Below are 230686 nucleotides of genomic sequence, written 5' to 3' on the forward strand. Positions count from 1 at the left end.
ATTACTATTTACTCTTTACTATTCACCAGAATAGTGGAGAATATCGGAGTCGAACCGATGACCTCCTGCGTGCAAGGCAGGCGCTCTAGCCAGCTGAGCTAATCCCCCAATTTGAATTCAGAATTATGAATTCAGAATTACGAATTATGAATCCCAACTTCCAGAATTTCCTTTTATTTAAGAATAACAGCTTTTTTTTAATTGTGAATTGTAATTACCAATTATCAATTAAAAAAGTAGTCCCGGGCAGACTCGAACTGCCGACCCCTACATTATCAGTGTAGTACTCTAACCAGCTGAGCTACGAGACTCTGTATCTTAAACTTATTTCTTTGAATTAACAGCAAGAGTAAAACCCCTTCTTTTTACAACTTTAACCTAACATAAGATATCTTATGTCTCTAGAAAGGAGGTGTTCCAGCCGCACCTTCCGGTACGGCTACCTTGTTACGACTTAGCCCCAGTTACTAGTTTTACCCTAGGCAGCTCCTTACGGTCACCGACTTCAGGTACCCCCAGCTTCCATGGCTTGACGGGCGGTGTGTACAAGGCCCGGGAACGTATTCACCGGATCATGGCTGATATCCGATTACTAGCGATTCCAGCTTCATAGAGTCGAGTTGCAGACTCCAATCCGAACTGAGACCAGTTTTGAAGATTCGCTCCTTATCGCTAAGTGGCTGCTCTCTGTACTGGCCATTGTAGCACGTGTGTGGCCCAGGACGTAAGGGCCGTGATGATTTGACGTCATCCCCACCTTCCTCACGGTTTACACCGGCAGTCTCGTTAGAGTTCCCGACATGACTCGCTGGCAACTAACGACAGGGGTTGCGCTCGTTATAGGACTTAACCTGACACCTCACGGCACGAGCTGACGACAACCATGCAGCACCTTGAAAGACGTCCGAAGAAAATCTGGTTTCCCAAACTGTCGTCTCCCATTTAAGCCCTGGTAAGGTTCCTCGCGTATCATCGAATTAAACCACATGCTCCACCGCTTGTGCGGGCCCCCGTCAATTCCTTTGAGTTTCACACTTGCGTGCGTACTCCCCAGGTGGGATACTTATCACTTTCGCTTAGCCACTCAGATTACTCCGAACAGCTAGTATCCATCGTTTACGGCGTGGACTACCAGGGTATCTAATCCTGTTCGCTCCCCACGCTTTCGTCCATCAGCGTCAATAAATTGTTAGTAACCTGCCTTCGCAATTGGTATTCCATGTAATATCTAAGCATTTCACCGCTACACTACATATTCTAGTTACTTCACAATTATTCAAGTCTAACAGTATCAATGGCAGTTTGATCGTTGAGCGACCAGATTTCACCACTGACTTATTAAACCGCCTACGGACCCTTTAAACCCAATGATTCCGGATAACGCTCGCATCCTCCGTATTACCGCGGCTGCTGGCACGGAGTTAGCCGATGCTTATTCATACAGTACCGTCAAGCTCCCACACGTGGGAGGGTTTCTTCCTGTATAAAAGCAGTTTACAATCCATAGGACCGTCTTCCTGCACGCGGCATGGCTGGTTCAGGCTCTCGCCCATTGACCAATATTCCTCACTGCTGCCTCCCGTAGGAGTCTGGTCCGTGTCTCAGTACCAGTGTGGGGGATCTCCCTCTCAGGACCCCTACCCATCATAGCCTTGGTATGCCGTTACCATACCAACTAGCTAATGGGACGCATGCTCATCTTGTACCGTTGGAACTTTAATAATCAAGAGATGCCTCTCGAAGATACTATGAGGTATTAATCCAAATTTCTCTGGGCTATCCCTCTGTACAAGGTAGATTGCATACGCGTTACGCACCCGTGCGCCGGTCTTAAGTTAGCAAGCTAACTCTACCCCTCGACTTGCATGTGTTAGGCCTGCCGCTAGCGTTCATCCTGAGCCAGGATCAAACTCTTCATCGTAGTTTGTTATAAATGATATAAAACCATTTAAATATTATCGACGATATCTCTTTTTTTTGCTAGGTCTAATTCGTATACTCAAAAAAGTCTTACTCTCTCTTTTTGTATGCTGTCAATCCAATATGTCTATGAACTTTTTATTCTCTTTTATCTAACACTTCAAATACCATTCTCTGTGTTAGCGGGTGCAAAAGTAGCACTTATTTTATAACCTCCAAAACTTTTTGCGCTTTTTTTTGAAAAAAATTACAACTCGTTTCTAATCAATTTATTATAAGAACTAAACTTTATAACCATCCCGTTTCTAAAGGACGGCAAAGATAAACAATACTAAACATCTTTTCCTAATTACTAAACATCTTTTTTTTATGTTTTTTATAAATCAATAACTTACAACGAGTTACAAATACTAGGGGATGGGGAATGGGAGTTAGGTAATGGGTGATGGGAATTACGAATTATGAATTACGAATTACGAATTTGAAGATTTGAAAATAAGATAATTTGAAAATGAAGTACTATACATGTAGCTAATTAAGAATTACGAAGCCGAACTTGACTACTTACTCCATACTCCAAACTCCAAACTCCTAACTCCTTCTATAGCCCCGGATGAAACGGCAGCTTGGCATGTGTTAAAAAAATAGGAACACTACAGTGAAACACGGGAATAGCTGGTTATTTTTCTTTTGCTTTTGCTTTTTCAGCATCGACTTTTATTTTATTTTTTTGAATCCAATTTGATAGGAGTTCGTCTGGATTTATAGGTTTGAAGGCTGCTTGTTTAGGTAATTTTCCTTCTTCAAAACACTGATTTAAAAAAGTTTCGATATAATAATCCTCAGGAACTTCCATGGGGTCATATTTGCGTTTTAAGTCTATATTAAATAAACGTGCGGTCTTGTTTGACCAAAATGCTTTCCAACCGCTCTTATATTCTTTTATTAAATCGAATGTGGTTATTCCTGTTTGTCTATGAATAAGTTTTACTAAAATTTGCCCTTGTTTTTGAGAAAGTTTTTTGAGCTTTGGCTCAAATTCATCATTTAAATACTTTTCTGCGATTTTGAAATATTTTTTCTTTTCTTTTTCTGATTTCAAACTCGCCATTGTATTATTGATTTGTATCAATTTTTCGGCTGTTAGTTTTGCATAAGGATACACTACACGAACTCTTTTGTAAAGCAATTTAATTTGTTCCCGCTCTTCTTTAGTTAATTTAATAGCATATTCATCTGAGATTATAACTTCTTCAATAAAAATTTCTTTTATTGTATCTGAATCTTTAATATATTCTATTGTATCTGTTACTCCTGAACCATTTTGAGCATATGCTATGCCACTGATAAAAAACAATGCACCTATTATAATTCTATACTTTTTCATTTTTTATTTTTTTTATGACTCTATTTACTACCTCATGTTATTTATTTCTATGAAAAGAAATTAATTTGATGATTTTACTCCTATAAAAAATAGTTGGCGTAAAATTATTAAATTTAATAGCAAGTCTAATGCCAATTTTTTATTTTAGCCAAAAATAATTAAACATGAATGCAAAAAACATATTAAATGACGCGTCTCTAATTTTTTTAGAGCAATATCTAAACAATGCCTCACCCACAGGATATGAAAGTGAAGGACAGAAAATTTGGATGAACTATTTAAAACCTTATGTTGACGAATTTATTACTGATATTTATGGAACGGCTGTAGGTGTTATTAATCCGGAAGCTCCTTTTAAAGTAGTTATCGAAGGCCATAGTGATGAGATTTCTTGGTATGTTAATTATATTACAGATGACGGATTGATATATGTAATCAGAAATGGGGGAAGTGACCATCAAATTGCACCTTCCAAACGGGTATTGATTCATACAAAAAAAGGTATTGTTAAAGGTGTTTTTGGTTGGCCAGCTATTCACACAAGAAATAGAGGAAAAGAAGAACTAGCTAAAGTTGAAAATATATTTATTGATTGCGGCTGCACTTCTAAGCAAGAAGTTGAAGAATTAGGTGTTCATGTGGGATGTGTAATTACTTATCCTGATGGTTTTGAAATTTTAAATAGCAATAAATTTGTTTGTAGAGCTATTGACAACAGAATGGGAGGCTTTATGATTGCAGAAGTGGCTCGTTTATTAAAAGAAAATAAAAAAGAACTTCCATTTGGTTTGTATATTGTAAATTCGGTTCAGGAAGAAATAGGACTGAGAGGTGCAGAAATGATTACACAACGCATTCAACCAAATGTTGCTATTGTAACCGATGTTTGTCACGATACTTCTACACCTATGATTGACAAAAAAATAGAAGGTGATTTAAAAATGGGGAGAGGCCCTGTAATTGCCTATGCCCCTGCAGTACAAAACAAACTACGAGACCTTATTGTTGGTACAGCAGAAGAAAACCAGATTCCATTTCAAAGAAATGCAACCTCTAGAGTTACAGGTACAGATACCGACGCTTTTGCTTATAGTAATGGTGGTGTAGCGTCTGCTTTAATTTCCTTACCTCTTCGTTATATGCACACAACAGTTGAGATGGTTCATAGAGAGGACGTAGAACACGTTATTCAATTAATTTATGAAAGTTTACTAAAAATTGAAAACAATCATAATTTTTCCTATTTTAAATAAGATATAAAAAATCCCGATTTAATCGGGATTTTTTAATTATTTTACTTTCCTAACATAGCATCTTTTAAGTCATCATCTGCCGGTTTATCGCATAACCAGATTCCAAATAATGCTTTTTTAAAATCTAAGCCGTCAATTGTCCCTTTTTTTGTTCCATTTTTATAAACTACTACGCCTTCTGTTGGGTCATATCCAATAATAAAAACATCTCCTTTATTGATTTTGTCTTTAAAAAATCCTTTAAACTTATCAATTTTTGCCTTTAATGGAGCTGTTTTTTTGTTTGTTGCATTTTCAAAGCCTTCATTAATTGCATTAATCATTTTATCTGAAGTAATCATTCCAGAAACAATATTCAATTTAATAGCCATACCTTCATTTGCGGCCATTATCGTTTTTGCATCACTAGATTTCTTTGTAAGATATAAAGAACCCACATACATATCCATAAAGAACTTTTCTCTAACTCCAGCACCATTTAGCACTAAGTTTTGCCCATCAACAGCTAATTTAGCATCAACTTTTACCCCACTTACAGTAGTTTGCGCATCAGAAAAAATAGCCAACAAAGCTACTAATACAGTTAAAATTAATTTTTTCATAGTTTTATTTTTTTATTATGAAATGCTAAGTTACTTATTTTTTTGTTTCCATTTAAAAATAAATGCGTTTAATTCAAAACCGAGTAAAAGTAGCATACAATTTATCCACACATAAAACATCATAACCAACAGAGTCCCAATAGAACCATACAACTCATTATATCTTGCAAATTTTTCAACATATATTCCAAAAACATATGAAGTTAATAGAAATAATACGGTTGTAATTGTAGAACCATAACTAAAAAAGGGTATTTTTCGTGTTTCTTTTGTTCCAAATTTATAAAGCAAAGAAGTTATTAGCAATACCATCAATACTATAAAGACAAATCTACTCCATTTTAACACAGATATATCCGAGGAAAAATAATTTTGAACTTGTATGTTATATAGAATAATTTCTACTACAATTAATGTAGCAACAGAGAGGAGTAATAAAAAAGCAACACAGATAGACAATCCGATTGCTACAGCATATTGTTGAAAAAAACCTCTTTTCACACTAATATTTGAGGACATTTCAAACCCGTCTAATAATGCATTAATGCCGTTTGACATTAAAAAAATTGACAGAAAGAACCCCGAAGATAAAAGCCCTTTATAACTTGTATTCATGATGTCCTTTAAAATAGAAGCAATGGCTTCAAAGGTATTGGGAGGCACACTCTGCGAAACAAATTCTAAAAAATCTTCTTGAAAATGCTCTAAAGGAATAAAGGGAATTAAATTTAGGACAAAAAGAGCAAATGGAAATAGTGCCATAAAAAAACTAAAAGCAATAGCACTAGCTCGATATGTGAATGCTCCTCTTACGATTCCAATAAAATAGTGTTTTATTAACTCATAGAGTGATACACCTTGTAAGGTTTCAAAAGTAATATTTTGAAGCAATGCTATAGCTGGCTTAACTAATGGTATTTTTTTAATTTGATCCCTTGTTATTTTAAACATACTTAAATAGCTTTTAGGCTTAAATCCATATTGTAAATCGAATGTGTCAAGGCTCCAGCTGAAATATAATTTACACCACAAGCTGCATAATCTCTAATAGTTTTCTCATTGATATTTCCTGAAGACTCTGTTAAACAAGAGGTTCCTATTAATGCAATTGCTTTTTTTGTCGTCTCAAAATCAAAATTATCTAATAAAATTCTATACACACCACCTGCATTTAAAATTTCTTGCACTTCTGCTAAATTTCTAGCTTCTACAATAATTTTTAGATCAAGATTGTTTTTAGATAAATAATCTTGAGTTTTTTGAATTGCGTTTGATATTCCTCCCGCAAAGTCATTATGATTGTCTTTTAACATAATCATATCATACAAGGCAAATCGATGATTTTCCCCTCCTCCGATTTTTACTGCCCATTTTTCGCAAGCTCTAAAACCTGGTGTTGTTTTTCTGGTGTCTAAAATTTTAGTGTTTGTTCCTGCCAATAAATCAACGAATTTTTTTGTTTTAGTGGCTATAGCACTCATACGCTGCATACTATTTAGTACTAAGCGTTCTGCTTTTAAAATAGACTGTGAATTCCCTTTTACATGAAAAACCACATCTCCAACCGAAACCGTTTCGCCATCCTTAGTAAATACATCTACTTCTAAAGAATCATCAACATAATGAAATACTTGTTTAGCAAAACTAACCCCAGCAATAATTCCAGATTCCTTTACTACTAATTTTGCAGCGCCAGTAGCTTCTTGTGGAATACAGGCTAACGAACTATAATCGCCAGGTCCTACATCTTCCCTAATTGCATTTTCAATAATGAGTTGTAGTTCTTTTTGAAATTGAGTTTCACTTATCATTTAACTAAAGGTTTTTTTAATTTTATAATTCATCTGTTGTAAACGAATGCAAAGTTTTTTTCTTAAAGGGTCTAATAATAAGACGTGCAGCTCTATCAAATAAAATATAATTGTATGCCCAATTAAGAAAAACAACAGCTTTATTCTTAAATCCAATTAAGGAAATCAAATGTACAAACATCCAAACAAACCAAGCAAATACACCACTAAAATGATATTTTGGCAAATCAACTACTGCCTTATTTCTTCCAATAATTGCCATAGATCCTTTATCGTTATATTCAAAAGGTTGTAGAGGTTTATTACTTTCTAATTTTACTAAATTTTCGGCCAACAAATTACCTTGCTGAATAGCTGGTTGTGCCATTTGTGGGTGTCCTTTTGGATATTTTTCAGTTTCCATAATTGCTATATCACCCACTGCAAAAATAGTGTCATACCCTTTTACTCGGCTGTATTGATCCACTTTAATTCGATCTACTCTTTCAAAAATAGCTTCTTTATTTAAACCTGAAATTAATTTTCCTTGCACGCCTGCTGTCCATATAACCGTTGATGAATTAAATGTTAAATCAGAGTTTGTTACTACTACTTGTCCATCATATCCTGTTACTCTAACATTTTTCCAAATGGTAACACCTAATTTTTTTAAAAAATTCTCAGAAGCTAAAGACGATTGCATCGTCATAGTATTTAAAATTCGATCTTCGCTTTGAACTAAATTAATTTGCATTTTATCAATATTCAAATCTGGATAATCTTTAGGCAGAATAGCGTTTTTCATTTCTGCTAAAGCACCTGCTAATTCTACACCTGTAGGTCCTGCACCAACTAAAACGAAGTTCATTAAACTTTCTCTTTCTTGTTCATTATTCACTAAAAGTGCTTGCTCAAAATTTTCAAGGATTAAGCTTCTTATATTTAATGATTGAGGAATTGTCTTCATAGACATACTATTTCGTTCAATTTCTTTGTTACCAAAATAGTTTGTTTTTGTCCCTGTTGCAATAACTAAATAATCATAGCTAAGTTCTCCAATATCTGCTATGATTTTATTATTATCAGCATCTATTTCTTTTACATCAGCTAATCTAAAGAAAAAATCTTTATACTCTTGAATGACTTTTCTAATTGGATATGCAATTGAATCAGGCTCAAGCCCACCTGTAGCTACTTGATATAACAATGGTTGAAACGTATGATAATTATGTTTGTCTAATAAAACAACTTGATACTTTTTATTCTGAAGTTTCTTTGCCAATGAGATACCGGCAAATCCTCCTCCTATAATTACAATCCTTTTATTTGGAGAACTTGGTATATTCATAGAGTATTTAGTTTATTTACAAATTTAGCTCTTTTTTTTATTTATTAATTGCAATAAGGCCAATTTGTATGCTAGCAATTGTCATAAATATATGCTAATTATGATTTTTTAGTCTTCCACTCTATTAGAGAAATGTACATTTAGCCCTGATGGAAGTGAAAATCTTTTTTAATGTATGCATTAACCGCTTTTTTAGTTTATTTTTGTTACTGAACAAAACGACCACATGGAAGTTCTTGTGAGGGTTACATAAATAAATGAAACATTAAAAAAATTGTAACAAACAGCAGGAATTAGCTACTTATACCTATATGAAATCATCTTCAGAAGAAAGTTTTGTAAAACAACTTAAAGAAAATCAGAATATAATCCACAAAATTTGTAGGTTATATACTTCTGATGGAGATGCGCATAATGACTTATTTCAGGAAATCACTATACAACTTTGGAAAGCCTACGGACAATTTAGAGGAGATTCTAAGTTTACTACGTGGGCTTATCGTGTCGGACTTAACACCGCCATTACACTTTATCGAAAAAAGAAACGAAGCATTGAAACAACACCTTTTGATTCAGAATTTCATCGCATTAAAAATGACGAATACAATTTTGAAGAAGAAGAACAGCTAAAATTGCTATACAAAGGCATAGAGTCACTCAACGATATTGAAAAAGCATTGATTTTCTTGTATTTAGAAGATAAAGATTATACTGAAATAGCAGAAACATTAGGAATAAGTGAAGTGAATGCGCGAGTGAAGATGAATAGAATTAAAGGGAAATTGAAAAAAATATTAAATCCGTAGTTATGGATGAATTAGAATTATTAAAAAAAGATTGGAAAAAGAACGATGGACAATTTAAGCAGGTTTCTGAACAAGAAATCTACAGCATGTTGCATAAAAGTTCGTCTTCTTCTGTTAAATGGATATTGATAGTAAGTATTTTAGAATTTATCATTTTAAATGGATTAAGTGTGATTACAAACGATGAACTTTCTAATAAATTTGCCCAACTACACCCTTACTTAAGCATTTTTGAAAAGGTAAATTATGCTATTATAATTGGCTTTATTTTTATTTTTTATAAAAACTATAAGTCTATTAGTGTTTTAAATTCGTCTAAGACTTTACTAAAACAAATACTAAAAACGAGAAAAATAGTTAACATCTATATCATTTGGAACATCCTAATAGGTAGTTATTTTGGTGTGATAAGCGCAATAGATGGATTCAAAGAAATGGGTAAAAACTCTTCTATTCCTCAAATAGATACTTCTAAATTAGTAGTTATTATTGCAATTACGATGCTACTAGTTATACCTTTTTTATGGTTTTTTTACAGACTATTATATGGCAAACTACTAAATAGACTGAAAAAGAATTTGAATGATTTGAAGAAAATGGAATATTAATCTATACTAATTATTTTAATACTTCCAATGACGTTGTTTATCGAGTTGATGCTGTTCTTCTATAACCTCTTGAGGAATTACTTTTAGAAACGATGGGTGTTGTTCAATAGCATATTCTATTTTTTCAACCACTTGGTCAACAGTATCATTTTCATAATCAATTTCTAATGGTTGTTTAATTTCCATAGTTTGTAATATTCCTTTTTTCTTTATGAATAAGCCTTTTCTATCAAATGATCTTCGGAAGCCATCTATTACAATAGGAACAACAATGGGTTTATGTTGTAATATAATATGTGCTGTTCCTTTGCGAACAGGCTTAAAAGATCTGGTTGTTCCTTGAGGAAAAGTAATTACCCACCCATCTTCTAATGCTATTTTAATATTTTCGGTATCATTTAAATTTACTTCCCGTTGCACATCTTTTCCTTTTGATCGCCAGGTGCGTTCTACAGTAATAGCACCTGCATACGCTAAGATTCTTGGTAATAAACCTTCCTGCATTGTTTCTTTGGCGGCTACATAATATAAATTAAGTTTTGGATTCCATAAATAGCCTACATTTTTAATATTATTTTCTCTACCTTTTAGAGCAGCATTAAAAACATGAAACATAGCTACTACATCTGCAAAATAGGTTTGATGGTTAGAAATAAATAGCACATTAGTATCGGGCAATGCTCTTAAAATTTCAGAACCCTCTATTTGCAATTGATTAAAGCCACGGTATCTATTGTGCGTTAATGTTCCGGCAATTCGGATTAACCATTTTTTCAAAAATAATATATGACCGAATGGATTTCTTTTAAATAATCCCATTTTTTTATAGTTGTAAGGGGCCAAATATAGTAAAAATATTATGAGTTAATGCTGTTTTTAAGCAACTCTTTCAATTCACTTAGCATCATAGCTGTTGCGCCCCATACTATATGCTCTTCAATTTTAAAGGCTGGAACAAGCATTTCATTTGCATACGAAGTTTTCATTTTTACTTCCGTAAGAATTTCGTCATCTAAAAGTGTACGAAGTGGAAATTCAACAATGGCTTTAACTTCATGAGGATCTAAACGAAATTGCAATTCATTTGTAGTTATACCAAGAAATGGAGCCACTAAAAAATTGCTTGGTGGAATATACACTTGGGAAAAAGGTCTTACTATTTTAATTTGTTCCATCAATACGCCTACCTCTTCTTCTGTCTCGCGCAAAGCGGTAAAACTTAAATCTGGGTCTGAAATTTCTTCTTTACCGCCAGGAAAAGCAATTTGAGAGGCATGTACGCCCTCATAAGCATTACGGACAATTAAGACTAAATGTGCTTCACTATTTTTAGGATAAACCAATAACAAAACGGCTGCTTTTCTGGGATTTTTATCAGCATAATAAGCAGGATGTAAAGATGAAAATCGTTCTAATGGAGCCATTTTTTGATGTGCAGTGATGGCTAACAACTTTTCTTTTTCTATTTTTGGTAAAAATTTTACAAATGTCTCAAAATCCATAACACAGAGTATGATATAAAGTTAATAAAAAAGACCACATGTTTAGTAAAGAAGAAGCATTAAAATTAAAAAAAGATTTTTGGGCCACATTTGGAAATGAGTATCCTAGAAAATGGTTGTTATATAATACTAAAATTAAGGATGTAAGTTTTAAATTTTATGTAGATAATAAAAAAGCCCAAGTACTATTAGAAATTGAACCAAAAGATGAAGAAAAACGTAAAATCTATTTTGAAAAAGTTGTTTCATTAAAAGATTTATTACTTGAAGATTTTTTACCAGACGCCCTATTTGAACGCAACTATTATCTTGACAACGGAAAAATTGTAAGTAGGATTTGGGTAGAATTAAATGGTATCAGTATGAATAGAAAAAGTGATTGGGAAACTATTTTTAATTTTTTTTATGATAAAATGGATGCTTTCGAACGTTTCTTTTATGAACACGAAGAATATATTAAAAATCTTGAGATTAATTTATAAAAAAAGCTCCGAAAATTTCGGAGCTTTTTTTTATAAACTGATTAAAAATTAAGCATTATGCTCATTTTCAATAACTTTTTTATCATCCTTTGAAATTGTATCTACTAATACTGGCGTAGCTATAAATAACGACGAATATGTTCCTACAATAATACCTACTAACATAGCAAAGATAAATCCTCTGATAGAATCACCTCCAAATACAAACATAATAGCCAATACCATAATCATTGTTAACGAAGTATTCAATGTACGTGACAAGGTTGTGTTAATAGAATCATTTACAATTTTATTGAAGCTACCGTGATGTGATTTACCACCTAAGAATTCACGAACTCTATCATATACAATAACCGTATCATTCATAGAATATCCAATAACTGTTAAAATTGCCGCAATAAAGTGTTGGTCAATTTCCATATGGAAAGGCATATATTTATACAATAACGAATAGATTCCTAATACAAATATAACATCATGCGCCACCGCAGCAATGGCTCCTAAAGAGTACTGATATCTACGGAATGATACTACTAAGTATAAACAAACTACTAACATAGCACCAATAACAGCCCAATATGCATTTGTTTTAATATCTTCAGCTACGGCAGGTCCAACTTTAACCGCTTGAACGACACCAATACTTTTTCCTTCATTTGTATTGATAAATTCGTCATAAGAAATTTCTTTTGCATAGAATTTTTTCACTGCATTGTATAATTTCTCATTTACTTCTTTATCTACAGCTGCATTCTCTTCCTTAATTTTATATTTTGTAGTAATTTTTAATTGAGATGAATTTCCAAAAGTTTTTGCTTCCGCACTTCCAAAAACTGTTTCAGAAGCAAGTGCATTTTTAACTTCTTCAGCATTTACTGATTGGTCAAATTTAACTTGGAATGTTCTTCCTCCTACAAAATCAATACCTTGGTCAAATCCGTTTGTAAAGAATGACCAACAGCTAATAGCTACAACAGTTAGAGAAAATAGATACGTGAATTTTTTAATTTTTAAGAAATCGAAATTAAATCCAGTAAACCAATTTTTTGTCATGTTTGTAGCAAATAGTAATGATCTGCCTTTAACAATATCTTTATCAATAAAGAATCTTGCAATAAAAATTGAAGTAAATAAAGAGGTAAAAATACCAATTAATAATGTAGTTGCGAAACCTTTGATAGGTCCGTTACCAAAAATAAATAATATTAAACCTGTTAATACGTGTGTAACGTTAGCATCAATAATAGAACGCATAGCACCTTTCCATCCGAAAGCAGCAACAACGGCATTCTCTAAACTTTTCCCTTCACGCAATTCTTCTTTTGCACGCTCATAGATAATAATGTTAGCATCTACTGCCGTACCCATTGTTAATACAATACCTGCAATACCTGGTAAAGTTAACACGAATCCACCAGGGAAACTTGCCATAGCACCAAATATTAAAATTAAGTTTACAATCAATGCAATGTTTGCATACCAACCTGCTCTACCATAGTAAATTACCATCCAAAGTGATACTAATAGTAAACCAATTAATGAAGATGTAATACCATTATCAATAGCTTCTTGACCTAAAGATGGTCCTACAACTTCAGATTGAACAATTTCTGCAGCAGCTGGTAACTTACCTGCACGTAATACGTTTGCTAAATCTTTTGTTTCTTCAATAGTAAAGTTTCCTGAAATTTCAGATTGTCCTCCAGAAATAGCACCTTTACTAACACCAGGAGCAGAATACACTTGGTTATCTAACACAATAGCAATAGCATTACCTTGTTTAGATACATTTCCTGTAATTTCTTCCCATTTTCTTGCACCAGTAGGATTCATTTGCATACTAACTGCAGGTTTTCCTAATTGGTCATAGGTATCTTTTGCTTCAATAATTACACTTCCACTTAATGGTGGCAATCCATCTGCACTTCCTTTTAACACATATAATTCTGTAAACTCTGGCGCTTTTTTAGAAGGTTTACCCCAAACAAATTTTGCATTCGCTACTGTTAATAAACCTCTAATGTCTGGTCTATTAAAATATGAATTTACAACTGATGTATCTTTAACATTAAATACTGCAACATATGGCGAACCTTGTTGTGCAGGCATTACAATTTTACTAAATAAAGGACCTAAATCTTGCGCCCCTTTAAGTGCTTTTTTAGTATCTTTTAATAACGACTCTACTTTAGATTTTTCATCTTTTACCACAGTAGAATCTTCCACTTTAGCAGTAGTAGCTGTTTTAGCTTTCGTTTCTGTTTTCTTTAATGCATCATTAGCTGCAACAAAAAAGTTCCCTAATTCTTCAGGTTTATAGGTTTCCCAAAACTCTAATTGTGCTGTAGATTGTAATAAATTTTTAATACGGTCAATATCTTTAGCTCCCGGTAATTCAACCAAGATTCGTCCAGACTCTCCTAATTTTTGAATATTAGGTTGTACTACACCAAATTTATCGATACGCTCTCTTAAAACACCGTATGCACTTTCTACAGATTCAGCTACTTTTTTTCTTAAAACAACTTTAACTTGATCGTCAGTCATTCCTAAGTTAATTTCACCTTCTAAACCTCTATTGTAAAATACTTCGTTTGAAGCTAATTTTAAACTACCATTTGATTCTTGTTCAAATGCATCAAAAAATGCATCTAAATAATCTTGATTTCCTTTTTTCTCTTTAACAGCTCTATCTAAAGCTCTGTTGAAAGTAGGATTTTTAGAATTATTAGCTAATCCTTTTAAAATATCTTTTACAGATACTTGTAAGATTACGTTAATTCCTCCTTCAAGGTCAAGACCTTTGTTAATTTGTTTTTCTCTTACTTCATTGTAGGTAAATTTGGTGAACCCTAAGTTCATTACATCTAATTTACCAATTGAATCTAAATACTTTAATTCTTTTTTGGTATCACCTTTTGCATATGCTTTTGCATCTTCTGAAATTCCGTTTGCTACAAACGTAAATGAAAGCTGGTAAATACTTACAATTGTAAAAACAATTGCGAAGAATTTGATTAGTCCTTTGTTCTGCATTATAAATCTATTTAGTTATTTTTTTAAAAACGGACAAATATATAATTTCAAATAGGATAAAACAATTTTATTTTAGATTAAAAACACTTTTTTTCTAAAATTTTAGCTTTTTCCCTAAAATCGAAAAATCATCTTATTTAAATTCAAAAAAAAATGCGTCAAAAGACGCATTTAGTTGTGTACTATAGGAAATTTTTTAAGAAACATTTTCCACATGAGCTTCCGCTAATGCTTTATAAGTTCCATTAACTAATTTTTCACGAATTGCCTCAAACGCGGCTAATGTCTCTTCAATATCTGCTAAAGTATGTGATGCAGTCGGTATCATTCGTAATAAAATAATACCTTTTGGAATTACAGGATAAACAACAATTGACAAGAAAATACCGTAATTTTCTCTTAAATCATTTACCATTACCATCGCTTCTGGAATAGAACCTTCTAAATAAACAGGCGTAATACATGTGTTTGTATCTCCAATATTAAACCCTCTTTCTTTTAACCCATTTTGCAACGCATTTACGTTTTTCCATAATTTATCTTTGATTTCAGAAGATTGACGCAATAATTCTAAACGTTTTAACGAACCAATCGTTTGAATCATTGGCAATGCTTTTGCAAACATTTGCGAACGTAAATTATATTTTAAATAATCAATTATATCTTTATCGGCTGCCACAAAAGCACCTATGTTTGCCATAGATTTTGCAAAGGTTGAAAAATATACATCAATTTCATCTTGTACACCTTGCTCCTCGCCTGCTCCAGCACCTGTTTTACCAAGCGTACCAAAACCATGCGCATCATCAACTAACAAACGGAAATTGTATCGTTTTTTCATTTCAACCACTTCCTTCAACTTTCCTTGTTGACCTCGCATTCCAAAGACACCTTCAGTAATAAACAAAATACCACCTCCCGTTTCTTCAGCTAATTTAGTGGCACGTTGCAAGTTTTTCTCCATACTCTCCACATCATTATGACGATATGTAAAACGTTTCCCCATATGCAAACGAACCCCATCAATAATGCAAGCATGTGCATCAACATCATATACAATTACGTCATTTTTAGTTACTAAAGCGTCAATAATAGACACCATTCCTTGGTAACCAAAATTCAATAAATAAGCCGATTCTTTCATTACAAAAGCAGCTAATTCTTGTTCTAATTGTTCATGATATTTTGTATGCCCACTCATCATACGTGCTCCCATAGGGTAAGCCGCACCATATTGAATGGCTGCCTCTGTATCTGCTTTTCTAACTTCTGGATGGTTAGCTAGGCCTAAATAATCATTCAAACTCCAGTTTAAAATATCTTTTCCTTGAAATTTCATTCTTGGGCCTAATTCGCCTTCTAGTTTTGGAAAAACGAAATATCCTTCTGCCTGTGAAGCCCATTTACCTAAAGGTCCTTTATTTTGTTGAATTCTTTCAAATAAATCTTTTACCATGTTGCTATGCTTATTTTGTGCCACAAAAGTATAAATAAAATTGTGTTTATTCTAATTTTTTTTAGTGGTCACTATTTCCATTTACAAATCACTTTTTATCCAATGAATGAAAATAAAAATATCCTTTTAAAAAATAAGTTTTTGTGTATCTTTGACAAATATGAAATCTATTAAAATCATAGAATGTCCTCGTGATGCCATGCAAGGCATTAAAACCTTCATTCCTACAGCACAAAAGGTAAAATACCTTCAAGCGTTGTTGCGTGTAGGTTTTGACACCATTGATTTTGGTAGTTTTGTTTCGCCGAAAGCAATACCGCAAATGCAGGATACAGCTGAAGTTTTAGCTCAATTGAATTTAGCACAAACACAAAGTAAATTATTGGCTATTATTGCTAATACGCAAGGAGCTTTTCTGGCTTCACAGCATGCAGCGATACAATATCTTGGTTTTCCTTTTTCTATTTCAGAGAATTTTCAAATGCGAAACACACATAAAACCATTGCCGAAAGTATTGTAACATTGAAAGAAATATTAGAAATAGCAGACAAATCCAACAAAGAAGTTGTGACTTATATTTCTATGGGATTTGGCAACCCTTATGGCGACCCTTGGAATGTAGAAATTGTAGGTGAATGGACTGAAAAATTAGCAACTATGGGGGTGAAAATTTTATCCTTATCAGACACCGTTGGAAGTTCTACACCTGAAGTCATTGAGTATCTATTTTCCAATTTAATACCTAAATATCCTCATATTGAATTTGGCGCGCATTTACACACCACTCCAGACAAATGGTTTGAAAAAATAGATGCCGCTTACAAAGCGGGTTGTAAAAGATTTGACGGAGCCATTCAAGGTTTTGGAGGTTGTCCTATGGCGAAAGACGATTTAACAGGCAATATGCCAACAGAAAAATTACTTTCCTATTTTACCATACAAAAAGAAACTACTGGTACTAGTCCTATGAGTTTTGAAAGTGCGTATAACGAAGCGAGTAAGTTGTTTGGGGAGTTTCATTAGTTACGTAATTTTACTTTAGATTTATTTGTTCTTACTTAAGTTATATACTAAAACTTCTATTTTAAGAGAAAAGTATTCTCTAAATACTATATTCATTTTACTTTTTTTCTTATATTTGCACGCAATTTAACGACAAATTGCATGAAAGCACACACAACTAAAATCATTGGAGAAGGACTTACTTACGACGACGTTTTATTAGTTCCCAATTATTCTGAAGTACTTCCTAGAGAAGTTTCTATTCAATCAAAATTTAGCAAAAACATTACGTTAAATGTACCTATTGTGTCTGCTGCTATGGATACGGTAACAGAAAGTGCAATGGCTATCGCTATGGCACAAGAAGGCGGTATTGGGGTATTGCACAAAAACATGACCATTGAACAACAAGCCGCAGAAGTACGCAAAGTAAAGCGTGCAGAAAGCGGTATGATTATAGATCCTGTAACCTTACCTTTAACAGCTAACGTGGGAGATGCAAAAGCTGCCATGAAAGAATATGGAATAGGCGGTATTCCAGTAGTTGATGAAACGGGCATTCTAAAAGGCATTGTTACCAATCGGGATTTGCGTTTTGAAAAAAATAATTCACGTAGCATTTTAGAAGTAATGACCTCAGCAAATTTAGTCACTGCTCCTGAAGGAACTACACTTGCAACAGCTGAAGAAATTTTACAAGAAAATAAAATTGAAAAACTTCCTGTTGTTGATGCACATTTTAAACTTATTGGCTTAATTACATTTAGAGATATAACAAAATTAACACAGAAACCTAACGCTAATAAAGACAAATATGGTCGTCTTCGTGTAGCAGCTGCTATTGGTGTTACAGCAGATGCCGTACAACGTGCAGAAGCCCTTGTTAACGCTGGCGTGGATGCCGTAATTATAGATACGGCTCATGGACACACGAAAGGTGTAGTTGATGTATTGAAACAAATAAAAAATCATTTTCCTCAAATAGATGTAGTGGTAGGTAATATTGCTACACCTGAGGCTGCCTTATATTTAGTAGAAAATGGAGCCGATGCAGTAAAAGTTGGTATTGGTCCAGGTTCTATATGTACGACACGTGTGGTTGCGGGTGTAGGTTTTCCACAGTTTTCCGCTGTATTAGAAGTTGCAGCTGCTTTAAAAGAAACAGGCATTCCAGTTATCGCAGATGGAGGCGTTCGTTATACAGGTGATATTCCTAAAGCAATAGCTGCTGGTGCTTACAGTGTTATGTTGGGTTCTATGCTAGCGGGAACGAAAGAATCACCAGGAGAAACGATTATTTTTGAAGGAAGAAAATTTAAATCTTATAGAGGCATGGGTTCTGTTGAAGCTATGAAAGAGGGCTCCAAAGATCGTTATTTTCAAGATGTAGAAGACGATGTGAAAAAATTAGTACCAGAAGGTATCGTAGGTCGAGTGCCTTATAAAGGAGAGTTAAATGAAAGTATGCAACAATTTATTGGTGGTTTACGTGCAGGTATGGGATATTGCGGTGCAAAAGATATTTCAACGTTACAAAGTACGGGTCGTTTTGTCCGTATTACTTCTAGTGGAATAAGTGAAAGCCACCCACACAATGTTACGATAACTAAAGAAGCTCCGAATTACTCGAGATAGTCTCTAATATTTAGACCTGAAAGGTTTTTAAAACCTCTTTCAGGTCTAAAACGTAAAAATTTATTCTTACTTATATTCAAAATCGTAATTTTCTATCTTCCATTTATCTTCGAAAGTATAACTTATTTTTAAAAATAAAGTATTTTTTCTTAATTCATAATAATTTTCGACATCATCTTTGCTAATTATTTTTTGACCTATTAGCTTAATTGTAGAGATAGTTGAAAAAATTTCTTCATCATCTTGCGATTTTGTAATTAAATCATAATCCAAACCACCAACTACTCCATCATAAATTTTTTCTTCCTTTAAATCTTTACCAACACTTAGCAAATGATTTTTTAAATTTTCAATATATGAATGACTGACATATCCAGTTTTATCAAACTCTTTAACATATTTATTTACTTCATTTTCATCAATATAGTAAGCTATAGAGTCATTTTCATTAATATAACCGCCTTTTAAAAATTTAATTTTTCCTAGTTTATTATTATTTAATTTATACCAATTAAAAAAAGCAATTGTAATATCCCTAAATTCATCGTCATTTGAAAACTTTAAAGAATCAACTTTGATGGATTTTAAATTCTCATTAGTTTTTTTTATTTCAGAATCATTTTTACAAGCATTCAAAAAATACAAGAAACAAAACAATAATAATTTAAATATTTTACTCATAAATCTTAGCCCAAAATTAAATCCCTAAATAATTACTTGGTGTAATTTGAAGTAATTCGGCTTTAATTTCATCAGAAACGTTTAAAGTTTTAATAAAACTATGAATTGCTTCTTTATTAATTATGGTATTAGTTCTAGTTAAATCTTTCAAAGCCTCATACGGATTTGGATAGCCTTCTCTACGCAAAATCGTTTGTATCGCTTCGGCAACAACAGCCCAATTTTTCTCTAAATCTTCAGCAAATTTTTCTTCGTTTAAAACTAATTTATTCAAGCCTTTTAAGGTAGCCTCAAAAGATATTAACGTGTGTCCCATTGGTACACCTATGTTTCGTAAAACCGTGCTGTCTGTTAGATCGCGTTGTAATCTAGAAATAGGTAGTTTTGCTGAAAGATGTTCAAACAAAGCATTCGCAATTCCTAAATTCCCTTCACTATTTTCAAAATCAATTGGATTTACTTTGTGTGGCATAGCTGACGAACCAATTTCTCCTGCTTTAATTTTTTGCTTGAAATAATCCATCGATACATACGTCCAAATATCTCTATCTAAATCAATAAGAATAGTGTTGATACGTTTTAAAGCATCAAAAAAGGCAGCAAAATGGTCATAATGTTCAATTTGAGTGGTAGGAAACGAATGGTGTAAACCTAATTTATTTTCCACAAAATCAGTTCCAAATTTTTTCCAATCTGTAGTAGGATAAGCAACCTTATGCGCATTATAATTACCCGTAGCGCCACCAAATTTTGCTGCAAAAGGTACCATAAATAATAAACGTATTTGTTCTTCAATACGCTCTACAAAAACTGCAATTTCTTTCCCTAATCGGGTTGGAGAAGCAGGCTGACCATGCGTTCTGGCTAACATGGGTACAGTTGCCCATTCCAGAGCAAGTTCTTTTAACTTTTGAAGTACAGCCATTAAACTTGGCATATATACTTTTTCAAAAGCATCTTTTGTAGACAAAGGAATAGCGGTATTATTGATATCTTGTGAAGTTAAACCAAAATGAATAAACTCCTTATACTGTTGTAATCCTAAATTATCAAACTTGGATTTGATAAAATATTCAACAGCTTTCACATCATGATTTGTCGTTTTTTCAGTATCTTTTATCCAAAGAGCATCTTCAGTAGAAAAATTTTCATAAATAGCGCGTAATGACTCATAAATTGAAGCATCTATTTTTTCTAATTGTGGTAAATTTGCTTCGCACAAAGCGATAAAATATTCAACCTCAATTAAAACGCGGTATTTAATGAGTGCTTCTTCAGAGAAATAAGACGCTAAGGAAACCGTTTTACTTCTATATCGACCATCAATAGGTGAAATAGCATTTAATTCTGTAAGTTGCATGTGTGTTGTTTAATTTTTAAGGTGCAAATTTAGTAATTAGTACCAAGTAATACACCCTAAGTGATTAGTTTTTTATTATATTTTATCAATAAAATTTTGTTTTACTAATTCTAATCCTTCACTCGCATTCATCGACATAACATGTACTCTTTTTTTGTCAACCACATCCATTGCAGGATATGGGTCAATGTAAATAATTGGCACATTTGCTTTTGGATATTCTATTAAACTAGCCGCTGGATATACTTGCAAAGAAGTACCAATTACTAACATAAAATCAGCTTGAGAGGAAAGCTGGACTGCTTTATCAAATTTTGGCACAGCTTCGCCAAACCAAACAATATCTGGACGTAGTTGTTCGTCTTTTTCATTCACATCACCTATATTAATATCATTTTCCCAAAAAATACTTTCGTTATTCGAAAATTCACCCCTTACTTTTGTTAGTTCACCATGTAAATGAATAATTTTTGTACTTCCTGCCCGTTCATGTAAATTGTCAACATTTTGAGTGATAATTTGTACATCAAAAAATTGTTCGAGTTCGGCAAGTAAAAAATGACCTTTATTGGGTTTTACTTCTCGTAATTGTGCTCTTCTTTTATTATAAAAATCAAGTACTAATTTAGGATTTTTATTCCAACCTAACGGTGAGGCGACTTCCATAATATCATGATTTTCCCATAATCCATTAGAATCTCTAAAGGTACTAATCCCACTTTCAGCACTCATTCCTGCTCCTGTAACCACAACTAATTTCTTCATATATTTGCAAAATGTAAAAATAAAAAAATGTCAAAAGAAAAACTCGATTTATTAGCCTATTTAGAAGAATTTATTACCGAAAATAGAAAAAATGGATTTGTAAAAGTTCTAGAAAACAGAACGAACCATTTAACCATTGCGATGGAAGATGTGTACCAATTGCATAATACGAGTGCAGTTATGAGAAGTTGTGAAGTTTTTGGCATTCAGCAATTACATGTTATTGAAGAACGTTTTGGAAAAAGAATTGATAAAGAAATTGCCCTTGGAGCCGAAAAATGGGTCGATATTAATCGACATGCTAGTGTACAAAACTGCATTGATCATTTAAAAGCTTCTGGGTATCAAATAATCGCTACTACCCCACATAATGATTCATGTATGTTAGATGAATTTGACATCACAAAAAAATCAGCTTTGTTTTTTGGTACAGAAAAATTAGGGCTTTCCAAAGAAGTAATAGAACAAGCCGATGGTTTTCTTAAAATTCCTATGGTAGGGTTTACGGAAAGTTTAAACATATCTGTTTCGGCAGCAATTGTGATTCAAGATTTGACAAATAGATTACGAAAATCAGGAATTAACTGGAAGCTAACTGAAGAAGAAAAACTAGAAAAAAGAATTGATTGGACCAGAAAATCGATAAAAGATATAGATTATATTGAAAATAGATATAAACAATCTAGTCTTTAAAGTATTCTATACCATTTTCCCCAATAAATCCATAACCTTTAGCTGTTTGAACTTGGATAACAGAAAAATTCCAATGCTCATTAACTATCATGCTCTGCTTGGTAATGATTTTTAAATATTTTGGTTCAATAGTAGGATAAATTGTATTTGAAAATTTAATACCTATCTTTCCATTTAAATAAATAAGAAAAATATCCATGTTATGATTATATTCAATATTATCATATATAATAGGGAGAAATATTTCATTACCTTCTTTAATTAAGCCCCATTTATTATACAACTTAATCTTAAAAATTTTATTCTTGCCATCATTTTCAACATAACTAATTTTTTCAAATTCTGGCGCTATAATTATTTTTTCTTTATACAAATCATACACCCCAAATTTGTTTTTTGAATCTGCTACATAAGCAATACCTTCATTTTCATCTAAAGAAACGAAAGTATATTTTTCTAATAGTTTTGCTTTAACTAATTCTAATTCGCTAACCGTAAAATAAGTCCCTTTACTCATCTCTTTTACTCCTACTAGCTCTTCATCATTTACAAATGCAACTTTAGTATCATAAAAGTACTTCGTTTTATCATTTAAAACAGCTTCCCAAACAAATTTTTCTTTAGATAAATTATTTGACGGATATATATCATCGTAAAGTACTGGCACAACGAGTGTTTTTTTTCTATTTATTATACCACATTTATTTTGGTTGTAAACTTTATAACTTGAATTGGCAGTTGTAGCAACATAATCATAAGAACACGGTACTAACTCTTTCAAATTTTTATAGATACCCATTTTCTTTTTCTTGTAAACATCAATATATTGAACATCTATTTGTCTTAAAGCAATTGAATCGTAAGTATGAGAAGCAGGTAATACGAGCTGGTTATGTTCATTAACTACAAAGTTCTTTTTGTTTTTTTCTACTAAAAAAGCAGCTTTTTTAAAAAAATAATCATATTTTACATCATGTATTGTATCTAAATAAGGCTTAACAAAAACTTTTCCCAAAGTATCACAAAACCCCCATAATTTACCTTCTCTATAAGGGACTAAAGTTTTATTTATTGACTGTGAAATAGTAATTTGACTTAAAAACAACAGCAAGAAAAAAAATCTATTCATATATTATTTATTCTTTAATACTTGATAATCGGAATAGGCTGTTGCCAAAGCATCTAAAACTTGCAAATCACTAGCTGAATCGATAAAAACTTTTGAATAATTGCATTTTTCTAAAATTTTTGCAATATCACTTTTACTTAATTGTAGCAACATAGCAATAGCTTCTCTATCTGTTTTTTGGCTTAAAATTTTCTTGAAATTTTCGTCTTTTTTAATTTCCATCAACCGTTTTACATCTTTTTCACTTTTATTAAATAAAGAATATACCAAATCAACCGGATTACTCAATGCATTTATCATGTTTTGGGCGGCTTTTGGTGCTTTAGAACCAGGTTCATATCCTAAATTTAAGCCTACAATATTAAATCGTCTATTTTCGTTTACAGGAATTAATTTAGTGTCTATTTCTAAATACCCCGTTAACTGATACCCTGTAATAAGCACGGCTTCAATCTCGTTAGTTCGTTCCGCTAAACTTATTTGTTTGTTCAACGTAGCTATCCATACTGGCGTTGCTTCTATTTTTAAGAAACTGTAAGCAATATGTGAAAAAAACAATACATCATTTGGATGTGTTAATAGCTCAAAGTTTCCATTTTCATCGGATACAGTTGTTAAAGAACTTGTTTTATTAATTACCGTAACGCCAGAAATGGCTTTATGATCTGTAACAGAAACCAACTTTGCTTTAATTTTAACAGCAAGCGAATCAGTTTGCGCAAAAACTTGGTAACTAAAAAGTAGTAAAATAACAACACTAATACGATTCATATATTTCTTAACTAATACTAAACAAATGTATTTATTTTTTTGGAATACAAAATGCTATTAACATAAGATTATAAAAAAATCCCGATTAATTCGGGATTTTTTATTATTAACTTCTTCTTGAACGTTTTGCTTTATCAAACATAGAACGAGAATCACTTGTTGTTGTTCTTCTTTCAGAACGTCCTTCAGTTCTTCTTGCGCCATCTCGTGATTCAAATTTTCTTTCGCTTCCACCCTCACGTCTTGGTCTACTATCTGATCTTGGAGCGCCACCTTCACGTCTAAATCCGCCTTCACGATTTCCACCTTCACGTCTGCCAGAAAATCCTCCACCATCACGTTTACGATCTCTACCGCCATGGTCTCTTCTTCCTTGGTTTTTGCCTCCGTCATTTTTAGAAATTTCAACGTTAATCTTTCTTCCATTAACTTTGATTTCATTCAAAATAGACATTACTTTGTCAGCTAATTCTGCATCTGTATTAAAGAAAGAAAAACCTTCTTTTACATCCACTTTAAAGATATCATCACGTCCTACATCAAGTGTATCTCTTAAAAAATCTTTTAATGTCATCCAATCATAATCATCTCTTGAACCAATATTGATAAAGTATCTAACTGCACCCGACGTAGGAACTTCTCCTGCTTTACCTGGGATTTGAGTTAAATCTTTTGATTTTTTATAATAGTTTAAGAAACGATTAAATTCTATTGAAACTACTTTTTTAATTAAGTCTTCTTTAGGAATGTCTTGTAACAAATCCATAATAGAAGGCAAATAGGTATCAATAGTATGATCTGTTTCTGTATCTTTAATTTTATTAGCTAAGTGTAACAACTGAATTTCGCAGATTTCCATTCCAGAAGGAATCGCTTTTTCTTCGAATTTCGTTTTGATAATTCTCTCGATTGAGTGAATTTTTCTGATTTCACTTTTTGTAATAATTACAAACGAAGTACCTGATTTTCCGGCACGACCTGTACGACCTGAACGGTGTGTATAAGTTTCAATTTCGTCTGGTAATTGATAATTGATTACGTGCGTAATGTTGTCTACGTCAATTCCACGAGCGGCAACGTCTGTAGCCACAAGCATTTGAATTTGTCTTCCACGAAACGATTTCATTACGCCATCACGTTGTGCTTGCGATAAATCTCCGTGTAATGCAGCAGCATTGTATCCGTCTTCAATTAATTTTTCTGCAACCGCTTGTGTATCTCTTTTTGTTCTACAAAAAATTACGGAGAAAATATCTGGATTCGCATCCGCTAATCTTTTTAATCCCTCGTATCTATCACGTGCATTAACTAAATAATATTCGTGAGAAATGTTTGCTGAACTAGAGTTTTTATGACCTACCGTAATTTCTTGCGGGTTTTTCATAAATTCTTTAGCGATTCTTGCTACTTCTTGCGGCATTGTTGCCGAGAATAACCATGTGTTTTTGTCTTTTGGCGTGTCTGATAAGATACTTGTAATATCTTCATAGAAACCCATATTTAACATTTCGTCTGCCTCATCAAGAACACAGATGCTGATGTTTTTAATATTCACCATGCCTCTGTTAATCATATCTTGCATTCTACCCGGTGTAGCCACAATAACTTGTGCCCCTCTTTTAACCTCACGCGCTTGATCATTGATACTCGCGCCACCGTAAACTGCAACAGTATGAAGACCGTCGATGTACTTAGAGTATAATTTGATTTCGTTTGTAATTTGCAAACACAATTCTCTTGTTGGAGAAAGAATTAACGCTTGTGTTTGTCTGTTGAATGGATCAATTTTTTGGATTAGTGGAAAACCAAAAGCTGCGGTTTTTCCTGTTCCTGTTTGGGCAAGAGCGACGATATCTGTGTCTTCTTCCAATAATAGTGGGATTGCCTTCTCCTGTACTTCTGACGGGGTTTCGAATCCTAAATCACCTATTGCTTTTAACAACGATTCGTTTAACCCTAATTGCTCAAATTTATTCATTATATATTTTTAAATTGGGTGCAAAGGTAAGGCTAATAAACCAATAAAACTAATTTGTTTGTTGTTGATTTTCAGAAAGTTACAAATAAAACTAATTTGTAATCAAAAAGCAAAGGTAAAAACTAAAACATTCTCTCTAAAAAATCGATTAATTTTACCACTGCTCTAGCTCTATGACTTATAGCTGCCTTTTCCTCTAAAGTCATTTGTGCAAAGGTCTTTGTATAGTCTTCCGGTTGAAAAATAGGATCATAGCCAAATCCATTCTCACCTCTTTTTTCTAAGGTAATTTGCCCTTTTACAATTCCTTCAAATACATATTGTTCTTGACCTAAATGTAAGGCAATTATTGTTTTAAATTGGGCTGCTCTATTTGTTTCATTCCTCAAATTAGCCAATACGAGTCCCATATTGTCCTCTGAATTTCGTTGTGAACCAGCATAACGCGCCGAATACACACCAGGCTCACCATGCAAAGCTTCTATTTCTAGTCCCGTATCATCCGCAAAACAAGGCATATTATAATGCTTAGTTATATAATCTGCTTTTAAAATAGCGTTTCCTTCAATTGTATCAGCTGTTTCAGGAATATCCTCTGTACATCCAATAGCTTCAAGGGAAAGTATTTGAAATTTATCACCGACCAATTGTTGAATTTCGGCAATTTTATGTTTGTTATTTGATGCGAAGACTAGTTTCAAAGTTTTGTAGGATTTAGGGTGAAAGGTATGGGTTATCTTCAAATTGACTCATTGTTAATTAATTATTTTTCCAATAGTCTCTTATTAATTTTTTTAATCAACTGAGGGCCTTCATAAATAAATCCTGTGTATAACTGAACTAAGCTCGCGCCCGCATTTAATTTTTCAATTGCATCTTCAGCGGTATGAATACCTCCTACTCCAATAACTGGAAAAGCGTGATTACTTTTCTCTGCTAAAAATCTAATCACTTCTGTAGAGCGTTTGGTCAATGGTTTTCCAGATAATCCACCAGTTTCTACCTTGTTTTCAGAAGTTAATCCGTCACGAGAAATAGTGGTGTTGGTTGCGATTACACCTGCAATGTTCGTTTCGTTTACTATATCAATAATATCTACTAATTGTTCATCTGTTAAATCGGGAGCAATTTTTAAAAGAATTGGTTTCCCATTCGACAAGCTCAGGGTAACAGCTTTTTGATCATTCAAATCTTGCAACGTCTGTAATAATTTTGTCAACGGTTCTTTTTCTTGTAATTCTCTTAAATTAGGCGTGTTTGGCGAACTTACGTTGACTACAAAATAATCTACATAATCATATAACGCTTCGAAACAAATCACATAATCATCGGTAGCATTTTCATTTGATGTGACTTTATTTTTCCCAATGTTTCCTCCAATCAAAACTTGCCCATTATTTTTCTTTAAACGTTCTACAGCTTCTAAAACACCTCCGTTATTGAATCCCATTCTATTAATAATACCATTATCTTCTTGCAAACGAAATAGTCTTTTTTTAGGATTTCCTTCTTGTGCTTTTGGAGTTAAGGTACCTATCTCAATAAAACCAAAACCAAGTTGGGCTAACTCTTTATATAACTTTGCATCTTTATCAAATCCTGCTGCTAAACCGACTGGATTTTTAAATTTTAATCCAAAGACTTCTTTTTCTAATCTTTTATCTTCAAAATGATAAAATGAATTAAAAACTTTAGAAACAAATGGTATTCTATTTATGAAACGTAAAACTGAAAATGTAAAATAATGCACCTTTTCAGGATCAAAACAAAATAATATGGGTCTTATGAATACTTTATAGAGCATAAATATAATTGTGATAGTAACTTCTTTACAAAAATAACAATAAAAGAAACGTAATTGAAATTTATTTTATACATTTGTATATACAAATGTCAATTATCTTTAATTGATTCCTCATGAATAGAAAACAATTTTTAGGATTAATGGGGTTTGCACCTCTTTTTTATGCGATGAAAAACATAAACCAATTATACACTTACAAAGATCATTTACCTAATACAGAAAAAATACCTGTATTGTTTTTAGGCCATGGAAGCCCTATGAATGCGATTGAAGAAAATGAATTTGTTGCTGGTTTTAGAAACATAGCCAAAACCATTCCTACTCCAACTGCTATTTTATGTATTTCTGCACACTGGTTTACCAAAGGCACAAAAGTTACAGCCATGGAATCACCACAAACGATTCATGATTTTGGTGGTTTTCCAAAAGAATTATTTGCTGTACAATATCCTGCGAAAGGATCTCCTGAATTGGCACAATTAACCAAAGAGTTAACACTTCCAACAACAGTGGAATTAAACCACGATTGGGGATTAGATCATGGTGCATGGAGTGTAATTAAACATTTATATCCTGATGCAACTGTTCCCGTAATTCAAATGAGTATTGACTATAGCTTAAGCGCTGAGCAACATTTTGAATTGGCTCAAAAATTACAAATACTACGAAATAAAGGAATATTAATTATAGGAAGTGGTAATATCATCCATAATTTACAATTAATAGATTGGCAAAATTTTAATAAAGATAATCACGGATACGATTGGGCAAAAGAAGCCCATGCAGATTTTACTAATTACCTATTAAATGAAGACTTTAAATCACTACTAAATTATCAAAATCACAGTCAAGCATGGAATTTAGCGATACCAACGCCAGACCATTATTTACCATTATTGTATACGTTAGGATTAAAAAACAAAAGTGAAGAATTACAACTATTTAATGACAAGTTTGTTGCAGGATCTTTAAGTATGACTTCGGTGAAGATTGGGTAAAAAGAATCTGAGACAAGTTCAAATTAACAAAAACTACATTATTTAGAATTCGTAGCAATCACAAATTTCATATTGTTTTTCACGCCGATTTGCAATACATCTACTAAATCTTGTACTTGAAGATTAAAAGGAATACGCACTACAACCGTTTGTTCTTTATCATTTCCTACTTTAGCCAACAATTCTTTTTCTAATTGTTCAAAAGGCACTTGTTGTTTATCTATGTAGTATAATTTTTCTTCTGTAACCGAAATACTTACTAATTGTTTATTTGTTTTTTCATTCGTTTTCGATTTTGGCAATGTCATTTTTATCACATTAGGGTTTGCCAATGTGGAAATAATTAAGAAAAATAATAGCAAAAAGAACATGATATCGCTCATAGAGGAAGCATGTACTTCGGCATGAAAACGTTTATTTCTTTTAATTGCCATGATTTGGTCTTTGAATAATGTTTACAAATTCTAATACTTGTTTTTGAACATTTAACATAAAATGATCAATTTTTCCATTTAATAAATGGTATCCCGCATAAGCAAAAAGTCCCACGATAAGACCTGCTCCTGAAGAAATCATTTTTTCATATAAACCGCCAGAAATATTACCTATACTAATGTTTTCGGTAATCGATATGCTATAGAAAATTTTAATTACACCGCTAATTGTTCCCACGAAACCAAGGGTAGGCGCCATACCAGCAATAAGCCCTAAATGCCCTAGCTTTTTTTCCATTTCACCTAATTCAATTTGCGCCTGACGCTCCATGTTAGATTCTATCTCCGCAATAGGACGTCCAATAGTCATAATACCTTCTCTCACTACTCTTGCGTTTGCGTTATTCTCTCTTTCAGCCGCGCCAATAGCTAATTCAAGATTTCCATTATTTAAATGTGTACGCACTTCTTTGATTAAAAAATGATCTGTTTTAGTGGTCCTGTTGATGTATAATGTACGCTCAACAATTACATAAATCGTATAGGCAAACAACAAAGCAATCGGAATAAGAAAAAAACCGCCTTTAAAAATAAATTCTAAAACAGAAATTTCTGCATTTATTTTTGTTGCCCCTTCGGCGGCCTGATTAGCAACTTGTGCTAGCGTATCAACTGTGGCTTGTAAAAAAAATCCAACCATAACCTAAAATAAGTTAATATTTATATTCAAATTTGCAATAAAGATACATTTTTCTATAAATACTAAAACTAAAATTTTATTAAAATAGTATTTAGCACCTAAATAAATTTTAAAAACAATGTATTTATGACCTATAAAGAAACACTTGAATGGCTTTATAATCAACTACCTATGTTTCAACAAGTGGGTAGCATTGCTTATAAAAAAGATTTAACAAATACAGTTGCATTAACACAGCATTTAGGCAATCCCCATACCAAATTTAAAACCATTCATGTAGGAGGAACAAACGGCAAAGGGTCAACTTCGAGCATGTTGGCTTCGGTTTTAATGGAAGCTGGATATAAAGTAGGACTCTACACTTCGCCACATCTTAAAGATTTTAGAGAGCGCATAACCATAAACGGTAAAACAATTAGTCAAAAGTATGTGGTGAATTTTGTAACCAAAAATAAACTTTTTTTTGCCGAACATAGTCTAAGTTTTTTTGAAATGACCGTTGGACTTGCCTTTCAATACTTTGCAGATCAAAAAGTAGATGTGGCAGTAATTGAAGTAGGTATGGGTGGACGGTTAGATTCTACTAATATAATAACACCTTTAGTTTCAGTTATAACCACTATTGGATTTGATCACATGCAGTTTTTGGGCTCTACCTTAGAAGCAATAGCTGGAGAAAAAGCAGGCATTATTAAACCAAACGTTCCCGTAATAATAGGTGAATATACTGCAGCAACCAAAGTTGTATTTGAAACTAAAGCCAAACAAGAAAATGCAAAAATCATATTTGCTCAAGACCTTGACCTACCCAATTATCCTTCAGAATTAAAAGGCTTATATCAGCAGCAAAATAAACAAACTGTTATTGCTAGCTGCCATGAGCTGCAAAAACATTTTAACCTCACAGAAACACATATTAAAAAAGGAATTGCTAATGTAGTTACTAACACAGGACTAAAAGGTAGATGGCAACTTTTACAACAAAACCCTACTATTATTTGCGACACCGCACATAACAGTCAAGGATTAGCACTAGTCATGCAACAAATCAAACAAGAACAATTTGACAACTTACATATTGTGTTGGGCGTGGTAAATGACAAAGACTTAACAAGTATATTGCCTTTATTTCCAAATACGGCTGTCTATTATTTTTGTAAACCTAACGTAGCACGAGGCTTAGACGCTAAAGAGTTACAACAAAGAGCAGCAACTTTTGGATTGAAAGGTAAAATTTATAAATCTGTAAAATTAGCTAAAAGAGCTGTTGTTAGACATAGTAAACCCGCTGATTTTATCTACATAGGAGGAAGCACATTTGTTGTAGCTGAAGTCATTTAATACAGAGACAACTGATTATTAACAGATTATAAAATAGTTTTGATTTTTTAGTACAATTTATTTGCAAAAATAAAAAACCGACTTATATTTGCACTCGCAATACAGAAATGTAAGCATTTATAAGGGCGATTAGCTCAGCTGGTTCAGAGCACCTCGTTTACACCGAGGGGGTCGGGGGTTCGAACCCCTCATCGCCCACCATCCCGGACAAATTCAATTTTTTTGGATTTGTCCTTTTTTTTGTCCTTTGCGAAAGGTTGTTAATACTGGAAATCTTCAAAAATAACGGATGAATATCTTTGGTTCGAACTTTTTTATTTTCAAATTGAAACTTTTCTGGAAATATCGAACCAATTAATTTTCTTTTTGCATCAATATCTCCATTAGTGTACTGATAATGAATAGTTAGCAACTTTGCCAAAGTGAACTCATATGTTTTAAGTACTTCCTTTTTATCTTTTTCTACTTCTTCCTTTTGTTTTAATTCTTGAAGTAGTGCTTGGTATCTTTTTTTAGCTTCTAAGTACTCCGTTTTTTCAATTTCTCCTTCAATAAATAAATCTTGTAATCGTATTAACTTCGCTTCAATATTCTTTTTACTTTCAAAATGCTTTGGACCTAATTCTGTTTTTCCTTTTTTTGAAGTTAATTCTTCTTTTATCATTTCATACAATACTTCTTGAATTTCCTTATCTAAAGTAATCGATTTTAAAAACTGTTCAAACCATAAATTTACATCTTCTATTCTATAGCGTTCATTACAAGGGCTTATACAATGGTAATAGGTATAATGTTTACTTCTACCCTTAGAAGAACTTGCTGTAAGTGGTTTTTTGCATGTAGGACAATTTAAAAATCCCTTTAAAGGAAAGTTCTCATTTATTTTTTTATGTGCAACATGGTATTTATGTCTTCTATTATCCATAACATCTTGAACTTTGTAAAAAAGTTCTTTTGTTATAATAGGTTCATGTATTCCTTGAGCTATCATTTCAGGTTCTCCTTTGTATGCTTTTACAAATACGCCACCATAGTAGAGATGATTTCTAAAAACAGAGGCAATAGCAGTCATACTAGATTTAAAACCTTTAGTTTTTAATTTATTAAAAACTTCTTTTTGATTGTAAATACCTGTTGCCATTAATTCAAATCCTTCTTGGATGTATTTTGCATCTTCATTTGGTACTAATAGCGGTTTTTTATTTGCATCCATTCCATTGGAATAACCTTTGGGAGCATTTCCAACATAGCGCCCCTCTTTAAATGCTCTACGCATACCAGCAATAACATTTAATGAACGACGTTGGTTTTCTACTTCTGGAATAGATAAATAAACTGCTAACATGAGTCCTTGTTCAGGTATAGTTAAATCCAATGGTTGCTCAATAGCATTTATTTGAATTCCTAATTGATTAAAAACATCTATCATTTGATAGGATTCTGATGTATTTCTTGAAAATCTATCCCATTTAATAAAGAGCATTTGATGCACATCTCTTTTATTCTTTTTACAATAATCAAGTAACCTTTTAAACTCAGGTCTTTTGAATGTCTTTGCTGAAAAATCTTCTCTAAAAATGTGTAAAACATTTAGATTGTTATTTTGACAGTAGGTTAATAATTTTTGTTCTTGGTCTCTAAGCGAGTAACCTCTGCCCGCTTGTTCATCTGTAGAAACCCTAACATAGAGAATTACGTTTTTCATGTGTTTGTTAACTTTGATAGATTTGAAATACTAACATCTTTTAATATGTTTAAAAACTTCATCAGCTCCTTTACCTCTTTATCTGTGTAATGTTTTTTTCTGTTTCTTCTTAAAATTTCTTTTACTTTTTCTATTTCCATTTCCTAGTTAAGCACTAAGAAGTAGGACTTACTTGTTAGTGTTAGTTAGGTGTTTTGTGCTAAGGGCTACTTAGGACTTTTTTATAATTTCTTTTTTTGTATTTTTAACCAACAAATGCTGGTCATTTCGGTAAATGACTTCTACTTGTTCGTATTGTTTTAAACCTAATATTTTTTTTAATTCTTTTGCCTGATTACCTCGTTTTTCGACTTCTATTTCATTGGTTATGGTTAAATCGCCTGAACGATGCTTAACCACTGTAATTTTCTTCCAATTATTTTGCTTAATTGCATCTAAAATCTTTAACTCCTCTTTTGTATATAATCCAAACTCATGGTTATACTTTTCTAGTTTATCATTCTCAAGTAAACTTTCTACTATTGCAGTGATTGAAATAACATAACAGCTTTTTTTGCTCAAAAATCCATTCAACTCTTCATTAAATTGATTTTGATGAGTGCTGTTGTAATATTCTGATTTAGAATATGCTTCGACAAGTACATTTTGGTCATCATCTATATTTATCAAAAACCCTTCATGCGAACCAAGTAATACTCTTCCAATGGCTGCTCCTAAACTTGAAAATATATTAAATTTGTCATAGTCATCGAGATAATTATCAAAAATGTCAAACACATTAATTTGCTTTAACATTTCTAATGTAGTAGCATCAACATCAGTACCCATTCGTTCTAATATTTCAGCTAATATATCTGGATTTTTAGCTATCATATCAGGAGTGATGTTAGTAAATAATTTGTCTTTAATTTGTTTTATCGTTGATAAATCAAAATTATACATTCTAAACTCTTTTATTATTGACACCCATGTGGCTTCATACAAGTTTAAAAATACTTTCTGTCTTTTATCTGTAATTACAAAATCTTTAAAAAGCAAACCTTCACTTTTCCAATGAAGATAGGTTCTTGATGCTACTCCTAATTTACTAATTGGTATTTTCTTTTCTTTTATTTTGTTTAATGGATTACTTAAACTCATTTATTTTTTATTTTAATTACACAAATGTAATACTTTATATTTATATTTGCAAAATTACAAAAACAAAATAATGAAAAAAAGAATACTAATCTGCAAAAATGAAGAATGTCAAGATGAAATTATTGACTACAAATCTTCTAAAAGACTGTACTGTTCTGATTATTGCAGAAACAGAGACGGTTACTTAAGAAGGCTAGAAGATAATAAAGAACTAATAGAAATCAGTAAAGGGCAAAAAATAAACTACGAATTGTTAGATAGATACGCTAAAGCAGGCATCTTTGAGGAGGAAGTATCAAAACTGATGAAATTTGGATTTAATTCAAAGTGCTTACGTCTAGCTAAATATTACGAAATAAATGGAAGAAATTGTACCTGTTTTTCTATAAAAGATATTTTATTTGAATTTGACGAAGAAAAAGAATTAATCATCATTCATAAATCTAAACACAAAATAAAATGAAAGAAATTAAACTACCCAACTACATGTACATGGCAAGTCCATTACATGTGGCACAAACATTAGGTCAAATACCTACAGAAAAAGAATTAGAAACTAAAACTAAAAACAACTACATTTTTGTTGGTGCATTTATTGGCGTATCCGTTGCTTTATCTGCTTATTTAATTTGGGATGGTTATACCGCTAACAAAAAGAAAACAATTTGACACTAAAGAAAAATCAGTGAAAATCAGTGAAAACTAGTAATCAGCACTAATCTTCAACAATAAGTAATGAGTAGCTCAAAAGCACAACTTTCACTGATTTTTTTGTTATTATAAATTCTTTCTTTTCTTAATTAAAAAAGTTTGCTTAACTATCTCTTTCTACTGTAAAAACTTAAACCTACAAGACAAACTTAAAAAATAAAAATATTCTAAAAAATATTTATAATTTTTTAGAATATTTTTTTGATATCAAATTTATGCCTTAAGGTTTGCAATAATCGCTCTAAAACTCTCCAAACCAGCTTCAATGTTTTCTACTATTTCTTCTGCTAATTCATCAGGGTCAGGTAGATTGTCTAAATCGGCTAGGGATTTGTCTTTTAACCAAGTGATGTCTAAACTCGTTTTGTCTCGGGCAATGACGTCATCATACGAAAATTTACGCCATCTACCTTCAGGATTGGTCTCTGAATAGGTTTCTTTACGTTTAGCGATATTACCATCCAAATACAAATCTAAGAACTCTTGTAAGTCGCTATATTTTAATGGGTTTTTCTTTAAAGTATGATGAATATTGGTTCTGTAATCGTACACCCAAATCTCTTTTGTCCAAACTTCTTTACTAGCGGGTTTACCATCAAAGAACAATACATTCGCTTTTACACCATTGGCATAGAAAATACCCGTTGGCAAACGTATAATGGTATGTAAATTGGTTGTTTCTAATAACTTTTTACGAACTGATTCCCCAGCACCACCTTCAAACAATACATTATCAGGCAAGACTACTGCCGCCTTACCGTTTTCTTTTAATTGGGTTTTAATGTGTTGTACGAAGTTCAGCTGTTTGTTACTGGTAGTAACCCAGAAATCCTGACGGTTATAGGTTAAATCGTCTTTTTCTTGTTCGCCTGCTTCGTTGGTAATGGTCATGCTACTTTTTTTACCGAAAGGCGGATTGGCTAAGATATAATCAAAGCGGTCTCCATTATCGGCTACTAGGGAATCGTTTGGCGAAATAAAATTATCCGAATCAATATCACCTATATTGTGTAAAAACAAGTTCATTAACGCTAAACGACGCGTACTGGCTACAATTTCATTACCTCTAAACGTGTGGTATTTTAAAAACTGCTTTTGCTCTTTGTCTAAGTTTTGCTCGGTTAAATGGTCGTAAGCCGCTAAAAAGAAACCTCCTGTACCACAAGCAGGGTCGCCTATGGTTTTCATAGGTTGCGGATTCAAACACGTAACCATCGCTTTGATTAAAGGTCGTGGGGTAAAGTATTGCCCTGCGCCACTTTTGGTATCTTCTGCATTTTTCTCTAACAAGCCTTCGTAAATGTCGCCTTTGTCTTTTACGCCCATCATGACCCAGTTTTCAGCATCTATCATTTTGATGAGTTTGAAAAGCTTGGCTGGGTCTTGTATTTTGTTTTGACTTTTGGTAAAAATTTGCCCTAAAATACCTTTGCTTTGCCCCAACTCACGCAGCATTTTTGTATAATGTACTTCTAATTCTTCTCCGCTTTTATTTAGGAGACTTTCCCAGTTTAAGTTGGTTGGGATATTTAAGTTACGATTGTGCGGCGGCAAACTGTACTCGTGTGCCATTTTTAAAAACAGTAAATACGTTAACTGTTCAAGGTAATCTCCATAACCTACACCATCATCTCTTAGGGTTTGACAAAATGCCCATACTTTGCTTACTATTGTGGAATTTGTGTTGCTCATAAATTTAAATTTGTTTTAGTTCGAAAGCATATTCGTAACTAATGACATTTTTTGCCTGTTCATTTTCTTTCCACGCTTTCTCTAAATGACTCAATTCAATGATATCATTTGTACTGGTTGTTTTGAAAGTAGCTACTACTTTTCTTAAAACATCTAATTCGGAATCAGAAAACAAGGTACTGTTAAATGGTCTATCGTTTCGAGCTATAAACTGTTCTCCAACTCCACCATTAGGAAATTCTTTAGAATAGATATCAATTTCGTCTTCATTAGCTAAATATTCAAAAATACTTTGAAAATTGTGTGGAACAGGTCCCATATCAATTGCATTGTAACGAACACCACTTATTGAAAAACAACTTTGTTTAAACATCAAAAAATCGGCATAAAACAATAACTTATTCATCTTGGTTTTATACGGTTTGACTTGTTCCGAAAAATAAACAACCATTTCGGTAAATTTCTCAAAGTTAGGATTACGATAACCTGAATAAATATCAGCTAAATGATTACCTAGAAGATAATCTTTTAAATTAAAAGCAAAACTATTACGTGCTTTTTCCTCTATAAGTTGTTTTGCTCTTTCAATGTATTTTTCTTTTGTTTTCTCGTCTAATGAATCACAAAGTAATACTAAATCTATAAATTTAGTAGGATCGCTAATCATTTGTATTAAACGAGCATTGGAAACACTAGGCATTTCTCCTGCTTCATACTGACGATAACCGTTCGTTCCAAAACCTAAAATATCGGCCATTTTACTTGCTGAAACTCCATGTTTTTTTCGAATAGCTGTAATTTCATCAGGAAACGGAATATTAAATTTGTCTCGGTATTGGTTGTACAATTGGTTCAAATTGATTTCATCTTGGGCGGTAGTAGTAAACTGTTCACCACTATCTTCACATTTATAATAATGAAATACGATTTGAAAACTTTCCTTTCTAAAATCCATGGCTCTTTTTTCAGTAACCAAGGTCATTTCTTTGCCTGTGATGGGACTTTTCATATGTTTAAATTTTATTTTTTAGCGGTAACATATGGTATCGCCTTTTTATCTTTGGTGTTTATCTCACAATTGTTTTATTTTTCATCGGTGTTCGATGATTATTCAATTGCTTGCGCAAACTTGTTGTTAAAGGCGATTTCATGTTTATTTATTTTAAAGGATAGTGCATTTTATGTGCTGCCAAATGAAATGATATACAAATTACAGAAGCGCCCATGACCCCCAACGTAATTTTGATATACACTTCTTGCTTTTTAATAGTCTTACCAAAGACCCACATATCTGAACCGCCATAAAGTTTTTCTTCTAATGGTCCTTGACTATAATCTTTGGTTGTCAAATTTTCTAATATCGTTTTACGCTCTCTAGGTCTTAATTCTAAAGCGGCTAATGTTTGTGCATTTTTACCTCGATCATCTCGAAAAAGAACATCCCAAATTTCCATTTTAGTTTTGAAGTCTTTCAAAAAAGCGGTTACTTCTTTTTCTGTACTCATGCGTTTTATGTTTTGCAAAGGTAATAAAATAATTTAAAAATAAACTTTAAAGTTGAAAAAATTGACAAAAAATCAATTAATTAAACTTTAAAGGTAATTGTGTTTTTAGATATAATCTAAATTATTAAGTAATATGATAACTATTTAGTAATAACATCATGTGGTCTGGCTAAGAAATACTCCATATCAAAAGGATTCTTAAATCCTCTTTTTATATAATAATTAAATAATTGGTATTGTGATTTTTCAAAATCCAATTCCATGTTTTTATACCCCATTTTTATATTCCAATCTACCTGAGATTCTTCCTTTTCACTTTGAATTGAAATATCATGCTGCAAAGGGAAAGCTTTTAACACCCATAAACCACAAGAGGAATAAAAACGTTCCATTAAATTATTAATTATTTTTTCACCTAAACCTTTACCTCTATATTTTTCAATAACTTCTAATGTTTCTAAAAAACATACATCATAACTTAATGGAGGTTCAAATTCAAAATAAGCATCTATCTTGTCCCAAAAATCTTTATCATCGTCCCACTCAAATAATACACCTGACATTTGAGCAATTGAATGTGAAGCATCCATTACATCCATTAAAGGAAATCCGCAATCCATTGCTAATGAGAAAAGGATTTGACTTATTTTGCCTTTTCCTACTTTCTCAAGTAAATGTCCTGATTCGTTAGTGAGATATACTTCAAAGTCAATCTCATTAACAAAATCCATTGGGTCTTCACCAACTGTACCATCGTTTAAAAAGCTAGAAAATGAATACTTTATGATAAAATCTAGTGCTTCCATATCTTTATTAAATTGACTTCCTACTTTAGTTAGACAAGCTCCCCACTAAACGCCTTTTTCAAAATACTTTGCCTTAACGCTTCTGCTTTTTGTAAACTCTCTTGTATGCTTTCCTCCATTTTATCAGCAACACTTAAACGACTTTCAATTTCTTGAACGATTTGGTGTTGTTCTTCAAGAGATGTAATAGGTAATTTGATGTTTTCAAGAATATTTACATTAATATTTTTTTGAGCTGTTGCAGGAGCTAATTCTTCTAGTTTTTGTTTAAATGAAATGAAAAAGTAATTTAAAAACTTATTATATAATACTTTTTCATCGGTTAATAAACCAACTACACTATCAGGAAAACATGCATCAAAATCTAATATTGCAGTTTCTCCAATATTAGCTGCAATTGTTATGCATAGTGTTCCTTTAGGCCATAATTTACTTTGCTGTAAACCAATTTCGCTATATGTTTGAGAATATTTCTTAATATAACCTCCATTGGCATTTCGTATATCTCCTGTCTGAATAAAAGGATAATTTCCTCCATACAATTCAGGAGCATTTCTAGGACGATGTTTTGATTTTCCTCTTTTTACTACACAAACATCTTTCAATTCATCAACTTCCCACCCCTCAGGCAACTCACCCTCTTTTACATTTTTGTTCGTTAGTTTTCCTTCAAATGCGTGTTTTAACACACTTTGGCGGTACACTTTTAGTTGCGCTTGTGCGGTTTTTAAATCGGCTATGCCTTGGTCTAACTCGCTAAAAAGTTCTTCTATTTTGGAAACGATGATGTGTTGGGTTTCTGTATTAGGTAAAGGAATTGGAAGTTTCGAAAAAACAGAAATCCAGTATCTTTTGTGTGTATCAAATGACACCCTTAAAGTTTGCATGTAATAATACACAAACAAAAGATTAACATCTTCATTTTTAGGTTTTAATATCTTCATTGCAGAAGACTTAACTTTAAATTTAAAATTAACTAATTTATTTGCTGTTGTAAAATCATCAAAAATTATTACTGGTACATTCTCAAATATACCTTCTGTTTCATTTGTTTTTCCTAGAATAAACGTTTTTCCTGCTGTTAATACAGGAGTTTTATAATTATCATTATACTCTGTGGATTTTACAATATATTTTGTGGGTTGTATATATTCTAGTAAATCTTCGAGTTTTTTGGTTTCCCAGTTTTTATTACTCATATTAATATCCAGCATCTGCCAATACACCATCTAACTCTGGCATATCGTCATAGGTTTTTCCGTTAATTTCTCTACCTGCTTTTTTCTTGTTTGTTCCGCCCCATTGTTTAAAAAAGAATCGTACATCGGCTTTTTCACATTGTTCCATAATGTTAATTGCCCATTCAGGTTCCATCTTTCTTGATTTAGGTCCGCTTTCTCCTCCAACAATTACCCAATCAATTTTCTTCAAATTCAAATTTGGTAAAGGTCCAATTAATGGCTCACAAGAAAGAAACTTAACTCTAGCTTTTGTTTTTCTAAGAAAATCAATTCTATCAACAACTCTTGTGTCTTCAACAGAAACCCCCATCCAAACATTATGAGGCCATTTACCTTTTAAAACACGCTTGTCAAAATCTAACAAACGTTCTGCACGCTTGGTCAAAACTTGATAAACATGCTCTGTATCTTTCATTACTTCAAAAACTTTCAAAATAAAGTCATCTGAAATATCTTCATGAAATAAATCACTCATTGAGTTAACAAAAACAACCCTTCTTTTTTTCCATTTATAAGGTTCTTTTAGTGCTTCGGGATGTTCTGTTATTTTAAAAACATTTCGGTATTTATCTACACCCATTGCATGTAATCGTTTTGCCATACGTTCCGCATAACAAAACTTACAACCCTGTGAAATTTTATCACAACCCGTTGTAGGATTCCATGTTAACTCTGTCCATTCTATACTTGATTCTGCCATTATATATTATTAAAGCTAAAAATTAATTTAATTGGTTCTGCTGGTTTATATTCTTTGTAAGAAAGATAAAATGCTGATTTTCTTCCATTTTCACCTGATGGTGTCTTTGAAATCAATTCTTTATTTTCTTGCCACTTCTTTAAAATTTGACTTGCGTGTGATGGTAAATGACCGCATCTTAAAGTATATTCGTAAATCTCTTTATTATTTCTACTTTTTAGGCCAATAAAACTCCTTAAAGTGTCTTCAAACTTTTCAGTACTTGGTTCAATTTCTACGCATGAAAACAAATCCTCAACACCAGAACTATATCTCCATCCTCTACCTTGCTCTTCATCTAACTCCCATTTAGCATCTAACATTCTATCAAATCCATAAATATGACTCGTAAAGAAGAATAAACAAAAGAATTGATTTTTCTCTCTTGATATTACAAAGGTATCCACAAAAAAATTCTTCCCAAGGTATTTTTTGAACCCATTTTTAAGATTCTCAATAAAAACTAATCCGGTTTGACTTTTAGGCCATTGTTCTTTGGGAACAATTTCTTCAATAAATTCATATAAACTTTCAGGAGTACCATCTTCTATGAACCTAAACATAAAATGAGTTGGTAAAAAAAGTAAAACCTCAGAATTACCATTTTTTAGTAAGGATTTAATATCACTAATCCTTACTTCTTTATATCCATATGGATCTATAAATACAAAAGCTTTCTCTTTTTTTGGTAACTTATCTAATTTCTTTGATACCTCTGGTACTAATATTTGATAATCCTTAGTTAAAAATTCAATATTTCCAAATTCGGAATAATGAAGTTTTAAATTAGAAATATTTTTCTTTAAAGTTTCAATTTTAGATTCTTCAATATCATTAAACATACAGTGAAACTTACCTGAGTTTCCATTTTTATGTTTAGCTGCATAATATGCATTTTTTATTGAATCCAAAACTATTATAGGACTTCCTTTACCTCCATTTTCATAAACTCCTTCAGCAGAAAATAAATCAAAATAATGTATATCTCCAATAAATTTAGAGTTATTTAAAATATTGAAATATCTTTTCAGATAAGTTTCAAGTAATTTTACTTTAACTTCTGAATGCACTAACATTATTTTTTGAGAATCTTTTTTTGCCATAATCTAAGCTGCTAGTACTTCGTTTAATTCTTCTATAATTTCTATATACTGGTTGCCAAACAACTGGTAAAACTTGCCTAAACCACCGTGCGCGTTAAACGGGTTCAGTTCAAAATCTTCGGTATCTAAATGAAAGGAGTTGGCAATATAATCTTTAATCATGCGCAACCATTGCATTTGTTCTTCGGTAAAAGTATTGTGTTGCCCTGCATTTTTCTTAAATATCCACTCTTGAAAGTTTCTATCCACCGTTTTATCATAAGCCGTTAAATACTCATCAATCTTTAAGGCTTTACGAATCACAGAAACCAAGAGTACCAAATCTTTTTTAGGTTTCTCGGTTCTTGGCATTCGTTTTACTAACTTATCTTTGTCTTGGTTATCTTCTAACTCGGCATAAGCATCCCAAAGTTTAGGTGCGTTTAAGGTAGGTTGTTCCAATACCAATTTCTCATATAAATCGCGTATCATTTTATAAGTCAATTCCCTTCTACGATACGGTTCGCCATAAAAAATTTGCAAGGCTAAGGCTTCGTCTTGGTTATTGGCTACCCAAGTTTCAAAAGCGGTTACGATGCTTTGCGCTTGCTCGGCAACATCTTTTACCCAACCCATATTGGTTACTTCGTCTATATTGAGGGTATCAATAATTTGGTCGTATTTTTTGCGTACGTCTATAATGTAATTGCGTAAATCAGGATTGTGCAACACCGCAACAGCTTGTTCTATAATAGTACGGTGTTCCGTTTCAATGGCTAGTTCTATAACGGCTGGCGCTTGTCCTTTCAAATCATTCTGAATTCTAAATTCTAAATTCTGAATTACATCAGGGTCATACGCTTGCAATAACTTTTGTACCACTTGTTTAATCTCCAACCCATTAGCTAACTCGGCAAATTTTTCTTTTTCTTTGGGATTAATTTGTCGGTCTAAACGAATCAAACGATTGGCTAAAGTGGTTAACATTTCTTCCGAGCGGTTACCCATCGCAATATTGCCCAACACATCTTTTAACGCCACACCAGGAGCTTTTTCTAAGGGTCGGCTATCGGTTTTTTGTGATTTTTCAACTCCAATGGCATCAATAATAACAAAATGGTCTTTGTTGTATTTAGCAGTTGGTGTTCCTGTTTTGCGTAGTTCTTCTAAGGTACACGTACGCGTACCACGACCTTTCATTTGTTCGTAGTAACTTTTACTTTTCACATCACGCATAAACAACAACACTTCCAGCGGTCTTATATCGGTTCCTGTAGCAATCATATCTACTGTAACCGCTACACGAGGATAGTATTCGTTACGAAACTGACTCAAAATGCTTTTGGGGTCTTCGGTAGATTGATACGTAATCTTTTTACAAAACTTATTTTCTTCGCCAAATTCCTCTCGAACAATGTCAATAATATCTTCGGCATGACTGTCGCTTTTGGCAAAAATTAGCATTTTGGGTACTTCGAAATTGCCGTGTTCGTCAAAACGGTCAGGAAACATATTCGGCAAATTATCACGAACGGCTTTTACAATACTTCGAATGGTACTAGGATTCACAATGTCTTTATCCAATTGTTTACCCGAGTAACTGATATCTTCATCTACGGTTTCCCAAAACTTTTTACGAGTTAAGCGTTCGCGTTTGTCTACTTGTTCGCCAATAGGAATATTTCCACCTTCACTTTGAATTTTGGTATCAATTACGAATACATTATACGGCACCAAAACGCCATCTACCACCGCTTTTTCATAACCATAATCCGAAACTACATTCTGATTGAAATACATAAACGTACGGTTATCAGGTGTAGCGGTTAAGCCTACTTGAAATGCATCAAAGTAATCCAATACTTGTCGCCATAGGTTGTAAATACTGCGGTGACATTCGTCAATTACGATGAAATCGAAAAACTCAATTGGAATTTTTTCATTGTATACTACTGGCATAGGCTCTTTACTAGGGACAAACTCATACGGATTCAATTCTTCGGCTCTTTCTTCTAATTCCGTACCTTTCAAAATCGAATACATACGCTGAATCGTACTAATATACACCTGATTATCCTGAGGAATAAAACTGCTTTTTAATCGGGTTACAGGATATAATTCGGTAAACTTAGTATTGGAATCATTTGGCAAATATGCCATGAATTCTTGTTCGGCTTGTTCTCCTAAGTTTTTGGTATCTACTAAAAACAGAACTCGTTTTGCTTTAGCAAATTTCAGTAAGCGATAAATAAACGTAATTGCAGTAAAGGTTTTCCCTGAACCTGTTGCCATTTGTACTAATGATTTCGGCTTGAAGTCCTTAAAGGATTTTTCAAGATTGGTAATGGTATCAATTTGGCAATCACGCAAGCGGTCAATCGGCAACTCAGGAATATCCAATAAACCAGTTCTTAGACTTTTTTCATTTTTCAACCACTGTCCTAAAGTTTCAGGTCGGTGAAACGTAAATACTTCTCTAGCTCTAGGTTTTGGATCTTTGTAATTGGTAAACTTAGTAATGTCGCCCGTACTTAAATACACAAAGGGTAACGGGTCGTTATCTAAATATTTGAGTTTGGCTTTGGCATAATCTTCTCCCTGCTCCTCCACCATCGACAACGATTGACCTAATTCAGAACGTTTAGCTTCAATAACTCCAACAGGAATTTGATTTACAAATAAGACATAATCGGCAGGACCAACATTAGTTTGATACTCACGTACTGCTACGCCAATAGCAGCCGCTAAATTAATTTGTGTCTTATTTTGTATCACCCAACCGCAAGCAAGCAATTGCTTATCTATTTCATCTCGAGCGATTTGTTCTGGATTTTGGTTCATTATCTCTTTACAGATTTTAGCTTGTTTTCAATAAAAATCAAATATAAGAAAAAGGTTCTTTTTATTTTTCTATTTTATAAATATGGAACTAAATTAAACTTAAATTATAAAAATTAAGAGTTTTGTTCTATTCTTCGTTTACAAATCCATATGCTTGCTTCATTAAATTTTTTAATAGCTCTTTATGCTTTAAAATATCATTTTTATCAACTCTTATCCTATATCTACCCCATTTATTTTCGTAATCCATTGTATCCAATTTTGCCAAATCTAATTTATCTTGAATTTCTGGAGATTGTTTGAGTCTAATTTCTAACAATAAACTACTTTTTTTTGCTCTAAAAATAGCAAAATTGTTTGGTTGTCCGTTTTTTGCAAGTCCAATGTAATATTTGTTATATTTCAAATCTAAATGAGGACTAAATTCTTTTACGATTTCAAGTAATTGGTCTGCCAAGGCCACAGTCTGTTTAGTTCCTTTAATTGTTTCCCAGTAATTCCTGTCTGTTACTTCTTTTGTTTCTTCGTCTTCTTCAACTAAACCTAAATTAACTTCGTCAAGAACAGTCGTGAAAATTAATGAAACCTCGTCTTTTGAAAATTGATACGCAGACATTTGAATAGCGATTAATGGAATATAACCGTTAAACAGACTAATTACATTCAAAAATCTACTCGTTATATCTTCGGCAATAATTACGGCACAATGATCGTATTGTGGGTATCGTTTGCGTTCTATATCCCAATATTCAATAGTTCTAATAATATGACTTTCATCAACTTTACCTAGCTGAACTTCAACTTCATACCTTCTTTTACTTTCAGCGTCTTGTAACAATAAATCAAGTCTTCCAGCTTTTGGGTGAATTCTTTCTTTATCTTTTAAAATCAAATCACCAAGTCCCAAAATTGATGGGTCTTCAGCAATTACTTGTTGTACCCAAGTTTCATTTAAATCTTTGTGAGTTAATAAATTTAATTTTTCTGGTTTTACTAATTTCATATACTAAGTTATTATTCATTAAGAAAAGGATTCTACCCATTACAATATATTCACTTAAAAAGACAAAGAACTTTGAATTCTTAAAATATCAACCAAGCACGAACTTTGATAGAAGCACAAAGCTTGATTTAACCACAGAATCGCCACTTTTGGGTAGGTGCTGTTAGCGGGTCGTTGTTTATTTTGTCAAATAGTAATTTTTTGATCAGGCAGATTATTGATATTTCTTATAACAGTAATTGAAGGTGTGTCAATATACATATCTCGGTAAATATTTAAACCTTCTCCTGGATAAAGCGTGTCAAAAGCATATTGAATTAACCTGTTTTCTATAATGTTCTTTTGTTGAATATTGGTCGGTGCACCAAAAACAACACTTAAAATTGCTCCTGTTTCTTTTCCGTTTTGGTCATACAGTTTTTTGATAAATGTGCTCATATATTTATTTTTTTGAAGTTATTAAAATGGCAAATCATTCCAGTCTGCCTGTTCTGGTTCTTTAATTTTCTTTAAACTATTTTCAATTGTTTCAATGAATTTGATTGTGTTCGAAACATTATTGAAAATCAAAACACTTTCGTGATAGTTTAAAACTGGATTGTCGTGGGCAAAACTTTTATTATTTCTAATGTTATTAAATGCTTCGACAACATTGATAGAGTATCTCAAAATTTTCTCCGCCATAACTGATTCAATGTGCTTATTGTCAACCAAGAATTTGATGTATTTTCCAAAAACAGCGTTTAGAGAGTCGGATTTTTCATAAGAGATATTATGTTTGTCACAAAGTTCTCTTAGATACCGAAAAGTAAAAGTATGAAGTCTGTCTAATGCGGCTTCGGGTTCGTTTTTCTCAATACTTTCTCTTATTGACTTTGCAAGCAATTTGAAGTCTCTGTCATCAACGTTTGGTTGAATAGCGTCAATATGTTCAACAATACTTTCTTGTTTAAGTCTCTCTGAAATTTTTACGCACTCTTTGTATAGGTTTTCATCGTCTCTTGGATCAATTTCTCCTGTATGAACTTTTGAAAGCCAATAGTCGCAAAACGCAGAAAGTAATTTTCCAAAGGTATAGTTTGATTCAACTTTAATAAATTGTCTAAGACGGTTTGCTTTTGAGTTTGAAGCGTAATGATATTTTTCATCGTCAATATCAAGTCCAACTACTTCACCAACAAATTCTTGAAAAGTCCTGTCAGAAAAGTCCATTACATAACCACTTTTCATTCCTAAAAACTTTTCAATGTTTGCTCGTTCTATATATGTTAAATCTGCCATTATTTATGTAGTCAAAATATGTTAAAAGGTCATTATTCTGTTCGTATCATTTGGTTTTAAGTAGTTTTTGTAAACTTTCAATTTTTGTTTGTAGCTCGTCAAAAGTTATAATTTCAACATCTCTGCTGTTGCTACGAAAAAGCTCAAAAGAGTATTTCTGTTCTTCTGTCAAGTCCTTAGTCGAACCAATAAGAACTACACATTTTGAATTAAATGTTTCAAAACCGCCTTTACTCTTTACTTTATGAGAGTAAAATTCTTTTTGAAAGTTGTCCCGTTGATTTAATACTTGGTTAATGCTTCCTGTCAAATCTTTAGTTGCACTGTAAACATCTTCTCCACGATAAGTTGAAGGGTCAAGAAGTTTGGTTTTGTGTGTTTTAATTTCTAAAAATGAAACGTTGTCGCTTAAGCTATTCTTAATCAGAAAGTCATTGAACTTACCATTCTTGTTGTCAATAGTTTTGCCACCAACATATGCTTCACGTTTATAAAGAATTACTGGCTGTGCGAAAATGTAGGAGAAAATCCAACTATTGTCTTTTAAGAACTCTTGCCACTTTTTTTCAAGACTATCACTATCAGTCTTGATAGCCATTAACTCCTTGTATTTTTTCAGAGTTTCTTGAATGTATTTATTGTCAACGATTTCCTTTGTCTTGGCAAGTGCTTCTTTTGTAAGAAAGTCAGTGCTTAATGAAAGCTTATCAAATAAGTCTTTAATTGCTTTTTTGTCTTCGTCTGAAAATTCATCAATTGTATTTCCCCAAGAAGAAAGCGAATTTGCTAATGCGTTTGAAATATAAGTTTTAGTTGGTTTTACTATTGAAGTTGGAAATAATGTATGCAAGTTTGTTTTCAGCACAAAATCTACTTCTTCTTTGTTTTTTTTGAATATACTGCTAAATGCATCTTGTAATGTCGAAAGAGCAATTTCATTCAAGTAAAGCTTTTTGTTTGCTAAATCAAGTTCTACTTTTCCGCCTTTCTCAATTATTACTTCGACTATGTCGTAATTGTCATTAATATGATAAGCAAAAGGATTTAATGTCTTTGTAAAACCGTAACCAAAATTTACGGATTTGTTTACTCCCACTGGGAGTTTTCCTTTAAACCCTTTATAAGTGAATTTCTTAATTGTTTTGTATTTGTCGCCACCTTCATAACCCCTGGGGTAGTGAACAATTTGGTCAGACTTCTTGAATACTTCACTTGACAGTTGTTTAATTCCGCTTTCACTGTCGTAGTAGAAGTATATCTTTTTCAGAGGTCCTTCTTTTTCTAAATGTTCACCTTTTTTGACTGTCATACTGTATCGTTAATTTTTTATGTGTCGGGGTTTTACAATGCCCGCTAACTTGTTTATATGCGAAACTTTCTGATTACTAACATACCTTATTAGCAAGATAGGCGAAAGTTTGTTATGATTATATTTCACTTTTTTTAATCATTTTAGCGTCTTGAAATCTTTATATTTCTCAAAAATATTTTCCTTGTTTTATAACTACTTTACGAAAATTGATGTTACTCATCTAATATTCGCATTTTTTGTTTTTTCAAATCTAATTTTTTATTTGAAAGTGAACAATACGCATAAAGATGTTATAAATCAATAAAAACAAAAGTAGTAGGCTAAAAATTAAAACAATTGCGTAATATTGCTCAATTGTGATTTTATTTTAATTGACTATTTATTTTTAACTATATAATCTAAAATAACTATATCTTCATATAAATTTTTATCATTAGAATAAAATAAAATCGTTTTATTTTCATAATGTATAACAACTTTATAATTTGTTTTTATAAAAAAAATCAATATAGAAAACAATAAATAACATTACACTTGATATTATAAACATAAAAAAGAATTTTAAAAAATAAATTACAGAAATATAAAAAATTAAAACAACAATAAAACAGATTATGCTTTTAAAATTTATTATTTTTCTGATATAAATTGTGTCTATTTGATTAATATTAATACTAGTGCATTTTTCTTTTTCGTATAATTTTATATTATTATGTTTAACTTGTAATCTCATTTATGTATTTTAAAATATTTATAAATAGTTGAAATGATTGATTAACTTAAATAATTAAGTTTTTTTGTTTCAACTTATTTATATAATACTTAGTAGAAAATTGAGTAATTGAAAGTTCAGATGCTATTTCTTTAATATTTTTATTATCCTTTAATAAAGTTAATACCTTCTTTTCCTTCTCTGTTATGTATATAAAATTTGATTTATTTACTATGGGATTAAAAGTAATTGGGTTTAATTTTAAGTTTCCATTTTGTAACATATTGATTAATTCAAATCTACTTTTGATATTAATTTTTCTATAAAGCAATCGTGTATGCATACGAGTAGTGTTAACAGATTGATTCATTTCATTAGCAATTTCAATATATGAATAACCTTTGGAAAGATAATATGCTACATCATTTTGTTTTTTAGTTAACAAAGTAATGTTGCTTGTTTTAGGTAAAGAAACTTTTTCAAATATGTATTTTGCTAAAATGGGAGAAACATAAAATCCTTTGATTGTAAGAATATTTTCTAAAATAAATTCATAGTAGGAAAGAAAATATTTTTTATCAACTACAGCTGCAAATTTATTTAAAAATGCTTTTGTTATCATTTCGTTTGTTGCGCTAGTAGTTAGCAATACAATCATAATATCAGGATTGTTACTACTAATTTTATTAATTGATATATAATCCGATTCATACGTTTCTGAATTAGTGGTTGCAATTAGTAAGTTACAATTAGTTAATTTATCAATATCTGCAAATGAATTATTAACATAGCTTACATCAAAACCAACTAAACTATCAATAAAAAAACATACTTTTTTTGTGAAAATTTCATCTGAATCTATTATGATAGTATTTGTACTCATTAAGTAAAATTTTTGATTAATAATTCAAAAATACACCACTAATCGAGTATGAATATATCATATAATCATATTCAATATCAAAAAATAATAATAAATAATTACTTTTAAAATCAAACGTTATTTATTACTAAAAAAGTATGTAGTTTTGCAGTAGAATACCAGATGAGGTTCGTTCAAATCTACTTCAAATACTTTATTGTCAGGGGAAAAAACAATAATTTTTTTTGAACCTCATACTGGTATTATTTAAGCATCTACTTCTTCAAAAACAATCTCATAATATGTCCCTTCCTTATCCATTTTTAATAATGTACCCTTTAATTGCATTACTAATAAATTAACTAATTCTAATCCAATTGACATTGACCCGTTTTCTTTTACTTCGCAATTACTTCCATTGTCACCTATTACTAAACTGTATTTATCATTCGACATTTTAGTTAACTCAATAGTAATTTCTCCATTATCAATATTTTTAAAGGCATGTTTTATTGAATTACAAATTAATTCACTAATAATTAATCCTAGTGAAATAGATGTTTCAATATTTAATCGCGTTTTATTTGCATTTATCTTTAAACTTACTCGATTTTTTTCTGAAAAAGTATTAATTATACTGTCGGCTAAAACTTCAAGATATTTTTGAAATCCAACTTTATCTAAATCATCAGACAAATATAAATTTTGATGAATTAACGCTATAGATGAAATTCTACTTTGACATTCGTCTAAAAATTCAGCTACACTAATATCAGGGGTATCATTAGCCTGAATGTACAATATACTTGAAACCAACTGTAAATTATTTTTTACTCTGTGATGGATTTCCTTTAGTAATACTTCTTTTTCTTTATTTGATTTACTCAATAAATTATTTATATCTTCTAGTTTACCATTCTTATATTTTAAAATTTGACCAACTTTCTTTTTAACTCTATAACCATATATTAAAAGTATGATTCCAATAAATGATATAGTCAATATAATAATAACCTTATTTGAAAAATTTTTCTCTTTTATTAACAGTAATTCATTTTTAGCTTTTTTTAACTTTAGTTCCTGTATTTGAAACTCGTTATCTTTATTGTTGTATAACTCTTGTAATTCATCAATGTTATTTTTCTGATTTTCTTTAAACTGTTCTATTTTTTTAATATTATACATTTCTAAACTTTCAAAAGCTTCCTTATACTTCGCTAATTTAAATTCAATTTTAGAAATTTCTTTATAAGTTTCAACATTAATATTCTCAAATAATAAATTCTTCTTTATGGTTTCTAGTGCTAATTCATATTTTTTTTGTGCATAAAATATGTTAGATTTAATCTTATTAATATATTTTAATCCTGGGTCTATATCTTCAGATGAGGCAAAATCATAAATATTTTTTTCAATAAACTTTATTATTTTAAGCGCTTCTGAGTTTCTGCCTAACTTTTGATATGCATCTGCTTTACATAATTGCATTTCAATTATATAATAATCGAGTTTTAAATTTTTAAACTTATTAATGGCTGTATTTGCATAATGAATAGCTTCTTTATACTTATCACTTTTAATATGAAATTCTGCCATGTATAATAAGTATCGTAAATAATACGTTTCATTAAGCCTTATTTCTTCCGGTAAATCATTTAATCGTTTAATGCGTGCAATTGCTTCTGTATAGTTTTCTAAATCAGCTAGTATTACAGCAATTAAAGTATCGCACTCTGCAATACCATGATAATATTTTCTTTTTTGAAAAATAGTTAACGCAATTTTTGCATTAATTAAGGCGTTTTTTAACTTGTGTCCATAATAATATTGCTCTGAAATAGTTATATATAGTGAGCCTAACCCTTCTAAATTTGTATACTTATTATACTTTTTTATTGTATTTAATGCAAGATTTAATGATTCATCATATTTGCTTAATCCATCTAAATACATACATTCTCGTGTAATAGAAAACAAATAAGAATTATAATTTTCATCTTTTAAAAATAATTGGTTTGCTTTTTTACATAAACGCAAGGCTTTAGCGTAGTCTGAATCTAAATAGCTTAAAAAAGAACAATTTTGTAAATACTCGCCCATTGGTGTATTAAGCCCATGTTTATGGGCTACCATGTACAAACTATCATTATATTTTAATGATTTTGCCCTATCCTTATAAAAATTTTGATTGTATAATTGGACATAAAATTTACACAAACCAACTGGACTTATCTTTCCTGATTTTTTTAATACCAGCAAGCTATCTACATTTACAGGTTTTGTGGTTTGCGAAAAACATGTTGAAACAGTTAATTGAAGACAAAAGCAACTAATTATTTGAAAAAAATATAATTTTATACATTTAAATTTCATATTCAATTTTATATATTAATGTTAAAGCCTTCAAAGTAACACTATTATTCCCTAAAAACAATATGTAGCTATAAAAAAACTCCTTATACTTGATAAGGAGTTTTAAAAAATTAAGCTAACCTACTAATTTATTGTTAAAAATTAATTAATTGTAACACCATAATAAGCTCCCTGATTATTCTCTAAAGCTTGCTTTTGAAGAGTAGTCAAACTACCACTTATAAAAATAGCCTCTTGAACATATCCATTACTCATCATTACATTTGGAGCTTCTTGTGGAGTATTACTACCAATAGAAATTCCGCCAGTTGGAGTAAAAGGATTATTGGTTGAGCCAGCATTTATTGAAACCGAACTTCCATTTAAAGAAATAGTTGAAGCAGCGCCACCTGTCAATGTATTTAATGTAATTATAGCAGAACTATTTGGTGTAATCGCAGTTGATGTAGGCATATAAGCAACTCCACCTTTAATTCCTGTAAGATTATAATCTGTAGAACCAACAGAAACATAATTCCCAAGACCAATACCAGGACCATTATTAGACCCAATTGCAAAAAACAAACCAGTTGATGTTGCTGTTTTTGAGGTAGCAACCCCATTTATAGTACTTGGATAACCTTGTGCTACCAAACCAGCAGACATATATTTAGTATTCAAATAAACCGCTGGTTTACTATTAACGGTTTCTATTACACCTGCATTTACGATTCTTGGCTGATAAACAACATTTGTTTGAGTCATATTATTTGCAAATCTAGTTTGATCGTACCAAACAGTAACAAAACCATCTCCACTTCCTACAAAAGAGAGTAAACTGGCTTGGTCTAAATTACCAACACCATCAAAGCCAATATTTTGTTCGGTATTATCAGAACTTCTTCTAACACGAATTGCTGCACCTGTGTATGTAGAATTTAATTTTCTTAATGAGTATGCAGAGGCAGTAGTAGTAATATTCAAATTAGCTAAATCTAATACAGGGTAAATTTCAATTGAAATTGAGGTATTAGTACTACCTTGCCCATTAGAGGCTGTTATTGTATAAGTTGTTGCACTTGAAATAACAGTTGGTGTACCTGAAATAGCCCCTGTACTAGAATTGAAAACCAAACCTAAAGGTAAACTTGGATTAATGGCATATAATGTAGGTGTACCACCACTATTTATTGGTGGAGCTATAGAATAGGTATTATTCATATAATATACATATGGTGAACCACTATACTGCAAGTTTGTTGGTTGAGCAGCAATTATTTCTATATTAATAGTAGCTGTTGTACTACCCGAAGCATTTGTAGCTGTTACAGTATAATCTGCTGCAGTTGTAACAACAGTAGGATAACCAGTAATTGCTCCTGTTGCAGTATCAAAAGCTAATCCATTAGGCAGAGACGGAGCAATTGAATAACTTGTTGGCGCTCCTCCTTGATTAGTAGGTGCATTTATTGGCGTTATTGTAGATCCAACAGCAAATGCAAAAGGAGAACCTGTATAAGTTAAATTTGTTGGACTAGCAGAAGTACCTACATATAAATTTAACGTTGCTGTACCAACTCCTCCACTATTTGTAGCGGTTATTGTAAACGTTGTTAAAGGTATAGCAGTTGTAGGTGTTCCTGAAATAACTCCAGTGTTTGTGTCTAAATTTAAACCTGTAGGTAAACTAGGGGTTATACTATAGGTTGCAGAAACCATTCCACTTGTAATAGTTGGTGAAATAGTTGCTGGGTCATTTAATATTAAATTGGTGTTTGCATAAGTTAATGCAGGAGTAATATCATTTATAGTTAAAGTAAAAGTCGATGTTCCAACCCCTAAACCAGTAGTTGAAGAAACGGTATAAGTTGTTGCACTTGAAACAACAGTTGGAATACCAGAAATTATTCCTGTAGTTGCATTAATTGTTAAGCCACTTGGTAACGCTGGACTCACTGTAAACATTCCTGTATTAGACAATCCAGATGGATTTATTGTAACAGAGTCACCATAAGTTGCCACCGTTGAACTTGGATAGGTAAACGAAGGAATTAAATCATAATATCCCAAGTGATTTGCTTCTAAAGTTTGTATATCTGTATTAGAAAGTACACTTGTGTAAAAAATTGTTTCATTGATAAAAGCACCAGAACTAATCTGTGCTAAATCACCATAGGCTCCAACGGTAATAACTGCCGAAGGTGAAGCAACTCCATTTGAAGCTCCTGAAGTAATTGTAGTTTGTGTACCATTAAAAAAAATCTCAGTTGGTGCACTTGCTGGTTGGGTCATTATAATAGAATTAAGCCGTAAAGAAGTTAAAAAAGCGTTTGTAGGCATAAATACTGCACCTCTTTTAGTTCCTACAAGATTACCAGGTTGACCATATAAATCAACTTCAATAATTGTTCCATTTCCAGTACCTATAGCCGAAAAAGCAGCATATGATTCATTTGAATTATCTATACCTCCTACATTAACCATCGTATGAGGAACACCTACAGTTGTTGCTGATCTTTGCAAATATGCATTTTGAAAATACATTACAAGTTTTCCGTTTCTTGTAATTACACTTCCGTTGGCAACAATTTGAGGCTGAATAGCATTGTTTGTTTGCGTTACATTATTCCCTTTACCACTTTGGTCATACCACGTAGTAACAAAACCATTTCCACTACCCACAAAAGTCAATAATGCCATCTGGTCTAGATTTCCACTGCCATCAAAACCTATGTTTTGTTCAGTATTATCAGAGCTTCTACGAACACGTATAGCTGCTCCACTATAGGAAGAGTTCAATTTTCTTAATGAAAATCCTGCAACTGCTGTTGTAGTATTAATACCTGTTAAATCTAACACAGGTGAAACCGTTATGTTAATAATAGTTGTTGTACTACCAGCTACATTTGAAGCAGTAATCGTATAATCTGTAGCTGCAACTGCTACAGCAGGCGTTCCTGTAATAGTACCTGTAGTTGTATTTAAAACTAATCCTGAAGGCAATGCAGGTGACACTGAATATGCAGTTACCATTCCGCCAGTATTAGTTGGTGCTGCAATAGGTGTTATAGCATTTTGCACATAATAACTATACGGAGAACCTGTGTATTGTAGATTGGCAGGTGGCGCTTCATTTATTGCAATATTAATTGTTGCTGTAGTACTGCCATAAGGGTTTGTAGCTGTTACTGTATAATCTGCGGCAGCAGTAACAACAGTAGGATAACCTGTAATTGCTCCTGTTGCAGTATCAAAAGCTAATCCATTAGGTAATGCTGGTGCTATTGAATAGCTTGTAGGTACACCACCTTGATTAGTAGGTGCGCTTACTGGCGTTATGGTAGCCCCTACAGCAAATGCATATGGTGAACCTGTATATACTAAGTTAGTTGGGTTTGCTGTAGCTCCTACGTAAAGATTTAGTGTTGCTGTAGCTACACCCCCACTATTTGTAGCGGTAATAGTAAATGTAGTGATTGGAATTGCTGCTGTAGGTGTTCCTGAAATAACACCTGTATTTGAATTTAAACTCAACCCTGATGGTAAACTAGGTGTTATGCTATAAGTTGCAGCTACCATTCCACTTGTAATAGTTGGTGAAATAGTTGCTGGGTCATTTAACACTAAATTTGTGTTTGCATAAGTTAATGCAGGTGCAATATCATTTACAGTTAAATTAAAAGTCGATGTACCTACCCCTAAACCTGTAGTTGAAGAAACAGTATATGTTGTTGCACCTGAAACAACAGTTGGTGTACCAGAAATTACTCCTGTAGTTGCATTAATTGTTAAGCCACTAGGTAATGAAGGACTAACTGTAAATGTTCCTGTATTTGCCAAACCAGAAGGATTGATTGTTACAGCACTTGCATAAGTTGCCACAGTAGCACTTGGATAAGTAAACGCAGGAATCAAACCATAATATGCCGCTTGATTTGCTTCCAAAGCTTGTCTATCCGTCGTAGAAAGCAAACTTGAATAAAAAATACTTTCACTTAAGAAACCATCATTTGATGAAGCACCAAAATCACCAGGTGCGCCAATTGTAATATTTGGAGAAGGATTAGCTACTCCGTTAGAACCTCCAGCGGTAATTGTAGCTTGGGTTCCGTTTAAGAACATGTTTCCAGTTGACGAAGTTTGTATAACAGATAAAACGTTTAATTGTCCTGCAGAAGCATACGAATTAGTAAAAACTAAAGCAGATCCAATCTTGATTCCTATAAATTGTCCATTTTGTATTCTCAAACAGAGTCCATTACTTCCTCCAATAGATGCAAAATTAAATTCAGAACTAGAAACCCTATCTACACCGGCTACATTTACCATTGAGACCGGTAATGTACTAGTAGTAGATGTATTTACTAAACGAGCAGATGTTCCACTTTCAAAATTCATCATTGGTTTACCATTTCTAGTAATAATGGTACCATTTGAAACAATTTTTGGTTGGTTTGCATTAGTTGTTTGTGTTACATTTTTTCCTTTACCACTTTGGTCATACCATGTAGTAACAAAACCATTGCCACTACCAACAAAAGCAGTCAATGCTGACTGATCGAGATTACCACTCATATCAAAGCCTATATTTTGCTCTGCATTATCTGAACTTCTACGAACACGTATAGCAGCACCAGTATATGAAGAACTTAATTTTCGTAAAGAATAGGCTACATTTGCAGTAGTATTATTTATTCCTGTTAAATCTAAAACAGAATTTACCGTTATGTTTATTGTAGCAGTTGTGCTACCCGTTGCATTTGATGCGGTAATGGTATAATTAGTAGCGGGAACTGCTACGGTAGGTGTACCTGTTATGGCACCTGTAGAGGTGTTTATTGTCAAACCAGAAGGCAATGCTGGTGATACAGCATATGCTGTAACTATTCCACCTGTATTAGTCGGAGCTGCGATTGGAGTTATAGAATTTTGCACAAAATAACTAAAAGGTGAACCTGTGTATTGTAAATTGGTAGGTGAAATGTTATTTACTGTAATTGATATAATTGCCGTAGTACTGCCCGAAGGATTAGTTGCGGTAACAGTGTAGTTAGTAGCTGAAGAAACAACAGTAGGAGTTCCTGTAATAGCTCCAGAAGTTGTATTAAAGGTTAATCCTGCGGGTAAGCTTGGCGTAATTGAGTAACTCGCTACTGCCCCACCATTATTAGTAGGATGTGCTACCGGTGTAATGGCAGAACCGTAAGTAAACACATATGGTGAACCAGAATAAGCTAAACCAGTTGGTGGCGGAGCATTATTAACAGCAATATTAATAATTGCTGTTGTACTCCCAGAACCATTTGTAGCTGTAATTGTATAATCTGTTGCTGCACTTAAAACAGTTGGCGTACCTGTAATTTCACCTGTTGTGGTATTCAATACTAACCCTGAAGGTAAGGAAGGGCTTACGGAAAAGCTTGTAACCGTACCTCCTAGATAGGAAGGAGCTTCGATTGGTGTTATAAGTGTTTGTAAAAAACAACTATATGGAGAACCAGAATAGGTTAAATTTGATGGCGCAACATCTGGTGGAATACTCGCCGTAGTTCCTGTAGCAGTGGTCCATGCTACACCATCAAAAACCTGTAATTCACCATTTGTACCGCAATTAGAACACCAAACTACTAATCCAGCTGCGGGTGATGTAATGGCATTACGTTGCGCTTGAGTCATTCGAGGAAACAAAAAACCTTTCGTTGTACTCGTAATATCTAAGATAGAAGACGCATGTGGCGTAGAAGTATTTATACCTACTTGAGCAAATATATGCAGCGTAGCGAATAAAAAAACAATATGTACTATTTTTTTCATGTTTTTATAATTAATTGACTTGATACCTAATTTTTAGCGAAAACCAAAGTTAAAAATGTTTAATTAACAGTTATAGAATAATAAGCACCTTGGTCAGCTTCTAAAATAGTTCTATTTATTGCAGAAGGAAAAAGTATTATTTCTGACATAGAACCATTAAGAGGTGAACTATTTCCAGGATTATTAAATAAAGTATATAAACTTGAACTTGAAGTTGTAGAAGTGACAGAACTACTCCCAATTTCTAATCCATTAGAATATAGCTTACCAGTTGTAAATTGTGCGGAATAGATTTTTAAAGAAGAAGTAAATTGGGAAATATTAGAGTTAATTGCAGTAGCCCCTTGAAACCAAGCTTCTATATTACCAGAGGGTGCGTATCTAAAATATGCATTTGGACCTGCTTGTTGTAAAAAAATAACATAATTAGAACCATTAACCTCACCTTGACCTACAACACTAAATTGTCTAATTGTAATTGCTGATGCAGGTGTTCGTTCTAAACGTGTATTTCTAGCTACTGTACTTTTAATTGCAGGTTTATTATTCATTTTATTAACAACACCAGCAAACACAAGTTGTGGCTGTGCAGCAGTATTTGTATTTATAGCATGATTATTATTACCACTTTGATCGTACCAAGTTGTCACGAAACCATCACTACTACCCGTAAATGCTAGTAATGCGGTTTCATCTAAATCTCCAGAATTTGTAAATCCAATATTTGTTTCTGTATTATCAGAACTTCTTCGAACTCTTATAGCTGGATTTCCAATATAGCCAGACCTAAGCAAACGCAAAGAATAAGCTGCAATTGGCGTACTAGCTAATCTATCTAAAAGCAAAGAACTTAATGCAACTCCTCCTGTCATATTCGTCCAGGCTGTTCCATTATATACTTGCATTTGCCCTCTAACACCGCAATCACTACACCAAATCCATAAACCTGCTGCTGGCGAAGAAATTGCCATCTTTTGACTATCTGTTAATCGAGGAAGCAATAATCCTTTTGTAGTGCTTGTAATATCTAAAGCCGAAGAGGCATTTGGCGAAGTAGTACCTACTCCTACTTGTGCAAACGAACTAAGCGTTGAAAATAAAATTGCTACTAATATTGTTTTTTTCATTTTATTGAAATTAAATTCATTTTTTCATTTAATGAACAAAAATAAATACAAAAATTAAATAAATTATATTGATAACGAAGATGTTGTATTAAAAATTCATATATTTTAAAATTTACATGTATATTAGTAATCGAAAAATTATAACAAACTACAAGCTAAATCAGTCTAAAATATTCTTTCTTTTAGTTAAAAAAAGTTCTTTAACAATATCTACTAAAGAACTTTTTTGTATTTCTATCCTTTACAGAAATAGTAAAAAACTAATTTCTTTTAATTAACAATAACATCATAATAAGCACCCTGGTTTTTATGCACTAATTGTATTTGGGCTGTTGAAAGTATATCTGTATATGAGATGCTTTCACTAATAAACGCTTCTCCAGCAAAAGTTTGAACCGTTGTATCTCCAGTTGCAAAGGCACCTATAGTAAACTTACTCAATGGGAATAAGACTTGCTGACCATCAGAGAACGTGCTTGAAGTACCATTTAAATAAAACCGTGTTGCACTACTCCCACCATGTGTCGCTTGTGTCAATGCAAACAAATTTTGACTCATGGCTGTGACATATAAATTGGTATTCACATTAGTAATACCTCTTTTTGATGCAATAAGTTGCCCTCCAACACCTATTCTAGTTCCAATACCATTTGAAGTTCCAAAATGAGTCAAAGCCAAATTACTAGTAGTCAAATTATCAACACCTGTTACTATCGCATATGTTGCTGGCAATCCTAAATTAGCATTTACCTGAAGATAAGCTGGATCTGTAGGGAAATAAACAACTGGTTTTCCTGCTCTTGTTATCAAACTACCGTTACTAACAATTTGGGGTTGATTTGCTATTGTTGATTGTAAAACATTTCTAGCATTTCCGCTTTGATCGTACCAGATAGTAACATATCCATTACTACTTCCCACAAATGAAATCAATGAAGTTTGGTTTAAATTGCCACTACCGTCAAAGCCAATATCCTGTTCTGTATTATCTGAACTTCTACGCACACGAATAGCATTACCAATATAGGAAGGGCTTAATCTACGAAGCGAGTATGCTGCTGTTGCAGTTGCAAAATTCAAAATAGGCAATACCGTAATATTAATAGTTGCCGATGTACTACCACCTATATTTGAAGCGGTAATAGTATAATCTGCTGTTGCTGCAGCAACCGTAGGAGTACCTGAAATAGCTCCGGTGGACGTGTTAAAACTTAAACCTATAGGTAAACTAGGACTAATCGAATAACTAGTTACCACACCACCACTATTTATAGGAGCACTAATATCAGTTATAGTATTACTATCATAAAACGTAAATGGCGAACCTGTGTATACTAAATTTGTGGGTGGTGCTGGCGGACTTGCTTCAGCACCCAAAGTTGTTATCCAAGCCGTACCATTATAAACTTGCATTTCTCCACTGGTTGCACAATCTAAACACCATATAAGGAGCCCAGCAACTGGAGAGGTTATCGCGTTTTTTTGTGCATGTGTCATTCTTGGGACTAACACACCTTTACTTGTACTCGTTAAATCTAAAGCTGCAGAAGAATGTGGGGTTGAAGTACCTAAACCTATTTGAGCATAACCCATAACAGTCAGAAAGTAGATTGAGATAAATAGTATTTTTTTCATTTAATATAGTTTAATAAATTAATGGTGAACAAACTTACCTATATTCATAAAAAACTATATTTCAATTATCAATATCAACTTTCAAATAAAAAGATTTTTTATGATTACTAAATTTCTTTTATAAAACAAAAAATACTAAATATTCTCAAAGATTATAAAATTTCGTAATTGTATGAAGATATTTCTAAATTACAATTATTAAAGGTAAGTTTTAATCCAAAAAAAAAAATTGAAAAAATACCAATTTTAATTGAATTGGAAATAAAGCCAATTGATTGAAAAAAAATAAACAAGCATTTATATCATACACAACAAAATACTAAACTGTATTTCTCATGAACTAATTTATAGATTATTATTTCTAAATATTACACAAAACTACTTTTATTAATTTACAGGAATTGAATAATAAGTCCCTTGGTCTGCTTCTAATAAAGTTCTATTTACAACAGAAGAAAAAAGTATCATTTCTAACATGGAGCCATTAAGTGGAAAATTATTTCCAGGATTATTAAAAAGCGTGTATAGTGCTGAACTTGTAGTTGGAGATGTAACAGAATTATTTCCTATTTCAACACCATTAGCAAATAATTTACCTATTGTAAAATCTGCTGAATAAATTTTTGTTGAGGATGTAAATTGAGGTGAGGTTGACGTAATTGTATTAGCCCCTTGAAACCAAGCTTCTATATTACCTGAAGGAGTGTATCTAAAGAATGCACTAGGACCAGCTTGTTGTAAAAAATTAACATAATTAGAACCATTAACCTCACCTTGACCTACAACACTAAATTGTCTAATTGTAATTGCTGATGCAGGTGTTCGTTCTAAACGTGTATTTCTAGCTACTGTACTTTTAATTGCAGGTTTATTATTCATTTTATTAACAACACCAGCAAACACAAGTTGTGGCTGTGCAGCAGTATTTGTATTTATAGCATGATTATTATTACCACTTTGATCGTACCAAGTTGTCACGAAACCATCACTACTACCCGTAAATGCTAGTAATGCGGTTTCATCTAAATCTCCAGAATTTGTAAATCCAATATTTGTTTCTGTATTATCAGAACTTCTTCGCACTCTTATTGCAGGATTTCCAGTATAGCCAGACCTAAGTAAACGCAAAGAATAAGCTGCTACTGGCGTAGTTAATAGCTTATCTAATAAAAATGGAGTTGCTGCAGCCCCACCTGCTAAGTTTGTCCAAACGGTTCCATTAAATACTTGCATTTCTCCTACTGAACCACAATTTGCACACCAAACCACGAGTCCTACTATAGGATTTTGAATTGCGTTTCTTTGTTCTAAAGTCATTCTAGGAGGTAAAAGCCCTTTATTGCTACTTGTTAAATCTAAAATGGCAGAAACATGGGGATTGTTTGTGCCAATACCTACTTGTGAATTGCCATGAAATGAAAATAAAACTAAAATGACTAAATAATATTTTTTCATTCCGTAAAAATTAGTAATTTATAATATTTATTATTTTCTGACTTAAAATTTGTCCATTTATCAACATACTCTTAACAATATAAACACCTTCTTCATGATAAAAAGGAATTTGAAATGTATTTTCAGGAATAGATAATTTAGTAGATAAAATTTTTCGACCTGTTATATCATACACGTCAACATTTGAAAGTTGCATTGATGAATTGATTTTCAAAACACCTTGACTTACAGTTGCAAGTACATTATTATTAACAAAACTTGAAGTGCTTAATGGGGTTTGATACACAATTTTAAATCGAGAATTATCTTCCTGTACCTGAGGAATAAAATTATAAGCACCATTATTAAAATCATGATATATATTCAATATAGAATCGAACAAATAGACAGGGGTAGTTGAATTTTCAAAAACTCCTTCTCTTTGAGTTATATTTATGCTTAGTGGAGATGATTCTGTTGAACTCTTTGCATAGCCAAGAAAAACTTCATCATTGATATCAAAAATTGGTCGCGCATTTATTGCTAATTTTCTAGAAGTATTATCTAACAATGTGTAAACTTGAACAGGACTCACAGAATTTAAAGAAGCATCATACATTCTATCATATGCTAAGGAGGCTTCGGGTAAATACGCAATTAATAATTGATTACCATTACCATTTGAGTCGGTAATTTTAACTTTAAATCTGTTACTACTTTGCAATGTTTCTTGAGTTGTTCTCATGAACTGATTGTTATTGATTGCAATTCGCATACAATTATTAAAAAACACCTGACCTACAGTTGAGGAATTATCTAACGCTTTAACTTTAAACCCTTGACCACTGGCAATTTTTCCCGTAAAGTCGACATCACCGGGGACACCAGTTACTGCAGTAGAACCTGCTCTTGTATAAGCAATATAATCATTAGCATAAGTTGCCCCCGCTAAACCAGAATTTGGAGTTGTAGCCTTCCACAAATAAATTACACCATCTAAATTCGTATTATATTCTAAAAATTTATCTGCATCAATTGCTGATGGATAAGGGTTTGCCAATAAATTAAAATTTCTAGCACTAGCTGGATTGGTTGCATTTAAATTATAAGTATTTACAGTTACATTACCATTATTTGCTATCCCTGAAAATGTCAGGTTGATATGCCCTGAAAATGGTGTTGTCACCGAAAAAGGAGCTTGCTCTTTAATTCGCATAATGAAGCCTTTTCCTTTTTCAACTATAGATAAAGGTTGCCAACCTCCAGTTGAAGACGCATTACCAGAAACATACTGGTATTTATAATCAAATGCTGGAGAATTACTTTGTAGTATATTACTACTATCATATGCTCTAGCGCCATCTAATTGGCTAAAACAATCACTATTTAATGGCGAGCCCCAATATACATAATCATTAGCACGCATATTTGACCTTGTACTTTTTGTTAGAACAATTTGAGGAGTAATAACACTAGAGTCATTTCGTTGTAAAATACTAGCTGTTGACGACATGGAAATTATACCATTCCCTTGAATATCATTCACTACTTCAATTGTTTGACCATTATTAGTTAATGAAATGCTATTTGAACCTATATTTAAGGTATTGCAAACAAATGAACCTGGAGCACCAGAAGCTAATATAACAGCGTTATCTGCTAAGGTAGGAATTACATCCCAAGAAGTTCCATTCCAAGTACAAGTATTTCCTGATACATTAACTAGATTTGCACAAGAAATACTTCTTTTTGCTAATGTAAATGCATTGTAACTATTTATTGGAACATTAGTTATAGAAGAAATTGTACCGGCAACTAAACTTCCCGTTGGAGTAGTTGATGAAATTGCTTCCCATTTTAAGGTTGTTGTATTAAAACCTGCTATGGTTAAGTTTGCAATTGAATTGGTTAAGCTACTGATATCCGAATTCCAGATAAGAGTTATTACAGGATTATCTCCTTTTATTTGCCAATATCCCGTGCTAGGTAAAGTACTTAATGTAGAATCTAAAGTTCCTAATATTGTATTGTTAAAATAAGCTACTTCAACACCATTGACTGGTGCACTATTTGTAATTCCAATAGGTGCATAAACAGCTTCATGGCCCGTAGGAAGTAATGTATAATTTGAAGATTTTGTACTTAAAAAACCATCTACAAATAAGCTAGAACTAAACCCAGTAAAAGATGCATTAGCCCCTAATTGTAATTTCCCATTACTATTAGAGGTTCTTGATGTTTTAGTAGATGAAGCAACTCCAAAAATAAAATTTGATGAACCAATATATAAAGTGGCATTATCATTAATAAACAATATACCATTATTTTGTACTTGACTATAAACACCAGTGTGAAAAAAATAAATACAAAATACAATTTTTACTAAAAAAGTAAAATTTTGAAACATATAATATTGAAAATTGTTTTTCATAAATTTTCTTTATTTGTTTCAAAATTATAAATAAAATAAATAGCAATTAAAATTGCAAAAATTATTGCAAAATTTACATAATCGTTTATAGGAACTGGAGGTGGAGGCTCAATAGGATCATTAGTTTGAGCACTCAAAATATTAGAAAAAGCAATTAAATTTGTTATTATTAGCAATAATTTTAAAGTCTTCTTTTTCATTAACAAAAAAAAATATTGCCAAATATAATTATTTTTTTAAATCATTTAGAGAGTTTCTTAATATTTTGCTCTTTTTTAAAATGCTCAGGAGTTTGTCCTGTTATCTTTTGAAATGCATTACAAAAATTACTATAACTTTTAAAACCCAACCCTAAAGAAACATCTAGAAGAGATAAATCATCTTCAATAATTTCAGCTTTAGCCTTTTCAATTTTCTTAATTAGAATATATTGATAAGGTGTTTGATTCGTATATTTTTTAAATAATAAATTAAAATGTTGTGGTGTCCATCTTGTCAAACTTGCTAATTCATCGATGGTAATTTTTGAAGTAATATTTTCGTTTATATAACTTACCACTTTTTTCAAAATAAAAGGCACATCATCTTCTATTTTTTCAATCTTATATCTAAAACTATCAATGTTAACATGCGCAAAATTATTTAATACTATCTCAACTGTGGTGACAACATCAACAGGCTTGAATGGCTTTACAATAAAACCATGAGGCCTAGTCTCTTTAACTCTATTTACTGTTATTGCATCCGTATTTGAAGTAATGTAAATAAAAGGAATTGAATTTTTCTTTAATAAATATTCACCTAAGTCAACACCATCTAAAATACCATTTAGTTGAATATCAATCAAAACCAAATCAAACTCTGTACTCTCTAAAATATTTAAAGCAGCATCATAATCTGTAACTCCATATATTGTCTCATAACCTTCATTTTTTAATATCAAACTAATATTTTTAGCTATTAACAATTCATCCTCAACAATTAAAATATTTGCTTTTTTCATTAACTAATTATTTATGTACAAAATTATAATTTTCATGTTGCAATTTACAGCAATTACTAATATTAAATTTAGTTAAACTACAAAAAGATGTATTTACATACATCTTTTTGGAATTTACTTAACTATATGTAATTTAAAAATTATATTCAAATTATTTAAAATATTCTAAGACATAATTATATGTACCTGCTGGATAAGTTTCAGTGAAAGGACCATATCCTGTTACCACATTGTTTGTAGCAGCAACTGTATCAAAAGATAAGATAGAATTTCTAAAAGTTTTACCATCTTTATATACTACAATTGAATAATAACCAGTCATACCTGTTGGTTTTGTTATTGTTACAATTGCATTCGTTCCATTCGCAGAAAAACTTCCAGAAATAGCGTATAATTGTTGTCCATTTATTTTTGTTGGTAAAACTATCTCTGTAGAAACAATATTACTAGAATCATTTGTCCAAGTACCATCTCCTCTTAAAAAAGTAGTTGCAGTAGCACCAGTTGGTAATTTTGCAATAGTTACTGCATTGTCTGCAATCTTGGCAGTGGTTACATTCGCATTTTTTATTTTTGTTGTTTCTACTGCATCATTTCCTAAATCACTAACTACAATAGTTCCATCAAGTATTTTTGCTGACGTAACTGCATCAGAAGCTATCTTAACATTTGTTATAGCATTATCTGCAAGTTTAATAGTTGTTATACCTGAATCATCTAATGAAACCACTCCTGAAGTAACATTAACTGGAGCTGTTCCTGTAACTGTAGCGTTTGATCCTGCTGGACCTGCTGGACCTTGAGGACCTGTTAATCCTATTGGACCTTGTGGACCTGTTGCTCCGTCTGCTCCTGCTGGACCTGCTGGACCTTGAGGACCTGTTAATCCTATTGGACCTTGAGGACCTGTTGCTCCTGCTGGACCTTGAGGACCTGCTGGACCTGTTAATCCTATTGGACCTTGTGGACCTGTTGCTCCGTCTGCTCCTGCTGGACCTGTTAATCCTATTAGACCTTGAGGACCTGTTGCTCCTGCTGGACCTGCTGGACCTTGAGGACCTGTTAATCCTATTGGACCTTGTGGACCTGTTGCTCCTGCTGGACCTGCTGGACCTGTTAATCCTATTGGACCTTGTGGACCTGTTGCTCCGTCTGCTCCTGCTGGACCTGCTGGACCTGCTGGACCTTGAGGACCTGCTGGACCTGTTAATCCTATTGGACCTGTTGCTCCGTCTGCTCCTGCTGGACCTGTTAATCCTATTGGACCTTGTGGACCTGTTGCTCCGTCTGCTCCTGCTGGACCTTGAGGACCTGCTGGACCTGTTAATCCTATTGGACCTTGAGGACCTGTTGCTCCGTCTGCTCCTGCTGGACCTGCTGGACCTTGAGGACCTGCTGGACCTGTTAATCCTATTGGACCTTGTGGACCTGTTGCTCCGTCTGCTCCTGCTGGACCTGTTAATCCTATTAGACCTTGAGGACCTGTTGCTCCTGCTGGACCTGCTGGACCTTGAGGACCTGTTAATCCTATTGGACCTTGTGGACCTGTTGCTCCTGCTGGACCTGCTGGACCTGTTAATCCTATTGGACCTTGTGGACCTGTTGCTCCGTCTGCTCCTGCTGGACCTGCTGGACCTGCTGGACCTTGAGGACCTGCTGGACCTGTTAATCCTATTGGACCTGTTGCTCCGTCTGCTCCTGCTGGACCTGCTGGACCTTGAGGACCTGCTGGACCTGTTAATCCTATTGGACCTTGTGGACCTGTTGCTCCGTCTGCTCCTGCTGGACCTTGAGGACCTGCTGGACCTGTTAATCCTATTGGACCTTGAGGACCTGTTGCTCCGTCTGCTCCTGCTGGACCTGCTGGACCTTGAGGACCTGCTGGACCTGTTAATCCTATTGGACCTTGTGGACCTGTTGCTCCGTCTGCTCCTGCTGGACCTTGAGGACCTGCTGGACCTGTTAATCCTATTGGACCTTGAGGACCTGTTGCTCCGTCTGCTCCTGCTGGACCTTGAGGACCTGTTAATCCTATTGGACCTTGTGGACCTGTTGCTCCGTCTGCTCCTGCTGGACCTGCTGGACCTTGAGGACCTGCTGGACCTGTTAATCCTATTGGACCTTGTGGACCTGTTGCTCCGTCTGCTCCTGCTGGACCTTGAGGACCTGTTAATCCTATTGGACCTTGTGGACCTGTTGCTCCGTCTGCTCCTGCTGGACCTGCTGGACCTTGAGGACCTGCTGGACCTGTTAATCCTATTGGACCTTGTGGACCTGTTGCTCCGTCTGCTCCTGCTGGACCTTGAGGACCTGCTGGACCTGTTAATCCTATTGGACCTTGAGGACCTGTTGCTCCGTCTGCTCCTGCTGGACCTTGAGGACCTGTTAATCCTATTGGACCTTGTGGACCTGTTGCTCCGTCTGCTCCTGCTGGACCTGCTGGACCTTGAGGACCTGTTAATCCTATTGGACCTTGTGGACCTGTTGCTCCGTCTGCTCCTGCTGGACCTGCTGGACCTGTTAATCCTATTGGACCTTGTGGACCTGTTGCTCCGTCTGCTCCTGCTGGACCTTGAGGACCTGCTGGACCTGTTAATCCTATTGGACCTTGAGGACCTGTTGCTCCGTCTGCTCCTGCTGGACCTTGAGGACCTGCTGGACCTGTTAATCCTATTGGACCTTGAGGACCTGTTGCTCCGTCTGCTCCTGCTGGACCTTGAGGACCTTGAGGACCTGTTAATCCTATTGGACCTTGTGGTCCCTGTGGCCCTGGCAATGAACTACCTGAAGTTTTTGCATACAAAGCATATGGAGTACTAAGCATTTGTGCAGTACCAATAATTGAGTAATTAACGCCACCCGTGGGATCAGTTTCTGTTTTAATGTAATAAGGACCATTTGCCCAGTTAATTGTAGAAAAAGTACCTGAAACAATTGTTCCAGTACCAATTTCTAAAGTAACTAATCCATTTATATTTGAACTAACAGATTGGGTTTCAACATAAACAGCATTTCCTGAAGCTGAACCTTGTAATATACTGATTTTCATACCAACACTTTGGTTTGTTACCAAACTGTTTGATGAATTCCTAATTACTGCTTGATAACTCATTTTTTCAGGCGCTTGTGCGTACACAAAAGTTCCAATCAAAAATTGTGTAAAAAAGACAATTTGTAAAATTTTTTTCATGATAGTCTTATTTGAATTAAAAATTATTATTTTTTTAAGATTTTAAAAGTTTTAATTTCTTTGTTTTTATCTAAAACTTTTAAAATATAGACCGCGGTTGATAAATCTTGCATTCTTAAAATCGTATCTTCAGAAGATATTTTATCTGACATGAGCAACTTACCATTAATATCAAATAATTGATAATTAAGTGTCTCAAAGTTCGTATTTTTAATATTTAAAGTTAAAATATCCGTAGTAGGATTAGGAAAAACATTAAGAGTTAGAAGATTGATATTAAAATTATCAATTCCTAACAGAGTTTGTATCTCATAAGGTTGTTGAACACCTTGTGAAACTGAACCTGAAGCTCCAAAATTAGTTGTATATATTGATTGAGCGACAGTAAAACTCAAACTTCCACCCGATCCACTTACAGTGGAACCAGCAGTAATTATTACATTTTGTCCATGTAATTGCAACACAACTAAAAATAAAATAATTTTAAAGATTTTAAACATAATTTATTATTGATTTAAGTATTAAGAATTAAAAAAGCTGACACATTGTGCATTAATTTTAAAATCATGTGCAATAATACTTAGAGAAATTAAAATCAAAATATTTAATAATAATTTTTAATATTGATAATTAATATAAATTATTAAAAAAATACATTATTTTAAATATGAGCTATTATACTTTTAGTAGATTAAAAGAAATAAGAAGATTCAAGTAATCTAAATCAAATTTTAAAATTTAAAAGTACTTATAGGAATAAACTTTATACTTGCGAAGTCAAAAACCTCTAAAGTAATTTTAGAGTTTTTTTTATTTCTAATCATCAATAAAATTTTGAATAAATTCTAAGATTTGATTTGAAGTTAAATCAATATCGCCCACAAACACAAAACCACTTCTTTTTGAAGTGGTTTTTTTATTTAATTACTGTATGCGAAATGAAATTTTGCGAAATTCTTTCGCGTGGAGTGTGCAAATAATTTACCAAATATAATAGACTTAATTGTTTTTTAATAAAACAAATGCATTTTAGATTTCGTTCGCCACCCTGCTTGGTTTTCGTAGGCTACAAAATAAATTTTAATATCCGCTTGGTTTTCATACTCAACAAAATAGATTTTTTTATCGGCTTGATTGGCATATTTTGTAAAAAACCATTTTCCGTTGTTAGTCCCCGCTTGATTTTCATAGCTAACCTTAAACACTTTTAAATCAGCTTGGTTTTCATATTTTACAATAAATACTTTGATTTCTGCCTGATTGGAATAATCAACCGAAAATACTTTTTGCCCATAGCTTGTATAACAAATCACCATCAGTAACCAAAATAAACTATTTTTCATGATTAGTTGTTTATTACTTATAACAAATATAGAGATTAATTTTGTTATAAATAAAAAACTAAAAAGGCATGTCTATAATAAACATGCCTTTAAAGCGAATTAAATGAGGTTAAGTATATAGTAGATTATCGCTTTATTATTTTTCTCACTTCCTTATTTGAAGTCGTCTCTATAGCAACGAAATATATTCCTGCCAAAAAACTTGAAAAGTCAATCTTTTCCACATATCCATTTAAAACTTTTATAATTCTTCCGTTACAATCTGTGATAAGAATTCTAGTAATATCGTTGTTAAAATTTGTAGTTAGACTTACTTCACCTGAAGTAGGATTTGGAAAAAGAACAACATTATTTTCTAATAAGGTAAAAGATTCCTCACTAAGCAATGTGCTTGTATTGGTTGCCTTTACACTTAAGTCATTCCATTTACAAGGAAACGACAACGTATTTCCAGTAAACGAATCAATAATAAATTTTAATTGGTTTGGGTCTGTACCTGGAGCGGCACCTATTACCCCCGAAGCACTTGCCATACCCGGAGCTTTCCACAGGACCAAACCATTTGTTTTATTATAACTCATTCCAATTCTTACCCAAGTATTTGCAGGCATATACAACCCTCCGGAAGCTAAATAAAACGTGTAATTATTAATCGCTCCTGCATTGTTATAATTTGCATTACCAAGCAATTCCTTTGTTTCAGGGACAAATGCAAAACCTACTAATACTTTAGAACCTGTAGCGTCATATAAAAACAAAATTTGAACGTTTTTACTTGTAGTAGCACCTCCGGTATATAGATCAACCTCAATTTCAATAATATTATTACCCACTGTACGAGTTGACCAAAGAGCAGGTAAATCATTTTTAAATAGATTAAATGTGGGTGGAGAAGCTACATTGGGGCCATACATCTGAAGTATTTTTCCGGTTGTTGTTCCTCCATCTACAATTTGATAATCTGTAGTCGTTCCGTTTAAGGCATAATATCCGCCTTGACCAACAGTTATTCCGTCGGTTGCTGTACAAATATTTCCAATAGTTAGAGATTCAAAGTTCTCTGCACTTAGTATTTGTGCATTAACTAATTCCATTGTGCAAAAACACAAAATAAGATAAGGTAAAATTTTTTTCATATTATTTTAGATTTGGGATTTATCAAAATTACTATAAAAAAAAATGAAAATTAATTTTATATAGTTAAATATCAGTCATTTAAAGTTAAATTTTGTTGAAAATTAAACAATGTTAAAATTGAGAGTACTAAATCACTGTTTTGATTAACTAATTATTTATTTTTTAACTATAAACTGTAAAATAAAAATTAAGACACCAAGCAGCACAAAAGTGCAATAAAATCTACACTTTTGTGCGTAATTCATTGTTATAAATTTAACCTAGAATACAAAAATTTCTTAAAAAAATAGTATATTGCATCAAATTTAAATTCCCTATGATATTATTTACTGCTTTAACAACATTACTTGTAACTTTACTTTTAGCTATAAATAACTATAAGATTAATAAAAATTCATTGTATTTAGCAGGTTTTTTAATTTCATTATCAATAGGAGTGCTGCTACATTATTTTGCTGTTCAAGCAAATTCTCCATTTGCGTTAGCCATTGCATATGGCCATTTTATGCCTATTTATTATTTAACAGGACCATTATTATTTTTTTACATTAGAGGCACGCTAACCGATTCTGCAAGATTAAAGCCTTGGGATTGGTTGCATTTTATGCCTTTTATAATAGGCTTAATATCCATTTTTCCATACTATTTTGAGAGTTTTGACACAAAATTAGATATTGCAACTAAAATTATTCATGACACAAACCATCATAAAAAAGTAAATATTAGCTGGCTTTATCCAAATATTTATAATCTAGCTGTTAGACCATTTATATTATTTGGGTATTTTATAGCTTGTATTTTTAAATTGTACACTTACAATCGATCGAAGAAAAAATCAGTACGCACTAATTCGCATAAAAAAATTGTTCATAAATGGTTGTATTTAATAACTAGTATTACAGGTGTTTGTGCCTTGAGTTATGGAATTTTAACTTTTAATTTTTTAATTACAGATAGCGTATCTAAAGAAACTATTAATGGATTTGCAATGAACTATTATTCGGGAATTTCATTTAGCTTAATTCCTTTCTTACTACTCATTTTTCCCGAAGTTCTATATGGATTACCTAGTACAAAAAACAATTTGATTTCTACAGAAACCGAAACATATGATGAAATTAACAAAACTGACGAAACTTCTAACTATTCTAATGATATTGAATTAGAAGATTCGGAATTTACAATCATTGCGACAAATATATTAGATTATTTAGCTAAAGAAAAACCTTTTACAGATACTGATTTTAGCTTAGATGACCTCAGTAAAAGTTTAAATATTCCAAAACATCATTTATACTACTGCTTTAATACTGTTTTAAAAACCAAATTTACCACTATTCGTGCCATCTTGCGTGTTGAATATGCAAAAGAATGCTTATTAAATGGTGATTTAAAAAACTTATCTATGGAAGGTGTCTGGACAAAATCTGGCTTTTCATCTAAAACTAGTTTTTTTGTATCATTCAAAGAAGTAACTGGTTTAACTCCTTTAGAATTTATTAAAATTAACAACCTAAATTAATTCTTTTAAAATAACAATCTTAAAAAAATAACTACAATTATTAACAATTAGTGTAAGAATATAAATTATAATTGTTAATAAGTTAAACAATTAAAATATACAAAAAAATTCTCTTATCTATATATTTCAATCGTTTTCGGTAAATATTTAAAAATCAAAAAGTTAGATTTTTAGATTTAAAAAATTGTTAATAAATCTTATTTTTTTGTTTATAACTCAAAATATTTTATATACATTTGTCGCATAACTTTAAACTTAATTAAGTATGAAAAAAGTTTTATTATCTGCTGTAGCAGTTTTAGCGTTAACTTTAGGTAACGCACAAGAAAAAGGAAATGGTTTTTCTAAAGGCGATGTTTTTGTTTCAGGAACTTTAAAATTTAACTCTGATTCAAAAATTTCAAATTACAAAGAAGACAACTTTACATTTGCACCTTCATTAGGTTACTTTGTAACTGAAAACATTGCATTAGGTGTAAACTTAAACGTTGGGTCTGGAAGTGTACAAGCTACTTCTACCTCAGGAAAAGACAAAACAAGTACTTTTGGTGCTGGTTTAGCGGGAAGATATTACTTTACACCTTCATCTCAATTTTCAGTGTTTGCTGAATTAGGTGCTAGTATGGCTTCTGTAAAAACGACTCCTGCTGGTTCTGCTTCATCAAAAGTTAATGCTTTCGGAATTGGTTTTGCACCAGGATTTAACTACTTTATTTCTAAAAACTTTTCGTTAGAAACTAAAATTGCAGTATTAAGCTACACTTCTGCTAAAGGAGATTGGACAGGAGCTCAAAGTGGTTCAAGTTTACAATTTGGTGGAGATTGGTCTGCTGTTTCATTTGGAGTTAATTACAAATTCTAATTCCAAAATCACATAATATAGAAAAACCGCCATCGTGCGGTTTTTTTTATGTCTAAAAAATAAATTGTACCTTTAACCTACAAAATTTAAAAATATGTATTCTCGAGAAGCTCAGCTTGCTGCCTTTAATCGCTTACTAGACATCATGGACGATTTACGTGAAAAATGTCCATGGGATAAAAAACAAACACTTGAGAGTTTAAGACATTTAACCATAGAAGAAACATATGAATTAGGTGATGCAATTCTTAACAACGACAAAGTAGAAATCAAAAAAGAATTAGGTGATTTATTACTTCATATTGTTTTTTATGCTAAAATAGGTAGCGAAACTAAAGATTTTGATATTTCAGACGTTACTAATAGTATTTGCGATAAGTTAATTAACAGACACCCACATATTTATGGTGATGTTGTAGTGGCAAATGAAGAAGAAGTAAAACAAAACTGGGAAAAATTAAAATTAAAAGAAGGTAAAAAATCAGTCTTAGAAGGTGTGCCAAATAGTTTACCTGCACTAGTAAAAGCAAGTCGCATACAAGACAAAGCAAAAGGTGTTGGATTTGACTGGGAAGAAAAAAGTCAGGTTTGGGAAAAAGTGCAAGAAGAACTTACCGAATTTCATGCAGAAATAGAAAAAGGCACTGCTAAGACTATGGAAGAAGAATTTGGCGATGTATTATTTTCATTAATCAATTATGCGCGGTTTTTAAATATCAATCCTGAAGATGCTTTAGAACGTACAAACAAGAAATTTATTACCCGTTTTCAATACTTAGAAGCACAAGCAGAAAAGATGGGTAAACCCCTGTCTGAAATGACATTAGCTGAAATGGATGTGTTTTGGAATGAAGCTAAAACAATGTGATTTTATAAAATAATACAGCTTTTTAAACCTTAGCTAATTAATATTGTCTAAATAAAAAATTACAGAATGAGAATACAACTATTTTTAATATCGTTAGTATTATTAACTGCTTCTTGTAGTGAAAATGATTGTGGATGTGTTACACCTCAAGAAGAAACGATGTACTTCCCTCCTATTACTTCTGAAACAATTTGGGAAACCAAAACTCCAGAAAATATGAGTTGGAATACAACAAATCTACAAACGTTGTATACCTATTTAGAGCAAAAAAACACAAAAGGTTTTATAATACTTCACAATGGTAGAATTGTTGTCGAAAAATATTTTAACGGTCATAGCGCAGGAATGCCTTGGTATTGGGCAAGTGCTGGAAAAACACTCACTGCTTCTGTAACTGGTATTGCCGAACAAGAAGGTTTTATCAATACAAACAATAAAGTATCTGACTATATAGGTACTGGCTGGACTTCAGCACCAATAGGTAAAGAACAATTAATAACTTGCAAACATCTTTTAACTATGACGTCGGGCTTAGACGATAGTTTTAATGACAGCACAGACCCTACACTTGATGATTGTGTAAACCCAGGATGCCTTATGTACACAGCAGATGCAGGTACAAGATGGGCATATGATAACGTGTATGTAAAACTACAGCAGGTTGTAGCTAATGCAACAGGACAAAACTGGGATACCTATTTTACTGCTAAGTTGAAAAACAAAATAGGCATGAATGGTTCATGGATTCAATCTGACAACAATAGTATCTATTGGAGTACAACACGAAGTATGGCTCGATTTGGTCTTTTAGCACTTAATAAAGGAAAATGGGACGGTACTGTTGTAGTGCCTGAAAATTATATGAATCTTGCTACTTCAACGTCACAAAACATTAACCAAGCGTATGGTTATTTGTGGTGGCTGAATGGCAAAAATAGTTATCATTTACCGTCTTCTCAACTACAATTTCCGGGAAGTTTAATCCCCAATGCTCCTTCAGATTTATTTTGTGCATTAGGAAAAAATGACCAAAAAATTTATGTTGTACCAAGTAGAAAATTGGTAATTATACGAATGGGAAATGCAGCAGATACAAGTAATTTTGCATTAAGTAATTTTGACAACGAATTATGGAGTAAAATAAACGCCGTAATTAATTAACCAAAAACTAATTACTCTTCATATCTTTTCATTTCTCTATCATAGAAAGCACCCGCTTCTTCTATTAAATGTTCCATTTCTGCTTCTAACTCGGCATCATCTTCTTCCGAAATATCTTCTAAAAATTCTACAGAATCATCCTTCAAATTGATTAAAAATCTTGGAAATTCTAAATGAACAATAAATATTTCATCTGGAAAATCAGTATTATCGCCTAAAATAAATTTTGGTAGCTCCATGCTCTATAGTTTGTTTTTTAATAAATGTCTAAATCTAATATATAATAATATTGACGCCGCACCCAAGCCTGCCAATAAACCTATCCATACACCCACTGCTCCTAAATTTGTGTATTTACCTAAATAAATAGACACAGGAAAACCAATAATCCAATACGCAATAAACGTAATTACCGTTGGAATTTTGACATCCTGCATACCGCGTAATGCACCCAGCACAACTACTTGCATTCCATCAAACAATTGAAAAAAAGCAGCAACAAATATCAACTTTGAAGCAATACCTATTACTTCAGCAGTATCATTTATTGAAGCTTGTGTTTCTAAATTCACAAATAGTTTTGGAAAAAAATCATGCCCTATCATAAATAGTAATGCAAAAATCAATTCTAAAATGATAGCCATTAAAAAAATAGAATGTGCTACGGTATGTAATTTTTTATAATCCTGTAATCCTTTTTGATTAGCGACTCTAACCATTGCGGCTACACTTAATCCAATGGCAAACATAAAGGTTATTGAAGCTAAACTTAACGCTATTTGATTAGCAGCTTGACTCGTTGTACCAATCATTCCTGATAACCATATGGCGCCGGTAAACAAAGCTACTTCAAAAAACATTTGCATAGAAGAAGGTATGCCAAGTGCAATGATTTTTTTTGCCATTCTTTTTTCAAATGATTGCCAACCAAAACGTGTAAAATAGGGTTTAAACTTCTCTTTTTTTGCTAAAATATAATGCATATAAAGCACCATAAAAACACGAGCAACGAGTGTACCAATAGCAGAGCCAACTATGCCTAATTTTGGAAAACCTAATAATCCAAATACTAATAACACATTAATGACAATATTGATAACATTACCTATAATGGTGGCAAACATGGAATATTTAGTTTCACTCATACCATCTGCAAATTGTTTATACGCTTGAAAAACAACTAATGGTACTAAGGAAAAACCAACAATATCTAAAAAAGGAATCGCTAATTTTACTACATCTTCAGGCTGATTCATAAACCTTAATAAAGGTTTTGCTGCTACTAATAAAAAAAACAAGGCAAAGCCTAAAATAGTACATAATGCTAATCCATTTTGAAAAGCACTTCTACCCTTTTCAATATTTTTTTGAGAATCAAATTCGGCAACAATTGGAGTAATGGCTGTAGAAAAACCGATACCAATAGACATCCCAATAAAAACAAAACTATTACCCAAAGAAACAGCGGCTAATTCTGCTGAACCTAATTGTCCCACAAAAATATTATCCACTACACTTACGAGTGTATGTCCCACCATTCCTGCAATGACAGGTAAGGCTAAATTAAAATTATATCGAAATTCTTTGAAATATTTATTCATACACCGTAGGTTCTTAACCTATTAATTAGCCGATAGCATAGCAGTTAAAGCGGCTAATGCTACTATTTTTTGTTCGCCAGAAGCCAAGTTCTTTACTTTAAATTCACGATTTTTGAGCTCTTCGTCACCAACAAATACTACATAAGGGATGCCCTTTTTCTCCGCATATTTAAATTGCTTATCTAATTTTGAAGCATCTGGATATAATTCCACACGAACACCTGCATGCCTTAATTGCACCATACTTTGCATTGCATACAAGGCTTCTTCTTGTCCAAAATTTAAAAATAGAGCTTGTGGTTTAGTTGTAACTGCTTCTGGAAACAATCCTAAATCTTCCAACACTAAATAAATTCTATCTAGTCCAAAAGAAATACCCACACCGCTCATGTTTTTAAGACCAAAAATACCCGTCAAATCGTCATATCTTCCACCTCCCCCGATAGAACCCATAGCAACACATGCTGGTGCTGCCACTTCAAATATAGCCCCTGTATAGTAATTCAGTCCACGAGCTAGCGTTACATCTAAATCGAAATTAGCCGTTTGCAAACCTAAAGTTGACAAGGCATTACAAATAAATTGCAATTCTTCTACTCCCTTAAGACCTTCTGATGAGGCTTGAAGCAACTGCTCTAATTTGGTAATTTTTTCATTGATAGTTCCTGTAAAGCTAAATAAAGGTTGAACTTTTTCTAATGCTTGTGCAGAGATTCCTTTTTCAAGCATTTCTTTTTTTACACCTTCCTCCCCTATTTTATCTAATTTATCTAAGGCAACGGTAAAATCTATTAATTTATCCGAAGCGCCTATTACTTCAGCAATTCCCGATAATATTTTGCGGTTATTTATTTTAATGGTAACACCTTTTAAACCTAATTGCGTAAAAACAGTATCATATAATTGTATAAACTCTACTTCTTGCCATAAAGAATTTGAACCTACAACATCTGCATCGCATTGATAAAACTCTCTAAATCTTCCTTTTTGCGGACGATCGGCACGCCAAACGGGCTGAATTTGATAGCGCTTAAAGGGAAATTCTAATTCATTTTGATGCTGTACTACGTAACGCGCAAAAGGCACGGTTAAATCATAACGCAAGGCTTTTTCAGAAATTTTTGAAGTTAACTTTTTTGTGTTTTTTTCTTGTAATAATTGGGTGTCAACTTTTTCTAAATAATCTCCAGAATTTAAAATTTTGAAAATCAAACGGTCACCTTCTTCGCCATATTTTCCCATTAAGGTTTCTGAATTTTCAAACGTTGGGGTTTCAATAGGCTGAAAACCAAATTGTTCAAAATTTGATTTAATAATAGAAAAGATATAATTTCTTTTTGAAACTTCTACAGAAGAAAAATCTCTTGTGCCTTTTGGGATACTTGGTTTTTGTGCCATTTTAAATTTAGAATTTAGAATTTAGAATTCTGAAAAAACAGAAATATAAAAAATTTCTATTGTGCAAATATCGAATATATTTGGGAGTATTAAAAATCAATTCAGAGATTTAAAATTTCAGCATTTTTACTTTCTAAATTCTAAACTCTAAATTCTTACTTTATTTGTGTAACATTTCGCTGTAATTTTAGTCTTATTGTTATGGTTGGATTATTTAGAGAAAACACAAAAATTGCATTAGGTTCTATAAAAAGTCAAATTTTAAGAACTGTATTAACGATTATTATTATTGCTATAGGTATTTGGGCTTTAGTAGGTATCTTAACTGTTGTTTCGGCACTAGACAATACCCTATTAAAGAATTTTGCTTCAATGGGTTCTAATACATTTTCTATTAGTCAATATGATTTTTCTTCACAAATAAATAGAAACAAGACAGAAGAAAAAGTTAATCCAATTATTAGTTATCCACAAGCTAAAGAATTTCAGAAAAAATTTGACTTTCCATTTACCACTACTTCACTTTCATTTACAGCTGTTTCGAATGCAGAAGTAAAATATGAAAACGAAAAAACCGATCCAGAAATTTCCGTATTAGGTATTGATGAAAATTATATTCCAAATAAAGGATTAGAGCTTACAAAAGGGCGCAATTTAAACATGTTTGACGTGAGTAATTCAAATTATGTTTGTGTATTAGGTGCCAATTTTGAAGAGGGTTTATTTGAAGGTGTAAATCCTATAGACAAAACGATATCGATTAGAGGAGCAAAATTTAAAGTAATAGGACTATTAAAAGAAAAAGGAGCAACTTTTGGAAACAATCAGGATTTACGTATTATGATTCCTACACAAATTGCACGTTCTTTATTTTCTTCGCCTAACATTAATTATGATATTGATATAAAAGTAAACAATGAAGCGTTACTAGATGAAGCAGTTGATAATGCTACTTTAGCTATGCGTAGAGTACGAAAACTAAGTCCAATCAAAGAAGCTAATTTTGGTATAAAACGAAGTGACGATTTAATACAACGTATTTTAGAAAACACAAAGACATTAAGTATTGCAGCATGGGTTATAGGTGTAATTACTGTTTTTGGCTCCTCAATTGCTTTGATGAATATCATGTTAGTATCTGTTTCTGAACGAACTAGAGAAATAGGTATTCGAAAATCTTTAGGTGCTAAACGAAGTACTATAGCGTGGCAATTCTTTACCGAAACATTCGTTATTGGTCAATTAGGAGGTGTGTTAGGGATTATTTTAGGAATTATTACTGGTACATTAATTGCAATGGCTTTTGGTTTTGAATTTACAATTCCTTGGATGGCTATGTTTGCTGCATTTATTACAACCTGTGTGGTAACCATATTTTCTGGTTTGTATCCAGCTATAAAAGCATCTAAATTAGACCCAGTTGAAGCATTAAGATATGAATAATTTATAACACAAAATTTCACAAAACGAACTACCAACTTGTCACTTCGAGTAGCAAAGCGTATCGAGAAGTGAGCTTTTAGTCATCAGAATTCAATTTTCAAATCTTCAAATTTGTAAATTCGTAATTCGTAATTCGTAATTTGTAAATCCCCTTACTTTCAGAAACGTTTTATTTTAATTCTTCTCACATCGAATCATCCTATCATTTCCGTAAATATCTTTTCTTAGTTCTATGTTTTTAAATCCTAAATTACCCAGTAATTCGACGGTTTCTTTTCCTAGATACTGATTAATTTCAAAAAAAAGGAATCCACTAGGCGCTAAATTTAGCAAGGCTAATTGAGCAATTTTTCTATAAAAAAGTAAGGCATCTGAATCGTCCACAAATAAGGCTAAATGAGGTTCATAATCTACTACATTTTTCTTTATTTCAGCCTTTTCTAAATCACGAACATAAGGCGGATTAGATACGATGATGTCAAAATGAGTTGGGAGTTGGAAATTGGAAATTGGGAGTTTTGATAAATCCTCTACTTCTAATATGTTGGCTTGAATAAAATTGATTTCAACCTCATTTAATTTTGCATTTCGCTTTGCTACTTGTACTGCTTTTTCAGAAACATCAATTGCTGAAACCTTCGCTTGTGGTAAATTTGTCTTTAAAGAAATTGGAATACATCCTGTTCCCGTTCCAATGTCTAAAATGGTGATGGGTGATGGGTGATGGGTGATGGATGAATTTAAAATCCATGCTACTAATTCTTCGGTTTCAGGTCTTGGAATCAATGTGTTTTCATTTACCTCAAATCGCAAACCATAAAACCATGACTCTCCTACTATATACTGTATAGGTTTTTCCTCTTTTAACTGGTGGATAATTTTCATCCATTTTGCTAAATAGTCATTTGAAAGTTTAAAATCAGGATGCAAAGCCACATCTATCCGTTTCATTTGATGTAAATGTTCCGTAAGTATAAAAAAGAAACTTTCTATTTCTTGTTGGTCTGCATATATGGGCAGTAAAGTTTCAATAAAAGTATGTTTAAGTCTATGAAGATCCATTTTATAGTTTTTTTAGCATAAACACATCGCAACTTGTATGTCCGGTTGCTCCAAGAGGTTTATCAATATAGTCAAATCCGGATTTACTATATAATTGTTGAGCGGCTTTCATAAATGGTAACGTTTCTATATAACAATAGGTATAACCGGCTTGTTTTGCAAAACGTAAACACAGTTGTATTAACTCATAAGCGATGCCTTTTCCTCTAATTTCGGGAGCAAAATACATTTTTTGCAACTCACAAACAGTAGGATCGTTAGTATCCAACATTCCAATTCCTGCACCACCACAAATTTCTCCATCAACTTCTACCACAAAATAAACAGTCTGGGATGTTTGATATACCTCAAAAAGGCTGTCTAGTATTGGATCTGCATAAGCTGTCCCTTCTTTTGGAGCATCTAATTCATGAAAAACATTCCTAATTACCTTCGCTATAAAAGGATTATCTGAAAGTCGTATTTTTCTAATTTGGTAATTCATAGTATAAATAAAGTGTAAAAATACTAAATTTGCTCTATGAATACCCATGAATTTTACATGAATCGTTGCCTACAATTGGCTAAAAATGGATTAGGAACAACCTATCCCAATCCTCTTGTAGGTAGTGTTATTGTGCATGAGGGTAAAATAATTGGTGAAGGATGGCACAGAAAATCAGGCGAACCTCATGCAGAAGTTGTTGCTATTCAATCTGTTAAAGACAAAACACTTTTGAAAGAAGCAACCCTATATGTCAATTTAGAACCTTGTAGCCACTTTGGCAAAACACCTCCTTGTTGTGATTTAATTTTACAACATGACATTCCAAATGTAGTCATTGGCACGATAGATTCGCACTCAAAAGTAGCTGGAAAAGGGATTCACAAACTAAAACAGCAAGGAAAAAATGTGATAGTAGGTGTTTTAGAAGACACATGTTTAGCACTCAACAAGCGCTTTTTTACCTATCATACTAAAAATAGGCCTTATATTATATTAAAATGGGCAGAAACAAAAGATGGATTTATAGCTCCCATAATGCCAGAACTTACTGAACACAATCAATTACAACCCATTTGGATTACGAATGTCTTTTCACGGCAACTTGTACACAAATGGCGTAGTGAAGAAGAGGCAATTTTAGTAGGCACAAAGACTGTACTTACAGACAATCCTCATTTAAATACTAGAGATTGGGCAGGTAAAAATCCGATTCGACTTGTATTTGATAAATCGGGTAAAATAAATCCAAATTTTAATGTTAAAGACAATAAACATACTACAATAATTTTTACAGAACAAGAAAATTATAAAAATTCAGATCATACTAATTATGAAAATGTTATATTTGATAAAAATCTCATTTTCAATATTTTAAAAATTGCATTTGAGAAAAACATATCCTCTATATTGGTAGAAGGTGGTCGTGAAACACTACAATCTTTTATAGATATAGATTTATGGGATGAAATTCGAATGTTTACAGGTAATGAAAAATTTGGTAGCGGGATAAAAGCACCTGTGTTTAATGGAAAACCAATATTTGAACAAACCCTAAACGGAGATCAACTTAAAATTTTCTGTAATTATGATTGATGCAATTATTTTTGATTTTGGTAATGTGTTTATCAATTTAGACGCAAATGCTCCATTAGAAGCCTTAAAAAAATTAGGTGTAACGGATTGGAATGAAGAACTTGATTACTTGAATAAGTCTTACGAAACGGGCAAAATTGATGAATTAACATTTATGCAAGGTATTCAAAAACAATTACCTCAAGCAGAATTAGTAGAAATTAGAGAAGCATGGAACAGTATTCTACTAGATTTTCCCTTATACCGGTTAGAATTTTTACAAATGCTAACGTCAAAATATAAATTATATTTATTAAGCAATACAGACGCTACTCATATTGAAAAGTTTGAACACAAAGTCGGACAATCTTTTGCAAGAGAATTTTATAGTTGTTTTGAAAAAGTTTATTTTTCATTTGAATTTGGTTTTAGAAAGCCAGAGGCTAAAGCCTTTCAATTTGTACTAAACAATCATAACCTAACACCTAAAAAAACATTATTTATTGACGACAAACTTGAAAATATCAAAGCTGCTGAAGAACTTGGCATACAAACTTGGCATCTTCAAGTAGGTCAAGAAGATGTTGTTGATTTATTCCAAAAAAACATTCTATAAGACGATTAATAAAAACTAAAGCCTTGAATTCTATTAATATAAAAGACACCTACAAAACAATAGCAGCATCTGTTTCTGAAATTTTATTTAAAGAAAAAAATAGTAAATTCATTGGATATGCTTTTCCTATACACCATGAAGAAGAGGTAAAAACATACATTGAAACTTTAAAAAAAGAACATTTTTCTGCAAGACATTGGTGCTATGCGTATCAAATTGGAACAGAACAACTAAAATTTAGAGCCAATGATGACGGGGAACCTAATAACAGTGCCGGCATGCCTATTTATGGCCAAATTCAATCCTTTGAAGTTACAAACACATTAGTTGTAGTTGTGCGCTACTTTGGAGGTGTAAAATTGGGTGTAGGAGGTTTAATTTCTGCTTACAAAACATGTGCGCAACTTACCTTAGCCGCTGCCGAAATTGTAGAAAAAACAATTGATCAGCATTTTATTCTTACTTTTGACTATAAAAACATGAATAAAGTTATGCGCATTATTAAAGAAAAGAATCTTACTATTGTTAATCAAAAAATGGAATTAAACTGTCAAATTGAAATTGCAACACGAAAAAAATATGCAGAAGAAATTTTTGATTTACTTACAAACACATTTGAAATCAAAATAGACCGTTTATAAATTCTTTAATTTATCTGTAACATAATGAGGGGGCAATGTGGGTTTGCCAGTTTTTTTATCCACAAAAACCAACATTGAATATCCTGTAGTTAACAAAACACCTGCTTCATTATAAATTTCATAATCAAACTCAATTTTTACTGAGGTTTGACATTTAAAAATAGTTTTCACTGTTAATAAGTCGTCATAATAGGCGGGTTTTTTATAATTCATTTGCAAGGAGACAACAGGTAACATGACACCATTTTCTTCCATCCATTTATAAGAAACACCAAGACTTCTTAACCACTCTACCCTTCCCATTTCAAAATATTGTGCATAATTACCATGATACACGACTCCCATTTGATCTGTTTCAGCATATCTAACTCTAACTTGAAATTGATAATCTTTCATCTACGAATTACTTTTTTTTAATTTTATTAATGATTTGACAAACAACTATTTAAAAAATTGAATATTCAATAATGTATTTGTGTTAACAAATTTTAACAGCTAAATGAATACAACTTTTTTTTTTAAAAATCAAGTGCTATTTAATTTTTTTTTACAAAAAATTGTTCACATATTTGCACTCCAACTCGGAAACAAAGGTTAAAGATTTTTTAGCTACGTTTTCACCCCCTAGAATTCAGAATTACAAACTATAAAAAAATTATTAACATTATGAATAAAGCGACCGCTGTATGGAATAATTGCCTCTCATTTATTAAAGACAATATTCAAGATCAAGCTTACAAAACTTGGTTTGAACCTATTGTAGCAATTAACCTTACCGAGGACAATGCTTTACACATTCAAGTGCCTAGTAAATTTTTTTACGAATGGTTGGAAGAACATTATGTGACCATTTTAAAAACAGCATTAACTAAAGAACTTGGAAACCAGGCAAAGTTAGTGTACAAAATTAGAATGGAAAACACTTATGGCAATAAACTTCCATTTACCGAGCAAATTCCTAGTACACATCGCTCTTCAGTTAAGACACAAGAAATAGATGTGCCTATTAGCAATAAAAATCCTGAATTAAAAAATCCTTTTATCATTCCTGGAATTAGAAATGTAAAAATTGAGTCGCAATTAAATGCTAATTACAGTTTTGATAATTTTTTAGAAGGAGACTCTAACCGATTAGCAAGAAGTGCAGGCATGGCCGTTGCTAACAAACCAGGTGGAACATCATTTAATCCTTTATTGATTTTTGGCGGTGTAGGTCTTGGAAAAACCCATTTAGCGCATGCTATTGGTGTTGAAATTAAAGATAAATATCCTGAAAAAACAGTGTTATATATTTCTGCCGAAATATTTACACAACAATATATTGAAGCTGTTAAAAAGAATACTCGAAATGATTTTATTCATTTCTATCATTTGATAGATGTATTAATTATTGACGATGTACAATTTTTATCAGGTAAAGCAGGTACGCAAGACGTGTTTTTCCACATATTCAACCATTTACACCAAAATGGCAAACAAGTAATTCTTACCTCTGATAAAGCGCCAGTTGATATGCAAGACATTGAACAACGTTTATTGTCTCGATTTAAATGGGGATTATCTGCAGAATTACACCAGCCAGATTATGAAACACGTATTTCTATCTTAAAAAATATTTTATATAGAGATGGTGTCGAAATGCCTGATGAAATTGTAGAATATGTTGCTAAACACATTAAAACAAACGTTAGAGAATTAGAAGGTGCTATAATATCACTTATTGCACAATCTTCATTCAATAAACGTGAAGTTACTTTAGAATTAGCAAAACAAGTTGTAGAGAAATTTGTTAAGAATATCAAACGTGAAATTTCTATTGATTACATTCAAAAAGTTGTTTCCGATTATTTCCAAATAGACACAGAAACGTTAAAATCAAAAACGAGAAAACGTCATATTGTTCAAGCTAGACAATTAGCCATGTTTTTTGCAAAAAAATTCACAAAATCTTCATTAGCTAATATCGGCAACGTAATTGGAGATAGAGATCATGCTACTGTACTTCACGCTTGTAAAACAGTAGACAACCTTGTCGCTACTGACAAACAATTTAGAAAATTCGTAGAAGACATTAACAAGAAGTTAAGCGCTTAAACGTATGCCAAAAAAGGTTTTAATGGTTTGTTTAGGTAATATTTGCCGATCTCCTTTAGCCGAAGGCATTTTACAGTCTAAAATTTCTAAGGATTTATGTATCGTAGATAGTGCTGGTACAGCAAATTACCACGTTGGTGAAGCTCCAGACTACCGTTCTATAGCTGCAGCAAAAAACATGGTGTCTTTATCCACAACCAAAAATGTCGTCAATTACACCCTAATGACTTCGAAATTTTTGATTACATCTATGTAATGGACAAAAGCAATTATGCTAACGTATTAAAGTTAGCTCCAAATGAAGTTGCTAAACAAAAAGTACATTTAATTTTAAACGAACTTTATCCGAATCAAAATTTAGAAGTTCCCGATCCTTACTATGGAGATATAAAAGGTTTTGAAAACGTGTATCAATTACTTGATGAGGCTTGCACAAAAGTTGCAGAAAAACTGAAATGAATTAAAAATTCATCACTTTTTTACTAATTTTACACCCTAAAACAACAAAATTATGTCTGCCACATCTTATGGAAAATTATACCTAATTCCTTGTACCTTATCTAACCCAGGCGAACTTACAGTAGACCCAAACGATGTACTGCCACAAACAATAGCAAGATGTATTGCCTTACTGGACGACTTTATTGTTGAAAATGAAAAAACCGCACGTCGTTTCATCAAATCTATTTTACCTGAAAAATCACAACCTTCTCTAAGATTATCGGTATTAAACAAACATACTGATATACAAGACCATAAAACAATGATTGCCCCTTTATTAGAAGGTAAACACGTAGGTATTATTAGTGAGGCAGGTTGCCCTGGAATTGCAGACCCTGGAGCTGTCATTGTAAAATTGGCTCACGAAAAAGGCATACAAGTTGTGCCGCTAGTAGGGCCAAGCTCTATTCTTCTCGCACTTATGGGTAGTGGATTAAACGGACAAAGTTTTGCTTTTAATGGATATTTACCTATTGACAAAAATGAAAAGAAAGTAGTTTTACGAAATTTAGAAAAACGGTCTTTTGAAAAAAATCAAGCACAACTTTTCATGGAAACGCCTTATAGAAACACTAAATTTTTAGAAGATTTACTACAAGTGCTACATCCGCAAACATATTTATGCATTGCTTGCGATATTACACTTCCTACAGAATTTATTAAAACAAAAACCATTCAAGAATGGAAAAAAAATAAGGTCGATTTACAAAACCGACCTTGTATTTTTATTGTACAAAAAAATTAAATTTTTGCAAATCTATTAGGCTCTATAACTGTGGTATCAAACCCTTTAAAACGCCTTAAATACGTTTTAATTGATGTTCCAAAACCATCCCTAAAACCATTTTTTCCGTTACTTCGTAAAAAAGTTTTAACAGAACCCGCACCACCTAAATGGGCTGCAGCTAATAATCCTGACTCAGTGATTTCAACACCTTTAATGGTTTTACCCGCATACTTTTTGATTTCTTTTCTTAATTCCCATTTATTAATACTCAACAAAGCATCAAATGCTCTTTCTTGTATTTCTGGGTTATTTAAAAAATGTTTGAAATCATGAACTCCTACGTTACGAAGGGTTTTTCTACCAAACTGGTATTTACCCATGTAACCATACGCATTAACTAAACCATACAATCCTGCAGATTCTTTTGCAGCTAATGCCTGTTTGAACCCTGTAAATGTTTTTCCCACATAAGGTGCTACCACATTCATTTTTAAGGATTCTTCTTTTGAAGGTACGTGATACTTAAAAATTTCATTTTCAGAAATATGAAAATTTTTAATTGTTGCTGAATCAAAAGCTCTAAAACTAGAACTTATAATTACTAATAACGCAATTGTAACTCCAAAAACAATAATGTCTTTTCTCATTTAATTGATTTTCTCAAATGGGCTTTCTAAAATAAGAATGCGTAAAAAATTGTTCTTTTAAAACGTGTAAAAAAGCAATTTTCCATTTGAATTAACGAGGCAAATATACATATTTTTTTTTAATAATATTGAAAATCAACACTTTAACATATTCTTAATGTCATTTATAACTTCCAAAACCATTGTAAAAAAAGAAGTTAAATTAAATTTAACATAAAAAAAACACCTCAATTTATGAAGTGTTTTTAATCTATATTAACATAATATTATCTTTTATATCCTTGTTTAGATACCCAATCTGCATATTTTTTAGCAATCACCAAATGCTCGTCATAGGTAGTAGCAAATTCATGATAACCAAATTTTTGTACACTAGCACAGAAATACATATAGTTGTGTTTTTCTGCATTAAGTACCGCATCTAGTGCGCTTACATCTGGCATAAATATAGGACCTGGAGGCAAACCCGTAACACGATAGGTATTGTACGGTGAAACAACTCTTGTATCAGCATTAACTACGCGTTTTATAACTAAACTCCAGTCGTTTTGTACTAATTTTTGTGCATATATTACAGTTGGATCAGCTTGTAAGGGCATATTTTGATTTAATCTATTCAAATAAACACCAGCAACTCTAGGTCGCTCATCTGCTTTAGCTGTTTCTTTATGAACAATAGATGCCAAAATATACACCTGAGCAGGTGTCAAATTTAATGCTTTTGCTTTCTCTAACCTTGAATCATTCCAAAATCGATGAAATTCTTTTGAAAATTTTTCAGCCAATTCTTCTGCTGTTACATCCCAATAAAACTCGTAGGTATTTGGAATAAAAAATGTCAATACCGTCTCTTTTGTCAAGCCATGATCTGCTAAAAACTTTTCATTCTCAAATACAGCTTTTAATTGTTCTTCACTTGGCTCAACTTGTGAAGCTATTCTTTTATACAAATCTTTTATGCGTTCTTGATTATTGAACGCTAATTTAACCGGAACAGGTAATCGCAAAGTCCTTACAATACTAAAACTACTCATCCCTTTTTTTAATAAAAACTTACCTGCTTTCACATTTGTACTGTAGCCTCTCTTTGCAGCCACCCAATCAATTTTTTGTTGATTATCTACATAAGGTGCAAGGATTTTTTTTACAGCTTCATAATCTGAATTTGTAGGAACATAAACAAATACCTCATCTTGTTCAAATTTTGTATTCGACGTAAAGGCCTTATTTACTACATAACTACCAGCAATAATAACAACAACCGTAAAGGCAATAAAAATTTTTGTAAGTAACTTTTTCTTTTCCAAAATGTTATAAATTAGGATTAATATATTGGAACATAATTTCATCTTCAAATTGATGCTGTACTTTGTTCCATTGTTTTTTGATACCTATTTTTTCGAAGCCAAATTTAGTAAAAAGGTTTAAACTAGCTTCGTTCTTTGAGCCAATATTAACATAAATTTGATGTAAATGAAATTGAGAAAAGGCATACTTACAAATCAAATGCAATGCTTCTGTCCCTATTCCTTTTTCTCTAAATGTCTCTTGAATAATTATACCTAAGCCTGCACGACAATTTTTTGGATCAAAATCAAACAAATCGATTAACCCAATTAATTGCTGCGTGCTTTGATATACAATAGCTAATCGAAGTTGTTTAGCTTCATAAATGTCTTGATGGGCATTTTCTAAATAGCTTTTCAATACCCATTTACTGTATGGGGTTTGCGTATGACTCAATTCCCACAAAGACATATCGTTTTCTATTTGATATAAAAAATCAATATCTTCTGGCTCAAGTGCTCTTAGTAAAATTGTTTTACCAGTTAAATTCATACCTTACATTTTTTTTAAGCTTTCTGCTATTTTTAGTGCACATTTTTCTCCATCTATGGCTGCGGAAATAATTCCTCCTGCGTAACCTGCCCCTTCCCCACACGGGTACAATCCTTTAATTTGAACATGTTCCAATGTATCTGATGCTCTCGGAATTCTAACAGGTGAAGAAGTTCTGCTTTCTGGTGCATGCAGTATAGCTTCATTTGTAAAATAGCCTCGCATTGATTTTCCAAATTGAATAAAGCCCTCACGTAGCGTTTGCGTTAAAAACGACGGAAATACCTGGCCTAATTCAACACTTGTTGTACCTGGCACATAAGAGGTTTTTGGTATTTCGGTGGATTGTTTTTTTTGTGAAAAATCAACCATTTTCTGAGCAGGAACACGTTGCGTTTTTCCTGCTAGCTGCCAAGCTCTTTGTTCTATATCTTTTTGAAAAGCCAGCCCTGCTAAAGGACCATATTTCGCAAAAGGTTTAAAATCCTCTACTCTTAATTCAACTACGATTCCAGAATTAGCTGTAGCCTGATCTCTTTTTGAAGGTGACCAACCATTTGTTACTACTTCTCCAGGAGAAGTTGCACATGGAGCAACCACACCACCAGGACACATACAAAATGAATACATGCCTCGTCCGTTTACTTGTTTTACAATACTGTAGGGTGCTGGAGGCAAATATTGCCCTCTATAATCACAGGAATATTGTACACTATCAATTAAACTTTGAGGGTGTTCTGCTCTAACTCCTAATGCAAATGGTTTTGCTTCTATATAAATTTCTTTATGGTGTAATAATTGAAAAATATCTCTTGCCGAATGACCTGTAGCTAATATAATTTTATTGGCTACAATTTTATCTCCTTTTTGCGTAAGCACACCTTCTACTTCATTATTTTTTAGTAAAATATCAACCACTTTTGTTTCAAAAAACACTTGTCCACCGCACTCAATAATTTTTTCTCTTATATCTTGAATAATTTGAGGCAGCTTATTTGTTCCAATGTGCGGATGCGCTTCAACTAAAATTTCATCTGAAGCACCAAACCCAACCAATAATCTTAAAATTCGATCTACATCCCCTCTTTTTTTAGAACGCGTATACAATTTACCATCTGAATAAGTTCCTGCTCCTCCTTCACCAAAGCAGTAATTAGAATCTTCATTTACAATATGATCAACATTTATGGCTTTTAAATCTCTTCGTCGACCTCTTACATCTTTACCTCTTTCTAAGACAATTGGCTTTAAGCCTAATTCTATTAATTGTAATGCTGCAAAAAGTCCAGCAGGTCCTGCGCCAACAACAATTACCTCTTGTGAATGAGTGACATTAGGATACTCAGGTAAAACATTTTTTTGAGAGGTATACACTTCATCTGAAAAATAAACGAGTGCTTTCAAATTAAACTTAACTGCTTTTTGACGCGCATCAATAGAACGTTTTTCAATAACAATTTTTTGAATATCCGAACCCGTTACCTGCATTAACTTAGCCACATGTAAATGCAACAATGTTTCGTTATGAGCTATTTCAGGAGTTACTTGTAGTTGAATATCGCGAGGCATAAAAGATTTTTTACTATGCAAAAGTACTAATTTGTTCGCTCAAGTTATACAGAAAAAGCTAACTTTGTAGTAATATATTTTAAAAATATGTCGAAAAAAATTAAACTGATTTGGGATTTTAGAGGACCAAGTGCACTTCAGACGGCGCAACATCATGCTATCCATTTAAATGAATATCTAATTATAGAGAACTATTCACTCAAATTGACGGGGTTTGAAACTATAGATGAATTTTATAGTACTGCATATATAATTGTAGAAGAAAACGACATGCTTAAATTTAGAGATGCTTTAAAACCTCATAGAGGTGAGTGGTATGAATAAAAAAATCCTGCCGAAACAGGATTTTTTAAACTTTAAAAACTAAAATTAATTTAGGGGAATAAATTTCAGCTTTAAATAAACATTTAAGTAACAATTATTTCTACTTAACAATTTTTACACATGCAAATGTATATAATTATTTTTTTAAATTAAAGATTTTTTTTATAAAAATTAAAAAAAATGATAATTTCCTATATAATAAAGAAATAAAATAAATAGTTACTAAAAATTTCTCTTTTATTAATTTGCTACTTCACTTATAAATTTTATGCGCATTATTCGCAATTCTTCGGTGTCATAATCCCCATCAAATTCTTTCAAGGCGTCTTCTATTTTGTCTGTTTCAGACTCCATAAAATAATCATGAATTTCTTCTTGTTGATCTTCATCAAGAATTTCATCAACCCAATATTTGATGTTAATTTTAGTTCCTGAATACACTATTTGCTCCATTTCTTTTAGCAAATCATCCATACTTAATCCTTTTGCAGAAGCAATATCGTCTAATGCAAGTTTTCTATCTACATTTTGAATGATGTATAATTTCAATCCAGAATTAGCCCCTGTAGATTTTACCACTAAATCATCGGGTCTTATAATATCATTATCCTCTACATATCTTTCTATTAATTCTACAAACGGTTTTCCATATTTTTTTGCTTTTCCTTCTCCTACACCATGCACATTGCTTAATTCATCTATTGTAATAGGATATTTTAAAGACATATCTTCTAAAGAAGGATCTTGAAACACAACAAACGGAGGTACGCCATGTTTTTTTGCTTCTGTTTTACGAAGATCTTTTAGCATAGCCATTAAGGCCTCATCTGCAGTTCCAGTTGCTTTAGAAGCTAGCACTATGGCTTCATCTTCCTCTTCACTATATTCATGATCTTCTGTCATTAAGAAAGAATGTGGTGTTTTTAAAAATGCTTCACCAACTTTAGTGATTTTTATAACACCATAGCTTTCTATATCTTTTGTAATTAAACCGGCCACTAATATTTGACGTATTAATGCCATCCAATATTTTTCATCTTTATCAGCTCCTGAACCAAAACAAGACAATGTATCTATTTTTTGAGCCTTAATAATTGCATTAATTTTTCCAACAAGAGCCATAATAACTTCTTTTGGCTTAAATAATTGCTTTGTATCACGAATGACCTCTAAGAGTGTTACCACCTCATCTTTGGCTTCAACTTTCTTTTTAGGATTTCTAACATTATCATCCATATCGGCTCCATCACCAGTTACGTCATTAAACTCTTCACCAAAATAATGCAACAAATACTTTCTTCTTGACATTGAAGTTTCTGCATAGGCGACAACTTCTTGCAACAGAGCATAGCCAATTTCTTGTTCAGCTATAGGTTTGCCAGCCATAAATTTTTCTAACTTTTCAATATCCTTATAAGAATAATAGGCTAAACAATGTCCTTCGCCACCATCACGACCTGCTCTTCCTGTTTCTTGGTAATAGCTTTCTAAAGACTTAGGAATATCATGATGAATTACAAAACGAACATCTGGTTTATCAATACCCATCCCAAAAGCGATGGTGGCCACCACAACATCCACATCTTCCATCAAAAACATATCTTGGTGTTTAGCTCTTGTTTTAGCATCTAATCCGGCATGATAGGGTACCGCTGAAATCCCATTTACTTGTAAAACTTGTGCTATTTCCTCAACTTTTTTTCTACTTAAGCAATAAATAACCCCTGATTTTCCTTTATGTTGTTTGATAAAGCGAATGATGTCTCCTTCAATATTTTTAGTTTTTGGTCGTACTTCATAGTATAAATTAGGACGATTAAAAGATGCCTTGAAGGTATTTGCATTAGGCATATCTAGATTTTTCAGGATATCCTCTTGAACTTTTGGTGTCGCCGTAGCGGTTAATCCAATAATAGGAATATCTCCTAATTGACGAATAATATTTCTTAAATTCCTATATTCTGGTCTAAAATCGTGCCCCCATTCTGATATACAATGTGCTTCGTCAATAGCAACAAAAGACAATTTTACATCACTTAAAAATTGAATATAATCTTCTTTTGTTAATGATTCTGGTGCTACATATAACATTTTTGTTTTACCTGAAAGTATATCTGCTTTTACCTGATTTACTTCCGTTTTGGTAAGTGAAGAATTTAAAACATGTGCTACACCAATCTCTGAACCTAGACTTCTAATGGCATCAACTTGGTTTTTCATTAAGGCAATTAACGGAGAAACAACAATAGCAGTTCCTTCTAAAACTAAAGCAGGTAATTGGTAACACAATGATTTTCCTCCCCCTGTTGGCATAATCACAAATGTGTTATTTCCTGATATGATACTGTTTACGACTTGTTCTTGTAACCCTTTAAATTGGGTAAATCCGAAGTATTTTTTTAATTCTTTGTATAAATCAATCTCGTGTGCTCTCATGTAAAAAAATGCTTGATTTTATTAACAAATTAAATTAGATATTAATTAGTTGATTTTGCCTAAATTTGCAAACATAAAGATACAATTATTTTTGAAAATAAAAATTTAATTTATTGAATTTTGAATACACTCGAAAACATCCTATTAAATGCAAAGAAATCGATACTGTCACAAAGTGAAAGTATTGCTAAATTAAACGACTATTTGACACCTGATTTTGCAAAAAGTGTTGAACTTATCTACCAGTCCAAAGGAAGATTAATCATAACTGGCATTGGTAAAAGCGCTATTATTGCTCAAAAAATAGTAGCCACTTTAAATTCAACTGGAACCCCTTCGCTTTTTTTACATGCTGCAGAAGCCATCCATGGCGATTTAGGAATGATTCAAAAGGAAGATGTTGTATTGTGTATTTCAAAAAGTGGGAACAGTCCTGAAATAAAAGTTTTGGCTCCAATAATTAGAAATTTTGGCAACCCATTAATTGGAATGACAGCTAATGAAACCTCATTTTTGGCCACAAATTCAGATTATGTATTACATGCTTATATAGATGACGAAGCTTGCCCAAATGGTTTGGCGCCGACCAATAGCACTACGGCACAATTAGTTTTAGGTGATGCAATTGCAATATGTTTGATGAAATTAAGAAACTTTACACCCGATGATTTTGCCAAATACCATCCTGGTGGTGCATTAGGTAAAAAACTATTATTGCGTGTAAAAGATATGTTAGACACCACACACGCCCCGCAAGTAAATCCTGATGCTTCAATCAAAAAAGTAATCATGGAAATTTCCGAAAAGCGATTAGGCGTAACAGCTGTAGTAGCTCATAATAAAGTAATAGGAATTATTACTGATGGTGACATTCGTAGAATGCTTAATGACCGAGATCAATTTACGGATTTAGTGGCACAAGACATTATGACTAAAAATCCAAAACATATTTCTTCTCAGCTTCATGTTTCTGAAGCATTAGATATTTTGGAAAACAATAAAATTACGCAATTAGTGGTTATTGATAATGAAGAATATAAAGGTATTTTACATTTACATGATATATTAAAAGAAGGAATTGTATAATGGCAAGACAGAAAAAAAATCTTAATGAAATGTCTTTCTTAGATCATTTAGAAGAACTAAGATGGTTATTAGTTAGGTGTTCAGCAGGCATATTAATAGGCGGTGTAGTGGCCTATTATTTTAGTGACTTCATCATTGATACTATCATTTTAGGTCCAAAGAAAGGCGATTTTATTACCTATCAATTCTTTTGCGATTTAGCAAACACCTATAATTTAGATAAAAGTTTTTGCAATACTGAAATGCCATTTACACTAAGAAATGGAGATATGGAAGGGCAATTTTCATTATTAGTTTGGACCTGTATTACGGCAGGTTTAATCATCAGCTTTCCCTACATACTGTTACAATTTTGGAATTTTATTAGCCCCGCATTATATAAAAAAGAGAAAAAGAACGCGATAAAATTTATTGTAATTTCTTCTTTGTTATTTTTTCTAGGTGTAGGTTTTGGTTATTTTATCATTACGCCACTTTCTGTAAATTTCTTAGCTAATTTTACCATTTCTAAAGAAATTGAAAACATTATAGACATGAATTCCTATATAGGATTAGTTAAAACCACTTCATTAGCCACTGGTCTTATTTTTGAATTACCTGTAATCATGTATTTCTTGTCTCAAATAGGAATTGTAACACCTAGCTTTCTTCGAGAATATAGAAAATGGGCCTATGTAATCATCTTGATTTTAGCAGCCATTGTAACACCTCCAGATGTTATTAGTCAAATTATTGTTACTATTCCATTAGTCATTCTGTATGAAATTAGTATTTTCATCAGTGCTGCTATTTATAAAAAAAATAATCCTATAACCCCATGAGTAATTTAGTAAAAGAATTTAACGACTACCGTTCTAAAATGAACGAAAAGTTACTAGCAGATGACAATAAAGTTATCAAACGAATTTTCAATTTAGACACTAACACCTATATGGAAGGTGCGTTAGATGTAAAGACAAAAGAATTACTTGGCTTAGTAGCTTCAGCTGTTTTGAGATGTGATGATTGCATAAAATACCATTTGGAAACAGCCCATAAACAAGGCGTTACAAAAGCTGAAATGATGGAAACGATGAGTATTGCTACACTAGTAGGAGGTACAATTGTAATACCACACTTAAGAAGAGCCTACGAATTTTGGGAAGCGTTAGAGGAACAAACTAAATAATTGTTAAAAGACAAATTGTTAAATTGTTTATTCGTTTATTTGTAAATCGATTAAACAATTCAACTTCTAAACATTTAAACCTTAGAATGAAATTAAGAGCAGAAAATTTAATCAAAACCTATAAAAGCAGAAATGTAGTAAAGGGCATTTCGGTTGAAGTAAATCAAGGTGAAATTGTGGGACTTCTAGGGCCAAATGGTGCAGGAAAAACAACTTCTTTTTACATGATTGTAGGGCTTGTAAAGCCAAATAGTGGAAATATTTATTTAGACGACATGGATATTACTGATTTTCCTATGTACAAAAGAGCGCAGCACGGCATCGGTTACCTTGCACAAGAAGCTTCTGTATTCAGAAAATTAAGTATTGAAGATAATATCTTATCTGTGCTTCAGTTAACAAATCTTTCTAAACAAGAACAAGAAGCTAAAATGGAAAGTTTAATTGAAGAATTTTCATTGGGGCATATTCGCACAAATAGAGGTGATTTATTATCTGGTGGAGAACGAAGAAGAACAGAAATTGCAAGATGTTTAGCTACTGATCCAAAATTTATTCTGTTGGACGAACCTTTTGCGGGTGTGGACCCTGTTGCAGTAGAAGATATTCAACGTATCGTGGCACAATTAAAAAACAAGAATATTGGTATTTTAATTACTGACCATAACGTACAAGAAACACTGGCCATCACGGATAAAACCTATTTAATGTTTGAAGGAGGAATTCTAAAAGCAGGAATCCCTGAAGAGTTAGCGGAAGACGAAATGGTGCGAAAAGTATATTTAGGTCAAAATTTTGAGCTTCGCAGAACAAAAATTGATTTTAATACACCAAAAGCAGAATAATATGAAATCGCCATTAACAACAAGTTTGTGTAAGCAAACACCAATAAATAAAGGCGATACCATATATGAAAACTAACAAATTAACATTTACATATATGAAAAACCCAACGGAAGAACAATTAGAAAAATGGCATAATGATCCAAACAATTGGAAATTAGGCTTATTTTATTTCAACCCAGAAGACGAACGAGTATTTCCTCCAAAAAGAGTAAAATGGGCAGGTTGGACGGTTAATTTTGCTAACACAAAATCTGTACTTGCTTTTATAGGAATTGTAGTGATTACACTAGCAATTATTTATTACAAATAAATCAATCAATCATTTTAAGCATATCTTTTTCAAGTCGGCTTGTGTGCCATTAAACACATTCAAATCAACCAATTCTGGAATACCGTGCAGTGAGGCTTTTTCAGTAAACTGCCACATTAAATAATCGGGATGAATTTTTTCTTTCCAATGATTATAATTAGCAATCCAAAATTTATATGTGGGAAAATCTTCCTTTAAAAAATCTTCATAATATTTTTCACCAGTATAAATAATGGGTTTTACACCATACTTTTTTTCAACCCGTGTGAGCCAATTCTGCAAACCTACTTTTAGTTGTTCCATCGATTGGCCTTTAGGCATCTTTTCTATATCTACTATTGGGGGTAAGTTTCCTTTTCGCAACTTCACATGCTTACAAAAATTGACAGCCTGATCAGTAGAGTTTTCATCAGGGCGGTAATAATGGTATGCCCCTTGCACATAAGGTGTTTGGGGTAATTGCTCCCAATTTGATTTAAATTGAGAATCACATTTCGTACGTCCTGCTGTAGCTCGAACAATAACAAAGTGTAATTCGAATTGTTCTTCTTTAGCCTCCACATTTGCCCAATCAATCTCACCTTGATATTGAGAAACATCAATTCCTAGTAAACATGTTGGATGTTTTTCTATTATATTTTGAATGCGCTTATCTTCTAATCTTCTTTGCTCTTCAGACAAATTTTTTGTCATCGAATGAAAACCAAAATAATAGGCTATCCATTCTCTTTTTTGATAACCAAAAACGAGGGCGATCAAAAAGAGCCCTAAAACAGTAATCCTTTTTAGTGTTTTGCCAGAAAAAACAAAGGTCTTATTTTTCCTTTTTTTAATATATCTCCTTTGAATTCGTTTTGCCATTTACAAGTGGGAAGTACTTGGCTTAAACAGTAATGAAGTAAGTACATACGCTACAATAATAAGTGGGATAGCCGCAAATTCAAGTGCTACCAGTAGCGCTAATGATACAAGTAAAAAACTATATTGCAATTTATTTGGTCCCCAAGCAAACGATTTTAATTTTAAAGAAAACAACGGTATTTCGGCATTCAACAAAAAAGTGCTTATGAATGCAATACCTACTAAAACGTACGGATTTGACAGGTAATCAAAAACAAAACTTTCACCCCCGGTTTGTTCTAATATTATGGGTAACGAACAAATCATCAAAGCATTAGCAGGAGTAGGTAATCCAATAAATGAATCGGTTTGACGCGTATCAATATTAAAATTCGCTAATCGATAACATGAACCTAAGGTAATTAAAAAACCAATATAAGGCACTACTCCCATGTAATACGTTTCTTCTGTAAGTGAATATTGCGATTGATTTTCTTGAATATCAGCTAACATTTTGTACACAATTAAGCCAGGAACTACGCCACTTGTTACCATATCTGCCAACGAATCTAACTGTAAGCCTAATTCACTTTTAACATCTAAAATTCGGGCTAAAAATCCGTCCCAATAATCAAAAAAGATACCTAAACAAACTAAAGAAAAAGCTTCGGCATAATTTCCATTAAAGGCATGAATTAAGGCGCATAGCCCTGCAAAAAGATTTAATAAAGTTAGTGAATTTGGAATGTGTTTCTTAAAATTCATACTGAAAATTACTTGATTATTGTTGAACAAAAATAAGCAATAATTCTAAAGAAATTACGTTTTGTTAAAGAATTTAGAACACTAAACTAATCTAAAATTAAATTTATAATTTTATACACTTTAGATATATACGTTGCGAATTCTTAGTTTAGCAAAAAATTATGTACGTTTGTGCAACAAAGAACAATAGCTTTGAAAAAGAAACTAATCTTTATTTTACTACTCAGCAACCTATTTTGTTTAGGACAAACCATTAGAAAATATTCTAATGAATTTCTAAACATTGGTGTTGATGCTGCAGCTTTAGGTATGAGCAATGCGGTAACGGCTCAAACTGCAGATGTTAATTCAAGTTATTGGAATCCTGCGGGCTTATTACACATGGAAGACCAACAGTTAAGCGTGATGCATGCCAGTTATTTTGCAAACATAGCCCAATATGACTACGCTGCTTTTGGGATGCCTATAGATAACCGAAGTGCGTGGGGTGTATCTGTTATTCGTTTTGGAGTAGATGATATTTTAAATACCACACAACTTATAGATACACAAGGAAACATTGATTATAACCGAATTTCTCTTTTTTCAACAGCAGATTATGCTTTTACCTTTTCCTACGCTCGAGCTTTGCCTGTTGACGGATTTAATTATGGCGTCAATGCAAAAATCATTAGACGTGTAATAGGTAATTTTGCATCCTCTTGGGGTGTAGGATTTGATATAGGTGCACAATTTGAAAGTAGTAATGATTGGAAATTTGGTTTACTATTACGTGACGTAACCACAACTTACAATACCTGGACTATTAATGAAGAAGAGTATGAAAAAATCAAAAATGCTGTTCCTGGCGAAAATCAAGAATTACCGGAAACTACCGAAATTACTGCTCCAAAAGCGCAATTTGGAATTTCTAAAAAATACATATTTCACTATGATTACTCCTTAGTTGCCGCTACAAATTTGAATATGCAATTTACACAAACAAACGACTTAATTTCCACTAAAATGGTTAGTATTGACCCAGCTATTGGATTCGAATTTGGTTATACCGATTTAGCTTTTTTACGTGCAGGAGTGGGCAATTTTCAACAAATTACACAAATAGACAATACTTCTAAACTTAGTTTTCAACCCAATATTGGCATTGGTTTTAAATACAAAGGCATACAAATAGATTATGCATTAACTGATTTAGGCAATCAAAGTGCAGCCTTATATTCTAATGTCTTTTCCTTAAAAATTGATTTTGGCGCTTTTAGAAGATAATAGTAGAATTTTTCATACCCAAATGACTAACTCATGATTAAAAAAATACTTTTCTTTTTTATTATTATACTCAACTTAGGACAAGCCCAACGATTATCAAATGAAGCAAAGGTAAGTATTATAACTTGTGGCACAGCACCTGTTTCGTATGCAATGTATGGACACACAGGCATTCGTATTCAAGACCTAACCCAACAAATAGATGTAGTATATAATTATGGTGCTTTTGATTTTACTACTCCTCATTTTACGTTAAAATTTATAAAAGGTAATTTACAGTATTTTGTAACGCGTGAAAATTACTTTGACTTTGAATATAATTATCAAATCGACAACCGTTCGATTTATGAACAAGAACTAGTATTGACTACTAATCAAAAACAACAACTTTTTGATGAATTAAATCAAAGCCTCACTTCTGAAGAACGTTTTTATACCTACAAATTTATTGATCAAAACTGCACCACAATGGTTGTAGATAAAATTAATAAAATTATAGGTTCAGAACAATTAAAAACTTCTCAAACAACTTTAAATTATAGGGAAATTCTATACCCTTACATGTCCGATTTTTATCAAAAATTAGGCATTCAGCTCATTTTTGGCACAAAAGTAGATGCTTCGGCTACACGTTTATTTTTACCTTTTGAATTAAAAAAAGTATTGGAAAATAATCGAAAATTAAGTTTGCCAACTCGTATAATTTTTGAAGCGAAACCTAGCCCTTCAAGCTTTTCGTTTTTTAATTCAATTTATTCTTTACTTGTCCTCATTCTTGTTGTAATAGTACTAAATAAACAATGGATACAGATTTCTTACTTTACACTGGCTGGACTATTAGGTGTTTTCTTTTGTGTGGTAGGGTTATTTTCATTGCACGAAGAAGTATTATGGAATTACAACATTCTATTATTTAACCCTTTACTGCTATTATACGCTTGGTATTTGAAACAAAAAAAAGAAGAAAAAATACATTTTATTGGAAAAATATATCTTTTCTTCTTACTTCTATATTGCATTTTGTTAGTCCCAAAAATTCAATTTGAAATTATTTGGCCTATTCTTGTATTACATGCTTGGTGGACAATAACTCCTTTTGTTAAAACTAAAAATTAATACCAATCTGAGTGGTATCTTCCTTCTCCTAAGTAAAAAATTAAACCAACCGTAAAATTATAATAATGCCCTATAGCTGGTGTTTTGTATGGTGCTTGAATCAATGAACCGTCAAAACGATAATGTTGTTTAACATTTGAAAAAAATGTAAAATCAGAATATAGCGCCACTTTATCTGACAACCTATATTGAGGAGTTATTCCTATAGAAATTGGCCCTACACGTTCCGCTTTTGGTGCTGAAAAAGGTTTTAAGGTTGCAAAACCAACTCCGGCATGCGCTAATACACCAAAATTATCTCTCGTTCTGTAAGTTAAATCAAATAATTTACCCACATTCATAACTCCCTCAACGCTATAACGTTGTAAATCTGTTCCTATTTTACCTCCTGGATCATTTTCAAATTTGTCGCTTGCGAACGAGACTTTTATACCATAATATTCATTTATCATATAACGCATTCCAATATCAAAATGTTTAAGGCCGGAAAAATTAGAATTATATCTAGTTAAATAAGGTTGCATAGCACCGCTATATCCTACTCCTCCTTCTATAGACAATTTATTTAATGTGGTTTGTGCGTTTGCTGAAGTAAGCATTAAAAAAAATAACACACAAATTTGGGGGATTTTTTTCATTGTAGTTTGTATCAATTAATTAAATTTTTCAGTCAACAAATATATTGATTATGACTATATTTTACAATTATTTTTTAATCTTGATTTTTTTAATCTTGTGGTGTTTGAATAAACTCAGGAACCAACTCTAAAATAGTATGTATTAACTCTTGTTTTGAATTAAAAGATGTGGTACTTAAATTATATAAAAAACGTTCAACTTTTTCATAGCAATACATAGGATCTTGCGCTATAAGTATTTTTGGATTATATGTTGGTAATGTTCTTGATGCTTCACTTAAAACTTCTTCATATAATTTTTCACCTGGTCTCAGTCCTGTATATACTATATCTATGTCTGTATAAGGTTCTTTACCACTTAATCTAATCATCTTTTCAGCAAGTTCTTTAATCTTTATTGGTTTGCCCATATCAAAAATATAGATTTCACCTCCCATTCCCATTGTTCCAGCCTCTAGAACTAATTTACAAGCTTCAGGAATAGTCATAAAAAAGCGATTAATTTCGGGGTGAGTTACTGTTACAGGCCCGCCTTCTCTAATTTGATTTTCAAATAAATTAACTACTGAACCATTAGAACCTAAAACATTTCCGAATCTTGTAGTAATAATTTGTGTTCTATTATGCGAATCTTGCGTACTAAATCGAGATTGCACCATAATTTCAGCAATACGTTTTGACGCACCCATAATATTAGTTGGATTAACCGCTTTATCTGTTGAAACATACACAAAGCGTTGCACTCCATACTGAATAGCTAAGTCTAATACGTTTTTAGTTCCAAAAACATTAACCTTTATTGCTTGCATGAAATTGGTTTCTAATACTGGTACGTGTTTATAAGCAGCTGCATGGAAAACTACTTCTGGTTGATGTTTGTCAAAAACTGCTTGTAACTCTTCTTTATTTGTAATATCAATTAATTTATAAACGCAGGGACAAATTGAATTCAGCTTATTTATTGCAATCTGAACATTGTTTAAAGGCGTCTCGGCTTGATCTAAAATTAGGATTTTTTTAGGATTAAAAAGTGTCAATTGTTTTACTATCTCGCTACCAATAGAACCAGCACCTCCCGTAACCATAATTGTTTTTTCTTTAAAATAATCTATAATATTTGCATTGTCAATATTTATAGTTTCTCTAAACATTAATTCATCAATGGTATATTTTTTTAATGATTTTTTACTATTTAAATTCTCATTAAAGTCACTTACTAATTTAGGATTATATACATTAATTTTATATCTTAAACAATCCTCTAACAATTCTAACTCTTCTTTTTCTTCTAAGTAATTTTTAATTAAAACTACATGTTTTATTCTGTAATATCGTAAAATTGAAATTATAGAATTTGATTTTGCTAATACTGGAATACCTAAAATTTTTTTCCCGTTTAAATATTTATTTTTATCAATAAAAAAACGCAATTTATATACAGAATTATCTTCTAAAAAGGCTTCCGCTAATGCAATTGTTGTACTATTTACACCAATAATGGCTAAATCTTCAGGGGTTGATTTTTGTTCATGAGAGAAGTAGTGAAATGCATTTTTAACTAATACTCTAAAAACAATTAAACCAAAATAAATTGTAATAAATGTATACAAAACAGTAATCATAACAAAAATATGAGTACCATAAAGTAACAAATAACTTGTATCTATAAGATAAATGGTAAAAAATGTAAAAAATGTTGCTTTGAAAAGTCTTAGAGCGTCTTTTATACTAGAATATCTAATAATACCGGTATATGTTTTAAATAATAAAAAATAAAACAAGTAAACACAAACTGCTATTGTACAACGATATAAGAAAGGAAATGTTTTATAAAATGTAATTTCAAGAACTGTAAAAAAATAAAAACTAAGGGTGTAAAATGAAATAACAATTAACAAATCAATAATTAAGATAACCCATGAAGGTAGAAAAGTAAGCCTTTTGGAATCTATATAATTCTTTACAAATTGAAACATCTATTTAGGTTTGGGGATTATTATTTTGCAAATATATTTAAAAAAAGCACTTTTAAAATAACTAATTACATTTTATTTATAACGTCATAGTATGAATTAAAAAAGCCGTCTCAAAATTGAGACGGCTTTTTTAATCTGTTTTATTTGGCTAATTTCTGCTTTTGAAACAACCAATACGCTAACCCTATTCCTGCCATAAAAAGCAATGGAAGATAATCATTTACAGGCACATCTTGTGTGTCATCGGGGAAGGTTTCTTGTGCCTGGAGCAAACCCGAAGCAAATAAGATCACTAAACTGTATATTTTTTTTCTTGTATTTTTCATCTTTCAAATTTTTTATTCAACAATCCATTTTAATTTACTCGTTTGCATTCCCTGAGTAACCATAATATAATATACTCCTGTTGGCAAACTTTGAACTGCTTGATAATAACTTCCGTTAGTTGTCAATGCAATTTCTTGACCTAACGTATTGAATAATTTTACACTAGCCTCAGCTGTTGAAGGTAATTGTAAGTTAAACCCATTCCCTTTTGATGGATTTGGATACAAGCCTATTTGATTAGTGAATATATCACTATTTAATGCACTAGGTGTAAATACAATCTTGAAACGGTTCTCATCATATGAAGCCGCGTTGGTTGTTGTTGCAAATGAAGCTAAAAACGCTTGTGAAGTTGTAATCTCTGTTTGTGTATTCAAGAAATTATCTACTAAATATGGCGTTAATGTTGTATCAAAATTACTTGTTTGAATTTTAAACGTATAGTCTTTATTCGCTCCTAATCTCAATGTTTTTACAAGTAACTCATCTGTTGTTGTTACTGGAGCTACAGCATCGATAGCTAATTTAGCATTGTTTCTTGACCACGCAATGTTTTCTCCTGCCGATTCTAATTTAGTTGCGTCTCCTATTCCTAAATCATTTTGATACGCTGCATTAAATATGGCCTTCATAGCATCAATAGGATACCCGCCTATTGCAAGTTCATTTGGATCAAACAACTGCATACTCATTGACGCATCTGTTGAAGCTGATATTTGATTAGACATTCTAAACACGCTAGCACTTGATGTAGCTTTATGTGCTTCTTGGAACGTTAACGTACCTGCGGTTCCTGAAGTGGTATTTTTTACAAAAAAGGCTTGACCAGGCTGAATGAATTGCCCTACTTGTGAACTCACATTATCATTTGTTGTACCATTATAAGCTACATAACGACCTCGCTGTGTTGATGTTCCCATATTTGGATCCCAGGCGTAATATGTTGCATCTATTCCTGATTTAGTTAGTGCATTCCAGTCTATTGCACTCTGATACGGATTCCCTACTAAACTAAAATCTGCAGTAGTAGCATTTGTTTGATTATTTATTGCTGGTGTGCTGCTTGAATTTAAGGTTACAGTACCCGTTTTTAAGGTTCCTGTAGCGGTTAGCGTTGTAGCTGCATTCATATTGTCTAATGATGCAACGGTTATATTCACATTTCTATCGCCTCTTACCAATACTCTATAACCAACACCTGCTGTTAAATTAGTTGCATTCGTATTTGCAATTGGTGTCCAGCCTGAACCAGAAGCCACTTGATTGTTGTAGGTAAACATAGATGAATTACCTGTTTCTGTCGCATCAAAACCATTTGCACCAGTAGTTGAACCTGTAATATGTGTACCTTGTTGCCAGTTACCTGATATAAAAGTGGTTGTTGTAACTGCTGGACTTAATAATCTAAAAGCACGTTTACCTTGTGGAATAAAACGTTCAACTGTTGCAGTACCACTAACGGTTGAAAATGTACCACCTAATACGCCAAACGTTGCTGTTCCCGTTGCATTTGATTTAAAAATTAAATTTCCATCATGGGTAAAATTGCCGTTGCATTCAATTTGTTTTCCTGCAGCAATTGTTGTATTTCCATTCAAATATAAATTACCCGCATTTTGAGTTTTTAGATTTGCGTTTAAAGCAATATTACTGGCATTTAGTCTCACTGAACCGTTTGTTAAAATATCCGAATTTATGTTTATAGTTCCTGTATTAGCAAAATTCCATCCATTTGAATTTATATAATATCCAAAATTAAATTCACTTACGGATGAAAAATTATCAATTTTGATTTTATCCATACCATTTGAGCCTATAAAATTAGCTCCAGAAAACGTTCCGTTAAAGACATAAGGATTATTTGTAAAAGCTGTAGCATTAGGCGCAATACTTATTTTACCAGTTGTTTTTAATGTTAGCGAATAAGGGTTTGCACATCTAACCCCTGCATTGGTAATTACTGTAATATTTCCAGTACCCGCATTAATAGTTTTGTCTCCTGTATACAATTCAATACCACTAATTCCAGTACTATGCCCTGTACCTGCCCAAATAAACACATCGCCGCCAGCAGTAGTAATATTTGCACCAAAATCTATAGCATTCCAATTTGTTGATCCTGCTGTTCCAATTGAAGGTCCGTCTCCAACGGTAATTCCGTTCCACGTTATTGACCCTCCAGTTGAGTTACTTCCACCTAACCAAACGTGACCTCCATTTGTTATAATATCTCCATAAACGGTTGTTCCTCCATCATTATTTGAATTATCATAATCGGACCAAAAAACGGCATCAACAATTGTATTAGTTGCCTCTACTTTAGCACCAGAACCAAAATTCAATCGGCCATTACATTGCATTAGTACTTTTGAACGTTGTCCTCCTGTTTTTAATATTTGAGCACTACAATATAAAGAAGAACTAGAACCTGTATTTGTAACATTTGATTTAATAATAATATCGCCTGTATTCGAACTCGTAATTACACTCCCGACATTTAATATTCCTCCAATTACTGAAATAGAACCTGATGCCGTAAGTGGACTTGCTATGGTAACATCAGCCGTATTGTTTGGTTTTCCTATTGTAATACTTGAAGGTGAACCCGTAATAGATAAACTAGCATTTGAATAAGCAGAATCAAAAGAGTTTGAGGTTGAAAGTATACTTAGATTCCCTTTTGTCGCAATTACTGAGGAGGTATATAAATATGAATTTCCTAATAATTGAATCGTTGTATTTCCTGTTACATTTCCAATAGTTACATTACTTTGAAAACTTATTGATTTAGTACTTGTTCCAAAAGCTCCCGCCAAACCTTCTAAAGTAATATTATTAGTTTGACTATTTCCTAAAGTTATTCCAAATAATGAAACACCATCATTAAAATTTGATCCACTAGCTCCTGCCCCTATCCCCTTAAGATAAATGGTAGCAGCAGTGATAGTTGCTGTACCTAAAGTAGTCTTTGACAAATGAATACCTCGATTATAAGAACCTGTAGAACCGGTACCTGATCCCGTACCTTCAATATACAATTCAGATGTAGCTTGAATGGTTCCTGTTTTGTTATCTGCTATCTCTAAAACAACTCCTCTATTACTATGGGCGGTACCTGTATTTGGAGATCCTTGTCCTACTACTCTAATGTTTTTTGCTTGTATACTTATATTTACAAGATTAGCATCAAAAAATACGCCTGTGGAATAATCTGTTCCTATTTTATTACTACTTCCCGCCGCATAAAAATTACCTGTACCTGCATTAACAGTTCCTCTAATAACTACTCCAAATGGGTTAGCTGTTCCTGATATTGCTGATGCATCGCCAACTGTTATTGAAGTTGCACCATCAAAAGGAACCCATTGCGTAGATGATTGACCACCTCCCATCCATATTCCTCCTCCATTAGACACTATTGATGTTGTTGTTTGAGCGGTTATGTTTCCTAAATTATTTCCATCTGTATTTGCCCAAAATACAATATTTCCTCCATTTGATGCAACAGAAACACCAGAAGCTACTTCAATGTTATCACCTGCTTTAGCAATTATGTGTAAAGTAGTATTTGAAGTCGTAACAGCTTGATTTATTTTTACATCATTTCTTGCAACGAAAGCCAGCGTTCGTGCTGTTGAACCCGTGTAATTTATCGTTCCATCAATGTTAATGTGTTGTGTAGACACTGCGCTATTAGCTAAAATTTCTAAATCACCAACATTTGCTAAATGATTCGTAATAACAGATACATTAACTGAAGCTGTGCCTGAAACCGATAATGTAGTACCTGTTATACTCCAATTGGTTCCTGAAGTTCCGGTTTCTCCAGTTGTTGAGAGGGTAAGATTTTGAGAATATAGTACATTCCCAAAAAGCAAAACAAATAAAATAATGTATTTTAATTTATTTAACGTTACAATTTTAGCAATACCCCTACTGGCTAAAGATTGTTCAAGTTTAGTTCTCATGTAAATTATTTTTACTAATTGTTAATTAAACATTTGTTAATAATTGCAAAATTAATAATTTAAAAGATATTTAAATAACAATTTTTTATTTATTTTTTGTTTAAAACTTATTTTTTTACACTATTCGTAATATAAAGTACTATGCAAGCATTGTAAGTATCTTTAAAATAGTGCACTAAATCTAAAAAATTGATTCAGAAAAGTAGATGGAATTAAGAAATGATTTTTGGGGAATACAAATGTACTATTTATTTTTATTAAATAAATATTGAATAATAAATTTGATGATGGAAAGCGAGGAGGAAATGAGCGAATGAAGGACTTCCCGATACACTACTCGAAGAGAAGGAGTTATGATTTGAAAATTACTGAATGCTGACTGCTCGGAGCTGGGTGTTGGGTGTTGGGTTTTGGAAGCTAGAACCTGAAACTCATTATCCAAACACCTGCTTAATTACTTTTTCTATTCTATTAATATCCTCCTCAGTCAAATTAGAACCAGAAGGTAAACACAAACCGTTTTCAAATAAGGTTTCGGCTATGTTGCTTCCGTAATAGGGATACTCGGCAAATATAGGTTGCAGGTGCATGGGTTTCCATAAAGGGCGTGATTCAATATTTTCTAGTTCAAAAGCTAAACGTAAGGTTTCGCGAGTTATACCGTTTGTTTGAACAGGATCTATCGTTAGTGCAGACAGCCAGTAATTAGCAAAATAATCTTCTGAAGGGGCTGTAAAAACGGTTACTCCTGGTATGGCTTCAAAAACTTCAACATAAAAACCATGCATTTTTCTTCTTAATAATACATGTTTATCCAACACTTCCATTTGTCCTCGGCCTATTCCTGCGCAAATGTTACTCATACGGTAATTGTATCCAACATGACTGTGCTGGTAATGGGGCGCATAATCACGGGCTTGGGTAGCATAAAAAATAGCTTTTTCTTTTTGTGCTGCCGTACGGGTTACAATTGCTCCTCCTCCTGATGTTGTTATTATTTTATTTCCATTAAAGGATAGTATCCCAATATCGCCGAATGTACCACATTTTTGTCCTTTGTACGAACTACCTAATGCTTCTGCACTATCTTCTAAAATGGGAATTTGATATTTATCGGCTACGGCTCTAACCGCTTCTATTTGATAGGGTACCCCATATAAATGAACCGCTATGATTGCTTTAGGTGTTTTGCCTTTTTTGATTCTCTCTTGAATAGCTAATTCCAAAGCAATAGGACAAATATTCCAGGTTTCTTTTTCGCTATCTACAAATATTGGTGTTGCACCTAGATATAAAATTGGATTTGCCGACGCTGAAAAAGTCATACTTTGGCAAATAACCTCATCGCCTGTCTGTACCCCTAATAAAATTAGTCCCAAATGAATAGCTGCCGTACCTGAACTTAACGCACCTACATGCGTATTTGTATCTAAATAGATTTCTAGATCTTCTTCAAAACCTGTTACATGAGGTCCAAGAGGCGCTACCCAATTTGTATCAAAAGCTTCTTGTATATATTTTTGTTCGTTTCCTCCCATATGTGGGGAAGAAAGCCATATTTTATTTTGCGACATTACTTTTTTTAAAAAATTATTATACACAACAATTTACATACACTATCCATACACTATCTATGGAGTATCTATACACTAACTAAATTCAATACCTTATTCATGAAACTTGACGGGCTTAGCAGGAATACCTACAGCCGTACAATTATCTGGAATATTATGAGTTACCACAGCCCCAGCTCCAATGATTACATTTTTACCTATACTTATATTTTGTATAATGGTTGCGCCAATCCCTATATGAGATGATTCTCCAACCTTTACACCTCCTCCTAAGGTAGCATTAGGGGCAACATGTACATAATCTTCTAAAACACAATCATGCTCTACAATTGCACCTGAATTAATAATACAATGGTTTCCAATAGTTGCATCGGCATTAATTACTGAAGTAGCCAAAACTTGGCTTCCTTTACCAATTTTAGCATATTTTGAAACTACAGCTGAGGGATGAATAGTCATAATAAAATTAGATTTAAGTTGTTCTGCAATGTTTTTTCTATGCTTAGGATTACCAATTGCTATAATGGTATTTAATGTTTTGTAATCTTGATTTTTATTTCTTTTTTTTACTTTAATTTGATTTAAAAAATCTCCTTCAATCACGTCATCTATTACTTCAAAAATTTTATATTTAGCTTCATTTTCTATACAATCTAGAATTACTTTTGCATGTCCTCCTGCTCCAATCAACATAACTTTATCTGTACCACAGAAAGGCTCAATAGTTGCTTCATTTTGAGCATTTATACCCTCTGACTGTATTACTTTTTGAAGAGTCCTAACAAATATCTTTAGATCCAACAAAAAAGAAAAATGTTCTACATACCAAACATCTAGTTCAAATTTTTTATCCCATTCAAGCGCATTTCTACCATTCACTTGTGCCCAACCCGTAATACCAGGCTTTACTTCATGGCGGCGGTTTTGAAAAGGACTGTATAAATGTAAATAATCGGGTAATAAGGGTCTTGGACCTATAATACTCATATCTCCTTTTAAGACATTAAATAACTGAGGAATTTCGTCTAAAGAAGTTTTTCGAATTATTTTTCCTATTTTGGTTAACCGTTCTGCATCGGGTAATAAATTTCCATTTTCATCTTTTTTGTTATTCATTGTTTTGAACTTGATGATGGTAAAAATTTTTCCACTTTTACCAGGTCTTTTTTGCAGAAAAAAAGGATTTCCTTGATTCGTTAATGCTAAAAAAACTACTATTAAAAGAAACAAAGGGAAAAGCATTACTATTCCAACAAAGGAAAGAAAAACATCAATGATTGGTTTAAAAAACAGTCTATACATTTGCTTATAATCCTTTTTCTTTCATTATTTTTTGATATTCTAACAACAAAGCTTCCCAAACTAATTGTTGCTTATAATGAGAATTAATTCTTTCTCTCGCATTCTTTTGCAATTTATTTCTCCAGACCTCATCTCTTATAATTCTTTGCATAGACAAATATAGTAATTCCTTATTTTTTGAAGGCACAATTGTTCCATTAAATCCTTCTTCAATAATTTCATTACAACCATTGATATTAGAAACAATACTAGGCAGTCCCATTGCGCCAGCTTGTAATACCACATTTGGAAATCCTTCACGGTAACTTGGGAAAACTAAACAATGACTTATTGCAAAATAAGGACGGACATCTTCCTGAAAACCAACGGTTATAATATTGGAATTATTTTTTATTTGATGAAGTGTTTCAAGTTGCAAAGGATCTAGTTCTGATTCATAAGGCCCTACAAGAAGAAGTTTAGCATTTAAATTGGTGAGTTGGGAAAACGCTTGTACTAATTCATTAATTCCTTTATCGCCTACTAAACGGCCCACGAAGATAAATACAAAATCAGTTTCTTGAATGTTTAGTTTAGTTCGTACTTCTTGTTTTTGAATAGTTGTTATTTTTTCTGGATCAAAATAGGTAAGATCTACACCATTTACATTTCCATTAGCTAGCACTTTTAAGGGTTTTGTAGTGATAGCATGTGCTAATAAATCATTTTTTACACCATTCCCTTCTGGATAAACATTTGTAGCGCAATAGCACAATATTTTGTCCATTATAATTAAGACCTGTTTTAATAATCCTTTTTTAGATGGAAAAATTAAACCGGTAAATGTATGCATACGGATAGGCACACCTGCTAATTTACCTGCAATCATAGAAAGCAAACCCGCTTTTGGTGTAATTGAATGTATAATAGTTGGTTTTTCTTTTAAAAAAAATAAGAACAATTTTACAAAAGTTATACTATCTGAGATAAGGGAAATATTTCTTTTAATGGAAATAGAATGTGTAATTACATCTTCTCTTTCTTTGACCACTTGTAAATCTTCTCCTGGAGACGCAACAGCAATAATTTTAAAATGATTAGCTAAAAAAGCCAATTGTCCTTTCAATAAAATATTTAATGAAAGAGGTATTGTTGCTATTCTTACTAGTTTTGGATTGTTATTAACCATACTAAATTATTTAATCTTTAAAAGAATTGATAGTTTGAAAATATTCTTCTAAAATCAAATCTTTGCTAAATAATTGCACTCGTTCACTTGATTTTTCAATACATTGTTTTCTATATTTTGGGTCTTGTAACATACATAAGAGTGCCTCATGAAACATAGTTTTATTGTTTAAAGGTGTTAATATTCCATAATCGGTATGTAAATTAGTATCTAAATCAAATTTAACTTCGGCATTCATTATTTCATTTGGTCCATACGGACAGTTTGTTGAAACAATAGGTAATTTACACGCTAAAGCCTCTAGAACAACATTTGGAAACCCTTCATGATTTGAGGAAAATACAAATAAATTTGCCGCTTTCATGTATTTATAGGGATTCTCATCAAAGCCCAACAAAAAAACATTTTCACTTAAACCTAACTTTGCTATTAAACCATTTAATTCTTCATTAAGAGGACCCTTTCCTAAAATATACAATCGTACTTTTTCTTGTTTTAAAAGCGCCATTACCTTTATCAATAAAACATGATTTTTACCTCTATCTAATCTTCCTACTGTAATAATATTAAAATAATTGGTATCAAAAATGGAAGTTTCTGGTAAAATGTTTTCTATTTTTTCTATATCTATAGGGTTGTAAATCGTTGAGATTAAGTCTTCCGATATTTGAAATTTGTTTATCAAATCTAATTTAGTCCCTTTTGAATTTGTTATAATTAAATTTGACTTTGGGTAAAGATATTTTATTAAAAAAATATTAATTTTAGAATGAAAATTATTTTCGCCGTATTGTTTACTTGGATTTGATCTTTCTGAAATAAGTATGTTTCTATTTTTGTTAAATATTTTTGTAAGTATTGAAATATAAGCTGGTCTTGTTAAAAACGAAATGCTTGTATTGATATTGTTTCTTTTTAAAAATTGATGATATTTCCAAGCTAAAAAAGGTAATTTTAAAAATTTTAAAAGACTGTTTTCATTAGGCCTAGATTTTTCTAAAAAGTATAACGGATTTTTGGTTTGAAAATCGTAATCTCTAGTGGCATTCATAACAACCAAATAGACGTCCTTATTTTTATCTTCTAAATAAGGAATTAACTGAGACACTACACGTTCTGCTCCTCCGCCCGCTAGTGAATAAATTAATACTGCTATTTTGTTTTTTTTAGAAGACATACTTAGTTATTTAGTAATTTTTGAAAAATTGACTCATATTCTTTTAATATTTTTTTAGAATCAAATTTAGATGAGACTGATGATTTTACATTGTTTGATTCAATTGATGTTAATTTATTTATATTATTCAACACCTCAATTAATTCAAATTCTGTTTCAACTAAAAAGCCGTTAACTCCATCTTGCACAATTTCTTTTGTACCTCCAGGAGCATTAAATGCAAGTACAGGCGTCCCTGTAGTACAACTTTCTAGTAAAGCATTTGGAAACCCTTCAAAATAAGAACCTTGAATAAAATAATCATGAGCATTAACAATATTCAGTACTTGATTTGTGTATGGAATATAATCAACGTTTTTTTCTAATCCTAATTCACTTACTTTTTCCTTTATTAAAGACTCTAAAGGACCAGATCCAATAATTGTATATTTAAAATCATATGATTTAATTTTTGCTAAACAATTTAGGATACGAACATGTCCTTTCTCTGGACTAAGTCTTCCTACAGTAATAAATTTGAATCCTTTAAATGAACTTTCTGTTTTTATTATATTTTCTGTACTTGTTATTGGATTATTTATTACGGTTAATTTTGAAGAATGAGTATTTAAGAACGACTCAAAATCTGCTTTCATATCACTCGATTGACATATGATGGCATGCAATCTGTTGTATAAGAATTTTTTAATTCTTTTATTTATTTGTTTTTCTTTAGAAAAGTAACCTATTTTAGAAATCAATGTCGATACTCTTCCAATGAATTTAGTTTTTTTGAAAAATAAAGATAAAAACCCTAACGTTAAATTTACATGTCCAATTGTTCCAAAAACAATAGCTGGATTATTCTTGTAAATTAATTTAAACAACTTAGGTATAGCGTGCGTGAGTCGCTTTTTATTACAATAAATTACGTCTACATCTTTAACATCATAAAGATTATCTTTTTCATAACCTAAAACAATAAGTTTTACACTAAATTTTGTTTTATCTATGTTTTGGGCAATAAAAGAAATAATATGCTCTGCACCTCCTGCTTGAAGCGTAGGTATTATAAAAAATATTTTGCTTTTTGGTTGTGCATTACTTTCTTGAAAATAGCCAAATTCTTGACACCATTTTGACAAAACATACACTCTCCAAATGTAGGATGAATAATCGCTTTTGCCCTTTAAATGCTCTTGAAACATTTTTTTAAACTTGGGCACATTTAAATTAGGTACTTGATATAGAAAACGGTCTGATAAATTAGTAACAAATTCTTCCTTTAATTCGTTACGCATCCACGCACCTATAGGTATTGCAAAACCTTTTTTTGGTTGATTAAATACTTGTTCTGGAATATATTCTTTTAAAATATCTCTTAATATTCTTTTTTTTCTACCGGGCATATATCGAAAAGAAACAGAGAGGTTTCTTGCAAATTCAATTATCCTATAATCTAAAAAAGGGCTCCTAACTTCCATAGAATAAGCCATACTAGCCCTATCTACTTTTACATTGCTATCGTTTTCTAACCATAATTTTATATTTAAATCGGCAGTTTTTTGATGGACATTTCGCGACAATTTTTGGTAGGAATTGTATGTTTTCAACCAATTTAAGTTTCTCTTTTCTAAAATTGTATTGTATCCTACAAAAATGCCCTCAATAAAACTATTTGCTGTTTTCAAATTTAGTATTCTCTTTATAGGCTCTGTTCTTTTGCCAAGAATATTTAAAACTAATGCTTTAGATGTTAACCAACGAATTACAAAAGGAATTCTAATTAATTTTGTGAATTTTGTTACCCAATCAAAATGATTATAGCCCAAAAAACTCTCGTCGCCTCCGTCTCCAGACAAAGCCACTGTAACATGTTGTTTAGTTACTTTATTTAGTAGCAACGATGGCAGTGCAGAACTATCGCCAAAAGGCTCATCATATACAGAGACTAATTTTGGAATCATTTCTAGAACTTGTTGTGTAGTGCACAGTGTTTCGGTATGAACAGAACCTATAATTGAAGCATATTGTGCCGCAATTTTACTTTCATCAAACTCGGGGTCTTCAAAACCAATAGAAAATGTTTTTATACTGTCTGGCGAAACCTGTGCGGCAATACTTGAAATTAATGCTGAATCTATTCCTCCAGAAAGGAATGAGCCAAAGGGAACATCAGCTTGGAGTCGAATTTTAATGGCATCTTTTAATAAATCGTGTAGTTGTGATGTAGCTTCTTCATAACTTATTTCCCATTTATTTATGGGTTTCAAATTCCAATATTCGTAAATTGAAATTTGCTGTGTATGGAGATCAATTTCTAAATTATTCCCTGGAGGTAATTTATAAACATTTTGAAAAATAGTGTGTGGAGAAGGAATATAGGTGCAATCTAAAAATATAGAGATTGCCTCTTCATTTATTTTTTTATGCTGACTTATAGGTCTTAATTGGCTACAAATTTCAAATTTCCCTTCCTGCCATGAATAATAAAAAGGTTTTACGCCCAATCTGTCTCTGGAACAAAAGATTTTTTTAGCAATTGTGTCATAAATTACAAAGGCGAACATTCCGTTTAATTTATGTACAATGTCTTTTCCCCATTCTTTATAACCCGCTAACAATACTTCTGTATCGCCTGAGGTGGTAAACGAATAACCTAGTGTTATTAATTCGGTTTTAATGTCTTGGAAATTATAAATTTCTCCATTAAAAACTATTGAAAGCCCTTCATGGTTAAATGGTTGATGAGAACGAGCGTCTAAATCTATTATGGAAAGTCTTAAATGCCCTAGAACAATATCGTCGATTTTCTTTATACCTGTATGGTCGGGGCCTCTAAACTTTATAGACTCCAACTTTAATTTCACTTCATCTTCCGAAAAAGGAATATTTGTTGCATAAATTCCACACATGGTTTTATTCAGATATTATATAATTAAACGCAAAATTGTTTTGTTTCTTTAACTTTTTTATTTGAGATTAACATTAAACTTAAAACAAAAAAAGGAAATACATATTTAAAAATAAATGGTTCCTTCATCTCAATAATAAACATCAATACTATTAAATAATTAAATATAAATAGATTATTGTATTTGCTTTTTGTGAACAGAAAAACAAAGTAACCAACATAAAATAAAAAAGCAAGAACTAACCCTAAAGAATAATAAGTTTGTATATACCCACAATCATTACCCGAAGCGTTTTTCATCGTATTTGGATTAAACACTTCTCCTGTTCCTAAAATTGTTCTTATACTCAAAGGAGGAATAGGCATGTCTTGAATAGCTTTAACCGTGTTGTTATCCCCTATTGTAAGTCCGTCTTCAATCCAGTTTAAGTAAAAATCAATTTTAAATCCTGCAATATTTTGTGTTTGATTTTCTAATATATCAATAAAATTAATTTGAGTAATAAAAATTATGGTAATAAGAAAAAACATGATTTTTTTAAAACTAATTGTAGACAAGAAAAAAATAAAGATTGATACTAATGAACAAATTAAACCTGTTCTTCCAATTATAAACGTACTTAATAAACAAATTAGAACACTCACCCACACAAGCGTTGACTTAAAAAAAGTAAGATTTGAATATTTTAATAATACTAACCCACAAAACACGCCGCAAAACTGAACAACCGACAAGGCCGCGCCACTAGTGCTGGTAAAACCAATAGCTCTATATACGCTGTTTTCAATATCATTTCCACCTATAACTATATAATTTAAAATGTTTTGTTTAAAACCAGGACTAATAAAAGAATTAATTGTTATGAGAGATTGAACCGAGGTAGCAAGTAAAAATGAAAATAAAAAATCTTTTAATCCTGAAAAATAATTTTTCATTAAAAAGGGTGTCAATACTGAATAAATGGAAAACCACAAAATTCTTGAACTCTGTGTAAAATCTAAGGAATTGAGATATTGAATTATAGAAAACAGGAATAATAATAAAAGAAATAAAAGGAAATAAATTGTTTTTTTATCAAATTTTATTCTATTATAATGTACTAAAAATTTAAGTAAAATAATAAAAAAAGCTATCCTACCAGAAGTTAAACCAGGAAATCTGATGAAACTAATATCATATATTATAAAAAATATTAACAGTGTATTGATTAAAAATTTTTTATCAAAAATCATTTTTTAGTATTATTATTTTATTAAAAATAATTTATAAAATTACTTTTCAAAAAGTAATAGAAATTTATATTGCAATTTGTAAAACCAATATTTAAATCGATTTATAGAATATCTATTTTTTCTTAAATTCATTAATAGAATTTGATTTTCAATTACAAAATTGAGTTTAATAAATTTGTTATATTTAAATTTTGTTATAGCATTTAAATGTTCAAAGATATATTTTTTTGACTCAAACACTTTTATTCCTTCCTTGTGCAAAGGAGAATTAGTTACACCACCTAAATGAATTCTATAAACAGACATACTTTCATTAAAATAATAAAGCTTTCCTTTAGTTAAAATATATGAAAAGACAGCATAATCGCCATTTAAAATCTTAGTGGAATTTATATATTCAGGCAATTCAATATTTCTAAAAACTACAGAGGATGTGTGAAAAAACAGTTGGTATAAATAATCCTGTAATCTAAATTTTAATCGGGTTTTATCAAAACGCCAATCTACATCTTTTAATGTGTCGTTTTTTAATTCTTTTATACCATGGCAGATCATAATATAATCAATATTCGTTTCTAAAAAATTAACCTGCTTTTGTAATTTTAAAGGGTCAATCCAATAATCATCTCCCTCACAAAGAGCAATATATTTTCCTGTAGCTGCTTTAATAGCAAAATTAAAATTGGGCATCATACCCTTGTTTTTTTGATGCTTTATGTACTTAATAATATTTCCTTTTGGATGTGATTTAATTATATTTTGAACTACTGATTCTGTATCATCAGGCGAACAATCATCGGCAATAATAAGTTCAATTTCAAAATTACAATTTTGCATCAATACTCCTTCAATAGCTTCACGGATATATTTTTCGTGACCATAGGTAATCATTACAACTGAAAGAGAAAAATTATTCATGTTTAGAGCTAAATAAAAATTATTTATTATTTTATTAAAATTAGCAAACTTATTGTAGCTAATAGTTCATAATATGGTTTTACTTTTTTAGTATTTCTTTATTTGTACCAAAATTAATTGTTTAATTTGAACATATGGATGTAGTTTGGTTATTTCGCAAATACTAATTATAACAAATAAACCAATTAGAAATGATTGAATAATTTGTACTGCTAAATTAGTAGAACCAATAAATAATTGGGAACCATAAACTATTAAAATTGTTGACAAAACAACACCAATGGATGGTACTAAATCTTTAACTTGACTGATTGTTGTGTAATTTAAAAACTTGCCACTATAATATGTATTTATGAGTAAAGCTAAAACAGAATTAATTACACTACACCAAACTAGTCCCATAATACCAAAATTGAAACATATGGAGAGAATAATCAATAGAATTAGCTTTTTTACTATTTCTAGTCTTAAAAACAAATCACTTCTGCCAAATACACTGAGAATATTAATATTCAAAGAATGTATTGGATAAAACATAAACGAAATACTAAGTACTTGAAATAAAGGAACAATTGCGAGCCATTTCTCTCCCAAAACAAGTTCTATAATTTGACCGGCTAATAAAGATGCAAAACCTAAGCCAATTATTGTAATAAAAAAAGTAATTTGCATAATATCTTTATAGGCATGTTGCAATCTTTTTTTATCATTTTTTAAATGTGTTAGTGAAGGCAATGTAACTTTCAAAATAATGCTAGACAAAATAGAAACAGGATAATTATTAAATGTGTATGCCCTTTCGTAAAAACCCAAGCTATTAATACTATAAAACTTACCTATTAATACATTATAAATGTTTTCAAAAATGGTATTTATTTGAGAGGACAAAACAAGCTTATAACCAAATCTAAAATGGTATTTATAATTTGCAAAATCAAAAGTAAATTCTGGTTTCCACTTCATAAACAGCCAAATAACCAATGTGGAAAAAAACTGATTAAGTAAAAACAAAAAAACTAAACTCCAAATTCCATATCCCGCATAGCCCATCCAAATAGATATAATTACACTAATAATGTTACCCGGCAAATTAAGAAAAGTTATTTTTTTAAATTCCATTTCTTTTGCAAGTTTAACAAGATGAATGCTTCGGAAACTATTAATTACAAACCCTAAACAGTACCATCTGATCACATCTACCAATATGGGTTGGTTATAAAATTTTGAAACGAAAGGTGCTAAAAAAAACAATATAATATAAACAATTATACTCATTATTATATTGGTAATAAAAACGGTAGCATATTCTTTTTCAGTTACTTGGTTTGTTCTAATCAATGAAGTTGACATACCTCCGTCTACAAGTGTATTGCCAATTGAAACAAAGAGCATTATCATCCCCAATAAACCAAATTCTTTTGGACCTAATACATTAGCTAAAACAATTGTTGCAAAAAAGAAAGACCCTTTATTTATTAAAACATCAATAAATGTCCAAAAAAAACCATTTATCGACTTTTTTCTTAACTCCATTTATACTATAATTTATAGTTTCCCATCTGTGGTTTCAAGTACTCCTTTTACATCAAAAATAACTGTAGCTTCATTACTAAAATTAGTAAAATCAATTTCTTTAAACACTTTGTGAGCTACACCTAAAACAATAGCGTTGTATTTAGATTCCGAAATAAGTTCGGTATGACATACTAATCCGTATTCATGCATAACTTCAGCCGAGTTTGCCCACGGGTCATAAATGGTTACCGTGATGCCATAGTCTTGTAGCGCTCTTACGACATCTACAATTTTTGTATTGCGAACATCAGGGCAATTTTCTTTAAAGGTAATTCCTAACATCAATAAATTAGCACCATTCACGTGAATTCCTTTTTTAATCATTAATTTTACTACTTGTGCTGCAATATATTCTGACATGCTATCATTTAATCGGCGGCCAGCTAAAATAATTTCTGGATGATACCCCAGCTCTTGTGCTTTGTGTGCTAAATAGTATGGGTCAACTCCAATACAATGTCCACCTACCAATCCTGGCTTAAATGGTAAAAAATTCCATTTGGTTCCAGCCGCTGCTAATACGGCATGTGTATCGATGTTCATTAAATTAAAAATTTTGGCCAATTCATTTACAAACGCAATATTTATATCGCGTTGGCTATTTTCAATTACTTTAGCCGCTTCTGCTACTTTAATCGTTGGTGCTAAGTGCGTACCTGCTGTAATAACACTTTTATATAAATCATCTACTTGTTGCCCTATCTCTGGTGTAGAACCTGATGTTATTTTTAATATTTTTTCTACTGTATGTTCTTTATCTCCTGGATTAATGCGCTCGGGAGAATACCCGGCAAAAAAATCTATATTAAATTTTAAACCACTCATATGCTCTAAAACAGGTACACAATCGTCTTCTGTAGCTCCTGGATAGACTGTAGATTCATAAATTACAATATCTCCTTTTTTTAACGCTCTCCCTACTGTTTCACTAGCTTTATATAAAGGCGTTAAATCGGGACGGTTATTTTTATCAACGGGAGTAGGAACCGTAATAATATAATAATTTGCCTGTTTTAAATCTTCATAAGTACAAGAGCAAAACAAACCAATAGTATTGTCATTTTGTTGCTTTAAAACAGATTGTAATAAATCTGATTCAATTTCTAACGTAGTATCAATTCCTTGATTTAATTCTTCAATTCTTTTTTGATTGATGTCGAATCCAATTACTGGATATTTTGTGGCAAATAATCTAGCTAATGGTAGGCCTACGTAACCCAATCCTATAATGGCGATTTTATTCATGAAATATTATTTTAAATTATGAAAGTACCAAGAAACGGCTTCTTTTATACCTTGTTCAATGGAATACTCGGGTCTGTACCCTAATTTGCTTTGTGCTTTTTCAATACTAGCTAAAGAATGAGGTATGTCCCCTGCTCTATTTGGACCATATATTACTTTGATATCAGCAATTTTTGAATCAAAAAGGGCTAAATTATCTTTCAATAGTTGTACTAATTGCGTAAGTGTTGTTCTGTCTCCATAAGCCGTATTATAAACTGTATTCACCGCTTCTGGATTTTCCGTTAGCATAGCTAATTCATTCATTTGAATAACGTTGTCAATATACGTAAAGTCTCTAGAATAATTTCCATCACCATTAATTACAGGACTTTCATGGTTCATAAACTGTTTCACAAATAAGGGAATTACGGCTGCATATGCTCCATTTGGATCTTGTTTTCTTCCAAACACATTAAAATAACGCAAACCTATCGTTTCGATGCCATACGTTTTGCTAAAAATTTCAGCATATAATTCATTTACATATTTTGTTATTGCATAAGGCGATAATGGTTTTCCTATTGTATCTTCTACTTTTGGTAAATTTTCCGAATCTCCATAGGTAGAAGAACTTGCTGCATATATAAATCGTTTTACTTTAGCATCTCTTGAAGCTACCAACATATTTAAAAATCCGGAAACGTTTACGTCGTTTGTGGTAATTGGATCTTTAAGTGAACGAGGAACGGAGCCCAAAGCCGCTTGATGTAATACATAATCCACCTCTTTAACCGCTTGCTTACATGTCTCTAGACTTCTAATGTCGCCTTCGAGTAAAGTGAAATGTTTATTTTCTAAAAAAGGAGTAATATTGTGAAGGTGTCCCGTTGCAAAGTTATCTAAGCAAACTACTTGATGCCCTTTTGCTAAAAAATATTCACATAAATTTGAGCCTATAAAGCCTGCCCCTCCTGTAATTAATATTTTATATGTTTTATTAATCATACTTGATTGATTGTTTACGTTTTAATTACAATTTTACTTGTTTGTTTTCAAAAATTAGCAAACCTCCACCTGTAAAGATAGGCATTGCATAAAATTTGATTTCTTTATTTATTTCCTCATTTATTTTTGGAGCTAATTGAGTTAAATAGCCTTCATTGATGTTTATTCCCTCTACAACTATTTCAATCTTTCCCGAATCAATCCCTTTTGCATAATCACCAATTAAAAAAATTCTTGTAACTTCTCCCATTCGTTCAACTACCCGTTCCACAATACTATCAATACCAATATGTTTTCGTACCAATTGTTGTAAAGTAGAAAATAACGGATGTGCTGTATTTGCACGATACATCACTTTTGATTCTGCTTCTTCCCTAACTATATAACCAGCCTCGCTAAGATTATTCAATTCTTTACGAATTGCATTAGTATTTTCATGCATTTCTTGAGCTAATCCACGTAAATATCCTGCATTAGTTGCATTAATAAAAAATTTAACTAATAGTCTAATTCTTGTTTTAGATGTAATAAGCGTATCAAGCATTTGGGAATCAATGAATAACAAAAGTACTCATTTAATATTAACTAGCAAAAGATTTTTATCTTAACAAATACCAAGGTAAATTCATTTTTATAAAATATTACACAAACGCATCAAAAAATACAAATTGATAAATAGCAAACTTTATGTTCGTGTTTTATTAATTCATTATAATAGAATATATTTGCACTATAGAACATGTTAAAACCCAACTCATGAATCGTTTCTTATTTGCATTATTTTTTATCTTCTATTCTCTATTTTCTTTTAGTCAAGATTTTTTACAAGATAAAGATTTGAGCCAATTTAAGTCAGATCAATTTTCTGACGAACAACTAATTCAAATAAGTAAAGAACTTAAAGCAAAACAAATGACTTTAGAGCAAGTAGAGCCGCTTGCATTAGCTAAAGGCATGTCTATGAATGAATTCATAAAATTTAAAGCCAGAATACAAGCGCTTCCCCAAGTTTCAAATGAAGTAAAAAAAGACGCTCCAGATAACGGTGTTACAAAAAATGATGTTGTTGAATTAGCTAAAAAAAACATGGTAGTTTTTGGTTCTGAATTATTTACCACCAAGAGTTTGTCTTTTGAACCTAATCAAAATATGCCGACGGCACCAAATTATATTCTAGGCCCTGGCGATCAAATAGAACTTGTTTTATATGGTGTGCAACAGTTTAATCACACAAGTTATATATCTAAAAATGGAACCGTCAATATTCCGAATGTAGGAGATATTTTTATTAGCGGACTGACTTTTGAAGCCGCGAAATCTAAATTAAAAAAACAAATTAGCGGTATATATAGTACGCTTTCTTCAAATAGCAGTAAATTATCTGTCAGTGTTGCTAATTACAGAACCATATTAGTAACTATTATTGGTGCACAACAATCGGGAAATTATAGATTAAGCGCTATGAGCACAGTTTATAACGCTTTACATGTAGCGGGAGGGCCAAACGAAATTGGAAGTTATAGAAAAATTGAATTGATAAGAAATAATAAAGTTATTCGTCAAATCGATTTGTATCAATTTTTAACTAAGGGCAATCAAAGTGATAATATTTCATTAGAGGACAATGATATTGTACGTATTCCAAGTTATGATGCACGTGTTGTATTAGAAGGTGAAATAAAACATCCCGGTATTTATGAATTGTTAGGAGGAGAAAGTTTACAACAAATTATTTCCTATGCTTCTGGTTTTACTGAAAATGCTTATAAAAACAGAATCTTGGTAAAACAGAAGACAGCATCTGAATTAAAGGTTACAGATTTAAATGAACTTACTTTTGCAGGATATATACCAAAATCGGGAGATGTTATTAATATAGATAAAATTTTAGACCGCTATGAAAATAGGGTGCAAATAAAAGGAGCTGTATATAGACCGGGTGTATATAGTTTACTGCCAAATCAAATTTTAACAGTAAAAAAATTAATCGAAAAAGCTGATGGATTGAAAGAAAATGTTTATTTACAAAAAGCCTCTATAGTTAGACAAAAAGAAGATTTAACAAAAGAATACATTAGCATCAATTTACAAGCAGCTATAAATGAAAAACCAGAAGCTAATTTAGCATTACAAAAAGAAGATGTATTACTTATTTTTTACAACCAAGAATTATTAGATTCTTACAAAATAAGCATTGATGGTGAAGTTCGTTCCCCAGGAAGTTATGCACATGCAGCAGGAATGTCGTTATATGATTTATTATTAGAAGCTGAATATTTTACAGATAAAGCAGCAAGTAAAATTACCATTTACAGAAATAAAAAAGACCCAAATTTTAATCCAAATGATTTAGAAAAAATCGTTTCTTTTGATTTAAATGTTGACCCTAAAAATCCTGAAGTTGCAGAAAAATTTTTATTAGAGCCACTAGACCACGTTGTAGTAAGGCGTATTGTTACTTATGAAACGCCACAAATGGTTAATTTTTCAGGGGAAATCTTATATCCAGGAAATTATGCTATTACTAAAAAAGAAGAGCATTTTCTTGAATTTTTAAATCGAACTGGTGGACTAACAGATGAAGCAGATAGTCGCGCTATAAAAATTACTCGAAATGGATTAAATATTCCTATTGATTGGGAAGGTATATCTAGAAAGCCTAAAAGTTCTATTAATCTAATTTTAGAACCGGGTGATTTAGTGACAGTACCGAAGAAAAAACAAACAGTTATTGTATCTGGTAATGTAATGTTTGACACAGAAGTTCCTTATAAAAAAGGGAAAAGTTTAAAATATTATTTAAAAAATGCAGGGGGCACTTCAGACAAAGGTTGGTTAAAAAAAGTATACGTAGTTCATGCTAATGGGTCCGCAAGTTCAAGTAGTTCTTTTTTAGGATTTAGAAGTTATCCAAAAATTCTTCCTGGAAGCAAAATAATTGTTCCAGAAAAACCAGAGAAAAGCAAAATGACAACAGGGGAAATAATTGGAATTTCAAGTATCTTAACTAGTTTAGCTGGAATATTATTAGCGGTTTTCAAATAAAAAAATATGGCAGAAAAAGAACTTACTTTAAAAGAAATACTCCTAGAAATAGGCGTTTGGAAAACCTATTTTTGGTCAACAAAAAAATTTATTTTATTATTTATAGGCATCGGATTTTTAGCAGGAATTGGATATAGTTTTTATAAAAAACCTATTTACAAAGCAACGCTTACTTTTGCATTAGAAGACGAAAAAGCTAATAGCAGTTTAGGCGGAGCATTGGGAATTGCAAGTCAATTTGGTGTTGACTTAGGGGGTGCAAAAGGCGGGGGAGCATTTTCAGGACCAAATTTATTAGAATTAATGAAGTCCCGCGTAATGGTAGAAAAAGCGTTGCTAGCTTCATTACCCTCTGATTCTAAAAAAACTTTAGCCGATTACTACATCGAACAAAATGGATGGCGAGACAACTGGAATGAAGACAATAATGAAAAATTAAAAAAATGTACATTCCCTGTTGGCGCTGATAGAAAAAAATTCACACAAACACAAGATAGTATTTTAGGAATCATTCATAAAGCTTTAACAGAAAAAGCTTTAAACGTAGAGCGTAAGGTTAAATTAACTACGATCATTAGTGTTGAATTTTCAAATACAGACGAATTATTCACAAAATACTTTACAGAAGCGCTGACTCAAAATGTATCCCAATTTTATATAGAAACTAGAAGCAAAAAAGCCCGAAAAAATTATGAAATTTTAAAAAGACAAACAGATTCTGTTAGAGGGGAGTTAGGGTATGCTATTAAAGGTGTTGCTGTTAGTAATGATGCTGTTTTTGGTTTAAATCCTGCTATGAATGTAAAACGTGTACCAAGTGTTAATCGCCAAGTGGATGTTCAAGCAAACACTGCCATATTAACTGAATTAGTTAAAAATTTAGAACTCGCCAAAGTGGATTTACGTAAAGAAACTCCTTTAATTCAAATTATTGATACGCCCATACTACCTTTACCGTTTGAAAAAATTAGCTTTTTAAAAGGGGGGGTTATTGGTGCTTTTATATTTGGTTTTTTTGCAATTTTATACGTAGCTGCTAAAAAATACTGGCAAGACCTTATGCATTAATATATAGTAAATACCATAAAAAAAGGCTTAACACGTGTTAAGCCTTTTTTATAAATAATTTATTTTCTTTTTTTTAAAACTTAACCACTATTTCTGCACTATGCTTAATGTGATTATTTCCCAATTTGTTGTTGTCAAAAGCAAATTTACCTAATGTTTGTAAACGTAAACCAACTGTTTTACTAAACCAAAAGTCCAATGCTAAACCTGTATTGAAAAATTGGTTGTTTTTACCATCTAACCAAGCTAGACCAGCTCCACCAACAACAGAAGCATCAAACCATTTTACATCCACTAAATGCTGATCAAAAGTATATTTTGCATTTGCATCTAAAGCCACGTATGTTAAATCTCTTGAGATAACAGTTCCGTTTTGCAGATTACTTGAATCATAAACATTCATAGAAAAAGTAGCACCAACAGTAAAGTTATTTTGAAATTTTCTATCCAAACTGAAGGAAGAAATAAAAGGCATCATATTCCAGTTTTTAGCATGGAAATACTGATTATCTTTTGTTGCTGTGTTATCAATTGCATTCACACCAAATCCAAAAGTCCATTTTTTTGCTTCTTGCGCTGAAGCAGTAAAAGCAATTAAGCTTACTAAAATAAAAATTATTTTTCTCATAAATAGGTTGTTTTATAACGCAAAATTACACTTTATTATTGAATAAAACAACTTATTTAAGACCCTATAGCTTGATATACAAAGCCAATTTCTTCTAACTTATTTTTATCCAGCAAGTTTCTTCCATCAAATATAAATGCTGGTTTTAACATATTGTCATATATTTTTTGCCAATCGTAGGTTTTAAATTCATCCCATTCTGTCAACACAGCAATGGCATGGGCTTTTTCACAAGCATCATACGAATTTTGGAAGGTTTGAATTCCTTTTTGATTGGTTTCTGCTGATCTTGTTTCTAATGCATTTAAATCTTTTAAAATTTGTTTTTCTTCTACTTTTGGATCAAATACCGCAATACTTGCTTGTTCACTAATTAAATCATTAGCAATATAAATTGCTGCAGATTCCCTAGTATCATTGGTATCTTTTTTAAATGCCCAACCTAAAAAAGCGATTTTTTTACCTGAAACGGTATTGTATAAGGTTTTAATAATGTTTTTTGCAAATCTTCTCTTTTGGTGATCATTCATGATAATCACTTGTTCCCAATAATCTGCCACTTCATGTAAGCCATAAGACTTAGCGATATATACTAAGTTCAAAATGTCTTTTTGAAAACATGAACCTCCAAAACCTACAGAGGCTTTTAAAAATTTCGGGCCTATTCTGCTGTCTAACCCAATCGCTTTTGCTACTTCGTTTACATCAGCGCCTGTTTGTTCACATAATTCGCTCATCGCGTTTATAGACGAAACACGTTGGGCTAAAAAAGCATTTGCCGTTAATTTTGATAACTCAGAAGACCACACATTTGTGGTTAGAATTTTGTCCTGTGGCACCCAATTTGCATAAATATCTACTAAAGCTTGAATTGCTTTTTGACCTTCAGGCGTTGTATCTCCCCCTATCAAAACTCTATCTGGTTGAAATAAATCTGCTACTGCAGTACCTTCCGCTAAAAATTCAGGATTTGACAAGATTTGAAATTGTACGCCATTTCCTGTATTAGTTAAGATGTCTTTGATTGCGCTCGCTGTTCTAACAGGTAATGTAGATTTTTCTACAACAATCTTATCGGATTTAGCTACGCGTGCGATTTGACGTGCACATAATTCAATATATTTTAAATCAGCCGCCATTCCTTTTCCTACTCCATAAGTCTTTGTAGGTGTATTTACGGAAATAAAAATCATTTCTGCGTCATCAATAGCTTGATCAACGGCTGTTGAAAAAAATAAATTTCTTCCTCTTGCTTCTTTAACTACGGCTGCTAATCCAGGTTCATACACGGGTAATTCATTTTCATCTTCACTATTCCATGAATTGATTCGTTCTTCATTTAAATCAACTACTGTTACTTTTATGTGTGGACATTTTTGTGCAATTACTGCCATAGTAGGTCCGCCTACATATCCTGCTCCAATACAACAAATGTTTTTTATCATGCTATTTTAGTCTTTTAAATATGAAATCCTACATGGATTTTAATGCGTTTTCAAATGGAATTCTTTGCATTAAGCTTCTTCCTAAGGTTACCTCATCGGCATATTCTAATTCGTCGCCAACAGAAATTCCTCTGGCTATTGTGGAAACTTTTATGTCACAATCTTTTATTTGTTTATAAATATAAAAGTTTGTAGTATCCCCTTCCATAGTAGAACTTAATGCAAATATTAATTCTGTTACTTCATTATTTTTTACTTTGTTTACCAAAGGTGTAATATTTAATTGCCCAGGACCAATGCCTTCAATAGGTGAAATTTTACCACCTAAAACATGATATATTCCTTTAAAAATTCCCGTATTTTCAATCGCCAAAACATCTCTAACATCTTCCACTACACAAATGAGTTGTGTATCTCGATTTGGATTGGCACAAATGTCGCATACAGCCACATCAGAAATATTGTAACACTTTTGGCAATATACAATGTCATTTCTCATTTTCGTTAATGCTTCACTTAAAATAGCTGTTTGTTCTTTAGGCTGTTTTAATAAATGTAACACCAATCGAAGTGCCGTTCTTTTACCAATACCTGGCAAAAGTGCAACTTCATTTACGGCATTTTGCAATAACTTTGATGAAAATTCCATAGCGCAAATGTAATAAAAATAATAGCAAAAGTAAAGTAGGATTTATTAATTCAAATTCATTATTTTTAGACATATACTTTCCTAAAAAAACTATAATTTATAAATTATACTAAGGTATTTCGTTTATTCTTTTATTTTTGTAAAACTAAATATCAATATTATGCAACCAATTACTATTTTGCTTTTTTTCTTATCCTATTTTATTGTTTTGTTTGGAATTTCGTATTTCATGAACAAAAAATCCGGCAGTAGTAACGATACTTTTTTTAAAGCAAACAATAAATCACCATGGTATTTAGTGGCGTTTGGCATGATTGGAACGGCACTTTCTGGTGTTACTTTTATTTCAGTTCCAGGTGCCGTAGAAGCCAATCAGTTTGCTTACTTTCAATTTATTTTAGGAAATGCAATTGGTTTTATTATTGTTGCGACCGTATTATTGCCTTTATATTACAAACTTAATTTAACATCAATCTACACATATATAGAACAAAGATTGGGCTATTTTAGTTATAAAACCGCTTCTTTTATATTCTTATTAAGCAGAACAATTGGTTCGGCATTTAGATTATATTTAGTTGTTTTAGTATTGCAAAATTTTGTTTTTAATACATTCGGCATCCCTTTTTGGGCAACCGTTTTGATAAGTCTAGGGCTTATTTTTGCTTACACTTACAAAGGCGGATTGAAAACAATTATTATTACAGATACGTTACAAACTTTGTTTTTAGTAAGTTCTGTGTTTTTTACTATTTATTTTGTTTGTGATAGTTTAGATTTTGGATTTAGTGAAGCCATTGCAAAAATTAATGATTCTAACTATTCTAAAATTTTCTTTTTTGAAGATTTTATAGGTTCAGGGCAACATTTTGTAAAACAAATTTTAGGTGGAATTTTTGTCACCATCGCAATGGTGGGATTGGATCAAGATTTAATGCAGAAAAATTTAAGCTGTAAGAATATCAAAGAAGCTCAAAAAAATATGTTTACGTTTACAGGAATTTTTGTAATCATTAATTTATTTTTCTTGAGCGTGGGTGCACTATTGTACTTATTCGCAACAAAAAATAGCATCCCAGTACCAGTATTAGATGGTGCAGTGAGAACCGATTTGTTATTCCCTGAAATTGCATTTAATCATTTTGCATTAGTACCAGCAGTTGTATTTTTATTAGGCTTAACTGCTGCGACATTTGCTACAACAGATTCTGCTCTAACTGCTTTAACCACTTCATTTTGTATTGATTTCTTAGGAATGGAGAAAAAAGAAGAAACAAAAAACACAGTAAAAACAAGACATTTAGTTCACATCGGATTTTCGTTGGCAATATTTTTGGTGATTTTAATTTTTAATTCGTTAACCAATCAATCGGTTGTAAAACTAATATTCAAAGTTGCATCATATACATACGGACCTCTTTTAGGTTTATTTGCTTTTGGAATTTTAGTCAAAAATCGTTCTGTAAAAGACAAATTGGTTCCGTTTATTTGTGTATTATCACCAGCAATAACTTTTTTAATTAGTATAAATGCTGGAATTGATGCAGAAGCTCCAAAATTAATTCCGTATGCTTTTGCAGAAGAATTAATAATAGTAAATGGCTTGATAACTTTTATTGGATTATACTTAATAAGTAAAAAAAGTGTTTGAGTTGTACTTTAAGATTTTCATTTACAACTTTTGACTTTCGACTTTCGACTAATACTGATTTGTAGCCAATAAAACCAAGGTACAAGCTACTTCAATTTCAATATTATTTTGTTTTAAGATTTCATAAAATTTTGGATTTTCAGTACCCGGATTAAATAATACGCGTCTTGGTTTTAATGAAATAATATAATCGTAATATTCTTCTTGATTTTTAGGATTCAAATATAACGTAACGGTGTCAATGCCTGTAAATGGAAATTTAGTTGTCTCAATTTTAACATCTAAAGCCATACCTTCTTTAGTTCCGATTGCTACAACTTGATGCGTTTTATTAATTAAACTTTGCATTGCTTTATAAGCATATCTTTCTTTATTTGTGGTAGCACCTAAAACTAATGTTTTCATTTTATTGAGATTTTATTCACACTAAATTACAAAATGTTTTTTAATTTACATTTAAATAATTGTATTATAAATTCTATCTTTGAATAACAAGATATATTTGCAAAAAAACTATGGACATTTTTATTTATTTATTTGTCGCCTTATTTTCGGTTTTAAACCCAATTGGAACTGTGCCTATTTTTGTTGGATTAACACAAGGCTATTCCGCTTCTGAACGATCAAAAACATCATTAATTACTTCAATTAATGTATTTGTGATTTTACTTATTTCGTTTTTTGTAGGTCAATATGTATTGTCATTTTTCGGAATTACCATAACAGCATTACGAATTGCAGGTGGAATAATAATAGCCAGTTCGGGATTTTCATTATTAAATGGAAACTTTAGCAAGAACAAAGGAATAAATAAAAAGGTACAAAAAGAAGTAGAAACACGTCAACACATTGCCCTTACTCCTTTGGCAATGCCAATGTTAGCGGGACCTGGATCTATTTCGCTATTAATTGCCTATTATCAAGAATTGACAGAAACAGGCGCTTCCATGACTACATCGGAAATACTATTTTCATGTTTTGCGATTTTAGCTGTGGCTATTTTAATTTATTTAATTTTACGAAGTGCGCATTATTTAGCAAAAATATTAGGTTCATCAGGAATTGTTGCCATATCTAGAATTATAGGTTTCTTAACAATAGCTATCGGAATTCAATATATAATAAGTGCCGTTTTAAGTATTATTAGGGGAATATAAATTTAGAAAATTCAAAAAAAAATCCAAATTCCAACTGAGTAGTGTTGGAATTTGAAATTTAAGCATTTATATATTTTAAATTTATTCCGCTTTGGGTAAGAAAACCTCAGCCATCATACAACGAGCACTTCCTCCACCACAGGCTTCTATAATATCAAGACTCGCGTGTAAAATTTCACAATGTTTTTCGATTTTATCAATCTGTGATTTTGTTAAACTTTGATACGCTGAATTACTCATAACTAAATAGCGTTTATCATTTTTTCCTCTGACTTGCAGCATATTTCCCGCAAAATTAGTTACTTGGTCCTCTGTAATTAAAATAAGTTCTTTCCCATCAGATTTTAAATTTTCCAAGACCATTTTTCGCTCTTGCTTATCATCAATACAATCTGCACAGATTACAGCAAAAGTTTCTGCAATGCACATCATTACATTCGTATGGTAAATATGTTTTCTTTCTCCATTAACCGTCTGAAATGCCTCAAAAATGACAGGACTCATGTCAAAATCTTCACAAAATTCAATAAATAATTCCTCATCTGCACGAGGTGATAAGGCACAATATGCTTTATTAAACTCTCTATCTAAAAGAATACTTCCTGTTCCTTCTAAAAACACATTATCTTCTTCGGCAGAAGTGTAATCCATGACTTCCGTTATTTCAAATCCAGCTTCTTCAAGAATATCTAATACATCTTCTCGTCTTTCTAATCTTCTATTCTCGGCAAACATAGGATACAAAACCACATCTCCTGTTTCGTGGAATGAAATCCAATTATTCGGAAATACACTGTCTGGCGTATCGGGTTGCTTTGTGTCTTGAATAACAATGACATTCACACCGACATTTTTTAATTTTTCAACAAAATGATCAAACTCCTGCTGTGCTTTGAAATTAACTGTTTCAGGAGTTAAATTATCTAATACTTTTTGATAATAATTATTTACTGCGGTTTGTTCGTTCATCCTAAATGCTACGGGACGAATCATTAATATTGAATTTGTTGTTTGTTTCATGGTTTTTATTCTCTTATTAAAGGTAGGGTTGAACACCTTAATAATCCTTCTTGTTTTGAAATTTCAGCATACGGTATTTCTTCAACAATAAATCCGTTTTTTTTAAGCCAATTGTTTAATCGTATAAAATTTTTCTCAGAAACTACAACATCTGGCGCAATTGAGAATACATTTGAATTCATGTGGTACATTTCTTCTCGTTCAATGTGAAATAAATTTTCTTTTCCAAAAAGCTTAACTAAATACATATAATCTGCCTCTTCTCTAAAACCACTTTTATAGATAATCCCTTTATTTTTACCTACAGGTTGAAAACAGCAATCTAAGTGCAAGGCATTGTCTCGAGGTTCTATTTTAGACTTAACTAAATCAAACTCTTTAACAATTTTAGTTGGAAAAAGTTTTTTTATATAATTTACCCCTGCTAAATTTGTTCTAGCTGTTATGTACTCTTTGTAATCGGATCCTTTATACGTTCCAATAAAAATATGATTATTCCATAACATCACATCACCACCTTCAATATGTACTTCTTCAGGAGGTCTTACCACTTTTTGGGGATTCATTTGGTCAATAACATACTGAATCGCGTCTAATTCTCGCTCTCTATCGGGTAAAATATTTGCTTTTATAAAAATATCATCTATAACAAACCCAATATCTCTTGTAAAAATTTGATTGTAATTTTCAATTATTTCTGGTCTATATACTTTGACATCATACTTCTGAAACACTTGATTAAAGGCTTCCATTTCAGCAATCATATCTGCTTCTACAGGATATGTACCTGCTTTTATATGTTCTAATGATTTTGGATCATATGCCTCTTCAGCTGTAGGCGTTGGCCCATTATTTTCAGCAATTCCTAATACTACCGCTTTAAGTCTAGAAGTTTCGTCATGAATATTTAATTGTAACATAGGTATGTGTTTTCACAAATATAAGAATAGGTTTAAATTTATCTAACAAAACCAATAAAAAAACGGCTTATTTACCGCTTAATTATTCATTTTTTCAACAAGTTTTTTGATATCTTGTTCTTTCTCTTTTGGATAAATGAGTAATACATCGTCTTTATCAACAATTATAAAATCATTTATACCGTCAATTACTATTAGTTTTTTTGAGGCTGTTCTTATTATATTATTTGATGCGTTCTCTAATACTACGGTCGCATTTACTACAGCATTATTATTTGCGTCTTTATCTAACTTTTCATGAAGAGAACCCCATGTTCCTAAATCGTTCCAGTCAAACGTTGCGGGTAACACATACACATTATTTGCTTTTTCTAAAATAGCATAATCAATAGAAATATTAGCTGCGCTAGCATAATTTTCGCTGATAAATTGATTTTCATTAGCTGTATTATAGAAATTCATTCCACTTAAAAACAATTCGTTCATCATGGGTTGAAACTGTTCAAATGCAGCTACAATTTCTTTTACGCTCCAAATAAAAATTCCTGCATTCCATAAAAAATTTCCACTCTTTAAAAAGCTTTTTGCTGTTTCATAATTTGGTTTTTCTCTAAATTGGACTACTTTTTTTATAGGTTTGTTGTCTTGCTGACTGTATTCAATATATCCGAAACCGGTATTTGGAAAATTTGGTTTAATACCTAAAGTCATTAATGCATTTTCTGTTTCACAAAAATGAAATGCTTGTTGTACATTTTCCACAAAAGCAGTTTCATCTTCAATCCAATGATCACTAGGAGCAACAATTAGTAAGGCTTCTGGGTTTTGTTTTTTGATTTTTAAAGACGCGTATAAAATACACGGAGCTGTATTTCGCATAGCTGGTTCAGTCACAATATTTTCTCTTTTTACCAGAGGAAGTTGCTCTGTTACCAAATTTGTATATTTTTCGTTTGTAAGAATTAAAATATTTTCTACTGGAACAATGTTAGAAAGTCTAGAAAATGTTTTTTGAATCAACGTTTCACCTGTTCCAAGCATATCGTGAAATTGCTTTGGAAAATCAGTAGTGCTCACAGGCCAAAACCTTGAACCTACGCCACCTGCCATTATTATTGCATAATACTTGCTTGTCATTTTTTTAGTATCAAAGGTGTAAAGTTACAAAGTATTTTTAACTTGGCAGAAGTTCTACCTCAGCATTTGGGTTAAAAAGATACATTTTACCTGTTTGTACTTCCATACATTCGTATCGTTTTACTCTGATGGCTATTTTTTTAAATACCTTGCCATTCTTAAATCGAAATACACTACCATACGGAATTTCAAAAATATAATTTTTCTCTGTATCTCTTTCATCAAATTGTTTTAAAGCCAAAGCAAGAGTAGCATCTGTATCGCTACTGGCTTTTGGATTTTTAAAATGTCGAGCTAAAAGTGGTAGTAATTGATGAGGAAAAATTTGAGGATTGATAAATGGAATCATTAACCGTTGGAACGTATGTTTCCATTCGGGACCATGAGGCAAAATAGTTCTGCCATATTTTTCAAAAGCTACAAGATGTGCTATTTCATGAATTAGGGTAATTAAGAAACGGTATTTATTTAAGCTTGCATTAACAGTAATTTGGTGAAATCCATCAGGATGTCTTCTATAGTCTCCGTGTCTCGTTTGTCGTTCTTTAACAATTTTAAGATGCACGTGATTCATTTTGATTAATTCAAAACAAGGAATAACCGCATGCTCGGGTAGATATTTGTGTAAAACTTCACTCATACCGACTAACTAACAAAATTTACTCTAATGATGCCCATATATTCTACCCGTAACTTGCAGTAAAAATAATTGTTTTTTTGTTTTATTCATAAATTAATTCTTTTTTAAACAAAATAGCGATAGAAATTTTGGGGCAACCATAAGGTTTGAGATGCTATTTTGATTGATATTAATTTATTTTCAACCAGAAAACAATAAGATAAGAACGTATTTATTCTACAATAGTATCACATTATTTTATGCTTTGCGGATCAACATAAACTTCTGTGATTCTTTTTTTAAACCAATTAACGCTTTCATAATAAAAGTCAATGGCTGTTAATTTATCTTTATATACAATTTTTATTGTTCCATCAACAACTGCGGTTGCTGCTTCAACTTTAATTTTACTTCCTGAACTTGGTTTTTTTTCATCAAAATATTCCAAAACATGTAACGCAATTTCATCTTTAATAGCAGGACGCGAATTGTATGTGCTAATTAAAATAGTTGTCCCATCATCTTGTTTAACAATTAATTCTAACCCATTTTTACCATAATTATAGGTTACTATTTTATTTTCTTCTTGTGCAAACAAAATATTTGTAACCAAACACGTAAACACTACTAACTTTATCATAATCGAAGAATTAGAGTTCCTACTAACCTATTATTTTGATTTATAATAAGCTTTTATTCTCATTACAAAATAACATATAAATGCGTAGAAAAGAAGTAACCTTTAAGATAATTATGCAATATTAGAAAAGATATTTAGTGCTATAAAATCTTACAAAAACACTTTGGTATAAAGATTTTTGGCACTTTAGTGTAAAAAAGCTTTGGGTTACATGTTTTTTTATATTTTTGTAAGACAATACGTTAAAAATGAAGCTGTACTTAAAATATAAATTTCTACGAATTATCAACTATGGTATTTTTAGCGTAGAAAATTTTAACGAGAAAAAAAACATTCAAATTTACAATACTTTTTTATTGTTAGTTTTTCTCAACATTTTCTTGTATGGTATTTTGCTGACAATTTATCAATTTTACTATCAATTAGGGTTTATTTTTTTATCATTTGTATTAATTTCTTTTGCCTTATTACTTAACTATAAAAATAAAATATTACTTAGTAAAATTGTCATCATTCAATCATTCATTTTATTCATTGTGTTTGTATTATGTATATTTAGTTTTGATACCGTATTTACTCTTTATTTTTTTTTAGTTATCTTATATAGTACCTTAATTTTTAATGAAAAAGAAACAAAGCAAAAACTATTTTTTATTATTCAATGTTTTATTCTTTTTTTCATTGCCTTAACACCTTATAAAAATTATCTACCTAATCTTCAATTACTACCTAAAGAAAAAATTGCTGATATGAATTTAATCAGTATAATTGATTTCATTGTTTTCTTATTTACTTACATTTATTTTCATACGAGTTACCAACATTATCGCGAAAACAAATACAATTTATTAAATACAAGACTGTATGAAAATAATTTAAAAATAAAGCATGACAATATTAATAAGAGAAAATTGGTTTCAATTAGTTCAAGTTTATTAAATAGCTATTTCACTTCTTATAGTAATTTATTTAATCAATATCGTCAAGAAATTAATAATCGAATTAAAGAGTTTGAAAAAATAGACGTTTACTATAGTAGATTAAATACGTTAAACAATAAAATAGAAGAAGTCATTAATTATCAATTTTCAAAAGACAAAACATCTTTATTATTAACTTATAAAACACATGAAATTAACGAGATAACATCGCAAATTATTCAAAAAAAATTTAAGCATGTGCATCTAAGAAATACAGATATTTTTAGGCTTAATATTCATTACGATTTATATTATTTTTTTGTTTTAGACATTATAGAAGGATTTACAAAAAAATACCACCCAAATAACATCTACATTGAAACTAAACCACAAGAATATCCAACAGAAATCGTCCCTTCAAATTCAAAAATAATAAATGTATTAGGCATACAAGTTCATTATAAATTTGATATAAATAATGATTTAATTATTATACTCTATTTTTTTAAATACCCTGATCAAACAGCAATTTATCATGCTTAAAAATATACGTATAAAAATAATAGATTTATTTATTAGCTACTCATTAACGGGTACTAAGACAACTAATTCGAAAAATTTTAATGACTTTATTATTAAAAAAAATAGCATTGGAATGTTTAGCGCCTTAGTGTTTTTACTCGCTTCTATCTATCATGTATTACTTGGTGTTTACACAGATGGTTATCTATATTTTATAACTTCAATTGTAATGATGTCAAGCTTGTTTATCAATAACGTTAAATATCTTTATGGATTCAAACTTGTTACTTTATCTATATTAAATCTAATAGTGTTAATTGTGTGTTTATTTTTTAAAAAGAATGAAATATACATTTTTATTTTTTTTATTATGATTTATACCATAAACATACTGTTTTCATCAAAAAATTACCTTTACATCACCATATTAACCATACAATCGTTAGGGTTTATCTTTTTAGTACATTTTAAAGAACATCTCTTTAATGAATTACCACTAGTTGATAATAATGTTTTTTCAAATTTTATCTTTTTTATTTTTTTATTCTTAGGTATTAACGGTATTGCCACTTACATAAATCATCAAAAAGATAAAAAATATTTAAAAAATAAAGCTAAACTTTTTAAGAGTAATAAATCCATAAAAAAACTCAATTCAGAAATAGAGCAATTAAATGTCGCAGCATTACATTCATTAAAAACACCTATTTATGTGGCAAATGATTTTATAAAAAAATTACACACAAATTGTATTTCTGGTATACATCAAGAAAACGAATATGAGTATGAAGAACTTATTATTAATAGTATTACATTATCACAAATGTATGTAGAAAACTTAACCACATACACTAAAATTATTACAGAAACAAATGCTAAAACACGATTCAATATTTTAGAAAAAATTACTTTTATTACTAATATTGTAACTAAAAAATTTGAAGCAGCAACTATTAGAATTACGTGTGACGATTTTTATGTTACGGCTAATGATTTTTGTTTTATTATCATATTAGAAAATTTACTTACAAATGGATTAAAATACAACAACAACGTTGAAAAAAAGATTGATATTTTAGTTACTAAAAGTGAATTTGAAGTCAAAATCTTAGTTTCAGACAATGGAATTGGGATTGACCCTATCTATTTTGATCGTATTTTTTCTCCCTTTGTAAGAATACAGCAGCGTATCCAAATTGAAGGGACAGGCTTAGGCCTATCGAGTGTAAAAATGGCCGCAAGAAAAATGAATGGAAATGTACGAATAATTTCTTCTAGTAGTTTAGGAACCACATTTGAATTTACATTTAAAAATATTTAATTATAAAATCATTAATAAGAATTTTAAATAAACAAATACTAACTAATAAAAACGATCTAAACTAGTAAATGATAACAAACGTTACTTCTAAAAAATAAAATTAAACATATGATAAAAGTTGTATTTGTTGAAGACAATATGGTCTTCCATAAAGGATTGAAATTAGTACTACAAAACTCCAAAGAAATTGACTTAGTAGGTATGTATAGCACTGCTGAATCTTTAATTAACGATTTCGAATTTGTAGCACCAGATGTTGTTGTCATGGACATAGATTTACCTGGTATGAATGGTATTGAAGCAATATCGCTCCTTAAAAAAAATCACAAAGCCACTAAATTTTTAGTGCTTACGGTTCATGAAAATGAAAATTTAATACAAGCATTAAAATCTGGTGCAGATGGTTATTTAGTAAAGAAAAACTCTTTTGATTCTATTGAAGAAGAAATTATTACGTTGTCAAAAGGAGGATTCCCTATAACACCAGACATCTTAGATGAATTAAAAAATTACTTTCAAAACAACGGCAGTAAAGACACTAAAAATAATCCTGTATTTGATTTACTAACAGAGAAAGAGCGTCATGTACTTGAGTTAGTTTCTGAAGGCTTTTTGAATAAAGAAATAGCAAATAAAATTAACTTATCTATTGATTCTGTTAAGAAAATTACGCAACATATCTATGAAAAATTAGAAGTGCGAAACAGAAGCGAAGCAGTAAATAAATATCTGTCTCACAAAGGTTAAGGCGTTGAAGCACTTACTTGCAATACTTTTCCATTAAAATAGGTGTTTCCTGTTAATGCAAAATTATAAATATAATCAGCCATTTCTTTTGCAGAAACGGGTGCTTGATAACCAGGAAAAGCTTCTTGTAACATTTCGGTATTTACTGCCCCAAGCGCGAGTACATTAAACGCTATACCTTGTTCTTTGTATTCTTCTGCTAATAGTTCAGAAAGCGTAATTACAGCTCCTTTACTTGAACTATATGCTGCTAAACCTGGAAATTTAACACTCCCTTGTATGCCTCCCATTGAACTTATGGTAACTACATGGCTATTTTTAGACATAAAAGGGATACATTTTTGGGTTAAACTAGCCACTGCAAAAACATTAACCTGATAGATTCTTATAAATTCGGTAGAAGTAATTTGTTCAAAAGGTTTATGCAATAAACTTCCCGCATTATGTATAAGTACATCTACTTTTTTCCATGTTTTTTCTAAAAAGCCACTTACTTGCTCTAACTCCGATTCATTAGTTAAATCAACTGCTAAGCAAGTAACATTTGGATGATTTATCAACTCTTGCGGTGTTTTTCTTGAAAGTGCTAAAACTTGATGTCCCGCATTAGCAAAGAGCAATACCAATTCATACCCTATTCCTCTTGATGTACCTGTTATGACAATATTTTTACTTTTCATTGAGTTTGATTTCTTTTTCAGGTGCATTAATCATTTTCTCTAAAACAGGAATTGTTTTGTTTATTACATTTGAAATATGTGAAATATTCATTTGATCAAATTCATCGTCAGGTTGATGATAAAATTGAAAATTCTCAAAATCAAAAGTTGAAACCGTTTGAGCAGGCACATCAAATTCATAATAAAATGGATAATTATCCGAAGCTCTAAACAATCCATATCGCGTTTCTGCAGGTATATAACCTATTAGTTTTTCTCCTGCATATTCATTCATTTTTTGAGCCATGTTACTTTTCCCAAAACCTGTTATATAAAGCAACATATCTTTATTAACCATTGGCACACCAATCATCTCATAATTAAACATAAAATACAAATTGAGATTTTGTTGTTTTAATTTGGCTGCCAAATGTTTAGAACCTAACAAACCTCTTTCTTCTGCAGAAAAGAAAACAAACAATACACTTCTTTTATTTGATTTTGCCTTTGCGAAATATTTCAATACTTCTGATACGGCTGTTGAGCCTGCTGCATTGTCATTCGCGCCATTTGCAATAGAATCACCTTTTACTACATTCGCACCTTTTAATACGCCTATGTGGTCATAATGTGCCCCAATGATAACAAACTCATTTTTTAGCTTAGCATCATTTCCCTCAAGATAGCCTACAATATTATAGGCTGGCCAATTAAAGTTAGACAACGTGTCTTTATAGGTTTTAAAATAAGGAGGAATATTATTTTCTTTACATATATTTTCTAAATAAGAGGCAACCTGTTCCATTTTTTTAGTTCCTGCTTCCCTACCTAAATTTTCATCCGAAGTTAAAAACGATAACGTTTTGGCCACTTGTTCTTCTTTAACTTGATAGTTTGGCATTCTTGTTTGAGCCTTTCCTAAAAAACTCAATCCAAGTAGCATTATAATTATATGTTTCATTTTTTGTGATTTGTATTGATTTGTAAAAATAAAAAAATCCCGACTTAAATCGGGATTTTATATATTAATTTTTAAATGATTAAGCTAACATCGTAACTGGGTTTTCCATAAACGCTTTAAATGTTTGTAAAAACTGAGCTCCTGTTGCGCCATCAACTGTTCTGTGATCACATGCTAAAGTAACGGTCATTGTGTTTCCTACAACTATTTGACCATTTTTAACAACCGGTTTCTCTATAATTGCACCTACAGATAAAATAGCTGAATTAGGTTGATTAATAATTGAAGTAAAAGATTGAATCCCAAACATTCCCAAATTAGAAATCGTAAACGTGCTGCCTTCCATTTCATTAGGCTGAATTTTCTTAGCCTTAGCTCTTCCTGCCATATCTTTAACTGTTGCTCCAATTTGAGTTAAACTCATTTGATCTGCAAATTTCAATACAGGAACCACTAATCCGTCTTCTACAGCAACTGCTACACCAATATTTACATGATGATTAATAACCATTGCTTCTTCTTTCCATTGCGAATTTACTTGTGGATGCTTTTTTAATGCCATAGCAGATGCTTTAATCACCATATCATTAAAAGATACTTTTGTATCTGGTAAACCATTAATCATATTTCTTGATGCAATAGCCTGATCCATATCTAACTCTATTGTTAAATAATAATGAGGGGCTGTAAATTTAGACTCAGACAACCTTTTTGCAATGGTTTTACGCATTTGAGAATTTTTAATTTCCTCTTGGAAAACTTCACCTGCTGGTACAAAAGGTTTAACAATTGAAACAGCGCTGGTTGCTTCAGCTACTGCTTGCGAAGACGAAATTGCCGATGGAGAATAATTTTCTACATCACTTTTTACAATTCTTCCGTTTTCACCTGAACCTTTTACTTGAGCTAAATTAATTCCTTTGTCATGCGCAATTTTTTTAGCTAAAGGTGAAACAAATATTCTACCCTCTGTGTTAGAAGTTGAAAGTTGAGAATTAGCAGTTGTTTCTGATTGTACAACTTGTTTCTCAGCTGCCTTTGGCGATTCAGCAGAAACACCTACTTTATAATTTGCTGCAATTCCTGAAACATCAGTTCCTGCTGGTCCTAAAATTGCTAATATTGTATCTACTGGAGCAGAACCACCTTCTTCAACACCTATGTACAATAATGTACCAGCGTTAAACGATTCAAATTCCATTGTAGCTTTATCTGTTTCAATCTCTGCCAAGATATCACCTTCTTTAACTATATCGCCTACTTTTTTTAACCATGTAGCTACAGTTCCTGTAGTCATTGTATCACTTAAGCGTGGCATAGTTACTACTTTAACACCCGCTGGTATCTCGACTGCGCTCGATGTTACTGATTTGGTTTCATCAACAACTTTTTCTTCTTTAGTTTCAGTAGGAGTATTACTTGTAGCTAATAAAGCCGTAATATCTTCACCTTGTTTACCTATAATGGCTAATAAGGAGTCTACAGGAGCTGATTCTCCTTCATGTATTCCTATGTGTAATAAAACACCGTCATGGAATGATTCAAATTCCATCGTAGCTTTATCTGTTTCAATTTCAGCTAGTATATCACCTGATTTTATAGTATCACCCACTTTTTTTAACCATGTAGCCACAACACCTTCTGTCATGGTATCACTCAAACGGGGCATAGTAATTATTTGTGCCATAGTTTTTATAATTTATGAGGAATAAATGGATAATTTTCTTGTTCGTAAACCACATCATATAATTGATTTACTTCTGGGAATGGAGACTCATCAGCAAATTTTTCACATTCGGCAACTAAATCTGCGACACGTTGATCAATAGCTTCAATTTCTGCTTCAGTGGCATACTTTTTCTCTTTGATGATATCTAATACTTGTGTAATTGGGTCAATTTTTTTGTACTCTTCCACTTCTTCTTTGGTTCTGTACAATTGTGCATCAGACATTGAATGTCCTCTGTATCGGTACGTTTTCATTTCTAGGAATGTTGGCCCCTCTCCTTTTCTTGCTCTTTCAATAGCCTCATGCATTGCCTCTGCCACTTTGATTGGATTCATTCCATCAACGGGCCCACAAGGCATTTCATATCCTAATCCTAATTTCCAAATATCTGTATGATTTGCAGTTCTTTCTACAGAAGTTCCCATAGCATAGCCATTGTTCTCTACAATAAAAACCACTGGTAATTTCCAATTCATTGCCATATTAAATGCTTCGTGCAAAGAACCTTGACGTGCAGCACCATCTCCAAAATAGGTTAATGTAACACCCCCTGTTTCAAAATATTTATCTGCAAAAGCAATACCTGCTCCTACAGGAATTTGAGCACCCACAATTCCATGTCCTCCATAAAAACCATGTTCTTTAGAGAAAATATGCATAGAACCACCCATACCTTTTGAAGTTCCTGTTACTTTACCTAACAATTCTGCCATAACAGCTTTTGGATCCACACCCATACCAATAGGCTGAACGTGATTTCTATAAGCCGTAATCATTTTATCTTTAGACAAATCCATAGCATGTAAAGCTCCTGCTAAAACTGCTTCTTGTCCATTATATAAATGAAGAAATCCTCTTACTTTTTGTTGAATATATAATGCAGCTAATTTGTCTTCGAATTTTCTCCAAAACTGCATATCTTCATACCATTTTAGGTATACTTCTTTGGTAATTGGTTTCATTAGTGTTTTATTTTTTAGTTTGTTTCTAAAATTTACGAACGACAAAAATACTACTTAGACTTTTATTGAAAAAATTAAATTGGGTCAAATTTTACATTTTTAGCAATTTATTCGTTTTTTTTCTAACGAAATCGTTATAGATTAGCTTTATCAAACAAGAATGGTAATAAATTTTTCAAAGAATGGGATTTGTATACAGCTCCTTTTGCACCCATAAAATAAATTTCAATATTTAAATCTTGCTTGATTTCATATTCTGCAATAGACTGTCGACATGCTCCACAAGGTGGAATAGGTGTTACAGATTCTTTTTCCATTGAGGAAGCCGAAATAAACATTTTTTGTACTTTATTAGTTGGATAATTAGCCCCCGCATAAAAAATTACCACGCGTTCAGCACATAAACCAGAAGGATAAGCTGCATTTTCTTGGTTAGAGCCTTCTAACACTACTTGATTATCCAATACTAAAGCTGCCCCAACTTGAAAATTTGAATAAGGCGCATACGCTTTTTTTCTAGCTTCTATAGCCTTTAACATCCACTCTTGCTCTTGCTTGTTTAATTCATTAATGGAATCAAACACCACTAATTTAGTTTCAACTTTTAGCTCTTTCATATTAATTACTTTCTTTATAAGGGAAAAAAAATCCAAATTCAAAAAAAATGAATTTGGATTTTAATTATATTGTTATTTTATTAATTGTCTTCGTATGAATCGCCAAAATTAAATGTTAGCGAAAATCGTAAGGTGTTTTCCAAAGGATTTCGCACTTTTGATGCAGAGAACAAATAAGAAACATCTACTTTAACGGTGTTGTACTTGAAACCAGCTCCTAAAGTCATGTATTTACGAGCACCTTTCTCTTGACTTTCATGAAAAAAACCTGTTCGCAAAGCAAATGAATTTTGATACCAATATTCTGCTCCCAATGCCCATGTAAACTCTTTGAATTCTTCTTTCATACCATCTGGGGCATCATTAAAAGATTTAAATATACCTTGAACCCAACCTATTTTTCTATAATTTTCATTATTAATTGCTTTATCACTTGCATCTATTACCCCATCATTATTTAAATCTGTTACAGCCTGTGGAGTAGGTACTAATAACTTTGTAGTTTCACCAATAACACTCACTTTGTTGTACTCATCAAATATGAAATCAAAACTTCCTCCTAATCTTAAATTAGCTGGAATAAAATTCTCATTTAACAAATCATTATCATATGAAATCTTAGGTCCTAAATTTTGAAGATTGAAACCAAAACGCCATTTTCCGTTAAATTCATCAAATGCCATTTCTTCAGATTGATATAAACCCGATACATCAACTGCAAAAGTTGAAGCGGCTTTAGCATCAGAATCTGAGGTTGCAATTTTTAAATTAGAGCGAATGTATCGGCCTGCTACACCCATACCAAATGTTTCACTTAACTTTAATGAATAAGATAAATCTAAAGCAAACTCATTTGGACTAACGGTTGTTAATGCCTGACCTGTATTGTCTGTTAATTGAATATCTCCTAACCCGAAATAACGTAAACTAGTTGCAAAAGCACTTTTTTCATTTATTTTATTAAAATACGTGATTTGTCCTAATGAAATATCATTTGCAATACTTGTTAAATATGGCGTATAACTCATCGAAAACCCTTGTTTTCTTGAAGAAAAAGCATATTTAGACGGATTATATTGTTGAGAAAAAGCATCTGCAGAAGAAGCTACACCCATATCTGCCATACCCGCCGAACGCGCATCTGCCGCAATTAATAAGAAAGGTACTCCGGTAGTTATTACGCGGTCTTGTGCTGTAGCTGATTGAATGGCTACTAAAAAAATAACTAGTTTAATTAAATTCTTCATCTGTATAGATTGGTTTTTAAATTTCAGATGTAATTTTTGTCAATAGGCTTTTTTGTAAGTATAGCCAACAAATATACAATTTTATTATAGTATTACAAGTTTTTCTATTTTTTCTGTTTTTGTTCCTGTTAATGTGGATTTAACGGTTAATTTATATACATAAACCCCTTTTCCAATTTTATCACCAAAATCATCTTTACCATCCCATTTAATTTCTCTAGATAGAAATCCATCTGTAAGAACCGTTTGATTAATTGTTTTAACTAATTTACCAGAAACTGTCAAAATTTGTACTTGAACATCCAAGGATTCAAATGGCCTATTATGATTGAACCAAAATTCGGTATAGCTCACAAAAGGATTAGGATAATTGAGCACATGCGTCAACGCCAATTCTTCATTTCCTACTACAACAAACTGAATTTCTGCTGTGATTAAATTATTGTATACATCCCACGCCTTAAATAAAATTGTATGCAATCCCGGGGCTAAATTTCTAAAAGGATACGTTACTTTTCCTTTAGTGTAATCATTATTTTCAGTTTCATAATAATCATTTAAAACATACGGATTATTTTCATCATTGTCTAAAATAGCTACAATGTCATGACCTATTCCACTGGCTGTATTAATGCCGTGTTCATCTTCTAAAAAAGCTAAAAATATAGGGCTATTATTTGTAATTCCACCGCTTACAAAATTAGTATCATTCATATACAATTTAACTTTTGGTGGCGTTGTATCTGCAGGAGCGTTTAAGTTTACGCCTCCTACTTTAATTAGATTAGAATACCCAGATTGATTTTGCAATTGAGGTTGAACACTTTTTGCATAAAAACTAATTCTTCCTGTGCCCAAAGGAATTTGTATATCTTGTGGCACCACAAAACTAAATTCAAACAAACCATTAGTTACAGAAGCATTCCCGCGATAAATAGTTTCGCCTAATGTAGCAAAATTTAATTTAGGTTGATTTAACAACACAGAAACATTATCATTATCTAATGTTAATCTATTTAAATTTTTATCAAAAACTTGTACTGCTAAATCACCATTATAGCTTGGTAATAGTGTGTTATTTTCATCAACCACCTCTCCTGAAAACTTTACCAAAGAAAGGGCTTGCAACGTTGCCGTTGTAGTAGCAATAGGTTGGTCATTTAATTTAGTAAGCACTATTTTTGGTTTCGGGATAGCTAACTTAAGTGCTGGGTCGCCAATATAAAAAACAACCCTTCTATTTGTTGACCCAGGTAAAATTTTAGCTTTTCGTAATGCCTCGGCAATAGAGATATAGGCTCCATTTTGCATGGCAAACAAATAATCATAGATATCTTCATTTAACTGAATCCCTGTTGACTGCCCTATCTGTCTCGTTGTTGCTAACATTGAGATAGCCCCGCCTGATTTGTTCCAATACATATATTCACCCCCTGTGGGTCTACTAGGATCATCAAAACGGGTAAACTCGCACGTAATCGTTATAAATAAGGGATATTTATACCTATTATTTAACTCTTGTGCATCAGCTTTTTCAAAAATACGTTCAATAGCAAAACTTTCTTCGTTTCCATGTCCGTAATAATTAAGGACTAATGCACCTAATTCAATCGCATCTAAAAAGTCTTTTTTTGCCTGAGGATACCTTGGACCTCCCGCACTAACTTCTTGGGTATATGCATCGGTATATATTTTTTTTGTATTGAAAAAAGGATTAGCCAATGTAACTTGATCGGCCAAAACATTTAAATCTTTTTGCAAAAACCAATCTCCTGACTTAAAAGGATCGGGATCATCTGCATAGTAAACTAAATTGTTACGCCATCTTCCATATGATTTTTCATCATAATATTCATACACCTTATTAACCATTTCGGCTGCTTGCTCACTAGAAGAGACCAACATGCGCCCTACAGCTATATCTAAGCCATCTACATTGGTTTGCATATCTCCTTCATTATCGTCCATCATAACAAAAAAATCATCGGACATAAATGATGCAAATAATGAAAAATTAGTGCTGTTATTTTGAACCAATGAACTTGCGGGATAAAATCCATGAAAAATTGGAACTATATTCGTATTGTTTCTAATTCGATCTTTATAATCATAAGACGCATCGCCAAAAAGATTAACATATTTTACTCTTTTTGAAACTGTAGAGGCATTTGCATATACATATTTTATAAAATTTCTAATCGCTGCAATATCTTGCTTGCCACCTCCAAATTCTTGATAAATGGATTCAAGACTTACCACTTTAGTATTCAAATTTTGCTGTGAACGATGTAGTGCTGCTAAATTTTCAGCCTGACTAAATAAAGCGTTTGGCGTAATAATTAAATAATCTATATCTTGAAAATTTCCTTGACTATTTTGAAAAATAGTTCCTTTTAGATTTTGATTAGCAACCCTTGTAAGCGTTTCTTTTGAAGGAGTATAAACATCATTTAAATCAAGTGCAATAAATTTTTTTGGTTGCCCTAAATTTGTTTTAAAAATTAAAGTAGACTGATTATTGTCTATTTTAGTAACATTATAAATATCTGTAATATCCCAAACCGATTGAATCGAAGTTGCATTAGCTACTGTAAATTCACCTATCCCAATATTTGTTTCCACTAACCCATTTGAAAATCTAAATTGTTTTCCCATTCCTTTTAAAGAGGCATTGTATTTTAAGGTAATGTAGTCTAAATAACCTTTTGAGGAAGGCACTCCCCCATTGTTATAAGTCAAATTAATAGCAACAGTATTCCCCGAAGGTACAAATGATTGATTTAGTATGTTTTCAAATCCCAAAACTCCCGATGTTCCTGTAAGTGTATTTATAGGCAATGTAGCCAAATCTATACCATTTGCTTTAACTTTGAAGGAAGTTGAACCAAAGGAAATTGCACAAAAATTAGCCGTTAAATTGACATTACTACCTGGTATATAATTTAGCAAATCAAAAGAAAATGTTTGATCATTATCTAAGTCAAAAGCCTCACCAAACCAACGCCTACCAATTTTTCCTGGATTTACTAAATCTGTTTCATGAAATACATAGCCATCATAAGTATTTAGCTGAAGTGTTGAAGCTCCTGCGGGCTGTACATAATTTTGAATACGCTTTCCATTTGTAGTACCATAGGTTACATAATAATAAGAATTATCAGCATACAAATTTTCATGGGTTAAACTTTCTGTATTCCAATTATCAACCCCCTCAGCATAAAACAATATATAATCCTCATCATTAAACACCCCATCATTTTCCCCTGCAAATAAAATTGCATTTTCTTCTAAATCATTGGGATAACTAAAATTGTTCTGTAACGGCAACATTCTACCTCCATTCCCGTAAATTTTAATTTTTCGAGGATCTACATTTACATCAAAGCCCAATTCTCTTAAAAACGTCTTAGAAACTTTATAAATACCCGATTTTTTAATATAAAATCGAAACCAATTTCCAGTAGCTAAAACCGAATTTTGAACGGCAGAAATACTATTTTGATTGGCATTTCGAGACAACTGATTGGTAGTATAAGAAAGCGTAAGTTGTTTTACTTTTTTGTACAAAGCACCCTCTTTTACAATTGGATTAAAACTTAAAAAAACCATAGGCTCTTCTCTTGCAAAAGAAGATTTAAGTTTAAAATTAATATCATTTGGTAGTTTAGAAAGATTTAAATCGGTTAACTCGTCAACATTAATAGGCTCAAAAACAATATTTGTAATTTGATAGTTAAATTCTGAAACTAATTGTTCTGTCTTAAAATTAGAGACAAAAAATAGTGTTTTCTCCGAAGGATTATACTCTAAATTTTCCCTTTGAAATTGAGGTATAACATATTTTATACTCCCAAAAATAAAATCATTTTTTGGTGTCCATTGCAACGTAATTTCCTTTGTATCCTGAGCAAAGACAGTGTAAAAAGCAAATAATAATAAAACAACACTTCTTTTCATATTTGTAAAAACATGCGTTTTAGCAGTCGTAGAACGCTATCACTTTTATATAAATTTAACAGCGTAAACTATTTTAATAATTATACTAAACGCAAATTAAGTGAAAATAGTATAATTCAAACAATATTTTAAAATAAAAACAATAAATAGCACAAAACAAACGTTATCAAATTACTATTTAAAAAGATTGTTTAATATTTTTTTTTTTTTTTGTTGCATATTAATGGTTTATTATTATCTTGCGGCACTAAAATTATTACCTACTAAAGTATGAAAGTTACTAAAATTATGGCTTTAAAATTGTTGGTGGCAATAACGCTAACAATAGGTTTTACTGGTTGTAGCAAAAAAGGAAGCACTAAAGGTGGTTCTTCTGCAACAGGTTGGAAAATCAACGACAAAAAAGGCGGTTTCCAATACAACACTAAGTTTAAGCAACAAGAAACTCCCCCTGGAATGGTGTCTGTTGAAGGCGGTACATTTACTATGGGTAAAGTGGACGATGATGTAATGCATGATTGGAACAACTCCCCAACAAAACAACATGTTCAATCATTTTACATGGATGAAACGGAAGTAACAAATATGATGTATGCAGAATACTTATATTGGTTGAAATCTGTTTTTCCTCCATCAGACGAAAAATACAAAAATATTTATAACGGCGCTATTCCTGATACATTAGTATGGAGAAATCGTTTAGGTTATAATGAAACCATGACAAACAATTATTTAAGACATCCTGCGTATGCTGATTATCCTGTAGTAGGCGTTAATTGGATTCAGGCTTCTGAGTTTTGTGATTGGAGAACAAATCGTGTAAACGAAAATATCTTAGAAAGAGAAGGCTATTTGAAAAAAGATGCCAAAATAAAAGACGTAACTGCAGATGCTAATTTTGATACAGAATCCTATGTGAATTCTCCTTCAAAATCTTTTGGCGGCAATGCAGAAATTGTTAAGAAAAAAGTAATGGGCCAATCTGGTAAAAAACAAGTTGGTGAAGATGTAAAAAATGTATATGCTCAAAGAAGTTCTGGTATCATTTTACCTGAATACAGACTTCCTACCGAAGCTGAATGGGAATATGCTGCTTTAGCATTAGTAGGTAACAGAGAATATAACATTTATAAAGGACAAAAAAAATATCCTTGGAAAGGGCAATACACGCGCTCTGGAAAAAGACAATATAGAGGCGATCAATTAGCCAATTTTAAACAAGGAAAAGGAGATTATGGCGGTATTGCTGGCTGGTCTGATGATGGTGCAGATATTACTAATAAAGTAAAATCATATCCTGCAAATGATTTCGGTTTATATGACATGGCTGGTAACGTTGCTGAATGGGTTGCTGACGTGTACCGACCTACAGTTGATGATGAAGCTAATGATTTCAACTACTACAGAGGAAACGTTTATACAAAAAACAAAATTGGTGCTGATGGTACTGTAGAATTTATTACTTCAGAAACTATAAAATACGACACGTTAAGTAATGGTAAAATCATGGCAAGAAGTTTCCCAGGTCAAATTGCTCAAGTTCCAGTTGACGAAAACGAAACGTATTTAAGACAAAACTTTGATAAATCAGATAATAGAAATTACAGAGATGGTGACAGACAATCTACTCGCTATTTCAATTTTGGAGATTCTGAAGAAGATGCAGGAAAAGACAAAACAAACGAAAGAATGTATCATGCTCCAATGCATAAAATCGATGTTGATAGCCTTGGAAAAATGGACAAAAAATATGACCGTTCAGACAAAAGAACAACTTTAATAGACGACAATGTTCGTGTATATAAAGGAGGTTCATGGAGAGACAGAGCATATTGGTTAGACCCTGCTTCAAGAAGATACTTCCCACAAGATATGGCAACAGACTACATCGGATTTAGATGTGCTATGTCAAAAGTAGGACCAAAAAACAACAAGAAAACACCTAGAGGTAATGTTAAAAGCAAATAATTCTAGATAATATTTTTAAAAGCCCTTTAGTATTAAAGGGCTTTTTTTTATTTTAGCACAATCCAAATGAAAATTTAATGAAAATAGAAGAACTATACCTTTACTTTCTTGAAACTACTGGAGTAACAACAGACACTCGAAAAATCGAAGCAAATAACTTTTTTATCGCTTTAAAGGGTGATACGTTTAATGGAAATGAATTTGCAGAAAAAGCACTTGAGTTAGGCGCAAAATACGCTTTAATAGACGAAAGCAAATTCAAAAAAAACGACCAATATATTCTTGTTGATAATTGTTTAGAAACATTACAGAAATTAGCTAATTACCATCGCCAACAATTACCGTGTACAATTATTGGACTTACAGGTAGTAATGGAAAAACGACAACAAAAGAACTTATCTATGCCGTGCTTTCACAAAAATATAAAACACAAGCTACATTTGGCAACCTTAATAACCACATAGGTGTTCCTCTTACCTTGCTTTCGTTTCGTAAAGACACTGAAATGGGGATCGTAGAAATGGGCGCCAATCATCAAAAAGAAATTGAATTTTTATGCCAAATTGCCCAACCAGATTTTGGGTACATAACTAATTTTGGAAAGGCGCACTTAGAAGGCTTTGGTGGTGTTGAAGGAGTTATCAAAGGAAAAAGCGAATTGTATGACTATTTAACCTCTTCAAATCATATTGCTTTTATAAACAATGACGACCCGTTACAAGTTGAAAAAACCAAATATATAGAAACTATTTCATTTGGTTTACACGCAAAAAATAATTTTGTTACAATTGACTCTATTGAAGCGAATCCGATGGTGAAAATTAAATGTAACAATACAATCATTCAATCCCATCTCATTGGACTATATAACGCAAACAATATAAATGTTGCCATAACAATAGGGTCCTATTTTAACATTCCAATCGAAATCATAAAACAAGCAATCGAAAATTACATCCCCACAAATAACCGTTCTCAATTACTTCAAAAAGAAACTAACACTATCATACTTGACGCTTACAATGCAAACCCTAGTAGTATGCAAGCTGCATTAACAAACTTTTTTCAGCTAGAGGAAGAAAATAAAATTGCTATTTTAGGTGATATGTTTGAATTGGGAGAAGAAAGCTTTGAAGAACACAAAAAAATAGTGGAACTCTGCAAACAGCAAGATACAATTACTTTTTATTTTGTAGGAAAGGAATTTGTAACGCAACAAATAGAACAATTTAATTTACATTTTTTCAATTCCTTTGAAGATTTTCAGTTAAAATTTGGAATAGAAAAAATAACTCATTCATTTGTATTAATTAAAGGATCGAGAGGCATGCGTTTAGAACGAGCACTAGATTGTATGTAATAAAAAAAGGCGGTAAAATTTATTAACCGCCTTTCTAATTTATGTCCTTACTTATTTGACAAGCCCTCTAGAAATAACAATTCGTTGAATTTCAGAAGTACCTTCATAAATTTGAGTAATTTTTGAATCTCGCATCATACGCTCTACATGATACTCACTTACATAGCCATTTCCTCCATGTATTTGAACAGCTTCATTAGCCACTTCTAAAGCTACTTCAGAAGCATACAATTTTGCCATAGCACCAGAATGTGCAATATCTTTTCCTTCATCTTTTTCAGCCGCTGCTTTATGAACTAATAAGCGTGCTGCTGTAGTTTTCACATGCATATCCGCTAATTTAAATGCTATCGCTTGGTGATTAAAAATTGGTTTTCCAAAAGCTACACGTTCTTGTGCATATTTCAATGCCAGCTCATAAGCCCCTTGTGCTATACCTAATGCTTGTGAAGCAATTCCTATTCTGCCTCCATTTAACACGCCCATCGCAAAATTAAAACCAAATCCATCTTCACCAATTCTGTTTTCTTTAGGCACTTTGACATCACTAAACAATAAAGAATGTGTGTCAGAACCTCTAATTCCCATTTTCTTTTCTTTTGGGCCAATAGAAAATCCTTCCCAACCTTTTTCTACAATAAAAGCATTAATCCCTTTATGTCCTTTTTCAATATCTGTTTGTGCAATAACAATATACGTAGAGGCTGTTCCTCCGTTTGTTATCCAATTTTTTGTTCCATTTAACAAATAATAATCACCTTTATCAATGGCAGTCGTTTTTTGCGAAGTGGCATCCGAACCCGCTTCTGGCTCTGATAAACAAAATGCTCCAATTACATCACCTTGCGCTAAGGGCACTAAATATTTTTGTTTTTGCTCTTCATTACAATATTTTTCTAATCCGGCACAAACTAACGAATTGTTAACCGACATAATAACTGCGGCAGACGCATCTACTTTAGCAATCTCTTCCATCGCTACCACATACGAAATACTATCTAAACCTGCACCACCATATTTTGGATCAACCATCATTCCTAAAAAACCAAGCTCAGCCATTTTTTTGACTTGCTCAGTAGGAAAAGTTGAATGTTCATCTCTTTCGATTACTCCGGGTAATAATTCAGCTTGAGCAAAATCTCTCGCTGCTTGTTGAATCATCAAATGTTCTTCAGATAAATTGAAATCCATATTTTATAAGTATATAAATTGAATAATATGTAAAATTTGAGTTCAAATGTATATAAAAAATATGAATTTTTCAATAACAATTTGTATTTTTAACCCATGTTTAAAAATCACTATAACGTTATAGGCGTGATGTCAGGAACTTCGTTAGACGGAGTAGATATTGCGCATGTAAATTTTACATTAAACAACGCTACTTGGCATTATAAAATAGGTGTTTGCGAGACAATACCTTATAACCAAGAATGGATTACAGCATTAAAAAACGGCATCAATTATGGCACAACTGAATTAGAAACGTTAAACAAAAAATACACTTCCTATTTAGGTGAATTAATTTCTCATTTCATTGCAAAAAATCAGCTAACTAATTTAGATGCTATTTGTTCGCACGGGCATACTATTTTACATCAACCCCAAAATGGTTTTACATTACAAATAGGAAATTTACCCGAAATAGCTTCTTATTTCACTGTTCCTTTTGTATGTGATTTTAGAATACAAGATGTTGAACTAGGTGGTCAAGGTGCGCCATTAGTTCCTATAGGAGACCAAATTTTATTTTCTTCCTATACGTATTGTTTAAACTTAGGTGGTTTTTCAAATGTTTCAATGCTTGAAAACGGAAAACGTATTGCTTTCGATATTTCTCCAGTAAATACCGTTTTAAATTTATATGCCGAAAAACTAGGTTTCCATTTTGACGAAGGCGGCAAACATGCCGCAAAAGGAATTTTAAACACCTACTTATTTGATACCCTAAACGCCCTACCCTTTTACCATCAACCGTATCCAAAATCTTTAGGTTTTGAATATGTAAAAGACATAATTCTTCCACTTATAGAAAAATTTAATTGTTCAACAGAAGATGTGTTACATACTTTTACTAAACATGTCGCCTTTCAAATTGCCAAAGTGACAACACAAAAAAACAGCACATTATTAGTTACTGGTGGTGGAGCATACAATACTTTCTTAATCAATGAAATCCAGAAAAATGCACCATATATCCAAATAACCATTCCTGACACCAAAACAATTGAATTTAAAGAAGCACTCATATTTGCCCTACTTGGTGTGTTAAAATTAAGAAATGAAATCAATGTTTTAGCAAGTGTAACGGGCGCCCAAAAAGATCACTCATCAGGTAAAATATTTACTACAAACTAATTTTCAAGTTCAATTATTACAATTATATTTGCACCAAATAAACAGACACAACACCTAAAACTAATTTAATGAAAGATTTATTAAAAAAATTTGAAGATAAAGAACCAGAAATTGTATTCAACTGGAAAGATCCTGAAACAGAAGCGGAAGGCTGGACAGTAATCAACTCGTTAAGAGGCGGAGCTGCAGGTGGCGGAACACGTATGCGTAAAGGTTTAGACATGAATGAAGTACTTTCATTAGCTAAAACAATGGAAGTTAAATTTTCAGTATCTGGGCCGGCGATAGGTGGTGCAAAATCGGGTATTAACTTTGACCCTGCTGATCCACGTAAAAAAGGAGTCCTAGAAAGATGGTACAAAGCGGTTTCTCCTCTATTAAAAAATTATTATGGAACGGGTGGCGATTTAAATGTAGACGAAATCCATGAAGTAATCCCTATGACTGAAGATTGTGGTGTTTGGCATCCACAAGAAGGTGTTTTTAACGGGCATTTTAAACCCACTGAAGCGGATAAAATAAATAGAATAGGACAATTACGTCAAGGCGTTATAAAAGTTATCGAAAACCCAGCTTATTCACCAGATGTTTTAAAAAAATATACTGTTGCTGATATGATTACTGGCTTTGGAGTAGCCGAAGCGGTAAAACATTTTTATACAATTTATGGTGGAGATGTGAAAGGCAAAAGAGCTATTGTTCAAGGTTTTGGAAACGTAGGTTCAGCAGCTGCATACTATTTATCAAAAATGGGTGCTAAAGTAGTTGGTATTATCGATCGTGATGGAGGCGTATTGAATGAAAATGGATTTACATTTGAAGAAATAACAGCCTTATTTTTAGCAAAAGATGGTAATAAATTAGTCGCTGAACACATGATTCCATTTGCTGAAATAAATGAAAAAATATGGAAAATTGGAGCTGAAATTTTTACACCATGTGCTGCTTCTAGATTAGTGACTCAAGACCAAGTAAACCATATGATTGCTTCTGGATTAGAAGTTATTTCATGCGGTGCGAATGTTCCTTTTGCAGATAAAGAAATATTTTTTGGTCCAATCATGGAAGACACAGATAAAAAAATAAGCTTAATTCCAGACTTCATATCCAATTGTGGTATGGCTAGAGTTTTCGCTTATTTTATGGAGAAAAAAGTACAAATGACTGACGAAGCTATATTTAATGATTCTTCTGAAATTATTAAAAAAGCCATTCAAAAAACATATGATTTAAATTCAGACAAGAAGAACATTAGTGCAAGAGCTTTTGAAATTGCTTTAAAGCAGTTAGTATAACAAATAAAAAAAGAGGCGATGGCCTCTTTTTTTATTTTTCGAACTCTTTCAATGTTTCGAGCAGTATATCTATACACGTTCTTAATTCTTCTTCCGTCATTACTAATGGTGGTGCAAAACGAATAATATTTCCATGAGTAGGTTTAGCTAACAATCCTTTTTCGGCAAGTCGCACACAAATATTCCAAGCTGTATCACTTTCTTCAGTATCATTAATCACTACAGCATTCAACAAACCTTTTCCTCTTACTAGAATAGCTATGTTTGACGTTTGTATATATTTCTCTACTTCTTCCCTGAAGATTTTTCCTAATCTTCGTGCATTTTGAGCTAAGTTTTCGTCCGCAACAACCTCTAAAGCAGCCATTGCAACCGCAGCCGCAACAGGATTTCCTCCAAAGGTAGAACCATGTTGACCTGGCTTAATGACATTCATTATTTCATCATTTGCTAATACTGCCGAAACGGGATACACTCCTCCAGAAACTGCTTTACCTAATATTAAAATATCAGGTTGTACATATGTCGCTTGTCTTTCACATTTATTTTCACAAATACAATTACCACAAACGGCTAATAATGAACCTGTTCGAGCAACACCTGTTTGTACTTCATCAGCAATAAACAATACATTGTATTTTTCGCATAATGCTTTTGCTTTTGTTATAAAATCTTCAGAAGGCACATAAACCCCTGCTTCGCCTTGAATAGGTTCAACTAAAAAGCCGGCAATAGTAGGTGATGATGCTAATACTTGTTCTAATGCTGCACTATCGTCATAAGGTATTTTAATAAATCCTTCTGTATAAGGGCCAAAGTTTTTTCGGGCATTTTCATCATTTGAAAAAGAAATAATAGTGGTCGTTCTCCCGTGAAAATTATTTTCGCAAACAATAATTTGGGCTTGTTTTTCGGCAATTCCTTTCTTTTCGTAAGCCCATTTTCTACAGATTTTGATTGCTGTCTCTACTGCTTCAGCTCCTGTATTCATAGGCAATACCTTATCAAATCCAAAATATTCTGTAATATATTTTTCATACACCCCTAACTTATCATTATAAAATGCACGAGAGGTCAAGGTTAAGGTTTTGGCTTGTTCAATTAAAGCATTTACAATTTTTGGATGGCAGTGCCCTTGATTAACTGCCGAATAGGCAGAGAGAAAATCAAAATATTTTTTTCCTTCAACATCCCAAACGTAAACGCCTTCGCCTTTACTTAATACTACAGGAAGTGGGTGGTAGTTGTGTGCTCCGAATTGATCTTCTAAAGCTATGGCTTCAGCCGTCCCGAAGTGTACGGGATTTTTTTCTATAACTGACATGATTTGGTTGTTTATTGATTGTTACATCGCAATTCCTTCTTAAAGGTGAGAAATCAACCCTATACAAAAGTAGTAAATTTTGTTGGAAGATAGAAATTGAATGCTGGAAGAAAAAACTCCCTACTCCCTACTTGGAGCTTCCAACTCTTACTCAAACATTTCCAATAACTTCGTTACCGTATTCCAATTACGAATGGTCGCAACCACATGTAATTTCTTTTCTATATATTTTTGATCTAATCTTGTATTTCCTGCACCAACAGCATACTTTATGTAAATTTTATTTTGGTCTACAGCGGCTTCATCAGGTTTAAATTGGCTAATTTTTAAATCATTTATAGCAGAAACTGGCAGTCCTTTTGAGATAAAAGCCACATATAGTTTTTTAGTATCGAGGTTTTTTTCTTTTAGGTACGGGTTATTTTTAAAACACAATTCTAAATCTTTTTTACTAATAACCACAACCGGAACCTCTAAACCTAATTGTTTGAAAATTTCTTGCTTAATTTTAAACCCCACACTCGCACTATTTTCTTCTTCCGTATCTACAAAAACATTACCCGATTGAATGTAGGTTTGCACATTTACAAATCCTGCTTGTTCTAAAATTGATTTTAAAACATCCATTTTAATCATGTTGTGTCCAGAAACATTGATACCTCTAAGCAAAGCTAAGTGTGTGTGCATGGTCTTAATTTTGCTATAAAAGTAAAATAATTTATTAAATGATACTAACAATCCTTATTTTTGCTTCATGGGAAGAAAGAAAACAGACAAAATCGTATTCGAAAACGTAGAAATCCTTGATGCAGGCGCAAAAGGTGTATCGGTAGCAAAAGCTCCTGATGGCAAAGTAATTTTTATTCCGAATGTGGTGCCAGGCGATGTGGCAGACATTCAAACCTTCAAAAAAAGAAAAGCCTATTATGAAGGAAAAGCCACTAAAATACATTCCTTTTCCACGCATCGTGTTGCCCCCGTTTGTGAGCATTTTGGCGTGTGTGGGGGTTGCAAGTGGCAAAACATGAACTACGACCAACAATTAGTATATAAAAACCAAGAAGTTTATAATAATTTGAAACGCATTGGGAAAATTGATTTACCCGAGTTTGAACCCATTTTAGGCTCAGCCAAACATTTTTTTTACAGAAATAAAATGGAATTTGGCTTTTCTTCTTCAAGATGGATGACAGATGCCGAAATTCAATCAGGTGAAGATTTAGACAATAAAAATGCTGTTGGGTTTCACATTCCACGTATGTGGGATAAAATTTTAGACATTACTACTTGTCATTTACAGCAAGACCCTTCTAATGCGATTCGTAATGAGATACGAACCTTTGCTAACGCTGCTAATTTATCTTTTTTCAATCCCAGAAATCACGAAGGCCTTTTGCGAACTTTAATGATACGAACAGCATCTACAGGAGAGCTAATGGTGTTGATTCAGTTTTTTGAAAATGACAAAAAAAATATCGAATTGCTTATGAATTTCTTAGCAGAGCGTTTTCCAGAGATTACATCTTTACAATATGTAATTAATCAAAAATTGAATGACACACTCTACGATCAAGATATTATTTTATTTAAAGGCAGAGATTATATTTTGGAAGAAATGGAAGGTTTACAATTTAGTATCAATGCTAAATCTTTTTATCAAACCAATTCAGAACAAGCCTATGAATTGTATAAAATTACGAGAGATTTTGCCGAATTAACAGGTAATGAAATCGTTTATGATTTATATACAGGAACAGGCACTATTGCACAATTTGTGTCAAAAAAAGCTAAAAAAGTAATTGGCGTAGAAGCCGTTCCTGAAGCTATTGCTGATGCCAAAATTAATGCGGAACGCAATCAAATTACGAATTGCGATTTTTTTGTAGGCGACATGAAAAATGTATTTAATGATGAATTCATTAGTACACATGGACAACCCGACGTAATCATTACTGACCCACCTCGAGACGGCATGCACAAAGATGTAGTGGAACAAATTTTAAAAATTGCACCTAAAAAAGTAGTCTATGTAAGTTGTAATTCGGCTACTCAGGCTAGAGATTTAGCACTGCTAGATGAAAAATACAGCGTAACACGTGTGCGTCCGGTAGACATGTTTCCGCAAACACATCATGTAGAAAACGTGGTTTTATTAGAATTACGCACTAAAAATTAACAAGTATGAACGGTAAATTATTGCTACTATTAGGACTTACTTTTTTGCTATCTAGTTGTGAAAAAGATGATATTTGTGCCGAAAGCACCCCTACAACACCCAAAGTTGTCATTGAATTTTACGATGCCGCTAATCCAACTACAGCAAAAAACGTGTCCAACTTAGTCGTAACTTCTCCAGACTTTACAAAAGCGTTGAGTCCTTTTTCAGGGACCAATAAAATTAAAGTTCCGCTAAAAACATTTCAAGACAATACCGTTTTACATTTTATTCAAAATGGGGGAACAACCCTAACTACAGACGATAATTTAGATGTACTTACCTTCTCCTATTCCAGAACTACGTCTTATGTGTCTAGAGCTTGTGGATTTAGAACCTTATTTTCATTAAACACTGTAAATCCAGTTGTACTCACGCCTGACAGCAACAATTGGATACAAAATATAGTCATCGTACAATCATCTATTGCTAACGAAACTGAAACCCATGTTAAACTCTATTTTTAAAATACTACTTATTTGTTTTTGTGTGGTGAGTACGGCACAAAATAAACCCGTTGCAAAAGATTCCATTAAAATTTCGCAACGCTACGGATTAAGAGTTGGAATTGACGCGTACCGAATTTCAAGATCTTTCTATGATAAAAATTATAAAGGCTTAGAATTTGTAGCCGATTATCGTTTAACAAAAAAGTTTTATATAGCGGGAGAACTTGGGAACGAACAAAAAACAGTAAACGACGACCAACTCAACTATACCGCAAAAGGCACTTATTTTAAAGTAGGTTTTGATTTTAATGCGTATGAAAATTGGCTCGACATGGAAAACCTCATTTATATAGGTATGCGTGCGGGTGTAGGAAGTTTTAGCCAAACCTTAAACCACTATACCATTTACCAAGCGGGAAGTAATTTTGGACAAAACACCATTATTTCTGGGGAAAAATGGAATGGCCTTTCTGCAAATTGGCTAGAAGTCGTAACAGGACTTAAAGCAAAAGTTTTTAATAATGTATTTGTAGGATTCTCTGCTCGCCTCAACTACATGATGACGAACAAAACGCCTGATGGATTTGCTAATTTATACATTCCCGGATTCAATAAAACGTATGAAGGGAGTAAATTTGGCGCAGGTTTTAATTACAGCATAAGCTACTTTATTCCTATTTATAAGAAAAATAAAACCGTGGCAAAACATGACTAAAAAAGAGGCTACCTAAAAAGGTTAATATTGTCAAACTGAACTCGTTTTAGTTTCTGTAATTATTTGATTTACAATAATTTTTAGATTCCGAAATAAATTCGAAATGACAAAACACATTAAAATATAAAAAATCCCGATGTAATTCGGGATTTTTTTATTTTATTTCTCTAACCCCTTTGACAAAAAGCCATTTCATGTATATTTTTTCTCCCTCATGGGTTTTTACAGCTTGAAACTTAGGCGCTACTAGAACAGACACCATAAATCCGGTCATAGGAATCCAAATACCTTGTAAATGAGTTGCTATATCCACAACATACAACGTAGGTATGTAGATTACTAAAAAACCTAAAAAATTGTATACAAATGCTTTAACTTTCTTTGACATCTTAATCTTTTAATGTGAAAATAATTTTTTCAAAATCTGCTTTATACTGTACTTTTTTATCTTCAGTGGTCCAAGATAATATTTTGTAAAACGAAGTTTTGGTTTCTACTATACCAATTACATAGTAAATAGGAATATTTGACTCTGTATCAAAATATGACGCTTCGGAAACTACATAATTAATATCCTTAATTTTACTATACTTTGGTTTGCCTATTTTTCTATCTTTTTCATCTTTTAAAAAATCTCCTGCAAAATCTTCATAAAATTCTTTAACATCCGCATAAGATAATTCTGCCATGGTCAATTCCTCCTTATTATCTTCAATAACAATGGTGTACACATCCTTAACTAAATTTTGAAACTGAATACACGCATCATCATTTAAACCTACTGTTTTTGTCATGTATTCAGGAACCGTAATTTTGATAATATGTCCTGCTTGAAATTCTTTTACTTTTTGTTGAGAAAAGGCATTGAATGCTAACATCAAAAAACCTAAATAAATTATTTTTTTCATCTGTTTTGTTTATAGTTATGTAATTACTATTTATACTTTTTTAATTAATATCAGGTGAGTCGTGAATGCTATTTGAGCTATTTTAACTTTTGTAAAAATAGTGTTTTTTATTTTTAATCACTAAACTTTTACTTTTACCTGTTATCTTACTATGAATCGAGGAATTGTTAAAACGAATCACTAATTATTCATATATTTCCCTTTCTTGCTGCCTTCATATAGTTCATACTTCACCAATCTAGCTTCAAGTTTTCCATTAAATAATTTTATTTTTCGAGAGGGTCTAAGTCCCACAAACTTTAAGGCTTCTAAATTTGAAGTAATAAACCATGCGGTAGTATTTGGATATTTTTGTTTCATAGTATCGCCAATTTCTCTATAAAAACGCTCCATCTGAATATCTAAACGCTCACCATAAGGCGGATTAAACACCATGTGCAATGGACCTTGAACCGCTTTCTCCGTTTCAAAGAAATCTTCTTGAGAAATAGACACATACTCATCTAAATTAGCATTCTCTAAATTATCTTTAGCTTTTCTAACGGCGCTAGGCGCTTTGTCATAACCTGTAATTGTATAATGAAACTCTTTAGTCTTCTTTAGTAACGCTTCTAAAATAGTATCAAACAGCACACTATCCCAATCTTGCCATTTTTCAAAAGCAAATTCTTTACGATTAATATTAGCTGGAATGTTACAAGCTATCATAGCCGCTTCGGCTAACAAGGTGCCACTACCACACATAGGATCAATAAAATGAGCCTGTCCGTCCCAACCTGATAAAAGCAAAATACCTGCGGCTAATACTTCATTGATAGGTGCAATATTAGTCGCCGTACGATACCCTCTCTGATGCAAAGACGTCCCCGAAGTATCTAACGAAACCGTACACAATTCTCTATCAATATGTACATGAATTCGTAAATCAGGAAAATCCTTATCAATATTTGGGCGCAGTCCCGTTTTTTCTCTAAACTGATCTACAATAGCATCTTTTACTTTTAAAGAAACGAATTGCGAATGCGTAAACGTTTCAGAATATATAGTTGTTTCAATTACAAAAGATTGCTGTACCGATAGATAAGTCGACCAGTCTATAGCTTGTATCCCTGCATACAGGCCTTTTTCATGCGTAGCTTTAAAAGTGTGTATCGGTTTTAGTATTTTTAATGCTGTACGCAAAGCTAAATTTGCTTTGTACATAAATCCTTTATCGCCATAAAAACTAACCATTCGGGTTCCTTTCTGTACCTGTTGCGCACCTAACTGTAACAGTTCTTTTTCAAGTAGTTCTTCAAAGCCAAAAAACGTTTTGGCTACCATTTTATAATTTTCCATGAGTCAAGTTCCCGTACTATTGCAAAAAATAAATGCAATTTCAATTATTCGGACATTCTTGTGCAAAAATACATTAAATTTGCTACTTGAAAGAAATGAATTCAATTTTAATGATAATGAATAGCCCGCAAGCAGAAGCAAATTGGTTTGAATCGTGGTTCAACACACCTTATTATCACATACTTTATAAGGACAGAGACGACAGCGAAGCACAACTATTTATGGATAATTTAACCCATTATCTTAATCTTCCCGAAAACGGAAGTATTTTAGATTTGGCTTGTGGTAAAGGAAGACATGCCGTTTATTTAAATCAATTGGGCTACCAAGTTACAGGAATGGATATTTCTGAAAACAGCATTGCACACGCCTCACAATACGCTAATGAAAGCTTACAATTTAAGGTACATGATATGCGTGAGCCTATAACAGAACAATTTGATGCAGTTTTTAATTTATTTACCAGTTTTGGTTATTTTGACGAAACTGCAGATAATATTAAAGCATTACACGTAATTAAAAATAGCCTTTCAGAATATGGCTTTGGTGTTATCGATTTTTTAAACGCCAGTTATGTAATTGCAAATCTTGTTCCTGAAGAGACAAAACACATTGACGGCATTACATTTAACATTAAACGCTATGTTGAACATAAAAAAATAATCAAAGAAATAGAGGTCATTGATAATGACAAAACTTTTCTGTTTAAAGAAAAAGTTTCGGCACTCTACCTAGAAGACTTTGAAAAAATGATGGAGCAATGTGGCATTTATATGTTAGATATTTTTGGTGATTATAAATTAAAGAAATTCTACAAAAACGAATCAGAACGACTAATCATGATTTTTAAATAAGGCCCATGAAATATACCGTATATCTATTTCCATTTTTATCTGTCCTTATAGGCTATTTAATTGCCTTATTTGTTACGCCTAAAAACAAAAAAAACATCAAATTGCTTTTAGCCTTTAGTGGTTCTTTTTTATTGTCATTAACCGTTATGCACTTACTTCCGGGTATTTATGCTTCAGAAATAAGTCATCATGACGCACATGAGCATGTACATTCAACTATAGGATTGTACATTATGCTGGGAATCGTTTTCCAAATCATCTTAGAATATTTTTCAAAAGGTGCTGAACACGGACATGTTCACGGACACGAAAAAATGAATCAAATTCCATGGTTACTTTTCATCAGTTTATGTGTACACGCTGTACTTGAAGGAATTCCCATAAATAACGATAACCATCTCGCTTTTGGCATAGCCATTCACCATCTTCCCATAGCAATGATATTGACACTTTTCTTTAAAAATGCGGCACTTGATAAAAAAGCGATTTTATTTTTTATGATAGTATTTGCATTAATGACACCTGTGGGCACTTTATTAGCAAAAGAATTAACCTTTATACAAACTTACCAAGCTCAGGCATTAGGCTTTGTAGTAGGTATATTATTTCACATATCATCAACCATTATTTTTGAAACCAGTGAAGGACATAAATTTAACTTAGCCAAGCTCTTAGCCATTGCTTTTGGTATTGTAATAGCAAGTTTTATGTAGTTTAATCTATGAAACTATAACAAAAGCTTATGTTAAATTAAATTTAGCTCACAATTTATAACTTAACTTTGTCATAAATAAATACCAAATTATGACACAGTTCAATTCACTTGGCTTAGACCAACCAAAATTGGAAACATTAGCTACAAAGCTAAATATTCTACTAGCAAATTATTCTATATTTTATCAAAATACAAGAGGATTTCATTGGAACATCAAAGGAAAAAATTTCTTTGAATTACACCTAAAATTTGAAGAACTATACACCAACCTTCAACTTAAAATAGACGAAATAGCAGAAAGAATATTAACGTTAGGGTATTGTCCAAATCATAATTTTAGCGACTATCAAAAAACCGCTACCATTACAGAGATAAAAGAAACAACAAAAGATACGATTGCTATAGCAACTATCATTGAATCTTTAGCAACCTTAATTCAGCTACAACGTATCATTTTAAAATTAACACAAGAAATAGACGACGAAGGTACGTCTTCCCTTATGAGTGACAATATTAGAGAACAAGAAAAACTAATTTGGATGTATAAAGCGTATATTTCATAAATTACAAGTAAACAAAAACACGAATGCCTGTTTCATTTTATGGAGCAGGCATTTATATTTTTATACAAATATTCTCCCGCTGTTCGCACTACACGGTAGTTTACTTCCATCGGGGCTATGATAGAAATTTTACAATTCAATTCATATTTTTTATATATTTACAAATAGTTATAAACGTTTATAAATGTTTGTAAACGAAACATGCTTATATTTACGATTACCAGCAATACCATCAGAATGAAGCTTTCAAACATAATATTTTTCATCTTTTTTTCATTTTATTCTTATTGTCAAGATAAAGATGAACAAATAGTTTTAAAAGTTGTTGGAGATTTAAATTCGGATAATTTGATTGACGAAGTAATTATAAATAAAGACAGTACAGACACAAATTATCCATTCATATTGAATGTATTTTTATTGAATGATAAAAAAGAGCGAAATTTAATTGCAACTTCAAATAGAATAATTTTACAAGCACGTACTCGAAAAAAATTAATACCTCTTCAATCATATTGCAACCTAAAAATTGAGGACAATAAAGTGATTGTCAATTACAATATCGATAGTGCATATTCTATTTACAAATTTGGTTTCCAAGATTCAGATTTTATACTTCTTGAATATTATGGTGAATTTAATAATGGAAACGGAAAGCAAGTTGAAAATTACACTTCTAAAAATGGTAAGACTGAAATAATCATTAAGGATAAAAATGATAATATATTAACTCGAAAGGAAAAAGTTGAAGGAATAAAAAAACTTGACAATTTTGAAGTAGATCCATGACGGTACTGCTGGTAACAGCGATTTCGCGCTATTGCTGGTTTTTCTTGAATTGAACTTCTTTCTTCATGAAAATATTTTATCTTAGTAGACAGTACGCAGTTCGCTGGATTCGTAACAGACGCAAAGCCGCGAAACGTTATAAGCAAGCAGTCGACGACCGCGTAAACAATACCAAAATATGAAAGAAAAAGCCATAAGATTTATTTCTGAAGTTATTAAACCTTGGGAAACTCTAAACCAACAATTAGCTGCGCCTTTTTCAATGAATCCAGCAATAAATGATTTTATTACAACAGCAAATGCTTTAACTGTTTCTATAAAACATTTACCAGAAGCAATTGCAAAAATAAAACCTGAAATTTTAGCGAAAGAACTTCAATCTTATAAAATTATTTCTGACTTAGCAGATTCGTTAAAACATGGTGAATTAAGAAAACCTGAAAGAGAATGTAAATTATCAGTTTCATCAATGTTTGAAAGGAATGAAAAAGCAGAAGTGAGATTTTTGCGAAATAGAATTTCAATTCAACACAATACTTATGGAAAAATTGACTTCATGGAATGCGCGATGGAAAGTGCTATATTTATTGCTGAAAAACTTGACATAAAAACAGATTGGAATCCAAAAATATTTAATAATTCTGGAGAGTTTTCAAATGAAATAAAAGTTCATGCGACAAAAAAACATCAGGTTGCGTGGACAGAAATGGCATTTGAAACCGTTCAGTTGAATGGTGATGGAAAATATGAAAATGTTGATTTAAATGGTCAAGTAATGTTTACGTTGACATCTGAGTTTTAACTGCCCACTTATAACAGGCGTAACTGTTGCAGAACTACCATTTTCTCAAAACAATTTACAAAAACATAAAAACAAGCCTCTTTTCTCTTTGATAAACTCAGAGACCTAAAGAGGTTTATTTTTTAGTTGTAGTTCAATATATATAAAAATTTAAATACTACTTTGTTGTTACTACAAAACAAAAAAGCCTGTCTAATTATAGACAGGCTTTCTAAAAAAAGGCGGCGACCTACTCTCCCACAGTGATGCAGTACCATTGGCGCAATCGGGCTTAACTTCTCTGTTCGGAATGGGAAGAGGTGAGCCCCGACGCAATAACCACCTTAAATTTTAAGTGATAAGCACTTAGTGATTCGTAATTAGCTTTTGGCTAATCACTACTTGTTACTAGTTACTTTTCACTGTCTCGTTTGTAACGAGACTAATATCGTAACATACTGAGATAAAAACATTTAAAAAAAGAATTCGCTCCCGATATTGCTATCGGGAGACTTGTACAATAAGCTAACGGGTTATTAGTACTACTCGACTATGACATTACTGCCTTTACATCTATAGCCTATCAACGTGGTCATCTTCCACGACCCTTAAAAGAAATCTCATCTTGTGGTGGGTTTCGCGCTTATATGCTTTCAGCGCTTATCCCTTCCGAACGTAGCTACTCAGCGGTGCCCCTGGCGGGACAACTGATACACTAGAGGTTCGTCCAACTCGGTCCTCTCGTACTAGAGTCAGATCCACTCAAATTTCTAACGCCCACAGTAGATAGAGACCGAACTGTCTCACGACGTTCTGAACCCAGCTCGCGTGCCACTTTAATGGGCGAACAGCCCAACCCTTGGGACCTTCTCCAGCCCCAGGATGTGACGAGCCGACATCGAGGTGCCAAACCCCCCCGTCGATATGAGCTCTTGGGGGAGATCAGCCTGTTATCCCCGGCGTACCTTTTATCCTTTGAGCGATGGCCCTTCCATGCGGAACCACCGGATCACTATGCTCTACTTTCGTACCTGATCGACCTGTATGTCTCTCAGTCAAGCTCCCTTATGCCATTGCACTCTACGCACGGTTACCAAGCGTGCTGAGGGAACCTTTAGAAGCCTCCGTTACTCTTTTGGAGGCGACCACCCCAGTCAAACTACCCACCAAGCAATGTCCCCCACAACGCGGGGTTAGGCCTCAGACAAGCAAAGGGTGGTATTTCAACAATGACTCCACAACTCCTAGCGAAGCCGCTTCATAGTCTCCCACCTATCCTACACATCACGTGTCCAAGGTCAATACTAAGCTATAGTAAAGGTGCACAGGGTCTTTTCGTCCCACTGCGGGTAATCGGCATCTTCACCGATACTACAATTTCACCGAGCTCATGGCTGAGACAGTGTCCAGATCGTTACACCATTCGTGCAGGTCGGAACTTACCCGACAAGGAATTTCGCTACCTTAGGACCGTTATAGTTACGGCCGCCGTTTACTGGGGCTTCAATTCAATGCTTCTCCGAAGATAACATCTCCTCTTAACCTTCCAGCACCGGGCAGGTGTCAGGCCCTATACTTCATCTTACGATTTTGCAGAGCCCTGTGTTTTTGATAAACAGTCGCCTGGACCTCTTCACTGCGGCCCCGATTGCTCGGGGCGACCCTTCTCCCGAAGTTACGGGTCTATTTTGCCTAATTCCTTAGCCATGAATCTCTCGAGCACCTTAGGATTCTCTCCTCAACTACCTGTGTCGGTTTACGGTACGGGTACTGTTAATCTAAGTTTAGAGGTTTTTCTTGGAAGCCCTTAGGTACACTATCACTTTGGCCGAAGCCTCCGTGTACTATCGCATTTCACCAAACTCTACGGATTTGCCTATAGAGCCTATAGCTAGGTGCTTCAACGAACTATTCCGTCAGTTCGCGGTACTTTCATCACTCCGTCACCCCATCACAATTAACAGTAGTACGGGAATATTAACCCGTTGGCCATCGACTGTCCCTTTCGGGTTCGCCTTAGGACCCGACTAACCCGCAGCTGATTAGCATAGCTGCGGAAACCTTAGTTTTTCGGTGTGCGGGTTTCTCGCCCGCATTATCGTTACTTATGCCTACATTTGCTTTTCTAAACAGTCCAGCAACCCTCACAGATCACCTTCAACCCAGTTTAGAATGCTCCCCTACCACTTTGTATTGCTACAAAATCCATAGCTTCGGTAGTATGCTTATGCCCGATTATTATCCATGCTCGTCCGCTCGACTAGTGAGCTGTTACGCACTCTTTAAATGAATGGCTGCTTCCAAGCCAACATCCTAGCTGTCTGGGCAGACAAACCTCGTTTTTTCAACTTAGCATACATTTGGGGACCTTAGCTGATGGTCTGGGTTCTTTCCCTCTCGGACATGGACCTTAGCACCCATGCCCTCACTGCTGGTAAACATTATATAGCATTCGGAGTTTGTCAGGAATTGGTAGGCGGTGAAGCCCCCGCATCCAATCAGTAGCTCTACCTCTATATAACTTAAGCCAGCGCTGCACCTAAATGCATTTCGGGGAGTACGAGCTATTTCCGAGTTTGATTGGCCTTTCACCCCTACCCACAGGTCATCCGAAGACTTTTCAACGTCAACCGGTTCGGACCTCCACTATGTGTTACCACAGCTTCATCCTGCCCATGGGTAGATCACACGGTTTCGCGTCTACCATTACTGACTATAGCGCCCTATTCAGACTCGCTTTCGCTACGGATCCATGACTTAACCACTTATCCTTGCCAGCAACGGTAACTCGTAGGCTCATTATGCAAAAGGCACGCCGTCACCCCACAAAAGGGCTCCGACCGCTTGTAGGCGTATGGTTTCAGGATCTATTTCACTCCGTTATTCACGGTTCTTTTCACCTTTCCCTCACGGTACTGGTTCACTATCGGTCTCTCAGGAGTATTTAGCCTTAGCGGATGGTCCCGCCAGATTCAGACAGGGTTTCACGTGCCCCGCCCTACTCAGGATACCACTATTTATTACATCGATTACTTATACAGGACTATCACCCTCTATGGTTAACCTTTCCAGGTTATTCTAATTCTCTTTGCATAAAATGACGTGGTCCTACAACCCCAGAATTGCCGTAACAACTCTGGTTTGGGCTATTCCGCGTTCGCTCGCCACTACTTACGGAATCACTTTTGTTTTCTTCTCCTCCGCCTACTTAGATGTTTCAGTTCAGCGGGTTTACCCTCCTATCGGAGTACCATGTCTTCAACATGGTGGGTTGCCCCATTCGGAAATTTACGGATCAATTCGTGTGTGCCAATCCCCGTAACTTATCGCAGCTTATCACGTCCTTCTTCGCCTCTGAGAGCCTAGGCATCCCCCATACGCCCTTATTTTGCTTATTGCTTTCTTTTTATTTTGTATATACTGTCCTAAAAACAATATACTGTGTCTTTCTACTTTTTAAATGTATTGTATCTCAATATGTCAATGAACTTTTTTCTTAGTAATTAGTTACTAGTAATTAGTGATTAGCACAAGGCTAATTACTATTTACTCTTTACTATTCACCAGAATAGTGGAGAATATCGGAGTCGAACCGATGACCTCCTGCGTGCAAGGCAGGCGCTCTAGCCAGCTGAGCTAATCCCCCAATTTGAATTCAGAATTATGAATTCAGAATTACGAATTATGAATCCCAACTTCCAGAATTTCCTTTTATTTAAGAATAACAGCTTTTTTTTAATTGTGAATTGTAATTACCAATTATCAATTAAAAAAGTAGTCCCGGGCAGACTCGAACTGCCGACCCCTACATTATCAGTGTAGTACTCTAACCAGCTGAGCTACGAGACTCTGTATCTTAAACTTATTTCTTTGAATTAACAGCAAGAGTAAAACCCCTTCTTTTTACAACTTTAACCTAACATAAGATATCTTATGTCTCTAGAAAGGAGGTGTTCCAGCCGCACCTTCCGGTACGGCTACCTTGTTACGACTTAGCCCCAGTTACTAGTTTTACCCTAGGCAGCTCCTTACGGTCACCGACTTCAGGTACCCCCAGCTTCCATGGCTTGACGGGCGGTGTGTACAAGGCCCGGGAACGTATTCACCGGATCATGGCTGATATCCGATTACTAGCGATTCCAGCTTCATAGAGTCGAGTTGCAGACTCCAATCCGAACTGAGACCAGTTTTGAAGATTCGCTCCTTATCGCTAAGTGGCTGCTCTCTGTACTGGCCATTGTAGCACGTGTGTGGCCCAGGACGTAAGGGCCGTGATGATTTGACGTCATCCCCACCTTCCTCACGGTTTACACCGGCAGTCTCGTTAGAGTTCCCGACATGACTCGCTGGCAACTAACGACAGGGGTTGCGCTCGTTATAGGACTTAACCTGACACCTCACGGCACGAGCTGACGACAACCATGCAGCACCTTGAAAGACGTCCGAAGAAAATCTGGTTTCCCAAACTGTCGTCTCCCATTTAAGCCCTGGTAAGGTTCCTCGCGTATCATCGAATTAAACCACATGCTCCACCGCTTGTGCGGGCCCCCGTCAATTCCTTTGAGTTTCACACTTGCGTGCGTACTCCCCAGGTGGGATACTTATCACTTTCGCTTAGCCACTCAGATTACTCCGAACAGCTAGTATCCATCGTTTACGGCGTGGACTACCAGGGTATCTAATCCTGTTCGCTCCCCACGCTTTCGTCCATCAGCGTCAATAAATTGTTAGTAACCTGCCTTCGCAATTGGTATTCCATGTAATATCTAAGCATTTCACCGCTACACTACATATTCTAGTTACTTCACAATTATTCAAGTCTAACAGTATCAATGGCAGTTTGATCGTTGAGCGACCAGATTTCACCACTGACTTATTAAACCGCCTACGGACCCTTTAAACCCAATGATTCCGGATAACGCTCGCATCCTCCGTATTACCGCGGCTGCTGGCACGGAGTTAGCCGATGCTTATTCATACAGTACCGTCAAGCTCCCACACGTGGGAGGGTTTCTTCCTGTATAAAAGCAGTTTACAATCCATAGGACCGTCTTCCTGCACGCGGCATGGCTGGTTCAGGCTCTCGCCCATTGACCAATATTCCTCACTGCTGCCTCCCGTAGGAGTCTGGTCCGTGTCTCAGTACCAGTGTGGGGGATCTCCCTCTCAGGACCCCTACCCATCATAGCCTTGGTATGCCGTTACCATACCAACTAGCTAATGGGACGCATGCTCATCTTGTACCGTTGGAACTTTAATAATCAAGAGATGCCTCTCGAAGATACTATGAGGTATTAATCCAAATTTCTCTGGGCTATCCCTCTGTACAAGGTAGATTGCATACGCGTTACGCACCCGTGCGCCGGTCTCAAGTTAGCAAGCTAACTCTACCCCTCGACTTGCATGTGTTAGGCCTGCCGCTAGCGTTCATCCTGAGCCAGGATCAAACTCTTCATCGTAGTTTGTTATAAATGATATAAAACCATTTAAATATTATCGACGATATCTCTTTTTTTTGCTAGGTCTAATTCGTATACTCAAAAAAGTCTTACTCTCTCTTTTTGTATGCTGTCAATCCAATATGTCTATGAACTTTTTATTCTCTTTTATCTAACACTTCAAATACCATTCTCTGTGTTAGCGGGTGCAAAAGTAGCACTTATTTTATAACCTCCAAAACTTTTTGCGCTTTTTTTTGAAAAAAATTACAACTCGTTTCTAATCAATTTATTATAAGAACTAAACTTTATAACCATCCCGTTTCTAAAGGACGGCAAAGATAAACAATACTAAACATCTTTTCCTAATTACTAAACATCTTTTTTTTATGTTTTTTTATAAATCAATAACTTACAACGAGTTACAAATACTAAGGGATAGAGAATGGGAGTTAGGTAATGGGTGATGGGAATTACGAATTATGAATTACGAATTACGAATTTGAAGATTTGAAAATGAAGTACGATGCACGATTTAAGATTTACGAAGCTAAACCTGACCCGAGGCGAAACCGAACAGAGCGAAGCTAAACCTGAAACCTGAAACTTAACTGATTACAAAGACATTAATAAACAAGATTTACCTCAACTACATACTCCTCACTCCCAACTACTAACTCCTTCTATAGCCCCGGGTGAAACGGCAGCTTGGCATGTGTTAAAAAAATAGGAACACCGCGCTTGCAACGCGACCAAAGAAGCGCTTGCAAAAGCCAGTGAGACTTTTTTTAACAAAGGACAACTACAGTGAAACACGGGAATAGCTGGTTATTCAAATCGCAAGGCACGAACAGGTGTAATTTTAGTAATAATATAAGAAGGGATTAATAAGACTAAACCGCATATGATAACCGTACCTATATTTAAAAAAAGAATGTGTAATGGATTTATAACTACGGGCGCAACAGCCACGTAATAACTTTCGGGGTTTAATTTTATAATGCCAAATTGTTTTTGAAGAAACAACAAGAACAAAGCTATACTATTACCATAAAGTAAACCTCTGGAAACTAAATGTAAGGCGTTATATATAAATATTTTTCTAACAGACCAATCTGATGCGCCTACTGCCTTTAGCAACCCTATTAATTGTGTGCGCTCTAGAATAAGCACCAATAAAGCAACTATCATATTTATAGTAGCAACTACAATCATAATAATAAGTACAACAAGAATATTAAAATCAAACAATTTTAGCCATTCGAAAATACTTGCATATTTTTCTTGGATGGAAATGCTATTATATGTGGGAGGTATGGTTTGATATACTTCTTGTGCAGTTTGTTCCATTTTAGTAAAATCATCCACAAAAACTTCATAGGCTCCAACCTGATTTTTTTGCCATTTATTAATGCGTTGAATATGCTGGATATCTCCTATAACATAAGACGAATCGAATTCCTGAAAACCTGAATTATAAATCCCCACAATGGTAAACTTTCTTACACTAGGACGCTTTCCTTGTTCTTTCATAAAGAATGTATTAAAAGCATCGCCTAGTTTTAAATGCAATCGATTGGCTAAAAATGTTGAAATAAGAACTTGATTTGTAGTTGTATTATCAAATTTAGGCATTTGACCTTGCACTAAAAATTCTTGCAACTTAGACCAATCGTACTCTCGTCCTACGCCTTTAAACACAATTCCTTCAAATTCTTTTTCTGTTCTAATTAAACCGGCTTTTGTTGCTACTTCTTGCACATGTGCTATACCTGCATAATCTTTAAGCTTGACAAATAGTTGTTTTGGCATATCAATGGGTTGGACCGTAACTTGAGATTGGTTATCATCATAATTTGACACTATAATATGCCCATTAAAAGCCGCGATTTTTTCTCTAATTTTTTGTTGCAATCCTATTCCTGTAGCTACTGCGACGATCATCATAACAATACTAAGCGCAATAGCTAAAATGGCAATTTTTATTATTGGAGAAGAAACACTACTTTTATAGCTTTTAGCAGTGATTAGTCTTTTGGCTATGAAATATTCTAAATTCAAGGTTTGTAATTTATTAGTAACGCAAATATACATAAAGTTTTTTGCCACAGATTACACAATTTTACACAGATTAAAAAATAGCTATGAAATCACTATACCATAGGTCTTTTAAAAACAAATAAATAACTACATATGAAATATAATATATATAGATTTACAACATTAATTAGCTTACTATTACTTTCTGTTTCATGCAGTAGTAAAAAGAGTGTTTCGCAGAGAAAACCTGGCGGTGACACTATGACTTTGAATTCTCGTTCAATTGATGCTACTTTTAAAACCGGAGCTGAAAATTTTGAAAGCTATTTACCTTTATTAGAAAATAAGAAAATTGGAATTGTTACAAATCCTACGGGGATAATTAACTATCACTCTATTGAAATGATATTTGTACAAGATCCTAGAATTAATAATCAAGCTAAAATAGTAAACAAAGAAGTTTCAATTGTAGATTTTCTACTTCATAAAAACATTAGTGTACAAAAAATATTTGCGCCCGAACATGGTTTTAGAGGCACAGCTGATGCGGGAGAATTAATAAAAGATGGAAAAGACACACAAACAGGTTTGCCAATTATTTCCCTTTATGGAAATAACAAAAAACCTAAACCTGAGCAATTAGCAGATATTGACATTCTGGTTTTTGATTTACAAGATGTGGGAGCTCGTTTTTATACCTATATTTCTACACTACATTATGTAATGGAAGCTTGTGCAGAAAACAACATACCCCTTTTAGTTTTAGACAGACCTAATCCGAATGGCGCTATTGTAGATGGTCCGATATTAGAAAAAGAATACAAAAGTTTTGTAGGCATGCATGAAATTCCAGTTTTGCACGGCATGACGATTGGCGAATATGCACAAATGATTAATGGAGAAAAATGGTTAAAGCCTTCGAATAACTCAAGACAAGCACTTCAATGTGACTTGAAAGTAGCCCCTTGTTTGAATTATTCGCATGATATGAAATACAGCTTGCCAGTGAAGCCTTCGCCTAATTTACCAAATGACCAAGCTATTAACTTATATGCAAGTTTGTGTTTTTTTGAAGGTACGAATGTAAGTGTAGGCAGAGGCACTGAAAAGCAATTTCAAATTTATGGTTCGCCATTTTTACCTGAAAATGAATTTGATTTTAGTTTTACTCCTAAGCCAAATTTTGGCGCAAAAGATCCTGTACATAATGGAAAACTATGTTTTGGAGAAGATTTAACCAAAATAAAAAAAGTAAATCAATTGGAGCTAAAATGGCTATTGATAGCATATAACAAAACCACAGACAAAACCGTATTCTTCAATGATTTCTTTACCAAATTAGCCGGAACCAAAAAATTACGGGAACAAATTGAAGCCGGAATGACCGAAAAAGAAATTAGAAAAACTTGGCAAGAAGGCTTGGAACAGTTTAAAAAAATGAGACAGAAATATATTTTATATTAAATTTTCACCAAACTGTAACAAATATCCATTGTTATCATAAATTGCAAATTCTTTCATTTCCCAAGGAAAAACTTCTAATTCATAACAAACTTGACATGAATCTTTAAGTTTATTCCAAAGTTGCTCAACATTGTCTACATTAAAATAAAGCGAACCTGTAAAAATAGGTGTTTCAAAAACCATATGCTCATTAGGTTTTGCCAACATAATACTTACTCCCTCATTTATTAAAGACGCCCATTGCCACTCTTCGTTAAATTCTTCGCAAGTAAAACCCAATACATTTACATAAAAATCAACCGATTCTATAAGTTGATTTGTCCATAGCATTGGTCTTAAATAATTCATTTTTATCATATTATATTGGTATTTTTAGTTTCATCTTCTCCACAATATTAAATGCTGCAGGACAAATAGCTACATTTTTTAAGGTCAAATCTGAAATTTGTTGAAACTTTTTTCTATCGGTGTGTGGAAATTCTCTACATGCTTTTGGACGAACATCGTAGATAAAACATTTGTTGTCGCTATCTAAAAACGTACACGGTACACTTTTCAAAACATAATCGTTATCTTCATCAATGCGAAGGTATTGGTCAATAAATTGTTGTGGCTTCTGACGAAAACTTTTTGAAATACGTTCAATATCAGCCGAAGTAAACAATGGCCCTGTTGTTTTACAACAATTGGCACATTCCAAACAATCCGTTTTTTTGAATTCCGCATCATGTAAATCTTGCATTACATAATCTAAATTCTTAGGTGTTTTCTTTTTTAGCTTGTCAAAATACTTTTTGGTTTCGTTATGCGTATCTTTGGCAAGTTTTCCGAGTTCGTTTAAATTTGGCTTTAGCATTTTATGAATTTTCTGCTACAAAGTTACGATTTTGAATTTCGAATTTAGAATAACGAATGTTGAATTTTGAAATACAAACCATGAAAGACCTTTTCGGAAAAGCCATTTTAGATTTCCAAACAAATAATTCTCCCGAAGATTTAATCACAGAAACATCTATTTCGGAAGCCGATGAAATGAGTGTTGCTTATTTATTTCGGGATTTTAAAGAGATGCCAAAATTGGAACAAAAAGCATTACAATTAGCCAAAGGAAAAGTTTTAGACGTAGGATGCGGTGCGGGAAGTCATGCCTTGTATTTGCAAGAAAAAGGTTTTGATGTGACCGCTATTGATATTTCTGAAAATGCAATTAAAGCATGTAAACTAAGAGGGTTGAAAGATTGTAAAGTTTCGGATATTTTGGATTTAGATACTGATACTTCGACTACGCTCAGTATACCAAATCAGTATGACACTATTCTTCTTTTAATGAACGGAACAGGAATATTCGGAAAAATGAATACGATTTCAACATATTTACAAAAATTGAAATCACTTTTAAATGAAGACGGGCAAATTTTAATTGATAGTTCAGACTTAATTTACATGTATGACCAAGACGAAGAGGGTGCTTACGAGGTTCCTGCAAATGGTTATTATGGCGAACTAACATTTACCATTCAATATAAAGGAGAAACGGAAAATACTTTTGATTGGTTGTATTTGGATTACAATACACTTCAAAATGCGGCGATTGCCAATGGTTTAGAATGCCAATTAATTTTAGAAGGAAATCATTTTGATTATTTAGCGAAACTTTCTAAAATATAAATTAAAGTTTTCGTTACACAAAGCCACACAAAGTTCTAGCACGAAGTTCCACAAAGATTAATTCTTTGCACTTTGCGAGCAAAAAATTAAGGAATATTCAAATATTTATGCGTTTGCAACGAAACTCTCCATTTAGGATTATTCATTACATATTCTACAATTAAAGGCGTCATTTCTTCTTTTTTGCTCCATTCGGGTTGTAGAAAAAGAATAGTATTAGCATTTACTTTTGCTGCTTGTTCTTCTGCAAAAATAAAATCGTGTTTGTTGTAGATAATTACTTTTAATTCGTTAGCGATAGCATAGGCGCTTTGAACTGGTAATTTATTTTTCTTTGGTGATAAACAAAACCAATCCCAACTTCCCGTAACTTCATAGGCTCCAGAGGTTTCGATATGTACCTTGCATTTTTGCTCTTTTAGTTTTGATGTCAACAAATTCATATCCCATGTTAAAGGTTCTCCACCAGTAACTACTACTGTATCAGCATATTTTTTGGCATTGGCAACAATTAAGTCTGTATGCGTTGGCGGATGCAATTCGGCATTCCAACTTTCTTTCACATCACACCAATGGCAACCCACATCACATCCTCCAATTCTTATAAAATAAGCCGCTGTTCCTGTGTGATACCCTTCACCTTGAATCGTATAAAACTCTTCCATTAGTGGAAGCATTTCTCCTTTATCTACGGCTAATTGAATTTCTTTTGCTAACATATTTGAATTATAATGCGGGCAAAGATACGTATTTATTAAAAATTACAACTTGTTTTTTATCAATGAAAAAAGCCGATAACAATTGTTATCGGCTCCTAAATATTGATTTACAATTATTTTTTTAATACTTCTAAAGATTCAGACACGTATTTATTAGTTGGATCTAATTTTTTAGCTTCTTCAAATGCAGCAATTGCTTTTACTTTATCCGTTGCAGCATAACTAGAACCAATAAATTGGTATGCATCTAATAAATTTTTCTTAACTGCTTCTTTTGACAATTCAGCTTCACCTTTTTCAGTTACTACTTTTACATAGCCTTCATAATCAGCTACAGCAAGTAATTTTGAAGCATCAGTTCCATGTACACGATTCAATTTTCCTTTATTCAAATAAGCATCTTGTGTTTTTGGAGAAGCTTTAATAACTTCGGCATAAGCTGCATTTGCTTTTTCAAATTCCACTGTTAGTGTAGCTTTTTGCTCAGGTGTTTTGTCAATTGATCCAAATAAAATACAATTTCCATAATAATAATTATCTAGAGCAAATGATTTTGAAGCTGGATTTTTGATTGCTAAATCTAATAATTTTGCCGCTTCAAAATAGGCTTTTTGTTTGTATAGCTTCACTCCTATTTCACTAAACTCTACAGATAGTTTTGTATCTAACTCAGCTGCTTTTTGTAAATCCACAACAGATTCATCAAATTTTGTTTTATTAGTAATTACACCATTTGCATCCATAGCAGAAGCTAATTTTGCTTTAGCTAAATACAAATAATCTCTACCTTTTATTTTTCTTTTATCTGCCTTAGCAAAAAACTCGTTAAATGCTTGAATAGCAGCGTCTGGTCTACCTGTTTCAATATAGGCATACCCTAAGTATCTATAAATTCTCGGATTTACTTTATCCATTTTTTGAATCATAGTTGCCTCTGCTTCTAATGCTTTCCAATCTTTAGTGATGATTAAGAAATCGGCATAACGCATTCTAGAATCTACAGAAGTATCTGTTAAACTCATGTACTTTCTATATTCCTCTAATGCTTTAGCTGTATTCTCTTGATATTTTGCTGTTTCATTATACCCCCACGCAAAATACGTTTCAGCTAATTCTCTATGTGCTGGCCCATAATTTGGATCCATTGTGATTACTTCATTTATAGCTTTAATAGACTCGTTATACGCTCTTGCATTTCTTGTAATCATGGCTAATTGTAACTTTGCACGTAATAATGTATTATCTAAATCATATGCATTTCTGTAAGCAGCATATGCATCATTGGTGTTTTTATCTGCAAAATATGCATCTCCTAAAGCCAAATAAGCTAACGCCGATTTCGGATCACTAGCTATTCCCTTTTTTCCAGCTTCTATAGCTTTACTGTATTCTGGATTTTCTTGGTTTAAATAAGCGCGTGCTATAAAGATTTGTTCTTCGGTATCTTTCTTTTTTGCATTCTGCATAGCCATTGCTATATTGTTTTGTGCACTTGTTTTGTTCCCATAGATTAAATCTACATGTGCTAAACCAATATAATTTAAATGACCTGCGTCTTTTACACCTTTCCCTTTTTCAAAATAAATTTTTGCAGAATCTTGTTTTTCTAACGCTAAATATACTTGTCCTAAGTAAAAGTAATTACGTCCTTTATCTGGTGCTGTTGATACCAAATTTTTTAATGACTTTCTTGCTTCAGAGAATTTCTCTGCATCAATGGTCTTTTTTACTTGCTCTAAATCTTGTGCATAACTCCCAAATGTAGTTGCTAAAGTAACAATACCTACAAAAATCGCTTTTCTCATTTTAAATCCTTTTTATATTTTTTTTCTAATTCTAATTTCTCTTGTTGGAATTTCATGAGGCAACAAACCTGATTTTAAAATTATTCGTTGTCCTACATTTCCTGCTACAAAAGATGCAAATCCCATGCCTAAACCTGTTTTTCCTTGATAATTTAACAAAAATATTTTTCTTGTAAAAGGATATGAATCTAAGGCAATGTTTGTCTGCGTTGGTTTTACAGCTGTTTTTAACTCTTTTCCAAGAGCTAAAACAGTACACTTTTTTATTAATTTTTCTGTTTCAGCATCCGTATTGGTTAACCAATTAACCCCTACAAACCCAATAGCATTTTTATTTTCGGACACAAATTTAATAACTTCGATATTATTTTTAAGTGCTTTGATGTGAGTTTTTCCAATTTTTTTTGTCCCTGCCTGTTCCATTAAGTAATTCAAGGTACTCGAATTTGCATTATCAAAAACCAATTGTTGCGTTGTTTCTTCTCCACGTAATGCTTTAAAGACACCTTCTGTTGTGATAGACTCTCCTTCTTGTGCCTTATTCACTAAAACGGCTATGGCATCTTTCGCAAAAGGCGTAATTTTACCTGATATATTTTTAGACTTGAAAACTAATTTTTCATTTTCGTTTAGCGTTCTAGGCAAAATGACAAAATCTGCTTTACCTTCTACAATCGCTTTACTAATCTCAATTTCGGGTTTGGCAACTAACGTTATTTTTGCATAAGGATATTGACTTTCAAAAACTTGTTTTTGTTCTTCCATTATGGGTAACAACGTTTCATCTACATACACCACCAATTTTCCAGTAGTTACTGTTTCTTCAACCCCATTTTTATTTTCTTTCTTACAGAAAACAAATGTTACTAGTAAAAACAAGTATAAAAAAATAGTATGTTTTTTAAAATACATTTTAATTGATATTAAATTTTATCGGAAATGAATAATACACTTTTACATTTCTTCCATTCATGAGACCAGGTTTCCATTTTGGACTATTTTTAATCACAAAAATGGCTCTTTTACCTAAATTGTAACTGTTTACAGATTCTCGCACTAACTCAAAATCACTCAACAAACCCTCCTCGGTTACAATAAATCGTATTAATACAGAAACTTGTAAAGGCTCTTTTATGTCTCCCAAGTAATGCATAAGTTCAGTCGCTACATATTGTCTGAAAGCATTAATACCTCCTGGAGGTTCAGGATTAACTTCAACAGAAGAATAAATATAATTAGATTTTTTAGTTTCTGGTTGTGCCTCTTGTGCTACCAAAAAAAGCGGAAAAAACACAAATAACAAGATAATTTTTCGCATTAGTCTTCTGTTTTTAATAATCTATAAAATCGTATGCAACCATATACAATTAGTAAAACACCAAAATATATTCTGCTTTGATAAGCTACCGTTACAGGCATGGCTTCCCAACAAATAAAAATTCCTGCAAGAATAAAATAAGCCATTATCATCAAAAGGCCAAAAACAAACAGAAATCGCTGTTTAGGCGATTTCTGTTTAAAAGTATGAAATAAATTATTCATCATAGTTATTCAGCCGAAATATGGAATTTTAATGGGAATGAATAATATACTTTTACGTTTCTACCATTCATCACACCCGCTTTCCATTTTGGTGATTTTTTAATTTGTTGAATTGCTTTATCAGCCAACTTATATCCTCTTGGATTTTCTTCCAAAATTTCAAAGTTTCCAAGAGAACCATCTTCCATTACGACAAAACGAATTCTTACAGAACCGTCTAATGATTCTTCTAAATCACCTAAACTACCTAATAATCCATTTTGAACTTTTGTTCTAAATGCATTAATACCACCTGGTGGTTCTGGATTTACCTCAACAGACGTAAAAATTTGACTATAATCTGTATTATCAGCGTCAACATTTCTATTACTATCTGAACCATCTAAATTTAAATCAGCATCAGCGTCATTTGATGCTTTCACATCAGTTGCTCCTGTTTTTTTATCTTTTAAATCGTCAATAGATGGTGGTGGTGTATCAACTGTTTGTTTATCAACAATAACAGGAGGTACAAATTTCACCACATCAACAATTGATTTGGTTTGTTTTACAGGCTCTACCTTTTGCTCGATGATTTTTTTTGGCTCATCTTTTTTAGGCTGTTCAATACTTTTTAATTCAACTTTAGTGATTTTTTCTTCTTCATTAGCTTTAGCTACTTTTTGATAAAAAAGATAACCATAATATGAGAACACCAACGTACAAGTAAAAAGAAAAACAAACAAAAGCGCTTTCATTGTAGTTCTTGGATTTGTTTGTCTCAATTCGTAAGCTCCATAACTTTTGTTACGACCAGCAAAAACGGTGTTTAACCAGCTATCGTGGAATAAGTTTATTTTTGAACTCATAATTTAATTTTTAAAAGTTATGTTATTTAATTCCTTTGTCTTCAAGCATTTTTAAATCTTCAAGTGTAGTATCTACAATGGCATATACTTTTGTTTTTGTAATGGCCATTTCGTCTAAGATGTCTACTAAATTTTTATAATTTGAAGATTTTGATGCTTTAATCAATATCGTTAATCCATCTTTTTCTGGATTTCCTCCCAAACCAGCTACTCTAGCCTTAACATCTTCTTGTTTTGCTAAAATTACTTTTCTGATACCTTTTCCACCATAGCTTTCTACTTTTGGTGTACCTTCTAAAGGTTCTTTTGCTTGACCAATGTAATACACCAACTTGTTGTCACTTCCTAACACTACCGTCATGGTTCTCCATGCTGGTGTTTCTGGCGGTGGTGCATCTTCCGTTTTAGGTTTATCTTTATCTGGTAAGGCTAAATCCATTGATTGTGGCTTAGACAATGTAGTGGTTAAGATGAAGAATGTAATTAACAAGAAGGCTAAATCCACCATCGCTGTTAAATCTACCCCAGGGTTAGATTTTTTACTTCTTACCTTGCCGCCTTTATCGCCGCCGCCGGTATTTAATTCTGCCATGTTTTTTTCTTATTATTCAATTAAAAATCTTCACTTCTTAAACCTGTTACTAAGTAAAAGTTATTCACTTTTTGCTTTTGCATCATGTCTAAAATTTTCTTTACTGTAGGATATTTTTCTTTGCCATCTGCTTTAATTGCAAAATGCAAATCCTTCATTCTTAACTCTTTTAATGCTTCACGTGAAGACATTACCCAGTCTGCCAATTGACTATTAGAAGAATCTGCAGGCATTTCATATGGAATCCCTTTTTGCAATCCTTCTTTATTTCTTTCAGCTCCTGGTAAAGCAATTAGAGATTTTAGCTGCGCTAATGATACTCCAAACCCATCAACCAAAGCAAACTTCGCTTTTTCATCTTCAGAAAATTCCATTTTGTATTTATCAGCCATGATTTCAAGAGCTTTTACTCTTACATCACGATCTGTCATTCCAAAATAAACGGCACTGTCACCAATAGTAATGGTAGCTAAATCATGTTCTGGCAATTTTGCTTGAACTGTTGAAGCTGGAGTATCTACTGGTTTTGGCTCAGGAACTTTTGCTGTGGCTGTCATGATAAAAAAGGACAATAATAAGAACGCTACGTCACACATAGCTGTCATGTCTATTTTGTTGCTCTTTTTTGATATTTTTATTTTTGCCATCTTTACTTAATTGTATAAATTAATTATTTATTTCTGTTGAAAGCTTGCGTAATAGCAAAACCTGCTTCATCAATATAATAAGTTAATGTATCAATTTTAGATGTGAAATAGTTATATGCAATAATTGCAAATGTAGAAGTAGCAATACCAGTTAATGTATTTACAAGTGCCTCAGAGATACCAACCGCTAAAGCTGCTTGATCTGGGGTTCCAGCCGCACCTAGCTCTTGGAAAGCTTTGATCATACCTGATACCGTTCCTAATAATCCACATAATGTACCAATAGATACTAAAGTAGAAAGAATTGTCATATTTTTTTCTAACATTGGCATTTCTAAAGATGTAGCTTGCTCAATTTCTTTTGCGATATTATCAGTAGCTTTTTCAACGTCTAAACCGTCTTTTTTAACTTGCTCAGATTTTAACAAACCTGCTTTTACAACGTTAGCCACAGAACCTTGTTGTTCATCACATGCAGCAAGTGCAGCATTTACATCTCCAGACTTAACACTTGAAATTACATTTTTAACAAAAGTATCTAAATTACCTTTTCCAGAAACTTTAGATAAAACTATAAATCTTTCAACAGAGAAAGTAATTGTCATCAATAAAAAGCCTAATAATACTGGTACAATATAACCTCCTAGGTACATTGTTCCTAATATGTTTTTTGGAGCATGTTTCTCAGCATCATTAAAATTACTTGCTGAACCTAATACATATGCCCAAACTAGGAATCCGACAATAATACATGCAATAATTGCAATACCTGTGAACATTCCAACTCCTTTACTTTCTTTGTTCTCTACAGAAACGTTTAAATCCTGTGCCATTTTCTTAATTTTTAGTTTAAATTGATTAATAAATTATTTAATTAATTTGATTTATGTTAAGTCGCAAATTTATATGAATTAGACTTTAAAAAAAAACTAAATCAATAAAAATTAACATTAACATAATCTTAAAAACAAATATTATACCAAAAACAAAGTGAACTATATTATTTTTTTATTAATAAAAATGCAGTTTAGGTTAAAAATTAAAAATCATACTCAAACATAAAGTTGTTTTTTAAGGCATTCAGGTTGTTTTTTTTAAATTATTTATAATAATTTTGTTTTCGAAAAAAAACGCATTAAAAAATTCATCTAAGCTGTATTTTTAAAAATCTTGCAGGAATTAATTTAGCGTTTAAACCTCAATTGATGAAGGGAATTATTACAATAGGATTATTAGTGTTATCCAATGTATTTATGACATTAGCTTGGTATGGTCATTTAAAATTTAAAGAATTCAAATTATTTGAAAATGCCGGTTTGCTTACTCTAATATTTATTAGTTGGGGATTAGCCTTATTTGAATATTTTTTTCAAGTACCTGCAAATAAAATAGGTTTTCAAGGCAATGGAGGTCCTTTTTCTTTATTACAGTTAAAAGTCATTCAGGAAGTAATTACTCTACTAATTTTTGTTACTTTTAGTTTTTTATTCTTCAAAAACGAGACCTTAAAATGGAATCATATATTAGGATTTTGTTTTTTAATTTTAGCCGTTTATTTTATTTTTAAAAAGTAATACTACAAATTCAAATGAAAAAATATACCATACAAAAGACGCCATTTATAGTTCCAACCACAGATGGAAAAAGGATTGCTGAGCACCACGGTTTAGCTAGTACTGCAAACCCTGAAATTTCACTTGCACATATGATTGCGCCACCAGGCTGGAGTGAACCTTTTCAAACACCAGAATTTGATGAATATACTTTTATTATTCGCGGAAAAAAACAATTTATTATCGAAGAGGAACAAATTATTTTAGAAGCTGGTCAATCTATTAAAATTGAAAAAAATACGAGGGTTCAATATTCCAATCCATTTAACGAACCGTGTGAGTATATTGCTATTTGTAAACCTGCATTTGATTTTACAAAAGTACACAGAGAAGATTTTTAATCTTTTTGAAGTAAGTTTAAAATTTTTGTTTCAACTTCTTCAGAATTCCATTTGTTTTCAATGTCTGGCATTTGCATGATTTGTTCCATAATTTGATTTTGGAAATCGCCTATAGCTAATGCTTCAGAATAAGGTTGATGACTGAAAGTTACTCTACTATATAAAGGCACCCATTTTTCAGGATGTTTTTCTGAGAACCACTTTTCAATTTTCTTTTGCAATAAAAATTTAGCATCTGCTGTTTTGGCACTCATTTCCATAAAGTTTCGATACGAAAGTTCCGCAATAGCGTCGGCATTTGGTTTTCTTTCCAATTGATATTCTTTAAATATAGTGTGCCAATCATCACCATATTGTTCAATTTTTTCCATCAATATGGTTATGTCTTCAAAACCGGCATTCATACCGTGACCATAAAATGGAACAATAGCATGCGCTGCATCACCAATAAGTGCTACTTTATCTTCAAAAGCCCATGGATAACATTTCATTGTAACTAAATAGCTTGTGGGATTTCGGTAAAAATCCTCTATCAAATTTGGCAATACTTCTTTTGTATCTGGGAAATATTCTGCAAAAAAATCAACCAGCTTTGATTTATCTTGTAGGGTTTCAAATGAATTTTCTCCTTGATGCGGCATAAATAACGTACACGTAAATGTGCCATCAGGGTTTGCCAATGCCATCAACATGAAATTTCGTCTAGGCCATATGTGTAATGAATTTTTATCTAATTTATGGGTTCCATCAGCATTAGCAGGAATATGAAGCTCTTTGTATCCTAATGGAATAAATTCTTGGGAATAATTAAACATACTTTGTCGCTGCATGCGGTGTCTTACTCTTGAAAACGCGCCATCTGCTCCAAAAATTTTATCATATTTTAGCTCATTCCAAACTCCTCTTTCCTCTTCGCCTTCATGAAGTGTGGCTGTGTTTAGTGTGACATCCCAAACTTTATGATTGAAATAAAATACAACACCTGCCTGTTCCGCTAAATCGACCATTTTTTTATTTAAATTACCCCTTGATAATGAAAAAATAGCTTCGCCTTCTTTTCCGTAATATTGATAATTTAGAGGCTCGTGAGGCAAATGAATAGCACGCTTATCTACAGGAATACCAATCTGCTTAATTTCGTCAACTAAACCAATTTTTTCTAAAGCACGCCAACCTCTATTTGACATTACTAAATTTATAGATCTTCCAGAAAAATTTATTTTCCTAATATCTGGACTTCTATCATATACATGAACTGTATGACCCAGTTTTTTTAAATAAATAGCTAACAGCGTACCTACTAAACCAGAACCTACAATAGCTATTTTTTGGGGTGTTTGCATGATTTTTCTAAAAATTGAGTGTCGTTCCCACAGGCAACTTATTGTTTTTTGCTAATACCCCACACATGTGAAACAACATTCTAGCTCCTACATTTCCGTCCCAATCGTCAGACTCACCGGGTGCTACTTCTACTAAGTCAAAACCAATAATATCTTTACCTGAATCTGCTAGTAAATTAAATAAATAAGTCGCTTGTTCGAAAGAAAATCCTCCAGGAACTGGCGTGCCTGTATTAGGGCAATACCAAGGATACATACCATCAATATCAAAAGATATACAAACTTTTTGAGGCAATTGTGCTATAATTTCTTCACATTGTTGCTTCCATGTTTTGCCTTCAAATTGTGCCTTTTTTAAATCACTATCTGTAAATACTTTCACTCTGCCTTTTGCTTGCTGTACCACATCTACTTCTTGTTCACAAAAATCTCTAATTCCCACTTGTACAATTTTTGAAACTTGAGATAGTTGTAACGTATTATACATGATAGAAGCGTGGGAATATGTGAACCCTTCGTAAGCAATACGCAAATCCATGTGAGCATCTAAATGCAAGATGCCGAACGAATCATGCGTTGCTGCTAATGCTTCATAATAGCCAAGTGGTGTACTATGATCACCACCAAGCAAAACCACTTTTTTACCTTTACTTTGCCAAAATTGAATTCGTTCTTTTACTTCAGTATGTAATTCACGGCATACTTTATTTATTTTATCTAAATCGGCTTGTAGAACAGGAAATGTGGCTACGTCTTCCCCTTTTTCTAATGCTTCAATTATAGGCTGCGCTAAACTTTTATGTTTTTCTGAATTTTTTGCCCAATGTTCGGGCGCTTCATCCATATATATGCCTAATTTCCATAATTCTGGAAAATCTTGATGATGTAAATCAACTTGGTAAGAAGCATCTAAAACAGCATTTGGTCCATCTGAAGCTCCTGCTCCATAACTCACAGTAACTTCCCAAGGCACAGGTACTATTACAATTTCACTTTCGTCTGCTGTAAAAGGCAATCCAAAAACCGTAGCATCTGCTAAGCCTGGCTGTGATGGATCAAAATTATCTATTTTTTGTTGTTTCGTCATTTTTTATTCTATTTCAAGTTAAAAATAATTTCTTACCTATTTACTGTTTACTATAATACCTTTTTTTAAAATTTGCCCAAATTCATACATATCTTCAAAAGAAGTATAAAATGGAACAGGTGCTAATCGAATTACATTTGGTTCTCTCCAATCTGTTACCACGCCATTTTGCATTAAATAATTAAATAGTTCTTTTCCTTGGCCGTGAAGATATACCGATAACTGGCAACCTCTTTCAGTAGAATTTGAAGGTGTAATTATCTCGAAATTAGCTTGTTCTACTTCTTTATCAATTTCTTGTAAAACAAATTCAAGATAAGATGTAATTAAATTTCTTTTTGCAATTAACTTATCCATTCCAACCGCATTAAACATTTCAACAGATGCTAAATATGGCGCTAAAGAGAGTACCGGCAAATTACTTACTTGCCAGCCATTTGCTCCCTGAACTGGATCAAAACTTGGTTCCATTAAAAAACGACGCTCTTTATTATGGCCATACCAACCTGCAAAACGAGCTAAATTTTTATTTGTATGATGTTTTTCATGTACAAAAAAACCTGAAGCATTACCTGGTCCAGAATTCATATATTTATAACTACACCACGCAGCGAAATCAACCTGCCAATCGTGTAAATGCATTTCAATATTACCTGCCGCATGGGCTAAATCCCAACCCACAATAGCGCCTTGATCATGACCTGCTTTAGTGATTGCCTGCATATCAAATACTTGACCTGTATAATAATTTACGCCTCCAATAAGTACAAGTGCTAGTTCATCACCTACTTCCTTAATTTTTGCCAACACATCTTCGTGATGAATGTTCAGTTCTCCCTCACGTCTCTTAACCTCTACGATTGCCTCGCTTGGATTAAACCCAATATTTTTTGCATGAAAAGCAACTTGAGTTTGCAACATATATTGATCTGAAGGAAAGGCTTTTTCTTCGCAAATTATTTTAAACCTAGTAGTTGTAGGTTGATAAAAAGACACCAATAACAAATGTAAGTTTATCGTTAGCGTATTCATTACACCTACTTCTGAAGGTAAAGCCCCAACAATTTTACTTAGTGGCTCACAAAAACGTTCATGGTAATCCCACCAAGGCTTGTCAGAATAAAAATGTCCTTCTACCGCCATATTAGCCCAGTCATTCATGATTTCATCTACATACGATTTTGTAATCTTAGGCTGTAACCCTAACGAATTTCCTGTAAAATAAATAACATCTTTACCGTTATGTTGAGGAAAATAAAATTCATTTTTATAGTGTGCTAATTCATCATTTGCATCTAATTTTTTTGCAAATTCTCTGGTGTTTTGAAAGTTCATTATGGTTTGTTTTTCGGTGGTGTAAATTTAGCAAATTTTAATGAAAGGTTTGTTAAAATAAGAAAGAGGCAGTTAAAAATTAACAGCCTCTCTTTTACTTAATATTTTCAAAATTAAAGAATTAACATTGCATCTCCATAAGAATAGAAACGGTATTTTTCTTTAATAGCTTCGTCATACGCTTTTTTCATTAAATCATGCCCGCAAAATGCAGAAATCATCATTAATAAAGTAGATTTTGGCGTATGAAAATTAGTTACCATACAATCTGCTATACTAAAATCATATGGCGGATAAATAAATTTATTTGTCCATCCCACATATGGATTTAAAGTTCTCATAGAAGACACGGAACTTTCTAAAGCACGCATAGATGTTGTTCCTACACAACAAACTTTAGATTTTCTTACTTTAGCTTTATTTACAATATCACAAGATTCTTGTGCAATCATCATTTCTTCAGAGTCCATTTTATGTTTAGATAAATCTTCTACTTCTACAGGATTAAAAGTACCTAAACCAACATGTAATGTTACTTCTGCAAATTCAATTCCTTTAATTTCTAAACGTTTCATCAAGTGTTTGGAGAAATGCAAACCTGCTGTTGGAGCTGCTACAGCTCCTTCCTCTTTAGCGTAAATAGTTTGGTAACGTTCTGCATCTTCGGGCGTTACTTCTCTATTGATATATTTTGGAATGGGTGTTTCACCTAGCTCAACTAATTTTTGTCTGAATTCTTCATACGAACCATCGTATAAAAAGCGTAACGTTCTTCCACGAGACGTAGTATTGTCAATTACTTCTGCCACAAGAGAATCGTCTTCGCCAAAATACAATTTATTACCAATTCTAATTTTACGTGCTGGATCTACTAGTACATCCCAAAGACGTTGTTCTGCATTTAATTCTCTTAACAAAAACACTTCAATACGCGCTCCTGTTTTTTCTTTATTTCCATAAAGACGTGCTGGAAATACTTTTGTGTTATTTAAAACCATTACATCTCCATCGTCAAAATAATCAATGATATCTTTAAACATTTTGTGTTCAATAGTTCCTTTTTTTCTATCAACAACCATCAAACGAGACTCATCTCTATTTTCTGCAGGGAATTCGGCAAGTAATTCTTCAGGTAAATTAAAATTAAAGTGCGATAATTTCATATAAAATTTGAATTTAGAATTTAGAATTTAGAATTTTTCTAAATATCTGTTGCAAATATACAATCTGAAAACAGGGGTTGTCAAGTAAAAAGTGATTTATTTTAAATAAGTTTTCTACCCCCGACTGAAATGGGAGCTTGGGAGCTATAAAATACTAGAAAACTTTTTATAAAAGAGCGACATAAGAAGCTCCTTTTTAAAATTAGTTTTCTTTTTTTATGTGACCAACTCTAATGTAAGGCGGGAATAGGGTTTTAAAAAAAAGCCCCGAACAAATGTCGAGGCTTTACTATTATCTTTTATTCATTTCAACAAATGGGCGTAATGGATAACCTGTATATACTTGTCTTGGTCTTCCAATAGGTTCTTTATTGATACGCATTTCTTTCCATTGTGCAATCCAACCTGGTAATCTTCCGATTGCAAATAATACAGTAAACATATCTGTAGGAATTCCTATAGCACGGTAAATAATACCTGAATAGAAATCAACATTTGGATATAATTTTCTTTCTACAAAATAAGGATCAACTAATGCTGCTTCTTCTAATTGTTTTGCAATAGTTAAAATAGGGTCGTTTACTCCTAATTGTGCTAATACTTCGTCAGCTGCTTTTTTAATGATTTTTGCTCTTGGGTCAAAGTTTTTATACACTCTATGTCCAAAGCCCATTAATCTGAACGGATCATTTTTATCTTTTGCTTTTGCTAAATATTTTTGTGCATCTCCTCCATCTTTTTGAATGGCTTCAAGCATTTCTAACACCGCTTGATTAGCACCTCCGTGAAGAGGCCCCCATAAAGCTGAAACACCTGCAGATATTGAAGCAAATAATCCGGCATGAGATGAACCTACAATTCTAACGGTTGATGTAGAACAGTTTTGTTCGTGATCAGCGTGTAAAATAAATAATTTATCTAATGCATTTACAATCGTTTGATTAGTTTGATAGGGCCCTGTTGGTAATTCAAACATTAAACGCATGAAATTTTCCACGTATCCTTTTGTATTATCGTAATAGTTTAAAGGATAACCCATCATTTTTCTGTATGTCCAAGTTGCAATAACCAAGAATTTACCCATAGTTTTACAAACTGCTTCATACATTTCTTTTTCATTTTCTACATTAACTACTTTTGGATTAAAGGCAGTTAAGGCACTTGTTAATGAAGATAAAACACCCATTGGATGAGCTGTTTTTGGAAAACCATCAATAATGTTTTTCATTTCTTCATTGACTAACGTATATTTTCTAATATCGTTTTCAAATTGAGCTAATTGCTCTTTTGTAGGCAACTCTCCAAAAATTACTAAATAAGAAACTTCTAAAAAGTTAGCCTTTTCGGCTAATTCTTCAATAGAGTAGCCTCTATATCTTAAAATTCCTTCTTCTCCATCAAGGAAAGTGATTTCACTTTTACAAGAACCTGAATTTTTGTATCCTGGATCGATTGTAATTGCTCCTGTTGCGCCGCGCAACTTATCAATGTCGATAGCAACTTCATTTTCTGTCCCCACAATTACTGGGAACTCATATTTTTTGCCATCAAGCTCTAATATTGCAGTATTTGACATGATTGTACTATTTTTTTACGTGTAGATTATATTGTATTCTGCGAATTTAACAAATAAATATTGAAATTTAAAATTATTAAATAGATAAATTGCATAATAGATATATATAAAATCTATTACAAAAAAAGAGCGTCTTATTTGTATAAAAAAAGCCGATACTATTCTATCGGCTTTAGTTTATAATCAATTTAATACTAATTTATTTTTTAATTTTAAAAGCATTTACGCCTGGAAAATAGGCTACGTCTGCTAATTCTTCTTCTATTCTTAATAGTTGATTGTACTTTGCCATACGATCAGAACGAGAAGCTGAACCTGTTTTAATTTGACCACAATTTAAGGCCACGGCTAAATCGGCAATGGTATTGTCTTCTGTTTCACCTGAACGATGAGACATTACAGAAGTGTATCCTGCATTATGAGCCATATTAACAGCCGCAATTGTTTCAGAAAGTGTTCCTATTTGGTTTACTTTAATCAAAATTGAATTAGCAATTCCGTTATCAATTCCTTTGGCTAAACGCTCTACATTAGTAACAAATAAATCATCACCAACTAATTGTACTTTATCGCCAATCTTTTCGGTTAATAATTTCCACCCTTCCCAATCATCTTCATACATTCCATCTTCTATTGAAATAATAGGATATTTTGTAGCTAATTCTGCTAAATAAGTAGCTTGTTCTTCTGATGTTCTAATTTTACCTGTTTCACCTTCAAATTTTGTGTAGTCGTATTTTCCGTTTACATAAAATTCTGAAGCTGCACAATCAAGAGCTACCATCACATCTCCACCAAATGTATATCCTGCTTTTTCAACAGCTAATTTGATTGAATCTAATGCGTCTTCTGTACCACCAGCTAAGTTAGGTGCAAATCCACCTTCATCACCTACTGCAGTAGATAAATTTCTATCGTGTAATACTTTTTTAAGATTATGGAAAATTTCCGTACCCATTTGCATCGCATGTGTAAATGATTTTGCCTTTACTGGCATAATCATAAATTCTTGAAAAGCGATTGGCGCATCAGAATGCGAACCTCCATTGATGATATTCATCATAGGAACAGGTAACGTATTACCCGAGACCCCTCCTACATATCTATATAATGGCATTCCTAATTCGTTAGCAGCAGCTTTTGCAACAGCTAATGATACCCCTAAAATAGCGTTAGCTCCTAAATTTGATTTATTTGGAGTACTGTCTAATTCAATCATCATTTTATCAATAGCATTTTGTTCAAAAACTGACATTCCTACCAATTCGGAAGCAATTGTTATATTCACATTTTCAACAGCTTTATATACTCCTTTACCCATAAAAGCCTGTCCGCCATCTCTTAATTCTACAGCTTCATGCTCACCCGTAGACGCTCCACTAGGTACAGCTGCTCTACCTAAAATACCATTCTCTGTAATTACATCTACTTCAACAGTAGGATTACCTCTCGAATCTAATATTTGTCTTGCGTGTACTTTAATTATTATACTCATATTGTTTAATTTAGAAAATAGAATTTCAATTAATTTAATTTGTTTAGATATACAAAATTAAGGATTAAGTAGTTCTTACACCTATAAAAAGAATACTATTTATAAACGATAACGTTTTAGTTTTTAGCTGTTTTTATATTTTCAATAAATTGATCAAAAAGATAGCTGGAATCATGTGGCCCTGGACTAGCTTCAGGATGGTATTGTACCGAAAAACAGTTTTTATTTTTCATTCGCATTCCTGCTACAGTTCCGTCATTTAAATGAACATGAGTAAGTTCGAAATCGGGATGTTTTTCTAGTTCTTCTTTCACTACTGCAAATCCATGATTTTGCGATGTAATTTCTCCTTTACCCGTAAGTATATTCTTTACAGGATGATTTATTCCTCTATGTCCATTAAACATTTTGTAGGTTGAGATTCCGTTTGCTAAAGCAATTACTTGATGTCCCAAACAAATTCCAAATAATGGCTTATTATCACCCAAAATTTGTCGTGCTACTTCTTGTGCGGCAAACAATGGATCTGGATCACCAGGGCCATTAGACAGAAAATATCCGTCTGGATTAAAACTTTTCAGGTCTTCGTAACTTGCATTATATGGAAAAACTTTGATGTAGCAATCTCTACTCGCTAAATTTCGTAAGATATTTGTTTTTATACCCAAATCTAAAGCAGAAATTTTATATGTGGATTGTTCATCTCCAAAGAAATAAGGCAATGTAGTTGAAACTTTTGAAGCCAACTCTAATCCTTTCATGTCGGGCATTTCAGCTAATTTAGCTTTTAAAGTATCAAGAGGTGTGTCATCTGTACATATTACCCCGTTCATAGCGCCGTTATCTCGAATATAACTTACCAATGCTCTCGTGTCTACATCAGAAATAACAATTAAGTTTTGTTTGTCTAAATATTCGTATAAACTTTCTGAAGCATCTGGTCTAGAATAAGTAAAACTAAAATTTTTACAAACTAAGCCTGCAATTTTTACTCCATCTGATTCAACTTCTTTTTCGTTCACACCATAATTTCCGATGTGAGCATTTGTTGTAACCATAATTTGACCATAATAAGAAGGGTCTGTAAAAATTTCTTGGTATCCAGTAGTTCCTGTGTTAAAAGCTATTTCTCCAAATGTTGTGCCAGCAATACCCACAGATTTTCCGTAAAATATTGTACCATCTTTCAGTAGCAATAATGCTTGAGGTCTATTTGTATATTTCATGTTGTGTTGTTGTATGTTGCAAAGTTAAATATTAATTATTAGATATAAAAAAAGGATAAACATTACGTTTATCCTTTTTTTATTTAAATCAATATTTTCATGATTATTCAGCAGCTTCAGAATTTTCTTCTGTAGTTTCAACAGCTGGTGTTTCAGCAACTGATGCATCCTCCACTTTTTTAGCTCTACTTCTACGAGTTGTTTTCTTAGCTTCTTTTTTAGTAGCATTATATAATGTATTGAAATCTACTAATTCAATCATTGCCATATCAGCGTTATCCCCAAGACGGTTACCCAATTTAATAATACGAGTATATCCTCCTGGACGGTCGCCAACTTTAGCAGCTACTTCTCTGAATAATTCAGTAACAGCATATTTATTTCTCAAATACGAGAAAACGATACGTCTATTGTGAGTAGTATCTTCTTTAGATTTAGTAACAAGCGGTTCTACAAATTGTTTCAAAGCTTTTGCTTTTGCCACAGTAGTATTAATACGCTTATGTTCAATTAACGAACAAGCCATATTAGCAAGCATAGCTTTTCTATGTCCTGTTTGTCTACTTAAATGATTAAATTTTTTTCCGTGTCTCATGACGTCTTTTTTTTAACCTTCATCTTGCATCAATCCACTTTGGAGAGCAAAATATGAAGTAATTTATTCTTTATCTAACTTGTATTTTGTTAAGTCCATTCCGAAAGTAAGTCCTTTAACAGCAACTAATTCGTCTAATTCTGTTAAAGATTTTTTACCGAAATTACGGAATTTCATTAAGTCATTTTTATTGAAAGAAACTAAGTCTCCTAGCGTATCAACTTCAGCCGCTTTTAAACAATTTAAAGCTCTTACTGATAAATCCATATCTACAAGTTTAGTTTTTAACAACTGTCTCATGTGTAAAGATTCTTCATCGTAAGATTCAGTTTGAGCAATTTCATCAGCCTCTAATGTAATTCTCTCATCTGAGAATAACATAAAATGATGAATTAGAGTTTTAGCTGCTTCGGTTAATGCATCTTTTGGATGAATAGAACCATCAGTAATGATTTCAAAAACTAATTTTTCATAATCAGTTTTTTGTTCCACACGATAGTTTTCAATTGAATACTTCACATTTTTTACAGGCGTATAGATAGAGTCTGTAAAGATGGTACCAATTGGAGCATTTTGTTTTTTATTCTCTTCAGCTGGAACATAACCTCTACCTTTTTCGATAGTAAGTTCCATGTTGATGTTAGTTTTACTATCAAGATTACAAATTACCAATTCAGGGTTTAAAACTTGAAAACCAGAAATAAATTTTTGGAAATCACCTGCAGTTATTTGATCTTTTCCTGATAAAGAAATAGAAACAGACTCATTATCAATATCCTCAATTTGACGTTTAAAACGTACTTGTTTTAAGTTTAAGATAATTTCTGTTACATCTTCTACAACACCTGAAATAGTAGAGAACTCATGTTCCACACCATCAATTTTAACAGACGTTATAGCAAAACCTTCAAGAGAAGAAAGTAAAACTCTTCTTAGTGCATTACCAACAGTCAATCCATAACCAGGTTCTAAAGGTCTAAATTCAAATTTACCTTCAAAATCGGTTGAATCGATCATGATAACTTTATCGGGCTTTTGAAAATTAAATATTGCCATATTTTCGACTAATGTCAATTATTATTTGTTATACAACTCAACGATTAGTTGCTCTTTGATATTTTCTGGAATTTGGATTCTTTGAGGTACAGCAACAAAAGTACCTTCTTTTGTATCGTTATTCCAAGTAATCCATTCATACACAGTAGATGAATTAGCTAAAGAACGATCGATAGCTTCTAGAGATTTTGATTTTTCACGAACTGCCACTTTATCACCTGGTTTAAGGTGATAAGAAGGAATGTTCACCACTTCTCCATTCACAGTAATATGTCTGTGTGAAACTAATTGACGAGCACCTCTACGAGTAGGAGCTACACCCATTCTGTAAACCACGTTATCTAAACGAGATTCACATAATTGTAAAAGGATTTCACCTGTTACACCTGAAGCAGCTGATGCTTTTTCAAAAAGGTTTCTGAATTGACGCTCTAAAATACCATAGGTATATTTAGCTTTTTGCTTTTCCATTAACTGAACAGCATATTCAGATTTTTTTCCTCTTCTTTTAGCCAAACCATGTTGTCCAGGAGGATAGTTTCTTTTTTCGAAGGCTCTGTCTTCTCCGAAAATAGCTTCGCCGAATTTACGTGCGATTTTTGTTTTTGGACCAGTATATCTTGCCATTTCTAAATTTAAATTAAGGTAGGGATTATGAATTAAGGTCTTTCCTTCGATAATCTAATTCCTACCTAGTTTATACTAATAATTATACTCTTCTTCTTTTTGGAGGACGACATCCATTGTGAGGCATTGGAGTTACATCAATAATTTCTGTAACTTCAATTCCACTATTATGGATAGATCTGATAGCAGATTCTCTACCGTTTCCAGGACCTTTAACGTAAACTTTTACTTTTTTTAGTCCAGCTTCAAGAGCTACTTTTCCACAATCTTCAGCGGCCATTTGAGCTGCATATGGAGTATTCTTTTTAGAACCTCTAAAGCCCATTTTACCGGCAGAAGACCAAGAAATAACTTCACCTTTCTTATTTGTCAAAGAAATGATGATATTGTTAAAAGTAGCGTTAATATGCGCTTCTCCAGAAGACTCAACGATAACTTTACGTTTTTTTGTAGTTGCCTTAGCCATATTACTTACTTATTATTTAGTTGCTTTTTTCTTGTTAGCAACAGTTTTTCTTTTACCTTTTCTTGTTCTCGAATTGTTTTTCGTTCTTTGTCCTCTTAAAGGAAGTCCCGCTCTATGACGGATTCCTCTTTGACAACCGATATCCATTAAACGTTTAATGTTTAATTGAATTTCAGAACGTAGTTCACCTTCGATTTTAAATGATGAAACCGCTTCACGGATTGCTCCGATTTCGTCATCATTCCAATCAGATACTTTTTTATCCTGACTAACCTGAGCTTTTTCTAAAATCTCAGTAGCTCTGCTTTTACCAACACCAAAAATGTATGTTAAAGCAATAATTCCTCTTTTGTTTTTAGGTATATCAACCCCTGCAATTCTTGCCATAATTATCCTTGTCTTTGTTTAAATCTAGGATTCTTTTTATTAATAACGTATAATCTACCTTTTCTACGCACGATAATACATTCTGCGCTTCTTTTTTTAACTGATGCTCTTACTTTCATTTTAATAGCCTTTAGTATCTATAAGTAATTCTAGCTTTTGACAAATCATAAGGGCTCATTTCAAGTTTTACCTTGTCGCCTGGTAATAATTTAATGTAATGCATACGCATTTTACCAGAGATATGAGCAATTACAACATGTCCATTTTCTAATTCTACACGGAACATAGCATTTGACAATGCCTCTACTATTGAACCGTCTTGTTCTATTGCTGATTGTTTTGCCATAATATTATTAAGCTACAGCTTTTCTATTTTTACCACTTTTCATTAAGCCATCATAATGTTTATTTAACAAATACGAATTGATTTGTTGAATAGTGTCGATTGCAACTCCAACCATGATGATTAATGAAGTTCCGCCATAAAAATAAGCCCAAGAACCTTGTACATTTAATAATCCGTGAATAATTGCTGGGAACACAGCTATTAATGCTAGGAAAATAGAACCAGGGAAGGTTATAAGCGACATTAATTTATCAAGGAAATCTCCTGTTTCAGCTCCGGGTTTAATACCTGGAATGAAACCTCCACTTCTTTTTAAATCATCTGCCATTTTATTTGTTGGCACCGTAATGGCGGTGTAAAAATACGTAAAAATTATAATTAATAATGCAAAAACAACATTATATACTAATCCAAACGGATCTTTAAACATACTTGAGATGCTTAAAGCAGCGTCAGACTTAGATAATCCAGCGATTGCAGCAGGTATAAACATAATTGCTTGCGCAAAAATAATTGGCATAACTCCTGCAGAATTTAATTTTAAAGGGATAAATTGTCTATTATCGCCTAAAGAATCAACTTCAAAATCACCAGAAACAGATCTTCTAGCATATTGAACCTGTACTTTTCTTAATGCCATTACTAATAAAATACATGCTATTATTACTAATAACCATATAATTATTTCAATAACAATTTTCATGATTCCACCATTATTTTGAGATACTGCTGATCCAATTTCTTGAATAAACGCTTCTGGCATTCTAGCCAAAATACCTACCATAATTAATAATGAAATACCATTTCCAATTCCTTTTTCAGTTATTCTTTCACCTAACCACATGGCAAAAATTGTACCTGTTACGATTATTAATACTGAACCGAATAACGGGAAGAAACTGAAAAAATCGCCACTGAATGCATCTCCTGGTAATGTATTTTTTAGATTATAAATATAACCAGGACCTTGTACTAGGGTAATACCTATTGTTAACCAACGAGTAATTTGATTCAATTTCTTTCTACCACTTTCACCATCTTTTTGTAGTTTTTGTAAATAAGGAATAGCAATTCCCATTAATTGCACTACAATAGATGCAGATATGTATGGCATGATTCCCAATGCAAAGATGGAAGCTTCCGAAAAAGCACCACCTGTAAATACATTAATTAACCAACCAATACCTTGATCTGTTTGGTTAGAAAGATTTTGCAATTTAGTTGCATCAATCCCTGGCAAAGTTACTTGTGAACCGAAACGGTACACAAGTAAAATTCCTAGAGTAACTAAAATTTTGTTTTTTAGTTCTTCTATTTTCCAAACATTGACTAATGAATCTATAAATTTCTTCATCTTGATTTAAGAATTATAAAGTTACTGCTTCACCTCCAGCTGCTTCAATAGCTGCTTTCGCTGTTGCGGTAAATTTGTGAGCACTTACTTTTAGTTTAGCTTTTAGCTCACCTCTACCTAAAATCTTAACCAAGCTATTTTTAGTAGCTAAACGATTTTCTACTAATACTGTAAAATCTACAGTATCTGTAACAATACCATTATCAACTAAATTTTGTAATGTATCAAGATTTACGCCTTGATATTCTACTCTATTGATATTTTTGAAACCAAATTTTGGAACTCTTCTTTGTAACGGCATTTGACCACCTTCAAAACCAATTTTTTTAGAGTATCCTGAACGAGATTTTGCTCCTTTGTGACCTCTTGTAGAAGTACCACCTTTTCCAGAACCTTGTCCTCTACCTACTCTTTTATTTTGGTTGTGAGTTGACCCTTCAGCCGGTTGTAAGTTACTTAAATTCATAACTATTCGTGTTATTTAGTTTCTTCTACAGAAACTAAGTGTTTAACTTTATTTACCATTCCAAGGATAGCAGGACTTGCATCGTGCTCAACAACTTGTCCCATTTTACGAAGACCTAATGCTTCTAACGTTCTTTTTTGAACTAATGGACAGTTGATTTTACTTTTCACTTGTTTTACTAAAATTTTTGCCATGATTTCCTTGTATTATTAACCTTTAAATACTTTGTCTAATGATACACCTCTTTGTTTAGCAACTGTTGCAGCGCTTCTCATCTGTAGTAAAGCATCAAAAGTAGCTTTTACCACATTATGAGGGTTAGATGAACCTTGAGATTTTGATAATACATCATGGATACCAACTGATTCTAAGACCGCACGTACAGCACCACCGGCAATTACTCCAGTACCGTGTGACGCAGGCATTAAAAATACTCTAGCTCCACCAAATTTACCTTTTTGCTCGTGAGGAACAGATTGTCCACTTAAAGGAATTTTTACTAAATTTTTCTTTGCATCTTCAACTGCTTTTGCAATTGCTTCAGATACATCTTTAGATTTTCCTAATCCGTGTCCAACTACTCCGTTTTCATCACCTACTACAACGATAGCAGAGAAACCAAATGCTCTACCTCCTTTAGTAACTTTAGTAACACGATTAACACTTACCAAACGGTCTTTTAATTCAAGACCTGCTGGTTTTACTAATTCTACGTTTTTATAATTGTGATACATATCCTAATTAGAATTTAAGTCCAGCTTCTCTAGCTCCTTCAGCTAATGATTTAACACGTCCGTGGTATAAATTTCCTCCTCTATCAAAAGAGATGGTAGTTATACCCGCTTTAAGAGCTTTTTCAGCTATCGATTTTCCTACTGCATTTGCAGTTTCAATTTTAGTACCTTTAGTAGCAATTTCTTTGTCTCTTGAAGAGGCTGCAACTAAAGTAACACCGTTTACATCATCTATGATTTGTGCATAGATTTCCTTATTACTTCTAAAAACAGAAAGTCTAGGTTGAGCAGCAGTTCCGCTTACAGTCTTTCTGATTCTGAACTGTATTCTTTGTCTTCTTTCAGATTTTGTTAATGACATAACTTTAATTTTTAAGCTGATTTACCTGCTTTTCTTCTTAATTCTTCACCAACAAACTTAACTCCTTTACCTTTGTAAGGTTCTGGTTTACGGAAAGATCTGATTTTAGCAGCTACCTGTCCTAAAAGTTGTTTGTCAAATGATGTTAATTTTACTATCGGATTTTTACCTTTTTCTGAGATGGTTTCTACATTCACTTCAGAAACTACTTCTAATACGATGTTGTGAGAGAAACCTAAAGCTAAGTCTAATTTTTGACCTGCATTAGAAGCTCTATAACCAACTCCTACTAATTCTAATTCTTTTGTGAAACCTTCAGAAACACCTACAATCATATTATTGATTAAGGCACGATACAATCCGTGTTTCGCTCTTTCAGTTTTATAATCAGATGAACGTTCAACGATAACTTGGTTATCTTCGATTTTTACCGTTACATCAGAAAAATCCTGAGAAAGCTCGCCTAATTTTCCTTTTACTGTAACTACAGCATCTTTAACTTCTACAGTTACTCCTGCTGGAATTGCAATTGGATTTTTACCTATTCTTGACATTCTCTTGGTCTTTTTATTAGTATACGTAACAAATTACTTCACCGCCCACATTTAATTGTTTAGCTTGCTTTCCTGTCATTACACCTTTAGATGTAGAAACAATTGCAATTCCTAAACCATTTAAGATTCTAGGGATGTTTGTTGAACTTGCATATTTACGTAAACCTGGTTTACTAATTCTTTGGATATCTCTAATTACTGCTTCTTTAGTATCTTTATCATACTTTAAAGCGATTTTGATTGTACCTTGAACGGAACTATCATCAAATTTGTAACTTAAGATATATCCTTGATCGAATAAAATCTTAGTGATTTCTTTTTTAAGATTAGAAGCTGGAATTTCTACCACTTTGTGGTTAGCTCTCACAGCATTTCTGATTCTTGTTAAAAAATCTGCAATAGGATCTGTATACATATTTATGAAATTGTGACTATGGTTTTCAATAAACACTCATTTACTGAACCTTTAATCAATTAATAAAATTTAATTTAATTACCAGCTTGCTTTTTTAACACCTGGAATCAAACCTTGGTTTGCCATTTCACGGAATGTTACACGTGAAATACCAAATTGTCTCATGTACCCTCTTGGTCTTCCTGTTAATTTACATCTGTTGTGTACTCTAACTGGACAAGAATTTTTTGGTAATTTTTGTAAACCTTCAAAATCTCCAGCTTCTTTTAAAGCTTTTCTTTTTTCAGCATACTTTTCTACTAATGCAATTCTTTTCACCTCACGGGCTTTCATTGATTCTTTAGCCATAACTTAATTCTTTTTAAAAGGTAATCCTAATTCTGCTAATAATGATTTTGCCTCTTTATCTGTATTTGCAGAAGTTACAAATGTAATATCAAACCCGGCAATTTTGTTTACTTTATCAATATCAATTTCTGGGAAAATGATTTGCTCTAAAACACCTAAGTTATAATTACCTCTTCCGTCAAATCCAGTTGATTTGATACCACCAAAATCTCTTACACGAGGTAAAGCTGAAGTAATAAGTCTATCTAAAAACTCATACATTCTTTCTCCTCTTAAAGTAACTTTAGCACCAATAGGCATCCCTTTTCTTAATTTAAAAGACGCAACGTCTTTCTTAGAAATAGTAGGAACTGCTTTTTGTCCTGTAATTTTAGTTAATTCTTCAACTGCGTAATCAACTAATTTTTTATCAGAAACAGCAGCACCAACGCCACGGCTAATTACAATTTTTTCTAATTTTGGAACTTGCATTACATTCTTGTAACCAAATTCTTCTCTCAAAGCAGCAATAACTCTACTTTTATATTCTTCCTTTAGTCTAGGTAAATAAGCCATAACTATAATACTTGATTAGATTTTTTTGAAAATCTTACTTTCTTATCTCCTTCTATTTTAAAACCTACTTTAGTAGTTCCTTTTGTTTTAGGATCTATTAAAGCAATGTTTGAAATTTGTATAGGAGCTTCTTTTTTCACAATTCCGCCTTGAGGATTTTGCGCGCTTGGTTTCGTATGTTTTGAAACCATGTTTACACCTTCTACTACGGCTTTATTTTTTTCACGAAGAACACGTAACACTTTTCCCTCTTGACCTTTATGGTCACCAGCGATAACTCTTACTAGATCTCCTGATTTAATTTTTAGCTTTATCATATCTATTTAGAATTAAAGCACTTCAGGTGCTAATGATACAATTTTCATGAATTGTTTTTCACGAAGTTCTCTTGCTACGGGACCAAAAACACGAGTACCTCTCATTTCACCAGCAGCGTTTAATAACACACATGCGTTGTCATCAAATCTGATGTATGAACCATCGGCTCTTCTCACTTCTTTTTTAGTACGTACAACAACTGCAGTTGATACCGCTCCTTTTTTAACGTTTCCGTTAGGAGTAGCATCTTTAATAGAAACTACAATTTTATCTCCAACAGAGGCATAACGACGTTTCGTTCCTCCTAATACACGGATAGTTAAAACTTCTTTAGCTCCCGTGTTATCTGCTACTTTTAATCTTGATTCTTGTTGTACCATAATTACTTCGCTCTTTCAATGATTTCAACTAATCTCCAACATTTAGTTTTAGATAAAGGTCTTGTTTCCATGATCTTTACTGTATCACCAATGTTACAGTCATTTTTTTCGTCGTGTGCAACATATTTCTTTGTTTTTAACACGAACTTACCGTATAAAGGGTGTTTTACTCTTCTTGTTTCAGAAACAACAATAGATTTCTCCATTTTGTTGCTAGTAACAACACCAACTCTTTCTTTTCTTAAATTTCTTTTTTCCATCTTTCAGTAGAATACAATTAGTGTAACTATCGTTTGCTTATTTCTGTAGCAACCCTAGCTACTTCTCTTCTCAATGTTCTTAATTGAAGCGGATTAGCAATTGGAGAAATGGTATGAGCCATTTTTAACTCCATATAAGACTTCTTCAATTCACCAAGTTTGTTTTGTAACTCAGCTACTGATAGATTTGATAATTCTGATTTTTTCATAATTAAATTTTATTATGCTTCGAAATCTCTAGCAACTACAAACTTAGTTTTTACAGGAAGTTTTTGAGCTGCTAAGCGTAAAGCTTCTTTAGCAATAGAAAGTGGCACGCCACCAACTTCAAACATAATTCTTCCTGGTTTTACAACTGCAGCCCAATATTCGACTGCACCTTTTCCTTTACCCATACGTACTTCAAGTGGTTTTTTCGTAATTGGTTTGTCTGGGAAAATTTTAATCCATAATTGACCTTCTCTTTTCATGTAACGAGTTGCAGCAATACGTGCAGCTTCAATTTGACGAGAAGTAATAAAGCATGAATCTAAAGATTTTATTCCAAACATACCATTAGAAAGTACATGACCTCTTTGAGAGACACCTTTCATTTTACCCTTCTGTACCTTACGGTATTTTGTTCTTTTAGGTTGTAACATTTCTCTTTAATTTAAAATAATTACTTTCTTTTGCGTTGGTTTGGTTTACCATTTCCTTTTGGAGAAGATGATCCTGTAGATTTTGGTCCTTTTTTGTCCATACCTACTAACGGAGAAAGATCTCTTTTCCCGTAAACTTCACCTTTCATTATCCATACTTTGATACCCATTCTACCGTAAGTAGTATGTGCTTCAGCTAATGAATAATCAATATCAGCTCTGAAAGTTGATAATGGAATTCTACCTTCTTTGAAGTGCTCAGAACGTGCCATTTCAGCGCCATTTAAACGGCCAGAAATCATAACTTTGATTCCTTCAGCGTTCATTCTCATAGCAGCAGCAATAGCCATTTTGATTGCTCTTCTGTAAGAAATTCTACTTTCAATTTGACGTGCAATAGAATTTGCTACTAAATAAGCATCTAATTCTGGTCTTTTGATTTCGAAAATATTGATTTGAATTTCCTTATCAGTAATTTTCTTAAGTTCTTCTTTTAACTTGTCTACCTCTTGACCTCCTTTACCAATAATGATACCTGGACGAGCCGTAGTGATAGTAACGGTTACAAGTTTTAAAGTTCTCTCGATAATTATTTTTGATACACTAGCTTTTGCTAAACGAGCGTGGATATACTTTCTGATTTTAGCGTCTTCAGCAATTTTATCGCCGTAGTCGTTTCCACCATACCAGTTAGAATCCCATCCTCTGATGATACCAAGTCTGTTACCTATTGGATTTGTCTTTTGTCCCATACTGTTTATAATTAGCTTTGTGTGTTATTATTTGCTCCTAAAACCACTGTTACATGATTAGAGCGTTTTCTAATTCTGTGTGCACGACCTTGAGGTGCTGGACGTAATCTTTTTAACATCATACCTCCGTCAACTCTGATCTCTTTTACAAATAAGCCTGCTTCTTCTAAATTTGCGTCAGCATTTTTAGCTTGCCAATTGGCGATAGCTGATAATACTAATTTCTCTAACTTTTTAGAAGCTTCTTTTGAACTGAATCTTAATATATTAAGAGCATTTTCTACTTTCTGACCTCTTACTAAGTCTGCAACTAAACGCATTTTTCTTGGTGAAGAAGGGCAGTTATTTAACTTAGCAAAAGCGATTTGCTTGTTAGCTTCTTTTCTTTGCTCTGCTGCTTCTCTTTTACGAACTCCCATGACTTCTTATTATTTTTTACCTTTATTTTTTGCACCAGCATGACCTCTAAAAGATCTTGTTGGCGAAAATTCTCCTAATTTATGACCTACCATGTTCTCAGTAATATATACCGGAACGAATTGGCGACCATTATGAACAGCGATAGTTTGTCCCACAAAATCTGGAATAATCATTGATGCTCTTGACCAAGTCTTAACCACATTTTTGTTACCACCAGCAATGTTTTCTTGTACTTTTTTCTCTAATTTAAAATGTACAAATGGTCCTTTTTTTAATGAACGTGCCATGTCTTACTAAATTATTTCTTTCTACGTTCTACAATATACTTATTACTCGGGTTAACTTTAGAACGAGTTCTATAACCTTTAGCTGGTAAACCTTTTCTTGAACGTGGGTGACCTCCTGAAGAACGTCCTTCACCACCTCCCATAGGGTGATCAACTGGGTTCATTGCAACTGGTCTTGTTCTAGGTCTTCTTCCTAACCATCTTGATCTACCTGCTTTACCTGAAACTACTAATTGGTGGTCTGAATTTGAAACCGCTCCGATTGTAGCCATACAAGTTAATAAGATTAATCTTGTTTCACCTGAAGGCATTTTGATAGTAGCATATTTACCATCTCTTGCCATTAATTGAGCAAATGTTCCTGCAGAACGTGCAATAACTGCACCTTGACCAGGTCTTAACTCAATACAAGAAATAACTGTTCCTAGAGGAATTTTACTTAAAGGTAATGCATTTCCAATTTCTGGAGCTGCGTTTTCACCTGAAACCAAAGTTTGTCCTACTTTTAAACCATTTTGTGCAATGATATATGTTTTTGCACCATCAGCATATGACAATAATGAAATAAATGCTGAACGATTTGGATCGTATTCAATTGTTTTTACTGTAGCTGGAATTCCAACTTTAGCTCTTTTAAAATCAATTACACGATACTTTTGTTTATGACCACCACCTGTATAACGCATGGTCATTTTTCCTTGACTATTTCTACCTCCTGAGTTTTTTTTCGGAGCCAATAATGAACGCTCCGGCTTATCAGTTGTAATAGTGTCAAAGCTATTTACAACTCTAAATCGCTGACCAGGGGTAATAGGTTTTAATTTTCTAACTGACATTTTCTATTAGATATTAGTATAAAAATCTATTGTTTCTCCTTCTTTAACTTGAACAACTGCTTTTTTGTAAGCATTTGTTTTTCCACTGATTAATCCACTTTTAGTGTACTTAACCGATCTGTCAGCTCTATAGTTCATTGTGTTTACTGCAATAACAGATACACCATAAGCAGACTCAATAGCTTTTTTAATTTCTACTTTGTTTGCTTTTTTATCAACTACAAATCCAAAACGGTTAAATATTTCACCATCTTTAGTGATTTTTTCAGTTATGATGGGTTTAATTATAACGCTCATAATCTAAATTATTTACTTAAATTAGCTTCAATACCTTCTACTGCTCCTTCAAAAAGAACTAGACTATTTGTGTTTAAAATAGTGTAAGTACTTAATTCTGAATCCATTACAACAGAAGTTGATTTTAAATTGCGCGACGACAAATATACATTTTTATTTGAATCACCCAACACGAATAAAGATTTTTTATTATCTAACCCTAAAGCTTTCAATACATTAATGAAATTTTTAGTATTTGGTGTATCAAATGTAAAATCTTCTACCACGATTAAATTACTCTCATTTGCTTTCATTGACAAAGCAGATTTACGAGCTAATCTTTTTAAATTCTTGTTTAATTTGAAAGAATAGTTTCTTGGTTTTGGACCAAAAATTCTACCCCCACCAACAAACACAGGAGATTTAACACTACCTGCACGAGCCGTACCTGTACCTTTTTGTTTTTTAATTTTTCTAGTACTTCCAGCAATTTCAGCTCTTTCTTTAGACTTGTGAGTACCTTGTCTTTGATTAGCTAAGTACTGTTTAACATCTAAATAGACAGCATGTTTATTAGGCTCAATTGCGAAAACAGCATCAGAAAGTTGAACCTTACGACCTGTATCTTTTCCGTTGATATCTAAAACTTTTACTTCCATTACTTCTGAATGATTACATAAGAGTTTTTGTGACCTGGTACACATCCTTTAACTACTAAAAGATTTTTGTCAGCAACCACTTTTAAAACTCTAAGGTTTTGAATTGTTACATTTTCTCCTCCTGTTCTTCCGGCCATTCTCATACCTTTGAACACTCTAGATGGATAAGATGAAGCTCCTACAGAACCTGGTGCTCTTAAACGGTTATGTTGACCGTGAGTAGCTTGTCCTACTCCGCCAAATCCATGACGTTTAACAACTCCTTGGAATCCTTTTCCTTTAGATACTCCAACTACATCTACAAATTCTCCTTCAGCGAATAAATCAACATTGATTACATCACCTAATTTGAAATCCTCCTCAAATCCTTGAAATTCAACAACTTTCTTCTTAGCCACCGTTCCTGCTTTTTTGAAGTGTCCTGCTTCAGCTTTAATAGTGTGCTTTTCAGTTTTGTCATCGAAACCAAGTTGGAGAGCTTCATACCCGTCAACCGCATTGGTTCTGACTTGGGTAACAACGCATGGCCCAGCCTCAATAACAGTACATGGAATGTTTTTCCCATTCTCGTCAAAGATGCTAGTCATACCGATTTTTCTTCCGATTAACCCAGACATAAAAACTTAATTATTAATTAAACATTGATACTCAATGGCATAAATAGCCATTTTTTTGAGCGTGCAAATATAGAAATTAAAAATTTATTAACAAAACTAATTTGCTAACTTTTTTAAAAACAAATATATACTTCTCAATTATACTAAAAAAACCGAGTAGTATTCCTACTCGGTTTTTCTTATTATTATAGGATAAAGTTAAACTTTGATCTCTACTTCTACTCCACTAGGCAATTCTAATTTCATTAGTGCATCAATAGTTTTCGATGAAGAACTATAGATGTCTAATAATCTTTTATAAGAACTTAATTCAAATTGCTCTCTTGATTTTTTGTTTACGTGTGGAGAACGTAATACTGTGAAAATTCTTTTGTGTGTAGGTAACGGAATAGGACCAGTTACAACTGCACCTGTACTTTTTACAGTCTTTACAATCTTCTCAGCAGATTTATCTACTAAATTATGATCGTATGATTTTAATTTTATTCTAATTTTTTGACTCATCTTGTTAAAAATTAAGCGTTACCTTTTGCTTTTTTAATTACTTCATCTGAAATATTTGAAGGTGTTTGCTCATAATGAGAAAACTCCATAGTAGATGTAGCGCGTCCTGAAGATAATGTTCTTAATGTTGTTACATATCCAAACATCTCTGATAAAGGCACATTAGCTTTGATTACTTTTGAACCAGCTCTATCACCCATATCATTAACCTGACCTCTTCTTCTATTTAAATCCCCTACGATATCACCCATATTTTCTTCTGGAGTGATAACTTCAATTTTCATTATTGGTTCTAAGATTACAGCTCCAGCAGCTTTTGCTACTTCTTTGTATCCTAATTTTGCTGCCAATTCGAATGATAAAGCATCTGAATCCACAGGGTGGTAAGAACCATCTAATAAAGTAACTTTTAAGCTATCAACCGCATAACCCGCTAAAGGTCCTTGTTTCATAGCTTCTTTGAAACCTTTTTCTACAGCAGGCACATATTCTCTAGGCACGTTACCTCCTTTTACTTCGTTGAAGAATTGTAACCCAACTTGACCTTCATCTGCTGGCTCTAAACGGAAAACGATATCACCAAATTTACCACGTCCACCTGATTGTTTTTTATAAACTTCTCTATGTTCTGCAGATCTAGTAAATGCTTCTTTGTATTCAACTTGTGGCTCACCTTGGTTTACCTCTACTTTGAATTCACGTTTCATACGATCAACTAAGATATCTAAGTGAAGCTCACCCATACCTGAAATGATTGTTTGACCTGAAGCCTCATCTGTTCTAACTGTAAATGTTGGATCTTCTTCAGCTAATTTAGCTAAAGCCATACCCATTTTATCTACGTCAGCTTTAGTTTTAGGCTCGATAGCAATACCAATTACTGGATCTGGGAATTTCATAGACTCAAGAATAATTGGGTGTTTTTCATCACACATTGTATCTCCAGTCTTGATATCTTTAAATCCTACTGCCGCACCAATATCTCCTGCTTCGATATAATCGATTGGATTTTGTTTATTAGCGTGCATTTGATAAATACGAGAAATTCTTTCTTTATTTCCAGAACGTGTATTTAAAATATATGAACCAGCATCTAAACGACCAGAATATGCACGGAAGAAAGCTAAACGTCCTACATAAGGATCTGTTGCAATTTTAAATGCTAAAGCTGCAAAAGGCTCTTTCACATCTGGACGACGTAAAATTTTCTTTTGATCTTCCTCTAACAAATCTTGATCATCTGGATGAATACCTGTAATACCTTCTTTATCTACTGGCGATGGCAAGTATTTACATACTGCATCTAACATGAATTGAACACCTTTATTTTTGAATGAAGAACCACAAATCATTGGAATAATAGCCATATCAATGGTAGCTGCTCTCAATGCATTGTTGATTTCTTCTTCAGTAATAGAGTTTTCATCCTCCATGTATTTGTCTAATAAATTTTCATCGTATTCCGCAACAGCTTCAATTAAAGTAGAACGATATTGTTTTACTTCATCAGCCATATCTGCTGGAATATCGATTACGTCAAATGTAGCTCCTTGAGTTTCATCATGCCATACAATAGCTTGATTCTTAACTAAATCTACTACTCCTTTGAAGTCAGCTTCTTCACCAATAGGCAAAGTAATAGCAACAGCATTAGATTTTAACATATCTCTAACTTGTTGACAAACTGCTAAAAAGTTTGATCCTTGACGGTCCATTTTATTAACAAACCCCATACGAGGCACTCGATATTGATCAGCTAATCTCCAGTTTGTTTCAGATTGTGGCTCAACACCATCAACTGCAGAAAACAAGAATACTAACCCATCTAATACACGTAACGAACGGTTTACTTCAACTGTAAAGTCAACGTGTCCCGGAGTATCAATAATATTAAAGTGGTATGGTTTTGAATCTGGCGTATTTACACCTTGATTTGTTGGGAAATTCCAAGTACAAGTTGTAGCAGCTGAAGTAATTGTAATACCTCTTTCTTGCTCTTGTGCCATCCAGTCCATTGTTGCAGCACCATCATGTACTTCACCAATTTTGTGTGATTTTCCTGTATAGAATAAGATACGCTCTGTCGTAGTGGTTTTTCCTGCATCAATATGAGCAGCAATACCTATATTTCTTGTAAATTTTAAATCTCTAGCCATTTCTTTATGAATTAAAATCTAAAATGAGAGAATGCTTTGTTAGCTTCTGCCATTTTGTGAGTATCCATTCTTTTCTTAACTGCAGCACCTTCTTCTTTAGCCGCAGCTAAAATTTCAGAAGCAAGTTTTCCAGCCATTGATTTTTCATTTCTTTTTCTAGCATACAAAATCATCCATTTAATTGCCATAGAAATTTTTCTATCTGGACGAATTTGCATTGGAATTTGGAATGTAGCTCCACCCACACGACGTGAACGAACTTCTACATGAGGCATAACATTAGTTAATGCATCTTTCCATATTTCTAATGAAGGTTTTTCTTCATCTTGCTTTTTAGATTCTACGATTTCTAATGCATCGTAAAACACTTTAAAAGCAACTGATTTTTTACCGTCCCACATTAAGTTGTTAACGAAACGTGTAACTAACTGATCGTTAAACTTTGGGTCTGGTAAAAGAGGTCTTTTTTTGGCCTGTCTTTTTCTCATTTCTTTTCTTTTTTAAAGTTTAGCGTTACTATTATTTTGCAGCTGGTTTTGGACGTTTAGCTCCATACTTAGATCTTCTCTGAGTACGGTCTTTAACTCCTGCTGTGTCTAACGCACCACGAACGATGTGGTATCTAACTCCTGGTAAATCTTTTACCCTTCCACCTCTAACTAATACTATCGAGTGCTCTTGTAGATTGTGTCCTTCTCCTGGGATGTAAGCATTCACTTCATTACCATTTGTTAAACGAACCCTAGCAACTTTACGCATTGCAGAGTTTGGTTTTTTTGGCGTTGTAGTATAAACACGCGTACAAACACCTCTTCTTTGAGGACAAGAATCTAAAGCAGCCGATTTACTCTTCTTAGTTATTTTGGCTCTTCCTGTTCTAACTAATTGTTGAATTGTTGGCATAATTACTAATAAATTAATACTTGTTTTAACTACCCTATTTTAGGGGATGCAAAGGTAGAAATTATTTTTTATTATCCAAATGCAATTTTAATTATTTTATTTTGAGCAAGTTGAAAACAAAAAACATAGTAGTAAGTTGACACCATTCATACGAACAAAATTACCACACGCTTTAAGTCTGAATTTATAATTTTACTTTATATTTACCTCGTGAAAAATTATTTGTCTTTTTTTCTACTTTTTAGCCTATGTGGCCTAAGTCAAAATTATTACTTAAGAATTGAAAGCCCATCTGTTCTTGAAAAGAAAATTATTGACAGTCTTAACTATTCCTCTAAACTTCCTTCTGTAAAAAAGATTATTGAAGAACAACAAGCATTTCAGAACAAATTACTACTAGCCGGATTTTTAGAAGCTGAAATTAGTAAGCAGGAAAAAACAAACGATTCTACATTTGTTTTTACCTATTCACTAGGAAACCAAACAAAAAATATTTTAGTTCGATATAATGATTTGTCTACATTTGATAAAAATCTTCTAGAAATAGATACCGACCCAAAACTATTACTTTCGGAGGTTGAAAATTATTTAAATACTAAACTCAACCTATTAGAAAAAAAAGGATATGCGCAAGCTAAATTAAAACTCATTAATTTTAAAATACAGCAAACTTCACTTGAAGCTAATTTACATTTAGAACTAAATGCTATTCGAAAAATTAACAAACTCGTTGTTTCTGGTTATTCCGATTTTCCTAAAGGAGTGAAAAAACTATATGAAAAAAAATATGCAGGAATAACATTTAACCAAGAAACCGTTAAGACAATATATAAAGATTTTAATAGTCTTTCTTTCGTAAATCAACCTAAATATCCCGAAGTATTATTGACAAAAGATTCAACAGATATTTATATTTATTTAGAAAAAAGAAAAAACAATAGTTTTGATGGTTTTGTTGGATTTGGAACAAATGAAGCAAAACAAAAACTTCAATTTAATGGGTATCTTGATTTAAATTTATACAACAATTTAAATAAAGGAGAACGATTTAACTTATATTGGAAAAACGACGGAAATAAACAAAGTACTTTTAATGCAAAGTTAGAATTAGCCTACTTGTTTCAATTGCCATTAGCCTTTAAAGGAAACTTAAAAATTTTTAGACAAGACACTATTTTCCAACAAAGTAGCTTTGATGCAGACTTGGGTTATATGTTTTCCTATAACACAAAAGCATACATAGGCGTTAAAGAAAGTACATCTGAAGCGATTCAAAAAAATCCGAATGCTACTTTAAAAGATTTGACGTCTAATTTTATGACTACTTCTATTTCGCATCAGAAACTAAATTATGACAATGAAGTGTTTCCAGAAGTGTTTTCGATGAATATAAAAATGGGGATTGGTTCTCGAAAAATTGGTCTTGACAAAACAAATCAATTTTTTAGTCAACTGCAAGCTAATTATCTCCTTGAAGTAAATAAAAAAAATTATATACACTTAAAAACAGATACGTATTATTTACAAAGTACAACCTATTACACAAATGAACTTTACCGATTTGGCGGAATACAATCTATAAGAGGTTTTAATGAAAATAGCTTGCAAGGTAATTTATTTACTGGTGTTTTTACCGAATATAGATATATTGTTGCTTCTAATTTATATGTACATACCCTTACTGATTTTGGTTATTTTCAAGACAAAGCAAACCAAACATCTGCCAATTTATACGGGTTTGGATTTGGAATTGGTTTACTTAATAAAAGTGGTATTTTTAATTTAGTATATGCCAATGGTTCATCAAGTGGGCAAGCTTTTAAATTATCAAACTCGATTGTTCAAGTGAGTTTAAAAACTACTTTTTAAAAAACTAATAAAAGTAAATTTCACCACCTTTTTTCTTTTTCCTTTTTCCTTAACTCTTTCTTACTATCTTTGCAGCATGAAGAATGACAATCAAATATTCGGGATTAGAGCAATCATTGAAGCTATCCAATCAGGAACAATCATTGATAAAGTATTTATTCAAAAAGAATCTCAAGGCGATTTAATGCGAGAATTGCTTAAAAGCATTAAATCTAAGAACATAAACTTTAGTTATGTTCCTGTAGAAAAGCTAAACCGAATGACCGCTATGAATCATCAAGGTGCAGTAGCTACAATTTCTCCTATTGCTTTTCATGAATTAGAAGACATGATTGTTAGCACAACAGAACAAGGAAAAATGCCTTTATTTTTAATCCTAGACCAATTGTCAGATGCTCGTAACTTTGGCGCCATTATTAGAACCGCAGAATGTACGGGTGTAAACGGAATAATTATCCAAAAACAAGGAAGTGCTCCTGTAAACGGCGATACAGTTAAAACTAGCGCTGGGGCTGTCTTTAATGTGCCTATTTGTAAAGTAGACCATATTAAAGATGCCATTTTTCATTTGCAAGGAAGTGGCATTAAAACTGTAGCCGCTACTGAAAAAACAGATCAAAACATTTATGACATTAACTTCAACGAACCTGTTGCGATTATTATGGGTAATGAAGAACGTGGTGTAAACCCATCGGTATTAAAAGTAGTGGATGAAAAAGCAAAATTACCAATGTACGGAACTATTGAATCTTTAAATGTATCTGTGGCTTGTGGGGCTTTTTTATATGAAGTGGTGAGACAGCGTCTTGTTTAATTTTTCAATTTGAAAATTAGTCAATATGTCAATTGATAAAAGAAAGAAATTTGGTTTTTTTATTTTTGCAATCTTCTTATTTTGCTATTTCTTTTATTTATTAGATAAAAATGAAATATTAGAAATTAAACAACAAGGCTTTAAATCATTTGTTTGTTTAGGATTAATTCCTTTGAGCTTTTTTTCAATCCTATTTTCATTTTTTAGTTTTAAAAAAATGAGCACAAGATTTATTGTATCACTTCTTCCAACAATTGCTATTATTCAAATTTTGAGTTTTGGAATTGTAAGAACCGTATTTGTTTCATCCGCTTGGAAAACCCAACACATATATTATCAGAACAAATTTGATTCAAGTAAAAAAGTTGAATATCAAATGATGGATATTGGTGCATTTGGATATAGAAGAAGAACTGTAGAAGTAAATTATATCACGGATTGGTTTTTTATTTCAAAAGAAGTAGGAATTTACAATTCTGATTGGAAAAAGGTAACTATTGAGGTTAACGAATTGAAACTAAAATAAATTCCCTCATTATCAATATCATTTCTCTCTTTTTCCTAAAAACTCATAAATCACTTTAATAGAAGATTTAAAATACGAATCCACTTCTGTTTCTTCAATACTTTCAGGTTTTGGTGGATTTATAAAATTTCCATTTTCGTCAAATTGTTTGAAAAAAGGTTTATCTGTTGGATCAAAATTAGGATGTTCCCAATCATAAAAAATGGGCTTTTCAAATTGTGGCGTTTTAATTAGAATACTCAAAAATAAACCAGTGACAAATCCTGAAAAATGAGCCTCCCATGAAATACCTTCTTTTGCTACATGCTCGCCAGGAAACATAAACCACACCATTCCACCATATACTAGCACAATGCTTAAAGACAAGGCAATCAATCTAAAATATTTTGTGATGATGCCTTTAAAAAACATAAAACTGACCAAACAATAAATCAAGCCGCTTGCTCCTATATGATAACTATTTCTACCTACTAACCATGTTCCCATTCCTAAAACTAAAATTCCTACTAAAAGTACTTGCCAAAATTGTGCGCGATAAAAATAGCGTAATGCGGCTACTAAGAAAAAAATTGGAATTGAATTATAAAGTAAATGCTTAAAATCAGCATGTATGAAAATATGAACAGGGATTCCGCGCAGCCCTTTCCAAGTTTTAGGTAAAATTCCAAATTCAAATATATTTGGGCAATAATGTGTATCAAAATAAAAACCAGTCCACATTAACAAGACAAACACCAACGGTAAAAACCATACCGAAGGCGAAAAATAAAAATTTTTATCTATTGATGAATGTGTGTTCATGTTTCTTTCCTTTCAAAAGTAAAGCCAAATTTTGAATTACGCTAATTTGTCAGATTCATTTAGCGCAACTTCAAAATATTAAATACATTTGTACTAGAAAAAATAATATTATGAATATTCCGTTAGCCGAAAGAGTTCGTCCAAAAAATTTAACAGAATACATTAGCCAATCGCATTTAGTAGGCGAAGAAGGGTCTTTAACGCTTCAAATTTCAAAAGGCATCATTCCAAGTTTAATTTTATGGGGACCTCCAGGTACGGGAAAAACAACATTAGCCCAAATCATAGCACAAGAAAGTCAACGCCCTTTTTATGAATTAAGCGCCATTAATTCTGGAGTAGCAGCCATTAGAGAAGTATTAGACAAAGCAAAACAAAGTGGCGGATTATTCACAACAAAAAATCCTATCCTTTTTATTGACGAGATTCATCGGTTTAGTAAATCACAACAAGATTCTTTATTAGCAGCGGTAGAAAAGGGTTGGGTAACACTTATAGGCGCTACAACTGAAAACCCAAGTTTTGAAGTTATTCCGGCTTTATTGTCAAGATGTCAGGTATATATACTACATGCTTTTACCAAAGAAGATTTAGAGGCTATTTTACAAAGGGCAATTAAAACAGATGAATTTCTCAAAACAAAAACAATTGAATTAAAGGAAACAGAAGCTTTATTGAGATTATCTGGTGGTGATGGTAGAAAATTATTAAACATTTTTGAATTGGTAATTCATGCTTTAGATATTTCAACAAATCCAACATCCATTGAAATTACAAATGAAAAGGTACTACAATTGGTACAGAAAAACACCGTGTTATATGACAAAACAGGTGAACAACATTATGATATTGTTTCCGCTTTTATAAAATCTATTCGGGGAAGCGATCCTAATGGGGCAGTATATTGGTTAGCCCGAATGATTGAAGGAGGTGAAGATGTTAAATTTATTGCGCGTCGAATGCTTATTCTGGCAAGTGAAGATATTGGAAATGCCAATCCTACAGCTTTAATTATGGCAAATAATACTTTTCAGGCCGTGACAACAATTGGTTATCCAGAAAGCAGAATTATTTTAAGCCAATGTGCTATTTATTTAGCTACATCTGCAAAAAGTAATGCAAGTTATATGGCAATTGGCAAAGCACAACAACTAGTTAAGCAAACTGGCGATTTACCTGTACCTTTACATTTGAGAAATGCACCCACAACATTAATGAAGGAATTAGGCTATGGGGAAGAATACAAATATGCGCACAATTTTACAAATAATTTTGCTGAACAAGAGTTTTTACCTGAAGAAATTTCTGAAACCGTTTTTTTTGAACCAGGAGAAAATACAAGAGAACTTGAATTGCGGCAGTTTTTAAAAAATAGATGGAAAGATAAATACGGGTATTGATTGGTTTTAGGTGAAAAGTATTGGATGTAAGTAAAATTAACTTTTAGCTAAAACAAATACTCCTCAACTACTAATTTATCATTCTTATAATATTCAAAAATCCCTTTGTTTTCTATTTTGGTAAAAATCCCTTTTACTCCAAACTTATCAGCAATAAAAATAGTAGGATTTGTTGTGTTGTAAATTTGCAAAACAACTTTAAGACTCGCGTCCATAATTGCAAAGCCATTAGTAATTTGTACATATTGACACTTCGCTATTGATGAAGAAACGACACCTGAAGGAATTTGAACAACATCTTTCTTTTGAACTAACGTTGAATTATATTTTTTTAACTCTGGTGATAATAATTTTAAAGCTTCAATATAACCATTTTGAATGTTTTTTTCTTTTGATTTTACTTCTGCACTTTCAAAAAGTATTTTATTTTGACAATCTTTTAAAACAAATTTTAATTTAGTAACAAATACATTACTTTTATCTAGCATAACACCATTTATGGCATTGCATCTATTTTGCGCAACGAATAAAGGCAATTCTTCATCGTCAAAATAAACATCAAAACCTTCGGCCAATAAAATTCCTTTAAACATATTATTAATGTTGTAAGCATCGGGTTCTGTTTGAAAATCGTATTTATGCTTAATAATCACAACTTGTTTAGTTTGCGAATAACTTAAACCAACAAGTAAAAAAAGTAAAATATGTATATAAAATCGCATGTTATAATATATTTTGTAGTTCAATTAATTTCTCTATTTGCAACACTTGTCTTTGAAGTTTGTTGCTATTTGGATTAAAATAAATGACTTTCATTCCAAAATTTAAAGCGCCTTCTACATCGGCTTCCCAGCTATCACCTATCATAATGCTTTCATGTTTTTGAGCATTTGCTTCTTTTAAAGCATATTGAAAAATAGTTTGGTGTGGCTTTTTATGTCCTGCCATTTCTGAATTTGTTATTGTTTTAAAAAACCTATTCAAATTTGCATTTATCATTTTGCTCTCTTGAACATGAGCAAAACCATTTGTAATAATATGTAATTGATAGTTAGCTTGTAAATAATTTAGTGTTTCTAATGTTCCTTCTATTAAATGATTATTTAATGGTAAATAGGAAATAAAATCATCAGAAATTTTAAATAGTAGCTCATCAGAGATAGTAAGCTTACAAGAATCAAAAGAATCTTTCAAACGACCATATCTTAGGGTTTCATGTGAAACTTCATTAACTTGATACAATTTCCAATAGGCTTGATTAATAGGATTATAAACTTCTATAAACTTTTTAATGGGTAAATCAATTCTATTTTCAACAAAAATACGCTCAAAAGCTAATTCAGCATTCTTATCAAAATCCCAAAGCGTATGATCTAAATCAAAAAAAATGTGTTTTATCGGATTCACTATTTCGTGTTTGATTTATTTTCCACCAACAATTTCAGCATTTTCAATGTGATAAATCCAATCTTCTACATCGTTTTCATTATATCGAAATGTACCTTTTAAGGTTAAATAAGTATCCGTTTTTAATTTAGGGGTTGCTCCTTTAAACTTAATTCCCATAATAGTTTCAGGGCCCGATTTTCCACAGAAAAAACAAGAAGCAAATACATTTTTACTTAACGCATAGTTTTTATTGTCAATTGGCACTATAAAACCACTCATTACAATCGTTTTTTTCTGTAATTTCTTTAATTTAGTATTCACTAGTGGAAAATCAACCTCTCCATAGGTTGCATGCTTTTTTTTAAGAAATTTTATTTCGCCCAGTAGTTTCCATGACAAGGTATCGGCAAAAAATAATTTATCTTTTTTAACAGAAAAAGGTGCTGTTTTAGTCGTATTTTGAAAACTAAACAAAAGTATACCTATTACTAAGGCTATACTTATTTTATATACTTTATGCATTTGATAATGATTTTGAAATATTTAATGTATATGCTTTTACTGCGGGAATCAAAGCCGCAAGTAGTCCTACTAAAAGCGTTAAACCAAATAGCCAACTTTCTTTTTCCCAAATAATTTCCAAAGGATTAAAACCTAACTTAAAATCGCTTTCAGAAGCTTTAGAGAGTAAAACTAGTCCTGCTCGACCTAAAAGTGTGCCAAATAGATAACCAACTACACACAGCAACATGCTTTCTAAGAGTACAACAATTAATAACTGATACCTTTTCGCACCATTCACTCGTAATAAAGCAAATTCAGCTTTACGCTCTTTTAAAGTGGTAAATAAGGCTATAAAAATAGAAATCCCTGAAATCAACATGATGCCAAACGCCAAATATTTTAATGCATTTAAACCAACTCCAAACAAATCAAATAATCGATTCATTTGATAAGTGGGTAATGCCGCTTGCATTTTAGTATTTTGTGCTATAAGTCTTGGCCAAAGCATTACACCCATTTTATTTCTAAATTCAATTAAAACAGCTGTTACTTCCATTTCTGGTTCATCAATTGTCATGTCTTCATGATCATGCTCGTGACGACACGAATCTGAGTGTATGTGCTCTTCTTCAGCTAGTGGTTCTTCATGATGCATTTGCCAAACACTTGGTATATTTGATAAAATTAAATTATCTAATACTTTGCCTGTTTTTGAAAGAATACCTACTACTTTATACTCACCATGTTCATGTACTTCTCCTTCTGCAGCACTACCATGTGTGCCTTTAAAAGTATCTCCAATTTTTAAATTTAATTTTTCAGCCACATCAGATCCCACAACTACTTCAAAATTTTTATCAAAGGGTTTTCCGTCAGTAAATTTAGCTTGATACTTTTCTAAATAATCTGTGGTAGTTCCAACAATTTTGTAGCCTAAATAATTGTCTCCAAATGCTAAAGGAATAGCCTTCTTAACATAGGGATGTTGCATCCATACTTTTGCTGAATCATAACTAATATTACCCGTAGGGTCATCAACATGATAAACTGACGACAACACTAATTGTAATGGACTACCTTGTGCACCTAATACTAAATCTACACCGTCTAAATTACTTTGGTATTTTTCTTCAAATTGCTTTTCAACTAAAATAAGTACGGTGATTATTGCCACACTAGCTGTTAATAACAAGATACTTAAAATAGTATTTAAAGGTTTAAACCAAATATTTTTCCAAGCTAATTTTGCAATCATACCATTGTAATTTGATTAGTAAAACGTTGTTTAATTCTAGAATCATGTGTCACAATTAATAATGCTGCTTGATATTCTTTGGCTAAATTTTCTAATAAATCAATTACTTTTTCAGCATTTTTATCATCTAAGCTAGATGTGGGCTCATCTGCCAAAAGCACTTTAGGTTTATTCATTAAAGCACGTGCTATGGAAACGCGTTGTTGTTGACCTACACTTAATTGTGAAACTAATTTAGTTGCTTGATCAAGAACATCTAATTTTTCTAGTAAATTTTTCGCTCTTTTTGTATGCTTTTTACCTGTTGCCAACCAACTAACCATTTCTAAATTTTCTAAAACTGTTAAAGAAGCAATAAAATGTGATTTTTGAAAAACAACGCCAATATTTTTACCTCTAAACGCGTCTGTTTTTTGTTCAGAGAGTTTTGTAACGTCAATATTATCGATAGTTACCTGACCTGAAGCGGGCTTAAGTAAACCTGCTAATATATGTAAATACGTTGTTTTCCCTTTTCCTGAATTACCTGTAACTAAAAGTGTATTTCCTGCCTGACAAAATACATCGGGCATGTGAAAAATATGGTCTTTGTGATAAGAAAATGTAATGTCTTTTGTGCTTATCATGCTTATTTTAATTATGAGGGCAAGATACTAAATAATATACAAACAAATCTTAAAAGAATTTTAAAAAATACCTTCATCTTGAAAACTATAATACCCTTTCTCCGTAATGATAATATGATCCAATACTTTTACTTCTACGGCATCACCTGCAACTCTAATTTTTTTAGTAATTTGTTTGTCTGCCTCACTAGGCATCAATTTTCCAGAAGGATGATTATGACACAATATAAGAGATGTAGCGTAATATTCGAAAGCGGTTTTAAATATAATTCGCGTATCTACTACGGTTCCTGTAATTCCTCCTTTACTAATTTGGGCTTTATGAATCACTTTATTTGAATTATTTAAATAAAGTACCCAAAATTCTTCATGCGGCAATTCACCAATTAAAGGTTGCATGAGATCAAAAACAATTCGACTTGAAGTCACTTGAGTTAAACTAGTAGTCTCTTCCAAACGACGACGACGTCCTAATTCTAATGCCGCCATAATTGAAATAGCTTTTGCTTCTCCAATACCCTTAAATTGAACCAATTGAGAAAGAGATAATTTACCTAATTGAGTAAGATTGGAGTCTACAGATTTTAATATACGTTGGCAAAGCTGAACAGCACTTTCGTTTCGCGAACCAGAACCAATGAGAATGGCTAGTAATTCTGAATCAGACAAGGCATTTTTACCTTTTAGAAGTAGTTTTTCACGTGGACGATCATCTTCGGCCCACTGATTAATTGGCGTGTACATAAAATTTATTTTGGCGTTTATATACACAAAGATATGAAAAAATTAAAATGTGCCAATTTTTATAAAGTCAGTAATTGGCACTTTTAAAAAATTATTTAATTGACTAATTGTTTCACCTCATCAAAATTCAATCCGCCATAATTTCCTGAACTCATTAATAATAAAGCAGCATTTTCAAAATTTTGGCTGAATAAAAAGTTTTTAAACTCCGCAGGATTGGTATAAATAATTAAATCTTTACGATTAAAGGATTGTGCAATTTGGTCATACGTCACTTCATCTAAACGTTTGATTTTTACTGCATCGGGCGAATAAAAAACAACGGCTACATCTGCAGCATCTAATGCCCCTTCATACTCTTTCAAAAATTCGGCATTTAAACTACTATAGGTGTGCAATTCTAAACAAGCTACTAATTTTCTATTTGGGTATTGTGCTTTTACAGCCTTTGTAGTTGCCGAAACTTTACTTGGTGAATGGGCAAAATCTTTATAAGCAACTCTATTTGTTGATTCAGCTATTTTTTCCAAACGCTTACTTGCACCTTTAAAACTAGCTATAGCTTCGTAAAATTGAGCTTCATCTATACCCATACATTGACAAATCCATTTGGCACCTGCTAAATTATTTAAATTATGTGCACCAAAAACCTCTATAGGCATAGGTCCATCAGGAGTTTCCAATAATGTGGTGCCTTTTTCTACCGTATAATTAGGTGTTTGATAAGCTATTTTTCGAATTGGATTTTCACTTCTTTCTGCAACTAATTTAACTGTTGCATCTTCTTCATTGTATACTAAAATTCCTCCATTCGTAATTTTATTTATGAAAATATCAAATTGTTCTACGTAATTATCAAACGTAGGAAATACATTAATATGATCCCAAGCGATTCCAGATAGTAAAGCAATATTAGGTTGGTACAAATGAAATTTTGGACGTAAATCGATAGGTGAAGTCAAATATTCATCGCCTTCTAACACAATGAAATCATTTGTTTCTGTTAAATGCACCATCGTGTCAAATCCTTCCAATTGTGCGCCTACCATATAATCTACTTCCATTTCATGATAGTTCATAACATGAAGAATCATTGAAGTAATCGTAGTTTTCCCATGGGAACCACCAATAACTACACGTGTTTTGTTTTTTGATTGTTCGTATAAGAATTCGGGATAGGAATATATTTTTAAGCCTAATTCTTGTGCTTTTAATAATTCTGGATTATCTGCTTTAGCGTGCATACCTAAAATAATGGCTTCAATATCTGACGTTATTTTTTCAGGAAACCACCCTTCCACTTTTGGCAACAAACCTTTCTTCTCTAAACGGGATTTTGATGGTTCAAAAATGGCATCATCACTACCTGTTACTTGATACCCTTTGTTATGTAAGGCTAATGCTAAATTATGCATGGCTGCACCGCCGATTGCTATGAAATGTGTTCTCATTATTTTGGTTGAATTGTTAATTTGTTAATTTGTTAAATCGATTAAACGATTAAACATTTCAACAATTACACTATTTGTTTTCAAATTGTTCTTTTAATTTACTTGCTTTTATTTTGTCCTTAAGTTTCTTTACATATAAGTCATATAACTTATCAAACGTTTCTTTTGAATTTTCTATTTTATGTGCATTTACATAATAGGTTTCTGCTTTTTTGTAACGTTTAAAATACACTTCAATATACCCTTTTGCTAAATATCCATCTACTTTAGAAATAGTGAGAATTTCATCGGCATATTTTTGTGCTTTTTTTTCGCTTCCTCCTATTATTCCTGGTAATTCTAAATAGAGTATGACTAGCGCAAAACGAGATTCTATATGTTTTTTATCTAATCGAGCTGCCGTTAAAAAAGCCTCTTCAATGTCATCAATCATTCCTAATGCCTTAAATTTATTGACAGATTTTGCTTTCATTCCCATGGCACCTCCATATTTATAGTGATAATTTGCACTAGAAGGTACTTTAAGTTTTAATTTTTCATAATAGGTAATAGCATCGTCCCATTTTTTTTGAGCGCCTGCTATATCGCCTAAATATTCAATTGTTTTTAAATGATTGGGGGTTGTTTTTAAGTAGGTTTCAAATAAAATTTTCGCTTCGGCAAATTTATTTTCTTTATACAATTTTTCAGCTTTCTCAAAATTAGTTTGAGCAAAAGCTGTGAATGAAAAAAATAATATGAAGAGAAATTTTGGCATGAATTAAATTTGAATTCAAAAATAGGAAAAATTTTCGTAACCAAATAAAAAAAGAAACCCTCTAAGAAAGACTTAGAGGGTTCTAATAAAACTAAAAAATAGGTTTATTTTACTAATGTCATCTCGTCAACAATATGTTTAGCACCTGAGAAATTCTCAATCACCCATAACACATAACGAATATCTACATTAATTGTTCTTTGTAGTTTTTTGTCAAAGATAACATCACCCGCCATAGCCTCAATATTTCCATCAAATGCTAAACCGATTAACTCACCTTTACCGTTTAGTACCGGAGAACCTGAATTACCACCTGTAATGTCATTATCTGTTAAAAAACAAACGTGTAAAGATCCGTCTTTATCTGCATAACGACCAAAATCTTTTGATGCATTCATTTCTAAAACTCTTGTTGGTAAATCAAATTCTGCATCACCTTTTTTATACTTTTTAACTTGACCTGCTAAAGTTGTATAATTATTAATTGTTGCGTCATTTCTTTTATCAGCTGGCAATCCTCTCACTTTTCCGTATGTTAAACGTAACGTAGAGTTTGCATCTGGATATTTAATTTCTCCAATTTTTGATTCGCGTAAACCTTCAACTAATTTTCTATATGCTCCGCCAAAATCATTTTGCGCTTTTGCAATAGCTTCCGATTTAGAATTAAAATGTGTTAATAAATCATTTGACAACACAAATAAGGGATCATTTGCTACTAAACCTTCGGAAGGTAAATCTAAAAATGCTTTTACTTTATCTTTTGATGTAAAAATACTTAAATCAAAGGCAGCATTTACAAATTTAGTAAAGTCATTGTTTGATTCTTTACCTATTTTTTCAACTGAAGGAGCAATAGCATACCCTGTAGATTTAGTCGCATATAATTTTAATTGTGCGGCTAAAATATCTTTCTCAGCAGGAATGTACAATTCTTTATGCATTTCATCCACCATTTCTAAAATAGCTGGAGCCATCTGTGCACGTTTTGTTGCATCTGCTTTTGCATAAACTTCTAATTGTTTACCTAACGATCTACTGATAGTTCCAAAAGCAGACGTTCTTAATAATTGTTGCAAATAATTATCATGACGTGCTTTTTCATTGGTTAGTTTGTAATAGTTATTAATTGTAGCTACTACATTACCGTATTTTTCTTTATTTTCTGGTTTATTTGCCCATTTATCAAATTTTGCTTCTTGAGCTGCTTTAGCTTTAGCTGTTTGGAATTTAGTTAACGCATCGATCATTCCTTGACGGTTTTTCCAATAATTAGCTACTCCTGCAAATTTTGAAGCATAAATTAAATTTAAGGCATCGGACTGAACCATGTATTTTTTCATGTTGTCCATTCCTATTTTAGAGCCTTCAACCCACGCTGGATAAGCAAACTTTACATTTTGCTCAATTCCTCCTGCTGGCATCCAACGGTTTGTTCTACCTGGATAACCTAAGATCATAGCGAAGTCATTCTCTTTAACACCACCTAAATTAACTGGCAAATAATGTTTTGGTTGTAACGGAACGTTATTAGGAGAATAATCTGCTGGATTTCCGTTAGCATCAGCATAAATTCTAAACATAGAAAAATCTGCTGTATGACGTGGCCATTCCCAATTGTCTGTATCGCCACCAAATTTTCCTAAACTTTCTGGTGGTGTACCTACTAAACGCACATCTTTGTAATCTTGGTATACAAAATAGTAGTATTCATTGCCTTGGAAAAACGGGCGAACAGAAACTGTATATTTTCCACCTTCGTTATTTTCTTTTTCAATTTTTGCTATTTCAGCGTTGATTGCTTTTTCTCTTTCCGCTTCGGTCATTTTATCATTTACAACCGCTAAAATTCTTTTGGTACAATCGTCCATTCTCACGAAAAAACGTACAAATAGACTAGAAGGTTTTAATTCTTCTGAACGATTTTTTGCCCAAAATCCATTTTTTAAATGGTTTTTTTCTGCAGTAGATAATTCAGCAATGGCATCATACCCACAGTGGTGATTCGTTAATACTAAACCGTCTTTTGAAATTAATTCTGCTGTACATCCTCCATTAAACTGAACGATAGCATCTTTTAAACTATGATGATTAATGCTATAAATTTCTTCAGCGGTTAATTGAAGACCCATTTTTTGCATATCGCGGTGGTTTAAACGTTCAATAAACATTAAAAACCACATACCTTCATCTGCTTTTACGGTTGCAGGTAACAACGTAATTACAGCAATTAAGGATAAGATAATTTTTTTCATATGAAATAGTTATTTTGTTTTACTGATGCGAATATAAATCAAAAATTATGAATTTGATAAAATTAATTCAAGTAAAACATAGTTTATTACATTAACTTTAACTTTTATTTAGCTTTTATAAAGAAAAAGCATCACTTTCGTAATGCTTTTATTTCAAATTCTATGATGTTTACTTATGCATTCAACATTTTCCACAACTTATCTTTCAATTCAGTTAGACCTTGTTGGGCTATAGAAGAAATAAACATATATTCTATACCTTTAAAATCCTTGTCTAATTGCTGTTGCATTTCTTTTTGTAATTCATCATCTAACATGTCGCATTTCGAAATAACAATTAATCGGTCTTTATCTAGCATTTCAGTATTATAACGACGTAATTCATCTAAAAGTATTTCATATTCTTTTTTAATATCATCAGCATCGGCTGGCACCAAAAATAATAAAGTTGAATTACGTTCAATATGCCTTAAAAAATAATGCCCTAATCCTTTACCTTCTGCGGCACCTTCTATAATTCCAGGTATATCCGCAACTACAAAAGACTGAAAATCTCTGTAAGCGACAATACCTAAATTTGGTTTTAAGGTAGTAAATGGATAATCCGCAATTTTTGGTTTAGCTGACGTTAAAACAGAAAGCAGAGTTGACTTCCCAGCATTTGGAAAACCTACTAAACCTACATCGGCTAATACTTTTAATTCTAAAATAACATCAACTTCTTCTCCTGTAATTCCAGGCTGTGCATAACGTGGTGTTTGGTTTGTAGCGCTTCTGAAATGCCAGTTTCCTAAACCTCCTTTACCTCCTTTTGCTAAAATTTTAGTTTCGTCATGTTCAGTAATTTCGAACAAAATTTCACCGGTTTCTTTATCTTTAATTACAGTACCTAAAGGTACTTCAATAAATTTATCTTCTCCGTCTGCTCCAGTACTTCTACTACTTCCTCCATCACCTCCATGACCTGCTTTTACATGCCTTAAAAATTTTAAATGAAACAAGGTCCATAAGTTTTTATTACCTCGTAAAATAACATGTCCGCCTCGACCTCCATCACCACCGTCAGGTCCTCCTTTTTCAATAAACTTCTCTCTATGTAAATGAGATGAACCTTTTCCTCCTTTACCAGATGCTACATATATTTTTACGTAATCTACAAAATTTCCTTCGGTCATTTTTTAAGTTAGAAATTAGAAGTTAGAAATTAGAAGTTGATACAACTAAATTAAACTTAGTTAGTGTTTTTTTTTATTTTATAAGTGGCAAAGATACAACTTTAAGATGGCTAATAAAAAAGAAAACTTATAATGCATACATTATAAGTTTTTTAAAAAATATTGAAACTATACATTATTCTTTAAGAGTAGTGATTAAAATTTTATCGATTTTTACACCATCCATCTCTAAAACTTCAAACTCTAGTTTATTCCAAATAAGCTTTTGTCCTTGTTTTGGAATATCACCAAGCTCAGTAACAATAAGCCCGTTAACGGTCGTAACTTCAAAATCACCAATTTGTTCGTCTAAATCAAAGTAAGTCAGAAAATCATGTAACGAATATTGACCATCTACTAACCAAGTTCCGTCTTCATTGGCAATTAATTTATATTCATCATCATCGAAATCTGCAGCATCACCTACTAAGGCTTCTAAAATATCATTTAATGTAATAATTCCTTGAAAAACGCCATATTCATCAGTAACAAATGCATAATGCACTTTAGTCTTCTTAAAATTTTCTAATGCCTTATAGGCTGAAGTATGCTCTATGAAATAAGTAGGTTCTTTTGCGATAGCGTTTAATTGAAAATTACCTTGTTCAAAATTTAAAAACAAGTCTTTTAAAAATACTACACCCACAACTTCGTCTAAATTTTCATTACAAACAGGGTAAACAGAATGCAATTCATGTAAGACTTTTGCTTTGATTTCTTCTACTGAATCGTCCAAAGATAAATATACCATAGAACTTCTATGTGTCATTAATGAATTTACTTTTCGGTCGCCAATATGAAAAACACGTTCCACAATGTCTTGTTCAATTTCTTGTACTTCACCTACTTCTGTTCCTTCTTTAATAATAGCTTTTATTTCTTCTTCGGTGACTTTGCCGTCTGCTGTAGGTTTTATGTTTAATACTTTAAGAATAAAATCAGTTGAAGTCGTTAACAACCAAATGAATGGTGCGGTTACTACGGAAACTAATTTCATAGGAACTGCAACAGCTTTTGCAATGGTTTCGGGATAATTTAAGCCAATTCGTTTGGGCAATAATTCGCCTAATACTAATGAGAAAAAAGTTAGCACAACAACTACAACACCTACTGCTAGAGAAGGTGCATACAGTTTAGTTAACTCATATTGTTCAAAAAACAAGGTAACGTCTTCTGTTACTTTCTCTCCTGAATAAATACCTGTTAAAATGCCTATCAACGTAATACCTATTTGGACAGTTGATAAAAATTTATTAGGCGAATTTGCTAAATCTAAAGCGGTTTTTGCACTCGTGTTGCCTTTCTTGGCAGCGGTTTCTAACCTATTTTTTCTTGCTGATATGAGTGCAATTTCTGACATGGAAAACAATCCATTAAGCAGTATCAACAAGAAAATTATGACTATTTCCAATGTTTAATATGTTGAATTTTATCGCAAGATACTTATAATTTATCAATTATTAAACTTAATCTTTCTGTAATTTCTTGAATTGTACCAATTCCATTTACAGCATAGTATTTATTTTGTCCCTCATAAAAATGAATTAAAGGCGCTGTTTTTTCATTATACTCTTGGTATCTGTTTCTGATTTTTTCTTCGTCTTGATCATCTGGTCTGCCTGAAGTTTTACCTCTTTCAAGTAATCTTTGAACTAAAATTTCATCATCTGCGTCTAAGGCTATAGTTGCTGTAATTTTTTCTCCTTTTGTAACTAAGAAAGTATCCAACGCTTCTGCCTGCGCTAATGTTCTTGGGAAACCATCAAATAAAAAACCGGCAGCTTG

217 protein-coding genes, 5 tRNA genes, 4 rRNA genes and 2 pseudogenes (1 of these 228 cut by a window edge) are annotated in these 230686 nt (G+C 32.4%); 59 read left to right on the forward strand and 169 right to left on the reverse strand.

The window, feature by feature from the left end:
* Nucleotides 1–34 precede the first annotated feature (34 nt).
* From RF683_RS07180 to RF683_RS07195, 4 genes are all read right to left on the reverse strand, one after another.
* A tRNA-Ala gene (locus RF683_RS07180) sits at nucleotides 35–108 on the reverse strand.
* Nucleotides 109–237: 129 nt separating this feature from the next.
* A tRNA-Ile gene (locus tag RF683_RS07185) sits at nucleotides 238–311 on the reverse strand.
* Between the two features lie 94 nt (nucleotides 312–405).
* Nucleotides 406–1921, reverse strand: a 16S ribosomal RNA gene (locus RF683_RS07190).
* A gap of 678 nt (nucleotides 1922–2599) precedes the next feature.
* On the reverse strand, nucleotides 2600–3307 hold the full coding sequence (locus RF683_RS07195) for a DUF4294 domain-containing protein (protein WP_309531652.1): 708 nt from the start codon (nucleotides 3305–3307) through the stop codon (nucleotides 2600–2602).
* Between the two features lie 164 nt (nucleotides 3308–3471).
* Here RF683_RS07195 and RF683_RS07200 point away from each other — a divergent pair, with 164 nt between their 5' ends.
* Nucleotides 3472–4560, forward strand: coding sequence for a M42 family metallopeptidase (locus tag RF683_RS07200; protein ID WP_309531653.1), 1089 nt, complete (start codon nucleotides 3472–3474; stop codon nucleotides 4558–4560).
* A gap of 41 nt (nucleotides 4561–4601) precedes the next feature.
* Here RF683_RS07200 and RF683_RS07205 read toward each other — a convergent pair whose 3' ends face one another.
* Genes RF683_RS07205 through RF683_RS07220 form a run of 4 tightly spaced genes read right to left on the reverse strand, consistent with a single transcriptional unit; the run spans nucleotide 4602 to nucleotide 8300 of the window.
* Nucleotides 4602–5162: a chalcone isomerase family protein gene (locus RF683_RS07205; RefSeq protein ID WP_309531654.1), complete on the reverse strand. Its 561-nt coding sequence runs from the start codon at nucleotides 5160–5162 to the stop codon at nucleotides 4602–4604.
* Nucleotides 5163–5192: 30 nt separating this feature from the next.
* Nucleotides 5193–6113, reverse strand: coding sequence for a YihY/virulence factor BrkB family protein (locus tag RF683_RS07210; protein WP_309531655.1), 921 nt, complete (start codon nucleotides 6111–6113; stop codon nucleotides 5193–5195).
* Between the two features lie 2 nt (nucleotides 6114–6115).
* Nucleotides 6116–6973 (reverse strand): carboxylating nicotinate-nucleotide diphosphorylase, encoded by an 858-nt coding sequence (nadC, locus tag RF683_RS07215; RefSeq protein ID WP_309531656.1) that lies wholly within the window; start codon nucleotides 6971–6973, stop codon nucleotides 6116–6118.
* A 22-nt stretch (nucleotides 6974–6995) separates the two neighbouring features.
* Nucleotides 6996–8300: an NAD(P)/FAD-dependent oxidoreductase gene (locus tag RF683_RS07220; RefSeq protein WP_309531657.1), complete on the reverse strand. Its 1305-nt coding sequence runs from the start codon at nucleotides 8298–8300 to the stop codon at nucleotides 6996–6998.
* A 311-nt stretch (nucleotides 8301–8611) separates the two neighbouring features.
* Here RF683_RS07220 and RF683_RS07225 point away from each other — a divergent pair, with 311 nt between their 5' ends.
* Nucleotides 8612–9106, forward strand: a complete 495-nt coding sequence (locus RF683_RS07225) for an RNA polymerase sigma factor (RefSeq protein ID WP_309531658.1) — start codon at nucleotides 8612–8614, stop codon at nucleotides 9104–9106.
* A 2-nt stretch (nucleotides 9107–9108) separates the two neighbouring features.
* On the forward strand, nucleotides 9109–9714 hold the full coding sequence (locus RF683_RS07230; RefSeq protein ID WP_309531659.1) for a hypothetical protein: 606 nt from the start codon (nucleotides 9109–9111) through the stop codon (nucleotides 9712–9714).
* A 15-nt stretch (nucleotides 9715–9729) separates the two neighbouring features.
* On the opposite strand, the gene RF683_RS07235 is transcribed toward RF683_RS07230, so the two are convergent.
* Both RF683_RS07235 and RF683_RS07240 read right to left on the reverse strand, forming a co-directional pair.
* A complete protein-coding gene (locus RF683_RS07235; RefSeq protein WP_309531660.1) occupies nucleotides 9730–10533 on the reverse strand; it encodes a lysophospholipid acyltransferase family protein in 804 nt (267 codons plus the stop codon).
* 38 nt (nucleotides 10534–10571) lie between these two features.
* The gene (locus RF683_RS07240; protein ID WP_309531661.1) at nucleotides 10572–11216 is read right to left on the reverse strand and encodes an NUDIX domain-containing protein; all 645 of its coding nucleotides are present in this window, start codon (nucleotides 11214–11216) and stop codon (nucleotides 10572–10574) included.
* A 38-nt stretch (nucleotides 11217–11254) separates the two neighbouring features.
* Here RF683_RS07240 and RF683_RS07245 point away from each other — a divergent pair, with 38 nt between their 5' ends.
* A complete protein-coding gene (locus tag RF683_RS07245; RefSeq protein WP_309531662.1) occupies nucleotides 11255–11698 on the forward strand; it encodes a DUF4268 domain-containing protein in 444 nt (147 codons plus the stop codon).
* A gap of 48 nt (nucleotides 11699–11746) precedes the next feature.
* Here RF683_RS07245 and secDF read toward each other — a convergent pair whose 3' ends face one another.
* Both secDF and RF683_RS07255 read right to left on the reverse strand, forming a co-directional pair.
* On the reverse strand, nucleotides 11747–14734 hold the full coding sequence (gene secDF / locus RF683_RS07250; RefSeq protein WP_309531663.1) for a protein translocase subunit SecDF: 2988 nt from the start codon (nucleotides 14732–14734) through the stop codon (nucleotides 11747–11749).
* A gap of 196 nt (nucleotides 14735–14930) precedes the next feature.
* On the reverse strand, nucleotides 14931–16190 hold the full coding sequence (locus RF683_RS07255) for an aminotransferase class I/II-fold pyridoxal phosphate-dependent enzyme (protein ID WP_309531664.1): 1260 nt from the start codon (nucleotides 16188–16190) through the stop codon (nucleotides 14931–14933).
* 160 nt (nucleotides 16191–16350) lie between these two features.
* On the opposite strand from RF683_RS07255, the gene RF683_RS07260 reads away from it, so the two are divergent.
* Entirely contained in the window at nucleotides 16351–17214 is an 864-nt protein-coding gene (locus RF683_RS07260) for a hydroxymethylglutaryl-CoA lyase (RefSeq protein ID WP_309531665.1), read from the forward strand.
* 141 nt (nucleotides 17215–17355) lie between these two features.
* Entirely contained in the window at nucleotides 17356–18828 is a 1473-nt protein-coding gene (gene guaB / locus RF683_RS07265; RefSeq protein ID WP_309531666.1) for an IMP dehydrogenase, read from the forward strand.
* A 66-nt stretch (nucleotides 18829–18894) separates the two neighbouring features.
* On the opposite strand, the gene RF683_RS07270 is transcribed toward guaB, so the two are convergent.
* The 3 genes from RF683_RS07270 to RF683_RS07280 all read right to left on the reverse strand — a co-directional run bounded on the left by RF683_RS07270 (nucleotide 18895) and on the right by RF683_RS07280 (nucleotide 21634).
* Nucleotides 18895–19509, reverse strand: coding sequence for a hypothetical protein (locus tag RF683_RS07270; RefSeq protein WP_309531667.1), 615 nt, complete (start codon nucleotides 19507–19509; stop codon nucleotides 18895–18897).
* A gap of 16 nt (nucleotides 19510–19525) precedes the next feature.
* The gene (gene purB, locus RF683_RS07275; RefSeq protein WP_309531668.1) at nucleotides 19526–20869 is read right to left on the reverse strand and encodes an adenylosuccinate lyase; all 1344 of its coding nucleotides are present in this window, start codon (nucleotides 20867–20869) and stop codon (nucleotides 19526–19528) included.
* A 75-nt stretch (nucleotides 20870–20944) separates the two neighbouring features.
* Nucleotides 20945–21634, reverse strand: coding sequence for an SIR2 family NAD-dependent protein deacylase (locus tag RF683_RS07280; RefSeq protein WP_309531669.1), 690 nt, complete (start codon nucleotides 21632–21634; stop codon nucleotides 20945–20947).
* A gap of 27 nt (nucleotides 21635–21661) precedes the next feature.
* Here RF683_RS07280 and RF683_RS07285 point away from each other — a divergent pair, with 27 nt between their 5' ends.
* Nucleotides 21662–22327 carry a TrmH family RNA methyltransferase gene (locus tag RF683_RS07285; RefSeq protein WP_309531670.1) on the forward strand — a complete coding sequence of 222 codons (666 nt, stop codon included), beginning with the start codon at nucleotides 21662–21664 and terminating at the stop codon, nucleotides 22325–22327.
* On the opposite strand, the gene RF683_RS07290 is transcribed toward RF683_RS07285, so the two are convergent.
* The 5 genes from RF683_RS07290 to RF683_RS07310 form a co-directional block, all read right to left on the reverse strand.
* On the reverse strand, nucleotides 22317–23456 hold the full coding sequence (locus tag RF683_RS07290) for a WG repeat-containing protein (RefSeq protein ID WP_309531671.1): 1140 nt from the start codon (nucleotides 23454–23456) through the stop codon (nucleotides 22317–22319). The genes RF683_RS07285 and RF683_RS07290 overlap by 11 nt on opposite strands.
* 3 nt (nucleotides 23457–23459) lie before the next feature.
* Nucleotides 23460–24227, reverse strand: coding sequence for a carboxypeptidase-like regulatory domain-containing protein (locus tag RF683_RS07295; RefSeq protein ID WP_309531672.1), 768 nt, complete (start codon nucleotides 24225–24227; stop codon nucleotides 23460–23462).
* Between the two features lie 106 nt (nucleotides 24228–24333).
* The gene (locus tag RF683_RS07300; RefSeq protein WP_309531673.1) at nucleotides 24334–26205 is read right to left on the reverse strand and encodes a DEAD/DEAH box helicase; all 1872 of its coding nucleotides are present in this window, start codon (nucleotides 26203–26205) and stop codon (nucleotides 24334–24336) included.
* 122 nt (nucleotides 26206–26327) lie between these two features.
* Nucleotides 26328–26906, reverse strand: coding sequence for a non-canonical purine NTP diphosphatase (locus tag RF683_RS07305; protein ID WP_309531674.1), 579 nt, complete (start codon nucleotides 26904–26906; stop codon nucleotides 26328–26330).
* A 62-nt stretch (nucleotides 26907–26968) separates the two neighbouring features.
* Nucleotides 26969–28009, reverse strand: a complete 1041-nt coding sequence (locus RF683_RS07310) for a quinone-dependent dihydroorotate dehydrogenase (RefSeq protein ID WP_309531675.1) — start codon at nucleotides 28007–28009, stop codon at nucleotides 26969–26971.
* A 167-nt stretch (nucleotides 28010–28176) separates the two neighbouring features.
* On the opposite strand from RF683_RS07310, the gene ygiD reads away from it, so the two are divergent.
* Nucleotides 28177–29007: a 4,5-DOPA-extradiol-dioxygenase gene (ygiD, locus tag RF683_RS07315; protein WP_309533160.1), complete on the forward strand. Its 831-nt coding sequence runs from the start codon at nucleotides 28177–28179 to the stop codon at nucleotides 29005–29007.
* Nucleotides 29008–29045: 38 nt separating this feature from the next.
* Here the strand turns inward: ygiD and RF683_RS07320 are convergent, their stop codons facing one another.
* Both RF683_RS07320 and RF683_RS07325 read right to left on the reverse strand, forming a co-directional pair.
* Nucleotides 29046–29441 (reverse strand): ExbD/TolR family protein, encoded by a 396-nt coding sequence (locus RF683_RS07320; RefSeq protein WP_309531676.1) that lies wholly within the window; start codon nucleotides 29439–29441, stop codon nucleotides 29046–29048.
* The gene (locus tag RF683_RS07325) at nucleotides 29431–30141 is read right to left on the reverse strand and encodes a MotA/TolQ/ExbB proton channel family protein (RefSeq protein WP_309531677.1); all 711 of its coding nucleotides are present in this window, start codon (nucleotides 30139–30141) and stop codon (nucleotides 29431–29433) included. The genes RF683_RS07320 and RF683_RS07325 overlap by 11 nt, the downstream gene beginning before the upstream one ends.
* A 126-nt stretch (nucleotides 30142–30267) precedes the next feature.
* Between RF683_RS07325 and RF683_RS07330 the strand changes: the two genes are divergently transcribed.
* Nucleotides 30268–31482: a bifunctional folylpolyglutamate synthase/dihydrofolate synthase gene (locus tag RF683_RS07330; protein ID WP_309531678.1), complete on the forward strand. Its 1215-nt coding sequence runs from the start codon at nucleotides 30268–30270 to the stop codon at nucleotides 31480–31482.
* Nucleotides 31483–31605: 123 nt separating this feature from the next.
* Nucleotides 31606–31683 (forward strand) — tRNA-Val (locus RF683_RS07335).
* Here the strand turns inward: RF683_RS07335 and RF683_RS10295 are convergent.
* Entirely contained in the window at nucleotides 31640–33187 is a 1548-nt protein-coding gene (locus tag RF683_RS10295; protein WP_408733699.1) for a recombinase family protein, read from the reverse strand. The genes RF683_RS07335 and RF683_RS10295 overlap by 44 nt on opposite strands.
* A 210-nt stretch (nucleotides 33188–33397) precedes the next feature.
* Nucleotides 33398–34327, reverse strand: coding sequence for a hypothetical protein (locus tag RF683_RS07340; protein WP_309531679.1), 930 nt, complete (start codon nucleotides 34325–34327; stop codon nucleotides 33398–33400).
* Between the two features lie 70 nt (nucleotides 34328–34397).
* Here RF683_RS07340 and RF683_RS07345 point away from each other — a divergent pair, with 70 nt between their 5' ends.
* The gene (locus RF683_RS07345; RefSeq protein ID WP_309531680.1) at nucleotides 34398–34790 is read left to right on the forward strand and encodes a hypothetical protein; all 393 of its coding nucleotides are present in this window, start codon (nucleotides 34398–34400) and stop codon (nucleotides 34788–34790) included.
* Entirely contained in the window at nucleotides 34787–34996 is a 210-nt protein-coding gene (locus RF683_RS07350; protein WP_309531681.1) for a hypothetical protein, read from the forward strand. The genes RF683_RS07345 and RF683_RS07350 overlap by 4 nt, the downstream gene beginning before the upstream one ends.
* Before the next feature lie 255 nt (nucleotides 34997–35251).
* On the opposite strand, the gene RF683_RS07355 is transcribed toward RF683_RS07350, so the two are convergent.
* The 22 genes from RF683_RS07355 to RF683_RS07460 all read right to left on the reverse strand — a co-directional run bounded on the left by RF683_RS07355 (nucleotide 35252) and on the right by RF683_RS07460 (nucleotide 66640).
* Nucleotides 35252–36730: a class I SAM-dependent DNA methyltransferase gene (locus RF683_RS07355; RefSeq protein WP_309531682.1), complete on the reverse strand. Its 1479-nt coding sequence runs from the start codon at nucleotides 36728–36730 to the stop codon at nucleotides 35252–35254.
* A gap of 4 nt (nucleotides 36731–36734) precedes the next feature.
* On the reverse strand, nucleotides 36735–37739 hold the full coding sequence (locus tag RF683_RS07360; protein ID WP_309531683.1) for a type II toxin-antitoxin system antitoxin SocA domain-containing protein: 1005 nt from the start codon (nucleotides 37737–37739) through the stop codon (nucleotides 36735–36737).
* A 148-nt stretch (nucleotides 37740–37887) separates the two neighbouring features.
* Nucleotides 37888–38235 carry a hypothetical protein gene (locus tag RF683_RS07365; RefSeq protein ID WP_309531684.1) on the reverse strand — a complete coding sequence of 116 codons (348 nt, stop codon included), beginning with the start codon at nucleotides 38233–38235 and terminating at the stop codon, nucleotides 37888–37890.
* Between the two features lie 140 nt (nucleotides 38236–38375).
* Nucleotides 38376–39041: a GNAT family N-acetyltransferase gene (locus RF683_RS07370; RefSeq protein ID WP_309531685.1), complete on the reverse strand. Its 666-nt coding sequence runs from the start codon at nucleotides 39039–39041 to the stop codon at nucleotides 38376–38378.
* 29 nt (nucleotides 39042–39070) lie between these two features.
* Nucleotides 39071–40240: a restriction endonuclease subunit S gene (locus RF683_RS07375; protein ID WP_309531686.1), complete on the reverse strand. Its 1170-nt coding sequence runs from the start codon at nucleotides 40238–40240 to the stop codon at nucleotides 39071–39073.
* A gap of 1 nt (nucleotide 40241) precedes the next feature.
* Nucleotides 40242–40982, reverse strand: coding sequence for a DUF5131 family protein (locus RF683_RS07380; RefSeq protein ID WP_309531687.1), 741 nt, complete (start codon nucleotides 40980–40982; stop codon nucleotides 40242–40244).
* Nucleotides 40982–42124 carry a three-Cys-motif partner protein TcmP gene (gene tcmP, locus RF683_RS07385; RefSeq protein WP_309531688.1) on the reverse strand — a complete coding sequence of 381 codons (1143 nt, stop codon included), beginning with the start codon at nucleotides 42122–42124 and terminating at the stop codon, nucleotides 40982–40984. Before tcmP ends, RF683_RS07380 begins: the two co-directional genes overlap by 1 nt.
* A 3-nt stretch (nucleotides 42125–42127) precedes the next feature.
* The gene (locus RF683_RS07390) at nucleotides 42128–44944 is read right to left on the reverse strand and encodes a type I restriction endonuclease subunit R (RefSeq protein ID WP_309531689.1); all 2817 of its coding nucleotides are present in this window, start codon (nucleotides 44942–44944) and stop codon (nucleotides 42128–42130) included.
* Between the two features lie 127 nt (nucleotides 44945–45071).
* Nucleotides 45072–45947, reverse strand: coding sequence for a DUF5655 domain-containing protein (locus RF683_RS07395; protein WP_309531690.1), 876 nt, complete (start codon nucleotides 45945–45947; stop codon nucleotides 45072–45074).
* Nucleotides 45948–46133: 186 nt separating this feature from the next.
* Nucleotides 46134–46385: a hypothetical protein gene (locus tag RF683_RS07400; protein ID WP_309531691.1), complete on the reverse strand. Its 252-nt coding sequence runs from the start codon at nucleotides 46383–46385 to the stop codon at nucleotides 46134–46136.
* Between the two features lie 21 nt (nucleotides 46386–46406).
* Complete coding sequence (locus RF683_RS07405) at nucleotides 46407–47228, reverse strand: abortive infection family protein (protein WP_309531692.1); 822 nt, start codon at nucleotides 47226–47228, stop codon at nucleotides 46407–46409.
* A gap of 46 nt (nucleotides 47229–47274) precedes the next feature.
* The gene (locus RF683_RS07410) at nucleotides 47275–48537 is read right to left on the reverse strand and encodes a Shedu immune nuclease family protein (protein WP_309531693.1); all 1263 of its coding nucleotides are present in this window, start codon (nucleotides 48535–48537) and stop codon (nucleotides 47275–47277) included.
* 782 nt (nucleotides 48538–49319) lie between these two features.
* The gene (locus RF683_RS07415) at nucleotides 49320–50135 is read right to left on the reverse strand and encodes a LuxR C-terminal-related transcriptional regulator (RefSeq protein ID WP_309531694.1); all 816 of its coding nucleotides are present in this window, start codon (nucleotides 50133–50135) and stop codon (nucleotides 49320–49322) included.
* A 246-nt stretch (nucleotides 50136–50381) separates the two neighbouring features.
* Nucleotides 50382–52247 carry a tetratricopeptide repeat-containing sensor histidine kinase gene (locus RF683_RS07420; protein ID WP_309531695.1) on the reverse strand — a complete coding sequence of 622 codons (1866 nt, stop codon included), beginning with the start codon at nucleotides 52245–52247 and terminating at the stop codon, nucleotides 50382–50384.
* Between the two features lie 381 nt (nucleotides 52248–52628).
* The gene (locus tag RF683_RS07425) at nucleotides 52629–58280 is read right to left on the reverse strand and encodes a beta strand repeat-containing protein (protein ID WP_309531696.1); all 5652 of its coding nucleotides are present in this window, start codon (nucleotides 58278–58280) and stop codon (nucleotides 52629–52631) included.
* A 59-nt stretch (nucleotides 58281–58339) separates the two neighbouring features.
* On the reverse strand, nucleotides 58340–59407 hold the full coding sequence (locus tag RF683_RS07430; RefSeq protein ID WP_309531697.1) for an arabinofuranosidase catalytic domain-containing protein: 1068 nt from the start codon (nucleotides 59405–59407) through the stop codon (nucleotides 58340–58342).
* A 270-nt stretch (nucleotides 59408–59677) separates the two neighbouring features.
* Nucleotides 59678–61042 carry a putative Ig domain-containing protein gene (locus tag RF683_RS07435; protein ID WP_309531698.1) on the reverse strand — a complete coding sequence of 455 codons (1365 nt, stop codon included), beginning with the start codon at nucleotides 61040–61042 and terminating at the stop codon, nucleotides 59678–59680.
* A 387-nt stretch (nucleotides 61043–61429) separates the two neighbouring features.
* Nucleotides 61430–62497: an arabinofuranosidase catalytic domain-containing protein gene (locus RF683_RS07440; protein WP_309531699.1), complete on the reverse strand. Its 1068-nt coding sequence runs from the start codon at nucleotides 62495–62497 to the stop codon at nucleotides 61430–61432.
* Nucleotides 62498–62507: 10 nt separating this feature from the next.
* Nucleotides 62508–64907, reverse strand: a complete 2400-nt coding sequence (locus RF683_RS07445; protein WP_309531700.1) for a hypothetical protein — start codon at nucleotides 64905–64907, stop codon at nucleotides 62508–62510.
* Entirely contained in the window at nucleotides 64904–65107 is a 204-nt protein-coding gene (locus RF683_RS07450; protein WP_309531701.1) for a hypothetical protein, read from the reverse strand. The genes RF683_RS07445 and RF683_RS07450 overlap by 4 nt, the downstream gene beginning before the upstream one ends.
* Nucleotides 65108–65148: 41 nt before the next feature.
* Nucleotides 65149–65910: a response regulator transcription factor gene (locus RF683_RS07455; protein ID WP_309531702.1), complete on the reverse strand. Its 762-nt coding sequence runs from the start codon at nucleotides 65908–65910 to the stop codon at nucleotides 65149–65151.
* 151 nt (nucleotides 65911–66061) lie between these two features.
* Complete coding sequence (locus tag RF683_RS07460; RefSeq protein ID WP_309531703.1) at nucleotides 66062–66640, reverse strand: hypothetical protein; 579 nt, start codon at nucleotides 66638–66640, stop codon at nucleotides 66062–66064.
* Nucleotides 66641–66684: 44 nt separating this feature from the next.
* Between RF683_RS07460 and RF683_RS07465 the strand changes: the two genes are divergently transcribed.
* Nucleotides 66685–68730, forward strand: coding sequence for a hypothetical protein (locus RF683_RS07465; protein WP_309531704.1), 2046 nt, complete (start codon nucleotides 66685–66687; stop codon nucleotides 68728–68730).
* Between the two features lie 396 nt (nucleotides 68731–69126).
* Here RF683_RS07465 and RF683_RS07470 read toward each other — a convergent pair whose 3' ends face one another.
* The 3 genes from RF683_RS07470 to RF683_RS07480 all read right to left on the reverse strand — a co-directional run bounded on the left by RF683_RS07470 (nucleotide 69127) and on the right by RF683_RS07480 (nucleotide 71579).
* Nucleotides 69127–69600 carry a T9SS type A sorting domain-containing protein gene (locus tag RF683_RS07470; protein WP_309531705.1) on the reverse strand — a complete coding sequence of 158 codons (474 nt, stop codon included), beginning with the start codon at nucleotides 69598–69600 and terminating at the stop codon, nucleotides 69127–69129.
* A gap of 510 nt (nucleotides 69601–70110) precedes the next feature.
* Nucleotides 70111–70443, reverse strand: a complete 333-nt coding sequence (locus tag RF683_RS07475; RefSeq protein WP_309531706.1) for a 7(1) septoil knot domain-containing protein — start codon at nucleotides 70441–70443, stop codon at nucleotides 70111–70113.
* A 125-nt stretch (nucleotides 70444–70568) separates the two neighbouring features.
* Nucleotides 70569–71579 (reverse strand): T9SS type A sorting domain-containing protein, encoded by a 1011-nt coding sequence (locus RF683_RS07480; protein ID WP_309531707.1) that lies wholly within the window; start codon nucleotides 71577–71579, stop codon nucleotides 70569–70571.
* Nucleotides 71580–71896: 317 nt separating this feature from the next.
* On the opposite strand from RF683_RS07480, the gene RF683_RS07485 reads away from it, so the two are divergent.
* From RF683_RS07485 to RF683_RS07500, 4 genes are all read left to right on the forward strand, one after another.
* Nucleotides 71897–73102 carry a helix-turn-helix domain-containing protein gene (locus tag RF683_RS07485; protein ID WP_309531708.1) on the forward strand — a complete coding sequence of 402 codons (1206 nt, stop codon included), beginning with the start codon at nucleotides 71897–71899 and terminating at the stop codon, nucleotides 73100–73102.
* Between the two features lie 265 nt (nucleotides 73103–73367).
* Entirely contained in the window at nucleotides 73368–73964 is a 597-nt protein-coding gene (locus RF683_RS07490) for an outer membrane beta-barrel protein (protein WP_309531709.1), read from the forward strand.
* A gap of 94 nt (nucleotides 73965–74058) precedes the next feature.
* Nucleotides 74059–74832, forward strand: a complete 774-nt coding sequence (gene mazG / locus RF683_RS07495) for a nucleoside triphosphate pyrophosphohydrolase (RefSeq protein WP_309531710.1) — start codon at nucleotides 74059–74061, stop codon at nucleotides 74830–74832.
* Between the two features lie 66 nt (nucleotides 74833–74898).
* Nucleotides 74899–75993: a serine hydrolase domain-containing protein gene (locus RF683_RS07500; protein ID WP_309531711.1), complete on the forward strand. Its 1095-nt coding sequence runs from the start codon at nucleotides 74899–74901 to the stop codon at nucleotides 75991–75993.
* An 11-nt stretch (nucleotides 75994–76004) separates the two neighbouring features.
* Here RF683_RS07500 and RF683_RS07505 read toward each other — a convergent pair whose 3' ends face one another.
* From RF683_RS07505 to hisS, 3 genes are read right to left on the reverse strand one after another with little or no spacing between them, the layout of a single operon-like run.
* Complete coding sequence (locus RF683_RS07505; RefSeq protein ID WP_298659601.1) at nucleotides 76005–76232, reverse strand: hypothetical protein; 228 nt, start codon at nucleotides 76230–76232, stop codon at nucleotides 76005–76007.
* A gap of 3 nt (nucleotides 76233–76235) precedes the next feature.
* Complete coding sequence (locus RF683_RS07510; protein WP_309531712.1) at nucleotides 76236–77594, reverse strand: MATE family efflux transporter; 1359 nt, start codon at nucleotides 77592–77594, stop codon at nucleotides 76236–76238.
* A 21-nt stretch (nucleotides 77595–77615) separates the two neighbouring features.
* Entirely contained in the window at nucleotides 77616–78992 is a 1377-nt protein-coding gene (gene hisS / locus RF683_RS07515; RefSeq protein ID WP_309531713.1) for a histidine--tRNA ligase, read from the reverse strand.
* A 201-nt stretch (nucleotides 78993–79193) separates the two neighbouring features.
* Here hisS and RF683_RS07520 point away from each other — a divergent pair, with 201 nt between their 5' ends.
* The gene (locus RF683_RS07520) at nucleotides 79194–80435 is read left to right on the forward strand and encodes an ABC transporter permease (protein WP_309531714.1); all 1242 of its coding nucleotides are present in this window, start codon (nucleotides 79194–79196) and stop codon (nucleotides 80433–80435) included.
* Between the two features lie 174 nt (nucleotides 80436–80609).
* Here the strand turns inward: RF683_RS07520 and prmC are convergent, their stop codons facing one another.
* Both prmC and RF683_RS07530 read right to left on the reverse strand, forming a co-directional pair.
* On the reverse strand, nucleotides 80610–81497 hold the full coding sequence (prmC, locus tag RF683_RS07525; protein WP_309531715.1) for a peptide chain release factor N(5)-glutamine methyltransferase: 888 nt from the start codon (nucleotides 81495–81497) through the stop codon (nucleotides 80610–80612).
* Between the two features lies 1 nt (nucleotide 81498).
* Entirely contained in the window at nucleotides 81499–81981 is a 483-nt protein-coding gene (locus RF683_RS07530) for a GNAT family N-acetyltransferase (RefSeq protein ID WP_309531716.1), read from the reverse strand.
* 36 nt (nucleotides 81982–82017) lie between these two features.
* On the opposite strand from RF683_RS07530, the gene ribD reads away from it, so the two are divergent.
* The 3 genes from ribD to RF683_RS07545 are packed head-to-tail and all read left to right on the forward strand — an operon-like array spanning nucleotide 82018 to nucleotide 84312.
* Nucleotides 82018–83076, forward strand: a complete 1059-nt coding sequence (gene ribD / locus RF683_RS07535; protein ID WP_309531717.1) for a bifunctional diaminohydroxyphosphoribosylaminopyrimidine deaminase/5-amino-6-(5-phosphoribosylamino)uracil reductase RibD — start codon at nucleotides 82018–82020, stop codon at nucleotides 83074–83076.
* On the forward strand, nucleotides 83069–83671 hold the full coding sequence (locus tag RF683_RS07540; RefSeq protein WP_309531718.1) for an HAD family hydrolase: 603 nt from the start codon (nucleotides 83069–83071) through the stop codon (nucleotides 83669–83671). The genes ribD and RF683_RS07540 overlap by 8 nt, the downstream gene beginning before the upstream one ends.
* 32 nt (nucleotides 83672–83703) lie before the next feature.
* On the forward strand, nucleotides 83704–84312 hold the full coding sequence (locus RF683_RS07545) for an IMPACT family protein (protein ID WP_309533161.1): 609 nt from the start codon (nucleotides 83704–83706) through the stop codon (nucleotides 84310–84312).
* On the opposite strand, the gene RF683_RS07550 is transcribed toward RF683_RS07545, so the two are convergent.
* A complete protein-coding gene (locus RF683_RS07550; protein ID WP_309531719.1) occupies nucleotides 84307–84708 on the reverse strand; it encodes an acyl-CoA thioesterase in 402 nt (133 codons plus the stop codon). The genes RF683_RS07545 and RF683_RS07550 overlap by 6 nt on opposite strands.
* Nucleotides 84709–84978: 270 nt before the next feature.
* Here RF683_RS07550 and dnaA point away from each other — a divergent pair, with 270 nt between their 5' ends.
* The 3 genes and pseudogenes from dnaA to RF683_RS07565 all read left to right on the forward strand — a co-directional run bounded on the left by dnaA (nucleotide 84979) and on the right by RF683_RS07565 (nucleotide 87652).
* On the forward strand, nucleotides 84979–86406 hold the full coding sequence (gene dnaA / locus RF683_RS07555; RefSeq protein WP_298659583.1) for a chromosomal replication initiator protein DnaA: 1428 nt from the start codon (nucleotides 84979–84981) through the stop codon (nucleotides 86404–86406).
* Nucleotides 86407–86410: 4 nt separating this feature from the next.
* Nucleotides 86411–86865, forward strand: a pseudogene (locus RF683_RS07560) (low molecular weight protein-tyrosine-phosphatase).
* A 52-nt stretch (nucleotides 86866–86917) separates the two neighbouring features.
* Nucleotides 86918–87652 carry an SAM-dependent methyltransferase gene (locus RF683_RS07565; RefSeq protein ID WP_309531720.1) on the forward strand — a complete coding sequence of 245 codons (735 nt, stop codon included), beginning with the start codon at nucleotides 86918–86920 and terminating at the stop codon, nucleotides 87650–87652.
* Here RF683_RS07565 and RF683_RS07570 read toward each other — a convergent pair.
* The 4 genes from RF683_RS07570 to RF683_RS07585 all read right to left on the reverse strand — a co-directional run bounded on the left by RF683_RS07570 (nucleotide 87649) and on the right by RF683_RS07585 (nucleotide 91689).
* Nucleotides 87649–88281: a peptidoglycan-binding protein LysM gene (locus RF683_RS07570; RefSeq protein ID WP_309531721.1), complete on the reverse strand. Its 633-nt coding sequence runs from the start codon at nucleotides 88279–88281 to the stop codon at nucleotides 87649–87651. The two genes, RF683_RS07565 and RF683_RS07570, sit on opposite strands and share 4 nt — an antisense overlap.
* 266 nt (nucleotides 88282–88547) lie before the next feature.
* Nucleotides 88548–89588, reverse strand: a complete 1041-nt coding sequence (gene mltG, locus RF683_RS07575; protein ID WP_309531722.1) for an endolytic transglycosylase MltG — start codon at nucleotides 89586–89588, stop codon at nucleotides 88548–88550.
* Nucleotides 89589–89592: 4 nt separating this feature from the next.
* On the reverse strand, nucleotides 89593–90120 hold the full coding sequence (locus tag RF683_RS07580; RefSeq protein ID WP_309531723.1) for a GNAT family N-acetyltransferase: 528 nt from the start codon (nucleotides 90118–90120) through the stop codon (nucleotides 89593–89595).
* A 3-nt stretch (nucleotides 90121–90123) separates the two neighbouring features.
* Nucleotides 90124–91689 carry an NAD(P)/FAD-dependent oxidoreductase gene (locus RF683_RS07585; protein ID WP_309531724.1) on the reverse strand — a complete coding sequence of 522 codons (1566 nt, stop codon included), beginning with the start codon at nucleotides 91687–91689 and terminating at the stop codon, nucleotides 90124–90126.
* A gap of 87 nt (nucleotides 91690–91776) precedes the next feature.
* Between RF683_RS07585 and RF683_RS07590 the strand changes: the two genes are divergently transcribed.
* On the forward strand, nucleotides 91777–92013 hold the full coding sequence (locus RF683_RS07590) for a hypothetical protein (protein ID WP_309531725.1): 237 nt from the start codon (nucleotides 91777–91779) through the stop codon (nucleotides 92011–92013).
* A 240-nt stretch (nucleotides 92014–92253) separates the two neighbouring features.
* Here the strand turns inward: RF683_RS07590 and recQ are convergent, their stop codons facing one another.
* Nucleotides 92254–94449 carry a DNA helicase RecQ gene (recQ, locus tag RF683_RS07595; protein ID WP_309531726.1) on the reverse strand — a complete coding sequence of 732 codons (2196 nt, stop codon included), beginning with the start codon at nucleotides 94447–94449 and terminating at the stop codon, nucleotides 92254–92256.
* A gap of 120 nt (nucleotides 94450–94569) precedes the next feature.
* Between recQ and RF683_RS07600 the strand changes: the two genes are divergently transcribed.
* From RF683_RS07600 to RF683_RS07620, 5 genes are all read left to right on the forward strand, one after another.
* A complete protein-coding gene (locus tag RF683_RS07600) occupies nucleotides 94570–95535 on the forward strand; it encodes a KpsF/GutQ family sugar-phosphate isomerase (protein WP_309531727.1) in 966 nt (321 codons plus the stop codon).
* Nucleotides 95535–96356, forward strand: coding sequence for a twin-arginine translocase subunit TatC (tatC, locus tag RF683_RS07605; RefSeq protein WP_309531728.1), 822 nt, complete (start codon nucleotides 95535–95537; stop codon nucleotides 96354–96356). Before RF683_RS07600 ends, tatC begins: the two co-directional genes overlap by 1 nt.
* Nucleotides 96353–96703: a carboxymuconolactone decarboxylase family protein gene (locus RF683_RS07610; protein ID WP_309531729.1), complete on the forward strand. Its 351-nt coding sequence runs from the start codon at nucleotides 96353–96355 to the stop codon at nucleotides 96701–96703. Before tatC ends, RF683_RS07610 begins: the two co-directional genes overlap by 4 nt.
* A gap of 86 nt (nucleotides 96704–96789) precedes the next feature.
* Nucleotides 96790–97548 carry an LPS export ABC transporter ATP-binding protein gene (lptB, locus tag RF683_RS07615; RefSeq protein ID WP_309531730.1) on the forward strand — a complete coding sequence of 253 codons (759 nt, stop codon included), beginning with the start codon at nucleotides 96790–96792 and terminating at the stop codon, nucleotides 97546–97548.
* Between the two features lie 95 nt (nucleotides 97549–97643).
* Nucleotides 97644–97859 (forward strand): DUF5808 domain-containing protein, encoded by a 216-nt coding sequence (locus tag RF683_RS07620; protein WP_309531731.1) that lies wholly within the window; start codon nucleotides 97644–97646, stop codon nucleotides 97857–97859.
* Between the two features lie 9 nt (nucleotides 97860–97868).
* Here the strand turns inward: RF683_RS07620 and RF683_RS07625 are convergent, their stop codons facing one another.
* Nucleotides 97869–98552, reverse strand: a complete 684-nt coding sequence (locus RF683_RS07625; RefSeq protein ID WP_309531732.1) for a GH25 family lysozyme — start codon at nucleotides 98550–98552, stop codon at nucleotides 97869–97871.
* A 168-nt stretch (nucleotides 98553–98720) separates the two neighbouring features.
* Entirely contained in the window at nucleotides 98721–99464 is a 744-nt protein-coding gene (locus tag RF683_RS07630) for a CDP-alcohol phosphatidyltransferase family protein (protein ID WP_309531733.1), read from the reverse strand.
* Nucleotides 99465–99656: 192 nt separating this feature from the next.
* Between RF683_RS07630 and RF683_RS07635 the strand changes: the two genes are divergently transcribed.
* Together RF683_RS07635 and RF683_RS07640 are read left to right on the forward strand one after the other, a co-directional pair.
* A complete protein-coding gene (locus tag RF683_RS07635; protein ID WP_309531734.1) occupies nucleotides 99657–100730 on the forward strand; it encodes a putative type IX sorting system protein PorV2 in 1074 nt (357 codons plus the stop codon).
* Between the two features lie 33 nt (nucleotides 100731–100763).
* Nucleotides 100764–101846 carry a lipoprotein N-acyltransferase Lnb domain-containing protein gene (locus tag RF683_RS07640; protein ID WP_309531735.1) on the forward strand — a complete coding sequence of 361 codons (1083 nt, stop codon included), beginning with the start codon at nucleotides 100764–100766 and terminating at the stop codon, nucleotides 101844–101846.
* Here RF683_RS07640 and RF683_RS07645 read toward each other — a convergent pair.
* The 16 genes and pseudogenes from RF683_RS07645 to RF683_RS07720 form a co-directional block, all read right to left on the reverse strand.
* The gene (locus RF683_RS07645) at nucleotides 101843–102484 is read right to left on the reverse strand and encodes a hypothetical protein (RefSeq protein ID WP_309531736.1); all 642 of its coding nucleotides are present in this window, start codon (nucleotides 102482–102484) and stop codon (nucleotides 101843–101845) included. The genes RF683_RS07640 and RF683_RS07645 overlap by 4 nt on opposite strands.
* Nucleotides 102485–102573: 89 nt before the next feature.
* Complete coding sequence (locus tag RF683_RS07650) at nucleotides 102574–104460, reverse strand: polysaccharide biosynthesis protein (RefSeq protein ID WP_309531737.1); 1887 nt, start codon at nucleotides 104458–104460, stop codon at nucleotides 102574–102576.
* A gap of 140 nt (nucleotides 104461–104600) precedes the next feature.
* Nucleotides 104601–104786 (reverse strand): hypothetical protein, encoded by a 186-nt coding sequence (locus tag RF683_RS07655; protein WP_309531738.1) that lies wholly within the window; start codon nucleotides 104784–104786, stop codon nucleotides 104601–104603.
* A gap of 12 nt (nucleotides 104787–104798) precedes the next feature.
* Complete coding sequence (locus tag RF683_RS07660; protein ID WP_309531739.1) at nucleotides 104799–108755, reverse strand: beta strand repeat-containing protein; 3957 nt, start codon at nucleotides 108753–108755, stop codon at nucleotides 104799–104801.
* 434 nt (nucleotides 108756–109189) lie between these two features.
* The gene (locus RF683_RS07665; RefSeq protein WP_309531740.1) at nucleotides 109190–110329 is read right to left on the reverse strand and encodes a DegT/DnrJ/EryC1/StrS family aminotransferase; all 1140 of its coding nucleotides are present in this window, start codon (nucleotides 110327–110329) and stop codon (nucleotides 109190–109192) included.
* A gap of 93 nt (nucleotides 110330–110422) precedes the next feature.
* On the reverse strand, nucleotides 110423–111022 hold the full coding sequence (locus RF683_RS07670) for an acetyltransferase (RefSeq protein WP_309533162.1): 600 nt from the start codon (nucleotides 111020–111022) through the stop codon (nucleotides 110423–110425).
* Nucleotides 111023–111028: 6 nt separating this feature from the next.
* Nucleotides 111029–111631: pseudogene (locus RF683_RS07675) on the reverse strand (sugar transferase); the annotation flags it as partial.
* Nucleotides 111632–111635: 4 nt separating this feature from the next.
* Complete coding sequence (locus RF683_RS07680; protein ID WP_309531741.1) at nucleotides 111636–112799, reverse strand: glycosyltransferase family 4 protein; 1164 nt, start codon at nucleotides 112797–112799, stop codon at nucleotides 111636–111638.
* Between the two features lie 10 nt (nucleotides 112800–112809).
* Entirely contained in the window at nucleotides 112810–113976 is a 1167-nt protein-coding gene (locus tag RF683_RS07685; protein WP_309531742.1) for a glycosyltransferase, read from the reverse strand.
* A 2-nt stretch (nucleotides 113977–113978) separates the two neighbouring features.
* Nucleotides 113979–116870 carry an asparagine synthase (glutamine-hydrolyzing) gene (gene asnB, locus RF683_RS07690; protein ID WP_309531743.1) on the reverse strand — a complete coding sequence of 964 codons (2892 nt, stop codon included), beginning with the start codon at nucleotides 116868–116870 and terminating at the stop codon, nucleotides 113979–113981.
* Nucleotides 116871–116893: 23 nt separating this feature from the next.
* The gene (locus RF683_RS07695) at nucleotides 116894–117805 is read right to left on the reverse strand and encodes a hypothetical protein (protein ID WP_309531744.1); all 912 of its coding nucleotides are present in this window, start codon (nucleotides 117803–117805) and stop codon (nucleotides 116894–116896) included.
* Between the two features lie 336 nt (nucleotides 117806–118141).
* On the reverse strand, nucleotides 118142–119020 hold the full coding sequence (locus RF683_RS07700) for a glycosyltransferase family 2 protein (protein ID WP_309531745.1): 879 nt from the start codon (nucleotides 119018–119020) through the stop codon (nucleotides 118142–118144).
* 87 nt (nucleotides 119021–119107) lie between these two features.
* Nucleotides 119108–120553: a lipopolysaccharide biosynthesis protein gene (locus RF683_RS07705; protein ID WP_309531746.1), complete on the reverse strand. Its 1446-nt coding sequence runs from the start codon at nucleotides 120551–120553 to the stop codon at nucleotides 119108–119110.
* Between the two features lie 12 nt (nucleotides 120554–120565).
* Nucleotides 120566–121840: a nucleotide sugar dehydrogenase gene (locus RF683_RS07710; protein ID WP_309531747.1), complete on the reverse strand. Its 1275-nt coding sequence runs from the start codon at nucleotides 121838–121840 to the stop codon at nucleotides 120566–120568.
* A 6-nt stretch (nucleotides 121841–121846) separates the two neighbouring features.
* The gene (locus tag RF683_RS07715; protein ID WP_309531748.1) at nucleotides 121847–122827 is read right to left on the reverse strand and encodes an SDR family oxidoreductase; all 981 of its coding nucleotides are present in this window, start codon (nucleotides 122825–122827) and stop codon (nucleotides 121847–121849) included.
* Nucleotides 122828–122852: 25 nt separating this feature from the next.
* On the reverse strand, nucleotides 122853–123392 hold the full coding sequence (locus RF683_RS07720) for an ArsR family transcriptional regulator (RefSeq protein WP_309531749.1): 540 nt from the start codon (nucleotides 123390–123392) through the stop codon (nucleotides 122853–122855).
* A 191-nt stretch (nucleotides 123393–123583) separates the two neighbouring features.
* Between RF683_RS07720 and RF683_RS07725 the strand changes: the two genes are divergently transcribed.
* Together RF683_RS07725 and RF683_RS07730 are read left to right on the forward strand one after the other, a co-directional pair.
* A complete protein-coding gene (locus RF683_RS07725; RefSeq protein WP_309531750.1) occupies nucleotides 123584–125872 on the forward strand; it encodes an SLBB domain-containing protein in 2289 nt (762 codons plus the stop codon).
* A gap of 6 nt (nucleotides 125873–125878) precedes the next feature.
* Complete coding sequence (locus tag RF683_RS07730; RefSeq protein WP_309531751.1) at nucleotides 125879–126940, forward strand: GumC domain-containing protein; 1062 nt, start codon at nucleotides 125879–125881, stop codon at nucleotides 126938–126940.
* Nucleotides 126941–127013: 73 nt separating this feature from the next.
* Here the strand turns inward: RF683_RS07730 and RF683_RS07735 are convergent, their stop codons facing one another.
* Genes RF683_RS07735 through recR form a run of 3 tightly spaced genes read right to left on the reverse strand, consistent with a single transcriptional unit; the run spans nucleotide 127014 to nucleotide 129662 of the window.
* A complete protein-coding gene (locus RF683_RS07735; protein ID WP_309531752.1) occupies nucleotides 127014–127568 on the reverse strand; it encodes a hypothetical protein in 555 nt (184 codons plus the stop codon).
* A gap of 56 nt (nucleotides 127569–127624) precedes the next feature.
* Nucleotides 127625–129013, reverse strand: coding sequence for a UDP-glucose 6-dehydrogenase (locus RF683_RS07740; RefSeq protein ID WP_309531753.1), 1389 nt, complete (start codon nucleotides 129011–129013; stop codon nucleotides 127625–127627).
* Between the two features lie 28 nt (nucleotides 129014–129041).
* Nucleotides 129042–129662, reverse strand: coding sequence for a recombination mediator RecR (recR, locus tag RF683_RS07745; RefSeq protein WP_309531754.1), 621 nt, complete (start codon nucleotides 129660–129662; stop codon nucleotides 129042–129044).
* A 160-nt stretch (nucleotides 129663–129822) separates the two neighbouring features.
* On the opposite strand from recR, the gene RF683_RS07750 reads away from it, so the two are divergent.
* Nucleotides 129823–131313, forward strand: coding sequence for a sodium:solute symporter (locus RF683_RS07750; RefSeq protein WP_309531755.1), 1491 nt, complete (start codon nucleotides 129823–129825; stop codon nucleotides 131311–131313).
* 48 nt (nucleotides 131314–131361) lie between these two features.
* Here the strand turns inward: RF683_RS07750 and RF683_RS07755 are convergent, their stop codons facing one another.
* A complete protein-coding gene (locus tag RF683_RS07755; protein ID WP_309531756.1) occupies nucleotides 131362–131718 on the reverse strand; it encodes a CoA-binding protein in 357 nt (118 codons plus the stop codon).
* Nucleotides 131719–131828: 110 nt separating this feature from the next.
* Here RF683_RS07755 and RF683_RS07760 point away from each other — a divergent pair, with 110 nt between their 5' ends.
* The gene (locus RF683_RS07760) at nucleotides 131829–132470 is read left to right on the forward strand and encodes a MarC family NAAT transporter (RefSeq protein WP_309531757.1); all 642 of its coding nucleotides are present in this window, start codon (nucleotides 131829–131831) and stop codon (nucleotides 132468–132470) included.
* 81 nt (nucleotides 132471–132551) lie between these two features.
* Here the strand turns inward: RF683_RS07760 and ctlX are convergent, their stop codons facing one another.
* From ctlX to RF683_RS07785, 5 genes are all read right to left on the reverse strand, one after another.
* On the reverse strand, nucleotides 132552–133490 hold the full coding sequence (ctlX, locus tag RF683_RS07765) for a citrulline utilization hydrolase CtlX (protein ID WP_309531758.1): 939 nt from the start codon (nucleotides 133488–133490) through the stop codon (nucleotides 132552–132554).
* 5 nt (nucleotides 133491–133495) lie between these two features.
* A complete protein-coding gene (locus RF683_RS07770; protein ID WP_309531759.1) occupies nucleotides 133496–134410 on the reverse strand; it encodes a dimethylarginine dimethylaminohydrolase family protein in 915 nt (304 codons plus the stop codon).
* Between the two features lie 78 nt (nucleotides 134411–134488).
* Complete coding sequence (locus tag RF683_RS07775) at nucleotides 134489–135547, reverse strand: mannose-1-phosphate guanylyltransferase (protein ID WP_309531760.1); 1059 nt, start codon at nucleotides 135545–135547, stop codon at nucleotides 134489–134491.
* 37 nt (nucleotides 135548–135584) lie between these two features.
* Nucleotides 135585–136187, reverse strand: coding sequence for a SprT-like domain-containing protein (locus RF683_RS07780; RefSeq protein WP_309531761.1), 603 nt, complete (start codon nucleotides 136185–136187; stop codon nucleotides 135585–135587).
* 232 nt (nucleotides 136188–136419) lie between these two features.
* Entirely contained in the window at nucleotides 136420–136806 is a 387-nt protein-coding gene (locus RF683_RS07785) for a hypothetical protein (protein WP_309531762.1), read from the reverse strand.
* Nucleotides 136807–137555: 749 nt separating this feature from the next.
* Here RF683_RS07785 and RF683_RS07790 point away from each other — a divergent pair.
* The 3 genes from RF683_RS07790 (at nucleotide 137556) to RF683_RS07800 (ending at nucleotide 140316) form a co-directional block, all read left to right on the forward strand.
* Nucleotides 137556–138269, forward strand: a complete 714-nt coding sequence (locus RF683_RS07790; RefSeq protein ID WP_309531763.1) for a hypothetical protein — start codon at nucleotides 137556–137558, stop codon at nucleotides 138267–138269.
* Nucleotides 138270–138618: 349 nt separating this feature from the next.
* Nucleotides 138619–139569, forward strand: coding sequence for a sensor histidine kinase (locus RF683_RS07795; RefSeq protein WP_309531764.1), 951 nt, complete (start codon nucleotides 138619–138621; stop codon nucleotides 139567–139569).
* A gap of 108 nt (nucleotides 139570–139677) precedes the next feature.
* A complete protein-coding gene (locus RF683_RS07800; RefSeq protein ID WP_309531765.1) occupies nucleotides 139678–140316 on the forward strand; it encodes a response regulator transcription factor in 639 nt (212 codons plus the stop codon).
* On the opposite strand, the gene RF683_RS07805 is transcribed toward RF683_RS07800, so the two are convergent.
* The 7 genes from RF683_RS07805 to porU all read right to left on the reverse strand — a co-directional run bounded on the left by RF683_RS07805 (nucleotide 140313) and on the right by porU (nucleotide 150448).
* Entirely contained in the window at nucleotides 140313–140996 is a 684-nt protein-coding gene (locus tag RF683_RS07805; RefSeq protein WP_309531766.1) for an SDR family NAD(P)-dependent oxidoreductase, read from the reverse strand. The two genes, RF683_RS07800 and RF683_RS07805, sit on opposite strands and share 4 nt — an antisense overlap.
* Entirely contained in the window at nucleotides 140986–141936 is a 951-nt protein-coding gene (locus RF683_RS07810) for a M20/M25/M40 family metallo-hydrolase (RefSeq protein WP_309531767.1), read from the reverse strand. Before RF683_RS07810 ends, RF683_RS07805 begins: the two co-directional genes overlap by 11 nt.
* A gap of 79 nt (nucleotides 141937–142015) precedes the next feature.
* Nucleotides 142016–143623, reverse strand: coding sequence for a 2-oxo acid dehydrogenase subunit E2 (locus tag RF683_RS07815; RefSeq protein ID WP_309531768.1), 1608 nt, complete (start codon nucleotides 143621–143623; stop codon nucleotides 142016–142018).
* A 5-nt stretch (nucleotides 143624–143628) separates the two neighbouring features.
* Nucleotides 143629–144627 carry a pyruvate dehydrogenase (acetyl-transferring) E1 component subunit alpha gene (gene pdhA / locus RF683_RS07820; RefSeq protein WP_309531769.1) on the reverse strand — a complete coding sequence of 333 codons (999 nt, stop codon included), beginning with the start codon at nucleotides 144625–144627 and terminating at the stop codon, nucleotides 143629–143631.
* A gap of 134 nt (nucleotides 144628–144761) precedes the next feature.
* A complete protein-coding gene (gene cdd / locus RF683_RS07825) occupies nucleotides 144762–145244 on the reverse strand; it encodes a cytidine deaminase (RefSeq protein WP_309531770.1) in 483 nt (160 codons plus the stop codon).
* A gap of 80 nt (nucleotides 145245–145324) precedes the next feature.
* A complete protein-coding gene (gene porV, locus RF683_RS07830; protein WP_309531771.1) occupies nucleotides 145325–146491 on the reverse strand; it encodes a type IX secretion system outer membrane channel protein PorV in 1167 nt (388 codons plus the stop codon).
* An 84-nt stretch (nucleotides 146492–146575) separates the two neighbouring features.
* Nucleotides 146576–150448, reverse strand: a complete 3873-nt coding sequence (porU, locus tag RF683_RS07835) for a type IX secretion system sortase PorU (RefSeq protein WP_309531772.1) — start codon at nucleotides 150446–150448, stop codon at nucleotides 146576–146578.
* A gap of 270 nt (nucleotides 150449–150718) precedes the next feature.
* Here porU and gldJ point away from each other — a divergent pair, with 270 nt between their 5' ends.
* Nucleotides 150719–152416 carry a gliding motility lipoprotein GldJ gene (gldJ, locus tag RF683_RS07840; protein WP_309531773.1) on the forward strand — a complete coding sequence of 566 codons (1698 nt, stop codon included), beginning with the start codon at nucleotides 150719–150721 and terminating at the stop codon, nucleotides 152414–152416.
* A gap of 77 nt (nucleotides 152417–152493) precedes the next feature.
* Nucleotides 152494–153777, forward strand: coding sequence for a UDP-N-acetylmuramoyl-tripeptide--D-alanyl-D-alanine ligase (locus tag RF683_RS07845; RefSeq protein ID WP_309531774.1), 1284 nt, complete (start codon nucleotides 152494–152496; stop codon nucleotides 153775–153777).
* Between the two features lie 51 nt (nucleotides 153778–153828).
* Here RF683_RS07845 and RF683_RS07850 read toward each other — a convergent pair whose 3' ends face one another.
* Nucleotides 153829–154968 (reverse strand): acyl-CoA dehydrogenase, encoded by a 1140-nt coding sequence (locus tag RF683_RS07850; protein WP_298656517.1) that lies wholly within the window; start codon nucleotides 154966–154968, stop codon nucleotides 153829–153831.
* Between the two features lie 96 nt (nucleotides 154969–155064).
* Here RF683_RS07850 and RF683_RS07855 point away from each other — a divergent pair, with 96 nt between their 5' ends.
* The gene (locus RF683_RS07855) at nucleotides 155065–156135 is read left to right on the forward strand and encodes an anhydro-N-acetylmuramic acid kinase (protein ID WP_309531775.1); all 1071 of its coding nucleotides are present in this window, start codon (nucleotides 155065–155067) and stop codon (nucleotides 156133–156135) included.
* 68 nt (nucleotides 156136–156203) lie between these two features.
* Complete coding sequence (locus RF683_RS07860) at nucleotides 156204–157430, forward strand: Glu/Leu/Phe/Val dehydrogenase dimerization domain-containing protein (protein ID WP_309531776.1); 1227 nt, start codon at nucleotides 156204–156206, stop codon at nucleotides 157428–157430.
* A 31-nt stretch (nucleotides 157431–157461) separates the two neighbouring features.
* Here RF683_RS07860 and rocD read toward each other — a convergent pair whose 3' ends face one another.
* On the reverse strand, nucleotides 157462–158754 hold the full coding sequence (rocD, locus tag RF683_RS07865) for an ornithine--oxo-acid transaminase (protein ID WP_309531777.1): 1293 nt from the start codon (nucleotides 158752–158754) through the stop codon (nucleotides 157462–157464).
* A 147-nt stretch (nucleotides 158755–158901) separates the two neighbouring features.
* Complete coding sequence (locus tag RF683_RS07870) at nucleotides 158902–159441, reverse strand: DUF1697 domain-containing protein (protein WP_309531778.1); 540 nt, start codon at nucleotides 159439–159441, stop codon at nucleotides 158902–158904.
* Nucleotides 159442–159508: 67 nt separating this feature from the next.
* Between RF683_RS07870 and rlmD the strand changes: the two genes are divergently transcribed.
* The 3 genes from rlmD to RF683_RS07885 are packed head-to-tail and all read left to right on the forward strand — an operon-like array spanning nucleotide 159509 to nucleotide 162133.
* Nucleotides 159509–160930 carry a 23S rRNA (uracil(1939)-C(5))-methyltransferase RlmD gene (gene rlmD / locus RF683_RS07875; RefSeq protein ID WP_309531779.1) on the forward strand — a complete coding sequence of 474 codons (1422 nt, stop codon included), beginning with the start codon at nucleotides 159509–159511 and terminating at the stop codon, nucleotides 160928–160930.
* A 5-nt stretch (nucleotides 160931–160935) separates the two neighbouring features.
* Nucleotides 160936–161436 carry a DUF6452 family protein gene (locus RF683_RS07880; RefSeq protein WP_309531780.1) on the forward strand — a complete coding sequence of 167 codons (501 nt, stop codon included), beginning with the start codon at nucleotides 160936–160938 and terminating at the stop codon, nucleotides 161434–161436.
* A complete protein-coding gene (locus RF683_RS07885; protein WP_309531781.1) occupies nucleotides 161417–162133 on the forward strand; it encodes a DUF6048 family protein in 717 nt (238 codons plus the stop codon). The genes RF683_RS07880 and RF683_RS07885 overlap by 20 nt, the downstream gene beginning before the upstream one ends.
* A gap of 154 nt (nucleotides 162134–162287) precedes the next feature.
* Here the strand turns inward: RF683_RS07885 and RF683_RS07890 are convergent, their stop codons facing one another.
* The 3 genes from RF683_RS07890 to RF683_RS07900 form a co-directional block, all read right to left on the reverse strand.
* Nucleotides 162288–162521: a hypothetical protein gene (locus RF683_RS07890; RefSeq protein ID WP_309531782.1), complete on the reverse strand. Its 234-nt coding sequence runs from the start codon at nucleotides 162519–162521 to the stop codon at nucleotides 162288–162290.
* A gap of 1 nt (nucleotide 162522) precedes the next feature.
* Nucleotides 162523–163041, reverse strand: coding sequence for a hypothetical protein (locus RF683_RS07895; protein ID WP_309531783.1), 519 nt, complete (start codon nucleotides 163039–163041; stop codon nucleotides 162523–162525).
* Between the two features lie 180 nt (nucleotides 163042–163221).
* Nucleotides 163222–164379: a THUMP domain-containing class I SAM-dependent RNA methyltransferase gene (locus RF683_RS07900; RefSeq protein ID WP_309531784.1), complete on the reverse strand. Its 1158-nt coding sequence runs from the start codon at nucleotides 164377–164379 to the stop codon at nucleotides 163222–163224.
* 95 nt (nucleotides 164380–164474) lie between these two features.
* On the opposite strand from RF683_RS07900, the gene RF683_RS07905 reads away from it, so the two are divergent.
* The 5 genes from RF683_RS07905 to RF683_RS07925 all read left to right on the forward strand — a co-directional run bounded on the left by RF683_RS07905 (nucleotide 164475) and on the right by RF683_RS07925 (nucleotide 168102).
* Entirely contained in the window at nucleotides 164475–165233 is a 759-nt protein-coding gene (locus tag RF683_RS07905; protein WP_309531785.1) for a class I SAM-dependent methyltransferase, read from the forward strand.
* Nucleotides 165234–165238: 5 nt separating this feature from the next.
* Complete coding sequence (locus RF683_RS07910; RefSeq protein ID WP_309531786.1) at nucleotides 165239–165946, forward strand: ZIP family metal transporter; 708 nt, start codon at nucleotides 165239–165241, stop codon at nucleotides 165944–165946.
* Nucleotides 165947–166037: 91 nt separating this feature from the next.
* A complete protein-coding gene (locus tag RF683_RS07915) occupies nucleotides 166038–166511 on the forward strand; it encodes a Dps family protein (protein ID WP_309531787.1) in 474 nt (157 codons plus the stop codon).
* A gap of 201 nt (nucleotides 166512–166712) precedes the next feature.
* A complete protein-coding gene (locus tag RF683_RS07920) occupies nucleotides 166713–167300 on the forward strand; it encodes a hypothetical protein (RefSeq protein ID WP_309531788.1) in 588 nt (195 codons plus the stop codon).
* A 178-nt stretch (nucleotides 167301–167478) separates the two neighbouring features.
* Nucleotides 167479–168102 (forward strand): hypothetical protein, encoded by a 624-nt coding sequence (locus RF683_RS07925; protein WP_309531789.1) that lies wholly within the window; start codon nucleotides 167479–167481, stop codon nucleotides 168100–168102.
* Nucleotides 168103–168318: 216 nt separating this feature from the next.
* On the opposite strand, the gene rrf is transcribed toward RF683_RS07925, so the two are convergent.
* The 6 genes from rrf to RF683_RS07955 all read right to left on the reverse strand — a co-directional run bounded on the left by rrf (nucleotide 168319) and on the right by RF683_RS07955 (nucleotide 175580).
* Nucleotides 168319–168428: ribosomal RNA gene (gene rrf, locus RF683_RS07930) — 5S ribosomal RNA — on the reverse strand.
* 169 nt (nucleotides 168429–168597) lie between these two features.
* Nucleotides 168598–171479: ribosomal RNA gene (locus RF683_RS07935) — 23S ribosomal RNA — on the reverse strand.
* A 174-nt stretch (nucleotides 171480–171653) separates the two neighbouring features.
* A tRNA-Ala gene (locus RF683_RS07940) sits at nucleotides 171654–171727 on the reverse strand.
* Between the two features lie 129 nt (nucleotides 171728–171856).
* A tRNA-Ile gene (locus tag RF683_RS07945) sits at nucleotides 171857–171930 on the reverse strand.
* 94 nt (nucleotides 171931–172024) lie between these two features.
* A 16S ribosomal RNA gene (locus RF683_RS07950) occupies nucleotides 172025–173540 on the reverse strand.
* The 16S, 23S and 5S rRNA genes sit together here with 2 tRNA genes alongside, the layout of an rRNA operon.
* An 807-nt stretch (nucleotides 173541–174347) precedes the next feature.
* The gene (locus RF683_RS07955) at nucleotides 174348–175580 is read right to left on the reverse strand and encodes an ABC transporter permease (RefSeq protein WP_309533163.1); all 1233 of its coding nucleotides are present in this window, start codon (nucleotides 175578–175580) and stop codon (nucleotides 174348–174350) included.
* Between the two features lie 132 nt (nucleotides 175581–175712).
* Here RF683_RS07955 and RF683_RS07960 point away from each other — a divergent pair, with 132 nt between their 5' ends.
* On the forward strand, nucleotides 175713–177023 hold the full coding sequence (locus RF683_RS07960; protein ID WP_309531790.1) for an exo-beta-N-acetylmuramidase NamZ family protein: 1311 nt from the start codon (nucleotides 175713–175715) through the stop codon (nucleotides 177021–177023).
* Here the strand turns inward: RF683_RS07960 and RF683_RS07965 are convergent.
* Nucleotides 177015–177371, reverse strand: coding sequence for a VOC family protein (locus tag RF683_RS07965; RefSeq protein ID WP_309531791.1), 357 nt, complete (start codon nucleotides 177369–177371; stop codon nucleotides 177015–177017). The two genes, RF683_RS07960 and RF683_RS07965, sit on opposite strands and share 9 nt — an antisense overlap.
* Before the next feature lie 10 nt (nucleotides 177372–177381).
* The gene (locus RF683_RS07970) at nucleotides 177382–177879 is read right to left on the reverse strand and encodes a YkgJ family cysteine cluster protein (RefSeq protein ID WP_298658739.1); all 498 of its coding nucleotides are present in this window, start codon (nucleotides 177877–177879) and stop codon (nucleotides 177382–177384) included.
* A gap of 80 nt (nucleotides 177880–177959) precedes the next feature.
* Here RF683_RS07970 and RF683_RS07975 point away from each other — a divergent pair, with 80 nt between their 5' ends.
* Nucleotides 177960–178691: a class I SAM-dependent methyltransferase gene (locus RF683_RS07975; RefSeq protein WP_309531792.1), complete on the forward strand. Its 732-nt coding sequence runs from the start codon at nucleotides 177960–177962 to the stop codon at nucleotides 178689–178691.
* An 86-nt stretch (nucleotides 178692–178777) separates the two neighbouring features.
* Here the strand turns inward: RF683_RS07975 and RF683_RS07980 are convergent, their stop codons facing one another.
* From RF683_RS07980 to RF683_RS08020, 9 genes are all read right to left on the reverse strand, one after another.
* Entirely contained in the window at nucleotides 178778–179410 is a 633-nt protein-coding gene (locus RF683_RS07980; RefSeq protein WP_309531793.1) for a 7-carboxy-7-deazaguanine synthase QueE, read from the reverse strand.
* Nucleotides 179411–179523: 113 nt separating this feature from the next.
* Complete coding sequence (locus tag RF683_RS07985; RefSeq protein WP_309531794.1) at nucleotides 179524–181215, reverse strand: tetratricopeptide repeat protein; 1692 nt, start codon at nucleotides 181213–181215, stop codon at nucleotides 179524–179526.
* A gap of 12 nt (nucleotides 181216–181227) precedes the next feature.
* Nucleotides 181228–182127 (reverse strand): PstS family phosphate ABC transporter substrate-binding protein, encoded by a 900-nt coding sequence (locus RF683_RS07990; RefSeq protein ID WP_309531795.1) that lies wholly within the window; start codon nucleotides 182125–182127, stop codon nucleotides 181228–181230.
* Between the two features lies 1 nt (nucleotide 182128).
* The gene (locus tag RF683_RS07995; protein WP_309531796.1) at nucleotides 182129–182533 is read right to left on the reverse strand and encodes an energy transducer TonB; all 405 of its coding nucleotides are present in this window, start codon (nucleotides 182531–182533) and stop codon (nucleotides 182129–182131) included.
* A complete protein-coding gene (locus RF683_RS08000; RefSeq protein ID WP_309531797.1) occupies nucleotides 182533–182760 on the reverse strand; it encodes a hypothetical protein in 228 nt (75 codons plus the stop codon). The genes RF683_RS07995 and RF683_RS08000 overlap by 1 nt, the downstream gene beginning before the upstream one ends.
* A 2-nt stretch (nucleotides 182761–182762) precedes the next feature.
* Nucleotides 182763–183605: an energy transducer TonB gene (locus tag RF683_RS08005; protein WP_309531798.1), complete on the reverse strand. Its 843-nt coding sequence runs from the start codon at nucleotides 183603–183605 to the stop codon at nucleotides 182763–182765.
* A gap of 22 nt (nucleotides 183606–183627) precedes the next feature.
* A complete protein-coding gene (locus tag RF683_RS08010; protein ID WP_309531799.1) occupies nucleotides 183628–184197 on the reverse strand; it encodes an ExbD/TolR family protein in 570 nt (189 codons plus the stop codon).
* Nucleotides 184198–184217: 20 nt separating this feature from the next.
* Complete coding sequence (locus RF683_RS08015; protein ID WP_309531800.1) at nucleotides 184218–184844, reverse strand: biopolymer transporter ExbD; 627 nt, start codon at nucleotides 184842–184844, stop codon at nucleotides 184218–184220.
* A 23-nt stretch (nucleotides 184845–184867) separates the two neighbouring features.
* Complete coding sequence (locus RF683_RS08020) at nucleotides 184868–185677, reverse strand: MotA/TolQ/ExbB proton channel family protein (RefSeq protein WP_309531801.1); 810 nt, start codon at nucleotides 185675–185677, stop codon at nucleotides 184868–184870.
* A gap of 372 nt (nucleotides 185678–186049) precedes the next feature.
* Here RF683_RS08020 and RF683_RS08025 point away from each other — a divergent pair, with 372 nt between their 5' ends.
* Nucleotides 186050–186418, forward strand: coding sequence for a DMT family protein (locus RF683_RS08025; RefSeq protein WP_309531802.1), 369 nt, complete (start codon nucleotides 186050–186052; stop codon nucleotides 186416–186418).
* A gap of 14 nt (nucleotides 186419–186432) precedes the next feature.
* The gene (locus tag RF683_RS08030) at nucleotides 186433–186798 is read left to right on the forward strand and encodes a cupin domain-containing protein (RefSeq protein ID WP_309531803.1); all 366 of its coding nucleotides are present in this window, start codon (nucleotides 186433–186435) and stop codon (nucleotides 186796–186798) included.
* Here RF683_RS08030 and RF683_RS08035 read toward each other — a convergent pair.
* From RF683_RS08035 to rpsL, 39 genes are all read right to left on the reverse strand, one after another.
* Entirely contained in the window at nucleotides 186795–188141 is a 1347-nt protein-coding gene (locus RF683_RS08035) for an FAD-dependent oxidoreductase (RefSeq protein WP_309531804.1), read from the reverse strand. The genes RF683_RS08030 and RF683_RS08035 overlap by 4 nt on opposite strands.
* A gap of 7 nt (nucleotides 188142–188148) precedes the next feature.
* Nucleotides 188149–189228, reverse strand: a complete 1080-nt coding sequence (locus RF683_RS08040) for an agmatinase family protein (protein ID WP_309531806.1) — start codon at nucleotides 189226–189228, stop codon at nucleotides 188149–188151.
* Between the two features lie 36 nt (nucleotides 189229–189264).
* On the reverse strand, nucleotides 189265–190563 hold the full coding sequence (gene kynU / locus RF683_RS08045; protein ID WP_309531808.1) for a kynureninase: 1299 nt from the start codon (nucleotides 190561–190563) through the stop codon (nucleotides 189265–189267).
* Nucleotides 190564–190676: 113 nt separating this feature from the next.
* Nucleotides 190677–191726, reverse strand: a complete 1050-nt coding sequence (gene queA / locus RF683_RS08050) for a tRNA preQ1(34) S-adenosylmethionine ribosyltransferase-isomerase QueA (RefSeq protein WP_309531809.1) — start codon at nucleotides 191724–191726, stop codon at nucleotides 190677–190679.
* Between the two features lie 292 nt (nucleotides 191727–192018).
* Nucleotides 192019–193302, reverse strand: coding sequence for a citrate synthase (locus RF683_RS08055; protein WP_298655780.1), 1284 nt, complete (start codon nucleotides 193300–193302; stop codon nucleotides 192019–192021).
* 199 nt (nucleotides 193303–193501) lie between these two features.
* Entirely contained in the window at nucleotides 193502–194797 is a 1296-nt protein-coding gene (gene eno / locus RF683_RS08060; protein WP_309531810.1) for a phosphopyruvate hydratase, read from the reverse strand.
* Nucleotides 194798–194913: 116 nt separating this feature from the next.
* On the reverse strand, nucleotides 194914–196023 hold the full coding sequence (gene carA / locus RF683_RS08065) for a glutamine-hydrolyzing carbamoyl-phosphate synthase small subunit (protein WP_309531811.1): 1110 nt from the start codon (nucleotides 196021–196023) through the stop codon (nucleotides 194914–194916).
* 103 nt (nucleotides 196024–196126) lie between these two features.
* Complete coding sequence (gene rplQ / locus RF683_RS08070) at nucleotides 196127–196618, reverse strand: 50S ribosomal protein L17 (RefSeq protein WP_309531812.1); 492 nt, start codon at nucleotides 196616–196618, stop codon at nucleotides 196127–196129.
* Between the two features lie 63 nt (nucleotides 196619–196681).
* Entirely contained in the window at nucleotides 196682–197674 is a 993-nt protein-coding gene (locus tag RF683_RS08075) for a DNA-directed RNA polymerase subunit alpha (protein WP_309531813.1), read from the reverse strand.
* Between the two features lie 21 nt (nucleotides 197675–197695).
* A complete protein-coding gene (rpsD, locus tag RF683_RS08080) occupies nucleotides 197696–198301 on the reverse strand; it encodes a 30S ribosomal protein S4 (protein WP_298655770.1) in 606 nt (201 codons plus the stop codon).
* An 82-nt stretch (nucleotides 198302–198383) separates the two neighbouring features.
* A complete protein-coding gene (gene rpsK, locus RF683_RS08085) occupies nucleotides 198384–198767 on the reverse strand; it encodes a 30S ribosomal protein S11 (RefSeq protein ID WP_091467573.1) in 384 nt (127 codons plus the stop codon).
* Between the two features lie 12 nt (nucleotides 198768–198779).
* Nucleotides 198780–199154 (reverse strand): 30S ribosomal protein S13, encoded by a 375-nt coding sequence (rpsM, locus tag RF683_RS08090; RefSeq protein WP_298655766.1) that lies wholly within the window; start codon nucleotides 199152–199154, stop codon nucleotides 198780–198782.
* 2 nt (nucleotides 199155–199156) lie between these two features.
* The gene (gene ykgO, locus RF683_RS08095; RefSeq protein WP_002987490.1) at nucleotides 199157–199273 is read right to left on the reverse strand and encodes a type B 50S ribosomal protein L36; all 117 of its coding nucleotides are present in this window, start codon (nucleotides 199271–199273) and stop codon (nucleotides 199157–199159) included.
* Between the two features lie 11 nt (nucleotides 199274–199284).
* Complete coding sequence (gene infA / locus RF683_RS08100; protein WP_091314296.1) at nucleotides 199285–199500, reverse strand: translation initiation factor IF-1; 216 nt, start codon at nucleotides 199498–199500, stop codon at nucleotides 199285–199287.
* A gap of 7 nt (nucleotides 199501–199507) precedes the next feature.
* Nucleotides 199508–200854, reverse strand: a complete 1347-nt coding sequence (gene secY, locus RF683_RS08105) for a preprotein translocase subunit SecY (protein ID WP_298655763.1) — start codon at nucleotides 200852–200854, stop codon at nucleotides 199508–199510.
* 13 nt (nucleotides 200855–200867) lie between these two features.
* Complete coding sequence (rplO, locus tag RF683_RS08110; protein ID WP_298655762.1) at nucleotides 200868–201320, reverse strand: 50S ribosomal protein L15; 453 nt, start codon at nucleotides 201318–201320, stop codon at nucleotides 200868–200870.
* Between the two features lie 11 nt (nucleotides 201321–201331).
* The gene (gene rpmD / locus RF683_RS08115) at nucleotides 201332–201514 is read right to left on the reverse strand and encodes a 50S ribosomal protein L30 (RefSeq protein ID WP_298655761.1); all 183 of its coding nucleotides are present in this window, start codon (nucleotides 201512–201514) and stop codon (nucleotides 201332–201334) included.
* A gap of 15 nt (nucleotides 201515–201529) precedes the next feature.
* Nucleotides 201530–202054 carry a 30S ribosomal protein S5 gene (rpsE, locus tag RF683_RS08120; protein ID WP_091467587.1) on the reverse strand — a complete coding sequence of 175 codons (525 nt, stop codon included), beginning with the start codon at nucleotides 202052–202054 and terminating at the stop codon, nucleotides 201530–201532.
* Between the two features lie 7 nt (nucleotides 202055–202061).
* Entirely contained in the window at nucleotides 202062–202415 is a 354-nt protein-coding gene (rplR, locus tag RF683_RS08125) for a 50S ribosomal protein L18 (protein ID WP_309531814.1), read from the reverse strand.
* Between the two features lie 11 nt (nucleotides 202416–202426).
* On the reverse strand, nucleotides 202427–202969 hold the full coding sequence (gene rplF / locus RF683_RS08130; RefSeq protein WP_309531815.1) for a 50S ribosomal protein L6: 543 nt from the start codon (nucleotides 202967–202969) through the stop codon (nucleotides 202427–202429).
* Nucleotides 202970–202985: 16 nt separating this feature from the next.
* The gene (gene rpsH, locus RF683_RS08135; RefSeq protein ID WP_298655754.1) at nucleotides 202986–203384 is read right to left on the reverse strand and encodes a 30S ribosomal protein S8; all 399 of its coding nucleotides are present in this window, start codon (nucleotides 203382–203384) and stop codon (nucleotides 202986–202988) included.
* Nucleotides 203385–203462: 78 nt separating this feature from the next.
* Nucleotides 203463–203732 (reverse strand): 30S ribosomal protein S14, encoded by a 270-nt coding sequence (gene rpsN, locus RF683_RS08140; RefSeq protein WP_014387709.1) that lies wholly within the window; start codon nucleotides 203730–203732, stop codon nucleotides 203463–203465.
* 3 nt (nucleotides 203733–203735) lie between these two features.
* Entirely contained in the window at nucleotides 203736–204287 is a 552-nt protein-coding gene (gene rplE, locus RF683_RS08145; RefSeq protein WP_298655753.1) for a 50S ribosomal protein L5, read from the reverse strand.
* 2 nt (nucleotides 204288–204289) lie between these two features.
* Nucleotides 204290–204604 (reverse strand): 50S ribosomal protein L24, encoded by a 315-nt coding sequence (rplX, locus tag RF683_RS08150; protein ID WP_298655752.1) that lies wholly within the window; start codon nucleotides 204602–204604, stop codon nucleotides 204290–204292.
* 12 nt (nucleotides 204605–204616) lie between these two features.
* A complete protein-coding gene (gene rplN / locus RF683_RS08155; protein ID WP_007803649.1) occupies nucleotides 204617–204985 on the reverse strand; it encodes a 50S ribosomal protein L14 in 369 nt (122 codons plus the stop codon).
* A 2-nt stretch (nucleotides 204986–204987) separates the two neighbouring features.
* Nucleotides 204988–205245 carry a 30S ribosomal protein S17 gene (gene rpsQ / locus RF683_RS08160; RefSeq protein ID WP_298655749.1) on the reverse strand — a complete coding sequence of 86 codons (258 nt, stop codon included), beginning with the start codon at nucleotides 205243–205245 and terminating at the stop codon, nucleotides 204988–204990.
* A gap of 26 nt (nucleotides 205246–205271) precedes the next feature.
* Entirely contained in the window at nucleotides 205272–205454 is a 183-nt protein-coding gene (gene rpmC / locus RF683_RS08165; protein ID WP_298655746.1) for a 50S ribosomal protein L29, read from the reverse strand.
* Between the two features lie 12 nt (nucleotides 205455–205466).
* A complete protein-coding gene (rplP, locus tag RF683_RS08170) occupies nucleotides 205467–205886 on the reverse strand; it encodes a 50S ribosomal protein L16 (protein ID WP_298655744.1) in 420 nt (139 codons plus the stop codon).
* 20 nt (nucleotides 205887–205906) lie between these two features.
* The gene (gene rpsC / locus RF683_RS08175; RefSeq protein WP_309531816.1) at nucleotides 205907–206638 is read right to left on the reverse strand and encodes a 30S ribosomal protein S3; all 732 of its coding nucleotides are present in this window, start codon (nucleotides 206636–206638) and stop codon (nucleotides 205907–205909) included.
* An 11-nt stretch (nucleotides 206639–206649) separates the two neighbouring features.
* Nucleotides 206650–207057, reverse strand: a complete 408-nt coding sequence (rplV, locus tag RF683_RS08180) for a 50S ribosomal protein L22 (RefSeq protein WP_288980044.1) — start codon at nucleotides 207055–207057, stop codon at nucleotides 206650–206652.
* 9 nt (nucleotides 207058–207066) lie between these two features.
* Nucleotides 207067–207345 carry a 30S ribosomal protein S19 gene (gene rpsS, locus RF683_RS08185; protein ID WP_288980047.1) on the reverse strand — a complete coding sequence of 93 codons (279 nt, stop codon included), beginning with the start codon at nucleotides 207343–207345 and terminating at the stop codon, nucleotides 207067–207069.
* 11 nt (nucleotides 207346–207356) lie between these two features.
* Nucleotides 207357–208181 (reverse strand): 50S ribosomal protein L2, encoded by an 825-nt coding sequence (rplB, locus tag RF683_RS08190; RefSeq protein WP_298660202.1) that lies wholly within the window; start codon nucleotides 208179–208181, stop codon nucleotides 207357–207359.
* Between the two features lie 6 nt (nucleotides 208182–208187).
* On the reverse strand, nucleotides 208188–208478 hold the full coding sequence (gene rplW, locus RF683_RS08195; protein WP_298660200.1) for a 50S ribosomal protein L23: 291 nt from the start codon (nucleotides 208476–208478) through the stop codon (nucleotides 208188–208190).
* A gap of 8 nt (nucleotides 208479–208486) precedes the next feature.
* Nucleotides 208487–209116 (reverse strand): 50S ribosomal protein L4, encoded by a 630-nt coding sequence (gene rplD / locus RF683_RS08200; protein ID WP_309531817.1) that lies wholly within the window; start codon nucleotides 209114–209116, stop codon nucleotides 208487–208489.
* Nucleotides 209116–209733, reverse strand: coding sequence for a 50S ribosomal protein L3 (gene rplC, locus RF683_RS08205; protein ID WP_309531818.1), 618 nt, complete (start codon nucleotides 209731–209733; stop codon nucleotides 209116–209118). The genes rplD and rplC overlap by 1 nt, the downstream gene beginning before the upstream one ends.
* 198 nt (nucleotides 209734–209931) lie before the next feature.
* Nucleotides 209932–210237, reverse strand: a complete 306-nt coding sequence (gene rpsJ / locus RF683_RS08210) for a 30S ribosomal protein S10 (protein ID WP_014387696.1) — start codon at nucleotides 210235–210237, stop codon at nucleotides 209932–209934.
* An 11-nt stretch (nucleotides 210238–210248) separates the two neighbouring features.
* Nucleotides 210249–212393: an elongation factor G gene (fusA, locus tag RF683_RS08215; RefSeq protein ID WP_309531819.1), complete on the reverse strand. Its 2145-nt coding sequence runs from the start codon at nucleotides 212391–212393 to the stop codon at nucleotides 210249–210251.
* Nucleotides 212394–212404: 11 nt separating this feature from the next.
* Complete coding sequence (rpsG, locus tag RF683_RS08220; RefSeq protein WP_309531820.1) at nucleotides 212405–212881, reverse strand: 30S ribosomal protein S7; 477 nt, start codon at nucleotides 212879–212881, stop codon at nucleotides 212405–212407.
* 31 nt (nucleotides 212882–212912) lie between these two features.
* The gene (rpsL, locus tag RF683_RS08225) at nucleotides 212913–213296 is read right to left on the reverse strand and encodes a 30S ribosomal protein S12 (protein WP_298660191.1); all 384 of its coding nucleotides are present in this window, start codon (nucleotides 213294–213296) and stop codon (nucleotides 212913–212915) included.
* Nucleotides 213297–213518: 222 nt separating this feature from the next.
* On the opposite strand from rpsL, the gene RF683_RS08230 reads away from it, so the two are divergent.
* From RF683_RS08230 to RF683_RS08240, 3 genes are all read left to right on the forward strand, one after another.
* The gene (locus tag RF683_RS08230; protein ID WP_309531821.1) at nucleotides 213519–215165 is read left to right on the forward strand and encodes a BamA/TamA family outer membrane protein; all 1647 of its coding nucleotides are present in this window, start codon (nucleotides 213519–213521) and stop codon (nucleotides 215163–215165) included.
* Between the two features lie 76 nt (nucleotides 215166–215241).
* On the forward strand, nucleotides 215242–215979 hold the full coding sequence (gene rlmB / locus RF683_RS08235) for a 23S rRNA (guanosine(2251)-2'-O)-methyltransferase RlmB (protein WP_309531822.1): 738 nt from the start codon (nucleotides 215242–215244) through the stop codon (nucleotides 215977–215979).
* A 25-nt stretch (nucleotides 215980–216004) separates the two neighbouring features.
* Entirely contained in the window at nucleotides 216005–216505 is a 501-nt protein-coding gene (locus tag RF683_RS08240; protein ID WP_309531823.1) for a hypothetical protein, read from the forward strand.
* 18 nt (nucleotides 216506–216523) lie between these two features.
* Here the strand turns inward: RF683_RS08240 and RF683_RS08245 are convergent, their stop codons facing one another.
* The gene (locus tag RF683_RS08245) at nucleotides 216524–217306 is read right to left on the reverse strand and encodes a rhomboid family intramembrane serine protease (protein WP_309531824.1); all 783 of its coding nucleotides are present in this window, start codon (nucleotides 217304–217306) and stop codon (nucleotides 216524–216526) included.
* Nucleotides 217307–217416: 110 nt separating this feature from the next.
* Between RF683_RS08245 and RF683_RS08250 the strand changes: the two genes are divergently transcribed.
* On the forward strand, nucleotides 217417–218706 hold the full coding sequence (locus RF683_RS08250; protein WP_309531825.1) for a replication-associated recombination protein A: 1290 nt from the start codon (nucleotides 217417–217419) through the stop codon (nucleotides 218704–218706).
* Between the two features lie 47 nt (nucleotides 218707–218753).
* On the opposite strand, the gene RF683_RS08255 is transcribed toward RF683_RS08250, so the two are convergent.
* From RF683_RS08255 to RF683_RS08310, 12 genes are all read right to left on the reverse strand, one after another.
* Nucleotides 218754–219428, reverse strand: coding sequence for a hypothetical protein (locus RF683_RS08255; protein WP_309531826.1), 675 nt, complete (start codon nucleotides 219426–219428; stop codon nucleotides 218754–218756).
* A gap of 1 nt (nucleotide 219429) precedes the next feature.
* Nucleotides 219430–220113 (reverse strand): YjjG family noncanonical pyrimidine nucleotidase, encoded by a 684-nt coding sequence (locus RF683_RS08260; protein ID WP_309531827.1) that lies wholly within the window; start codon nucleotides 220111–220113, stop codon nucleotides 219430–219432.
* A gap of 15 nt (nucleotides 220114–220128) precedes the next feature.
* Entirely contained in the window at nucleotides 220129–220617 is a 489-nt protein-coding gene (locus RF683_RS08265) for a hypothetical protein (RefSeq protein ID WP_298656901.1), read from the reverse strand.
* Nucleotides 220610–221854, reverse strand: a complete 1245-nt coding sequence (locus RF683_RS08270) for an ABC transporter permease (protein WP_309531828.1) — start codon at nucleotides 221852–221854, stop codon at nucleotides 220610–220612. The genes RF683_RS08265 and RF683_RS08270 overlap by 8 nt, the downstream gene beginning before the upstream one ends.
* Nucleotides 221851–222480 carry an ABC transporter ATP-binding protein gene (locus RF683_RS08275; protein WP_309531829.1) on the reverse strand — a complete coding sequence of 210 codons (630 nt, stop codon included), beginning with the start codon at nucleotides 222478–222480 and terminating at the stop codon, nucleotides 221851–221853. Before RF683_RS08275 ends, RF683_RS08270 begins: the two co-directional genes overlap by 4 nt.
* Nucleotides 222481–222540: 60 nt before the next feature.
* The gene (gene radC / locus RF683_RS08280; protein ID WP_309531830.1) at nucleotides 222541–223224 is read right to left on the reverse strand and encodes a RadC family protein; all 684 of its coding nucleotides are present in this window, start codon (nucleotides 223222–223224) and stop codon (nucleotides 222541–222543) included.
* Between the two features lie 95 nt (nucleotides 223225–223319).
* Nucleotides 223320–224675, reverse strand: a complete 1356-nt coding sequence (locus RF683_RS08285; RefSeq protein WP_309531831.1) for a UDP-N-acetylmuramate--L-alanine ligase — start codon at nucleotides 224673–224675, stop codon at nucleotides 223320–223322.
* Nucleotides 224676–224745: 70 nt separating this feature from the next.
* Nucleotides 224746–225432 (reverse strand): tetratricopeptide repeat protein, encoded by a 687-nt coding sequence (locus RF683_RS08290; protein WP_309531832.1) that lies wholly within the window; start codon nucleotides 225430–225432, stop codon nucleotides 224746–224748.
* A gap of 104 nt (nucleotides 225433–225536) precedes the next feature.
* Nucleotides 225537–227687, reverse strand: a complete 2151-nt coding sequence (locus RF683_RS08295) for a S46 family peptidase (RefSeq protein ID WP_309531833.1) — start codon at nucleotides 227685–227687, stop codon at nucleotides 225537–225539.
* Nucleotides 227688–227860: 173 nt separating this feature from the next.
* Nucleotides 227861–228862 carry a GTPase ObgE gene (obgE, locus tag RF683_RS08300; RefSeq protein WP_309531834.1) on the reverse strand — a complete coding sequence of 334 codons (1002 nt, stop codon included), beginning with the start codon at nucleotides 228860–228862 and terminating at the stop codon, nucleotides 227861–227863.
* A gap of 175 nt (nucleotides 228863–229037) precedes the next feature.
* Nucleotides 229038–230261, reverse strand: coding sequence for a hemolysin family protein (locus tag RF683_RS08305; protein WP_309531835.1), 1224 nt, complete (start codon nucleotides 230259–230261; stop codon nucleotides 229038–229040).
* 83 nt (nucleotides 230262–230344) lie between these two features.
* Nucleotides 230345–230686: the 3' portion of an adenylate kinase gene (locus RF683_RS08310; RefSeq protein WP_309531836.1), read on the reverse strand. Its footprint extends 231 nt past the window's final position; the window shows 342 of its 573 coding nt (coding positions 232–573); the start codon falls outside the window, past its right edge; it ends in the stop codon at nucleotides 230345–230347.

Origin of the sequence: Flavobacterium sp. 20NA77.7 (assembly GCF_031326205.1) — a bacterium.
GTDB lineage: Bacteria > Bacteroidota > Bacteroidia > Flavobacteriales > Flavobacteriaceae > Flavobacterium > Flavobacterium nakdongensis.

Bases quoted from the DNA above. Each gene is read 5' to 3' on its own strand.
- RF683_RS07195 (WP_309531652.1), bottom strand. From the start codon at position 3,307: ATGAAAAAGTATAGAATTATAATAGGTGCATTGTTTTTTATCAGTGGC.
- RF683_RS07200 (WP_309531653.1), top strand. From the start codon at position 3,472: ATGAATGCAAAAAACATATTAAATGACGCGTCTCTAATTTTTTTAGAG.
- RF683_RS07205 (WP_309531654.1), bottom strand. From the start codon at position 5,162: ATGAAAAAATTAATTTTAACTGTATTAGTAGCTTTGTTGGCTATTTTT.
- RF683_RS07210 (WP_309531655.1), bottom strand. From the start codon at position 6,113: ATGTTTAAAATAACAAGGGATCAAATTAAAAAAATACCATTAGTTAAG.
- nadC (WP_309531656.1), bottom strand. From the start codon at position 6,973: ATGATAAGTGAAACTCAATTTCAAAAAGAACTACAACTCATTATTGAA.
- RF683_RS07220 (WP_309531657.1), bottom strand. From the start codon at position 8,300: ATGAATATACCAAGTTCTCCAAATAAAAGGATTGTAATTATAGGAGGA.
- RF683_RS07225 (WP_309531658.1), top strand. From the start codon at position 8,612: ATGAAATCATCTTCAGAAGAAAGTTTTGTAAAACAACTTAAAGAAAAT.
- RF683_RS07230 (WP_309531659.1), top strand. From the start codon at position 9,109: ATGGATGAATTAGAATTATTAAAAAAAGATTGGAAAAAGAACGATGGA.
- RF683_RS07235 (WP_309531660.1), bottom strand. From the start codon at position 10,533: ATGGGATTATTTAAAAGAAATCCATTCGGTCATATATTATTTTTGAAA.
- RF683_RS07240 (WP_309531661.1), bottom strand. From the start codon at position 11,216: ATGGATTTTGAGACATTTGTAAAATTTTTACCAAAAATAGAAAAAGAA.
- RF683_RS07245 (WP_309531662.1), top strand. From the start codon at position 11,255: ATGTTTAGTAAAGAAGAAGCATTAAAATTAAAAAAAGATTTTTGGGCC.
- secDF (WP_309531663.1), bottom strand. From the start codon at position 14,734: ATGCAGAACAAAGGACTAATCAAATTCTTCGCAATTGTTTTTACAATT.
- RF683_RS07255 (WP_309531664.1), bottom strand. From the start codon at position 16,190: ATGGTAAAAGATTTATTTGAAAGAATTCAACAAAATAAAGGACCTTTA.
- RF683_RS07260 (WP_309531665.1), top strand. From the start codon at position 16,351: ATGAAATCTATTAAAATCATAGAATGTCCTCGTGATGCCATGCAAGGC.
- guaB (WP_309531666.1), top strand. From the start codon at position 17,356: ATGAAAGCACACACAACTAAAATCATTGGAGAAGGACTTACTTACGAC.
- RF683_RS07270 (WP_309531667.1), bottom strand. From the start codon at position 19,509: ATGAGTAAAATATTTAAATTATTATTGTTTTGTTTCTTGTATTTTTTG.
- purB (WP_309531668.1), bottom strand. From the start codon at position 20,869: ATGCAACTTACAGAATTAAATGCTATTTCACCTATTGATGGTCGATAT.
- RF683_RS07280 (WP_309531669.1), bottom strand. From the start codon at position 21,634: ATGAAGAAATTAGTTGTGGTTACAGGAGCAGGAATGAGTGCTGAAAGT.
- RF683_RS07285 (WP_309531670.1), top strand. From the start codon at position 21,662: ATGTCAAAAGAAAAACTCGATTTATTAGCCTATTTAGAAGAATTTATT.
- RF683_RS07290 (WP_309531671.1), bottom strand. From the start codon at position 23,456: ATGAATAGATTTTTTTTCTTGCTGTTGTTTTTAAGTCAAATTACTATT.
- RF683_RS07295 (WP_309531672.1), bottom strand. From the start codon at position 24,227: ATGAATCGTATTAGTGTTGTTATTTTACTACTTTTTAGTTACCAAGTT.
- RF683_RS07300 (WP_309531673.1), bottom strand. From the start codon at position 26,205: ATGAATAAATTTGAGCAATTAGGGTTAAACGAATCGTTGTTAAAAGCA.
- RF683_RS07310 (WP_309531675.1), bottom strand. From the start codon at position 28,009: ATGCTCTATAAAGTATTCATAAGACCCATATTATTTTGTTTTGATCCT.
- ygiD (WP_309533160.1), top strand. From the start codon at position 28,177: ATGAAAAACATAAACCAATTATACACTTACAAAGATCATTTACCTAAT.
- RF683_RS07320 (WP_309531676.1), bottom strand. From the start codon at position 29,441: ATGGCAATTAAAAGAAATAAACGTTTTCATGCCGAAGTACATGCTTCC.
- RF683_RS07325 (WP_309531677.1), bottom strand. From the start codon at position 30,141: ATGGTTGGATTTTTTTTACAAGCCACAGTTGATACGCTAGCACAAGTT.
- RF683_RS07330 (WP_309531678.1), top strand. From the start codon at position 30,268: ATGACCTATAAAGAAACACTTGAATGGCTTTATAATCAACTACCTATG.
- RF683_RS10295 (WP_408733699.1), bottom strand. From the start codon at position 33,187: ATGAAAAACGTAATTCTCTATGTTAGGGTTTCTACAGATGAACAAGCG.
- RF683_RS07340 (WP_309531679.1), bottom strand. From the start codon at position 34,327: ATGAGTTTAAGTAATCCATTAAACAAAATAAAAGAAAAGAAAATACCA.
- RF683_RS07345 (WP_309531680.1), top strand. From the start codon at position 34,398: ATGAAAAAAAGAATACTAATCTGCAAAAATGAAGAATGTCAAGATGAA.
- RF683_RS07350 (WP_309531681.1), top strand. From the start codon at position 34,787: ATGAAAGAAATTAAACTACCCAACTACATGTACATGGCAAGTCCATTA.
- RF683_RS07355 (WP_309531682.1), bottom strand. From the start codon at position 36,730: ATGAGCAACACAAATTCCACAATAGTAAGCAAAGTATGGGCATTTTGT.
- RF683_RS07360 (WP_309531683.1), bottom strand. From the start codon at position 37,739: ATGAAAAGTCCCATCACAGGCAAAGAAATGACCTTGGTTACTGAAAAA.
- RF683_RS07365 (WP_309531684.1), bottom strand. From the start codon at position 38,235: ATGAGTACAGAAAAAGAAGTAACCGCTTTTTTGAAAGACTTCAAAACT.
- RF683_RS07370 (WP_309531685.1), bottom strand. From the start codon at position 39,041: ATGGAAGCACTAGATTTTATCATAAAGTATTCATTTTCTAGCTTTTTA.
- RF683_RS07375 (WP_309531686.1), bottom strand. From the start codon at position 40,240: ATGAGTAATAAAAACTGGGAAACCAAAAAACTCGAAGATTTACTAGAA.
- RF683_RS07380 (WP_309531687.1), bottom strand. From the start codon at position 40,982: ATGGCAGAATCAAGTATAGAATGGACAGAGTTAACATGGAATCCTACA.
- tcmP (WP_309531688.1), bottom strand. From the start codon at position 42,124: ATGGCAAAAAAAGATTCTCAAAAAATAATGTTAGTGCATTCAGAAGTT.
- RF683_RS07390 (WP_309531689.1), bottom strand. From the start codon at position 44,944: ATGAACCAAAATCCAGAACAAATCGCTCGAGATGAAATAGATAAGCAA.
- RF683_RS07395 (WP_309531690.1), bottom strand. From the start codon at position 45,947: ATGAAATTAGTAAAACCAGAAAAATTAAATTTATTAACTCACAAAGAT.
- RF683_RS07400 (WP_309531691.1), bottom strand. From the start codon at position 46,385: ATGAGCACATTTATCAAAAAACTGTATGACCAAAACGGAAAAGAAACA.
- RF683_RS07405 (WP_309531692.1), bottom strand. From the start codon at position 47,228: ATGGCAGATTTAACATATATAGAACGAGCAAACATTGAAAAGTTTTTA.
- RF683_RS07410 (WP_309531693.1), bottom strand. From the start codon at position 48,537: ATGACAGTCAAAAAAGGTGAACATTTAGAAAAAGAAGGACCTCTGAAA.
- RF683_RS07415 (WP_309531694.1), bottom strand. From the start codon at position 50,135: ATGAGTACAAATACTATCATAATAGATTCAGATGAAATTTTCACAAAA.
- RF683_RS07420 (WP_309531695.1), bottom strand. From the start codon at position 52,247: ATGGTAGCCCATAAACATGGGCTTAATACACCAATGGGCGAGTATTTA.
- RF683_RS07425 (WP_309531696.1), bottom strand. From the start codon at position 58,280: ATGAAAAAAATAGTACATATTGTTTTTTTATTCGCTACGCTGCATATA.
- RF683_RS07430 (WP_309531697.1), bottom strand. From the start codon at position 59,407: ATGAAAAAAACAATATTAGTAGCAATTTTATTTTCAACGCTTAGTTCG.
- RF683_RS07435 (WP_309531698.1), bottom strand. From the start codon at position 61,042: ATGAAAAAAATACTATTTATCTCAATCTACTTTCTGACTGTTATGGGT.
- RF683_RS07440 (WP_309531699.1), bottom strand. From the start codon at position 62,497: ATGAAAAAATATTATTTAGTCATTTTAGTTTTATTTTCATTTCATGGC.
- RF683_RS07445 (WP_309531700.1), bottom strand. From the start codon at position 64,907: ATGAAAAACAATTTTCAATATTATATGTTTCAAAATTTTACTTTTTTA.
- RF683_RS07450 (WP_309531701.1), bottom strand. From the start codon at position 65,107: ATGAAAAAGAAGACTTTAAAATTATTGCTAATAATAACAAATTTAATT.
- RF683_RS07455 (WP_309531702.1), bottom strand. From the start codon at position 65,910: ATGAAAAAAGCAAATATTTTAATTGTTGAGGATGAATTGTTAATAGCT.
- RF683_RS07470 (WP_309531705.1), bottom strand. From the start codon at position 69,600: ATGTTTAAAATCTTTAAAATTATTTTATTTTTAGTTGTGTTGCAATTA.
- RF683_RS07475 (WP_309531706.1), bottom strand. From the start codon at position 70,443: ATGAAAAATAGTTTATTTTGGTTACTGATGGTGATTTGTTATACAAGC.
- RF683_RS07480 (WP_309531707.1), bottom strand. From the start codon at position 71,579: ATGAAAAAAATTTTACCTTATCTTATTTTGTGTTTTTGCACAATGGAA.
- RF683_RS07485 (WP_309531708.1), top strand. From the start codon at position 71,897: ATGATATTATTTACTGCTTTAACAACATTACTTGTAACTTTACTTTTA.
- RF683_RS07490 (WP_309531709.1), top strand. From the start codon at position 73,368: ATGAAAAAAGTTTTATTATCTGCTGTAGCAGTTTTAGCGTTAACTTTA.
- mazG (WP_309531710.1), top strand. From the start codon at position 74,059: ATGTATTCTCGAGAAGCTCAGCTTGCTGCCTTTAATCGCTTACTAGAC.
- RF683_RS07500 (WP_309531711.1), top strand. From the start codon at position 74,899: ATGAGAATACAACTATTTTTAATATCGTTAGTATTATTAACTGCTTCT.
- RF683_RS07505 (WP_298659601.1), bottom strand. From the start codon at position 76,232: ATGGAGCTACCAAAATTTATTTTAGGCGATAATACTGATTTTCCAGAT.
- RF683_RS07510 (WP_309531712.1), bottom strand. From the start codon at position 77,594: ATGAATAAATATTTCAAAGAATTTCGATATAATTTTAATTTAGCCTTA.
- hisS (WP_309531713.1), bottom strand. From the start codon at position 78,992: ATGGCACAAAAACCAAGTATCCCAAAAGGCACAAGAGATTTTTCTTCT.
- RF683_RS07520 (WP_309531714.1), top strand. From the start codon at position 79,194: ATGGTTGGATTATTTAGAGAAAACACAAAAATTGCATTAGGTTCTATA.
- prmC (WP_309531715.1), bottom strand. From the start codon at position 81,497: ATGGATCTTCATAGACTTAAACATACTTTTATTGAAACTTTACTGCCC.
- RF683_RS07530 (WP_309531716.1), bottom strand. From the start codon at position 81,981: ATGAATTACCAAATTAGAAAAATACGACTTTCAGATAATCCTTTTATA.
- ribD (WP_309531717.1), top strand. From the start codon at position 82,018: ATGAATACCCATGAATTTTACATGAATCGTTGCCTACAATTGGCTAAA.
- RF683_RS07540 (WP_309531718.1), top strand. From the start codon at position 83,069: ATGATTGATGCAATTATTTTTGATTTTGGTAATGTGTTTATCAATTTA.
- RF683_RS07550 (WP_309531719.1), bottom strand. From the start codon at position 84,708: ATGAAAGATTATCAATTTCAAGTTAGAGTTAGATATGCTGAAACAGAT.
- dnaA (WP_298659583.1), top strand. From the start codon at position 84,979: ATGAATAAAGCGACCGCTGTATGGAATAATTGCCTCTCATTTATTAAA.
- RF683_RS07565 (WP_309531720.1), top strand. From the start codon at position 86,918: ATGTCTGCCACATCTTATGGAAAATTATACCTAATTCCTTGTACCTTA.
- RF683_RS07570 (WP_309531721.1), bottom strand. From the start codon at position 88,281: ATGAGAAAAGACATTATTGTTTTTGGAGTTACAATTGCGTTATTAGTA.
- RF683_RS07580 (WP_309531723.1), bottom strand. From the start codon at position 90,120: ATGAATTTAACTGGTAAAACAATTTTACTAAGAGCACTTGAGCCAGAA.
- RF683_RS07585 (WP_309531724.1), bottom strand. From the start codon at position 91,689: ATGCCTCGCGATATTCAACTACAAGTAACTCCTGAAATAGCTCATAAC.
- RF683_RS07590 (WP_309531725.1), top strand. From the start codon at position 91,777: ATGTCGAAAAAAATTAAACTGATTTGGGATTTTAGAGGACCAAGTGCA.
- recQ (WP_309531726.1), bottom strand. From the start codon at position 94,449: ATGAGAGCACACGAGATTGATTTATACAAAGAATTAAAAAAATACTTC.
- tatC (WP_309531728.1), top strand. From the start codon at position 95,535: ATGGCAAGACAGAAAAAAAATCTTAATGAAATGTCTTTCTTAGATCAT.
- RF683_RS07610 (WP_309531729.1), top strand. From the start codon at position 96,353: ATGAGTAATTTAGTAAAAGAATTTAACGACTACCGTTCTAAAATGAAC.
- lptB (WP_309531730.1), top strand. From the start codon at position 96,790: ATGAAATTAAGAGCAGAAAATTTAATCAAAACCTATAAAAGCAGAAAT.
- RF683_RS07620 (WP_309531731.1), top strand. From the start codon at position 97,644: ATGAAAAACCCAACGGAAGAACAATTAGAAAAATGGCATAATGATCCA.
- RF683_RS07625 (WP_309531732.1), bottom strand. From the start codon at position 98,552: ATGACAAAAAATTTGTCTGAAGAGCAAAGAAGATTAGAAGATAAGCGC.
- RF683_RS07630 (WP_309531733.1), bottom strand. From the start codon at position 99,464: ATGAATTTTAAGAAACACATTCCAAATTCACTAACTTTATTAAATCTT.
- RF683_RS07640 (WP_309531735.1), top strand. From the start codon at position 100,764: ATGATTAAAAAAATACTTTTCTTTTTTATTATTATACTCAACTTAGGA.
- RF683_RS07645 (WP_309531736.1), bottom strand. From the start codon at position 102,484: ATGAAAAAAATCCCCCAAATTTGTGTGTTATTTTTTTTAATGCTTACT.
- RF683_RS07650 (WP_309531737.1), bottom strand. From the start codon at position 104,460: ATGTTTCAATTTGTAAAGAATTATATAGATTCCAAAAGGCTTACTTTT.
- RF683_RS07655 (WP_309531738.1), bottom strand. From the start codon at position 104,786: ATGAAAAATACAAGAAAAAAAATATACAGTTTAGTGATCTTATTTGCT.
- RF683_RS07660 (WP_309531739.1), bottom strand. From the start codon at position 108,755: ATGAGAACTAAACTTGAACAATCTTTAGCCAGTAGGGGTATTGCTAAA.
- RF683_RS07665 (WP_309531740.1), bottom strand. From the start codon at position 110,329: ATGTCGCAAAATAAAATATGGCTTTCTTCCCCACATATGGGAGGAAAC.
- RF683_RS07670 (WP_309533162.1), bottom strand. From the start codon at position 111,022: ATGTTGATTGGAGCAGGAGGACATGCAAAAGTAATTCTAGATTGTATA.
- RF683_RS07680 (WP_309531741.1), bottom strand. From the start codon at position 112,799: ATGGTTAATAACAATCCAAAACTAGTAAGAATAGCAACAATACCTCTT.
- RF683_RS07685 (WP_309531742.1), bottom strand. From the start codon at position 113,976: ATGTCTTCTAAAAAAAACAAAATAGCAGTATTAATTTATTCACTAGCG.
- asnB (WP_309531743.1), bottom strand. From the start codon at position 116,870: ATGTGTGGAATTTATGCAACAAATATTCCTTTTTCGGAAGATGAAGTG.
- RF683_RS07695 (WP_309531744.1), bottom strand. From the start codon at position 117,805: ATGAAAAATTATTTTTCAGGATTAAAAGATTTTTTATTTTCATTTTTA.
- RF683_RS07700 (WP_309531745.1), bottom strand. From the start codon at position 119,020: ATGAATAATTTTTCTCTTTCAGTTGTAATGATTACCTATGGTCACGAA.
- RF683_RS07705 (WP_309531746.1), bottom strand. From the start codon at position 120,553: ATGGAGTTAAGAAAAAAGTCGATAAATGGTTTTTTTTGGACATTTATT.
- RF683_RS07710 (WP_309531747.1), bottom strand. From the start codon at position 121,840: ATGAATAAAATCGCCATTATAGGATTGGGTTACGTAGGCCTACCATTA.
- RF683_RS07715 (WP_309531748.1), bottom strand. From the start codon at position 122,827: ATGATTAATAAAACATATAAAATATTAATTACAGGAGGGGCAGGCTTT.
- RF683_RS07725 (WP_309531750.1), top strand. From the start codon at position 123,584: ATGAATCGTTTCTTATTTGCATTATTTTTTATCTTCTATTCTCTATTT.
- RF683_RS07730 (WP_309531751.1), top strand. From the start codon at position 125,879: ATGGCAGAAAAAGAACTTACTTTAAAAGAAATACTCCTAGAAATAGGC.
- RF683_RS07735 (WP_309531752.1), bottom strand. From the start codon at position 127,568: ATGAGAAAAATAATTTTTATTTTAGTAAGCTTAATTGCTTTTACTGCT.
- RF683_RS07740 (WP_309531753.1), bottom strand. From the start codon at position 129,013: ATGATAAAAAACATTTGTTGTATTGGAGCAGGATATGTAGGCGGACCT.
- recR (WP_309531754.1), bottom strand. From the start codon at position 129,662: ATGGAATTTTCATCAAAGTTATTGCAAAATGCCGTAAATGAAGTTGCA.
- RF683_RS07750 (WP_309531755.1), top strand. From the start codon at position 129,823: ATGCAACCAATTACTATTTTGCTTTTTTTCTTATCCTATTTTATTGTT.
- RF683_RS07755 (WP_309531756.1), bottom strand. From the start codon at position 131,718: ATGAAAACATTAGTTTTAGGTGCTACCACAAATAAAGAAAGATATGCT.
- RF683_RS07760 (WP_309531757.1), top strand. From the start codon at position 131,829: ATGGACATTTTTATTTATTTATTTGTCGCCTTATTTTCGGTTTTAAAC.
- ctlX (WP_309531758.1), bottom strand. From the start codon at position 133,490: ATGAAACAAACAACAAATTCAATATTAATGATTCGTCCCGTAGCATTT.
- RF683_RS07770 (WP_309531759.1), bottom strand. From the start codon at position 134,410: ATGTTACAATTAAATATTCATGACGAAACTTCTAGACTTAAAGCGGTA.
- RF683_RS07775 (WP_309531760.1), bottom strand. From the start codon at position 135,547: ATGACAAGCAAGTATTATGCAATAATAATGGCAGGTGGCGTAGGTTCA.
- RF683_RS07780 (WP_309531761.1), bottom strand. From the start codon at position 136,187: ATGAGTGAAGTTTTACACAAATATCTACCCGAGCATGCGGTTATTCCT.
- RF683_RS07785 (WP_309531762.1), bottom strand. From the start codon at position 136,806: ATGATAAAGTTAGTAGTGTTTACGTGTTTGGTTACAAATATTTTGTTT.
- RF683_RS07790 (WP_309531763.1), top strand. From the start codon at position 137,556: ATGAATTTAATCAGTATAATTGATTTCATTGTTTTCTTATTTACTTAC.
- RF683_RS07795 (WP_309531764.1), top strand. From the start codon at position 138,619: ATGATTTATACCATAAACATACTGTTTTCATCAAAAAATTACCTTTAC.
- RF683_RS07800 (WP_309531765.1), top strand. From the start codon at position 139,678: ATGATAAAAGTTGTATTTGTTGAAGACAATATGGTCTTCCATAAAGGA.
- RF683_RS07805 (WP_309531766.1), bottom strand. From the start codon at position 140,996: ATGAAAAGTAAAAATATTGTCATAACAGGTACATCAAGAGGAATAGGG.
- RF683_RS07810 (WP_309531767.1), bottom strand. From the start codon at position 141,936: ATGAAACATATAATTATAATGCTACTTGGATTGAGTTTTTTAGGAAAG.
- RF683_RS07815 (WP_309531768.1), bottom strand. From the start codon at position 143,623: ATGGCACAAATAATTACTATGCCCCGTTTGAGTGATACCATGACAGAA.
- pdhA (WP_309531769.1), bottom strand. From the start codon at position 144,627: ATGAAACCAATTACCAAAGAAGTATACCTAAAATGGTATGAAGATATG.
- cdd (WP_309531770.1), bottom strand. From the start codon at position 145,244: ATGAAAGAGCTAAAAGTTGAAACTAAATTAGTGGTGTTTGATTCCATT.
- porV (WP_309531771.1), bottom strand. From the start codon at position 146,491: ATGAAGAATTTAATTAAACTAGTTATTTTTTTAGTAGCCATTCAATCA.
- porU (WP_309531772.1), bottom strand. From the start codon at position 150,448: ATGAAAAGAAGTGTTGTTTTATTATTATTTGCTTTTTACACTGTCTTT.
- gldJ (WP_309531773.1), top strand. From the start codon at position 150,719: ATGAAAGTTACTAAAATTATGGCTTTAAAATTGTTGGTGGCAATAACG.
- RF683_RS07845 (WP_309531774.1), top strand. From the start codon at position 152,494: ATGAAAATAGAAGAACTATACCTTTACTTTCTTGAAACTACTGGAGTA.
- RF683_RS07850 (WP_298656517.1), bottom strand. From the start codon at position 154,968: ATGGATTTCAATTTATCTGAAGAACATTTGATGATTCAACAAGCAGCG.
- RF683_RS07855 (WP_309531775.1), top strand. From the start codon at position 155,065: ATGTTTAAAAATCACTATAACGTTATAGGCGTGATGTCAGGAACTTCG.
- RF683_RS07860 (WP_309531776.1), top strand. From the start codon at position 156,204: ATGAAAGATTTATTAAAAAAATTTGAAGATAAAGAACCAGAAATTGTA.
- rocD (WP_309531777.1), bottom strand. From the start codon at position 158,754: ATGTCAGTTATAGAAAAAAATCCCGTACACTTCGGGACGGCTGAAGCC.
- RF683_RS07870 (WP_309531778.1), bottom strand. From the start codon at position 159,441: ATGCACACACACTTAGCTTTGCTTAGAGGTATCAATGTTTCTGGACAC.
- rlmD (WP_309531779.1), top strand. From the start codon at position 159,509: ATGGGAAGAAAGAAAACAGACAAAATCGTATTCGAAAACGTAGAAATC.
- RF683_RS07880 (WP_309531780.1), top strand. From the start codon at position 160,936: ATGAACGGTAAATTATTGCTACTATTAGGACTTACTTTTTTGCTATCT.
- RF683_RS07885 (WP_309531781.1), top strand. From the start codon at position 161,417: ATGTTAAACTCTATTTTTAAAATACTACTTATTTGTTTTTGTGTGGTG.
- RF683_RS07890 (WP_309531782.1), bottom strand. From the start codon at position 162,521: ATGTCAAAGAAAGTTAAAGCATTTGTATACAATTTTTTAGGTTTTTTA.
- RF683_RS07895 (WP_309531783.1), bottom strand. From the start codon at position 163,041: ATGAAAAAAATAATTTATTTAGGTTTTTTGATGTTAGCATTCAATGCC.
- RF683_RS07900 (WP_309531784.1), bottom strand. From the start codon at position 164,379: ATGGAAAATTATAAAATGGTAGCCAAAACGTTTTTTGGCTTTGAAGAA.
- RF683_RS07905 (WP_309531785.1), top strand. From the start codon at position 164,475: ATGAATTCAATTTTAATGATAATGAATAGCCCGCAAGCAGAAGCAAAT.
- RF683_RS07910 (WP_309531786.1), top strand. From the start codon at position 165,239: ATGAAATATACCGTATATCTATTTCCATTTTTATCTGTCCTTATAGGC.
- RF683_RS07915 (WP_309531787.1), top strand. From the start codon at position 166,038: ATGACACAGTTCAATTCACTTGGCTTAGACCAACCAAAATTGGAAACA.
- RF683_RS07920 (WP_309531788.1), top strand. From the start codon at position 166,713: ATGCTTATATTTACGATTACCAGCAATACCATCAGAATGAAGCTTTCA.
- RF683_RS07925 (WP_309531789.1), top strand. From the start codon at position 167,479: ATGAAAGAAAAAGCCATAAGATTTATTTCTGAAGTTATTAAACCTTGG.
- RF683_RS07960 (WP_309531790.1), top strand. From the start codon at position 175,713: ATGAAATATAATATATATAGATTTACAACATTAATTAGCTTACTATTA.
- RF683_RS07965 (WP_309531791.1), bottom strand. From the start codon at position 177,371: ATGAATTATTTAAGACCAATGCTATGGACAAATCAACTTATAGAATCG.
- RF683_RS07970 (WP_298658739.1), bottom strand. From the start codon at position 177,879: ATGCTAAAGCCAAATTTAAACGAACTCGGAAAACTTGCCAAAGATACG.
- RF683_RS07975 (WP_309531792.1), top strand. From the start codon at position 177,960: ATGAAAGACCTTTTCGGAAAAGCCATTTTAGATTTCCAAACAAATAAT.
- RF683_RS07980 (WP_309531793.1), bottom strand. From the start codon at position 179,410: ATGTTAGCAAAAGAAATTCAATTAGCCGTAGATAAAGGAGAAATGCTT.
- RF683_RS07985 (WP_309531794.1), bottom strand. From the start codon at position 181,215: ATGAGAAAAGCGATTTTTGTAGGTATTGTTACTTTAGCAACTACATTT.
- RF683_RS07990 (WP_309531795.1), bottom strand. From the start codon at position 182,127: ATGTATTTTAAAAAACATACTATTTTTTTATACTTGTTTTTACTAGTA.
- RF683_RS07995 (WP_309531796.1), bottom strand. From the start codon at position 182,533: ATGCGAAAAATTATCTTGTTATTTGTGTTTTTTCCGCTTTTTTTGGTA.
- RF683_RS08000 (WP_309531797.1), bottom strand. From the start codon at position 182,760: ATGATGAATAATTTATTTCATACTTTTAAACAGAAATCGCCTAAACAG.
- RF683_RS08005 (WP_309531798.1), bottom strand. From the start codon at position 183,605: ATGAGTTCAAAAATAAACTTATTCCACGATAGCTGGTTAAACACCGTT.
- RF683_RS08010 (WP_309531799.1), bottom strand. From the start codon at position 184,197: ATGGCAGAATTAAATACCGGCGGCGGCGATAAAGGCGGCAAGGTAAGA.
- RF683_RS08015 (WP_309531800.1), bottom strand. From the start codon at position 184,844: ATGGCAAAAATAAAAATATCAAAAAAGAGCAACAAAATAGACATGACA.
- RF683_RS08020 (WP_309531801.1), bottom strand. From the start codon at position 185,677: ATGGCACAGGATTTAAACGTTTCTGTAGAGAACAAAGAAAGTAAAGGA.
- RF683_RS08025 (WP_309531802.1), top strand. From the start codon at position 186,050: ATGAAGGGAATTATTACAATAGGATTATTAGTGTTATCCAATGTATTT.
- RF683_RS08030 (WP_309531803.1), top strand. From the start codon at position 186,433: ATGAAAAAATATACCATACAAAAGACGCCATTTATAGTTCCAACCACA.
- RF683_RS08035 (WP_309531804.1), bottom strand. From the start codon at position 188,141: ATGCAAACACCCCAAAAAATAGCTATTGTAGGTTCTGGTTTAGTAGGT.
- RF683_RS08040 (WP_309531806.1), bottom strand. From the start codon at position 189,228: ATGACGAAACAACAAAAAATAGATAATTTTGATCCATCACAGCCAGGC.
- kynU (WP_309531808.1), bottom strand. From the start codon at position 190,563: ATGAACTTTCAAAACACCAGAGAATTTGCAAAAAAATTAGATGCAAAT.
- queA (WP_309531809.1), bottom strand. From the start codon at position 191,726: ATGAAATTATCGCACTTTAATTTTAATTTACCTGAAGAATTACTTGCC.
- RF683_RS08055 (WP_298655780.1), bottom strand. From the start codon at position 193,302: ATGTCAAATACTGCAATATTAGAGCTTGATGGCAAAAAATATGAGTTC.
- eno (WP_309531810.1), bottom strand. From the start codon at position 194,797: ATGAGTATAATAATTAAAGTACACGCAAGACAAATATTAGATTCGAGA.
- carA (WP_309531811.1), bottom strand. From the start codon at position 196,023: ATGAAATATACAAATAGACCTCAAGCATTATTGCTACTGAAAGATGGT.
- rplQ (WP_309531812.1), bottom strand. From the start codon at position 196,618: ATGAGACACGGAAAAAAATTTAATCATTTAAGTAGACAAACAGGACAT.
- RF683_RS08075 (WP_309531813.1), bottom strand. From the start codon at position 197,674: ATGGCAATATTTAATTTTCAAAAGCCCGATAAAGTTATCATGATCGAT.
- rpsD (WP_298655770.1), bottom strand. From the start codon at position 198,301: ATGGCAAGATATACTGGTCCAAAAACAAAAATCGCACGTAAATTCGGC.
- rpsK (WP_091467573.1), bottom strand. From the start codon at position 198,767: ATGGCTAAGGCAACTACAAAAAAACGTAAAGTTATCGTTGAGTCTTCT.
- rpsM (WP_298655766.1), bottom strand. From the start codon at position 199,154: ATGGCAAGAATTGCAGGGGTTGATATACCTAAAAACAAAAGAGGAATT.
- ykgO (WP_002987490.1), bottom strand. From the start codon at position 199,273: ATGAAAGTAAGAGCATCAGTTAAAAAAAGAAGCGCAGAATGTATTATC.
- infA (WP_091314296.1), bottom strand. From the start codon at position 199,500: ATGGCAAAACAATCAGCAATAGAACAAGACGGTTCAATAGTAGAGGCA.
- secY (WP_298655763.1), bottom strand. From the start codon at position 200,854: ATGAAGAAATTTATAGATTCATTAGTCAATGTTTGGAAAATAGAAGAA.
- rplO (WP_298655762.1), bottom strand. From the start codon at position 201,320: ATGAATTTAAGTAACTTACAACCGGCTGAAGGGTCAACTCACAACCAA.
- rpmD (WP_298655761.1), bottom strand. From the start codon at position 201,514: ATGGCAAAAATTTTAGTAAAACAAGTGAAAAGTAAAATCAACTGTCCA.
- rpsE (WP_091467587.1), bottom strand. From the start codon at position 202,054: ATGTATCACAATTATAAAAACGTAGAATTAGTAAAACCAGCAGGTCTT.
- rplR (WP_309531814.1), bottom strand. From the start codon at position 202,415: ATGTCATTAACAAAATCTGAAAGAAGACAAAGAATACAGTTCAGAATC.
- rplF (WP_309531815.1), bottom strand. From the start codon at position 202,969: ATGTCAAGAATAGGTAAAAATCCAATTGCAATTCCAGCAGGAGTAACT.
- rpsH (WP_298655754.1), bottom strand. From the start codon at position 203,384: ATGTATACAGATCCTATTGCAGATTTTTTAACAAGAATCAGAAATGCT.
- rpsN (WP_014387709.1), bottom strand. From the start codon at position 203,732: ATGGCTAAAGAATCAATGAAAGCCCGTGAGGTGAAAAGAATTGCATTA.
- rplE (WP_298655753.1), bottom strand. From the start codon at position 204,287: ATGGCTTATTTACCTAGACTAAAGGAAGAATATAAAAGTAGAGTTATT.
- rplX (WP_298655752.1), bottom strand. From the start codon at position 204,604: ATGATAAAGCTAAAAATTAAATCAGGAGATCTAGTAAGAGTTATCGCT.
- rplN (WP_007803649.1), bottom strand. From the start codon at position 204,985: ATGGTACAACAAGAATCAAGATTAAAAGTAGCAGATAACACGGGAGCT.
- rpsQ (WP_298655749.1), bottom strand. From the start codon at position 205,245: ATGGAAAAAAGAAATTTAAGAAAAGAAAGAGTTGGTGTTGTTACTAGC.
- rpmC (WP_298655746.1), bottom strand. From the start codon at position 205,454: ATGAAAAAATCAGAATTATCAAATCTATCAGTAGCTGAGTTACAAAAC.
- rplP (WP_298655744.1), bottom strand. From the start codon at position 205,886: ATGTTACAACCTAAAAGAACAAAATACCGTAAGGTACAGAAGGGTAAA.
- rpsC (WP_309531816.1), bottom strand. From the start codon at position 206,638: ATGGGACAAAAGACAAATCCAATAGGTAACAGACTTGGTATCATCAGA.
- rplV (WP_288980044.1), bottom strand. From the start codon at position 207,057: ATGGGAGTTCGTAAAAGAGAAGCAGCAGAGCAAAGAAAAGAAGCTAAC.
- rpsS (WP_288980047.1), bottom strand. From the start codon at position 207,345: ATGGCACGTTCATTAAAAAAAGGACCATTTGTACATTTTAAATTAGAG.
- rplB (WP_298660202.1), bottom strand. From the start codon at position 208,181: ATGTCAGTTAGAAAATTAAAACCTATTACCCCTGGTCAGCGATTTAGA.
- rplW (WP_298660200.1), bottom strand. From the start codon at position 208,478: ATGAGCGTTATAATTAAACCCATCATAACTGAAAAAATCACTAAAGAT.
- rplD (WP_309531817.1), bottom strand. From the start codon at position 209,116: ATGGAAGTAAAAGTTTTAGATATCAACGGAAAAGATACAGGTCGTAAG.
- rplC (WP_309531818.1), bottom strand. From the start codon at position 209,733: ATGTCTGGGTTAATCGGAAGAAAAATCGGTATGACTAGCATCTTTGAC.
- rpsJ (WP_014387696.1), bottom strand. From the start codon at position 210,237: ATGAGTCAAAAAATTAGAATAAAATTAAAATCATACGATCATAATTTA.
- fusA (WP_309531819.1), bottom strand. From the start codon at position 212,393: ATGGCTAGAGATTTAAAATTTACAAGAAATATAGGTATTGCTGCTCAT.
- rpsG (WP_309531820.1), bottom strand. From the start codon at position 212,881: ATGAGAAAAAGACAGGCCAAAAAAAGACCTCTTTTACCAGACCCAAAG.
- rpsL (WP_298660191.1), bottom strand. From the start codon at position 213,296: ATGCCAACAATTCAACAATTAGTTAGAACAGGAAGAGCCAAAATAACT.
- rlmB (WP_309531822.1), top strand. From the start codon at position 215,242: ATGAAGAATGACAATCAAATATTCGGGATTAGAGCAATCATTGAAGCT.
- RF683_RS08240 (WP_309531823.1), top strand. From the start codon at position 216,005: ATGTCAATTGATAAAAGAAAGAAATTTGGTTTTTTTATTTTTGCAATC.
- RF683_RS08245 (WP_309531824.1), bottom strand. From the start codon at position 217,306: ATGAACACACATTCATCAATAGATAAAAATTTTTATTTTTCGCCTTCG.
- RF683_RS08250 (WP_309531825.1), top strand. From the start codon at position 217,417: ATGAATATTCCGTTAGCCGAAAGAGTTCGTCCAAAAAATTTAACAGAA.
- RF683_RS08255 (WP_309531826.1), bottom strand. From the start codon at position 219,428: ATGCGATTTTATATACATATTTTACTTTTTTTACTTGTTGGTTTAAGT.
- RF683_RS08265 (WP_298656901.1), bottom strand. From the start codon at position 220,617: ATGCATAAAGTATATAAAATAAGTATAGCCTTAGTAATAGGTATACTT.
- RF683_RS08270 (WP_309531828.1), bottom strand. From the start codon at position 221,854: ATGATTGCAAAATTAGCTTGGAAAAATATTTGGTTTAAACCTTTAAAT.
- RF683_RS08275 (WP_309531829.1), bottom strand. From the start codon at position 222,480: ATGATAAGCACAAAAGACATTACATTTTCTTATCACAAAGACCATATT.
- radC (WP_309531830.1), bottom strand. From the start codon at position 223,224: ATGTACACGCCAATTAATCAGTGGGCCGAAGATGATCGTCCACGTGAA.
- RF683_RS08285 (WP_309531831.1), bottom strand. From the start codon at position 224,675: ATGAGAACACATTTCATAGCAATCGGCGGTGCAGCCATGCATAATTTA.
- RF683_RS08290 (WP_309531832.1), bottom strand. From the start codon at position 225,432: ATGCCAAAATTTCTCTTCATATTATTTTTTTCATTCACAGCTTTTGCT.
- RF683_RS08295 (WP_309531833.1), bottom strand. From the start codon at position 227,687: ATGAAAAAAATTATCTTATCCTTAATTGCTGTAATTACGTTGTTACCT.
- obgE (WP_309531834.1), bottom strand. From the start codon at position 228,862: ATGACCGAAGGAAATTTTGTAGATTACGTAAAAATATATGTAGCATCT.
- RF683_RS08305 (WP_309531835.1), bottom strand. From the start codon at position 230,261: ATGTCAGAAATTGCACTCATATCAGCAAGAAAAAATAGGTTAGAAACC.